Annotated in this window: 208 protein-coding genes, 1 tRNA gene, 12 pseudogenes and 1 riboswitch (2 of these 222 cut by a window edge); of the genes and pseudogenes, 123 read left to right on the top strand and 98 right to left on the bottom strand. The window is 69.2% G+C overall.

Annotation, left to right across the window (positions count from 1 at the left end):
• Positions 1–313, bottom strand: partial view of an NADPH:quinone oxidoreductase family protein gene (locus M2165_RS25130; RefSeq protein WP_280817274.1) — the beginning only. 674 nt of this gene lie to the left of the window's left edge; the window shows 313 of its 987 coding nt (coding positions 1–313); it begins with the start codon at positions 311–313; its stop codon lies off the left edge, out of view.
• 130 nt (positions 314–443) lie between these two features.
• Here M2165_RS25130 and surE point away from each other — a divergent pair, with 130 nt between their 5' ends.
• The 4 genes from surE to rlmD all read left to right on the top strand — a co-directional run bounded on the left by surE (position 444) and on the right by rlmD (position 4,435).
• Positions 444–1,202: a 5'/3'-nucleotidase SurE gene (gene surE / locus M2165_RS25125; RefSeq protein ID WP_280817273.1), complete on the top strand. Its 759-nt coding sequence runs from the start codon at positions 444–446 to the stop codon at positions 1,200–1,202.
• 71 nt (positions 1,203–1,273) lie between these two features.
• Positions 1,274–1,978: a protein-L-isoaspartate(D-aspartate) O-methyltransferase gene (locus tag M2165_RS25120; protein WP_280817272.1), complete on the top strand. Its 705-nt coding sequence runs from the start codon at positions 1,274–1,276 to the stop codon at positions 1,976–1,978.
• Between the two features lie 11 nt (positions 1,979–1,989).
• Positions 1,990–2,886, top strand: a complete 897-nt coding sequence (locus M2165_RS25115) for a peptidoglycan DD-metalloendopeptidase family protein (protein ID WP_280817271.1) — start codon at positions 1,990–1,992, stop codon at positions 2,884–2,886.
• A gap of 100 nt (positions 2,887–2,986) precedes the next feature.
• Positions 2,987–4,435 carry a 23S rRNA (uracil(1939)-C(5))-methyltransferase RlmD gene (gene rlmD, locus M2165_RS25110; protein WP_280817270.1) on the top strand — a complete coding sequence of 483 codons (1,449 nt, stop codon included), beginning with the start codon at positions 2,987–2,989 and terminating at the stop codon, positions 4,433–4,435.
• Between the two features lie 70 nt (positions 4,436–4,505).
• Here rlmD and M2165_RS25105 read toward each other — a convergent pair whose 3' ends face one another.
• Positions 4,506–5,207: a Bax inhibitor-1/YccA family protein gene (locus M2165_RS25105; protein WP_280817269.1), complete on the bottom strand. Its 702-nt coding sequence runs from the start codon at positions 5,205–5,207 to the stop codon at positions 4,506–4,508.
• Between the two features lie 168 nt (positions 5,208–5,375).
• On the opposite strand from M2165_RS25105, the gene M2165_RS25100 reads away from it, so the two are divergent.
• A complete protein-coding gene (locus tag M2165_RS25100; RefSeq protein ID WP_280817268.1) occupies positions 5,376–5,783 on the top strand; it encodes a heme-binding protein in 408 nt (135 codons plus the stop codon).
• 186 nt (positions 5,784–5,969) lie between these two features.
• Here M2165_RS25100 and M2165_RS25095 read toward each other — a convergent pair whose 3' ends face one another.
• The 5 genes from M2165_RS25095 to M2165_RS25075 all read right to left on the bottom strand — a co-directional run bounded on the left by M2165_RS25095 (position 5,970) and on the right by M2165_RS25075 (position 8,515).
• The gene (locus tag M2165_RS25095; protein ID WP_280817267.1) at positions 5,970–6,182 is read right to left on the bottom strand and encodes a hemin uptake protein HemP; all 213 of its coding nucleotides are present in this window, start codon (positions 6,180–6,182) and stop codon (positions 5,970–5,972) included.
• 94 nt (positions 6,183–6,276) lie between these two features.
• Positions 6,277–6,690 carry a biopolymer transporter ExbD gene (locus M2165_RS25090; RefSeq protein ID WP_280817266.1) on the bottom strand — a complete coding sequence of 138 codons (414 nt, stop codon included), beginning with the start codon at positions 6,688–6,690 and terminating at the stop codon, positions 6,277–6,279.
• 5 nt (positions 6,691–6,695) lie between these two features.
• Positions 6,696–7,409 carry a MotA/TolQ/ExbB proton channel family protein gene (locus tag M2165_RS25085; protein ID WP_280817265.1) on the bottom strand — a complete coding sequence of 238 codons (714 nt, stop codon included), beginning with the start codon at positions 7,407–7,409 and terminating at the stop codon, positions 6,696–6,698.
• Between the two features lie 22 nt (positions 7,410–7,431).
• A complete protein-coding gene (locus M2165_RS25080; protein ID WP_280817264.1) occupies positions 7,432–7,788 on the bottom strand; it encodes a TonB family protein in 357 nt (118 codons plus the stop codon).
• A gap of 454 nt (positions 7,789–8,242) precedes the next feature.
• Entirely contained in the window at positions 8,243–8,515 is a 273-nt protein-coding gene (locus tag M2165_RS25075) for a (2Fe-2S)-binding protein (protein WP_280817263.1), read from the bottom strand.
• Between the two features lie 264 nt (positions 8,516–8,779).
• On the opposite strand from M2165_RS25075, the gene M2165_RS25070 reads away from it, so the two are divergent.
• Genes M2165_RS25070 through M2165_RS25055 form a run of 4 tightly spaced genes read left to right on the top strand, consistent with a single transcriptional unit; the run spans position 8,780 to position 12,859 of the window.
• Positions 8,780–11,233, top strand: a complete 2,454-nt coding sequence (locus M2165_RS25070; RefSeq protein WP_280817262.1) for a TonB-dependent receptor — start codon at positions 8,780–8,782, stop codon at positions 11,231–11,233.
• A 32-nt stretch (positions 11,234–11,265) separates the two neighbouring features.
• Positions 11,266–11,952, top strand: coding sequence for a Fe2+-dependent dioxygenase (locus M2165_RS25065; RefSeq protein WP_280817261.1), 687 nt, complete (start codon positions 11,266–11,268; stop codon positions 11,950–11,952).
• Positions 11,953–11,990: 38 nt separating this feature from the next.
• On the top strand, positions 11,991–12,290 hold the full coding sequence (locus M2165_RS25060; protein ID WP_280817260.1) for a PepSY domain-containing protein: 300 nt from the start codon (positions 11,991–11,993) through the stop codon (positions 12,288–12,290).
• A 14-nt stretch (positions 12,291–12,304) separates the two neighbouring features.
• Positions 12,305–12,859: a cytochrome b/b6 domain-containing protein gene (locus M2165_RS25055; protein WP_280817259.1), complete on the top strand. Its 555-nt coding sequence runs from the start codon at positions 12,305–12,307 to the stop codon at positions 12,857–12,859.
• 18 nt (positions 12,860–12,877) lie between these two features.
• Here the strand turns inward: M2165_RS25055 and bfr are convergent, their stop codons facing one another.
• Complete coding sequence (bfr, locus tag M2165_RS25050) at positions 12,878–13,354, bottom strand: bacterioferritin (RefSeq protein ID WP_280817258.1); 477 nt, start codon at positions 13,352–13,354, stop codon at positions 12,878–12,880.
• A gap of 248 nt (positions 13,355–13,602) precedes the next feature.
• Between bfr and ahpC the strand changes: the two are divergent.
• Together ahpC and ahpF are read left to right on the top strand one after the other, a co-directional pair.
• Positions 13,603–14,176 (top strand): annotated as a pseudogene (gene ahpC, locus M2165_RS25045) (alkyl hydroperoxide reductase subunit C).
• A 90-nt stretch (positions 14,177–14,266) separates the two neighbouring features.
• On the top strand, positions 14,267–15,829 hold the full coding sequence (ahpF, locus tag M2165_RS25040; RefSeq protein ID WP_280817257.1) for an alkyl hydroperoxide reductase subunit F: 1,563 nt from the start codon (positions 14,267–14,269) through the stop codon (positions 15,827–15,829).
• 19 nt (positions 15,830–15,848) lie between these two features.
• On the opposite strand, the gene M2165_RS25035 is transcribed toward ahpF, so the two are convergent.
• The gene (locus tag M2165_RS25035) at positions 15,849–16,670 is read right to left on the bottom strand and encodes a pyruvate, water dikinase regulatory protein (protein WP_280817256.1); all 822 of its coding nucleotides are present in this window, start codon (positions 16,668–16,670) and stop codon (positions 15,849–15,851) included.
• 183 nt (positions 16,671–16,853) lie between these two features.
• Between M2165_RS25035 and ppsA the strand changes: the two genes are divergently transcribed.
• The 7 genes and pseudogenes from ppsA to dnaB all read left to right on the top strand — a co-directional run bounded on the left by ppsA (position 16,854) and on the right by dnaB (position 23,043).
• Positions 16,854–19,247: a phosphoenolpyruvate synthase gene (gene ppsA, locus M2165_RS25030; RefSeq protein WP_280817255.1), complete on the top strand. Its 2,394-nt coding sequence runs from the start codon at positions 16,854–16,856 to the stop codon at positions 19,245–19,247.
• A gap of 125 nt (positions 19,248–19,372) precedes the next feature.
• Complete coding sequence (locus tag M2165_RS25025) at positions 19,373–19,879, top strand: hypothetical protein (protein ID WP_280817254.1); 507 nt, start codon at positions 19,373–19,375, stop codon at positions 19,877–19,879.
• 117 nt (positions 19,880–19,996) lie between these two features.
• Positions 19,997–20,371 (top strand): 30S ribosomal protein S6, encoded by a 375-nt coding sequence (gene rpsF / locus M2165_RS25020; RefSeq protein WP_280817253.1) that lies wholly within the window; start codon positions 19,997–19,999, stop codon positions 20,369–20,371.
• Between the two features lie 4 nt (positions 20,372–20,375).
• Positions 20,376–20,693, top strand: coding sequence for a primosomal replication protein N (gene priB, locus M2165_RS25015; RefSeq protein WP_280817252.1), 318 nt, complete (start codon positions 20,376–20,378; stop codon positions 20,691–20,693).
• A gap of 21 nt (positions 20,694–20,714) precedes the next feature.
• Positions 20,715–20,997, top strand: a pseudogene (gene rpsR, locus M2165_RS25010) (30S ribosomal protein S18).
• Between the two features lie 12 nt (positions 20,998–21,009).
• Positions 21,010–21,462 carry a 50S ribosomal protein L9 gene (rplI, locus tag M2165_RS25005; protein WP_280817251.1) on the top strand — a complete coding sequence of 151 codons (453 nt, stop codon included), beginning with the start codon at positions 21,010–21,012 and terminating at the stop codon, positions 21,460–21,462.
• 171 nt (positions 21,463–21,633) lie between these two features.
• A complete protein-coding gene (gene dnaB / locus M2165_RS25000; protein ID WP_280817250.1) occupies positions 21,634–23,043 on the top strand; it encodes a replicative DNA helicase in 1,410 nt (469 codons plus the stop codon).
• Here the strand turns inward: dnaB and M2165_RS24995 are convergent.
• The 7 genes from M2165_RS24995 to M2165_RS24965 form a co-directional block, all read right to left on the bottom strand.
• Positions 23,019–23,747: a YafY family protein gene (locus M2165_RS24995; RefSeq protein WP_280817249.1), complete on the bottom strand. Its 729-nt coding sequence runs from the start codon at positions 23,745–23,747 to the stop codon at positions 23,019–23,021. The two genes, dnaB and M2165_RS24995, sit on opposite strands and share 25 nt — an antisense overlap.
• 31 nt (positions 23,748–23,778) lie before the next feature.
• Positions 23,779–24,228, bottom strand: coding sequence for a GyrI-like domain-containing protein (locus M2165_RS24990; protein WP_280817248.1), 450 nt, complete (start codon positions 24,226–24,228; stop codon positions 23,779–23,781).
• 8 nt (positions 24,229–24,236) lie between these two features.
• Positions 24,237–24,686, bottom strand: a complete 450-nt coding sequence (locus M2165_RS24985; RefSeq protein WP_280817247.1) for an EVE domain-containing protein — start codon at positions 24,684–24,686, stop codon at positions 24,237–24,239.
• A 6-nt stretch (positions 24,687–24,692) separates the two neighbouring features.
• Complete coding sequence (locus tag M2165_RS24980; RefSeq protein ID WP_280817246.1) at positions 24,693–25,064, bottom strand: VOC family protein; 372 nt, start codon at positions 25,062–25,064, stop codon at positions 24,693–24,695.
• A 155-nt stretch (positions 25,065–25,219) separates the two neighbouring features.
• Positions 25,220–27,004: a PhoH family protein gene (locus tag M2165_RS24975; protein ID WP_280817245.1), complete on the bottom strand. Its 1,785-nt coding sequence runs from the start codon at positions 27,002–27,004 to the stop codon at positions 25,220–25,222.
• Positions 27,005–27,214: 210 nt separating this feature from the next.
• Positions 27,215–27,691 (bottom strand): peroxiredoxin, encoded by a 477-nt coding sequence (locus M2165_RS24970; protein ID WP_280817244.1) that lies wholly within the window; start codon positions 27,689–27,691, stop codon positions 27,215–27,217.
• 129 nt (positions 27,692–27,820) lie between these two features.
• Entirely contained in the window at positions 27,821–28,204 is a 384-nt protein-coding gene (locus M2165_RS24965) for an Mth938-like domain-containing protein (RefSeq protein WP_280817243.1), read from the bottom strand.
• Between the two features lie 100 nt (positions 28,205–28,304).
• Between M2165_RS24965 and M2165_RS24960 the strand changes: the two genes are divergently transcribed.
• The 6 genes from M2165_RS24960 to M2165_RS24935 all read left to right on the top strand — a co-directional run bounded on the left by M2165_RS24960 (position 28,305) and on the right by M2165_RS24935 (position 34,498).
• Positions 28,305–29,534, top strand: a complete 1,230-nt coding sequence (locus M2165_RS24960) for a pyridoxal phosphate-dependent aminotransferase (RefSeq protein ID WP_280817242.1) — start codon at positions 28,305–28,307, stop codon at positions 29,532–29,534.
• Between the two features lie 48 nt (positions 29,535–29,582).
• The gene (locus M2165_RS24955) at positions 29,583–30,905 is read left to right on the top strand and encodes a homoserine dehydrogenase (RefSeq protein ID WP_280817241.1); all 1,323 of its coding nucleotides are present in this window, start codon (positions 29,583–29,585) and stop codon (positions 30,903–30,905) included.
• Positions 30,902–32,317 (top strand): threonine synthase, encoded by a 1,416-nt coding sequence (gene thrC, locus M2165_RS24950; protein WP_280817240.1) that lies wholly within the window; start codon positions 30,902–30,904, stop codon positions 32,315–32,317. The genes M2165_RS24955 and thrC overlap by 4 nt, the downstream gene beginning before the upstream one ends.
• Before the next feature lie 81 nt (positions 32,318–32,398).
• A complete protein-coding gene (mobB, locus tag M2165_RS24945) occupies positions 32,399–32,944 on the top strand; it encodes a molybdopterin-guanine dinucleotide biosynthesis protein B (protein WP_280817239.1) in 546 nt (181 codons plus the stop codon).
• Complete coding sequence (gene glp, locus M2165_RS24940; protein ID WP_280817238.1) at positions 32,937–34,238, top strand: gephyrin-like molybdotransferase Glp; 1,302 nt, start codon at positions 32,937–32,939, stop codon at positions 34,236–34,238. Before mobB ends, glp begins: the two co-directional genes overlap by 8 nt.
• A gap of 8 nt (positions 34,239–34,246) precedes the next feature.
• Positions 34,247–34,498: a MoaD/ThiS family protein gene (locus M2165_RS24935; protein WP_280817237.1), complete on the top strand. Its 252-nt coding sequence runs from the start codon at positions 34,247–34,249 to the stop codon at positions 34,496–34,498.
• Here M2165_RS24935 and dapA read toward each other — a convergent pair.
• The gene (gene dapA / locus M2165_RS24930; RefSeq protein ID WP_280817236.1) at positions 34,485–35,378 is read right to left on the bottom strand and encodes a 4-hydroxy-tetrahydrodipicolinate synthase; all 894 of its coding nucleotides are present in this window, start codon (positions 35,376–35,378) and stop codon (positions 34,485–34,487) included. The two genes, M2165_RS24935 and dapA, sit on opposite strands and share 14 nt — an antisense overlap.
• A gap of 262 nt (positions 35,379–35,640) precedes the next feature.
• Between dapA and M2165_RS24925 the strand changes: the two genes are divergently transcribed.
• The gene (locus M2165_RS24925) at positions 35,641–36,117 is read left to right on the top strand and encodes a molybdenum cofactor biosynthesis protein MoaE (protein ID WP_280817235.1); all 477 of its coding nucleotides are present in this window, start codon (positions 35,641–35,643) and stop codon (positions 36,115–36,117) included.
• 116 nt (positions 36,118–36,233) lie between these two features.
• Here M2165_RS24925 and M2165_RS24920 read toward each other — a convergent pair.
• Positions 36,234–37,227, bottom strand: a pseudogene (locus M2165_RS24920) (Bug family tripartite tricarboxylate transporter substrate binding protein).
• A 110-nt stretch (positions 37,228–37,337) separates the two neighbouring features.
• Here M2165_RS24920 and clpB point away from each other — a divergent pair.
• From clpB to M2165_RS24900, 4 genes and pseudogenes are all read left to right on the top strand, one after another.
• Positions 37,338–39,978, top strand: a pseudogene (gene clpB / locus M2165_RS24915) (ATP-dependent chaperone ClpB).
• 9 nt (positions 39,979–39,987) lie between these two features.
• Positions 39,988–40,320, top strand: coding sequence for a hypothetical protein (locus M2165_RS24910; protein WP_280817234.1), 333 nt, complete (start codon positions 39,988–39,990; stop codon positions 40,318–40,320).
• A gap of 65 nt (positions 40,321–40,385) precedes the next feature.
• Positions 40,386–40,793, top strand: coding sequence for an alternative ribosome rescue aminoacyl-tRNA hydrolase ArfB (gene arfB, locus M2165_RS24905; RefSeq protein ID WP_280817233.1), 408 nt, complete (start codon positions 40,386–40,388; stop codon positions 40,791–40,793).
• A 29-nt stretch (positions 40,794–40,822) separates the two neighbouring features.
• Complete coding sequence (locus M2165_RS24900) at positions 40,823–41,410, top strand: DUF3299 domain-containing protein (RefSeq protein ID WP_280817232.1); 588 nt, start codon at positions 40,823–40,825, stop codon at positions 41,408–41,410.
• On the opposite strand, the gene M2165_RS24895 is transcribed toward M2165_RS24900, so the two are convergent.
• The 5 genes and pseudogenes from M2165_RS24895 to M2165_RS24875 all read right to left on the bottom strand — a co-directional run bounded on the left by M2165_RS24895 (position 41,364) and on the right by M2165_RS24875 (position 46,376).
• The gene (locus M2165_RS24895; protein WP_280817231.1) at positions 41,364–43,145 is read right to left on the bottom strand and encodes a SulP family inorganic anion transporter; all 1,782 of its coding nucleotides are present in this window, start codon (positions 43,143–43,145) and stop codon (positions 41,364–41,366) included. The genes M2165_RS24900 and M2165_RS24895 overlap by 47 nt on opposite strands.
• Positions 43,146–43,188: 43 nt before the next feature.
• Positions 43,189–44,397, bottom strand: coding sequence for a beta-ketoacyl-[acyl-carrier-protein] synthase family protein (locus M2165_RS24890; protein ID WP_280817230.1), 1,209 nt, complete (start codon positions 44,395–44,397; stop codon positions 43,189–43,191).
• Positions 44,394–44,636, bottom strand: coding sequence for an acyl carrier protein (locus tag M2165_RS24885; protein WP_280817229.1), 243 nt, complete (start codon positions 44,634–44,636; stop codon positions 44,394–44,396). Before M2165_RS24885 ends, M2165_RS24890 begins: the two co-directional genes overlap by 4 nt.
• A gap of 96 nt (positions 44,637–44,732) precedes the next feature.
• A pseudogene (locus M2165_RS24880) lies at positions 44,733–45,212 on the bottom strand (phosphatase PAP2 family protein); the annotation flags it as partial.
• Positions 45,213–45,520: 308 nt separating this feature from the next.
• Positions 45,521–46,376, bottom strand: a pseudogene (locus M2165_RS24875) (helix-turn-helix transcriptional regulator).
• Positions 46,377–46,465: 89 nt separating this feature from the next.
• Between M2165_RS24875 and M2165_RS24870 the strand changes: the two are divergent.
• The gene (locus tag M2165_RS24870; RefSeq protein WP_280817228.1) at positions 46,466–47,725 is read left to right on the top strand and encodes an MFS transporter; all 1,260 of its coding nucleotides are present in this window, start codon (positions 46,466–46,468) and stop codon (positions 47,723–47,725) included.
• Positions 47,726–47,737: 12 nt separating this feature from the next.
• Here M2165_RS24870 and arsC read toward each other — a convergent pair whose 3' ends face one another.
• The 9 genes from arsC to M2165_RS24825 form a co-directional block, all read right to left on the bottom strand.
• On the bottom strand, positions 47,738–48,121 hold the full coding sequence (gene arsC / locus M2165_RS24865) for an arsenate reductase (glutaredoxin) (protein WP_280817227.1): 384 nt from the start codon (positions 48,119–48,121) through the stop codon (positions 47,738–47,740).
• A gap of 26 nt (positions 48,122–48,147) precedes the next feature.
• Positions 48,148–48,831, bottom strand: coding sequence for a glutathione S-transferase family protein (locus M2165_RS24860; RefSeq protein ID WP_280817226.1), 684 nt, complete (start codon positions 48,829–48,831; stop codon positions 48,148–48,150).
• Positions 48,832–48,862: 31 nt separating this feature from the next.
• Positions 48,863–49,375, bottom strand: coding sequence for a 6,7-dimethyl-8-ribityllumazine synthase (locus M2165_RS24855; RefSeq protein ID WP_280817225.1), 513 nt, complete (start codon positions 49,373–49,375; stop codon positions 48,863–48,865).
• A 107-nt stretch (positions 49,376–49,482) separates the two neighbouring features.
• Positions 49,483–49,653, bottom strand: a riboswitch (FMN riboswitch).
• A 104-nt stretch (positions 49,654–49,757) separates the two neighbouring features.
• Positions 49,758–50,849, bottom strand: a complete 1,092-nt coding sequence (locus tag M2165_RS24850) for a crosslink repair DNA glycosylase YcaQ family protein (protein WP_280817224.1) — start codon at positions 50,847–50,849, stop codon at positions 49,758–49,760.
• Positions 50,850–51,015: 166 nt separating this feature from the next.
• A complete protein-coding gene (locus M2165_RS24845; protein WP_280817223.1) occupies positions 51,016–51,894 on the bottom strand; it encodes a sugar phosphate isomerase/epimerase family protein in 879 nt (292 codons plus the stop codon).
• Positions 51,895–51,902: 8 nt separating this feature from the next.
• Complete coding sequence (locus tag M2165_RS24840; protein ID WP_280817222.1) at positions 51,903–53,087, bottom strand: dihydrodipicolinate synthase family protein; 1,185 nt, start codon at positions 53,085–53,087, stop codon at positions 51,903–51,905.
• A 10-nt stretch (positions 53,088–53,097) separates the two neighbouring features.
• On the bottom strand, positions 53,098–54,261 hold the full coding sequence (locus M2165_RS24835; RefSeq protein ID WP_280817221.1) for a Gfo/Idh/MocA family oxidoreductase: 1,164 nt from the start codon (positions 54,259–54,261) through the stop codon (positions 53,098–53,100).
• Between the two features lie 55 nt (positions 54,262–54,316).
• Complete coding sequence (locus M2165_RS24830; RefSeq protein ID WP_280817220.1) at positions 54,317–55,297, bottom strand: tripartite tricarboxylate transporter substrate binding protein; 981 nt, start codon at positions 55,295–55,297, stop codon at positions 54,317–54,319.
• Positions 55,298–55,440: 143 nt separating this feature from the next.
• Positions 55,441–56,097, bottom strand: a complete 657-nt coding sequence (locus tag M2165_RS24825; protein WP_280817219.1) for a TetR/AcrR family transcriptional regulator — start codon at positions 56,095–56,097, stop codon at positions 55,441–55,443.
• 92 nt (positions 56,098–56,189) lie between these two features.
• On the opposite strand from M2165_RS24825, the gene M2165_RS24820 reads away from it, so the two are divergent.
• On the top strand, positions 56,190–57,917 hold the full coding sequence (locus M2165_RS24820; RefSeq protein ID WP_280817218.1) for a thiamine pyrophosphate-binding protein: 1,728 nt from the start codon (positions 56,190–56,192) through the stop codon (positions 57,915–57,917).
• Positions 57,918–57,995: 78 nt separating this feature from the next.
• Here the strand turns inward: M2165_RS24820 and M2165_RS24815 are convergent, their stop codons facing one another.
• Together M2165_RS24815 and M2165_RS24810 are read right to left on the bottom strand one after the other, a co-directional pair.
• Positions 57,996–58,433 (bottom strand): SWIB/MDM2 domain-containing protein, encoded by a 438-nt coding sequence (locus M2165_RS24815; protein WP_126018423.1) that lies wholly within the window; start codon positions 58,431–58,433, stop codon positions 57,996–57,998.
• 154 nt (positions 58,434–58,587) lie between these two features.
• Positions 58,588–59,517 (bottom strand): DMT family transporter, encoded by a 930-nt coding sequence (locus M2165_RS24810; RefSeq protein WP_280817217.1) that lies wholly within the window; start codon positions 59,515–59,517, stop codon positions 58,588–58,590.
• A gap of 35 nt (positions 59,518–59,552) precedes the next feature.
• Here M2165_RS24810 and M2165_RS24805 point away from each other — a divergent pair, with 35 nt between their 5' ends.
• From M2165_RS24805 to M2165_RS24755, 11 genes are all read left to right on the top strand, one after another.
• The gene (locus tag M2165_RS24805; RefSeq protein ID WP_280817216.1) at positions 59,553–59,981 is read left to right on the top strand and encodes a gamma-glutamylcyclotransferase; all 429 of its coding nucleotides are present in this window, start codon (positions 59,553–59,555) and stop codon (positions 59,979–59,981) included.
• Between the two features lie 237 nt (positions 59,982–60,218).
• Positions 60,219–61,538, top strand: coding sequence for an isocitrate lyase (gene aceA / locus M2165_RS24800; RefSeq protein WP_280817215.1), 1,320 nt, complete (start codon positions 60,219–60,221; stop codon positions 61,536–61,538).
• A 292-nt stretch (positions 61,539–61,830) separates the two neighbouring features.
• Positions 61,831–63,738 (top strand): threonine--tRNA ligase, encoded by a 1,908-nt coding sequence (thrS, locus tag M2165_RS24795; RefSeq protein WP_280817214.1) that lies wholly within the window; start codon positions 61,831–61,833, stop codon positions 63,736–63,738.
• A gap of 103 nt (positions 63,739–63,841) precedes the next feature.
• Positions 63,842–64,453, top strand: a complete 612-nt coding sequence (gene infC, locus M2165_RS24790; protein ID WP_280817618.1) for a translation initiation factor IF-3 — start codon at positions 63,842–63,844, stop codon at positions 64,451–64,453.
• Positions 64,454–64,625: 172 nt separating this feature from the next.
• Positions 64,626–64,829: a 50S ribosomal protein L35 gene (gene rpmI, locus M2165_RS24785; RefSeq protein WP_158720412.1), complete on the top strand. Its 204-nt coding sequence runs from the start codon at positions 64,626–64,628 to the stop codon at positions 64,827–64,829.
• Between the two features lie 26 nt (positions 64,830–64,855).
• On the top strand, positions 64,856–65,215 hold the full coding sequence (rplT, locus tag M2165_RS24780; protein ID WP_012747009.1) for a 50S ribosomal protein L20: 360 nt from the start codon (positions 64,856–64,858) through the stop codon (positions 65,213–65,215).
• A gap of 111 nt (positions 65,216–65,326) precedes the next feature.
• Positions 65,327–66,403: a phenylalanine--tRNA ligase subunit alpha gene (pheS, locus tag M2165_RS24775; RefSeq protein WP_280817213.1), complete on the top strand. Its 1,077-nt coding sequence runs from the start codon at positions 65,327–65,329 to the stop codon at positions 66,401–66,403.
• Between the two features lie 56 nt (positions 66,404–66,459).
• A complete protein-coding gene (pheT, locus tag M2165_RS24770) occupies positions 66,460–68,901 on the top strand; it encodes a phenylalanine--tRNA ligase subunit beta (RefSeq protein WP_280817212.1) in 2,442 nt (813 codons plus the stop codon).
• Positions 68,902–68,906: 5 nt separating this feature from the next.
• Positions 68,907–69,299, top strand: coding sequence for an integration host factor subunit alpha (locus M2165_RS24765; RefSeq protein WP_280817211.1), 393 nt, complete (start codon positions 68,907–68,909; stop codon positions 69,297–69,299).
• 71 nt (positions 69,300–69,370) lie between these two features.
• Positions 69,371–69,853: a MerR family transcriptional regulator gene (locus M2165_RS24760; protein WP_280817210.1), complete on the top strand. Its 483-nt coding sequence runs from the start codon at positions 69,371–69,373 to the stop codon at positions 69,851–69,853.
• 26 nt (positions 69,854–69,879) lie between these two features.
• Positions 69,880–69,956: transfer RNA gene (locus M2165_RS24755), tRNA-Pro, on the top strand.
• 91 nt (positions 69,957–70,047) lie between these two features.
• On the opposite strand, the gene M2165_RS24750 is transcribed toward M2165_RS24755, so the two are convergent.
• The 5 genes from M2165_RS24750 to M2165_RS24730 all read right to left on the bottom strand — a co-directional run bounded on the left by M2165_RS24750 (position 70,048) and on the right by M2165_RS24730 (position 75,309).
• Entirely contained in the window at positions 70,048–70,269 is a 222-nt protein-coding gene (locus M2165_RS24750) for a hypothetical protein (RefSeq protein ID WP_280817209.1), read from the bottom strand.
• A 139-nt stretch (positions 70,270–70,408) separates the two neighbouring features.
• On the bottom strand, positions 70,409–71,212 hold the full coding sequence (hpaI, locus tag M2165_RS24745; protein ID WP_280817208.1) for a 4-hydroxy-2-oxoheptanedioate aldolase: 804 nt from the start codon (positions 71,210–71,212) through the stop codon (positions 70,409–70,411).
• Between the two features lie 28 nt (positions 71,213–71,240).
• Positions 71,241–72,710 (bottom strand): NAD-dependent succinate-semialdehyde dehydrogenase, encoded by a 1,470-nt coding sequence (locus M2165_RS24740; protein WP_280817207.1) that lies wholly within the window; start codon positions 72,708–72,710, stop codon positions 71,241–71,243.
• Between the two features lie 45 nt (positions 72,711–72,755).
• On the bottom strand, positions 72,756–74,279 hold the full coding sequence (locus M2165_RS24735; protein WP_280817206.1) for an altronate dehydratase family protein: 1,524 nt from the start codon (positions 74,277–74,279) through the stop codon (positions 72,756–72,758).
• A gap of 34 nt (positions 74,280–74,313) precedes the next feature.
• Positions 74,314–75,309 (bottom strand): tripartite tricarboxylate transporter substrate binding protein, encoded by a 996-nt coding sequence (locus tag M2165_RS24730; RefSeq protein WP_280817205.1) that lies wholly within the window; start codon positions 75,307–75,309, stop codon positions 74,314–74,316.
• 147 nt (positions 75,310–75,456) lie between these two features.
• Between M2165_RS24730 and M2165_RS24725 the strand changes: the two genes are divergently transcribed.
• Positions 75,457–76,386, top strand: a complete 930-nt coding sequence (locus tag M2165_RS24725; protein WP_280817204.1) for a LysR substrate-binding domain-containing protein — start codon at positions 75,457–75,459, stop codon at positions 76,384–76,386.
• Between the two features lie 24 nt (positions 76,387–76,410).
• Here M2165_RS24725 and M2165_RS24720 read toward each other — a convergent pair whose 3' ends face one another.
• Positions 76,411–76,713: a hypothetical protein gene (locus tag M2165_RS24720; protein WP_280817203.1), complete on the bottom strand. Its 303-nt coding sequence runs from the start codon at positions 76,711–76,713 to the stop codon at positions 76,411–76,413.
• A 154-nt stretch (positions 76,714–76,867) separates the two neighbouring features.
• Here M2165_RS24720 and M2165_RS24715 point away from each other — a divergent pair, with 154 nt between their 5' ends.
• Genes M2165_RS24715 through M2165_RS24705 form a run of 3 tightly spaced genes read left to right on the top strand, consistent with a single transcriptional unit; the run spans position 76,868 to position 79,241 of the window.
• On the top strand, positions 76,868–77,404 hold the full coding sequence (locus M2165_RS24715) for a hypothetical protein (protein WP_280817202.1): 537 nt from the start codon (positions 76,868–76,870) through the stop codon (positions 77,402–77,404).
• Positions 77,405–77,433: 29 nt separating this feature from the next.
• On the top strand, positions 77,434–78,780 hold the full coding sequence (locus M2165_RS24710; RefSeq protein ID WP_280817201.1) for an SDR family oxidoreductase: 1,347 nt from the start codon (positions 77,434–77,436) through the stop codon (positions 78,778–78,780).
• A complete protein-coding gene (locus tag M2165_RS24705) occupies positions 78,762–79,241 on the top strand; it encodes a DUF2269 domain-containing protein (protein WP_280817200.1) in 480 nt (159 codons plus the stop codon). The genes M2165_RS24710 and M2165_RS24705 overlap by 19 nt, the downstream gene beginning before the upstream one ends.
• 7 nt (positions 79,242–79,248) lie before the next feature.
• On the opposite strand, the gene M2165_RS24700 is transcribed toward M2165_RS24705, so the two are convergent.
• From M2165_RS24700 to M2165_RS24685, 4 genes are all read right to left on the bottom strand, one after another.
• Positions 79,249–79,515 carry a hypothetical protein gene (locus M2165_RS24700; RefSeq protein ID WP_280817199.1) on the bottom strand — a complete coding sequence of 89 codons (267 nt, stop codon included), beginning with the start codon at positions 79,513–79,515 and terminating at the stop codon, positions 79,249–79,251.
• 14 nt (positions 79,516–79,529) lie between these two features.
• The gene (locus M2165_RS24695) at positions 79,530–80,435 is read right to left on the bottom strand and encodes a ZIP family metal transporter (protein ID WP_280817198.1); all 906 of its coding nucleotides are present in this window, start codon (positions 80,433–80,435) and stop codon (positions 79,530–79,532) included.
• A gap of 251 nt (positions 80,436–80,686) precedes the next feature.
• A complete protein-coding gene (locus M2165_RS24690; protein WP_280817197.1) occupies positions 80,687–82,444 on the bottom strand; it encodes a hypothetical protein in 1,758 nt (585 codons plus the stop codon).
• Positions 82,444–82,974: a dual specificity protein phosphatase family protein gene (locus M2165_RS24685; RefSeq protein WP_280817196.1), complete on the bottom strand. Its 531-nt coding sequence runs from the start codon at positions 82,972–82,974 to the stop codon at positions 82,444–82,446. The genes M2165_RS24690 and M2165_RS24685 overlap by 1 nt, the downstream gene beginning before the upstream one ends.
• 148 nt (positions 82,975–83,122) lie before the next feature.
• On the opposite strand from M2165_RS24685, the gene M2165_RS24680 reads away from it, so the two are divergent.
• Entirely contained in the window at positions 83,123–84,508 is a 1,386-nt protein-coding gene (locus M2165_RS24680; RefSeq protein WP_280817195.1) for a UDP-glucose/GDP-mannose dehydrogenase family protein, read from the top strand.
• 47 nt (positions 84,509–84,555) lie between these two features.
• Positions 84,556–85,608 carry an SDR family oxidoreductase gene (locus tag M2165_RS24675; RefSeq protein ID WP_280817194.1) on the top strand — a complete coding sequence of 351 codons (1,053 nt, stop codon included), beginning with the start codon at positions 84,556–84,558 and terminating at the stop codon, positions 85,606–85,608.
• Here the strand turns inward: M2165_RS24675 and M2165_RS24670 are convergent.
• Together M2165_RS24670 and M2165_RS24665 are read right to left on the bottom strand one after the other, a co-directional pair.
• Complete coding sequence (locus tag M2165_RS24670) at positions 85,527–86,483, bottom strand: glycosyl hydrolase (protein ID WP_280817193.1); 957 nt, start codon at positions 86,481–86,483, stop codon at positions 85,527–85,529. The genes M2165_RS24675 and M2165_RS24670 overlap by 82 nt on opposite strands.
• On the bottom strand, positions 86,480–87,634 hold the full coding sequence (locus M2165_RS24665; RefSeq protein WP_280817192.1) for an inositol-3-phosphate synthase: 1,155 nt from the start codon (positions 87,632–87,634) through the stop codon (positions 86,480–86,482). The genes M2165_RS24670 and M2165_RS24665 overlap by 4 nt, the downstream gene beginning before the upstream one ends.
• A gap of 298 nt (positions 87,635–87,932) precedes the next feature.
• Between M2165_RS24665 and M2165_RS24660 the strand changes: the two genes are divergently transcribed.
• Genes M2165_RS24660 through M2165_RS24615 form a run of 10 tightly spaced genes read left to right on the top strand, consistent with a single transcriptional unit; the run spans position 87,933 to position 98,015 of the window.
• Complete coding sequence (locus M2165_RS24660; protein WP_280817191.1) at positions 87,933–89,051, top strand: NAD-dependent epimerase/dehydratase family protein; 1,119 nt, start codon at positions 87,933–87,935, stop codon at positions 89,049–89,051.
• The gene (locus M2165_RS24655) at positions 89,048–90,181 is read left to right on the top strand and encodes an NAD-dependent epimerase/dehydratase family protein (protein ID WP_280817190.1); all 1,134 of its coding nucleotides are present in this window, start codon (positions 89,048–89,050) and stop codon (positions 90,179–90,181) included. The genes M2165_RS24660 and M2165_RS24655 overlap by 4 nt, the downstream gene beginning before the upstream one ends.
• A gap of 2 nt (positions 90,182–90,183) precedes the next feature.
• Entirely contained in the window at positions 90,184–91,137 is a 954-nt protein-coding gene (locus tag M2165_RS24650; protein ID WP_280817617.1) for a zinc-binding dehydrogenase, read from the top strand.
• On the top strand, positions 91,134–92,174 hold the full coding sequence (locus M2165_RS24645) for a Gfo/Idh/MocA family oxidoreductase (protein ID WP_280817189.1): 1,041 nt from the start codon (positions 91,134–91,136) through the stop codon (positions 92,172–92,174). The genes M2165_RS24650 and M2165_RS24645 overlap by 4 nt, the downstream gene beginning before the upstream one ends.
• Complete coding sequence (locus tag M2165_RS24640) at positions 92,164–93,312, top strand: glycosyltransferase family 4 protein (RefSeq protein WP_280817188.1); 1,149 nt, start codon at positions 92,164–92,166, stop codon at positions 93,310–93,312. The genes M2165_RS24645 and M2165_RS24640 overlap by 11 nt, the downstream gene beginning before the upstream one ends.
• Complete coding sequence (locus tag M2165_RS24635) at positions 93,300–94,418, top strand: glycosyltransferase (RefSeq protein WP_280817187.1); 1,119 nt, start codon at positions 93,300–93,302, stop codon at positions 94,416–94,418. The genes M2165_RS24640 and M2165_RS24635 overlap by 13 nt, the downstream gene beginning before the upstream one ends.
• Positions 94,415–95,533: a glycosyltransferase gene (locus M2165_RS24630; RefSeq protein ID WP_280817186.1), complete on the top strand. Its 1,119-nt coding sequence runs from the start codon at positions 94,415–94,417 to the stop codon at positions 95,531–95,533. The genes M2165_RS24635 and M2165_RS24630 overlap by 4 nt, the downstream gene beginning before the upstream one ends.
• Positions 95,530–96,639, top strand: coding sequence for a glycosyltransferase (locus M2165_RS24625; protein ID WP_280817185.1), 1,110 nt, complete (start codon positions 95,530–95,532; stop codon positions 96,637–96,639). Before M2165_RS24630 ends, M2165_RS24625 begins: the two co-directional genes overlap by 4 nt.
• 19 nt (positions 96,640–96,658) lie before the next feature.
• A complete protein-coding gene (locus M2165_RS24620) occupies positions 96,659–97,474 on the top strand; it encodes a TIGR04290 family methyltransferase (RefSeq protein WP_280817184.1) in 816 nt (271 codons plus the stop codon).
• The gene (locus tag M2165_RS24615; protein ID WP_280817183.1) at positions 97,425–98,015 is read left to right on the top strand and encodes a DUF1003 domain-containing protein; all 591 of its coding nucleotides are present in this window, start codon (positions 97,425–97,427) and stop codon (positions 98,013–98,015) included. The genes M2165_RS24620 and M2165_RS24615 overlap by 50 nt, the downstream gene beginning before the upstream one ends.
• Before the next feature lie 7 nt (positions 98,016–98,022).
• Here M2165_RS24615 and M2165_RS24610 read toward each other — a convergent pair whose 3' ends face one another.
• Positions 98,023–98,613: a DUF4142 domain-containing protein gene (locus M2165_RS24610; protein ID WP_280817182.1), complete on the bottom strand. Its 591-nt coding sequence runs from the start codon at positions 98,611–98,613 to the stop codon at positions 98,023–98,025.
• Positions 98,614–98,758: 145 nt separating this feature from the next.
• Between M2165_RS24610 and M2165_RS24605 the strand changes: the two genes are divergently transcribed.
• Positions 98,759–99,040 (top strand): hypothetical protein, encoded by a 282-nt coding sequence (locus tag M2165_RS24605; protein ID WP_280817181.1) that lies wholly within the window; start codon positions 98,759–98,761, stop codon positions 99,038–99,040.
• 39 nt (positions 99,041–99,079) lie between these two features.
• On the opposite strand, the gene M2165_RS24600 is transcribed toward M2165_RS24605, so the two are convergent.
• Genes M2165_RS24600 through rpoN form a run of 3 tightly spaced genes read right to left on the bottom strand, consistent with a single transcriptional unit; the run spans position 99,080 to position 101,126 of the window.
• Positions 99,080–99,391, bottom strand: coding sequence for a hypothetical protein (locus M2165_RS24600; protein WP_280817180.1), 312 nt, complete (start codon positions 99,389–99,391; stop codon positions 99,080–99,082).
• Entirely contained in the window at positions 99,388–99,639 is a 252-nt protein-coding gene (locus M2165_RS24595; RefSeq protein ID WP_280817179.1) for a hypothetical protein, read from the bottom strand. Before M2165_RS24595 ends, M2165_RS24600 begins: the two co-directional genes overlap by 4 nt.
• 53 nt (positions 99,640–99,692) lie before the next feature.
• Positions 99,693–101,126, bottom strand: a complete 1,434-nt coding sequence (rpoN, locus tag M2165_RS24590; RefSeq protein ID WP_280817178.1) for an RNA polymerase factor sigma-54 — start codon at positions 101,124–101,126, stop codon at positions 99,693–99,695.
• 231 nt (positions 101,127–101,357) lie between these two features.
• Here rpoN and M2165_RS24585 point away from each other — a divergent pair, with 231 nt between their 5' ends.
• The gene (locus tag M2165_RS24585) at positions 101,358–101,690 is read left to right on the top strand and encodes a histidine kinase dimerization/phospho-acceptor domain-containing protein (protein WP_280817177.1); all 333 of its coding nucleotides are present in this window, start codon (positions 101,358–101,360) and stop codon (positions 101,688–101,690) included.
• Positions 101,691–101,775: 85 nt separating this feature from the next.
• Entirely contained in the window at positions 101,776–103,170 is a 1,395-nt protein-coding gene (locus tag M2165_RS24580) for a sigma-54 dependent transcriptional regulator (RefSeq protein WP_280817176.1), read from the top strand.
• Here M2165_RS24580 and M2165_RS24575 read toward each other — a convergent pair.
• Positions 103,140–103,394 (bottom strand): hypothetical protein, encoded by a 255-nt coding sequence (locus M2165_RS24575; protein WP_280817175.1) that lies wholly within the window; start codon positions 103,392–103,394, stop codon positions 103,140–103,142. The two genes, M2165_RS24580 and M2165_RS24575, sit on opposite strands and share 31 nt — an antisense overlap.
• 97 nt (positions 103,395–103,491) lie before the next feature.
• Positions 103,492–104,421, bottom strand: a complete 930-nt coding sequence (locus tag M2165_RS24570) for a manganese catalase family protein (protein WP_280817174.1) — start codon at positions 104,419–104,421, stop codon at positions 103,492–103,494.
• Positions 104,422–104,651: 230 nt separating this feature from the next.
• Here M2165_RS24570 and M2165_RS24565 point away from each other — a divergent pair, with 230 nt between their 5' ends.
• From M2165_RS24565 to M2165_RS24555, 3 genes are all read left to right on the top strand, one after another.
• Positions 104,652–105,149: a ferritin-like domain-containing protein gene (locus M2165_RS24565; protein WP_280817173.1), complete on the top strand. Its 498-nt coding sequence runs from the start codon at positions 104,652–104,654 to the stop codon at positions 105,147–105,149.
• Positions 105,150–105,292: 143 nt separating this feature from the next.
• Positions 105,293–105,508: a KGG domain-containing protein gene (locus tag M2165_RS24560; protein ID WP_280817172.1), complete on the top strand. Its 216-nt coding sequence runs from the start codon at positions 105,293–105,295 to the stop codon at positions 105,506–105,508.
• A gap of 98 nt (positions 105,509–105,606) precedes the next feature.
• The gene (locus M2165_RS24555) at positions 105,607–105,837 is read left to right on the top strand and encodes a hypothetical protein (RefSeq protein ID WP_280817171.1); all 231 of its coding nucleotides are present in this window, start codon (positions 105,607–105,609) and stop codon (positions 105,835–105,837) included.
• Between the two features lie 32 nt (positions 105,838–105,869).
• On the opposite strand, the gene M2165_RS24550 is transcribed toward M2165_RS24555, so the two are convergent.
• Entirely contained in the window at positions 105,870–106,772 is a 903-nt protein-coding gene (locus tag M2165_RS24550; RefSeq protein WP_280817170.1) for an SIR2 family protein, read from the bottom strand.
• A gap of 123 nt (positions 106,773–106,895) precedes the next feature.
• On the opposite strand from M2165_RS24550, the gene M2165_RS24545 reads away from it, so the two are divergent.
• Positions 106,896–107,156 (top strand): hypothetical protein, encoded by a 261-nt coding sequence (locus M2165_RS24545; RefSeq protein WP_280817169.1) that lies wholly within the window; start codon positions 106,896–106,898, stop codon positions 107,154–107,156.
• A gap of 61 nt (positions 107,157–107,217) precedes the next feature.
• On the opposite strand, the gene M2165_RS24540 is transcribed toward M2165_RS24545, so the two are convergent.
• Both M2165_RS24540 and M2165_RS24535 read right to left on the bottom strand, forming a co-directional pair.
• A complete protein-coding gene (locus M2165_RS24540; RefSeq protein ID WP_280817168.1) occupies positions 107,218–107,991 on the bottom strand; it encodes an OBAP family protein in 774 nt (257 codons plus the stop codon).
• Positions 107,992–108,088: 97 nt separating this feature from the next.
• The gene (locus M2165_RS24535; protein ID WP_280817167.1) at positions 108,089–109,417 is read right to left on the bottom strand and encodes an NUDIX domain-containing protein; all 1,329 of its coding nucleotides are present in this window, start codon (positions 109,415–109,417) and stop codon (positions 108,089–108,091) included.
• Between the two features lie 124 nt (positions 109,418–109,541).
• On the opposite strand from M2165_RS24535, the gene M2165_RS24530 reads away from it, so the two are divergent.
• A complete protein-coding gene (locus M2165_RS24530) occupies positions 109,542–110,330 on the top strand; it encodes an exodeoxyribonuclease III (protein ID WP_280817166.1) in 789 nt (262 codons plus the stop codon).
• Positions 110,331–110,421: 91 nt separating this feature from the next.
• Positions 110,422–111,171: an EAL domain-containing protein gene (locus M2165_RS24525; protein ID WP_280817165.1), complete on the top strand. Its 750-nt coding sequence runs from the start codon at positions 110,422–110,424 to the stop codon at positions 111,169–111,171.
• Between the two features lie 3 nt (positions 111,172–111,174).
• Here the strand turns inward: M2165_RS24525 and M2165_RS24520 are convergent, their stop codons facing one another.
• The 3 genes from M2165_RS24520 to M2165_RS24510 form a co-directional block, all read right to left on the bottom strand.
• Positions 111,175–113,094 (bottom strand): ATPase, T2SS/T4P/T4SS family, encoded by a 1,920-nt coding sequence (locus tag M2165_RS24520; RefSeq protein ID WP_280817164.1) that lies wholly within the window; start codon positions 113,092–113,094, stop codon positions 111,175–111,177.
• 110 nt (positions 113,095–113,204) lie between these two features.
• Complete coding sequence (locus M2165_RS24515; protein WP_280817163.1) at positions 113,205–116,255, bottom strand: PAS domain-containing protein; 3,051 nt, start codon at positions 116,253–116,255, stop codon at positions 113,205–113,207.
• Positions 116,256–116,409: 154 nt separating this feature from the next.
• Positions 116,410–118,074 carry an alpha-amylase family protein gene (locus tag M2165_RS24510; RefSeq protein WP_280817162.1) on the bottom strand — a complete coding sequence of 555 codons (1,665 nt, stop codon included), beginning with the start codon at positions 118,072–118,074 and terminating at the stop codon, positions 116,410–116,412.
• Between the two features lie 57 nt (positions 118,075–118,131).
• Between M2165_RS24510 and M2165_RS24505 the strand changes: the two genes are divergently transcribed.
• Positions 118,132–119,742, top strand: a complete 1,611-nt coding sequence (locus tag M2165_RS24505) for an alpha-amylase family glycosyl hydrolase (RefSeq protein WP_280817161.1) — start codon at positions 118,132–118,134, stop codon at positions 119,740–119,742.
• Positions 119,743–119,755: 13 nt separating this feature from the next.
• Here M2165_RS24505 and M2165_RS24500 read toward each other — a convergent pair.
• The 5 genes and pseudogenes from M2165_RS24500 to M2165_RS24480 all read right to left on the bottom strand — a co-directional run bounded on the left by M2165_RS24500 (position 119,756) and on the right by M2165_RS24480 (position 123,219).
• A pseudogene (locus tag M2165_RS24500) lies at positions 119,756–121,106 on the bottom strand (erythromycin esterase family protein).
• Positions 121,107–121,120: 14 nt separating this feature from the next.
• Complete coding sequence (locus M2165_RS24495; protein ID WP_280817160.1) at positions 121,121–121,789, bottom strand: phosphoribosyltransferase family protein; 669 nt, start codon at positions 121,787–121,789, stop codon at positions 121,121–121,123.
• A 102-nt stretch (positions 121,790–121,891) separates the two neighbouring features.
• A complete protein-coding gene (locus M2165_RS24490) occupies positions 121,892–122,242 on the bottom strand; it encodes a hypothetical protein (protein WP_280817159.1) in 351 nt (116 codons plus the stop codon).
• A 37-nt stretch (positions 122,243–122,279) separates the two neighbouring features.
• A complete protein-coding gene (locus M2165_RS24485; RefSeq protein WP_280817158.1) occupies positions 122,280–122,717 on the bottom strand; it encodes an Hsp20/alpha crystallin family protein in 438 nt (145 codons plus the stop codon).
• Positions 122,718–122,781: 64 nt separating this feature from the next.
• Positions 122,782–123,219: an Hsp20/alpha crystallin family protein gene (locus M2165_RS24480; protein WP_280817157.1), complete on the bottom strand. Its 438-nt coding sequence runs from the start codon at positions 123,217–123,219 to the stop codon at positions 122,782–122,784.
• 270 nt (positions 123,220–123,489) lie between these two features.
• Here M2165_RS24480 and M2165_RS24475 point away from each other — a divergent pair, with 270 nt between their 5' ends.
• The 9 genes and pseudogenes from M2165_RS24475 to M2165_RS24435 all read left to right on the top strand — a co-directional run bounded on the left by M2165_RS24475 (position 123,490) and on the right by M2165_RS24435 (position 141,711).
• The gene (locus M2165_RS24475) at positions 123,490–123,846 is read left to right on the top strand and encodes a hypothetical protein (protein WP_280817156.1); all 357 of its coding nucleotides are present in this window, start codon (positions 123,490–123,492) and stop codon (positions 123,844–123,846) included.
• Between the two features lie 99 nt (positions 123,847–123,945).
• On the top strand, positions 123,946–124,266 hold the full coding sequence (locus M2165_RS24470) for a hypothetical protein (RefSeq protein ID WP_280817155.1): 321 nt from the start codon (positions 123,946–123,948) through the stop codon (positions 124,264–124,266).
• 159 nt (positions 124,267–124,425) lie between these two features.
• The gene (gene glgB, locus M2165_RS24465; protein ID WP_280817154.1) at positions 124,426–126,321 is read left to right on the top strand and encodes a 1,4-alpha-glucan branching protein GlgB; all 1,896 of its coding nucleotides are present in this window, start codon (positions 124,426–124,428) and stop codon (positions 126,319–126,321) included.
• 2 nt (positions 126,322–126,323) lie between these two features.
• Positions 126,324–128,373, top strand: a pseudogene (locus M2165_RS24460) (alpha-1,4-glucan--maltose-1-phosphate maltosyltransferase).
• 12 nt (positions 128,374–128,385) lie between these two features.
• Complete coding sequence (treS, locus tag M2165_RS24455) at positions 128,386–131,721, top strand: maltose alpha-D-glucosyltransferase (protein ID WP_280817153.1); 3,336 nt, start codon at positions 128,386–128,388, stop codon at positions 131,719–131,721.
• Positions 131,722–131,794: 73 nt separating this feature from the next.
• Positions 131,795–132,550 carry a hypothetical protein gene (locus tag M2165_RS24450; RefSeq protein ID WP_280817152.1) on the top strand — a complete coding sequence of 252 codons (756 nt, stop codon included), beginning with the start codon at positions 131,795–131,797 and terminating at the stop codon, positions 132,548–132,550.
• 62 nt (positions 132,551–132,612) lie between these two features.
• Positions 132,613–134,778: a glycogen debranching protein GlgX gene (gene glgX, locus M2165_RS24445; protein WP_280817151.1), complete on the top strand. Its 2,166-nt coding sequence runs from the start codon at positions 132,613–132,615 to the stop codon at positions 134,776–134,778.
• Positions 134,775–136,631 (top strand): malto-oligosyltrehalose trehalohydrolase, encoded by a 1,857-nt coding sequence (gene treZ, locus M2165_RS24440; RefSeq protein WP_280817150.1) that lies wholly within the window; start codon positions 134,775–134,777, stop codon positions 136,629–136,631. The genes glgX and treZ overlap by 4 nt, the downstream gene beginning before the upstream one ends.
• Positions 136,624–141,711, top strand: coding sequence for a malto-oligosyltrehalose synthase (locus M2165_RS24435; RefSeq protein ID WP_280817149.1), 5,088 nt, complete (start codon positions 136,624–136,626; stop codon positions 141,709–141,711). The genes treZ and M2165_RS24435 overlap by 8 nt, the downstream gene beginning before the upstream one ends.
• Here M2165_RS24435 and M2165_RS24430 read toward each other — a convergent pair.
• The 4 genes from M2165_RS24430 to M2165_RS24415 all read right to left on the bottom strand — a co-directional run bounded on the left by M2165_RS24430 (position 141,708) and on the right by M2165_RS24415 (position 146,101).
• Entirely contained in the window at positions 141,708–142,046 is a 339-nt protein-coding gene (locus tag M2165_RS24430) for a PRC-barrel domain-containing protein (protein WP_280817148.1), read from the bottom strand. The two genes, M2165_RS24435 and M2165_RS24430, sit on opposite strands and share 4 nt — an antisense overlap.
• Positions 142,047–142,179: 133 nt before the next feature.
• Positions 142,180–144,693: a cytochrome c oxidase subunit I gene (gene ctaD / locus M2165_RS24425; protein WP_280817147.1), complete on the bottom strand. Its 2,514-nt coding sequence runs from the start codon at positions 144,691–144,693 to the stop codon at positions 142,180–142,182.
• Positions 144,694–144,713: 20 nt separating this feature from the next.
• The gene (locus tag M2165_RS24420) at positions 144,714–145,667 is read right to left on the bottom strand and encodes a c-type cytochrome (protein WP_280817616.1); all 954 of its coding nucleotides are present in this window, start codon (positions 145,665–145,667) and stop codon (positions 144,714–144,716) included.
• A 5-nt stretch (positions 145,668–145,672) separates the two neighbouring features.
• Positions 145,673–146,101 carry a cytochrome c gene (locus tag M2165_RS24415; RefSeq protein ID WP_280817146.1) on the bottom strand — a complete coding sequence of 143 codons (429 nt, stop codon included), beginning with the start codon at positions 146,099–146,101 and terminating at the stop codon, positions 145,673–145,675.
• 76 nt (positions 146,102–146,177) lie between these two features.
• Between M2165_RS24415 and M2165_RS24410 the strand changes: the two genes are divergently transcribed.
• Positions 146,178–147,038, top strand: coding sequence for a c-type cytochrome (locus M2165_RS24410; protein ID WP_280817145.1), 861 nt, complete (start codon positions 146,178–146,180; stop codon positions 147,036–147,038).
• A 32-nt stretch (positions 147,039–147,070) separates the two neighbouring features.
• Here M2165_RS24410 and M2165_RS24405 read toward each other — a convergent pair whose 3' ends face one another.
• Positions 147,071–147,337 (bottom strand): hypothetical protein, encoded by a 267-nt coding sequence (locus M2165_RS24405; RefSeq protein WP_280817144.1) that lies wholly within the window; start codon positions 147,335–147,337, stop codon positions 147,071–147,073.
• A 34-nt stretch (positions 147,338–147,371) separates the two neighbouring features.
• Positions 147,372–147,803 (bottom strand): hypothetical protein, encoded by a 432-nt coding sequence (locus M2165_RS24400; protein WP_280817143.1) that lies wholly within the window; start codon positions 147,801–147,803, stop codon positions 147,372–147,374.
• A gap of 256 nt (positions 147,804–148,059) precedes the next feature.
• Between M2165_RS24400 and M2165_RS24395 the strand changes: the two genes are divergently transcribed.
• Entirely contained in the window at positions 148,060–148,500 is a 441-nt protein-coding gene (locus tag M2165_RS24395; RefSeq protein ID WP_280817142.1) for a hypothetical protein, read from the top strand.
• An 18-nt stretch (positions 148,501–148,518) separates the two neighbouring features.
• On the opposite strand, the gene M2165_RS24390 is transcribed toward M2165_RS24395, so the two are convergent.
• Positions 148,519–150,306: a thiamine pyrophosphate-requiring protein gene (locus tag M2165_RS24390; protein ID WP_280817615.1), complete on the bottom strand. Its 1,788-nt coding sequence runs from the start codon at positions 150,304–150,306 to the stop codon at positions 148,519–148,521.
• 209 nt (positions 150,307–150,515) lie between these two features.
• Between M2165_RS24390 and M2165_RS24385 the strand changes: the two genes are divergently transcribed.
• Complete coding sequence (locus tag M2165_RS24385; protein WP_280817141.1) at positions 150,516–150,830, top strand: plasmid stabilization protein; 315 nt, start codon at positions 150,516–150,518, stop codon at positions 150,828–150,830.
• 63 nt (positions 150,831–150,893) lie between these two features.
• On the opposite strand, the gene M2165_RS24380 is transcribed toward M2165_RS24385, so the two are convergent.
• The 12 genes from M2165_RS24380 to M2165_RS24330 form a co-directional block, all read right to left on the bottom strand.
• Positions 150,894–151,319, bottom strand: coding sequence for a hypothetical protein (locus tag M2165_RS24380; protein ID WP_280817140.1), 426 nt, complete (start codon positions 151,317–151,319; stop codon positions 150,894–150,896).
• Between the two features lie 2 nt (positions 151,320–151,321).
• Positions 151,322–152,077 carry a hypothetical protein gene (locus M2165_RS24375; RefSeq protein WP_280817139.1) on the bottom strand — a complete coding sequence of 252 codons (756 nt, stop codon included), beginning with the start codon at positions 152,075–152,077 and terminating at the stop codon, positions 151,322–151,324.
• A 13-nt stretch (positions 152,078–152,090) separates the two neighbouring features.
• The gene (locus M2165_RS24370; RefSeq protein WP_280817138.1) at positions 152,091–153,677 is read right to left on the bottom strand and encodes a hypothetical protein; all 1,587 of its coding nucleotides are present in this window, start codon (positions 153,675–153,677) and stop codon (positions 152,091–152,093) included.
• 102 nt (positions 153,678–153,779) lie between these two features.
• Positions 153,780–154,994 carry a TylF/MycF family methyltransferase gene (locus M2165_RS24365; protein WP_280817137.1) on the bottom strand — a complete coding sequence of 405 codons (1,215 nt, stop codon included), beginning with the start codon at positions 154,992–154,994 and terminating at the stop codon, positions 153,780–153,782.
• A complete protein-coding gene (locus M2165_RS24360) occupies positions 154,991–155,803 on the bottom strand; it encodes a UDP-N-acetyl glucosamine 2-epimerase (protein ID WP_348541057.1) in 813 nt (270 codons plus the stop codon). The genes M2165_RS24365 and M2165_RS24360 overlap by 4 nt, the downstream gene beginning before the upstream one ends.
• Positions 155,731–156,147, bottom strand: coding sequence for a UDP-N-acetylglucosamine 2-epimerase (locus M2165_RS26120; protein WP_348541056.1), 417 nt, complete (start codon positions 156,145–156,147; stop codon positions 155,731–155,733). The genes M2165_RS24360 and M2165_RS26120 overlap by 73 nt, the downstream gene beginning before the upstream one ends.
• A gap of 4 nt (positions 156,148–156,151) precedes the next feature.
• The gene (locus M2165_RS24355) at positions 156,152–157,189 is read right to left on the bottom strand and encodes an SDR family NAD(P)-dependent oxidoreductase (protein WP_280817136.1); all 1,038 of its coding nucleotides are present in this window, start codon (positions 157,187–157,189) and stop codon (positions 156,152–156,154) included.
• Between the two features lies 1 nt (position 157,190).
• Positions 157,191–158,060 (bottom strand): SDR family oxidoreductase, encoded by an 870-nt coding sequence (locus M2165_RS24350; RefSeq protein WP_280817135.1) that lies wholly within the window; start codon positions 158,058–158,060, stop codon positions 157,191–157,193.
• A 1-nt stretch (position 158,061) separates the two neighbouring features.
• Positions 158,062–159,741: a glycosyltransferase gene (locus M2165_RS24345; RefSeq protein WP_280817134.1), complete on the bottom strand. Its 1,680-nt coding sequence runs from the start codon at positions 159,739–159,741 to the stop codon at positions 158,062–158,064.
• 122 nt (positions 159,742–159,863) lie between these two features.
• Positions 159,864–160,256 (bottom strand): VOC family protein, encoded by a 393-nt coding sequence (locus M2165_RS24340; RefSeq protein WP_280817133.1) that lies wholly within the window; start codon positions 160,254–160,256, stop codon positions 159,864–159,866.
• A 28-nt stretch (positions 160,257–160,284) separates the two neighbouring features.
• Positions 160,285–160,887 (bottom strand): isochorismatase family cysteine hydrolase, encoded by a 603-nt coding sequence (locus tag M2165_RS24335; protein WP_280817132.1) that lies wholly within the window; start codon positions 160,885–160,887, stop codon positions 160,285–160,287.
• A 119-nt stretch (positions 160,888–161,006) separates the two neighbouring features.
• Positions 161,007–161,219, bottom strand: coding sequence for a hypothetical protein (locus tag M2165_RS24330; protein WP_280817131.1), 213 nt, complete (start codon positions 161,217–161,219; stop codon positions 161,007–161,009).
• A 184-nt stretch (positions 161,220–161,403) separates the two neighbouring features.
• Here M2165_RS24330 and M2165_RS24325 point away from each other — a divergent pair, with 184 nt between their 5' ends.
• The 6 genes from M2165_RS24325 (at position 161,404) to M2165_RS24300 (ending at position 165,998) form a co-directional block, all read left to right on the top strand.
• Positions 161,404–162,204 carry an SDR family NAD(P)-dependent oxidoreductase gene (locus M2165_RS24325; protein WP_280817130.1) on the top strand — a complete coding sequence of 267 codons (801 nt, stop codon included), beginning with the start codon at positions 161,404–161,406 and terminating at the stop codon, positions 162,202–162,204.
• Positions 162,205–162,219: 15 nt separating this feature from the next.
• Entirely contained in the window at positions 162,220–163,395 is a 1,176-nt protein-coding gene (locus tag M2165_RS24320) for a DUF3182 family protein (protein ID WP_280817129.1), read from the top strand.
• Positions 163,376–164,155 (top strand): alpha/beta fold hydrolase, encoded by a 780-nt coding sequence (locus M2165_RS24315; RefSeq protein ID WP_280817128.1) that lies wholly within the window; start codon positions 163,376–163,378, stop codon positions 164,153–164,155. Before M2165_RS24320 ends, M2165_RS24315 begins: the two co-directional genes overlap by 20 nt.
• A gap of 14 nt (positions 164,156–164,169) precedes the next feature.
• Entirely contained in the window at positions 164,170–164,658 is a 489-nt protein-coding gene (locus M2165_RS24310) for a hypothetical protein (protein WP_280817127.1), read from the top strand.
• A gap of 112 nt (positions 164,659–164,770) precedes the next feature.
• Positions 164,771–165,265 (top strand): hemerythrin domain-containing protein, encoded by a 495-nt coding sequence (locus M2165_RS24305; protein ID WP_280817126.1) that lies wholly within the window; start codon positions 164,771–164,773, stop codon positions 165,263–165,265.
• A 136-nt stretch (positions 165,266–165,401) separates the two neighbouring features.
• The gene (locus M2165_RS24300; RefSeq protein WP_280817125.1) at positions 165,402–165,998 is read left to right on the top strand and encodes a hemerythrin domain-containing protein; all 597 of its coding nucleotides are present in this window, start codon (positions 165,402–165,404) and stop codon (positions 165,996–165,998) included.
• 37 nt (positions 165,999–166,035) lie between these two features.
• Here M2165_RS24300 and M2165_RS24295 read toward each other — a convergent pair whose 3' ends face one another.
• The 3 genes and pseudogenes from M2165_RS24295 to M2165_RS24285 all read right to left on the bottom strand — a co-directional run.
• A complete protein-coding gene (locus tag M2165_RS24295) occupies positions 166,036–167,349 on the bottom strand; it encodes an FAD-binding oxidoreductase (protein WP_280817124.1) in 1,314 nt (437 codons plus the stop codon).
• Positions 167,350–168,252: a saccharopine dehydrogenase C-terminal domain-containing protein gene (locus M2165_RS24290; protein ID WP_280817614.1), complete on the bottom strand. Its 903-nt coding sequence runs from the start codon at positions 168,250–168,252 to the stop codon at positions 167,350–167,352.
• Positions 168,253–168,373: 121 nt separating this feature from the next.
• A pseudogene (locus tag M2165_RS24285) lies at positions 168,374–168,682 on the bottom strand (saccharopine dehydrogenase NADP-binding domain-containing protein); the annotation flags it as partial.
• 294 nt (positions 168,683–168,976) lie between these two features.
• Here M2165_RS24285 and M2165_RS24280 point away from each other — a divergent pair.
• Complete coding sequence (locus M2165_RS24280) at positions 168,977–170,605, top strand: phospholipase D family protein (protein ID WP_280817613.1); 1,629 nt, start codon at positions 168,977–168,979, stop codon at positions 170,603–170,605.
• 18 nt (positions 170,606–170,623) lie between these two features.
• Here the strand turns inward: M2165_RS24280 and M2165_RS24275 are convergent, their stop codons facing one another.
• From M2165_RS24275 to M2165_RS24260, 4 genes are all read right to left on the bottom strand, one after another.
• A complete protein-coding gene (locus M2165_RS24275) occupies positions 170,624–171,130 on the bottom strand; it encodes a peptidoglycan DD-metalloendopeptidase family protein (protein WP_280817123.1) in 507 nt (168 codons plus the stop codon).
• Between the two features lie 72 nt (positions 171,131–171,202).
• Positions 171,203–171,670, bottom strand: a complete 468-nt coding sequence (locus M2165_RS24270; protein ID WP_280817122.1) for a CreA family protein — start codon at positions 171,668–171,670, stop codon at positions 171,203–171,205.
• A 10-nt stretch (positions 171,671–171,680) separates the two neighbouring features.
• Positions 171,681–172,232, bottom strand: a complete 552-nt coding sequence (locus tag M2165_RS24265) for an NUDIX hydrolase (RefSeq protein ID WP_280817121.1) — start codon at positions 172,230–172,232, stop codon at positions 171,681–171,683.
• 19 nt (positions 172,233–172,251) lie between these two features.
• Positions 172,252–172,953 carry a fumarylacetoacetate hydrolase family protein gene (locus tag M2165_RS24260; protein ID WP_280817120.1) on the bottom strand — a complete coding sequence of 234 codons (702 nt, stop codon included), beginning with the start codon at positions 172,951–172,953 and terminating at the stop codon, positions 172,252–172,254.
• Positions 172,954–173,041: 88 nt separating this feature from the next.
• Here M2165_RS24260 and maiA point away from each other — a divergent pair, with 88 nt between their 5' ends.
• Positions 173,042–173,680: a maleylacetoacetate isomerase gene (gene maiA / locus M2165_RS24255; protein ID WP_280817612.1), complete on the top strand. Its 639-nt coding sequence runs from the start codon at positions 173,042–173,044 to the stop codon at positions 173,678–173,680.
• 59 nt (positions 173,681–173,739) lie between these two features.
• Entirely contained in the window at positions 173,740–174,510 is a 771-nt protein-coding gene (pgeF, locus tag M2165_RS24250; protein ID WP_280817119.1) for a peptidoglycan editing factor PgeF, read from the top strand.
• Here the strand turns inward: pgeF and M2165_RS24245 are convergent.
• Positions 174,442–174,765 carry a hypothetical protein gene (locus M2165_RS24245; RefSeq protein WP_280817118.1) on the bottom strand — a complete coding sequence of 108 codons (324 nt, stop codon included), beginning with the start codon at positions 174,763–174,765 and terminating at the stop codon, positions 174,442–174,444. The genes pgeF and M2165_RS24245 overlap by 69 nt on opposite strands.
• A 153-nt stretch (positions 174,766–174,918) precedes the next feature.
• On the opposite strand from M2165_RS24245, the gene phaC reads away from it, so the two are divergent.
• Together phaC and M2165_RS24235 are read left to right on the top strand one after the other, a co-directional pair.
• A complete protein-coding gene (phaC, locus tag M2165_RS24240; protein WP_280817117.1) occupies positions 174,919–176,646 on the top strand; it encodes a class I poly(R)-hydroxyalkanoic acid synthase in 1,728 nt (575 codons plus the stop codon).
• 49 nt (positions 176,647–176,695) lie between these two features.
• Positions 176,696–177,874 (top strand): acetyl-CoA C-acetyltransferase, encoded by a 1,179-nt coding sequence (locus tag M2165_RS24235; RefSeq protein ID WP_280817116.1) that lies wholly within the window; start codon positions 176,696–176,698, stop codon positions 177,872–177,874.
• 291 nt (positions 177,875–178,165) lie between these two features.
• Here the strand turns inward: M2165_RS24235 and M2165_RS24230 are convergent, their stop codons facing one another.
• Positions 178,166–179,077 carry a LysR substrate-binding domain-containing protein gene (locus tag M2165_RS24230; RefSeq protein WP_280817115.1) on the bottom strand — a complete coding sequence of 304 codons (912 nt, stop codon included), beginning with the start codon at positions 179,075–179,077 and terminating at the stop codon, positions 178,166–178,168.
• Positions 179,078–179,169: 92 nt separating this feature from the next.
• Here M2165_RS24230 and M2165_RS24225 point away from each other — a divergent pair, with 92 nt between their 5' ends.
• The 8 genes from M2165_RS24225 (at position 179,170) to ybaL (ending at position 188,329) form a co-directional block, all read left to right on the top strand.
• The gene (locus M2165_RS24225) at positions 179,170–180,186 is read left to right on the top strand and encodes a tripartite tricarboxylate transporter substrate binding protein (protein WP_280817114.1); all 1,017 of its coding nucleotides are present in this window, start codon (positions 179,170–179,172) and stop codon (positions 180,184–180,186) included.
• A gap of 11 nt (positions 180,187–180,197) precedes the next feature.
• Positions 180,198–181,109, top strand: coding sequence for a MaoC family dehydratase N-terminal domain-containing protein (locus M2165_RS24220; RefSeq protein WP_280817113.1), 912 nt, complete (start codon positions 180,198–180,200; stop codon positions 181,107–181,109).
• A gap of 17 nt (positions 181,110–181,126) precedes the next feature.
• A complete protein-coding gene (locus M2165_RS24215) occupies positions 181,127–182,308 on the top strand; it encodes a CaiB/BaiF CoA-transferase family protein (protein ID WP_280817112.1) in 1,182 nt (393 codons plus the stop codon).
• Positions 182,305–183,165: a CoA ester lyase gene (locus tag M2165_RS24210; RefSeq protein ID WP_280817111.1), complete on the top strand. Its 861-nt coding sequence runs from the start codon at positions 182,305–182,307 to the stop codon at positions 183,163–183,165. Before M2165_RS24215 ends, M2165_RS24210 begins: the two co-directional genes overlap by 4 nt.
• 36 nt (positions 183,166–183,201) lie before the next feature.
• Positions 183,202–184,194: a tripartite tricarboxylate transporter substrate-binding protein gene (locus tag M2165_RS24205; RefSeq protein WP_280817110.1), complete on the top strand. Its 993-nt coding sequence runs from the start codon at positions 183,202–183,204 to the stop codon at positions 184,192–184,194.
• Between the two features lie 233 nt (positions 184,195–184,427).
• A complete protein-coding gene (gene phbB, locus M2165_RS24200) occupies positions 184,428–185,165 on the top strand; it encodes an acetoacetyl-CoA reductase (protein WP_280817109.1) in 738 nt (245 codons plus the stop codon).
• 88 nt (positions 185,166–185,253) lie between these two features.
• A complete protein-coding gene (locus M2165_RS24195) occupies positions 185,254–186,588 on the top strand; it encodes a dicarboxylate/amino acid:cation symporter (protein ID WP_280817108.1) in 1,335 nt (444 codons plus the stop codon).
• Positions 186,589–186,634: 46 nt separating this feature from the next.
• Positions 186,635–188,329, top strand: a complete 1,695-nt coding sequence (ybaL, locus tag M2165_RS24190; RefSeq protein WP_280817107.1) for a YbaL family putative K(+) efflux transporter — start codon at positions 186,635–186,637, stop codon at positions 188,327–188,329.
• Positions 188,330–188,342: 13 nt separating this feature from the next.
• On the opposite strand, the gene M2165_RS24185 is transcribed toward ybaL, so the two are convergent.
• A complete protein-coding gene (locus tag M2165_RS24185; protein ID WP_280817106.1) occupies positions 188,343–188,747 on the bottom strand; it encodes a hypothetical protein in 405 nt (134 codons plus the stop codon).
• Between the two features lie 406 nt (positions 188,748–189,153).
• Here M2165_RS24185 and M2165_RS24180 point away from each other — a divergent pair.
• The 10 genes and pseudogenes from M2165_RS24180 to M2165_RS24135 all read left to right on the top strand — a co-directional run bounded on the left by M2165_RS24180 (position 189,154) and on the right by M2165_RS24135 (position 199,030).
• Positions 189,154–190,516, top strand: a pseudogene (locus tag M2165_RS24180) (homoserine dehydrogenase).
• Between the two features lie 80 nt (positions 190,517–190,596).
• Complete coding sequence (locus M2165_RS24175) at positions 190,597–191,151, top strand: sigma-70 family RNA polymerase sigma factor (protein ID WP_280817105.1); 555 nt, start codon at positions 190,597–190,599, stop codon at positions 191,149–191,151.
• A gap of 1 nt (position 191,152) precedes the next feature.
• Positions 191,153–191,746, top strand: coding sequence for a hypothetical protein (locus M2165_RS24170; RefSeq protein ID WP_280817104.1), 594 nt, complete (start codon positions 191,153–191,155; stop codon positions 191,744–191,746).
• A 47-nt stretch (positions 191,747–191,793) separates the two neighbouring features.
• Positions 191,794–193,041, top strand: a complete 1,248-nt coding sequence (locus M2165_RS24165; RefSeq protein WP_280817103.1) for a sulfite oxidase — start codon at positions 191,794–191,796, stop codon at positions 193,039–193,041.
• The gene (locus M2165_RS24160) at positions 193,038–193,418 is read left to right on the top strand and encodes a cytochrome c (protein WP_280817102.1); all 381 of its coding nucleotides are present in this window, start codon (positions 193,038–193,040) and stop codon (positions 193,416–193,418) included. Before M2165_RS24165 ends, M2165_RS24160 begins: the two co-directional genes overlap by 4 nt.
• Positions 193,419–193,490: 72 nt before the next feature.
• Complete coding sequence (locus M2165_RS24155) at positions 193,491–194,456, top strand: tripartite tricarboxylate transporter substrate binding protein (protein WP_280817101.1); 966 nt, start codon at positions 193,491–193,493, stop codon at positions 194,454–194,456.
• Positions 194,457–194,556: 100 nt separating this feature from the next.
• A complete protein-coding gene (locus M2165_RS24150; RefSeq protein ID WP_280817100.1) occupies positions 194,557–195,951 on the top strand; it encodes a DUF1446 domain-containing protein in 1,395 nt (464 codons plus the stop codon).
• Positions 195,948–196,319: a hypothetical protein gene (locus M2165_RS24145; protein WP_280817099.1), complete on the top strand. Its 372-nt coding sequence runs from the start codon at positions 195,948–195,950 to the stop codon at positions 196,317–196,319. The genes M2165_RS24150 and M2165_RS24145 overlap by 4 nt, the downstream gene beginning before the upstream one ends.
• Positions 196,320–196,371: 52 nt before the next feature.
• On the top strand, positions 196,372–197,346 hold the full coding sequence (locus tag M2165_RS24140; protein WP_280817098.1) for a tripartite tricarboxylate transporter substrate binding protein: 975 nt from the start codon (positions 196,372–196,374) through the stop codon (positions 197,344–197,346).
• Between the two features lie 43 nt (positions 197,347–197,389).
• Positions 197,390–199,030 (top strand): tannase/feruloyl esterase family alpha/beta hydrolase, encoded by a 1,641-nt coding sequence (locus M2165_RS24135; RefSeq protein ID WP_280817097.1) that lies wholly within the window; start codon positions 197,390–197,392, stop codon positions 199,028–199,030.
• Here the strand turns inward: M2165_RS24135 and M2165_RS24130 are convergent.
• Positions 199,015–199,812 (bottom strand): NAD(P)H-dependent oxidoreductase, encoded by a 798-nt coding sequence (locus M2165_RS24130; RefSeq protein WP_280817096.1) that lies wholly within the window; start codon positions 199,810–199,812, stop codon positions 199,015–199,017. The genes M2165_RS24135 and M2165_RS24130 overlap by 16 nt on opposite strands.
• Before the next feature lie 99 nt (positions 199,813–199,911).
• Between M2165_RS24130 and M2165_RS24125 the strand changes: the two genes are divergently transcribed.
• A complete protein-coding gene (locus M2165_RS24125) occupies positions 199,912–200,805 on the top strand; it encodes a LysR family transcriptional regulator (protein WP_280817095.1) in 894 nt (297 codons plus the stop codon).
• Positions 200,806–200,815: 10 nt separating this feature from the next.
• Here M2165_RS24125 and M2165_RS24120 read toward each other — a convergent pair whose 3' ends face one another.
• Positions 200,816–201,310, bottom strand: coding sequence for an Lrp/AsnC family transcriptional regulator (locus M2165_RS24120; protein ID WP_280817094.1), 495 nt, complete (start codon positions 201,308–201,310; stop codon positions 200,816–200,818).
• 65 nt (positions 201,311–201,375) lie between these two features.
• Between M2165_RS24120 and ilvB the strand changes: the two genes are divergently transcribed.
• Together ilvB and prpF are read left to right on the top strand one after the other, a co-directional pair.
• Complete coding sequence (gene ilvB / locus M2165_RS24115; protein ID WP_280817093.1) at positions 201,376–203,160, top strand: biosynthetic-type acetolactate synthase large subunit; 1,785 nt, start codon at positions 201,376–201,378, stop codon at positions 203,158–203,160.
• 74 nt (positions 203,161–203,234) lie between these two features.
• Positions 203,235–204,419, top strand: a complete 1,185-nt coding sequence (gene prpF, locus M2165_RS24110) for a 2-methylaconitate cis-trans isomerase PrpF (protein WP_280817092.1) — start codon at positions 203,235–203,237, stop codon at positions 204,417–204,419.
• 22 nt (positions 204,420–204,441) lie between these two features.
• On the opposite strand, the gene prpR is transcribed toward prpF, so the two are convergent.
• Entirely contained in the window at positions 204,442–206,478 is a 2,037-nt protein-coding gene (gene prpR, locus M2165_RS24105; RefSeq protein WP_280817091.1) for a propionate catabolism operon regulatory protein PrpR, read from the bottom strand.
• Between the two features lie 132 nt (positions 206,479–206,610).
• Here prpR and M2165_RS24100 point away from each other — a divergent pair.
• From M2165_RS24100 to M2165_RS24090, 3 genes and pseudogenes are all read left to right on the top strand, one after another.
• Positions 206,611–207,512: pseudogene (locus M2165_RS24100) on the top strand (tripartite tricarboxylate transporter substrate-binding protein); the annotation flags it as partial.
• 86 nt (positions 207,513–207,598) lie between these two features.
• The gene (locus M2165_RS24095; RefSeq protein WP_280817090.1) at positions 207,599–208,585 is read left to right on the top strand and encodes a tripartite tricarboxylate transporter substrate binding protein; all 987 of its coding nucleotides are present in this window, start codon (positions 207,599–207,601) and stop codon (positions 208,583–208,585) included.
• A gap of 11 nt (positions 208,586–208,596) precedes the next feature.
• Positions 208,597–209,457: an isocitrate lyase/PEP mutase family protein gene (locus tag M2165_RS24090; protein WP_280817089.1), complete on the top strand. Its 861-nt coding sequence runs from the start codon at positions 208,597–208,599 to the stop codon at positions 209,455–209,457.
• A gap of 26 nt (positions 209,458–209,483) precedes the next feature.
• Here M2165_RS24090 and M2165_RS24085 read toward each other — a convergent pair whose 3' ends face one another.
• On the bottom strand, positions 209,484–210,455 hold the full coding sequence (locus tag M2165_RS24085; RefSeq protein WP_280817088.1) for an AraC family transcriptional regulator: 972 nt from the start codon (positions 210,453–210,455) through the stop codon (positions 209,484–209,486).
• A 229-nt stretch (positions 210,456–210,684) separates the two neighbouring features.
• Here M2165_RS24085 and M2165_RS24080 point away from each other — a divergent pair, with 229 nt between their 5' ends.
• Both M2165_RS24080 and M2165_RS24075 read left to right on the top strand, forming a co-directional pair.
• Positions 210,685–211,440, top strand: coding sequence for an aldolase (locus M2165_RS24080; RefSeq protein ID WP_280817087.1), 756 nt, complete (start codon positions 210,685–210,687; stop codon positions 211,438–211,440).
• Positions 211,437–212,741 (top strand): MFS transporter, encoded by a 1,305-nt coding sequence (locus tag M2165_RS24075; protein ID WP_280817086.1) that lies wholly within the window; start codon positions 211,437–211,439, stop codon positions 212,739–212,741. Before M2165_RS24080 ends, M2165_RS24075 begins: the two co-directional genes overlap by 4 nt.
• Positions 212,742–212,753: 12 nt before the next feature.
• Here M2165_RS24075 and M2165_RS24070 read toward each other — a convergent pair whose 3' ends face one another.
• A complete protein-coding gene (locus tag M2165_RS24070; RefSeq protein ID WP_280817085.1) occupies positions 212,754–214,478 on the bottom strand; it encodes a hypothetical protein in 1,725 nt (574 codons plus the stop codon).
• A gap of 117 nt (positions 214,479–214,595) precedes the next feature.
• On the opposite strand from M2165_RS24070, the pseudogene dusA reads away from it, so the two are divergent.
• Positions 214,596–215,545: pseudogene (dusA, locus tag M2165_RS24065) on the top strand (tRNA dihydrouridine(20/20a) synthase DusA).
• 104 nt (positions 215,546–215,649) lie between these two features.
• Here dusA and M2165_RS24060 read toward each other — a convergent pair.
• The gene (locus tag M2165_RS24060) at positions 215,650–216,297 is read right to left on the bottom strand and encodes a GntR family transcriptional regulator (protein ID WP_280817084.1); all 648 of its coding nucleotides are present in this window, start codon (positions 216,295–216,297) and stop codon (positions 215,650–215,652) included.
• 131 nt (positions 216,298–216,428) lie between these two features.
• Between M2165_RS24060 and scpA the strand changes: the two genes are divergently transcribed.
• The 5 genes in view from scpA to accC are tightly spaced (at most 43 nt apart) and all read left to right on the top strand, a layout consistent with a single transcriptional unit that may run on beyond the window.
• Positions 216,429–218,591: a methylmalonyl-CoA mutase gene (scpA, locus tag M2165_RS24055; protein ID WP_280817083.1), complete on the top strand. Its 2,163-nt coding sequence runs from the start codon at positions 216,429–216,431 to the stop codon at positions 218,589–218,591.
• Positions 218,588–219,061 carry a GNAT family N-acetyltransferase gene (locus M2165_RS24050; RefSeq protein WP_280817082.1) on the top strand — a complete coding sequence of 158 codons (474 nt, stop codon included), beginning with the start codon at positions 218,588–218,590 and terminating at the stop codon, positions 219,059–219,061. The genes scpA and M2165_RS24050 overlap by 4 nt, the downstream gene beginning before the upstream one ends.
• Entirely contained in the window at positions 219,055–220,107 is a 1,053-nt protein-coding gene (meaB, locus tag M2165_RS24045) for a methylmalonyl Co-A mutase-associated GTPase MeaB (protein WP_280817081.1), read from the top strand. Before M2165_RS24050 ends, meaB begins: the two co-directional genes overlap by 7 nt.
• A gap of 43 nt (positions 220,108–220,150) precedes the next feature.
• Complete coding sequence (locus M2165_RS24040) at positions 220,151–221,695, top strand: acyl-CoA carboxylase subunit beta (RefSeq protein WP_280817080.1); 1,545 nt, start codon at positions 220,151–220,153, stop codon at positions 221,693–221,695.
• Between the two features lie 20 nt (positions 221,696–221,715).
• A protein-coding gene (gene accC / locus M2165_RS24035) for an acetyl-CoA carboxylase biotin carboxylase subunit (protein WP_280817079.1) crosses the window boundary here: on the top strand, positions 221,716–222,962 show its 5' portion. Its footprint extends 802 nt past the window's final position; the window shows 1,247 of its 2,049 coding nt (coding positions 1–1,247); the start codon lies at positions 221,716–221,718; the stop codon falls past the right edge of the window.

Below are 222,962 nucleotides of genomic sequence, written 5' to 3'. Positions count from 1 at the left end.
AAAGCGCGGCGGGCGCGAGCGTGTGGGTGGCGAATCCGCCGGTGCCGGAAAGGCAGGCGACGTTCTGTCCGACCTTGAGGTGGGTGACGCCTTCGCCCACCGCCTGCACCACGCCGGCGTATTCCGAACCCGGCACGAAGGGCAGCGGCGGCTTGATCTGGTACTTGTTCTGGACGATCAGCAGGTCGGGAAAATTGAGGCTCGCGGCCTTGATCTCGATCAGCACCTGGCCCGGACCGGGCGACGGCGTCGGCAGTTCCTTCCAGGTCAGCGCGTCGACGCCGGTGGGGTTTTCGCAAAGCCATGCGTGCATGCTCGGGTCTCCTTCGAATGAATCCATCGTGTATGGGCGAATGCGAGGTGATGATAGGGGCCGCGCCGGGGCGCCCTTGTCCCTGCTGCGACGCACCCCGCCGCCTACAATCCGGGCACCGAAAAGCATCATGAAGATTCTCATTTCCAACGACGATGGCTTTCAGGCGCCGGGCATCGTCGCCTTGCACGACGCGCTGAAGGACATCGCCGATGTCGAGGTGGTGGCACCCGAGCACAACAACAGCGCCAAGTCGAACGCCCTGACGCTGGCCGCGCCGCTCTACGTGCACAAGGCGCACAACGGATTCCGCTACGTGACCGGCACGCCGGCCGATTGCGTTCACATCGCGCTCAAGGGCCTGCTCGACTATCGGCCGGACCTCGTGGTCTCCGGCATCAACAACGGCGCCAACATGGGCGACGACACCATCTATTCGGGCACCGTGGGCGCGGCCATGGAGGCCTACCTGTTCGGCATTCCGGCCATTGCCTTCTCGCAGATCGAAAAAGGCTGGGCGCACGTCGATGCGGCCGCGCAGGTGGCGCGCCGGCTGGTCCAGCGGATCGAGCGCGAGCGCATGGTGGAGCAGGGCGCTTTCCTGCTCAACGTGAACGTGCCCAACCGTCCGCTCGACGAACTCAAGCCGATCAAGGTGTGCAGGCTCGGCCGCCGGCATGCGGCCGAGAAGGTCATCACGCAGGAAAGCCCGCGTGGCGAAACCATGTACTGGATCGCCGGTGCCGGCGGCGCCAAGGACAGCGGCGAAGGAACCGACTTCCATGCCACGGCGGAGGGCCACGTCGCACTGACGCCGCTCCAGATCGACCTGACCGACCACGCCAACCTGGCGCAATGGCGCGAGACGGTGACCCGTCTGGGCAACTGAAGATGGCCACGCAACGGCCTGGGTTCCCGGTTCGCCTGACACCCACCGCTTCGGCCGCCACGCGCGGTCGCATGCCGGCCGTGCCCGCGCGGCCGATGGTGCCGACCACGCCGTCGATGGCCTCCGACGCCGTGCGTGCGCGCATGGTGCAGAAGCTCGCGGCCCAGGGCATTGGCGACGCGCGCGTGCTGCGCGCACTCGGCGCAGTCGAGCGCCATCGCTTCGTGGACAGCGCACTGGTCAATCAGGCGTACGAAGACACCAGCCTGCCGATCGGGCTGGGACAGACGATTTCGAAGCCCAGCGTGGTCGCGCGCATGATCGAGCTGCTGCTGGGCGCGCCCGCGCTCGTCGGCAAGCCGCAGGAGCGGCTCGGGCGCGTGCTCGAGATCGGCACCGGCTGCGGCTACCAGGCCGCCGTGCTGAACCATGTGGCCACCGAGGTCTACAGCATCGAGCGGCTGCGCGGTTTGCACGAGCGCGCACGCGCCAACCTGCGGCACTTTCGCCTCGCGACGGTTCATCTGATCCTGGGCGACGGAATGATCGGCTACGCCAAGGGCGCGCCCTACGCGGGCATCATCGCCGCGGCGGGCGGCGAGGCGGTGCCGCAGGCATGGATCGATCAGCTCGCCGTCGGCGGTCGCATCGTGGCGCCAACACACTCGGCGGGGGGCGGACAGGCCCTCGTCGTCATCGACAAAACCGCCCGTGGACTCGAGCGCCGCATTCTTGAGGCGGTTCACTTTGTCCCCCTAAAATCGGGCATCGCTTGAAGGAACAACAAATGCAGGGTTTTGGCAATCGGAGTTGGTGCGCTGGTGTCACGTTGGCCGTTGTGCTCGTGATCGCGGGCTGCGCCGCACCGCGCGGGCCGGCGCCGGTCGAAGACCGGGGCACGATGACGCGTGCGCCCGTTGCGGCACCCGGCGGCCCGCTCTTCACCACCGACCCGTCGGGCAAGCCGCTGCCGGGCATCGAGAACTATGGCAAGCCGGGCTACTACGCCGTGCGCCCCGGGGACACGATTCGCCGCATCGCGAGCGAAACCGGCCAGACCTGGCAGAACATCGCCCGCTGGAACAACCTCGACAACCCCGACCTGATCGAAGTCGGCCAGGTGCTGCGCGTGGTTCCGCCGGTGGGGCCGTCCACCAGCGTGGCCGCCGCGCCGCCGTCGATGTCGTCCGAGGGGGCAACGACCAAGCCCGTCACGCCGCCATCGGTCATCGCACCCGCGGCGCCGGCCAGCGCGGCGTCGAGCGGCAAGTCGCCCGTCACTGCCTCGCCGTCGGCACCTTCGAGTTCGGGCGACGAGGACCTCGGCTGGATCTGGCCGGCCCACGGCACGCTGCTCGCGGGCTTCGACGATGCCAAGAACAAGGGCTTCGACATTGGCGGCAAGGCCGGCGACGCGGTGCTGGCCGCCGCCGATGGCCGCGTGGTCTACGCCGGTGCCGGCCTGCGAGGCTACGGCAACCTGATCATCCTGAAGCACAACAACACCTACCTCACGGCCTATGCGCACAACCAGACGCTGCTCGTGAAGGAAGACCAGTCGGTGCAAAAGGGCCAGAAGATCGCCGAGATGGGCAACAGCGACGCCGACCGCGTCAAGCTGCACTTCGAGATCCGTCGACAGGGCAAGCCTGTCGATCCGGCCCGCTACCTGCCGGCCCGGTAGATGCCTGGCGGCGCCTCGCCGCAGCGTCATTGAAAGGGAGCGCGACGCGCTCCCTGAGCCGCCCGGCGGCGGACCGCGCCGGCGCTGAGACAATCGGGGGATGGAATCCACCACCGAAGAAAAGAAAGTCCCCGCGAAATCCCCCGCCACCGCGGCCGGCGAATGGCTCAAGGTCGAGTCGCTCGACCTCGACGCGCAGGGCGTCGCCCACAATGCCGAAGGCATGGTCGTCTTCATCGAAGGTGCGCTGCCTTTCGAGGAAGTGCAGTTCAACGTGCACCGCCGCAAGAACAACTGGGAGCAGGGCACGGTCACCGCGATCCGGCGCGAATCGTCCCAGCGGGTGCGCCCCGGCTGCCCGCATTTCGGCCTGCACACCGGCGCCTGCGGCGGCTGCAAGATGCAGCACCTGGACGCGGCGGCGCAGGTCGCGGTGAAGCAGCGCGCGCTCGAGGACAACCTGTGGCACCTTGGCAAGGTGCGCCCCGAGAACCTGCTGCGGCCGATGGAAGGCCCCGCCTGGCACTACCGCTATCGGGCGCGGCTCTCGGTGCGCCACGTGGTCAAGAAGGGCACAGTGCTGATCGGCTTCCACGAGCGCAAGAGCCGCTATCTCGCGGACATGCAGGTCTGCCCCGTGCTGCCGCAGTCGGTCAGCGCGATGCTGATGCCGCTGCGCGACCTGATCGCCTCGATGGACGCGCGCGATACCTGCCCGCAGATCGAACTGGCCTGCGGGGACGCGCCGGGCACCACGGCGCTCGGCACCATCGCGCTGGTGCTTCGGCATCTGGAGCCGCTGTCCCAGGCCGACATCGGCCGGCTGAAGGCCTTTGCCGCGCAGCACCAGGGCGTTCAATGGTGGCTGCAGGCCAAGGGCCCCGACACGGTGAAGCTGCTGGAGGAGGGCGGCATGCCGCTCTCGTACGAACTGCCCGAGTTCGGCGTGACCATGCCGTTCAAGCCGACCGATTTCACGCAGGTCAACCCGCACATCAACCGCGCCCTCGTCGGGTGCGCGTTGCGGCTGCTCGACGTGGGCGCCGACGAGCGCGTGATCGACTGGTTCTGCGGCCTGGGCAATTTCACGCTGCCGCTGGCAAGCCGTGCGCGGGAAGTCCTGGGCATCGAAGGCAGCGACACGCTGGTGGCGCGCGCGGGCGACAACTTCCAGCGGAACCAGCCGGCCACCGCGGCCAGGCGGGCACTTTCGCCGACGCGCTTCGTGGCTCGCAACCTGTTCGAGATGACGCCCGAAATGCTGGTGGCCGACGGTCGCGCGGACAAGTGGCTGGTCGATCCGCCGCGCGAGGGCGCCTTCGCGCTGGCCAAGGCCATGGCCGACCTGCACCAGCAGCCTGAGCTTCGCACCGGCGGCTGGACGCCGCCGAAGCGCATCGTCTACGTGAGCTGCAATCCTTCGACGCTCGCGCGGGATGCCGGATTGCTCGTGCACCAGGCGGGCTACCGCTGCACGTTCGCGGGCGTGGTGAACATGTTTCCCCACACGGCCCACGTCGAGTCGATCGCGGTGTTCGACCTGCCATGAAAAAAGGGCCCGCGAGGGCCCTTCTTGCTTGGCGCGCACTTGGTCGGGCGCGTCGGTTTCGGCTTCTCGTTCAGTCGCGCTCGCCGCCTGCGATGCCCAGCAGCGCCAGCAGGCTCTGGAACACGTTGAACAGGTCGAGATACAGCGCGAGCGTGGCGCTGATGTAGTTGGTCTCACCGCCATCCATGATCTGCTTCAGGTCGTAGAGCATGAAGGCCGAGAAGATGCCAATCGCAGCGACCGAGATGGCCATCATGCCCGCGGTGGAGCCGACGAAGACGTTGATGACCGAGCCCACCAGCAGCACCATCGCACCGACGAAGAGCCACTTGCCCATGCCCGACAGATCGCGCTTGATCACGGTCGCGAGCGAAGCCATCACGAAGAACACGCCGGCAGTGCCGCCGAACGCCGTCATGATCAGCTCGGAGCCGTTCTTGAAGCCCAGTACCATCGCAATCAGGCGCGAGAGCATCAGGCCCATGAAGAAGGTGAAGGCCAGCAGCACCGGGACGCCGGCGGCGGAGTTCTTCGTCTTCTCGATGGCGAACATGAAGCCGAATGCGCCGCCGAGGAAAACGATGAGGCCCAGTCCGCCCGTGAGCGAGCGGGTGATGCCGGTGCTGACGCCGATCCAGGCGCCCAGCACGGTGGGCAGCAGGCTCAGCGCCAGCAGCCAGTAGGTGTTCCGCAGCACGCGTTGGCGTTCAGCCTGCGGCAGCACCTGGCCGTAGCCAGTGGAAGTGTCGAGGGTCGTCACGCGGTCGTTCATGGCCGTAGCTCCTATGGGTTACTGCAATGACGCAGTTGGGCGCATTCTAGGGGGCTGCAAGAGGGGGAATGAAAAAAGACCGTATGGACGATGGTCCTAAGGCCGTCGGGCGGTGCGGTGCCCAATGGCCGGTATGCTCTGGGGCTTTTACGCAACCCGACTCTCCTTATGAAGACCAAGTCCTTCCTCGAACTCGCCGACGTCAAGGCCATCGCAGCGGCAGCGGAAGCCGAAGCGCTCAAGAACAACTGGGCCGTGACCATTGCCATCTCGGACGATGCCGGCAACCTGCTCTGGCTTCAGCGTCTGGACGGCGCGGCCGCGCTCTCCTCGCACATCGCACCGGCCAAGGCGCACACGGCGGCCATGGGACGCCGCGAGAGCAAGGTCTACGAAGACATCATCAATGGCGGACGCAGCGCGTTTCTCACGGCGCCGGCGGTGCAGGGCCTGCTCGAAGGCGGCGTGCCGATCGTGAAGGACGGCCATGTGATCGGTGCCGTCGGCGTGAGCGGCGTGAAGTCGAACGAAGACGCGCAGATCGCCAAGGCGGGCATCGCCGCACTCGGCCTCTGAGAAGGCTCGACCTTCAAAACAAAAACGCCGACCTCTGGGTCGGCGTTTTTCATTGAAACACTCAGCGTGGAAAAAGAGCTTGGCTAGGCGGCGAACCGTTGGCTAGCAAAAAACGACCCTCGGAGATGAATCTCCTGGAGTCGCCCCACGATGAAACTTGCGCGAGGGGCAGGCTGACGGCCTGCGTTATTTGGTCAGGATCAGCTTGCCGAGTTTGGTCGCTTGCAGCCGATAGAGGGAACCGTTGTGCATGATGCCGACGGTCTTGCTTCCCTTGAGAAGCTCCGCGCTTTCGACCATCGGCGCCGGACGCGGCGCCTGGATCGAGGCATGACCGCCGCCCGACTGGTCGAGCGAAGGATGGCTCAGAACGGAAAAGGCATTCGGTTTGGCTTGCATTTGAAATTCCCTTATCGAAGCGATGAGTGAATGATAATGATTCGCAATACAAAGTCAATCGTGGCGATCAACTTTTTTTGTCGCCACGTGTGAACTACTTCGCGTCCGGCTCGGTGATGAAGCCGATCTTGCGCACGCCTGCCTCGCGCGCCTGCGACATGGCCTTGGCGACGCGTTCGTAGCGGACTTCCTTGTCGCCGCGGATGTGCAGTTCGGGCTGGGGATCCTTCGCGGCTTCGGCGGCAAGCCGGCCGGGCAGTTCGGCGTCGTCGATCTTCTGCTCGTTCCAGTAGTAGCTGCCGTCCGCCGTGATGCTGAACAGGATGTTCTGCGGCTTCGGCTGCTCGGGCTCGCTGGTGGCGCGGGGCAGGTCGATGTTGACGGCGTGCTTCATCACCGGCACGGTGATGATGAAGATGATCAGGAGCACCAGCATGACGTCGACCAGCGGCGTCATGTTGATCTCGTTCATCACCTCATCGGGTTCGTCCTGGGTTCCGAAGGCCATAGTGCTCAGCCCTTCTTGAGCGGAACCACGATGGCTTCGCTGCCGCTCTGGACGCGTGCGCCCGTGACGAAGTAGGCGTGCAGGTCATGGGCGAAGCTGTTGAGCTTCGTCAGCACGAACTTGTTGCCGCGCACCAGCGCGTTGTAGCCGAGCACGGCGGGAATCGCCACCGCGAGGCCGAGTGCGGTCATGATCAGCGCCTCGCCGATCGGGCCCGCCACCTTGTCGATGGTGGCCTGGCCGGCCGATCCGATGCTCATGAGCGCGTGATAGATGCCCCAGACCGTTCCGAAGAGTCCGATGAAGGGCGCCGTCGAGCCGACCGAAGCCAGGATCGCCAGGCCGGTCTGGAGGCGGGCGGTGAAGGCGTCGATGCCGTTGCGCAGGGCGCGCGTGATCCAGTCGCTGACGTCGAGTGCATCGTGCAGATGCGCCTTGGTGTTGCGATGGTGCGCTGCCGCCTCACGGCCTTCGAGTGCCAGCGCGCGGAACGGGTTGCTGTCGTCGCCGCCGAGCTTGTTGAGCGCGGTCGCGAAATCCTCGCTGTGCCAGAAGTCCTGCGAATGCTTGGCAAGGCGCTTGTATTTGATGACGTCGAGGGCCTTGATGATGATCACGATCCACGAGGCCAGCGACATGCCGATCAACAGCACCGCGACGGCCTTGGTGACGAAGTCGCCCTGGTTCCAGACGTTCATCAAGCCGAATTGGGAATCCATACGAAGTTGCTCCAGAGAAAAATCAGTTCAATTTGAATGAGAACGGCGCCCGCAGGACGTAGGTCGTCTGCGCGTTGCCTCCGGTCTGCCGGAAGGGCGTGACCTGTGCGGTGCGGGCGGCGGCGAGCGCCGCTTCGTCGAGGCGTTCGAAGCCGCTCGACTTGAAGAGTTCGACGCGCTTGGCGAAGCCTTCGCTGTCGAAGTAGATCGAGACGACGGTGGTGCCGGATTCGCCGAGCCGCCGGCTCATGCTGGGGAAGACGAGCTTGGGCTCCCTGACGTAGCGCGTCTGGCCCTCGGTGATCTCGATGGTCTTCGGCGCGGGCGGTGCCGGCGGCGGGGCCGGGGGCGCGGGCGGCGGCGTTTCCGCCACCGGCACGGGCGCGGGCGGCGGCTGGTTCGGGCACGCCCACCGGCGCGGCCGGTGCCGGCACCGGCTTGGGCTCGCGAATGGCCACCGGACGCGGCGGCGGCTTCACGGCTTCGGGCTTGCGCTGTGGGGGAGGCGGCGGCGGTGGAGGGGGCGGTGGTGGCGCCGGCTTGGGCGGCTCGATGAACTGGCTCAGGATTTCCACCGGAACCACGACCTCTGCAGCCCGGCGCAGCAGGCCGCTTTGCAGCGCCCAGAGCGCCGCAGCGTGAAAGAGGATCACGCCCCCGGCAATGACAGCATTGCGCGAAAGGCCGAGAACGGAAGGAGGGGGGGCAAAGCGGTCAGACACGATCAACCAATTCGAATGCGGGCCCGCGCAAAGCATGCCCCGATTGCAGCAAAACCGCTACGACGACTGTTTACTTACGAAAGATCCACCAGACCGAGGCCGCGACCAATATCAAGCTGCCGCAGAGTGCCGAGAAGAGTTCCATGCCTTGCTTTCCGAAATGGAGGTGGCAAGCTGGATCGCCCTCGGCCCCGGCTCGCGACTCAGCGCTGCGACGGGGTGAGAGGCGCTGCACTGCGCGACGATATCGCGCGCACAGCCTTCACATTGGCCACATTGGGTGGCAACGCCAAGTTCGAACTGGACTTCGTCGAAAGTCATGCCCGCTCGCACATGACGTGCGATTTCACGGTCGGAGACTCGGCGGCAGACGCAAACGATCATGGCAGTGAAGGCGGCAGTGGCTGGCTGGATGAATCGAGCCTCATTATAAATACGAATCTCTCGCATTTCCAATAACTATCGCGCATGTAGGTCTTTGGCACTGCTTTCGGCGACCGTTGCTGTTTTGCAACTCTTTGGCCGAACTACGAATGAGATTGACTACGTTTACCTTACACTCCCGCACACTTTCGGCAAGCCAGATCCGGCATCCCCAGGTTCCAGCCAGCCATTCAAACCAGCCGTCTGGCTTTCTGGGAGGTTATCTTGGCCAATGTCACTCGTCGACGTGCACGCGCGTCGCGTGCTGTTTCTTCTTCGCGGCCCGCCGCGAGCGCCGCTTCCGGCGGGTCGCCGCGCGAAGCGGCGATCCTGCCCTTCGGCGCATTGATGCTCGCCGCCTCGGTCAGCAGCTGGGCTCAGGCGCCGGCACCGACGGTGCAGGGCGGCACGCTGGGGACGGTGACGGTGACCGAGCAGGCCGAAGTCCAGGGCAAGGAGCAGGTCCAGACCAAGAAGACCAACATCGGCAAGGGCACGCAGGACATCCGCGACATTCCGCAGTCGATCAACGTCATCACCGAAAAGCTGATCGACGACGTCAAGCTCGACACCCTTCGTGACGCGCTGCACTACTCGGCCGGCATCACTTTCGCGGCCACCGAGAACGGCACCGACCAGGACATCCGGCTGCGCGGCTTTCCGGTGGCGACCGTCGGCGACCTGCTGATCGACGGCATGCGCGATCCGTCGCAGTACGACCGCGACACCTTCAACCTCGAGCGCGTCGAGGTGCTGCGCGGCTCTGCATCGATGATCTTCGGCCGCGGTTCCACCGGCGGCGTGATCAACCAGGTGACGAAGAAGCCGCTGCTGGCCGACCAGACCGACGTGGAGGCCACGGTCGGTTCGCGCGGCTACTACCGCACCACGGCCGACTTCAACAAGCGCACCGGCGAAACCTCCGCGCTGCGCATCAACGGCATGTGGAACAAGGCCGACAACGGCGGCGCGAAGATCGACAAGTACGGCATCGCGCCTTCGTACAGCTGGGGCCTGGGCACGGCCGATGAATTCACCGTGGGCCTGTTCCACCTGAACGTGGACAACGTTCCCATGTCGGCGGTGCGATGGGTGGCGACCGGCCGGCAGGGCGTCACCGGCTACAACGCCAACGGTATTCCGACGATCGGCAGCATCGGGACGATCGCGCCGATCAAGCCCGGCAACTTCTACGGCACCTCCGCCGACAAGCTGCTCGGCAAGGCGACCTACGGCACCGCCTCCTGGCTCCATCGCTTCGACGACGGCGGCGAGCTGCGCACGCAGCTGCGCACCGGCACCTTCGACCGCAACCAGTGGTCGACCGCCGCCGGCGCCAGCACCACGCTCGGCGCGGCCACCACGCTGGCGAACTTCAGCAACTACACGGTGCTCACGCGCAGCGGCCTCACGCCGCGCAAGGACGAATACAAGGGCACCTACCTCCAGAGCGACTACAGCAAGGAGCTGAACTGGGGCGGCATGAAGCATCAGCTCCTCGCGGGTGTCGACGCATCGAAGGAGCAGGCCAACCGCTTCCAGAACGACGCGTTCTTCAACAACAGCTTCCGCGGCCGTGCGCTGGGCACGCGGCCCAACACCTTCGTCGGCACGCCGAACGACGGCGCGGGCCTCACCGGCACCTTCGTGGAGCCGGTGTACCGCGATTCGAGCGCCTATTCGGCCAAGTCGATCGGTGTCTACCTGCAGGACCTGGTCCAGGTGGCGCCTCACTGGAAGTTGCTTGGCGGCGTGCGCTATGACCGTCTGAGCGGCGACTTCGACCAGTACGGCTACACCAACCCCGCGTGCGTCCGGCCGACGCCCACGCCGCGCGGCTACGCGCAGACCGCGAACTGCAGCGATCCGCGCGAGCGCTATTCGGCCGGCAGCCCGTTCCCCACGGTCACGACCACGCACCTGTCGCAGGGTGCCTGGAGCTACCGCGCGGGCGCGCTCTACCAGCCGTCGGACACGCAGTCGTACCACCTGTCGTACAGCACCTCGTTCAATTCGTCGGCCGACACCTATCAGTACGTGTCGCCGCAGACCGCGAACACGCCGCCCGAGAAGAGCCGCAACATCGAGCTCGGCGCCAAGCTCGACTGGCTCGACGGCAAGCTCTCGACGCGTGCGGCGATCTTCCGCACCGAGAAATCGAACGAGCGCACGACCGATTCGGACTTCGCCGGCAGTTCGTACCTGCTGTCGGGCAAGCGGCATTCGCAAGGCCTCGAACTCGACGTGGTCGGCCGCCTGAATCCGCAGTGGGAGGTGTATTTCTCGTACTCCTACATCCCGAAGGCCACGATCGACAAGGTCGGCAGCACCGCGACGCCGGGCACCGTCGGCTCGCGCGTCGGCCTCACGCCCAAGCACAGCGGCGCCGCGTGGGTCAGCTACCAGGCCACGCCCAAGCTGCGCATTGCCGGCGGTCTGCGCGGCGCGTCGGAGAACCGGCCGCTGCAGGGCGCCAGCGGCGCCGCCAGCCTCAGCAACAGCACGCCGGGCTACGTGGTCGGCGACATGATGGTGGAATACAAGTTCACGCCCGACCTGTATGCGCAGCTCAACGTCAACAACGTGACGAACAAGCTCTATGGCGACCAGCTCTATCCGGGCTTCGTGATCGCCGGTGCGAAGCGTTCGGTACTGCTTACCATCGGGGCTCGTTTCTAAGCACACAGGCACGCCGCAGTTCCTCCACGCCCATGCTCCTGCACATCCGCGAAGTGCTCTCGCCGGCCGAGGTGCTCCAGGCCAGGGACATCCTGGCCGGCGCGCCGTGGGAAGACGGTCGCCTGACCGCGGGAGAGCAGTCGGCGAAGGCGAAGAACAACGAGCAGTTGCGAGAGGACTGCGAGGAGACCCGGGCCGTCCAGCAACTGCTGCTGCGCGGGCTGGAGCGGCACCAGGTCTTCTTCTCGGCCGCGCTGCCCAAGCAGATCTCGCCGCCGCTGTTCAACCGCTACGGCGGGGCCTCGAACAGCTTCGGCAATCACGTGGACAGCGCGGTGCGTTTTCTGCGCGACGGCTCGGGGCGGGTGCGCACCGACATCTCGTGCACCCTGTTCCTCGCCGATCCCGACGAATACGATGGCGGCGAGCTCGTGATCGAGGACACCTTCGGCGTGCAGCGCGTGAAGCTGCCGGCGGGCGACATGGTGCTGTACCCCGGAACGAGCGTCCACCGGGTGCAGCCCGTGACGCGGGGATTCCGGGTGGCGAGCTACTTCTGGATCCAGAGCATGGTCCGAAGCGACGAGCAGCGCCGGCTGCTGTTCGAGATGGACAACCATCTGCGCCATCTTCGCAGCCAGTACGGCGAGACCGATCCCGGCGTGATCGGCCTCACGAGCACCTACCACAACCTGCTGCGCATGTGGCTCGACGTTTGAGCCGACCGCGCGGCCCTGCCAAGCCAGGAGTTCCACCCATGAATCACACGCTTCTTTGCGCCGCCGTTGCCGCGGCCGCCATGCTCGGATCCGCCGCGGCCTCGGCCCAGTACGTCGACCACGACGCCGTCAAGTGCGCACCCGTTCCCAAGGAGGAAATGCGGCCGCAGATGGAACTGCAGCGCAAGCTCACCAGCGAAGGCTGGAAGGTGCGGCAGGTCAAGACCTTCAACGGCTGCTACGAGGTCTATGGCTTCGACGAGAAGGGCCAGCGCACCGAAGCCTTCTTCGACCCCAAGACCTTCCAGAAGGTCGGGCAGGTCAAGCAGCCGTCCTGAGGCACCCAGACGCCGTGCGCACGGTGCTCGCGCCTCCCTCGGCGCCCGTCTGGGCGCTCTGGCTGCGTGCCACGCACTGGGCGCTGGTCGCATCCATTGCCGTGGCGTGGTTCAGCGGGGAAGCCCTGCTGCGCCAGCATGAGCTGGCGGGCTACGCCGCGCTGGTCTTGGTCGCCGGCCGCTGCCTCGGCGGCTGGCTCGGGGGGCGTTATGCGCGCTTCGGGCAGTTCGTTCGTCCGCCCTCGGAGGTGCTGCGCTACACGGCCGACCTGCTGGCGGCGCGCGAAAAGCGCTACCTGGGTCACAACCCGCTGGGCGGCTGGATGGTCGTGGCGCTGCTCGTCGCGGTGGCCGCGGTCGGCATCACCGGCTGGATGTACACGCTCGACATGTTCTGGGGATTGGCCTGGGTGGAGTGGCTCCACCGCACGCTGGCCTGGACGCTCGTGGCGCTGATCGCGCTGCATGTGGCCGGCGTGGCCTTCACGAGCTGGCGGCACCGGGAGAACCTCGTGGCCGCGATGTGGAGCGGACGCAAGCGTCCGCAGGAGCCCGGCGACATCGGCTGACGTCGCCGGAAGGCGAGATCAGCTGATCTCGCCCATCTGCGACTGCAGGTAGTTCTGCAGGCCGACCTTGTCGATCAGGTCGATCTGGGTCTCGAGAAAGTCGATGTGCTCCTCGGTGTCGTCGAGGATTTCCTGCAGCAAGTCGCGCGAAACGTAGTCACGCACCGATTCGCAGTAGGCGATGCCGTCCTTGATGGTGGCTTGCGCGCCGGTTTCGGCGCCGAGGTCGCAGCCCAGGAGCTCGGGCACGTCCTCGCCGATGTTCAGCTTGCCGAGGTCCTGCAGGTTCGGCAGACCGTCGAGCATGAAGATGCGGTCCATCAGCTTGTCGGCATGCTTCATCTCGCCGATCGACTCTTCGTATTCCTTCTTGGCCAGCTTGTCCAAACCCCAGTGCTTGAGCATGCGGTAGTGCAGAAAGTACTGGTTGATCGCGGTCAGCTCGTTCTTGAGCTGTGCCTGCAGATGCTCGATGACCTTGGGGTCGCCCTTCATGATTCTTCCTTGTGTTTATTCTGGAAGCGCCGATTGTCGGAGGCGCAGGTAAGTGCTTGCAAGCAAACCCATGCGCCGGCGGTCTGCATGCGTTTGATGGTGATACACGTTCGTATTCGTTGGCGAAATACTGATCGAGAACATAGCAAGGCCCAATACTTTTAATAGACGATGACTATTGAAATTACGAGTTTGGTAGCTATACTCATGGCTCGTTCTTTTCATCAGCCACCACCAAGGAAACAGCAATGTCCCTGATCAATACCGAAGTCATTCCCTTCAAGGCCACCGCGTACCACAACGGCAAGTTCGTGCCGGTCAGCAACGAGAGCTTCAAGGGCAAATGGTCGGTCGTGGTGTTCTACCCGGCCGACTTTACGTTCGTGTGTCCCACCGAACTCGGCGACCTCGCCGACCACTACGCTGAATTCCAGAAGCTCGGCGTCGAGGTTGTATGGCGTGTCGACCGACACCCACTTCACCCACAAGGCATGGCACGACACCTCGGAAACCATCGGCAAGGTCAAGTACCCGCTGATCGGCGACCCGAGCCAGCAACTGGCCCGCGCCTTCCAGGTGCTGATCGAGGAAGGTGAAGACGCCGGCCTCGCCTACCGCGGCACCTTCGTGATCGATCCCGAAGGCAAGATCAAGACCATCGAAGTGCACGACAACGGCATCGGCCGCGACGCCGCCGAACTGCTGCGCCGCGTGAAGGCTGCCCAGTACGTGGCCGCCCACCCCGGTGAAGTCTGCCCCGCCAAGTGGACCGAAGGCGCCGAAACGCTCAAGCCCTCGTTCGACCTCGTCGGCAAGATCTAAAGCGTTCCGCGCGAAAGCCCGGGCGCTCACGAGGCCCCGGGTTTTTTTGTCCCCTGTTGATAGTTTTCAGTTATCGAAAGAGAGTCCCTCATGCTCGACGCCGCCACCAAAGCCCAATTGAAGAGTTACCTCGAACGCGCCACGCAGCCGATCGAGATCGTCGCCTCGCTGGACGACAGCAAGGCCTCGGGCGAGATGCTGTCGCTGCTGAAGGACGTCGAGGAATGCTCGCCGCTGGTCAAGCTGACCGAAAGCCGCGACGACAACCATCGCAAGCCGTCGTTCTCGATCAACCGGCCGAGCGAGAACCACGGCCCGCGTTTCGCCGGCCTGCCGATGGGCCATGAATTCACGTCGCTGATCCTTGCGCTGCTGCAGATCGGCGGCTATCCCCCGAAGGTCGAGCAGGCCGTGCTCGACCAGATCAAGGCGCTCGACGGCGACTTCGAGTTCGAGGTCTACGTCTCGCTGACCTGCCACAACTGCCCCGACGTGGTCCAGGCGCTGAACCTGATGGCGGTGCAGAACCCGCGCATCCGCACCACGATGATCGAGGGCGGCACCTTCCAGGAAGAGGTGAAGGAGCGCCAGGTCATGGCCGTGCCGACCGTGTTCCTCAACGGCACCGAGTTCGGCCAGGGCCGCATGAGCCTGGAGGAAATCCTCGCCAAGATCGACAGCAGCGGTGTCGAGCGCGAAGCGAAGAAGATCGCCGCCAAGGACCCGTTCGACGTGCTGATCGTCGGCGGCGGTCCGGCCGGCGCGGCCGCGGCCGTGTACGCGGCGCGCAAGGGCATCCGCACCGGCGTGGCCTCGGAGCGCTTCGGCGGCCAGGTGCTCGACACGCTCGGCATCGAGAACTTCATTTCGGTGAAGGAAACCGAAGGGCCGAAGTTCGCCCACGCGCTCGAGGAGCATGTGCGCGACTACGACGTCGACATCATGAACCTGCAGCGCGCGAAGGCGCTGGTCCCGGGCAAGGACCTGGTCGAGGTGCAGCTCGAAAGCGGCGCCTCGCTCAAGGCGAAGTCGGTCATCATTTCCACCGGTGCGCGCTGGCGCAACATCAACGTGCCCGGCGAGCACGAGTTCAAGAACAAGGGCGTGGCCTATTGCCCGCACTGCGACGGCCCGCTGTTCAAGGGCAAGCGCGTCGCCGTCATCGGCGGCGGCAACTCGGGCGTCGAGGCGGCGATCGACCTCGCCGGCATCGTGGGCCATGTGACGCTGATCGAGTTCGACACCCAATTGCGCGCCGACGCGGTGCTGCAGCGCAAGCTCCGCAGCCTCGCCAACGTCGAGGTGATCACCAACGCGCAGACCACCGAGATCACCGGCGACCAGAAGGTCAACGGCCTGGTCTACAAGGACCGTGCGAGCGGCGAATCGAAGCGCGTCGACCTGGAGGGCGTGTTCATCCAGATCGGCCTGGTGCCCAATACCGACTGGCTCAAGGGCGTGGTCGAGCTGACGAAGCACGGCGAGATCGTGGTCGACCCGCGCGGCCAGACCTCGGTGCCCGGTGTGTTCGCCGCAGGCGACGTGACCACCGTGCCGTTCAAGCAGATCATCATCGCGGCCGGCGACGGCGCGAAGGCGGCGCTGGGCGCCTTCGACCACCTGATCCGCACTTCCGCGCCGGTCGAGGCCTGAACGGGGAACGCCGGGGCGGTCAGTAGATCAGCCGCTCCGGCCGCAGCTCCTGCAGGATGGTGGTGGCGATCTCCTCGATCGACTTGGTGGTCGTCGAGAGCCACCGGATGCCGGCGCGCCGCATCATGGCCTCGGCTTCGCTGACTTCGTGCCGGCAGTTCTCGAGGCTGGCGTAGCGCGAGTTCGGCCGCCGCTCGTTGCGGATCTCGGCCAGCCGTTCGGGCTGGATGGTGAGCCCGAAGATCTTCTTGCGGTGCGGCATCAGCGCCGGGGGCAGCTGTCGGCGCTCGAAATCCTCGGGAATCAGCGGGTAGTTGGCCGCCTTCAGGCCATGCTGCATCGCCAGATAGAGCGAGGTCGGCGTCTTGCCGCTGCGGCTCACGCCGACCAGGATCACGTCGGCGCCCTCGAGGTCGCGGTTGCTCTGGCCGTCGTCATGGGCGAGGCTGAAGTCGATGGCCGCGATGCGGGCGTCGTATTCCTTGCTCTTGCTGACGTCGCTGAAGCGGCCGATGCGGTGGTTGGACTTCATCGCCAGCTCGATCTCGAGCGGCCGCACGAAGGTGCCGAACATGTCGAGCAGCATGCCCTTGCAGCCGGTTTCGATGACTTCCAGCACGTCCATGTTCGCGAGCGTGGTGAACACGATCGGGCGCACGCCTTCGATCTCGGCCGTGTGGTTGATCTGGCGCACCGCCTGGTGGGCCTTGTCGACGGTGTCGGTGAAGGGCAGCCGCACGTGGCGCGGCTTCATCTCGAACTGCGCCAGCACGGCGTTGCCGAAGGTCTCGGCGGTGATGCCCGTGCCGTCCGAAATGAAGAAAACAGTGCGTGTGGTCATGTCTTGCGGCCTTGTCCTGCGGCGCGCGCCATCTCGCCACGCCTACAATCCGGCCCATTATCGGGAATCCGAACGTCCCCTCCACATTCTTTCCATGCACGCCGCGCCCGCACCCAGAGCAACGAGAACGATCGTGCCGCGCCGCCTGCATGCAGCACCGGTTTCAACTTCTGGAGCTTTCCCATGTCTGCACTTTTCGACGCGACCGCCCTGGTCGTACCGTTTGAAAACCTGAGGATGACCGACGTCGAGGCGGTCGGCGGCAAGAACGCCAGCCTCGGCGAAATGATCTCGCAGCTGCCGCAGGGCGTGCGGGTGCCCACGGGCTTCGCGACCACCGCGCATGCCTTCCGCCAGTTCCTGGCGCACGACGGGCTGGCCGACAAGATCAGCAAGCGGCTCGCCGCACTCGACACCGAAGACGTGCGCGCGCTGGCCGCCGCCGGCGCCGAGATCCGCGCCATGGTCGAGGCCCAGCCCTTCCCGGCCGACCTGCAGAAGGCCATCACCGAGGCCTTCGCGAAGCTCAGCGAAGGCAATCCCTCCGCCTCGTTCGCGGTGCGTTCCTCGGCCACGGCCGAAGACCTGCCCGACGCTTCGTTCGCGGGCCAGCAGGAGACCTTCCTCAACGTGGTCGGCATCGACGACGTGCTGCACAAGATGAAGGAGGTCTTCGCCTCGCTCTACAACGACCGCGCCATCAGCTACCGCGTGCACAAGGGCTTCGCGCACGACGTGGTCGCGCTGTCGGCGGGCGTGCAGCGCATGGTGCGCTCCGACCTCGGCGCCGCGGGCGTGATGTTCACCATCGACACCGAATCGGGCTTCGAGGACGTCGTGTTCATCACCTCGAGCTACGGCCTCGGCGAAACGGTGGTGCAGGGCGCCGTGAACCCGGACGAGTTCTACGTCCACAAGCCGACGCTGCGCGCGGGCAAGCGCGCGGTGATCCGCCGCAACCTGGGTTCCAAGCTGATCCAGATGGAATTCGCGACGCCCGAAGAGAAGAAGGCCACCGGCAAGCTCGTGAAGACCACCGACGTCAAGGCCGAGCAGCGCAACCGCTACTCCCTGACCGATGCCGACGTGGAGCAGCTCGCCAAGTACGCGCTCGTGATCGAGGAGCACTATGGCCGTCCGATGGACATCGAGTGGGGCAAGGACGGCACGGACGGCCAGCTCTACATCCTGCAGGCGCGTCCCGAGACCGTGAAGAGCCAGCAGCAGGGCAAGGCCGAGCAGCGCTACAAGCTGCTGGGCAAGGGCGCCGTGCTCGCCGAGGGCCGCGCCATCGGCCAGAAGATCGGCACCGGTCCGGTGCGCCTGGTGCACAGCATCAGCGAGATGGACAAGGTGCAGGCCGGCGACGTGCTCGTGACCGACATGACCGATCCCAACTGGGAGCCGGTGATGAAGCGCGCCGCCGCCATCGTGACCAACCGCGGCGGGCGCACCTGCCATGCGGCCATCATCGCGCGCGAACTCGGCATTCCCGCCGTGGTGGGCTGCGGCGACGCCACCGACCTGCTCAAGGACGGCACGCTCGTGACCGTGAGCTGCGCCGAGGGCGACACCGGCTTCATCTACGACGGCCTGCTCGAGACCGAGGTGACCGAGGTGCAGCGCGGCGTCATGCCCGAGATCGACATCAAGCTCATGATGAACGTCGGCAATCCCCAGCTGGCCTTCGATTTCGCGCAGCTGCCCAACAGCGGCGTGGGGCTGGCGCGGCTCGAGTTCATCATCAACAACAACATCGGCGTGCATCCGAAGGCCATCCTCGACTATCCGAACGTCGACAACGACCTCAAGAAGGCCGTGGAGTCGGTGGCCCGCGGCCATGCCTCGCCGCGCGCCTTCTACGTCGACAAGGTGGCCGAGGGCATCGCGACCATCGCGGCCGCGTTCTGGCCCAAGCAGGTGATCGTGCGCCTGTCGGACTTCAAGTCGAACGAGTACCGCAAGCTCATCGGCGGCAGCCGCTACGAGCCCGAGGAAGAGAATCCGATGCTCGGCTTCCGCGGCGCCGCGCGCTACCTGAGCAAGGACTTCGGCGAAGCCTTCGCGATGGAATGCGAGGCGCTCAAGCGCGTGCGCAACGACATGGGCCTGACCAACGTGCAGATCATGGTGCCCTTCGTGCGCACGCTCGGCCAGGCCGAGCGCGTGACCTCGCTGCTCGCCGAACACGGCCTGAAGCGCGGCGAGAACGAACTCAAGCTGATCATGATGTGCGAGGTGCCGAGCAACGCGGTGCTGCCCGAGGAGTTCCTGAAGTTCTTCGACGGCTTCTCGATCGGCTCGAACGACCTGACCCAGCTCACGCTGGGCCTGGACCGCGATTCCGGCCTCGAACTGCTCGCGGCCGACTTCGACGAGCGCGATCCGGCCGTCAAGGCGCTCTTGAGCCGCGTCATCAAGGCCTGCAAGGACCAGGGCAAGTACGTCGGCATCTGCGGCCAGGGCCCCAGCGACCATCCGGACTTCGCGCTCTGGCTGGCGGAGCAGGGCATCGAGTCGATCTCGCTCAATCCCGACAGCGTGATCGACACCTGGCAGCAACTGGCCAAGCGCTGAGGCTTCCGGATTGCGGAAATCCCCATCCGGGGATTCCCGCGGCCGCTGCGTGTTTTTGATACGAAATACGTATTTGATGACAAACTTGAGAGACTCACGGGCGTATCCCGGAAGGGAAGACCACCATGATTCTCGTCAAGACGCAAGCAGGCCAGCAGGCCTTCAAGGACCGTTCGGTCCCGCTCTCGCCGCGCCAGCGCTCGGCCTTCATCCTGTTCGACGGCAAGCGCTCGGTCGAGGAGCTGCTGGCCGGCGGCATGGGCATCGTGCGGGAGGACATCGACCAGATGGTCCTGCTCGGCCTGCTCGAAGCCGCCGCCGAGGGTGCTGACAGCGCGGCACCGAAGGCGGCCGGCGCATCCACCGCACCCACGGCGCCCGAAAGCGCGAAACCCGCCGCGCCCGCCACCGCCGCACGGCCGCCTTCCGGGCGCAGCCGGCAGCAGCGCTACAAGGACGCCTATCCCATCGCCACCCAGCTGACCGGCAGCCTCGGGCTCAAGGGGTTCCGGCTCAATCTTCAGGTCGAGGGCACCACGAGCTTCGAAGACCTGCTCGCGCTGGCGCCGAAAATTCGCGCCGCCGTCGGCCGCGAGAAGGCTGCCGCGCTGGACCAGGCCCTCAACGACTGAGGGGCGCTTGCCGAAGTGCGCGCCAGCGGTCTATAATCGCCGGCTTTGCCTTGCCACACTGCGCCCGACGCTGCAGGTGGCTTTTCCTCTTCCACGGAAGAATCCACAAGGAGTGCCATGCGTCACTACGAAATCATTTTGCTGATCCACCCGGATCAGAGCGAGCAAGTTCCGGCCATGCTGGAGCGCTATAAGGGCCTGATCACGGCCGGCGGCGGCAAGGTCCACCGCGTCGAAGACTGGGGCCGCCGTCAACTGGCCTACCAGATCAACAAGCTCAACAAGGCGCACTACCTGTGCGTCAACATCGAAGCTGAACAGACCGTGATGGGCGAACTTGAGCACGCGTTCAAGTTCAACGACGCCGTGCTGCGCCACCTGACCGTCCAGAAGAAGAAGGCCGAAACCGGTCCTTCGTCGATGATGAAGACGGTCGAGCGCGAAGAAGCCCGCAAGGCCCAGCAGGCCGAATACGCCGCCAACAACAGCTGATGGCGTGACCGCTGCCGCTGCTGCGGCAACCGGCGTCAACCAGCTTCTGCTGAGCGCCTCGGTTGCCGAACTCGGAGCTTTGCGATACACGCCCGCCGGCCTTCCCGCCATCGACCTGAAGCTCGAGCATGCATCGACGCTCCAGGAGGCAGGAAAAGCCAGGCAGGTGAAGACGGCCCTCAAGGCCGTGGCCTTCGGCGCTGTCGCCGAGCGGCTCGCAACGCAGTCGATGGGGAGCCTCTGGCGATTTCAGGGTTTTCTCGCGACACCGGGCAACGGCAAGTATCCGGTCCTGCACATCCAGGATTTTCAGCAAGATTAATTTTCGAAAAGAGGTCCCGAAATGGCCACGTTCAAGAAATTCAACAAAGACAAGCGCCCGAAGCGCAACACCCAGTCGCTGCTGTTCAAGCGCAAGCGCTTCTGCCGCTTCTACCGTCGCCGGCGTCGAAGAGATCGACTACAAGGACATCGACACGCTGCGTGACTTCATCAGCGAAAACGGCAAGATCATCCCCGCCCGCCTGACCGGCACGCGCGCGATCTACCAGCGCCAGCTCAACACCGCGATCAAGCGCGCACGCTTCCTCGCGATGGTGCCGTACAGCGACCAGCACCGCGTCTAAGGAGCCCGAGCCATGCAAATCATTCTTCTGGACAAGGTTCTGAACGTCGGCGCCCTCGGCGACATCGTCAAGGTCAAGGACGGCTATGCGCGCAACTTCCTGATCCCGACGGGCCGCGCCCGCCGCGCCACCGCCGCCAACAAGGCCGAATTCGAAGCCAAGCGCGCCGAACTCGAAAAGGCTGCGGCCGCCAAGCTGGCCGAGTCGCAAGCGCAGGGCGAAAAGCTCGGCGGCACGACCATCAAGCTGACGCAGAAGGCCGGCGTCGACGGCCGCCTGTTCGGCTCGGTCACCAACGGCGACATCGCCGAAGAGCTCGGCAAGCAAGGCTACAAGGTCGCGAAGTCGCAGGTCCGCCTGCCCAACGGCCCGATCAAGATGGTCGGCGACAGCACCGTCAGCGTGGCACTGCACACCGACGTGGTGGTCGACATCACCGTGACGGTCTACGGCGAAACCGCCTGATCGCTGCCGCGGCGCTTGGTGCGCTGCCGCAAAAGCCGCCCTCGGGCGGCTTTTGTATTTCTGCGCACCGGTTTTCCAGCCCGGTGCACCGAAAGATCACCGTTTATTCACAACCTTGTCCACACACGCCGAAGCGTGCGCGGCTTAGCATGCAGGGTTGCAAGGAAGTCCATGTCCGCCGTTTTCTCCTATGCCGACAATGACCCGTCGGCCGACCGCCAGGTTGCCCAGCTCCGGATTCCGCCTCATTCGATCGAGGCCGAGTCGAGCGTGCTCGGCGGCCTGCTGCTCGACAACGGAGCCTGGGACCGCATGGGCGACCTGCTGGTGGATGGCGACTTCTACCGCCACGAACACAAGCTGATCTACGCCGCGATCGGCGGCCTGATCAACGCGAGCAAGCCGGCCGACGTCATCACCGTCTACGAGCAGCTGCAGAGCCTCGGCAAGGCCGAGGAGATCGGCGGGCTGGTCTACCTGAACTCGCTCGCGCAGTACGTGCCGAGCGCGAGCAACATCCGCCGCTATGCGGAGATCGTGCGCGAGCGCTCGATCCTGCGCAAGCTGGTGTCCGCGAGCGACGAGATCGCGACCAACGCCTTCAACACGCAGGGCAAGTCGGTCGACAAGATCCTCGACGAGGCCGAGCAGAAGATCTTCAACATCGGCGAAGAAGGCACGCGGATGAAGCAGGGCTTCCAGAGCATGGATGCCCTGGTGGTCGAACTGCTCGACCGCGTGACCGAGATGGCCGAGAACCCGAACGACATCACGGGCGTTCGCACCGGCTTCTACGAATTCGACAAGATGACCTCGGGCCTGCAGCCCGGAGACATGATCGTGCTGGCCGCGCGGCCCTCGATGGGCAAGACCTCGCTCGCGATCAACATCGCCGAGCACGTGGCGCTCAACGAAGGCCTGCCGGTCGCGGTGTTCTCGATGGAAATGGGCGCTTCGCAGCTCGCGGTGCGTATCGTCGGCTCGATCGGCCGCATCGACCAGGGCCATCTGCGCACCGGCAAGCTCAGCGACGAGGAATGGCCGCGGCTGACCGAGGCGATCGAGAAGCTGCGCAACGTGTCGCTGCACATCGACGAGACGCCGGGCCTCACGACCAGCGAGCTGCGCGCCAATGCGCGCCGCCTGGCGCGCCAGTACGGGCGCCTGGGGCTGATCGTGGTCGACTACCTGCAGCTCATGAGCGTGTCGAGCAGCATGAGCGACGAGAACCGCGCCACCGCGGTGGGCGAAATCTCGCGCGGCCTGAAGATGCTCGCGAAGGAGCTCAAGTGCCCGGTGATCGCGCTGTCGCAGTTGAGCCGCGGCGTCGAGAGCCGCACCGACAAGCGCCCGATGATGAGCGACCTGCGCGAATCGGGCGCGATCGAGCAGGACGCGGACATCATCATGTTCATCTACCGCGACGACTACTACGACAAGAACAGCAAGGAGCCGGGGGTGGCCGAGGTGATCATCAGCAAGCACCGCAACGGGCCCACGGGCACCGTCAAGCTCGCCTTCCTCAAGCCGCTCACCAAGTTCGAGAACCTCGCGAGCTACGGCGGCAGCGACGATTTCTGAAGCGGGGGCAGGCCTTCGGCCGCGTGCTGCGCCTTGAGCTGGCGCAGCATGTCGGCCAGCGTCTTGCCCGGCTCGTCGCGAAAGCGCTCGGGCAGCCGTTCGACGGCGTCCATGCGGTCGAGCCGGAAGCCCCGGAAGTCGCCGCGCAGCTCGCACCAGGTCGAGAGCGTCCAGACCTTGCCCCAGTAGAAGCAGCCGAGCGGGCGCACGATGCGCTCGCTCGCATCGCCCGACACGTCGTGGTAGTGCAGACGCAGCTTCTGCCGCGCCTGCACCGCCTCGCGCAGTATCTGCAGGCGCGTGCGCATGAGCTCGTCGAGGCCGAGCGCCGGCGCATAGAGCGCCAGCGCCTCCGCACCGACGCGCGCCGCGGGCGGCAGCACCGAGAGGATCTTGCCGAGCCCGGTCTCGATGTTCCGCGCCAGCGCCGGATCGACCCAGCTCTGCGCGAGCCGCGCCGCCGCGACCAGGGCCGCGGCTTCCTCCTGGGTGAACATCAGCGGCGGCAGCTCGAAGCCCGCGCCCAGCCTGTAGCCCACGCCGGCCTCGCCCTCGATCGGCACGCCCTGGTGCTGCAGGTCGGCCACGTCGCGGTAGACGGTGCGCTCCGACACCTCCAGCCGCTGGGCGAGGAACGCGGCCGTGGTGAGCCGGCGTCCGCGGATGAGCTGGACGAGCTGGAACAGGCGGTCGGCGCGGCGCATCAGCGGCTGCGGCGTGGAAGGCGGCGTGGGTTCATGACACGCCGACGTGGATGGCCACTGCGTCGGGCCCGTCGTAGGCTTCGAAGTCCGTCCTGTAGCGGCGCGTGAGCTCGGGATGGGCCTCGAAGTAGTCCCAGATGCGCTGCCAGGTGCCGGTGACCAGCTGCGGCATGGCGCCGCGCGCGGTGAACACGAGGTAGTCGCCGGCTTCGACGGTCAGGCAGCCGGCGCCTTCGGACACGGCCACACCGGCCGTCACGTCGAAGGCGCCGTGGACGTCGGACTCGTAGCCCGAATAGACGCCGAAGAGGCGCTTGTCGCCGTTGCGGTGCGGCGTCGACGCATAGACCTCCTCGTCGAAGAAGCGGCCCCAGAGCTTGGGAAGGCGGCTGGTCGCGGGGTCGCGCTCGTCGCGGTTGGTGGTGCGGACCGCGAGGCCGGCGACGTGGAAGGCTTGCTGGTGGCGTCGAACGGGTTCCATGGTTCTCTTCAAAGGGCGAGTGTCTTGAGATCGGCCTTCATGGCCTGGGCAATCAGTTGCATGTCGTCGTCGCCGATGTCGAACATCCCGAACCGGAACTTGTAGCCCCATTGCTTCGGATTCTCGACAAAGGCGAGATGCTCGAGCAACGGCGCGATCGGTGCTTCGTGCGCGGGCAGGTACGCCACGTCGCGCCGCCAGGGAACGAAGCCGTTGCCCATGTCGAACTCGTAAGGAACGCCCGACCGCACGATGCCGATGGCGACGAAGCTCTGCAGCCTGTCGGTGCCGCCGAAGATCGTGGCCGGCGCATAGTAGACGACGCGGTCCCCCGGCGCGACGCGCTTGAGCGGTCCGAGCTTGCCATGGCCGACCTGCATGAAGCCGAACGGCCGATGGTCGCGGCCGCGCCGCGCATGCTCGGCACTGGCCACGGCGATCCAGTTGCGCTGTGGCATGGCGGTTCAGGCGAGGGCGTGCAGGCCGACCTCGTTGCCCTCGGTGTCGCGCAGATGGGCGATGAAGCCGAGGCCCTTGGGCAGCTCGGTCTTGGGCACGGTCAGCTGTCCGCCCGCGGCCTCGATGCGGCCGAGCACCGCATCGATGCTCGGGCCGCAGTCGAGGTAGATCCGGATGCCGGTGCCGGGCGCCGCGCTCGCCTGCGCGCCCGGCTGCAGGCAGCCGCCGGGTGCCGGCTGCTCGTAGGGGAAGACGGCCAGCGGCTCGCCGCCGAAATCCTCGCGGCGCAGCGCGCGGCCGAGGACGGTTTCGTAGAAGCGCTGCGCGCGATCGAGGTTGGCGACGGGGATCTCGAACCAGGTGATGGCGTTCTGCATGAAGGACTCTCTTTCGTCTGTGGTTGAAGGAGCCCCGATGGTGCGGCGCGGCTCCTGACAACGTCTTGTCAGGAGCCTGCCGCCAGCGTCGCAAAATGAAAGGCCCGCGATGCGTTGCGCGCATCGCGGGCCCTGGGCCCGAAGGCGAGGGAGGCTCAGAGCACGTCGCTGGCGAAGTCGGCGAGCCGCGAGCGCTCGCCACGCGCGAGCGTGATGTGCCCGCTGTGCGGCCAGCCCTTGAACTTGTCGACCGCGAAGGTCAGGCCCGAGGAGCCTTCGGTGAGGTAGGGCGTGTCGATCTGGGCCAGGTTGCCCATGCAGACGATCTTGGTGCCCGGACCCGCGCGCGTGACCAGCGTCTTCATCTGCTTGGGCGTGAGGTTCTGCGCCTCGTCGATGATCACGTACTTGTTGAGGAAGGTGCGTCCGCGCATGAAGTTCATGCTCTTGATCTTGATGCGGCTGCGGATCAGCTCGTTGGTGGCCGCGCGGCCCCATTCGCCCGCGCCGCCGCCGTCGCCCTTGGCAAGGAACTCGAGGTTGTCGTCGAGCGCGCCCATCCAGGGGCCCATCTTCTCTTCCTCGGTGCCCGGCAGAAAGCCGATGTCCTCGCCCACGCTCACGGTGGCACGCGTCATGATGATCTCGGTGTAGCGGCGGTCGTCGAGCACCTGCGTGAGGCCCGAGGCCAGCGCCATCAGCGTCTTGCCGGTGCCGGCCGTGCCGGTGAGCGTGACGAAGTCGATCTCGGGGTCCATCAGCAGGTTCATCGCGAAGTTCTGCTCGCGATTGCGCGTGTTCACGCCCCAGACCGCGTTCTTGCCCGAGCTGAAGTCCCTGAGCGTCTTGAACACGGCCGTCTTGTCGCGGATCTCGGTGACGCGCGCATACATGCTCGGCTCGCCGGGCGCCTCGAAGTAGACGAACTGGTTGATGTAGAGGTTGGGCACCAGCGGTCCGCTCACGCGGTAGAAGGTGTTGCTGCCGCTCTGCCAGCTCTCGACGGTCTTGCTCTGACGCGTCCAGAAGTCGGGCGGCAGCGCGAGCGAGCCCGAATAGAGCAGGTCGCCGTCCTCGAGCGTCTTGTCGTTCTGGTAGTCGTCCGCATCGAGGCCGAGCGCGCGCGCCTTGACGCGCATGTTGATGTCCTTCGACACCAGCACCACCTCGCGCTTCGGACGGCCGGGCTGGTCCTTCGCGTACGCGTCGCGCAGCGCGTGCACCACGCCGAGGATCTGGTTGTCGGCCTTGCCCTGCGGCAGGCTGATCGGCAGCGCGTAGTCGAGCGGCGCGGTCTGGAAGAACAGGCGCCCGCCGGCCTCGCGGTGGCCGGTGGTGTCGAGCTTCAGGCCCTTGTCGATGTCGGCGTCCTGCGCGGCAGCCAGCGCGTCGAGCGTGCGGCTGGTCTGCCGGCCGTTGCGCGCGACTTCGGTCGTGCCCTTCTTGTGGCCGTCGAGCTCCTCGAGCACGATCATCGGCAGGAAGATGTCGTGCTCCTCGAAGCGGAACAGGCACATCGGATCGTGCAGCAGCACGTTGGTGTCGAGCACGAACAGCTTCGCCGGGCCGCTGGATTTGCTGCGCTTCGGGCGCGCCGGGGCCTGGAGCTGCGGCGCGGGGGCGGGCGAAGGCGCGGGCACGGCGGCCGCCGGGGGCGCCGATTCGGGCTCGCGGCGCGCCGCGGGTTGCTGGCGCTGGTCGCGCGCGGGGGCGTTCTTCGACCGGCCGCGGACCGGCGGCGCGTTGTCGGCGCTGCCGCCGACGGTTTCGGCGGCCTGGCGGTCGAAGAGTTCCAGCGGCTGGCTGGCGCTCGACGCGGCCGCGTCGCCGCGCGAATCGCCCGAGCGGCGCGATCCCCGGTGCGAGGAGCGTGCGGGTGCGTCGTGCGCGTCCGGCGAGAGCAATGCAGCGCGTTTCGTGGGGGCGGGAGGCAATGGCATGTGTCAGGTCGCTCGCAGGAAGTGGAAACCGGAAAACGAAAAAGCCGCCTGAAGACCCAGGCGGCTTTGTTCGGGGGATGCGGTCGTGGAGCTCAACGGCATGAGGCCATTATGCACACCGCAGGTGTCGCGCTCCGCGCTGTTTGCAAACCCGTTGGGCATTCCCCACGGGATGCTTCGAAAGCGCACAGGGCGCGCGACTTGTAACGCTCAGGCGGCTTTCTTGAGCGCCTTGACGGCCTTGAGCACGTCGTCGACGTGGCCGGGCACCTTCAGCCCGCGCCATTCGGCCTTGAGGATGCCGTCGGCGCCGATCAGGAAGGTGCTGCGCTCGATGCCCTTGACCTTCTTGCCGTACATGATCTTGTTCTTGACCACGCCGAACATGTGGCACATCTTTTCTTCGGTGTCGGCGATGAGTTCGAAGGGCAGCTCGAGCTTGGCCTTGAACTCGTCGTGCGACTTCATGTTGTCGCGGGACACGCCGAACACCGTGGCGCCGGCTTTCTCGAAGTCCTTGTAGCGGTCGCGGAACTGCATGGCTTCGGTCGTGCAACCCGGAGTGTTATCTTTCGGGTAAAAATACATGACCAGCACTTGGCCGAGATGCGAGGTATTCGAGACTTTCAGGCCGCCCGTGGCGTTGGCGTCGAATTCAGGAATGGGTTTGTTGACAACGATCGCCATGAAACTTGTTTTCTCCGTTGGTTTCCGTGGGTCGAGCGCGAGGACGCCACTCGGCACAGGGAGTATTGGTCGTTGCTAACTGAGGGCAGCAGGCCTGTTCGCAACCCGGTATTTTACCTCGAAATGCCCTCAGCCACCGGCTGGCGGCTCGACCAGGAGGGCGGCCACCACGTGGCGGCCCTCGCCGGCCAGGATGTTGTAGGTCCGGCAGGCCGCCGGGGTGTCCATGGTCTCGACGCCGGTGCGCCGCGCCATCAGCGGCTGGAGCCAGGCGGGCTGCGGGAACCGGATGCGGGAGCCGCTGCCGAAGATGATCAGTTCGGCGCCGAGCGCCGCGAGCTGCGCGAAATGTTCGGGGCCGATCTCGTCGAAACGGCTGCAGTTCCATTCGAAGCGCTCGCCGCGCGAGCCGACCACCACGCTGCCCTCGACCTTTTCGTTGTTGATCGCGACCCAGCCGGGGCCGTGCGCGGTGAGGGACTGGGCGTCGGATTTGTCGGGCTGGAGCTTCATCGGGGCGCTGGGAACTGTGGTCAAATTATAGGTTTTCCCCAGTGACACGAGGCCTTCGAGGGCCTTTCGACATCGAGTAACCCGCGCCCGGGAGGGCCCTTTGAAGCAGTTCAAGAAATCGGCCAAGCTGGCCAACGTGCTCTACGACATCCGCGGGCCCATCATGGATGCGGCCAAGCAGATGGAGGAAGAGGGCCAGAAGATCATCAAGCTCAACATCGGCAACCTCGCCGTGTTCGGCTTCGACGCGCCGGAAGAGGTCCAGCAGGACATGATCCGCAATCTGCCGGCCTCCGCGGGCTACTCGGACAGCAAGGGCATCTTCGCCGCGCGCAAGGCCGTGATGCACGAGACCCAGAAGCAGGGCATCGCGGGCGTCACCCTCGACGACATCTACCTCGGCAACGGCGCGAGCGAGCTGATCGCCATGGCCACCAACGCGCTGCTCAACGACGGCGACGAGATGCTGCTGCCCGCGCCCGACTATCCGCTCTGGACCGCCGCCTCGAGCCTCTCGGGCGGCACGCCGGTGCACTACCTCTGCGACGAGGCCAATGGCTGGATGCCCGATCTCGCCGACATCCGCGCCAAGATCACGCCCCGCACCAAGGGCATCGTGGTCATCAACCCGAACAACCCCACCGGCGCGCTCTATTCCGACGAACTGCTCAAGAGCATCGTCGCGATCGCGCGCGAGCACGACCTCGTGATCTTCGCCGACGAGGTCTACGACAAGGTGCTGTACGACGACGTGCGTCACACCGCGATCGCGAGCCTTTCGACCGACGTGCTCACGCTGACCTTCAACTCGCTCTCCAAGAGCTACCGCTCCTGCGGCTACCGCGCCGGCTGGCTGGTGGTTTCGGGCGACAAGAAGCGCGCGCGCGACTACATCGAGGGCCTCAACATGCTCTCGAACATGCGCCTGTGCGCCAACGTGCCGGGCCAATGGGCGATCCAGACGGCGCTCGGCGGCTACCAGAGCATCAACGACCTCGTCGGTGAGGGCGGCCGGCTGCGCCGCCAGCGCGACCTGGCCTACGAGCTGATCACCGCGATTCCCGGCGTGAGCTGCGTCAAGCCGAGCGCGGCGCTCTACATGTTCCCCAAGCTCGATCCCGCGGTCTATCCAATCGAGGACGACAGGCAGTTCTTCCTCGAGCTGCTGCGCGAGACCAAGGTCATGCTGGTGCAGGGCACGGGCTTCAACTGGGCCACGCCGGACCACTTCCGCATCGTGTTCCTGCCGCACGAGGACGACCTGCGCGAAGCGATCCACCGGATCGCCAAGTTCCTGGAGACCTACCGCCTGCGCAACCGGAAAGGCTGAGGCCCTTCCATTCCATCCGAATCCATTGCTTTGTTGAACGCGAACCTCATGAAACCCATCCAGGTAGGCCTGCTCGGCGCAGGAACGGTCGGCAGCGGCACCTTCAAGGTGCTGCTGCGCAATCAGGAAGAAATCAAGCGCCGCGCCGGCCGGGGCATCGAGATCACCATGGTCGCGGACCTCGACGCGGCACGTGCGCGCGAAGTGGCGGGCGAGGGCGTGAAGGTGGTCGGCGACGCGCGCGAGGTCATCGCCAATCCCGACATCGACATCGTCATCGAGCTGATCGGCGGCTACGGCATCGCCAAGCAACTCGTGCTCGAGGCGATCGCGGCCGGCAAGCACGTGGTCACGGCCAACAAGGCGCTGCTCGCGGTGCACGGCACCGAGATCTTCGCGGCCGCCCATGCCAAGGGCGTGATGGTGGCCTTCGAGGCTGCGGTGGCCGGCGGCATCCCGATCATCAAGGCGCTGCGCGAGGGCCTCACGGCCAACAGCATCCAGTGGATCGCCGGCATCATCAACGGCACCACGAACTTCATCCTCTCGGAGATGCGCGACAAGGGGCTGGACTTCGCGACCGTGCTCAAGGAGGCGCAGCGCCTGGGCTATGCCGAGGCCGACCCGACCTTCGACATCGAAGGCGTCGACGCGGCCCACAAGGCGACGATCATGAGCGCCATCGCCTTCGGCATTCCGGTGCAGTTCGACAAGGCGCACATCGAGGGCATCACCAAGCTCGCAGCGCAGGACATCAAGTACGCCGAGCAGCTCGGCTACCGCATCAAGCTGCTCGGCATCACCAAGCGCACCGCGCAGGGCGTCGAGCTGCGCGTGCATCCCGCGCTGGTGCCGTCGAAGCGTCTGCTGGCGAATGTCGAAGGCGCGATGAACGCGGTCGTGGTGCACGGCGACGCCGTGGGCACCACGCTCTACTACGGCAAGGGCGCCGGCAGCGAGCCGACCGCCAGCGCGGTGATCGCCGACCTGGTCGACATCACCCGCCTGCACACGGCCGATGCCGCGCACCGCGTGCCGCACCTGGCCTTCCATCCCGACGCGATGAGCGACCTGCGGGTGCTGCCGATGGCCGAGGTGGTGACCAGCTACTACCTGCGGCTGCGCGTGGCCGACGAGGCCGGCGTGCTCGCCAAGGTCACGGGCCTGCTCGCCAACGCCGGCATCAGCATCGACGCGGTGCTGCAGCGCGAAGCCGACGAAGTGGGCGGCGAGGGCTCGACGCAGACCGACCTCATCATCCTCACGCACGACGCACGCGAAGGCACGGTGGACGACGCGCTCGCCGAGCTGCAGGCGCTGCCGACGGTGCTCCAGCCGATCGTGCGCATCCGCAAGGAAGAGCTGAAGTGAACTACCTGAGCACCCGCGGCCATCCCGACCGCAAGCGCTTCTGCGAAATTCTCCTGGAAGGCCTCGCGCCCGACGGCGGGCTCTACCTGCCCGAGCGCTATCCGCAGGTCGACAGGGCCACGCTCGCGAAGTGGCGCGAGCTGCCTTACGCCGAACTCGCGTTCGAGATCCTCTCGCTCTACATCGACGACATTCCGCCGGCCGACCTGAAGGCCCTCTGCGCGAAAACCTATACCGCCGAGGTCTTCGGCTCCGACGAGATCGTGCCGCTGCGCGAGCTCGAGGACGGCGTGTACCTCGAAGCCCTGTCGAACGGCCCCACGCTGGCCTTCAAGGACATGGCGATGCAGCTGCTCGGCAACCTGTTCGAGTACGAACTGGCCCGCCGCGGTGCCGAGCTCAACATCCTCGGCGCCACCAGCGGCGACACCGGCAGCGCCGCCGAGTACGCGATGCGCGGCAAGAAGGGCGTGCGCGTCTTCATGACCTCGCCCGACGGCCGCATGAGCCCGTTCCAGCAGGCGCAGATGTTCAGCCTGCAGGACGAGAACATCCACAACATCGCGATCACCGGCGTGTTCGACGACTGCCAGGACATCGTCAAGGCCGTGTCCAACGACCTGGCCTTCAAACGCAAGTACCGCATCGGCACGGTCAATTCGATCAACTGGGCGCGGCTGCTGGCCCAGGTCGTCTACTACTTCGCCGGCTACTTCCAGGCCACGGCCGGCAACGACAAGCCGGTCAGCTTCGCCGTGCCCTCGGGCAACTTCGGTAACGTCTGCGCGGGCCACGTGGCGCGCATGATGGGCCTGCCGATCCACACGCTCGTGGTCGCCACCAACGAGAACGACGTGCTCGACGAGTTCTTCCGAACCGGCGTCTACCGCGTGCGCGGCGCGGCCGACACGCACGAGACCTCCAGCCCGTCGATGGACATCAGCAAGGCCAGCAATTTCGAGCGCTTCGTGTTCGACCTGGTCGGCCGCGACCCCGCCAGGCTGCGCGCGCTGTTCGTGGACCAGCTGGGCCGCGAAGGCCGGTTCGACCTCGGCGCCGAGACGTTCTTCGCCGAGGCCGCGCAGCGCTTCGGTTTCCGCAGCGGCCGCAGCACGCATGCCGACCGGCTTGCCACGATCCGCGACACCGACAAGCGCTTCGCCACGCTGATCGATCCGCACACGGCCGACGGCCTCAAGGCCGCGCGCGAACACCTCGCGCCGGGCGTGCCGATGGTGGTGCTCGAGACCGCGCTGCCGATCAAGTTCGCCGCCACGCTGGTCGAGGCCCTGGGCCACGAGCCCGCACGTCCGGAGCGGTTCGAAGGCATCGAATCGCAGCCCAAGCGGGTGGTGAAGCTCCCGGCCGATGCCGAGGCCGTCAAGGCCTACATCGCCCAGAACTGCGATTGACCGACGCCGGCCGGCGCGCCGCGATGGCTGCTTCGCATTTGCATACGGCTGCCGCCTGAGGCGCGGCCACAGGAACTCGACATGAAGGTGATCGGCTTTTCCGGGTATTCGGGTTCGGGCAAGACCACGCTGGTGGAGCGCCTGATCCCGGTGCTCAAGCTGCACGGGCAGCGCGTGTCCGTGGTCAAGCATGCGCACCACAAGTTCGACATCGACCATCCCGGCAAGGACACCTACCGCCACCGCGAGGCCGGCGCCTTCGAGGTGGTCGTGGCCTCGGACCGGCGGCTGGCGCTGATCCGCGAGTTCGAGCAACCGGCGCAGCTCTCGGTGCACGAACTGATCGCCGAGCTGCACGACGGCGTCGACTGGGTGCTGGTCGAAGGCTTCAAGCACAGCGACCTGCTCAAGATCGAAGTCTGGCGCGCGCCCGAGCCGGGCCAGAAGCCGCGGCCTTCGCAGTACGTGGAAGATGCGTTCGTGACCGCCATCGCCACCAATGCACCCGCGAGCCTGCCGGTGGCCACCCAGCTGCCGCTCTTCGACCTCGACGACATCGAGGGCATCGCGCAATGGTTGATCGACAGCGCCGACCGCTTCGAATACAACCCCGAGCACCATGTCTGATTCCGCTGCTTCTTCCGCCCGCCCCGCCGCGCCCGCGCAGCGTCCGCCGCTGATGGCGCTCGACGAAGCGCTCGCCATCCTGCTGCAGAAGGCGCAGCCGAAGCTGCCCGTCGAAGAAGTCGGCACCTTCGATGCCGACGGCCGCGTGCTCGCCCAGGACGTGGTGTCGGCCCTCACCGTGCCGCCGCGCGACAACAGTTCGATGGACGGCTATGCGGTGCGCGCGGCCGACTGCGCCGCGCCGGGCGCGGTGCTCCGCGTCGCGCAGCGCATTCCCGCCGGCACCGTGGGCGCGCCGCTCGCCGCCGGCACCGCGGCGCGGATCTTCACCGGCGCGCAGGTGCCGGAGGGCGCCGACGCCATCGTGATGCAGGAAGACACCGAGGCCCTGCCGCAGGAAGGCGGCCTCGGTGCCGTGCGCATTGCCGTTGCGCCTGCCGTCGGCCAGTGGATCCGCCGCGCGGGCGAGGACGTGGCCGCGGGCGACGTTGTGCTGCGCCGGGGCGAGCGGCTGACGCCCGCGGGGCTCGGCCTCGCGGCCAGCGTGGGCTTCGACCGGCTGCAGGTGACGCGCCGGCCCCGCGTCGCACTGCTCTCCACGGGCGACGAACTCGTGATGCCCGGCGAAGTGGCGCCCGAGGCGATGAAGCCCGGCGCCATCTACAACTCGAACCGCTTCTTCATGCGCGCGCTGCTGCACCGGCTCGGCTGCGAGGTCAGCGACATGGGCATCGTGCCCGACCGGCGCGAGGCCACGATCGAGGCGCTGCGCAGCGCGGCCGAGCACAACGACCTGATCATCACCACCGGCGGCGTTTCCGTCGGCGAGGAAGACCACATCAAGGCCGCCGTGCAGGCGCTCGGCGAGCTGCAGCTGTGGTCGCTCTCGATGAAGCCGGGCAAGCCCTTCGCCTACGGCTCGATCGCCCGAAGCGGCGGCGAGGCCCAGGGCCGCTGCCACGTCACGGGGCTGCCTGGCAACCCGGTCTCGAGCTTCCTCACCTTCCTGCTGCTCGTGCGTCCCTTCCTGCTCACGCTGCAGGGCGCCACGCGCGTGGCGCCCGAGCCGGTTTCGATGCGCGCCGACTTCGACTGGCCGCGCGCCGACAAGCGCCGCGAGTTCCTGCGCGCGCGGCGCAACGCGGCCGGCGGGCTCGACCTGTTCCCGAACCAGAGCTCGGGCGTGCTCACGTCCATGGTCTGGGGCGAGGGCGTGATCGACAACCCGGCAGGGCAAACCATCCGCGCCGGTGACAGCGTGCGCTTCATTCCGCTGACTTCGTTGCTGGCCTGAGCACGTCCATGAAGGTCCACATCCGTTATTTCGCCTCGGTCCGCGAGGCGCTCGCCAGCAGCGGCGAGACCGTCGACACCGCCGCGGGCACGTTGTCCGCGCTGCGCGACGAGCTCATCGCGCGCGGCGGCGCCCATGCCGCGGCGCTCGCGCGCGGCAAGGCCGTGCGCATGGCACTGAACCAGGTCATGAGCGACGAGGCCGCCGCGCTGCACGAAGGCGCCGAGGTCGCGTTCTTCCCGCCCGTCACCGGCGGCTGAGGGCGGCGTCGAGCGCCGCGAGGCGCTCGCAGAGCGACGCCGAGGCGCGCGTCATCGGCGAGCGCAGCTCGTCGCGCATCGCGCCCTGCTGCGCGAGCACCGCCTTGAGCGGCCCCGGATTCGGCTCGGCGAACAGCAGCTCGACCAGCGGCAGCAGCGGCTGCCATTCGTCGCGCGCTTCGGCGAGGCGGCCTTCGGCCATCAGGCGCAGCAGCCGCACGAAGCGCCGCGTCTGCAGATGGCCGCTGGCCGCGATCGCGCCCACGCCGCCCTCGGCCAGCGTGGCGAGGATCTGCGCATCCTCGCCGGCCAGCACCTGCAGCCGGCCGTCGGCGATCACGGCGCGTGTCTTGGCCATGTCGCCGCCGCAGTCCTTGATGCCGCGGATGCGCGGATGCGCCGCAAGCGCGAGCAGGGTCTCGCGCGCGAGGCTCGCGCCGGTCCGGTAGGGGATGTCGTAGACCAGCACGGGCGCCGCGCTCGCGTCCGCGATCGCGCTGAACCATTCGACCAGCCCGGCCTGGGAGGGCCGGATGTAGTGCGGCGCGGGCACCAGCAGGCCCGCGAGCGGCTCTTCCGCCAGCCGGCGCACCCACGCCAGCGTCTTGCCGAGGTGGTAGCCCGAGAGGCCCATCACGATCGGCAGCCCTTCCGCGGCAGCCTGCACGGTGCGCAGCGCCGCGAGCTGCTCGGCATCGTCCAGCGCGGCCGCCTCGCCGGTCGAGCCGCAGACCACGAAGCCCGCAACGCCGTCGCCGGCAAGCCGCCGGGTCAGTGCCGCGAGCGCGGGATGGTCGATGGCGCCGTCGCGAAACGGCGTGACCAGAGGAATCCAGAGGCCCGAGAAATCGGGGGTGAGGGCGCGGGGTGGTTGTGGCACGAAGGCCTCCTTGCGGGATCGACCGATGACATGAACCGTCTTCGATGCGCGCGCAACCCCTCGAGGGCCAGGGAGAAAAGCCTTGGCGGGTTCCGTCGCTCATCCGACGACGGAACCGCAGCTCCGGTCAGACGAGCTTTGGTTTTTTGGCTTTGCTGCCGGCGCCCTGGCGCACGCTGCGGCATCCGGCGAACGGATGCGCGGCAGGGCGTGCGAAAAGGCGGGGCATGGCGGCAGTCTAGCGCGGTGCCACAATCCCGGCATGAGCGGTGCACGCGTTTCGATCCAGACAGCCGATTTCGACCTCGCGCGGGAGGTCGCCGCGTTGCGCGCCGGCGACAGCCGGGTGGGCGCCGTCTGCAGCTTCGTCGGCACCGTGCGAGACCGCAACGACGGCAGCGACGTGGCCTCGATGGAGCTCGAGCACTACCCCGGCATGACCGAGAAGTCGATCGAGGCCATGATCGACGAGGCCCACCGGCGCTTCGACATCCTCGGCGCGCGCGTGATCCATCGCGTCGGCCTGCTGCAGCCGCTCGACCAGATCATGATGGTGGCGGTGATCTCGGCCCATCGCGGTGAGAGCTTCGAGGCCTGCGAGTTCCTCATGGACTACCTCAAGACCCAGGCCCCGTTCTGGAAGAAGGAGCAGACGCCCGAAGGCGCCCGCTGGGTCGATGCCCGCGTCGCCGACGACGCGGCGCTCGCGCGCTGGGGTATCACGGCATCCAACGTCTGAAGCGACCCACGTCGCATTGCCAGGAACACCGCGGAACCGGCTTTGCCGGGCCGCTGGTGTTGCCCCCTTGAGGGGGGAGTCGAGCGACACGCAGTGCGCGAGGGACGGGGGTGGGCCTACAGTGGCTTGAAGCCGCTGGCCTGGATGATGCGTTCCCAGGTCTGCGTGTAGCTGCGCACGCGGCCCGCGAACTGGCCCTGGGGCTCGTAGCCGACCGTGAGGCCCATGCCGGTGAGCTTCTGCTTCACGTCGGGCATCGCCAGCACCTTCTGCAGCGCGTCGCCATAACGGTCGATCACCGCCTGCGGCGTGCCCACGGGCGCGAAGATGCCGTAGTAGGGCAGGTCCTCGAGGTTCGAGAAGCCCAGTTCGGTGAAGGTGGGCACGTTCGGCAGCAGCGCCTGCCGCTTGGCGCCGATCGAGGCCACGATGCGCACCTTGCCGGCCTTGTGGTTCTCAATGAAGTCGGGCACCGAGGCGATGCCGGCGGTGATCTGGTTGCCGAGCATGTCGGCCGTCATCGGCGCGCTGCCGCGGTAGGGCGCGGGCTGCACGTCGATCTTGTACTTGTCCGAGATCATCTTCACGAGGAACTCGGGGATCGAGGCTGGCGCCGGAATGCCGATGGTCTCCTTGCCGCCGCGCTGCGTGCGCACCCATTTCACGTACTCGTCGATGCTCTTGGCCGCGCGTGCCGCCCGAAACCGCCAGCACGTTGGCGAAGGTGGCGAAGCCGGCCACGGGCACGAAGTCGGTGGCCGGGTTGAAGCCGGGGTTCTTCACCACCTGCGGCAGGATCGAGATCGAATGGTCGTGCGAGAGGAACAGCGTGTGGCCGTCGGCGGGCGAAGCCTTCAGCGCCTGCGCTGCGATCTGGCCGCCCGCGCCGGCGCGGTTCTCGATCACCACCGGCACGCCCAGCACGTCCTTGAGCTTTTCGCCCAGCGTGCGTGCAATCGCGTCGGTGCCGGCGCCGGCGGGAAAACCGACGAGCAGGCGCACGGGGGTGCCTTGCGCTTGCGCAAGGCCGCTCAGGCCCAGGGCCGCTACAAAGAGACCGGCGCCGAGCGCCCGACGGACCGGATCGGCGCGCCGCATTGAAAAAACCATGATCGACTCCATTCGAAAGATGAGCAGGCACAGTGCAATCGCCGTGCCCGGAATGCCGGGCACCTTGAATCGGCCCGGAACAGCCCTATTTTGAGTGCAGGAATACCACCATGCGACAAGACAAACTCACCACCAAGTTTCAGGAAGCGCTCGGCGACGCGCAGTCGCTCGCGCTCGGCAACGACAACGCGTACATCGAGCCAGCCCATCTGCTGGTGGCGATGCTGCGCCAGGACGACGGACCGCGCGCGCTGCTCGAGCGTGCCGGCGTGAACGTGCAGGGCCTCGCCAAGGCGGCCGAAGAGGCCGTGAGGAAGCTGCCCCAGGTGCAGGGCCACGACATCGTCCAGGTCGGGCCCGAGCTCGCCAAGGTGCTGCAGGCCACCGAGAAGGAAGCCATCAAGCGCAACGACCAGTTCATCGCAGGCGAACTCTTTCTGCTGGCCGTGGCCGACAGCAAGTCGGACATCGGCCGCATCGCGCGCGAGAACGGCCTGTCGCGCAAGTCGCTCGAAGCGGCCATCGACGCCGTGCGCGGCGGCCAGGGCGTGAACAGCGCCGATGCCGAAGGCCAGCGCGAGGCGCTCAAGAAATACTGCCTCGACCTCACCGAGCGCGCACGCCTCGGCAAGCTCGACCCGGTGATCGGCCGCGACGAGGAAATCCGCCGCGCGATCCAGGTGCTGCAGCGCCGCACCAAGAACAACCCCGTGCTGATCGGCGAACCCGGCGTGGGCAAGACCGCGATCGTCGAAGGCCTGGCGCAGCGCATCGTCGCGGGCGAGGTGCCCGACTCGCTCAAGGGCAAGCGCGTGCTCTCGCTCGACATGGCCGCGCTGCTCGCGGGCGCCAAGTTCCGCGGCGAATTCGAGGAGCGGCTCAAGACCGTGCTCAACGAACTCGCGAAGGACGAGGGACAGACCATCGTCTTCATCGACGAGCTCCACACCATGGTCGGCGCCGGCAAGGCCGAGGGCGCGATGGACGCGGGCAACATGCTCAAGCCCGCGCTCGCGCGCGGCGAACTGCACTGCGTGGGCGCCACCACGCTCGACGAATACCGCAAGTACATCGAGAAGGACGCCGCGCTCGAGCGCCGCTTCCAGAAGATCCTCGTGGGCGAGCCGACGGTGGAGGCCACCATCGCGATCCTGCGCGGCCTGCAGGAGAAGTACGAGGTGCACCATGGCGTGGACATCACCGACCCGGCCATCGTGGCCGCGGCCGAACTGAGCGACCGCTACATCACCGACCGTTTCCTGCCCGACAAGGCCATCGACCTGATCGACGAGGCCGCGGCCAAGATCAAGATCGAGATGGACTCTAAGCCCGAAGTGATGGACCGCCTCGACCGCCGGCTGATCCAGCTGCAGATCGAGCGCGAGGCCGTGCGCAAGGAAAAGGACGAGGCGTCCATCAAGCGCCTGGGCCTGCTCGAGGAAGAGATCGCGAAGCTGCAGAAGGAGATCGCCGACTACGACGAGATCTGGCAGGCCGAGAAGGCGCAGGCCCAGGGCAGCGCGCAGATCCGCGAGGAGATCGACAAGCTCAAGTTCCAGATCGAGGAGTTCACGCGCAATGGGCGACTTCAACAAGGTCGCCGAGCTCCAGTACGGCCAGCTGCCGGGCCTGGAGAAGCGCCTCAAGGAAGCGCAGGAGAGCGAGACGCAGAAGGGCAAGGGCAACGCGCCCACGCTGCTGCGCACCCAGGTCGGCGCCGAGGAGATCGCCGAGGTGGTGGCGCGCGCCACCGGCATTCCGGTCGCCAAGCTGATGCAGGGCGAGCGCGACAAGCTGCTCGTGATGGAAGACAAGCTGCACGAGCGCGTGGTCGGCCAGGACGAGGCCATCGGCGCGGTCGCCAACGCGATCCGCCGCTCGCGCTCGGGCCTGTCGGACCCGAACCGCCCCACGGGCTCGTTCCTGTTCCTCGGCCCCACGGGCGTGGGCAAGACCGAGCTCTGCAAGGCGCTCGCGGGCTTCCTGTTCGACAGCGAGGACCACCTGATCCGCATCGACATGAGCGAGTTCATGGAGAAGCATTCGGTGGCCCGCCTGATCGGCGCGCCGCCGGGCTACGTGGGCTACGACGAGGGCGGCTACCTGACCGAGGCGGTGCGCCGCAAGCCCTACAGCGTGGTGCTGCTCGACGAGGTCGAGAAGGCGCATCCGGACGTGTTCAACGTGCTGCTGCAGGTGCTCGACGACGGCCGCCTCACCGACGGCCAGGGCCGCACCGTGGACTTCAAGAACACCGTGATCGTGATGACCAGCAACATCGGCTCGCCGATCATCCAGTCGATGGTGGGCAAGCCCGCCGACGAGATCAAGGAAGCGGTGTGGGAGGAGCTGAAGAACTACTTCCGCCCCGAGTTCCTGAACCGCATCGACGAGACGGTGGTGTTCCATGCGCTCGACGCGAAGAACATCGAGGCGATCGCGGCGATCCAGCTCAAGGTGCTGCAGGCGCGGCTCGCCAAGATGGACCTGGGGCTCGAGGTCTCGCCCGCGGCGCTGGCCGAGATCGCCAAGGTCGGCTTCGACCCGGTGTTCGGCGCCCGGCCGCTCAAGCGTGCGATCCAGCAGCGCATCGAGAACCCGCTCTCGAAGCTGCTGCTGGACGGCAGCTTCGGACCGAAGGACACGATCGAGGTCACGACCGATCCGATCCGCTCACCGGGGCGGTTCGGCTTTGCAAAAGCAGGTAATTCCGGGAAATCCGGGGAACCTGCGGCCGAAGCCGCCGCCTAAGATCGGATGATGAACCTGATCTTTCGCGTGATCCTCCTGTTGCTGGGCCTGGTCTTTGCGGCCAGCCTCGCCGTGGCCGTGGTGCTGCTGGCGGCCGTGTGGGGAATCCGCTACGCCTGGGCCCGGATCACGGGCCGGCCCGTGTCGCCCTGGGTGATGCGCTTCAATCCGCGTTCGGGCTTCGAACGCTTCCGCAGCGCTGCGCGGCCGGCCGAGCCTTCGGCCGCCGACGTGGCCAATGCGCGCGCACGCGGCGAGTCGGTGCGCAGCCCGTTCCAGCTGCGCGACCGCGGCGGCGACGTGACGGACGTGCGCGCACGTCCCGCCACCCGCGGCGAGTGAACAGCGAAAGGCCGGCGCCATGCCGGCCTTTCTTCTTCTTCTTCCGCGCAGGGGAGAATCGACCCATGCGAAGCCATCCTCCCCAGGTCGACGAAAGCGAGATCGACTTCAGCGCGATCCGCGCCCAGGGTGCGGGCGGCCAGAACGTCAACAAGGTCTCGAGCGCGGTGCACCTGCGCTACGACATCCCGGCCAGTTCGCTGCCCGACGACGTGAAGGAGCGGCTGCTCGCGCTGCGCGACAGCCGCATCACGCAGGAGGGCGTTTTCGTGCTCAAGGCCCAGACGCACCGCACGCAGGAGATGAACCGCGCCGATGCGCTCGCGCGCCTGCAGGCGGTGGTCGACAGCGTGGCCGAAGCGCCGCGCGTGCGGCGCGCCACCAAGCCCACCTATGGTTCGAAGCAGCGCCGGCTCGAGGGCAAGAGCCAGCGCGCGCAGGTCAAGCGCCTGCGTGGGCCGGTGCGGGATTGAGTAGCGGACCCGCAAGCACAATCGACGTCATGAAAGCCACTTCCTTCCCGCGTGCCCGCGCAACCGCCCTGCTTGCGGCGCTCGCCGCCGCGCTGCTGCTGGCGGCCTGCGGACCGGATGCGGCTGCGCCGCCGGGCGCCAACCTCGCCGCGGCGCCCGAGCTCGCATGGAGCGAACTGGTGCCCAAGAGCTGGGATCCGACCCAGCGCTACCGCAACCTGAGCCTGGAGGCGCTGCGCGACAACGATCCGCGTGCGGTGCAGATGCTCGAGGAGATGCGCGCCGTCTGGGACAACGCGCCGGTGAACGTGGCGCTCGACGGCAGCGCGGCCAGGCTCTCGGGCTTCGTGGTGCCGCTCGACAACACGCAGGACGGCATCCGCGAGTTCCTGCTGGTGCCGTACTTCGGCGCCTGCATCCACACGCCGCCGCCGCCCGCCAACCAGATCGTCCATGTGATCGCCGGCCAGACCGTCAAGGGCCTGCATGCGATGGACACGGTGAAGGTCAGCGGCATCCTCAAGGCCGCGCGCTATGCGTCGGCGGACATGGGCGTGAGCGGCTACGAGATCAGTCCGGCGTCGGTGGAGCGCTTCGTGCCGAAGCGGCCGGACTGAGCGGCGTGCCGGCGTCGTTGCCCTCCGCCGGCGCCGCCTCGTCGACCCGGCTGGCGAGCGCGGCCAGCGCCTCGCCGTCGGTGCGGTAGCTGAAGAGCAGCGGACCCGGCGCGAGCAGGCCGGCGCGGTCGAGCACCTGCATCGCCGGCAGCTTCATGCCGCTGAGGTGCAGGCGCACGCCCTTGGCCTCGATCATGCGGCGGATCGAGCCGAAGACTTCGGCGCCGGTGATGTCGATGCGGTTGATCGGTTGCGCGAACAGGCAGACGTCGGTCAGCTCGGGCCGCTCGGCCAGCGCGACCGTGAGCGCGCGCTCGAGCGTCGAGGCGGAGGCGAAGTCGAGTTCGGCGTCCATGCGCACGGCATAGAGGCGCGGCGCGAGCGGCGGCAGCTTCCAGAGGCGGCGGTCGCGCAGGCTGCCGTCGGGATGCAGTCCGACCTCGATGATGCGCGGATGCAGATGGCGGTACATGTAGTGCGCCAGGCTCGCGAGCAGGCCGCCGAGTACGCCCCAGTAGATGCTCGGCGCGGTGGCGATGGTGAGCACGAAGGTGCCGAGCGAGATGCCCGCCTCGATGCGCGAGATGCGCCACAGCGCCATGAAGCTCGCGGGCTTGACCAGCCCGAGGATCGCCGTGACCACCACCGCGGCGAGCACGGCCTGCGGCACGTGGTAGAGCAGCGGCATCAGCCAGAGCAGCGCGCCGGCCACCACCACCACGCTGAACAGCGTCGCCCATCCCGTCTGCGCGCCCGCATAGAGCGTGATCGCCGAGCGCGAGAACGACGAGCTGGTCGGGAATGCGCCCGAAAAGCCCGAAGCCAGCTTGGCCAGGCCCTGGCCGATCAGGTCCTGGTTCTCGTTCCACAGCGTGCCCGCGCGCGCGTTGTCGACCTTGGCGCTCGAGGCGGTCTCGAGAAAGCTCACCAGCGTGATCATCAGCGCCGGCAGCACCAGCGCACCCAGGGTGCCCGGCGGCAGCGCGCCGGGCCAGTAGAACGAAGGCAGCCCCGAGGGCAGGCTGCCGACCACCGCGCCGCCGCGCAGCGCGTAGTCCATGCTCCAGCTCAGGGCCGCGGCGCCGGCCACCAGCGCCATGGTGGTCGGAAACCGCGGCACCAGCCGCTTGCCGAGCCACAGCACCGCGATGCCGCCGAGGCCGAAGGCGATCGCGACCAGGTCGGGCGGCGGCCCGCCCTGCAGCAGCTGGGGGATGGTGCGCCCGGTGAAGCCGAGCAGCGCGGGCAGCTGCGAGACCGCGATCAGCACCGCCGCGCCCTGCGTGAAGCCGACCAGCACCGGCGAATTGACCAGCCGCAGCAGCCAGCCGAAGCCTCCGGCACCCAGCACGATCTGGATCGCGCCGGACATCAGCGTGAGCCACACGGCCATCGCCACCCACTCGGCGCTGCCCGGCACCGCGAGCGGGGCGAGCGAGGCGCCCACCAGCAGGCTCGTGAGCGCGGTGGGGCCGACCGACAGCCGCTGCGACGCACCGAAGATCACCGCCACCAGCGCCGGGAACAACGCCGCGTACACGCCCGTGACCAGCGGCATGCCCGCGAGCGCCGCGTAGGCGACGCCTTGCGGGATCACCATCAGCGCCACCGTGATGCCGGCCATGGCCTCGTTCTGCAGCAGGGCCGCCGAGGGACGGGGCCATGCGAGGCAGGGAATCCAGCGCGAGAGGCGCTGGCGCAGCGACGGGGAGGACGAGGTGGAGGCCGGGTTCATGGATGGAGGATGGCACGACCTGCGCCCGTGGGCGTTGCAGGCTTCAGGCCCTGCGGAACAAGAGCACGGAATTGGTCCCGCCGAAAGCGAAGGAATTGCTGATGGCGGCCTCGATTTCGGGCGCGGCGGTTGCGCCGGGCGAGACGAGGTGGAGGTTGCATGCGGCGTCGGGTGCGCTGCCATGCGCGTTGGGCGGCAGCTGCCGCCGCTGCAGCGCGAGCACGGTGATCACCGCCTCGATCGCGCCGGCCGCGCCGAGCATGTGGCCGTGCAGCGCCTTGGTCGAGCTGACGCGCAGGCGGTCGAGGTCGGCGCCCCAGACTTCGGCGAGCGCATGGCTTTCGACCACGTCGCCGATGCGCGTGGCGGTGCCGTGTGCGTTGCAGTAGCCCACGTCGCGCGGCTGCAGCCCGGCTTCACGCAGCGCGGCGCGCAGGGCGCGGGCCTGGCCGGCGGCGTCGGGTTTGGTGAGGTGCGTGGCATCGCTGCCCAGGCCCCAGCCCGCGAGCGTGGCATGGCTGCGGGCACCGCGGCGGCGGGCATGTTCGGTCGATTCGAGCACCACGAAGGCCGCGCCCTCGCCGAGCGCGAAGCCGGTTCGGTCGGCCGCGAACGGTCGCACGGCGGTGGCGGCCTCGCCGGGCTGGAAGCTCGCGAGCGTCTGCATCGCCTGCCAGGCCAGCACCACGCCGGGCACGATCAGCGCTTCGCTGCCGCCCGCGATGGCCACGTCGACCTCGCCGCGCTGCACCGCCTTGGCGGCTTCGGCGATCGCCACGGAAGACGAGGCGCAGGCGACCGAATAGGTCAGCACCGGCCCCTGCACGCCGTTGCGCATCGCCACGTGCGCCGCGGGCGCATTGGGCATGAAGGCCGGAATGGTGAGCGGCGGCACGCGCATGCCGCCGCGGTAGGCCGCCTCCAGCGCCGCGGCGCCGCCCATGCCGCAGCCGGCGTAGACGCCGATGCGCTCGGGGTCGGTGTCGTCGCGCGCGAGGCCTGCATCCTGCAGCGCGAGGTCGGCGGCGGCCACCGCGAGCTGGCTCACGCGGTCGACGCCGGCGAGCTGCAGCTTGGTGAACCAGCGCGTCTCGTCGAAGGCCACCGTGGCGGCGGCGGCGGGCTTGGGCAGGTCGGGAAAGATCGGCTGGATGGCCGAGCGGCCGTCGAGCAGGGCGTCGAACAGTGCGTCCGGCTCGCTGCCATGCGGCGCCACGACGCCGAGGCCGGTGACGCTGACCTCGTGCTTCACGCTGTCTTGGCGGCCCTGACCTTGTCGACCAGCACCGCCAGCTCGCCGAGCGTGTCGATGTTCGCGTCGTCGTCGGGCATGGTGATGCCGAAATGGTCTTCGATGGCAAAGAGGAATTCGGCCAGCGCCAGCGAGTCGAGCCCGCCGGTCTCACGCATCGATGCGTTGGGGTCGAGCTTCGACGGTTCGATGCCGTATTTCTCGTGGATCAGGTCCTGCAATTCCTTCAGCGAACTCATCGTGCGATGCCTGTCGTCGTGTGCCAGCCGCTGATCGATCGCGACCCGAGGTGGGCGCCGTGGGATCGACCCCTTCCTCGCTCGGCATGTTGTGGGTCAGTGGTCGCCAATGATATCCGCTCCCACCCGCGTCCTGCTTTGCCTGCGGGCCGCCGGCCGCCAGCGCAGCGACGGGAATGCAAAGGCCATGCCCAAGAGCGCGCCGGCCAGCGCATCGAGCACCACGTGCTGCTTGACCGCCAGCGTCGAGTAGGCGATGGCCGCGAACCAGGCCCAGTTGGCCACGCGAAAGAAGACCGGCGTGCGCGCTTCGCGCAGCACGTGGTCGAGCCGGATGGCCGTGAAGATCGCGACCGCGACGTGCATCGACGGGCAGGCGTTGCCCGCGGCGTCCACGCCCTGCAGCATCGCGAAGCCCGGGTAGCCCGAGACGTCGATGGCGAGCGGCGGGATCTGCGTCGGCCAGAGATAGAACAGGCCCAGCCCGGTGAGGCACAGCGCGCCGATCCAGAGCCCGTAGACCACCAGTTCGCGGAAGTTCGGCTGCAGCCCCGGCGCGATGCCCACGTAGAACCAGAGCGAGAGGTACGCGCCCAGCGCATACGGCTGGAAAGGGATCAGGTGGTCGAGGGCCGTGAGCGGCATCACCGCGACCGGGTGGGCCGGGTTGCGCAGCAGGTGGAAGTAGCCGATGAAGAAGAGCCAGGTGAAGACCGTGGTGCCGATCGCCTTGAGCCAGAAGAGCCGGCGCATGCGCGCGCCGATGTCGGCGGTCCAGGTGAGGGGGCGATGCGGTCGGGAATGGGGCGCCATGGGGCAGTCGGTGGTCCGGGCTTCTGTGCGGGTCGCGAAACCCGCCGATCTTGCCAGAGCGCCGTGACCGCTCAGGCCAGTGCCGCCGATCGCTTCTTGTGCTGGAACGAGGTGGGCGAGCGGCCGGTCGCCGCCTTGAACATCGCGCAGAAGGCGCTGTCCGTGGCGTAGCCGCTGGCCGCGGCGACCTGGCTCACCGCCATGCCGCGCGCGAGCAGCGGCAGCGCATGCGCCATCACCGCCTGCTGGCGCCACTGCTGCCAGCTCATGCCGAGCTGGTCGCGAAAGAGCCGCGCCACGGTGCGTTCGCTGGCGCCGATGGCGGCGGCGCGCTCGGCCAGCGTGGCGCGGTCGGCGGGGGTTGCGCAGCAGCGTCTCGCAGAGCTGGCGCAGCCGCTTGTCGGCCGGCAGCGGCACGTCGATGCGGATCTGCGTGGCGCGTTCGAGCTCGTCGACCAGCAGCGGCGCGATCATCCGTTCGCGCTGCGGCGCATGCGGGTCGGTCGGCGGCAGGCCGTCGGGCGTGGTGTCGAGCGCGAGCATCAGCGCGCGCAGCAGCGGGCTGATCTCGAGCACTTCGCATTTCTCCCATGGCGGGCCGAGCCAGGCATGCAGGTACACGGTGCGCAGTTCGGCATCCTCGATCAGCATGATGCTGTGCGGCATGTCGGCGGGCACCCAGACCGCGCGCGACGGCGGCACGATGTAGCTGCCGTCCTGCGTGTTGAGCCGGATCACGCCGCGGGTCGAGAAGGTGAGCTGCGGCCAGGGGTGCTGGTGCAGCTCGACGAAGGTGTCGGCGCTCAGGAAGTGTTCCTTGGCGCGCAGCGGGCGCACCGCGTCGGGCGCGTAGAGATGCGGCGTGAGCGAAGCGACGCTGGTGACCGGCGACGGGGGGGTGGGCGGAGACGAAGGGGTGCGTGGCATGGTTTCGACAAATGTTGTCGCTGTATCGCCATTCTGCCGCGGCCTGCGGACATAGCATCGGTGCCCGATCCGGTTTTTTGTAGCAATCCATGTCTTCCTCCACCCCGACCGCCAGCGCTCCCCACAACGCCAACACCTTGCGCGGCGATGCCCAGTTGATCGGCCTCGTGGGCCTGGCCCACGCGATCAGCCACTTCAGCCAGCTGATCCTCGCGCCGCTGTTTCCGTGGCTCAAGGACGCCTTCAACGCGAGCTACACCGAACTCGGCGCGGTGCTGACGGTGTTCTTCGTGGTCTCGTGCATCGTGCAGGCGGCCTCGGGCTTCGTGGTCGACAAGCTCGGTCCGCGGCCGGTGCTGTTCGTCGGGCTTGGCGCGCTCGCGCTCGCGGCCTTCGGCTATGCGCTGGCACAGAGCTACTGGATGCTGCTGCTGTGCGCGGTGGTCGGCGGCATCGGCAACGGCGTGTTCCATCCGGTCGACTACACGCTCTTCAACCGCAAGGTCGCGCCGACGCGCCTCGGCCATGCCTACAGCGTGCACGGCATCACCGGCAGCCTGGGCTGGGCGCTGGCGCCGGCCCTGGTGGTGCCGATCGCGATCGCCTTCTCCTGGCGCGTCGCGCTGGCGTCGGCCGGTGCGCTCGCGGTGGTGGTGCTGCTGGTGCTCTGGGTCTACCGCAGCGTGCTCGCGCTCGACGTGAAGGCCGTGCACAAGGCCACGGGGCAGGGCGAGCCGGCGCCGATCGGCGGCGAGTTCGACTTCCTGCGCATCCCCGCCGTGTGGATGTGCTTCGGCTTCTTCTTCTTGTATGCGGTGGTGATCAGCGTGGTTCAGACCTTCGCGCCGGTGGCGGCCGGCCACCTGCATGCGGTGCCGGTGGCGCTGGTCGCGGTCTGCCTCACGGTCTACATGGTGGCGAGCGCAGCCGGCATGGTGGCGGGCGGCTTCCTGGCGTCGGAGCCCTCGCGCTGCGAGCGCATCGTGGGAACGGGCTTCGGCGTGGCCGCGGCGCTGGCCCTGGTGCTGGCCTTCGCGCAGTTCCCGCCGATCCTGGTCCCGGTGCTCTTCGGCGCCATGGGCTTCGTCTCGGGCATTGCGGGTCCTTCGCGCGACCTGCTGGTCAAGCGCTCCACGCCGCCGAATGCGACCGGGCGCGTCTACGGCGTGGTGTACGCGGGGCTCGACATCGGCCAGGCGGCTGCGCCGCTGGTGTTCGGCCGCCTGATGGACCATGCCCAGTACACGAGCGTGATCGTCGGACTCGCGATCGTGCAGGGCGTGCTGGTCGCGAGCGCCTTCAACGTGACGCGCGTGCGCCGCACGGCGCTGGTGCCGGCCTCCGCCTGAGCGCCGGCTTCCTCAGGCCGCAGGCAGGATCTCGCGCACGCGCGCCCACGGCCGGCACATCAGCGTGCCGCGCGGCGAGACCACGATCGGGCGCTGCAGCAGGATCGGGTTCTGCTCGATGAAGCCGAAGAGCTGATCGTCGGTCCATTTCGGATCGTCGAGGCCCAGTTCGGCGTAGGGCGCTTCCTTCGTGCGCAGCAGGTCGCGTGCGCCCAGCCCCATGGCGGCGGCCAGTTCGCGCAGCTTCTTTTTCGACGGCGGCGTCTGAAGGTATTCGACGATCTCGGGCTCCACGCCGCTCTCGCGGATCAGCGACAGCACGTTGCGCGAGGTGCTGCAGTTGGGCTTGTGGTAGATCGTCATCGGGTAGTCGGTGGTGGCGGCTTTCTTCGGCATGGCGCGATTATCGAAACAAGGCCGGCTCAGCTGTTGCCCCGTTCCCAGCCCGGCACGAACGGAAAGCGCGCGGCCCAGAAATCGGCCAGGCGCGGATCGGCATCGACGCGCTTCACCACGTCGGCCATGCGCGGCGCCTCGCGGTAGAAGCGCTCGCGGTGCGGGGTCCAGCGCGACAGCACGGTCACGTACAGGTCGAGCATGCCGAGCCGGTCGCCGAGCAGGTAGGGCGCGGGCGTGCCGATCTGCGCGTCCATCAGGCGCCAGCAGGCGGCGATGCGCTCGGCGGTGCGCTCGAGCATGGCCGGCTGCGCGGCCGGATCGGGCACGAGGCGCGATGGATCGTCGCGCACCCAGTACATCGAATAGATCGCGGCGGACAGGTAGACCATCCAGCGCAGGTAGCGCGCGCGCAGCGGGTCGCCGGGCGCGGGGCAGAGCCCGGCCTCCGGATGGCGGTCGCCGAGCCACAGCAGGATCGCCGCGCTCTCGGTCATGAGTTCGCCCGAAGGCAGCACCAGCGCCGGCACCTGGCGCATCGGGTTGACGGGTGCGACGCGCTCGCGCTCGGCCTCGCCCTCCCAGGGCGAGACGTCGACCACGTCGACCTGCGCACCGATCAGCGTCAGCGCGGCATGGATGGGTGTGGCGCCCGAGCCGGGCGCGCCGTAGAGGGTGTAGCGGTTGGAAGAAGGCGTTGGAGTGGACATCGGCGCAGATTACGCCGACGGCCACCCCTTGTCACGCGGCCAGCAGCGCGTCGATCTTCTTCAGGCCCTCGAGCGTCTTCACGCAGGCTTCGGCCACCTCGGTGCCCTTGACCGCGAAATGGCGGTGGAAGTACTTGCGGTGCTCCACGTGCTCGTGGAAGTGGTGCGGCGTGAGCACGGCCGAGAAGATCGGCACGTCGGTCTCGAGCTGCAGCGACATCAGCGTGCCGACGACGGTGCTGGCGACGAACTCGTGGCGGTAGATGCCGCCGTCGACCACCAGCGCGCAGCCCACGATGGCGGCGTAACGCCCCGAGTTGGCGAGCCGCTTGGCATGCAGCGGTATCTCGAAGGCGCCGGGCACGTCGAACACGTCGATGACGTCGCGCGCCACGCCCAGGCGCTCCATCTCGGCGAGGAAGGCCTCGCGCGCCTGGTGGACGATGTCGGCATGCCACTGCGCCTCGACGAAGGCGATGCGCTGGCCGCGCGGGGAATCCGCGCTGGCGATGGCGGAAAGGGGAAGGTCGTTGATCTGACTCATGGTGTGCCTCTTGGTTGAAAGCAGGTTTCCTGAATCAGGGCGCACGAAACCGCAAGGCAGCCGCCGCGTGCCGCGCCATGGCGCAGCACGCGGGGCGACCCCGCATTTCGCGCTCTCTTTCATCCGGACTGTGACCGTCGGCTTCGGAATCGCACCGAAATCTGCTGACCCCGCAGCCTGTGGCAGGCCGCGGGCGCTCGCGGGCTCGTACGGCCCTTCTTGCGAAGAGAACCGCCATGACCGCCGGTGGGGAATTTCGCCCCGCCCTGAGAACGCTGCCCCGGCTTGCGCCGGAGCGGTGGCGATTCTAGGCAGGACGGCCGCCGCGTGCTGTCACGCACGAGCCAAAGCCCCTCGTCGTCCGGGGCGGGCAGCGCGCGGCTCAGCGCTTCGAGAGAAATTCGGTCATGCGCTGCAGCTCTTCGTCGAGCGCAAGGCGGAAGGCCGCGTCGCGCGGCGGCTTGCCCGCATAGCCGAAGGCAGGCTGCAGCTCGCCGGCGCTGGCCGCGACGTTGGCCCAGCCGATCACGCGGTCGTGCCACAGCATCGGCAGCGCGTAGTAGCCGAACTGCCGCTTCGGCGCGGGCGTGTAGGCCTCGAACTTGTAGGTCCAGCCCCAGAGCAGCGCGAAGCGGCGGCGGTCCCACACCACCGGGTCGAAGGGCGCGAGCAGGCGCACCGCATCGTCGGGCGCATGGCGGCGCGAAACCGGGTTCTCGCCGGCAGGCCAGTACCAGGTGGTGCCGTCGATGCGGCAGCTCGCGAGTTCCTCGCGCGCGAGCCGCAGCGCCGCCTGCGTCTGCGCTGCGAGATGCGGCGCGCCGTAGCCGAGCAGCCGCACGAGGTAGGTCAGGCTCGCTGCGGGCAGGGGCGCGTACTTGCGCACCACCAGGTCGATGAGCGCCGCGGCGCGCCGGGCGCGGCCGGCGGGACTCTCGTCGGCGGGCGGATGCGTCACGGCCTCGTAGACGCGCGTGCCGCTGTCGCGCCGGACCACGCGCAGCAGGCCGCGGTAGTGCAGGCCGTCGAGCAGCCGCGTGCTTGCGTTGCTCGAGCCGCCCCAGTAGTTCTTGACGCGGCCGTGGGCGAAGTGCTGCTCGACCTCGCACGGATGCACCGGCCCGCGCTCGCGCACGAAGGCCAGCACGTCGGCGGCCTTGCGGCGGGTGTCGGCGTCCCAGGGCTGCCGGGCCTCGCGCGGATGCATCAGCGCGACGTGCTCGCGCGGCAGGAAGCCGTAGTTGACGAGGCAGTCTTCCTCCACCGCGAGTCGGGTGTAGCGGCTTTCGAGGTCGCCGGCGCGGTAGTCCTTCACGCGATGGCGCAGCGTGAGGTCCTGCGCACGCGCCGGGGCGCGGATCGGATCGGCCTGCACGAAGCCCAGCTGCCGGATTGCGGCGGGCAAGGTGGTCGGCCTGAAGAGGGTGCGCGCCACCGCATACCGGCGCAGGTCGTCGAGGGTCGGGTCAGCCATGCGCGGATTGCAGCACAGGCTGCGGACAGCCGAACGCGGAAGTCGCGAAGGTGGCGCGGAAGTCGCAGAAGGAAAACAGAAAAAGGCTTTCTGGATTCTTCTGCGACTTCTGCGTGATCTTTGTCTTCCTTCTGCGTTCGGCTGTCCGCTCCCGCTTTCCGACAGCCTAGACGACCGTGCGGTGCCGTTCGATGCAGACGTCGAGCGTCTCCGCGCCCGGGCGCTGCCACCAGTCGAGGTTCGAGAAGATCTCCACCTCGCTGAAGCCCGCGAAGCCCGCGGCCTCGACCCAGCCGCGGATCTTCTTCAGCTCGACCACGCCGTCGCCCATCATCCCGCGGTCGGAGAGCAGGTCGCGCGTGGGCGTGAGCCAGTCGCAGACGTGGTAGGCGAGCAGGCGCTCGCGGCCGGCGCGCGCGATCTGCTGCGCGAGCTTCGGATCCCACCACACGTGGTAGACGTCGAGCGCCACGCCGAGCATGCCGCTCCTGTCCGCATCGAGCTCGTCGCAGAGGTCGAGCGCATGTTCGAGCGTGTTGATGCAGGCGCGGTCGGCCGCCTGCATCGGATGCAGCGGCTCGATGGCGAGCGGCATGCCGACTTCGCGCGCGTACTCGAGCGAGGCGGCGATGCCGTCGCGCACCTCGCCGCGCGCGCGGCCGATGTCCTTGTAGGCGGCCTTGCCGTCGAGCGCGCCGGGCAACGCGCCGACGACGAGCACGAGGCAGGGCGCGCCGAGCGCCTTCGCCTCGTCGATGGCGCGGCGGTTGTCGTCGAGCGCCGCCGTCAGTCCCGCGGCGTCGGCGGCCGGAAAGAAGCCGCCGCGGCAGTAGCCCGAAAGCCCGATGCCGTGCGCCTTGAGCTGCCGCGCGATCTTGTCGAGTCCGACCGCCGCCACCTGGTCGCGCCAGGGGCTGATGGCGCGGATGCCGCGCTCGGCACACTGGTCGACGATGCGGTCGAGCGGCACCTCGGCGCCCGACTGCTTGCGCACGGTGGCGGTGTTGATCGAGAGCCAGTCGTGGTTCTGCGAGAAGTCGCGCATGGACGGGCTCACTCCACGCCGTGCAGCGACAGCAGCGTCTTCATGCGCCGCACCGCGAGTTCCGGCTGCTCCAGCAGGTTCGCCGCATCGGCAAGCCGGAACAGTTCGGCGAAGTGCGCGAGCGAGCGCGTGCTCTGCTGCCCGCCCACCATCGTGAAGTGCTTCTGGTGCCCGTTGAGCCAGGCCATGAACACCACGCCGGTCTTGTAGAAGCGCGTCGGCGCCGCAAAGATGTGGCGCGACAGCGGCACCGTGGGCCCCAGGATGGCGTGGAACTTCTCGGTGTTGCCCTGCGCCAGCGCGCCGAGCGCGGCGCTCGCCGCCGGTGCGATGGCGTCGAAGATGCCGAGCAGCGCATCGCTGCGGCCATGCGTCGGTTCGCTGCCGAAGCCGTCGCCCGCAATCAGCTCGGCGTAGTTGAAGTCGTCGCCCGTGTACATGCGCACGCCCGCGGGCAGGCGCCGGCGCATCGCGATCTCCTTGTCCTTGTCGAGCAGCGAGATCTTGATGCCGTCGACCTTCTCGGGGTGCGCCGCGATGACCGCGAGCGCGGTGTCCATCGCGGCATCGACGTTGCTGCTGCCCCAGTAGCCCGCGAGCGCGGGGTCGAACATGTCGCCGAGCCAGTGCAGCACCACGGGCTGCTTGGCCTGGCGCAGGATGCGGTCGTACACGCGCTCGTAGTCGGCGGGGCTCTTCGCGACCCGGGCCAGCGCGCGGCTCGCCATCACGATCAGCTTGCCGCCGAGCGCCTCGATCGCGGCCATCTGCTCCTCGTAGCCGCGGATCACGTCGTCCACGCTCTTCACGTCGTCGATGTTCAGGTGGTCGGTGCCGCAGCCCGAGGCGACGAGCGCGCCCGGCACATCCTTGGCCGCGTCGAGCGATCGGCGGATCAGTTCGAGCGAGGTCGGCCAGTCGAGGCCCATGCCGCGCTGCGCCGTGTCCATGGCCTCGGCCACGCCGAGCCCGAGCGAGAACAGGTGGCGGCGGTAGGCGATGGTGGCGTCCCAGTCGACCGCGCACTGCAGCCATGGGTCGATGGCCGCGAGCGGGTCGGCCACCACGTGCGCGGCCGAATAGGCGATGCGGTTGAACCTGAGGCCGGCATCGGGCTTGACCGGTGCCGCGCCGCGCAGCGCATAGGACGCGAGCGAGCCGCCCGCGGTGGGAAGGGTCAGTGAAAGTGCCATGCTGCCTGCCTCAGACCTCGAGCGCGGGCACGTCGATCCAGCGGCGGTCCTTCCACGATTCGAGCGCGGCCTCGACCAGCTGCACGCCCTTGGCGCCTTCGGGCAGCGTCCACTTGTACGGCTCGTTCTCGACCACGTGGCGGATGAAGTGCTCCCACTGGATCTTGAAGCCGTTGTCGTAGACCTGCGAGTCCGGGATCTCCTGCCACTGGTCGAAGAAGTTCATCATCTGCTTCTCGTCGGGGTTCCACACCGGGCGCGGCGTGGCCACGCGCGACTGGGCGCGGCAGCTCGACAGGCCGGCCACGGCCGAACCGTCGGTGCCGTCGACGTGGAAGGTCACGAGGTCGTCGCGCCGCACGCGCGTGGCCCAGCTCATGTTGAGCTGCGCGATCACGGGCTCGCCGTTGTGGCCGGTGAGTTCGCAGGTGGCGTAGGCGGCATCGTCGGCGGTCGCCTGGTAGGGCTTTCCGGCCTCGTCCCAGCGCGTGGGGATGTGGGTGGCACCGATGCACGACACCGACTTGACCTCACCGAAGAGGTTGTCGAGCACGTAGCGCCAGTGGCACATCATGTCGAGGATCATGCCGCCGCCGTCTTCCTTGCGGTAGTTCCAGCTCGGGCGCTGGATCGGCTGCAGGTCGCCCTCGAACACCCAGTAGCCGAACTCCAGGCGCACGCTGAGCATGCGGCCGAAGAAGCCCGCGCGGCGCAGCATGTCGAGCTTGCGCAGCCCGGGCAGGAACAGCTTGTCCTGCACCGCGCCGTGCTTCAGGCCCGAGCCCTGCGCGAGACGCGCGATCTCGACCGCCTCGTTGAGGTTGGTGGCGATCGGCTTCTCGCAATACACGTGCTTGCCGGCGCGGATCGCCTTGGCGAGCAGCGACGGGCGCATCTGCGTGGTGCCGGCGTCGAAGAAGATCGTGTCTTCCTTGTTGGCCAGCGCCTTGTCGAGGTCGGTGCCCCAGCGCGCGATGTTGTGGGCCTTGGCGAGCGCTTCCATCTTCTCGGCGTTGCGGCCGATGAGGATCGGGTCGGGCATGACCTTGTCGCCGTTGGAGAGGGTGACGCCGCCTTGCGCGCGGATTGCGCAGATGGAGCGGATCAAATGCTGGTTCATGCCCATGCGTCCGGTGACGCCGTGCATGATCAGTCCGAGTCGTTGTGTAGCCATGTGTTGAGCCGAAAGGGAGTGGGAAAGCGGAGGAAACGAAACGACGGGAGGCGGTTCACTGCGGCGCCAGGCCGGCGGCCTTGACGAGCGTCGCGTTGGCCTTGATCTCGTCCTTGATGTAGGCGTCGAACTGCTCGGGCTTGAGCGTCCATGCGTCGGCGCCGAGCTTCAGGAAGCGCTCCTTGACCTCTGGCGACGCGAGTGCCTTGGCGACCTCGTCGTGCAGCCGGTTGACGATCTCGCGCGGGGTCTTGGCGGGCGCCATCATGCCGATCCAGAAGTTGAACTCGGAGCCGGGCACGCCCGCTTCGGCCGTGGTCGGCACCTCGGGCAAGGCGGCGGCGCGCTTGGGCGAGCCCACGGCCAGCGCCAGCAGCTGGCCTTCCTTGATCTGGCCGATCACCGGCGCGATGGGCGAGAAGTAGTAGTCGACGCGGCCCGAGAGCACCTCGGTCACCGCCTCGGCCGAGCCCTTGAACGGGATGTTGGTGGCGTCGATCTTGGCCGCGAGCTTGAACTTCTCGGCGTTCAGGTGCGTCGCGCTGCCCTGGCCGGCCGAGGCGAAATTGATGGTGCCCGGCTTGGCCTTGGCCGCCGCCACCAGCTCCTGCAGCGTCTTGATGCCCTTTGCCGGCGAGATCACCAGCGCATTGGGCAGCGAGGAGATCGGCGTCACGGCGGCGAAATCGTTCACCGTGTCGAAGGGCAGCTTGGCGAAGGTCGAGGGGCTGACCGTGTGCGACGACGAGTGGATCATGATCGTGTAGCCGTCGGGCGCGGCCGTGGCCACCGCCTGCTGGCCGATGGTGCCGCTGGCGCCGCCGCGGTTGTCCACCACCAGCGTCTGGCCCATGCTCTGGCCCATCTTGTCGGTGATGGCGCGCGCAATGATGTCGGTGGTGCTGCCGGCTGCGAACGGCACGATCACGCGGATCGGCTTGGTGGGATAGCCGTTCTGCGCGGACGCCAGACCCGGCAGCAGGGCGGCGAGGCAGGTAAGCGTGGCCAGTGCGGTGGTGCGAGCAAGTTGCTTCATGGTTGTCTCCGTGCGGCCGGGCCGCCTTGTCGAATCGATTAATTCACCATCGGGTGAATTGTGGATTCTAAAAAGCCTGTGCGAGCAGCGCAACCGCTGCGCATCGGTGGATACCCGGAGTGGCCCGGCCGGCCAGGCAGCGCTCAGTGCAGGACGTAGCCCAGCACGAGGTCGGTCATGTGCGAGAGCCGCTGCGCCATGGCCTTCGGTGCGCGCAGGTCGCGCCCGAACACGGCCGAGAGCGTGTGGCTGTTCGAGAGATAGAAGTAGCAGAGCGACGCGATGGAGATGTAGAGCTGCACCGGGTCCACGCCGGCGCGGAACAGGTTGGCGCGGCGCCCGCGCTCGAGCACCGTGTCGAGCAGTTGCACCAGCGGCGAGTTCATCTCCTGGATGCGCTCCGAGCGCTTGAGGTGCGTCGCGCCGTGGAGGTTCTCGCTGTTGAGCAGCGTGATGAACTCCGGGTGCTCGAGGTAGTAGTGCCAGGTGAACGAGACCAGCTGGCGGATGGCTTCGACCGGGTCGATCTCGTCGAGATGCAGCCGCTGCTCGGCTTCGCGGATGTCGGCGTAGGTGCGTTCGAGCACCGCGAGGAAGAGGTCGTCCTTGCTGCCGAAGTAGTAGTAGATGAGGCGCTTGTTGAGCCCTGCGCGCGCGGCGATGCTGTCCATGCGCGCCCCGGCCAGGCCCCGCTGTGCGAACTCGTCGCGCGCCGACGCCAGGATGGCGAGCTGCGAGCGGTCGGCATCGCGCGAGCGCGGCTCGATCGCTTCGGGCGGGGAATCCTTGGGGGCCTTCATGGCGAGAATTTAACCATTTGGTGAATTAACGCAAGGCGCGGAGAGGGGACGCACATAATCGCCGGAGACATTGCAACGAGGTTCGACTTCTCATGAGTACATCACAACCCGCAGGCCACCTGATCGTCGAGTGCCTGATCGAACAGGGCATGGAGATCGCGTTCGGCGTGCCAGGCGAAAGCTTTCTCGCGGTGCTCGACGGCTTCCACGCCTACCGCGACCGGGCCCGCTTCATCGTCAACCGCCAGGAGGGCGGGGCGGCCTTCATGGCGGAGGCGCACGGCAAGCTCACCGGCCGGCCGGGCGTGTGCTTCGTCACCCGCGGCCCGGGTGCGACCAATGCATCGATCGGCGTGCACAACGCATTCCAGGATTCGACGCCGATGGTGCTCTTCGTCGGCGACGTGGGCAGCGACTTCCGCGACCGCGAGGCCTTCCAGGAGGTCGACTACGCGAGCTTCTTCGGTCCGAGCACCAAGGGCTTCGCCAAGCGCGTCGAGCGCATCGACGAGGCGGACCGCATTCCCGAGTACGTCTCGCGCGCCTTCGCGACCGCGATGAACGGACGCCCCGGACCCGTGGTGCTGGTGCTGCCCGAGGACATGCTGCGCCGAGAGACCGCTGCGCGCCCGCTGCCGCGCGTGGAGGCGGTGCAGCCCTGGAGCGATCCGGGCGCGCTGCGCACGCTGCGCGAACTGCTGCTGCAGTCCGAGCGGCCGCTGGTGATCGCGGGCGGCGGCGGCTGGACCCCGCAGGCCGCGCAGGCGCTGCAGCGCTTCGCCGAGAACTGGCGGCTGCCGGTGGCCAACGCCTTCCGCTTCCAGGACACCTTCGACAACCACCATCCGCTGTACGTGGGCGACGTGGGCATCGCGATCAATCCGCAGCTCGCGCAGCGCGTGAAGGACAGCGACCTGGTCATTGCGATCGGCCCGCGCCTGGGCGAGATGACGACCGGCGGCTACACGCTGCTCGAGGCGCCGAAGGCCCGGCAGAAGCTGGTGCACATCCATGCCAGCGCCGAGGAGCTCAACCGCGTGTACCGCGCCGACCTGGCGATCAACGCCGGCATGAGCGCCGCCGCGCGCAGCCTCGAAGTGCTGAGCGCGCCGCCGACGCTGCCGTGGGAGGATTGGACGCGCCAAGCGCATGCCGACTACGAAGCCTGGCTCGTGCCGCAGCCGCTCGCCGGCATGCCGGCCGAAACGCCGCGCGGCGCGGTCGACATGGCGGCCGTGGTGGCGGCATTGCAGAAGCATCTGCCGGCCGATGCCGCGATCACCAACGGCGCCGGCAACTTCGCGAGCTGGGTGCATCGCTACTTCCGCTACCACGGCCTGGCCAAGGGCGCGAAGACGCAGCTGGCGCCCACCAGCGGCGCGATGGGCTACGGCGTGCCCGCTGCCATCGCGGCCAGCCTCGCGACGGGGCGGGTGGCCTTCACCATCGCGGGCGACGGCGATTTCCTGATGACCGGGCAGGAGCTCGCCACGGCCTCGCAGCATGGCGGCAAGAGCATCATCGTGCTGCTGAACAACGGCATGTTCGGCACCATCCGCATGCACCAGGAGCGCGAGTACCCCGAACGCACCAGTGGCACGGCGCTGCGCAATCCCGACTTCTGCGGCCTCGCGCGCGCCTACGGCTATGCGGCTGAGCGCGTGACCGAAACGGCGCAGTTCGAGGCCGCGCTGATGCGCGCACTGGCCGCCGACACCGGCACGCTGATCGAGATACCGCTCGACCCCGAGGTGATCACCACGCGCGGCACGCTGGCGTCGATCACGCGCACGGCCAGGCAGCAGCAGGCGAGGGCCTGAGCGCGCGCCGCGCGCAGGCGAAAAAAAAGCCCGCGGCTGCGGGCTTTCCTGAGGCAGGAGCGCGAAGCTCCCGGGCGCTCACTTGACGTGCTTGCCGATCAGCGCGGCCAGTTCGAACATCGACACCTGCGGCTTGCCGAAGATTTCCTTCAGCTTGGCGTCGGCGTTGATGTTGCGCTTGTTGGCCTTGTCCTGCAGGTTGTTCTTCTTGATGTAGTCCCACAGCTTGCTCACGACGGCGGTGCGCGGCAGCGGCGTGGAGCCGACGACGGCGGCGAGTGCCGGGCTGGGGGTCAGGGCCTTCATGAACGCGGCGTTGGGCGTGCGCTTCTTGGCGGGAGCAGCCTTCTTGGCAGGTGCCTTCTTCGCCGGAGCAGCCTTCTTGGCCGGTGCGGCCTTCTTCGCGGGAGCCGCCTTCTTGGCAGGAGCAGCCTTCTTCGCGGGGGCTGCCTTCTTCGCCGGTGCGGCCTTTTTCGCAGGAGCTTTCTTGGCCGGAGCCTTCTTTGCAGTTGCCATGGTTGATTTCCTTTTTTGGTTGAACGTTCACCAATGAAAGACTGTCGTCTCCAGTGGCACTGCGGATGCTAAAGGAGAAAAAACGCGTTTCCAAGGGAAAAAGACGTTTTTTCATTGGGCGCTGTTGTTTTTTCAGAGGGGCGTCTGCGTGTCTTCAGCTCTGGCGTGGGGGCCAGGTGGCAAGCACCACGCCGAGAAGCGCCAGCGCGAACGCAATCAGCTGTACCCCGGAGAGGCTCTCCCCGAGTACCAGAACGCCCACCAGGGCCGCGCTGACGGGCAGCATCACGGCGAACACGCCGGCCTGCGCGGCGGGCACGTGGCGCAGGCCGGTCATCCACAGCCACACGGTCCAGATGCTCGCTGCGAGCGCGTAGACCACGAGCAGCATCCAGATGCCGACGCCCACGGCGGAGAAGTCGAAGCGCCATGCGAACCAGATGCCGAAGGGCGTCGAGAGCGCGAAGCCCCAGAGGTTGATGAGCGAGGAGATTCGCTTCGGCCCGAGCCGCCCCGTGAGCGACTTGCCGATCACCGCATACGCCGCCTCGCAAAGCACGGCGCAGAACACCAGCAGGTTGCCCAGCCAGGGCATCGCCACTCGCGCAGCGCCATCGGGCGCCGCGGCCGGCGCATGCGCGGGCGGGAGTGCCAGCAGCCCGATGCCGAGCACGGCGCAGCCGATGGCGAGCGCGATGCGCGCCGTGATGCGTTCGCGCAGGAAGAGCCAGCTCGCGACCGCCACCGCGGCGGGGATGGACGCCATGATCACGCCCGCCGACACCGCGCTGGTCATGCTGACGCCGAACAGCATGCAGATCGAGAACAGGAAGTTGCCGAGAAAGGATTCGAGGAACACCAGCCCACGCGTGCGCCGGCTCATCGGCGGCTCGTCCGGTGCGCGCCGCAGCCAGTGCGGCATCGCGAGCGCGGCGATGCCGAAGCGAAGCCATGCGAGCAGCAGCACCGGCAATGCGGCGGTCAGGGGCTTGGACAGGGCGACGTAGGCGCCGACGAGCGACATGCTCAAGGCCAGGCAGCCGTAGGCCACGAGGCGGCTGGAGTGCGGGGCGGCGGCGTTCAATAGACTGGGCGGCTTGTTCGAAAAGGAGTTCGATGATGCCCCAGCCGCCCGTTGCCGATGACCCGAGCGATGCGCGCGGGCAGCGCCACGTCTTCGTCTACGGCACGCTGCGGCGCGGCGGCCGCAACGACATCGCGCGCTACCGTCCGGCGCCGGTCCATGTGGCCGACGCGGCCATCGCGGGCACGCTCTACGACCTCGGCGCCTACCCGGGCGTGGTGCTAGGCGGAGCCGGCCGCGTGGCGGGCGAGATCTACCGCATCGATGCGGCGGTCGAGGCCGAACTCGATCTGCTCGAAGGCGTGGCCGCGGACGACAGCGGCGAATACATCCGCCGGCATGTGGTGGTGCGGGCGGGCGGGCGGCGCTTCGACTGCCTCGTCTACGAGATCCATCCGTCGCGCATCGAAGGACGTGCGGTCATCGAATGCGGCGATTGGATGGCGCATTTCGTGACGCGCTGAACGACTGTTTTTCACACTGAAAGAGCCGTTGCGCATTGCGAAAACGCCGACTGCTGCGGCGCAATATTTTTTCTCGATATGAGAAAAATAATTTTGCATTGAGGAATGAAGAGGCTAAACCATTGATTTTACTCGTTTAAAAATATGTCTTCTATAAGACATAAGAGTGGTGCATCGGTTTAGAGTGGATGCCAAGGCCAGCGAGGCCGATCGATTCAACAACCTCACGGAGTGACCATGCCCCAGACCCTCACCGAACAACTGAGCCGCGAACAACAGATTGCCGCCCTCGAGAAAGAATGGGCCACGAATCCCCGCTGGAAGGGCATCAAGCGCGGCTACAGCGCCGCCGACGTCGTGCGCCTGCGCGGCTCCTTCCCCATCGAGCACACGCTCGCGCGCCGCGGCGCCGAGAAGCTCTGGGAGCTGGTCAACAACGAGCCCTACGTCAACTGCCTCGGCGCGCTCACCGGCGGCCAGGCCATGCAGCAGGTGAAGGCCGGCGTGAAGGCGATCTACCTCTCGGGCTGGCAGGTGGCCGCCGATGCGAACAGCTACGCCTCGATGTACCCCGACCAGTCGCTCTACCCGGTGGACTCGGTGCCGCAGGTGGTCGAGCGCATCAACAACACCTTCCGCCGCGCGGACGAGATCCAGTGGTCGAAGAACGTGAACCCCGGCGATGCGGGCTACGTCGACTACTTCGCCCCGATCGTCGCGGACGCCGAAGCCGGCTTCGGCGGCGTGCTGAACGGCTTCGAGCTGATGAAGGCCATGATCAAGGCCGGTGCCGGCGGCGTGCACTTCGAGGACCAGCTGGCCTCGGTCAAGAAGTGCGGCCACATGGGCGGCAAGGTGCTCGTGCCCACGACCGAGGCGGTGCAGAAGCTCATCGCCGCGCGCATGGCGGCCGACGTGTGCGGCGTGCCCACGCTCGTGATTGCCCGCACCGACGCCGAGGCGGCCGACCTCATCACCAGCGACTACGACGAGAACGACAAGCCCTTCCTCACCGGCGAGCGCACGGCGGAGGGCTTCTACAAGACCAGGAAGGGCATGGACCAGGCCATCAGCCGCGCCGTCGCCTACGCCCACTTTGCCGACATGGTGTGGTGCGAGACCGGCACGCCCGACCTGGAATTCGCCCGCAAGTTCGCCGAGGCGGTCCACAAGGTGCATCCGGGCAAGCTGCTGGCCTACAACTGCTCGCCGTCCTTCAACTGGAAGAAGAACCTCGACGACGCGACGATCGCCAAGTTCCAGAAGGAACTGGGCGCCATGGGCTACAAGTACCAGTTCATCACGCTGGCGGGCATCCACTCGATGTGGTTCAACATGTTCGACCTGTCGCAGGACTACGTGAAGCGCGGCATGTCGGCATACGTCGAGAAGGTGCAGGAGCCCGAATTCGCGGCGCGCGACCGCGGCTACACCTTCGTGTCGCACCAGCAGGAGGTGGGCACCGGCTACTTCGACGAAGTGACCACGGTCATCCAGGGCGGCAAGTCGAGCGTGACCGCGCTGACCGGCTCGACCGAGGAAGAGCAGTTCCACTGATCCGGGAGACACCCCCGACGGCGCTCGCCGTCATTCCAAGCCCGGCCGCGCGCCGGGCTTTTTTCTGCCGGACCGGCGCCCGACACGCAACGGATAGAATCGAAAGCTCCGCACCCAACAAGAGCGAGAAAGGCATCTTGGTTATGACACCGCGAACTACTCCGCAAGGAACGAGCGGCTTTTTCTTCGAGGAAAAGCGCCGGTAGCCTGCGCGCGCTGGTTTCTTCCAGCATCCGAACCAAGCAAAGCGCGGCACCCACCGCGCTTTTTTGTTTTTCTCCAGAGGTTTTCCATGATCCAGATCACGCTTCCCGACAACTCGCGCCGCGAGTTCCCCGGCCCGGTTTCGGTGGCCGAAGTGGCCCAGTCCATCGGACCGGGCCTTGCCAAGATGACGGTGGCCGGCAAGGTCGACGGCCGGCTGGTCGACGCCAGCGACCTCATCGACCATGACGCCAAGCTCCAGATCATCACGCCCAAGGACGAAGAGGGCCTGGAGATCATCCGCCACTCCACGGCCCACCTGGTCGGCCATGCGGTGAAGCAGCTCTATCCGACCGCGAAGATGGTGATCGGCCCGGTGATCGAGGAAGGCTTCTACTACGACATCGCCTACGAGCGCCCCTTCACGCCCGAGGACATGGCCGCCATCGAGGCGCGCATGCGCGAGCTGATCGCGCAGGACTACGACGTGGTCAAGAAGATGACGCCGCGCGCCGAGGTGATCGAGGTCTTCAAGTCGCGCGGCGAGGACTACAAGCTGCGCCTGGTCGAGGACATGCCCGACGAGCAGGCGATGGGCCTCTACTACCACCAGGAATACGTCGACATGTGCCGCGGCCCGCACGTGCCGAACACGCGCTTCCTGAAGGTCTTCAAGCTCACCAAGCTGGCCGGGGCCTACTGGCGCGGCGACGCCAAGAACGAGCAGCTGCAGCGCATCTACGGCACGGCCTGGGCCGACAAGAAGCAGCTCGACCAGTACATCCAGCGCATCGAAGAGGCCGAGAAGCGCGACCACCGCAAGCTCGGCAAGGAACTCGACCTGTTCCACATCGACGAGGTGGCGCCGGGCGTGGTGTTCTGGCATCCCAAGGGCTGGGCGATCTGGCAGGCGGTCGAGCAGTACATGCGCGCCATCTACCGCGACACCGGCTACTGGGAAGTGAAGGGCCCGCAGATCCTCGACCGCAGCCTGTGGGAGAAGACGGGCCACTGGCAGAACTACCGCGACAACATGTTCACGACGGAATCGGAAAAGCGCGACTACGCGCTCAAGCCGATGAACTGCCCCGGCCACGTGCTGATCTTCAAGAGCGACCTGCGCAGCTACCGCGACCTGCCGCTGCGCTACGGCGAGTTCGGCCAGTGCCACCGCAACGAGCCGAGCGGCGCGCTGCACGGCATCATGCGCGTGCGCGGCTTCACGCAGGACGACGGCCACATCTTCTGCACCGAAGACCAGATCCTCGACGAATGCGTGGCCTACACGGCCCAACTGCAGAAGGTGTATGCCGACTTCGGCTTCACCGACATCCTCTACAAGGTCGCGACGCGGCCGGACAACCGCGTCGGCTCCGACGAGCTCTGGGACAAGGCCGAGCATGCCGTCATGGAGGCGCTGCGCCGCTCGGGGGTGGACTTCGTCATCGCCCCCGGCGACGGCGCGTTCTACGGCCCGAAAATCGAGTACACGCTCAAGGACGCGCTGGGCCGCCAGTGGCAGTGCGGCACGATGCAGGTCGACTTCAACACGGCCGAGCGCCTCGGCGGCGAGTACGTGACCGAATCGAGCGGCCGCGCCCATCCGGTGATGCTGCACCGTGCCATCGTCGGCAGCCTGGAGCGCTTCATCGGCATGCTGATCGAACACCATGCCGGCGCGCTGCCCGCCTGGCTCGCTCCGGTGCAGGTGGCGGTGCTCAATATCAGCGAAGGACAGGCGGATTACGCGGCACAAGTTGCGAAAACGCTGCAAAATCAAGGGCTTAGGGTTCAGCTCGACCTGCACAACGAGAAGATTACGTATAAAATACGCAAGCATTCGTTGCAAAAGCTTCCCTACATCCTTGTCGTGGGCGACAAAGAGAAGGAAGCTGGTGCCGTCGCAGTGCGCGCCCGGGGCAACCAGGACCTCGGTGCAATGTCCCTCGAATCGTTCGTGCAACGGCTCGTCCAGGACGTTGCCGACAAGCGTTGATTTGTCCCGCAAGCACCCCCACATGTGCTTCTCGACCGATCTTGCCGCTTGTCCGCGAGGACTGACCGGCGTCCGCTACAGATTTTGTAGCTATTTTTGAAGGATTCTGACCATCGCTACTGCATTTCGCGACCGCCGCCACCGCGAGGAACGCCAACACCGCCTGAACCGGGAAATCATGGCCCCGGAAGTCCGCCTTGTCGGCCCGGAGAACGAGCCACTAGGCGTCATGAGTCTCTCCGAGGCCTTGCGCCTGGCGGGTGAGGCCGACGTGGATCTGGTGGAGGTCGTCGCGGCGGCCAACCCGCCGGTGTGCCGCCTGATCGAGTACGGCAAGTTCAAGTACCACGAGCAGAAGAAGGCGGCCGAAGCGAAGTCGAAGCAGAAGGTCATCGAGGTCAAGGAAATCAAGTTCCGGCCCGGCACCGACGACGGCGACTACAACATCAAGATGCGCAACATCCGGCGCTTTCTTGAAGACGGTGACAAGTGCAAGATCACGCTTCGCTTCCGCGGCCGCGAGATCACGCACCAGGAACTCGGTCTGGCCCTGCTGCAGCGCATTCGCGACGAGCTGGGCGACACCATCGTCGTCGAGCAGTTCCCGAAGCTCGAAGGCCGGCAGATGATCATGATGATCGCGCCGGGCCGCAAGAAGCCGGGGGCCAGCCCCAAGCCGGCTTCGTCGGAAACGCCGGCGCCCGCGTCGGCCTGACGGCAAAAAAGCCCGCAAGGGCGTGACAGAGCGAGTCGTATCGAAGGGATTTCGCCGTTGCCGGCGCTTCGCAAGAAGGGCCGGCAGCAGCGGGATGAAGAAGTGTCTCGGGGCCAACAAGTCCGTGGAGTATCCGCGGCGCCTCACGAGCACAAACTAAAGGAGCATTCACATGCCCAAAATGAAGACCAAGAGCAGCGCGAAGAAACGTTTCCGCGTTCGTCCCGGTGGCACCGTCAAGCGCGGTCAAGCCTTCAAGCGTCACATCCTGACCAAGAAGACCACCAAGAACAAGCGTCACCTGCGTGGTGCAACGGCAGTTCACGAGACCAACATGGTTTCGATGGCCGCCATGTTGCCCGGCATGGGCATTTGATCAACTGACGAACAAGGAGTAATCACATGCCTCGCGTCAAACGTGGTGTAACGGCTCGCGCCCGCCACAAGAAGGTTCTCGCACTCGCCAAGGGTTTCCGCGGTCGCCGCGGCAACGTCTTCCGCATCGCCAAGCAGGCGGTGATGAAGGCGGGCCAATACGCCTACCGTGACCGCCGCACCAAGAAGCGCGTGTTCCGTCAACTGTGGATCGCGCGTATCAACGCCGCCTCGCGTGAACTGGGCCTGACCTACAGCCAGTTCGCCAACGGCATCCGCAAGGCCGGAATCGAGATCGACCGCAAGATGCTTGCGGACATCGCCGTGCACGACAAGGCCGCTTTTGCCGGCATCGTGGAGCAGGTCAAGGCCAAGCTGGCTGCTTGATTCTGCCGAGCGGGATGCTGCCTTCGGGCGGCTCCTGCGACCACGGCTCAAGGGCTGGCGCTTGAAAAGGCTCCAGCTCTTTTTTATTTCCCCTCGAAGATTTTTGTTGCTATGAACGAGTTGGACTCCCTGGTCGCCACTGCAGGCGCTGCCTTCGCCACCGCAAAAACGCCCGCCGAGCTCGAGAACGCCAAGGCCCAGTTCCTCGGCAAGTCGGGCCGCATCACCGAGCTGATGAAGGGCATGGCCGCACTGAGCGTCGAAGAGAAGAAGTCCCGCGGCGCCGCGATCAACGTGGCCAAGCAGGCCATCGAGTCCGCCCTGACCGAGCGCCGCCAGCAGCTGGCCGACGAGGAACTCGCGCTGCAGCTGCGCGCCGAGGCGCTCGACGTGAGCCTGCCCGGCCGCCGCCGCATCCCCGGCGGTCTGCATCCCGTGAGCCGCACGCTCGAACGCATCGAGCAGATCTTCTCGAGCATGGGCTTCGACGTGGCCGACGGCCCCGAGGTCGAGAGCGACTGGCACAGCTTCACCTCGCTCAACAACCCGCCGAACCATCCGGCGCGTTCGATGCAGGACACCTTCTATGTCGACCTCAACGGCGAGGACGGCATTCCGTACAACCTGCGTCCGCACACCAGCCCGATGCAGGTGCGCTACGCCCACCAGCACATCAAGAAGTACGCCGCCGAGTTCGAGGCGGCCGCCGCCGATGTCACCGGCGCCATCAAGGCGCCCGAGATCCGCGTGATCGCACCGGGCCGCACCTACCGCGTCGACAGCGACGCCACGCATTCGCCCATGTTCCACCAGTGCGAAGGCCTGTGGCTCGGCGAGAACGTGAGCTTCAAGGACCTGAAGGTCGTCTTCTCCGACTTCTGCCGGACCTTCTTCGAGCGCGATGACCTCGTGCTGCGCTTCCGCCCGAGCTTCTTCCCGTTCACCGAGCCGAGCGCCGAGATCGACATCCAGTTCCAGAGCGGCCCGCTGGCCGGCCGCTGGCTCGAGGTGGCGGGCTCGGGCCAGGTGCATCCGAACGTGGTGCGCAACATGGGGCTTGACCCCGAGCGCTACATCGGCTTCGCCTTCGGCATGGGCCCGGACCGGCTCACGATGCTGCGCTACGGGGTGAACGACCTGCGCCTGTTCTTCGACGGCGACCTGCGCTTCCTGTCGCAGTTCCAGTGAGCGGGCCTGCACGCCCGAACCGTCCCTAGCGAAACGAATACGAACGAGATCGAAGAATGCAATTTCCCGAATCCTGGCTGCGCGAGTTCTGCAACCCGCCCCTCGACAGCGCCGCACTGGCCGAAACGCTCACCATGGGCGGCTTCGAGGTCGAGGAGCGTCGCCCCGTCGCGCCGCCCTTCAGCCGCATCGTCGTCGGCGAGATCAAGGAAGCGGTGCAGCACCCCAACGCCGATCGCCTGCGCGTCTGCCAGGTCGATGCGGGGCAGGGCGCCTTGCTCAACATCGTCTGCGGTGCGCCGAACGCGCGCGTCGGCATCAAGGTGCCGTGCGCGCTGGTCGGCGCCGAGCTGCCGCCCGGCGAGGATGGCAAGCCCTTCGTCATCAAGCTCGGCAAGCTGCGTGGCGTCGAGAGCCAGGGCATGCTGTGCTCCGCACGCGAACTGCAACTCAGCGAAGACCACGGCGGCCTGCTCGAACTGGCGGCCGATGCGCCCATCGGCGCCGACGTGCGCGAAGTGCTCAAGCTCGACGACGCGCTGCTCACGCTCAAGCTCACACCCAACCTCGCGCACGGCCTGAGCGTGTACGGCGTGGCGCGCGAACTCGCCGCGCTCACCGGCGCGCCGCTGAAAAAGCCGGCGATCACGCCGGTGGCGTCGTCCTTCGCCGACAAGCTGCCCGTCAAGGTGGAGGCGCCCGAGCTCTGCGGCCGCTTCTCCGGCCGCATCGTGCGCGGCGTGAACACCAAGGTCGCCACGCCGGCGTGGATGGTCGAGCGTCTCGCCCGCTGCGGCCAGCGCAGCGTGACGCCGCTGGTCGACATCTCGAACTACGTGATGTTCGAGTACGGCCAGCCCAGCCACATCTTCGACCTCGACAAGATCCACGGCGGCCTCTGCGTGCGCTGGGGCAGGGCGGGCGAGCAGCTCAAGCTGCTCAATGGCAACACCATCGGCGTCGACGACAAAGTCGGCGTGATCGCCGATGCCCAAGCCGTCGAATCGCTCGCCGGCATCATGGGCGGCGACGCCACCGCGGTGTCCGACGACACGCGCAACATCTACATCGAAGCCGCCTTCTGGTGGCCCGAGGCCGTGCAGGGCCGCTCGCGCCGCTTCAACTTCTCGACCGATGCCGGCCACCGCTACGAGCGCGGCGTCGACCCGAGCCGCACGGTGGAGATCATCGAGCGCATCACGCAGCTGGTCCTCGACATCTGCGGCGGCCAGGCCGGCGCGATGGACGACCAGATCCTGCGCGTGCCCGAAGCCATGCCCGTCACGCTGCGCGTCGCCCGCGCCGCGCGCGTCATCGGCATGCCGCTCACGCAGGCGCAGTGCGCCGATGCCTTGCGCCGCCTCGGCTTTGCGCTCAGTGAAGGCGAGGGCACCCTGACCGTCACGCCGCCGCCGCACCGCTTCGACCTGCTGATCGAGGAAGACCTCATCGAGGAAGTGGCGCGCCTGATCGGCTTCAACAACCTGCCGACCACTGCGCCGCTCGCGCCGATCACCGCCCGGGTGCGGCCCGAGGCCCAGCGCAGCCGCTTCGCGGTGCGTCGCAGCCTGGCGGCGCTCGGCTACCAGGAAACCATCAACTTCAGCTTCGTCGAGGCGCACTGGGAGCAGGATCTCGCGGGCAACGCCAACCCGGTCAAGCTGCTCAATCCGATCGCCAGCCAGATGAGCGTGATGCGCTCGTCGCTGATCGGCTCGCTGCTGCAGGTGCTCAAGTTCAACCTCGACCGCAAGGCGCCGCGCGTGCGCGTGTTCGAAGTGGGCCGCGTGTTCCTGCGCGACGACAGCGTGGCCACCACCGACACCACCGTGCGCGGCGTGCACCAGCCGATGCGCGTCGCCGGCCTCGCCTGGGGCGACGCCGAGGAAGCGCGCTGGGACGGCAAGCCGCAGCGCGTCGACTTCTACGATGCCAAGGGCGACGTCGAGGCGCTGCTGGCGCCCGTGGTGCCGAGCTTCGAGGCCGCCGAGCACCCCGCGCTGCATCCGGGCCGCTCCGCCCGCGTGCTGGTCGACGGCAAGGCGATCGGCTTCGTCGGCGAGCTGCATCCGCGCTGGCGCCAGAAGTGGGACTTCGCGGTCGCGCCCGTGGTGTTCGAACTCGAGCTCGACGCCGTCACGGCGCGCCCCGTTCCGGTGGCGCAGCCGGTACCGAAGCACCAGGCGGTGGAGCGCGACATTGCCGTGGTCGTCGCCGAAGCGGTCACGCACGATGCGCTGATGCAGGCCATCCGTTCGGCGGCAGCCGCCCAGGGCCTGCTGCGCGACGCCACGCTGTTCGACATCTATCGCCCGCAAGCGGCGCGCGACGGTTCGGCAGCGGCTTCGGGCGGGCTCGCCCAAGGCGAGAAGAGCATGGCGGTGCGCCTGAGCTTCCAGGACGACAGCGCCACGCTCACCGACGAGCAGGTGGAGCCGGCCGTGCGCGCCATCATCGAACAACTGAGCGCCAGACTCGGCGCGCGCCTGAGGGGGTGACGAGAATGAACGCCGCGGAATTCACGCTCGAAGCCCTCGAAACGCCCGCGCTCACCAAGGCGCACCTGGCCGACCTGCTGTTCGAGCAGATCGGCCTCAACAAGCGCGAATCCAAGGACATGGTCGAGGCCTTCTTCGACCTGATCGCCAACAGCCTGATCGAAGGTTCCGACGTCAAGATCTCGGGCTTCGGCAACTTCCAGATCCGCGTGAAGGCGCCACGGCCCGGCCGCAATCCGCGCACCGGCGAGGCGATCCCCATCGGCGAGCGCCGCGTGGCCACCTTTCATGCGAGCGCCAAGCTGAAGGAACAGATCCACGGCAGCATCGAGCAGCAGCAACAGCCGCCGCAGCCGGACGGCGCGCCGGAGGTCGAGTGGAGCCTGGGCGCCAAGTGAGTAATAGTGCTTGGTGCAGTGCGCGTGCGTAGAGTAATCTCTAAGGTTTCGTGCGCACGGTCTTGATTTCAATGGAGAAAACGCTCCCGCCCATTCCCGTCAAACGCTACTTCACCATCGGTGAGGTCGGCGAGCTCTGCGGCGTCAAGCCGCACGTGCTTCGTTATTGGGAGCAGGAATTCACGCAGCTGCGCCCCATGAAGCGGCGCGGGAACCGTCGCTACTACCAGCATCACGAGGTGCTGATGATCCGCCGCATCCGCGACCTGCTCTACGACCAGGGCTTCACGATCAGCGGTGCGCGCAACAAGCTCCAGGAAATCGTGCAGGGCGAGCGCGACCGCCGCAAGGCCGGCGTGGTGCCGCTCGAGGGCATGGAGGCCGTCGAGATCGATCAGGAAGCCTTCGAGGCCGCCATCCACCAGGACGAAGAGCAGCACATCGAAGCGCCTGCTGCGAATCACCGTGCCCCGAGCACCATCGATCCCCTGCAGCTGATGCATCTGCGACGCGAGCTTTTTGAAATTCGTGAGCTGCTGACCGTCGGACGTTGATTTCTGCCGGCTATAATCGCTGGCTTCGGTGTGTGGCGCAGCCTGGTAGCGCACTTGCATGGGGTGCAAGGGGTCGAAGGTTCGAATCCTTTCACACCGACCAAATCGTCAGATGGAACAACGGGTTGGAGCCACAAGCTCCAGCCCGTTTTTCTTTGCGGCGCCTGTTTGCCCTGAGGAGGGCGCAACGCTGATCACTTCTGCGAGGCGGGGATCCGGATGTCTTGCGGCGACGGCACGCCCTGCGGCTTGAGCGGCATCGGGCCGACCATCATTGCCTTCTCGCGCTCGCCCTGTTTTCGCAGCGCGATGCCTCGGACCAGATGTCGCGGGATGTGATGTGTCTTGAGCAACTGCGCGAGCATTTCGCTGCGTGCGGGCTCGGATGCCGGTAGAAACATGTGCAATGCGCTCATGATGTCGTCCCGTGAACGCCAGGAGTGGGGATGTGCGTGCGGGGCGGCCCCTGGCTTGGCCGCTCAGCATTATGAGCGCCTCGGTCGGGCGCTGCGCATCACCCTTGCGAGGAGATGGCTTCCTGCGCGTGGCTTCGATTCAATACGCCGCGCGCGGTCCGCTCTCCGCGGCCCCTGCCGTGTCCTTGAACTCCCCCGCCAGCCGCCGCGCCGCGCCCGCGAACAGCAGCAGGTCGACCCCCACGGCGACGAAGGTGCAGCCGAGGTCGAGATAGCGCCGCGCGAGCTTCGGGTCCGAGGTCAGCGTGCCCGCGGCCTTGCCGGACGCGACGATGGTGCGCATGGCCGATTCGATCGCGGCCTGCACCTCGGGATGGCCGGGCCGGCCGCGGTGGCCCATGGAGGCGGCGAGGTCGGCCGGGCCGATGAAGACGCCGTCGATGCCGTCCACCGCGCAGATCGCCTCGAGGTTCGAGAGCGCCTTCACGGTCTCGGCCTGCACCAGCAGGCAGACCTCGTCGTCGGCGACGTCGAGGTAATCGGTGCGTCCGCTCCACTGCGAGGCGCGGCCGACGGCGCTGCCGACGCCGCGCACGCCGAGCGGCGGATAGCGCGTGGCGGCGACCAGCGCACGCGCCTGCTCCGGCGTGTCGACCATGGGCACGAGCAGGTTCTTCGCGCCGATGTCGAGCAGCTGCTTGATCAGCGCGGTCTCGCCCTGCACCGCGCGCACCACGGGTTGCGCGGGGTGCGGCGCCACGGCCTGCAGGGCGGCGAGGGTGGAGCGCAGGTCGTTGGGCGCATGCTCGCCGTCGATCAGCAGCCAGTCGAAGCCGGCGGTGGCGCTGACCTCGGCCATGTACGGATCGGCCATCGAGAGCCAGAGGCCGACCTGCGGCTGCTGCGCGGCGAGCGCGGTCTTGAAGGGGTTGTGTGCGGGCATGGTTGGGTGTTGCTCCGGGTGGTGGTTGTCAGTCCAGCTGGCCCTGGCACAGGTACTTGGTGTGCAGGTAGTCGTCGAGTCCGTGCACCGAGCCTTCGCGGCCGTAGCCCGAATCCTTCACGCCGCCGAAGGGCGCAGCCTCCGCGGCGAGCGCGCCTTCGTTGATGCCGACGATGCCGACTTCGAGCGCGTCGGCCACGCGCCAGATGCGGCGCACGTCCTGCGTGTAGAAGTACGCGGCCAGGCCGAAGGGCGTGGCATTGGCCTGGGCCACCACCTCGGCCTCGCCGGTGAAGCGCGTGAGCGGCACCACCGGGCCGAAGGTCTCCTCGCAGGCGCAGGCCATCGTCGCGTCGGCATCTTCCAGCACGGTGGGCGCGAAGTAGTTGGGGCCGAGCGCGGGCAGCCGCGTGCCGCCCGTGAGCACGCGCGCGCCGCGCGCAGCGGCGTCCTGCACGTGGCGCTCGATCTTCTCGACCGCGCGCGCATTGATCATCGGGCCGATCTGCGATGCCTCGTTCGAGGCCGCGCCCACGCGCAGCGAAGCGACGCGCGCCACCAGCAGTTCGGCAAAGCGCGCATGCACCGCCTGGTGCACGAACACGCGGTTCGGGCAGACGCAGGTCTGTCCGCCGTTGCGGAACTTGGCGGCCATCAGGCCCTCGACCGCGGCCTCGACGTCGGCGTCCTCGAACACGACGAAAGGCGCATTGCCGCCGAGTTCGAGCGAGAGCTTCTTGAGCGTGTCGGCCGAACGGCGCGCGAGGTGCTTGCCCACGGGCGTCGAGCCGGTGAAGGTGATCTTGCGCACGCGCGCATCGTCGAGCCACGCGTCCACCAGTTCGGGCGTGCGCTCGCGCGAGGCGGTCACGATGTTGAGCACGCCCGCGGGCACGCCGGCCTCGGCGGCCAGCGCCACGAGCGCGAGCGAGGTCAGCGGCGTGTCCTCGGCCGGCTTGCAGACCACGGTGCAGCCCGCCGCGAGCGCGGGCGCGATCTTGCGCGCGATCATCGCGGCCGGAAAGTTCCACGGCGTGATCGCGGCCACCACGCCCACGGGTTCGCGCACCGCGAACATGCGCCGCCCCGGCACCGGCGCGGGAATGAGGTCGCCATTCGCGCGCGTGGCCTCTTCGGCGAACCATTCGATGTAGCTCGCCGCATAGGCGACCTCGCCGATGCCTTCGGCCAGCGGCTTGCCCTGTTCGCGCGAGATCAGGCGGCCCAGGTCCTGCTGGTTCGCGAGCACCAGGTCGTTCCAGCGCTTGAGGATCCGGGCCCGCTCCTTGGCCGGCGTGCGGCGCCAGGCCGGGAAGGCGGCGTGCGCCGCATCGACGGCCGCGCGCGCGGTGCCGGCGTCGGCGTCGGGCACCTGCGCGATCAACGCGCCGCTCGCGGGATCGCTCACGTCGAGCAGGCGGCCGTCGGCGCCGGCGCGCCATTCGCCGGCGATGAAGTGGGCCGTGTGTTGCAGATCGGGGCGGGAAAGCGTGAGCATGTGTGGCGTGAAGTTGATGTGACCGAGGGAGAGGGTGGGCCTCGATCAACTGACGATGCCGAGGTGCCAGGGCACGAATTCGTGGTCGCCGAGCCCGAGCGCCTCGCTGCGTGTGCGCTCGCCCGAGGCATGGCGCAGGATCTGCTGGAAGATCCGCTCGCCGAGCTCGGGCACCGAGAGCTCGCCGTCGAGCACCACGCCGCAGTTGATGTCCATGTCCTCTTCGAGGCGGCGGAACATCGGCGTGTTGCTCGCGAGCTTGATCGTGGGCGCCGGCTTGCTGCCGAACATCGAGCCGCGCCCGGTGGTGAAGCAGATCAGCTGCGCACCGCTCGCGATCTGCCCGGTGACGGCGACCGGGTCGTAGCCCGGCGAGTCCATGAAGACGAAGCCGGCCTTGTCGATCGGCTCCGCGTATTCGTACACCGCCTGCAGCGGCGTGGTGCCGCCCTTCATCGCCGAGCCGAGCGACTTCTCGAAGATGTTCGCGAGCCCGCCGGCCTGGTTGCCATGGCCGACCACGCCGTTGAATTGCGCGTTCTGGCCCGCGGCGTAGCGCGCCCACCAGGCGAGGCGGTCGAGCAGCTTCTGCCCGACCTCGGGCGTGGCCGCGCGCCGCGTGAGCATGTATTCGACGCCGTGGATCTCGGGCGTCTCGCTGAGGATGGCCGTGCCGCCATGGCGCACCAGCAGGTCCATCGCGGCGCCGAGTGCGGGGTTCGCGGTGATGCCCGAGAAGCCGTCGGAGCCGCCGCATTCGAGGCCGATCTTGAGGTGCTGCGCGCCCACGCGCGTGCGCACCGCGGCGTTGGCCTCGGGCAGCATGTCTTCCACCGCACGGATGCCGGCCTCGATGGTCTGGCGCGTGCCGCCCACCTCCTGCATCACCAGCGTGCGCAGCAGCCGGCCCTGTTCGAGCCCTTGCGAGTCGACCAGCGCATCGACCTGGTTGCGCTCGCAGCCCAGGCCCACGATCAGCACGCCCGCGAGGTTGGGATGGCGCGCATAGCCCGCGAGCGTGCGCCGCAGCACGTCGAAGTGCTCGCTCGGCGACGACATGCCGCAGCCGCTGGTCTGCGCGAAGGCGGCCACGCCGTCCACGTTGGGGAAGGCCGCGAGCCGCTCGGGCGTGAAGTGCGCCGCGATGCGCTTGATCACCGTGGCCGAGCAGTTGACCGAGGAAAGAATGCCGATGAAGTTGCGCGTGCCCACGCCGCCGCCCGGTCGCACGAAGCCCATGAAGCCCGCGCGCTCGGCCTCGGGCACGTAGTCCACCGGGCGCACGTCCTGGCAGAAGCCGGGGTCGCGGTAGGCCTCGACCAGCGCGAGGTTGTGGCTGTGCACGTAGTCGCCGGCATCGAGCGCGCGCGACGCCACGCCGATCAGCGTGTCGTACTTCAGCACCCGCTCGCCGGCCGCGATCGCGCGCGCCGCGATCTTGTGGCCCGCGGGAATCTGCGCCCGCGCGCGCACGCCGAAGCCAGCGATGGTCTCGCCGAGTGCGATCGGGCGCTTGGCCACCAGCACGTTGTCGTTCGGATGCAGGCGGATCAGGGGGCTGTCGTTCATGAAGGGCGTTCGTGCGGAGGCGTGGCGAAGCGGCTCAGCCCTTCGCCATCAGCTCCTTGAGGTTGAGCTTGCGGATCAGGTCGGTCTCCTGCCGGTAGGTGGCTTCGACGTACTTGCGGTAGTCGGGGCCGTCCTGGTACATCACGGGCGCATCGATGCTGTCGGCGACCTTCCTGAACTCCTCGCTGTTCACCGCCACGCGGAAGGCGTCGCGCAGCTTCTTCTCCACCGCGGGCGGCAGGCCCTGCGGCGCGCCGATGCCGTTGGGCGCTTCCACCACCACGTCGTAGCCCAGCTCCTTGAGCGTGGGCGTGTCCTTGAAGCGCGGCGTGCGCTGCTCGCCCCAGGTGGCGAGCAGCCGCAGCTTGCCGCTTTCGACGTGCGGCGCCCAGGAGCTGCTGTCCGCGAGCACGTCGACCTGTTCGCCGAGCACGTCCTGCAGCGCGGCCGAGCCGCCCTTGTAGGCGATGGCGTTGAACTTCACGCCTGCGGCCTGCGCGAACTGCTCCATGCCCACGTGCGTGGCGCCGCCGATGCCGGCGTGCGCGTAGCTGATGGTGCCGGGCTTCGCCTTGGCCTGCGCCACCAGGTCGCGCAGGGTCTTGAAGGGCGAGTTCGCCGGCACGGCGATGCCGAAGGTCTGGCCCGAGGTGCGCGCGATGAAGCTCAGGTCCTTGAGCGGATCGATCTGCACCGTGCCGATCTGCGAGAAGCGTGTGACCGAGATCGGGATCTGGCCGATGGTGTAGCCGTCGGGCCGGGCCGAGGCGAGCGCCTTGGTGCCGATCATGCCGGAGGCGCCGGCGCGGTTCTCCAGCGCGATCGGCTGCCCCAGTTCCCGGGCCGCGATCTGGCAGATGGCGCGCATCGAGCGGTCGGCGGTGCCGCCGGCCGGCCAGGGGCAGATGAAGGTGATCGGCCGCTCGGGATAGTCGGCCGCGGCCGCCGGACGCGCAGCCGCGAGCGCGGCGGCGCCGAGGCCGCCCAGCACCAGCTGGCGCCGCTGAAAAGAGGCGTGATCGAAGGGCATGCGTGTCTCCTGCTTTCGTTGTTCGAAGGACCGAGCGCATTCTTCAGCAGACAATCATTGCAATCCAATGAAATAGCGGACTCGCTTCATGGCCTGGAGGTTATGTACCCCGAACAGAAGCATTCCGCAGAAAAACCGAGAACCACGATGAGCCAGATCGACCGCGTCCTGCGTTCCAACCTCAAGCTGCGCCACCTGCAGATGCTCGTGGCGCTCGACCAGTTCCGCCACCTGGGCCGGGCTGCCGAGTTCCTGTCGGTCACGCAGCCGGCGGTCTCAAAGTCCCTCGCCGAGATCGAGCGCATGTTCGGCCTCGCGCTGTTCGAGCGCTCCACGCGCGGCACCGAGCCCACGCCCTACGGCGCCAGCGTGGTGCGCTTCGCGCGCTCGGTGCTCGCCGACTACGACCGCACGCGCGACGAGATCGCCGCGGTGGCGAGCGGCGCCGCAGGCCGCACCAGCGTGGGCGCGATGGTGGTCGCGACGCCGGTGCTGCTCGCGCGCGCGGTCGAGATGCTCAAGGCGCACTCCTCCCAGACCACGGTGCTCGTGGAGGAGGGCGACCTCACGCGGCTGCTGCCCAAGCTGCGCCTGGGCGAACTCGATCTCTTCGTGGGGCGGCTGGAACCCGGCTATGCGGCGCCCGACCTCGAGACCGAGGCGCTGCTCGCCGAGCCGATGGCCGTGGTGGTGCGGCCCGGCCATGCGCTCGCGTCGAAGCGCCGCCTCGACTTCGCCGGGCTCGCGAAGGAGCGCTGCGTGATGCCGCCGCCGTGGGCGTCGCTGCGCGTCAAGCTCGACCAGATGTTCTTCCGCGACGGCGTGCATCCGCCGGCCGACATCATCGAATCGGCCTCGTTCCTTGCGCAGGTCAGCTTCGTGCAGCAGCGCGACGCGGTGGCTTTCATGGCGCGTTCGGTGGCGCGCCATTTCCAGCAGCAGGGCATGCTGAAGGTGCTGCCGATCGCGGTGCCGATCGAGCTGCCGCCCGTGGGCCTGATCACGCTGCGCGGGCGGCGCCGCACGCCGAGCACGCAGCAGCTGATCGACTGTCTGCGGCGCGCGGCACGACGCTGAGGCGCCCCCGGAACCTGGCGCCGGTTATCGGCCCGTGGCGTTGCCGGCCGAGGGTTCGGCGGGCCGCGAGCCGGTGGGGCCGCTGCCGCTGTCGGGCGGGGCATTGCCGCCGGCCGTGCCACTTGCGGAGCCGCCGGGGGTACTCTGCGGCGTGACCTGCGGTGCGCTCTGCGTCGGCGTGTCGGGTTTGACGGGGCCTTCCTCGCGCGTCTGTATCAGCAGGTTGTAGAGCAGCGCCAGCAGGAACACCACGATCGCCGCGCCGATGCCCCAACGGAACACCCGCCGGTTGTCGCGTTCGTCGCTCTTTGCTTGTTGAGCCTTCATGCTCGGTTCACCCTTTCCATGCAATGCACCGACGCTGCGCCCGCAACCGGCCGCGAGGTGTCGGACAGCGGCTCGGCGCGCTGGCGACACCAGCCTACGCCGCCGTGCTCCGCGTCGCACGCGCGCACCGCACGGGAGCGGCCAAGCTCCGCGCATGCCAACGAACACAGAAAACGACGACCACCACCCGCAAGCCGCGCCGCCCGGCACGGCAGACACCACCACGCGATCGGCGCTGCGGACCGGCCTGATCGCGGGCGCCTTCGCGAGCGTGGCCTCGACCATCGCGCTCTCGGTCTGCGGGCGCTACGAGGCCGGCAGTTCGAGCGCGCCGACCAACGCGATCAGCCACTGGGTGTGGGACCGCAAGGCGCTGTTCCAGAGATCGCCGTCGCTGCGCCATACGCTGCTCGGCTATGTCATCCACCACGGCTCCGCGACCTTCTGGGCCGTGCTCTACGCCTGGCTGCATGCCAACCGGCGGCCGGCGCAGTCGGTGCCGGCTGCGCTGTCCGGCGCGGGCGTGGCGGCGGCGACCGCCTGCGCGGTGGACTACCTCGCCACGCCGCGGCGCCTGAAGCCCGGCTTCGAGCATCACCTCTCGCGCACCGCGATGGTGGCGGTCTACGCCAGTTTCGCGCTCGGCCTCGCGCTCGGTTGCGCGGTGGCCAACCGCCCGGCGCGGCGCTGAGGCGGCGGCACGGAAGAGGAGGGCGCGCGATGCGGGTGGTGATCGTCGGCGCTTCCGGTTTTCTCGGCCGCGCATTCGCCGAAGCCTTCGCCGAACGCGGCACGTCGCTGCTCTGCACCGCGCGCGACCCGGTGCGGGCATCCGCCGAAGCCACCTGGCCGCAGGCGCACACCGCATGGCTCGCCGCCGACCTGATGCAGGTGCCGCCGGCCTCGTTCTGGGCCGCGCACCTGCGTGCCGGCGACGTGGTGGTGAATGCGGCGGGCGTGCTGCGCGAGCGCGCGGCTGGCGAGTTCGATGCCGTTCACCATCGCGCGCCCGTGCAGCTCTTCGATGCCTGCGCGGCGGCGGGCGTCGCGCTCGTCATCCAGGTCTCCGCCCTCGGCGCCGCGGTCGATGCGCGCAGCGCCTACCACCGCAGCAAGGGCGAGGCCGACCGGCACCTGCGGCAGTGCCGCGTCGCATCGGCGATCGTTCAGCCTTCGCTGGTGTGGGGCGACGAAGGCGCGAGCGCGCAGCTCTTCGCCATGCTGGCCGTGATGCCGCTGCTCGCGCTGCCGGGCGGCGGGCGCCAGCCGCTGCAGCCGGTGCATCTGCACGACGTGGTGGCGGGCGTGGTGGCGCTGGCCGAGGCGCGGCCCGCGCGCAGCCGCACCATCGCCTTCGTCGGTCCGGCGCCGGTGCGCTTCGACGACTACCTGTTCGACCTGCGCCGCCAGCTCGGCCATGCGCGCCGCGCCTGGGTGCTGCCGCTGCCCGAGGGGCTGTTCCGCTTCGCGGCGCGGATCGCAGGGCACTGGAAGGGCAGCTTCCTCGATGCCGAAACCGCCGGCATGCTGCTCGACGGCAATGCCGCGCCGGCCGACGACTTCACGCAGTGGCTCGGCCGCGCACCGCGTTCGCACCGTGCCTTCGTGCCTGCGCAGGGCGCGGAAGCGCTGCGCCGTGGCGCGTGGCTGCGCTGGATGCTGCCGCTTTTGCGCTGGTCGGTGGCGCTGGTGTGGATCTGGACCTTCGTCGTCTCGATCGGGCTCTATCCGCGCGACCAGAGCCTGGCGCTGCTCGCGCGCGTGGGCGCCGAGGGCCCGCTCGCCGAATGGCTGCTGAACGGCGCCGCGCTGTTCGACCTGGCACTCGGCATCGGCACGATCGCGCTGTCGGCCGCCTGGCGCGCCCGCCTGCTGTGGCCGCTGCAGCTCGGGCTCATGGCCTTCTACACCGCGGCCATCACCTGGGCGATGCCCGAGTTCTGGCTGCATCCGTTCGGCCCCTTGTCCAAGAACCTGCCGATGGCCGCGGCCATCCTGCTGCTGTGGTGCATGGAGCCGCCGGTCCGACCCAAGGAGACACGCCACCGATGGAATACCTCGTCCTGAAATACCTGCATGTGATCTCGTCCACGCTGCTGTTCGGCACCGGGATCGGATCGGCCTTCTACTTGCTCGCCACCACCCTGTCGCGCGACGTGCGCGCGGTGGCGGTGGTGGCCCGCATGGTGGTGCGCGCCGACTGGCTCTTCACCGCCACCACCGCCGTGCTGCAGCCGCTCACGGGCTTCATGCTCGTGCATCGCATGGGCCTGCCGCTCTCCACGCCGTGGATCGAGGCCTCGCTGATCTGCTATGCGCTCGCCATCGCCTGCTGGCTGCCGGTAGTGTGGCTGCAGATGCGGCTGCGCGACCTCGCGGCGGAGGCCGCACGCGACGGCACGGCGCTGCCGCCGCGCTACTGGCTGTTCTTCAAGTGGTGGGTGGCGCTCGGCGTGCCGGCGTTCTTTCTCTTCCTCGCGCTCTTCTGGCTCATGATCGCCAAGCCCGCGCTGGGGGGCGGCGGCTGAGCGCGCTTCAGGCCGCGGCGCGCGCCTGCTCGATGATCCGCCGCACGATCAGCGACAGGGTGCAGAGGTAGCGCGCATCGGCCGAGAGCGAGCGGCTCATCGCGGCGACGAGTTCGTCGAAGTCGTACTCCGAGGCGCCGTCCTCCACGTCGCCCGTCTCGCGCTCGCGCGTGATCGCGTCGCGGATGCGGCGCTGCACCGACATGTAGTCGGCCCGCAGCAGCACGCTGCGCGCCAGCAGCACGTCGAGGTTCAGCAGGTCCAGTGCGGTCATGGCCGTCCTCCGGTTCAGCCCAGCGCCGTGTCGAGCACCATCATCACGACGAAGCCGAGCATCAGCCCGCCGGTCGCGAAGGCCTCGTGTCCCTGCCGGTGCGATTCGGGAATGATCTCGTGGCTGATGACGAACAGCATCGCACCGGCCGCGAGCGCGAGGCCCCAGGGCAGCAGGCTCGCAGTCAGCGTGACCACCGTCGCGCCGAGCACCGCCATCGCGGGCTCGACCAGCCCCGAGGCCACGCCCAGGCCCGCGGACAGCAGCCGGCCGTAGCCCACGCCGCGCAGCGCGAGCGCCACCACCATGCCCTCGGGCACGTCCTGGATCGAAATGCCGGTGGCCAGCGCGGTGGCCGCCACCGGGTCGGAGCCCGCGAAGGCCACGCCGATCGCCAGGCCCTCGGGCAGGTTGTGCAGCGCGATCGCGAGCACGAACAGCCACACGCGCTTGAGCTTGACGGCCTTCGGCCCCTCGTGCCCCTTGATGAAATGCTCGTGCGGCACGAGCCGGTCGATCGCGAGCAGCAGCGCGGCGCCCAGCAGCACGCCCGCGCCGACGATGCCGCCCGCGCCCCAGGCGCCGAAGCCCTGCGTCTGCGCCGCATCGAGCGCGGGGATCACGAGCGAGAAGGAGGTGGCCGCGAGCATCACGCCCGCGCCGAAGCCGAGCATGCTGTCGAAGCTGCGTTGGGAGAACTGGTGCGACAGCAGCACCGGCAGCGTGCCGAGGGCCGTCGCCAGCGCGGCCAGGCTGCCGCCGAGCAGCGCGCCGCGCACGCGGGCATCGCCCGTGGCCACGGCTTCGATCGCCTGCAGCACCAGGAAGGCGAGGCCGGCCGTGACGATGCAGAAGCCGATCATCCGGCGCCAGGAGCGCCGGCGGCCGGCGCGCGCGAACAGCAGTTCGAGAGTCGTCATCTTGAAACCAGAAAAGTGCCCGCAAAAAAGGAGCGGCGACCGTCACGGCCGCCGCCCAACTCGCACCCACGAGAAAAAAAGGTTGTCGAGCCAGTGTTGTTCACCCTGGCGGCAGATTCGCGTTGCCGCGGGCCGCGCCGCGTAGGAGCGTTTCTCGTGTGGAGCGCGAGCGCAGACTACATGCGGTCCGCGGGCGGCGGCGGCGCGGCCGCGGCGCTGAACGCTTTGGTTCGCACGCGGACGACGGGCGATCAGCCGGCGCCCGCGAGCCGGCGTTGCAGCAGGCGGGCATAGCGCCCGGCCTCGCGTGAAAGGCGCGCGCTTTCGGATGCCGGCGCGTCCTGCGCCGCGAGGCTGAAGTGGCCGAGCTGGAACCCGAGGTAGGCCGGCAGGTAGAAGGCCGCGAGTTCCGCGTCGACCGCGCAGCCGCGCCGCGCGAGGTCGTCGAGCAGTTCGCGCTGCTCGCCGTCCGAGAGGCCGAACTCGGCCGCGGCGCCCGCCACGTCCCAGGCGGCGTCCTGGCATCCGACGAGGTCGTGGCCCGCATGGTGGTCCACCGCATCGGTCTTCAGCAGGCGTTCGCCGTCGTCGAGCCATTCCCAGGCATGCATGCGGTTGTCGGTGCGCACCGCACGCACCCGCGGCTGCATGCGCGCCGCCTCGCGCGCATGGCGGACCCATGCCTGCGCGCCGACCGCTTCGCCGAGCGCCTCGGCGGCGTTGTGCCGGCCGGCCTCGTGCAGTGCCTGCAGCGACGCGCCGGGCTGGTCCGGCAGCGCGAAAGCACGCGCACGAAAGGCGATGTAGTCCGCGAGCCGTGCCACCAGCCGCGCGCGCAGCGCCGGCTCGCCGAGCCGCGCCGGCGACAGCGGCGCCAGTTCCCCGTGCCAGCGCTCGACGATGAAGCCATGGCAGAGGCCCGCCACCGAGGGCGAGAAACCCGCTGCCGCGAGCTGCCGCGCGCAGGCGTGGCGCTGCCGCGCCGCATCCCCGAGGCCGATGAACTTCACCAGCCATGTGCCCGCGGCCGCGTGCGCGAGGAACTTGCGGCGCTCCTGCCAGGGATGCGCGGGCAGCGCGCCGGCATCGCGCGCACCGTGGGCGGCGCGCCATCCGCCGCCCGTGATCTCCTGCAGCGGCGCGCGCAGCGGCCCGACGATCTCCTCGACCCAGGTGCGCAGCCGATGCACCGGTTCGCGCGCATGCAGGATCAGCGCATCGAAGCCGACGACGTGCGAGGCGGTCTCGGCCCAGAGCGCGCGCGTCGCGTCGCCGGCCTGTGCGCCGGGGCCGTTGCCGTGGCCGGGGAACAGGTGGATGCGCGCGGGCGCCACGCCTTCGGCGCGCAGCTGCCGCACCACGCCCGCCACCGACGAGCCAGAGAGACCGGGGCCTTCGTCGACCACCGCATGCCGCGCGCCGGCCATCGCGAGCGCGCCGTGCTGCCACGCGACGCGGCGGTCGAAGGGATGGCCGATGGGCCGCAGCGTCAGCGGCGCGTCGTCGCCGAGCGCGGCCGCCACCATCGCGGCCAGGCTGGTGCCGATGCTGCGCAGGCCGATCACGCGCCATGGCGGCCCGCCGAGCTGCTGCGCCGCCGCGAAGAAGGCTTCGGGGTACAGCGCGTAGAAGGCGTAGCCCTCCGGCTGCTTCACTTCGAGCTCGATGGCCGGAAGCCGCGATGCGCTCGCTTCGACGCGCGCTTCCTCGTCGGCCGGCAGGTCGGCGAATCCGCGCTGCCAGGAGCGCGCGCAGCGCCGGGCCATCGCGCAGGTGAGGGCCATCGCGGCCTCGGCGTCGGGCCAGCGCCCGTCGCGCCGCCCGGCGGCCGCGAAACGCGCATCGGCGATGCCCTGCGCGATCTCGCCGGCTTCGATCAGCGCATCCACCAGCAGGGCATGTCGCCCCACGCCCGGCGGCAGGTCCCGCGCGGCCGCGAGCTGCCCGCGCAGCCGCGCGAGCTTGTGCGCGACGGCCTCGCGCCGCGTGGCGTCGCCGTAGACGAGCATCAGCCGGACTGCAGGTGGCGGTAGGCGATGGCCTGGAAGGCATCGAAGTCGGGAAGCGCCCAGGCGGCGCCGCGCTGTTCGCGGTGGCGTGCGAGCCAGCCGCTCCAGCATGCGAACTGTGCCGGCGAGGGCGAGACCAGCGCGCGCTGCGTCTTCATGCGTTCGAGCGCATCGAGCGGCGCCTCGCCGCGCGACACCATCACGCAGAGCGCGAGCGTGGCCGAGCGGCCGATGCCGTGCTCGCAATGGATGAGCAGGCGCTCGCCGCGGTCGAGCGAGGCGTTGGCGAACACCACCCCGTCTTCGAGCTGGGCCGCATCCACACCGCACATGTCTTCCGTCGGCAGGTGCAGCAGGGTGATGCCGTGCCGCTGCAGCACGGCCTCGTCGTCCTTGCCTTCCTCGCGCAGGTCGATCACCGCGCGGATGCCGTGCGCGCTCGCGAGCTCTTCGGCGCGCTCCGAGGGAAAGCTGCCGCCCACGGCGAGCTGGTGCGTGATCCAGTTGAAGTTGGGTGTCCAGGTCGTCATGGCGCGAGTGTGGCGCGGTTCCCGCTCATCAATGCAGTCCGCGGCGCGCCACGGCGCTGTCCTGTTCCTTCGCTGAAAAATTTCTGCTAGGTTTTTTCAACGCTGACACACACGCCATCCCGCTTCACCTCCTCTCTCTCACGCCTCCATGAAAATCTCAGTCCTCGGTACCGGCTACGTGGGTCTCGTCACGGGCAGCTGCCTCGCGGAGATCGGCAACGAAGTCATCTGCTTCGACGTCGACGAACGCAAGGTCGACATCCTCCGCTCGGGCGGCGTGCCGATCCACGAGGAGGGGCTGCCGCAGCTCATCGAGCGCAACGTGCGTATGGGGCGGCTGGACTTCACCACCGACGTGGCGCGCGCGGTGCACCATGGCGACCTGATCTTCATCGCGGCCGGCACGCCGCCCGGCGAGGACGGCAGCGCCGACCTGCAGTACGTGCTGGCCGCGGGCCGCAGCATCGGGCGGCACATGCAGGGCTTCAAGGTGGTGGTGGAGAAGTCCACCGTGCCGGTGGGCACCGCGGGCAAGCTGCGCGCGGCCATCGAGGAAGAGCTGTCGCAGCGGCGCGCCGACGGCGACCACGCGGCCGGCAGCGGCCTGCAGGGCATTCCCGTCACCATCGTCTCGAACCCCGAGTTCCTGAAGGAGGGCGCGGCGGTCGACGACTTCATGCGGCCGGACCGCATCGTCGTCGGCACCGAGCCCGGCGAGCCGGGGCGGCAGGCGCGCGAGATCATGACCCGGCTCTACGCGCCCTTCAACCGCCAGCGCGACCGCATGATCCACATGGACGTGAAGGCGGCCGAGTTCACCAAGTACGCGGCCAACGCGATGCTCGCCACGCGCATCAGCTTCATGAACGAGCTCGCCAACCTCGCGGAGAAGGTGGGCGTGGACATCGAGCAGGTGCGCCGCGGCGTGGGCTCCGATCCGCGCATCGGCTACAGCTTCCTCTACGCGGGCCTCGGCTACGGCGGCAGCTGCTTTCCGAAGGACGTGCAGGCGCTGGTCCACACGGCCGCCACCCACGGCCAGCGGCTGCAGGTGCTCGAAGCCGTGCGCGCCGTCAACGACGCGCAGAAGCTCGTGCTGGTCGAGAAGATCGTGCGCCGCTTCGGCGAGGACCTGCGCGGGCGCCGCTTCGGCGTCTGGGGCCTGGCCTTCAAGCCCGACACCGACGACATGCGCGAGGCGCCGAGCCGCATCGTCATCAAGGCGCTGCTGGTGCGCGGCGCCGAGGTGGTCGCGCACGATCCGGTCGCGATCGCCGAGGCGCGCAAGGTGCTCGCGGGCGACCTCGACGGCATGCCCGAGCTCGTGGCGCGGCTGCGCTACGTCGACAACCCGATGCAGGCGGCGGAGGACGCCGACGCGCTCGTGATCCTCACCGACTGGAAGGCCTTCAAGAGCCCGAACTTCAGCGCGCTGAAGACGGTGCTGCGGCAGCCGCTGATCTTCGACGGACGGAACCTCTACGACCCGGACATCCGCTCGCAGGGCTTCGACTATCTGGCCATCGGGCGGTGAGACGAAACGGACAGCCAGGAACAACCAAGGAACAAAAGGAGAACAACATGCGCATCTACAACACCCAGCGCCGCATCCTCGTGACCGGCGGCGCGGGCTTCCTGGGAAGCCACCTCTGCGAGCGGCTGCTCGCGCAGGGCCATGACGTGCTCTGCGTCGACAACTTCTTCACCGGCACGCGCCGCAACGTCGAGCATCTGCTCGCGAACCCGCACTTCGAGCTGATGCGCCACGACGTGACGATGCCGCTCTACGTCGAGGTCGACCAGATCTACAACCTCGCATGCCCGGCCTCGCCCGTGCACTACCAGCACGACCCGGTGCAGACCACCAAGACCAGCGTGCACGGCGCGATCAACATGCTGGGGCTGGCCAAGCGCGTGCGTGCGCGCATCCTGCAGGCCTCGACCAGCGAGGTCTACGGCGACCCCGACGTGCATCCGCAGCCCGAGAGCTACTGGGGCAAGGTCAACCCGATCGGCATCCGCAGCTGCTACGACGAGGGCAAGCGCTGCGCCGAGACGCTGTTCTTCGACTACCACCGGCAGCACCGCGTCGACATCCGCGTGGCGCGCATCTTCAACACCTACGGCCCGCGCATGCATCCGCGCGACGGGCGGGTGGTGTCGAACTTCATCGTGCAGGCGCTGCGCGGCGACCCGATCACCATCTACGGCGAAGGGCAGCAGACGCGCAGCTTCTGCTACGTGGACGACCTGGTCGAAGGGCTCAACCGCTTCATGGAAGCGGACCCGGGCGCACCGGGGCCGGTGAACATCGGCAACCCGGTGGAGTTCACCGTGCGCGAGCTCGCCACGCTGGTGATCCGGCTCACGGGTTCCTCGTCGAAGCTCGCCTTCGCGCCGCTGCCCTCGGACGACCCGATGCAGCGCCGCCCCGACGTGGGCCTCGCGAAGCAGATGTTCGGCTGGCAGCCGAGCGTGCAGTTGGAAGAGGGCCTGCGCAGGACCATCGAATATTTCGACGGCCTGCTCTCCGCCGGCGAGCTCTCCCCGGCTCAGCGCGCCGAGACGCGCGAAGGCGCGGCGGTGCCGGCCTCGGCGAAGGGCATCACGGTGCACGCGCGGTTCGACGCATAGCGCCGCACCGTCCGCGCGCAGAACTCGGCGAACTCCTCCGGCTGCTGCGGCGGGCTGGTGTGGTGCGGCGCGATGCCGCGGTGCTCGGGCGTGAAGCAGAAGGTCAGCGTCACGTCGAAGTCCTCCAGCGCGCGCATCTGGCGGTCGAACCATTCGTCGGCACCGGGGCGGAAGCTGTCGGCCCAGCTCAGGCCGGTGCGCAGCTGGCGCACGCCCAGGCGCTCGAGCCAGCGCACCGCGTCGTCGAGGCGGTGGTCCTCGAAGTGGAACCACTGGCAGATGCCCATCGCGGGCGTGTAGGCCGCGAACTGCTCGCAGGCGATCTTGGGCGTGCCGTCCTCGCGCAGCAGGCCCATGTGGAAGTGCCGGTAGTAGCTCGACCCCTCTGCCTCGCGGTGCCGCGTGGTGGCGGGCCAGGCCTGCGGCAGGTCGTAGAGCGAGTACCAGAAGATGCGCGGCACGCGGCCGATCAGCAGCTCGGCCGTGCGGCGCAGGCCGAACTCCTGCACCTCCTCGGCGCCGAAGGTCGACACGCCGACCTCGGTCACCCACACCGGCAGGTGCGTCACGGCCTCGATCTCGGCGATGCGCTGCGGCCATTCGTGGATCAGCCAGTTGTTCCAGTCCAGCGGGAAGCCGTGCACCGCGACCGCATCGAGCCCGTCGAGCACGCCGCGGTCGCGCAGCCCCGCCATGAAGTGCGCGTCGATCGGCGAGATGCCGCCGAGCACCTGCGTCAGCCCCGCGTTCTCGGCCCGCACCGCGGCGGAGGCCAGCTTCACCATCTGCGCATAGGCCGACCAGTCGGGGTCGAGCTCGAGGTCCCAGTGCGACTTGTTGTTGGGCTCGTTCCAGAACTTGACGGCTTCGATCATGCGAGCTTGCTCCTGGCGGCGGCGTGGCGGACGGCGGGCTTGTGCGCGCGCGGTCTGGATTCGGGCGGTGCGGTGGCCTCCGCATCGCCGCGGATGAAGGCTTCGACCAGTTCGCGCGCCTCGTCGTCGGTGAACTGCTGCGGCGGCGACTTCATGAAGTAGCTCGACGGCGCCAGCACCGCACCGCCCACGCCGCGGTCGAGCGCGAGCTTGGCGCAGCGCACCGCGTCGATCACCACGCCGGCCGAGTTGGGCGAATCCCAGACCTCGAGCTTCACCTCGCAGTGCAGCGGCACGTTGCCGAAGGTGGTGCCCTCCATGCGGATGTAGCACCACTTGCGGTCGGCGAGCCAGGGCACGTGGTCGCTCGGCCCCACGTGCACGTCGGACACCTTCATCGGATGGCCGAGCTGGCTCGTGACGGCCTGCGTCTTCGAGATCTTCTTCGACTGCAGGCGCTCGCGCTCCAGCATGTTGAGAAAGTCGGTGTTGCCGCCGAAGTTGAGCTGGTAGGTGCGGTCGAGCCGCACGCCGCGCTTGCGGAAGAGGTCGGTCAGGATGCGGTGCACGATGGTCGCCCCCACCTGCGACTTGATGTCGTCGCCGATGATCGGCAGCCCGCGTTCGGCGAAGCGGCGCTCCCATTCGGGCTTCGAGGCGATGAACACCGGCACGCAGTTGATGAAGGCGCAGCCGGCCTCGAGCACCTGCTCGGCATACCACTCGGTCGCCTTCTGGGAGCCCACCGGCAGGTACGAGACGACCACGTCGGTCTTCGTCTCCTTCAGGATCTTCGCCACGTTCTGCGCCTTCGCGGGCGAGAGCGGCACCACGCCCTTGAGGTAGGTGCCGACGCCGTCGTGCGTCGGGCCGCGGTGCACCGTCACGCCGAGCTTCGGCACCTCGGCGAAGCGGATCGTGTTGTTGGGTTCCTCGTAGATGGCCTCGCCGAGGTCGCGGCCCACCTTGCTCGCATGCACGTCGAAGGCCGCGCTGAACTCGATGTCCGAGGGGCGGTAGCCGGCGAGGTCGGGATGCATCAGGCCCGGGATGAAGTCGGTGCCCTGGGCGTTGCCATAGAAGTGCACACCCTGCACCAGCGAGGAGGCGCAGTTGCCCACACCGACGATTGCGACACGTATCTTGCTCATGTTGGAAGCCTTTGCGAGTGCCGCCGCATGCGCGCGGCGGACGTGATGTTGCACAAAGCCGCTGCTTTGTTCCTTTGCAATCTACGCCGGTTTGAAGCGCTGCGCGCACGCGAAACGCGCTCTATGCGCGCAGCCAACTCAGCAGTGGCGTAACAGGGCATCTTGCCTACACGCAGGTAAGTACCTTCGCACATCAAGGCGGCCGCTTTTCGCCGACTTTTGCGCTTCGCCAAGGCGTTGGACGCACGCCGTTCCTCCGTTGCGGAGCCGCCGGCGAAATCAAACAAGAAGGGGTTTCATGTCTCAGCACATTCTCATCACCGGCGGTGCCGGCTTCATCGGCTCGCATCTGGCGGACGAGCTTCTTTCCCACGGCTATCGCGTGCGCGTCCTCGACAACCTCGCGCCTCAGGTGCATGGCGACTCGGGCCGCAGGCCCGACTACCTCGAGGCCGACGTGGAACTCATGGTCGGCGACGTGTGCGACCCGCAGGCGGTGCGCGCGGCGCTCAAGGGCATCGATGCGGTCTACCACTTCGCATCGGCCGTCGGCGTGGGCCAGAGCATGTACGAGGTGGCGCACTACACGCGCGTCAACAACCTCGGCACCGCGGTGCTGCTGGAGGCGCTGATCGAACGGCCCGTGAAGCGGCTGGTGGTGGCATCGAGCATGAGCCTCTATGGCGAAGGCCTCTACCGCACCGCGGCCGGCGAGCTGCGCACGGTGCAGGAGCGCACGCTGGAGCAGCTGCGCCGCGGCGACTGGGAATGGCGCGACGAGGACGGCATCGCCCTCGTGCCCGCGCCCACGCCCGAGGACAAGCCGCCGGCGCTGGCCTCGGTGTACGCGCTGTCCAAGTTCGACCAGGAGCGCATGTGCCTGATGATCGGCCGCGCCTACAACATCCCGACGGCCGCGCTGCGCTTCTTCAACGCCTACGGTCCGCGCCAGGCGCTGTCCAATCCCTACACCGGCGTGCTCGCGATCTTCGCCTCGCGGCTGCTCAACGACAGCCCGCCGAAGATCTTCGAGGACGGTCACCAGCAGCGCGACTTCGTGAGCGTCTACGACATCGCGCGCGCCTGCCGGCTCGCGCTCGAGATGCCGGCGGCGGCCGGCGAGGTGTTCAACATCGGCAGCGGCGAGGCGCACAGCGTGCGCGACATCGCCGAGCGCGTGGCCCAGGCCGTGGGCAAGCAGGACCTGCTGCCCGAGATCACGGGCAAGTACCGGGTCGGCGACATCCGCCACTGCTACGCCGACATCTCCAAGGCGCGCCGCGTGCTCGGCTACACGCCGCGCGTGACGCTGGACGACGGCCTGGCCGAACTCGCGGCCTGGCTCGAAGGGCAGGCCGCGGTGGACCGCGTGGCGCAGGCGAGCGCGGAACTCTCGGCGCGCGGGTTGGCCATATGAACAGCAGGGACGCGGTACTCACCCCCCGGCGCGCGCTCAACGGCAAGGACCGGGTCACGCTCATCACGGGCGGCGCGGGCTTCGTCGGCGCGAACCTCGCGCACCGGCTGCTGTCCGAAGGCCAGCGCGTGCTGGTGCTGGACAACCTCTCGCGTCCGGGCGTGGAGCGCAACCTGGCCTGGCTGGAGCAGAACCATCCGACCGGCCTCGACGTGATGGTGGCCGACATCCGCGACGCCGCGGCGGTGGAGCGGGCGGTCGCCAGGGCCGGCCACGTGTTCCACTTCGCGGCCCAGGTCGCGGTGACCACGAGCCTCGTCGATCCGCGCGAGGACTTCGCGATCAACGCGCTCGGCACCCTCAACGTGCTCGAGGCGGCGCGCGCGCAGCCGGTGCCGCCCTCGGTGCTCGTGACCTCGACCAACAAGGTCTATGGCGGCCTGGAGGACGTGGGCCTGAAGCTCGAGGACCAGCGCTACCGCCCCGTGGCGGCCGACATCGCGGCGCACGGCATCTCCGAGGCGCGGCCGCTCGACTTCCACAGCCCCTACGGCTGCTCCAAGGGCACGGCCGACCAGTACGTGCACGACTATGCGCGCAGCTACGGCATGAAGACCGTCGTGTTCCGCATGAGCTGCATCTACGGGCAGCGGCAGTTCGGCACCGAGGACCAGGGCTGGGTCGCGCACTTCCTGCTGCGCGCGCTCGACGGCGAGCCGATCACGCTCTTCGGCGACGGCAAGCAGGTGCGCGACATCCTCTTCGTCGACGACCTGGTGGATGCCTTCGTGCTCGCGCAGCATCACATCGACAAGCTCGCGGGCAGCGCCTTCAACATCGGCGGCGGCCCGCGCAACGTGATCAGCCTGCTCGACCTGCTGGACCAGATCGAGCGCCTCGACGGCCGGCGGCCCGCGACCGCGCACGAGGACTGGCGCACCGGCGACCAGCGCTACTACGTCTCGGACACGCGGCGCTTCGAGGCCGCGACCGGATGGCGCCCCGCCATCGATGCGCGCCAGGGCGTCGAGCGCCTCTACCGCTGGCTGCAGCAGATGCGCGCCGAGCCCGCGGCGGCGCCGCGCAAGGCCGACCGGCACAGCCCGCTGCTCGCGATGAGCGGGAGGTGAGCATGCTCGCCAGCGTGATTGCATCGCCCGGACAGGCGATCCTGCAGCGCGTGGACCGCCCCGAGCCGGGCGCGGGCCAGGTGCTGCTGCAGCTCGAAGGCTCGGGCGTGTGCGCCTCGAGCCTGCCGTTGTGGGAAGGCCGGTCCTGGTTCGAATACCCGCAGCCCGCGGGCGCGCCGGGCCACGAGGGCTGGGGCCGCGTGGCGGCGCTGGGCGAGGGCGTCGAAGGCCTCGCGGTCGGCGACCGCGTGGCCGCGCTCACCTACCGCGCGCATGCCGAGTACGACGTGGCCGATGCCGCGGCCGTGGTGCCGCTGCCGGCCTCGCTCGCCAAGGCGGCGATGCCCGGCGAGCCGCTGGGCTGCGCGGTCAACATCTTCCGCCGCAGCGAGATCCGCGCGGGGCAGACGGTGGCGATCGTGGGCATCGGCTTTCTCGGCGCGATCCTCACGCGGCTGGCGGCCGACGCCGGCGCGCGGGTGATCGCGATCTCGCGCCGGCCCTTCGCGCTGGAGGTGGCGCGCGCGGCGGGCGCGGCCCACACCATCGTCATGGACGACCACTGGCGCATCCTCGACGAGGTGAAGCGCCTCACGGGCGAGCGCATGTGCGAGCGCACCATCGAGGCGGTCGGCCTGCAGTGGCCGCTCGACCTCGCGGGCGAGCTCACCGGCGAGCGGGGGCGGCTCGTGATCGCCGGCTACCACCAGGACGGCACGCGCCAGGTCAACATGCAGATGTGGAACTGGCGCGGCATCGACGTGATCAACGCGCACGAGCGCGATCCGCGCATGTACGTGCAGGGCATCCGCGAGGCGGTGGCGCTGATGGCGGAGGGCCGGCTCGATCCGGCGCCGCTCTTCACCCACCGCCTGCCGCTCGACCGGCTCGGCGAGGCGCTCGAGCTCACGCGCACGCGGCCCGACGGTTTTCTCAAAGCGGTGGTGACCACGTGAGGGCCGAAGGCGCTTTCAGCGTGCGCGATGCGGGCGCCGCGGCCGCGCCGGTGCGCAGGCCGCGCCTGGGCTTCCTCGGCGTGGGCTGGATCGGCCGCAACCGCATGGAGGCGATCGCGCGCGACGGCGCGGCCGAGATCGCCGCCATCGCCGACGCCGAGCCCGCGGCGCGCGAGGCCGCCTGTGCCATTGCGCCGGACGCGGCGGGCGTGGACTCGCTCGATGCGCTGCTGGACCAGGACCTCGACGGCCTCGTCATCGCCACGCCCAGCGCGCTTCATGCGCAGCAGGCCGAGGCGGCGCTCGCGCGTGGGGTGGCGGTGTTCTGCCAGAAGCCGCTCGCGCGCACGGCGGCCGAGACGCGCGGCGTGATCGACGCGGCGCGCCGCGCCGACCGGCTGCTCGACGTGGACCTGTCCTACCGCCGGACCCAGGGCATGCAGCGCATCCGCGAACTGGTGTCGACCGGCGGCATCGGCGAGGTCTATGCGATCGACCTCGTGTTCCACAACGCCTACGGGCCGGACAAGCCGTGGTTCCGCGATCCGGTGCTGTCGGGCGGCGGCTGCGTGATCGACCTCGGCATCCACCTGGTCGACCTCGCGCTCTGGACGCTGGACTTTCCCCGCGTGGAGGCGGTCTCGAGCCGCCTGCATGCGGGCGGGCGCCGGCTCGCGCTGCCCTCGGGCGTGGTCGAGGACCATGCGGTCGCGCAGATCGACCTGGCAGGCGGCTGCGTGGTGCGGCTCGCCTGTTCGTGGAACCTGCCGGCCGGCCGCGATGCGGTGATCGAGGCCGCGTTCCACGGCACGCAGGGCGGCGCCGCGTTCCGCAACGTGGGCGGTTCCTTCTACGACTTCACGGCCGAGCGCTTCGAAGGCACGCGCGCGCTGCCGCTTGCCGCGCCGCCCGACGACTGGGGCGGGCGCGCGGCCACGCACTGGGCGCGCGCGCTCGCGCGCGGCGGGCGCTACGACCCGGCGATCGAGCGGCTGGCCGAGGTGGCGGCGGTGCTGGATGCGATCTATGCGCGCTGAAGCACCGCGCCAAGTGCTGATGACGGCCGACACGGTCGGCGGCGTCTGGACGCATGCGATCGAGCTCGCGGGCGCGCTGCGCGAACGCGGCATGCGCGTGTCGCTCGCCACCATGGGCAGGGCGCTTTCGCCCGCGCAGCGCGCGCAGGCGGCCGCGCTCGCGGGCGATGGCATGTCGCTGCACGAGAGCCGCTGGAAGCTCGAATGGATGGACGCCCCCTGGGACGAGGTGCGCGCCGCCGGCGAATGGCTGCTCGAACTCGAAGCCGTGCTGCGGCCCGACGTCGTCCATCTCAACCAGTTCGCCTTCGGTGCGCTGCCCTTCGCCGCGGCCAAGCTGGTGGTGGCGCATTCCTGCGTGGCTTCGTGGTGGCGCGCGGTGCACCGCTGCGCCGCGCCGGCCGAATGGAACACCTACCGCGACGTGGTGCGGCGCGGGCTCGAGGGGGCCGACCTCGTGGGCGCGCCGACCGAGGCCATGCTCGCCGCGCTCGCGCTCGATCACCGGTACCGGCGCGGCGGCCTCGTGCTGCCCAATGGCCGCGATCCCGCGCGCTTCGCGGCGGGTGCGAAGGCGCCGTTCATCCTTTCGGCGGGCCGGCTCTGGGACGCGGCCAAGAACCTCTCGGCCCTCGAAGCCGTCGCGCCGCGGCTGCCCTGGCCGGTGCGCGTGGCAGGCGCCACGGCGGCGCCCGGCGATGCGGCGCTAACCGCCGCGCATGCATCGGCCGTGCAGTGGCTCGGCGAACTCGCGCCCGAGGCGCTCGCCGCGCAGCTCGCGCAGGCCGCGATCTACGCCTTGCCCGCGCGCTACGAGCCTTTCGGGCTCAGTGCGCTCGAAGCGGGCCTCTCGGGCTGCGCGCTGGTGCTCGGCGACCTGCCGAGCCTGCGCGAGGTCTGGGGCGATGCCGCGCTCTACGTGCCGCCCGAGGACCACGAGGCGCTGCATGCCGCCTTGCTGAGCCTGATCGGCGACGACGCGCTGCGGGCGCGGATGGCGCAGAAGGCGCTGGCGCGCGCGCGGCATTTCAGCCCGGCGCGCATGGCCGATGCCTACCTCGGCGCCTACCGCCGCCTGTGCGCGGCACCGCTGCCGCGCGCGCACAGCAACACCAAGGAACCTGCATGCGCTTCGTGATGTTCTGCCATTCGCTGGTGTCCGACTGGAACCACGGCAACGCCCATTTTCTTCGCGGCATCTGCAGCGAGCTGCTCGCGCGCGGCCACGAACTGGCGGTGTACGAACCCGCGGACGCCTGGAGCCGCGTGAACCTCGAAGCCGAGCACGGGCATGCGCCGATCGAGGAGTTCGCGCGCGTCTATCCCGAGCTGCAGAGCATCGCCTGCGACCCCGCCACGCTCGACCTCGATGAAGCGCTCGCCGATGCCGACGTGGTGCTCGTGCACGAGTGGAACGACCATGCGCTGGTGAGCCGCATCGGCCGGCACCGGCGCGACGGCGGGCGCTACCGGCTCTTCTTCCACGACACCCACCACCGCAGCGTGACCGACGCGGCGAGCATGGCCGCCTACGACCTCGCGCACTACGACGGCGTGCTGGCCTTCGGCGAGGTGATCCGCGATCTCTACGAACGCCGCGGCTGGGCGCGCCGTGCCTGGACCTGGCACGAGGCGGCCGACACGCGGCACTTCCATCCGCTTCCGGACGAGACGGAGGAGGGCGACCTGGTCTGGATCGGCAACTGGGGCGACGACGAACGCGAGGCCGAGCTCGACGAGTTCCTGCTCGCCCCCGTGCGCGCGCTGCGGCTGCGCGCCCGCGTGCACGGCGTGCGCTATCCCGACCATGCGCTCGAGCGCCTGCGCGCCGCCGGCATCCGCTATGCGGGCTGGCTGCCGAACCACCGCGCCCCGCGCGTCTTCGCGCGCCACCGCGTGACGGTGCACGTGCCGCGCCGGCCCTACGTGCAGGCGCTGCCCGGCATTCCGACCATCCGCGTGTTCGAGGCGCTGGCCTGCGGCATTCCGCTGGTCTCGGCCCCGTGGAACGACGCCGAGGGCCTGTTCACGCCGGGCCGCGACTTCCTCGTGGCCGAGGACGGCGCCGCGATGCAGCGCCACCTGCGTGACGTGCTCAACGACAAGGCCCTCGCGCGCGCGCTGCGCGAACAGGGGCTGGACACGGTGCTCGCGCGCCACACCTGCGCCCACCGGGTGGACGAACTGCTCGCCATCCACGCCGCGCTCGAAGAGAACGACCAACCCCGGAGCATTGCCGCATGAAGAGTCAACAACGAAAAATGGACATCGCCTTCTTCGCATCGAGCCTGGTCTCGGCCTACTGGAACGGTGCCGCCACCTACTACCGCGGCATCGTGCGCGCGCTCGCGGAGCGCGGCCACCGCGTGCGCTTCTACGAACCCGACGCCTTCGGCCGCCAGCAGCACCGCGACATGGACGACCCCGACTGGGCCGAGGTGATCGTCTACCCGGGCGAGGGCGAGGAGAACGCGCTGCGCATGGTCGAGCATGCGCGCGGCGCCGACCTCGTGGTCAAGGCCAGCGGCGTGGGCGTGTTCGACGCGCTGCTCGAGAAGGCCGTGCTCGACCTGCAGGGCCCCGGCACGCGCGTGGTGTTCTGGGACGTCGATGCGCCCGCCACGCTCGACCGCCTGCAGGCCGATGCCGGCGATCCCTTCCATGCGCTGGTGCCACGCTACGACATGGTGCTGACCTACGGCGGCGGCGATCCGGTGGTGCAGGCCTACCGGCGCATCGGCGCGCGCGACTGCGTGCCGATCTACAACGCGCTCGATCCCTCGACGCACCATCCCGTGGGGCCCGATCCGCGCTTCGCGGCCGACCTCGGCTTTCTCGGCAACCGCCTGCCCGACCGCGAAGCGCGGGTGGACGAGTTCTTCCTCCATGCCGCGAGCCTGCTGCCCGGGCGGCGCTTCCTGCTCGGCGGCAGCGGCTGGAGCGACAAGGCCATGCCGAGCAACGTGGGCTACGTCGGCCACGTCTACACCGCCGACCACAACGCCTTCAACCGCACGCCGATGGCGGTGCTCAACGTGAGCCGCGACAGCATGGCGCGCTACGGCTTCTCGCCGGCCACGCGCGTGTTCGAGGCCGCGGGTTCGGCTGCCTGCCTCATCACCGACGCCTGGGAGGGGATCGAGCAGTTCCTCGAACCGGACAGCGAAGTGCTGGTGGCCGCCGGCGGCGAAGCGGTGGCGGCCCACCTGGTCGCGCTCGACGAGGCGAAGGCGCGCCGCATCGGCGAGGCCGCCTACCGGCGCGTGCTCGCCGAGCACACCTATGCGCACCGCGCGGCGCAGCTGGAGGCGCTGCTCGAAGGCGCCGATGCGGCGCAGGCGCTGGAGGTGCTGTCGTGAGCGCGACCGCCATCACCACCGGCGCGCCGCTGCGGATCGTGATCCTCGGGCTCTCGATCACCTCGTCCTGGGGCAACGGCCACGCGACCACCTACCGCGGCCTCGTGCGCGAGCTCGTGCGCCGCGGCCACGACGTGCTCTTCCTCGAGCGCGACGTGCCCTGGTACGCCGGCCACCGCGACCTGCCGAATCCGCCGTTCGGCCGCACCGCGCTCTATGCCGACCTCGCGGGCCTGCAGCGCGACCATGCGGCCGACGTCGCCGAGGCCGACCTGGTGATCGTCGGCTCCTTCGTGCCCGACGGGGTGGCGGTGGGCGACTGGGTGCAGACGCAGGCGTCGGGCTGCACCGCGTTCTACGACATCGACACGCCGGTCACGCTGGCCGCGCTCGCGCGCGGCGGCACCACCTACCTGCAGGCGCGCCAGATCGCGGGCTACGACATGTACCTGTCGTTCACCGGCGGCCCGACGCTCGAGCGCCTCGAACGCGAATACGGCTCGCCGGCGGCGCGCGTGCTCTATTGCTCGGTCGATCCGGCGCTCTATCACCCGGCGCCGGTGGCGCAGGACTGCGACCTGGGCTACATGGGCACCTACAGCGACGACCGCCAGCCCACGCTGGAGGCGCTGCTGCTCGCGCCGGCGCGCGCCTGGCCGGAGGGCCGCTTCGAGGTGGCCGGCGCGCAGTACCCGGCGCACATCGTCTGGCCGGACAACGTGCGCTACACCGCGCACCTGCCGCCCGCGGAGCACCGCGCCTTCTACAGCCGGCAGCGCTTCACGCTCAACGTGACGCGCGCCGACATGATCGAAGCCGGCTGGTCTCCGAGCGTGCGCATCTTCGAGGCCGCCGCCTGCGGCACGCCGATCATCAGCGACCGCTGGGACGGCATCGAGACCCTGCTGGTGCCGGGGCAGGAGATCTTCCTCGCCGATTCGCCCGCACAGGTGCTGCAGCTCCTGCGCGAGCTGCCCGAGGACGAACGCCGCGCCGTGGGCGAGCGCGCGCGCCAGCGCATCCTCTCGGACCACACGGCCGCCCACCGCGCCGCGGAACTCGAAGCCTATGCGCGCGCGCAGCTGCCCGTGCGCGAGGCAGCCTGAGCAACCAAGGAGGATGCGCATGCAAGAAGCACGAGCCAAGACGGACGCCCGCGGCGACGCGGACGCGCTCCGCAAGCAGATCGAGGCCCTCGGCCCCTGGTTCCACAACCTGCACCTGCCGGGCGGGGTGCAGACGCTGCCCCATCATTTCCTGGGCGGCGATTTTCCGAACTTCAAGTGGCAGGAGATCAAGCCCTTCGTGCCCGAGGACCTGAGCGGCTGGCGCGTGCTCGACGTCGGCTGCAACGCCGGCTTCTACAGCTTCGAGCTCGCGCGGCGCGGCGCCTCGGTGCTCGGCATCGACGTCGATGCGCACTACCTCGCGCAGGCCCGCTGGGCGGCGCGCCAGCTGGGGCTGGACTCGAAGGTGGAGTTCCGCGAGATGCAGGTCTACGACCTCGCGAAGAGCGACGAGACCTTCGACCTCGTGTGGTTCATGGGGGTCTTCTACCACCTGCGCTATCCGCTGCTCGCGCTCGACCTGCTGGCCGCGCGCACCGGCCGCATCATGATGTTCCAGACGCTCACCATGCCCGGCGACTCGGTCTACACCGACACCGCCGACTGCAGCATCGAGGACCGCACGCCGCTGCTCGAAAGCGGCTGGCCGCGCATGGCCTTCATCGAGCACCGGCTCGCGGGCGACCCGACCAACTGGTGGGCGCCCAACCATGCGGGCGTGGAGGCGATGCTGCGTTCGAGCGGCCTGCGCGTCGAGGCGCGGCCGGGGCACGAGATCTACCTGTGCGTGCCCGATGCGCAGGCGCAGGAGGCGCGGGCGATCCATGGCTCGCAGTACGACGCCGCCACCGGAGCCATCCGTCGCCACGGATGAATCCGCGAACCCCGCCACGCGCGGCGGCGAGCCGCCCGTGGCCGGGGTGGTCGACCGCAACATCGCGGCGCTGGTGCGGCGGCGCCAGCAGCAGAAGGTGGCGGGCGGGCTGCAGGACCGGGTGGCCGACGCCATCACCCGCTTTGCGGGCAGCATGAAGTTCGTGTACCTGCACCTGCTGATCTACGGCGGCTGGATCGTGGTCAACCTCGGCTGGGTGCCGATGGTGCGCGCCTTCGATCCCACCTTCGTGGTGCTGGCGATGGTCGCGTCGGTGGAGGCGATCTTCATCTCGACCTTCGTGATGATCAGCCAGAACCGCATGGCGGCCATGGCCGATCGGCGCGCCGATCTCGACCTGCAGATCAGCCTGCTCGGCGAGCACGAGATCACCAAGCTGGTGGTGCTGGTCGCCGAGATCGCGAAGCGCATGGACATCCCCGCGGCGCGCGACCCGGAACTCGACGAATTGCGCACCAACGTCTCGCCCGACCGCGTCCTCGACAGCATCGAGCGCCGGGAGGACGAGGAGGGGCGATAGCCGGCGGCTACTTGCGCGCGGGGGAGATCTGCTGCGCGGTGGTCAGGTGGCCGTGCACCACCGGCAGCGTCTTGGCCGCATAGGCCTTCAGGTCGGGGTCCTTGGCTTCGCGCTGTACTTTCTGCAGCATTTCGTGCGTCTTCTTGTGGTCGGCAACGCCGACCATCGCCATGTAGCGCTTGTCGAAGGCATCGCCGTCGAGCGCCTTGAGCGCGGTGGCGGTGGCCTTGTGCTTCGTATCCGGCTCGGTGGGCAGCGTCACGCCCTTCTTCGAAGCCAGCTCCTGGAGTTCGCCGAGCGACTTGGTGTGGTCCTCCACCATGGTCTGGCCGAACTTCTTCACCTCGTCCTTGGCGGCCTTCTCCTGCGCCAGCTTGCCGGTCTCGACCTCGGCGATGTTGGCCTGCGCGAGGTTCTTCATCATGCGTTCGTCGGCCTTGGTCAGCCTGGCGGCCGCATCGGCGCCGCTGCGCGATTCGCTGCTGACGGCCTGGTCGCCGCGCGAAGCCGCGCTCTGAGCGGCGGCGGGCAGGGCGGTGAAGGCGGCCGCGGCAACGGCGGCGGCGGCGAGTCGGAACGCGGTGGTCTGGATGTTCATCGGTTGCTCCTTGAAGGAAGTGTCTTGCGGCCCCGCCCGACGGGCGGGGTACCCACCGGATACATGGCAACGCGCATGCCCGCGGGTCGGCGGGCATGCCGCTTGCCGCCCCGGAACGGCTGTTCCTCAACGCTGGATGACCCTCATGAAAACTTCGCGGCGGCGCGCAGGCCGCGCCAACGACTGCTACGAACTGCTCGAATCGCTTTCGCGCCGGCCATTGCCGGTGGTGTGCTCGGCGCCCGACGAGATCGACAAGATCCTCGCGCTGCGCAGCGCCTCGCTGCTGCAGGCGCAGACCGAGCCGCCGGTGGTGCTGCGCACGGGCGAGCGCCGCATCGAGCGCGCGATCGTCACCGCGATCACCGCCGAAGGCCGCGCCGCCTGCGCGCTGCGCGGGGCGGCCTTTCCGTCCTCGCGACGCTGAGTGCGGCGCGGCGCCCGCAGCGCCCGCGCCGCGCGTGCTTCAGAACTGGCCCTGGCCGTCGCCGGTGCGGTCGTGCACCCAGCGCATCGCCTGCTGCTGCGCGTGGCGCAGCGCCTCGGCCTCGGTGGCGTAGCCGATCTCGTCGGTGTCGTCCGGCAGGGCCTGCTCGCGGTGGCCCGGCCCCTGGCCGAGGCAGACCACCACCGGGCGGTACACGCCGCTCGCCATGCGGCGCGCGCTGTAGATGAAGCGCCAGCCGCGGTAGTTGAAGTCGTGGCATTCGTCGGCGCCGGCGGCGGCGCTCGTCTTCGGTGCGCCCTCGGGACCGTCGGTGGCGTCGAATGCGTTCATCGTGTGTACTCCATGCGCAAGGGGGTGTCGATGCCGCGGACCGCCTTCCAGCCGTCGGGCGTGAGTCCGCGCACTTCGCCGAACTGCTCGTCGCAGGCGTCGGGCGGGTAGAAGCGTACATCCACATGGCCGGCGGCGGCGAGCCGGCGCAGCACGCGCACCTTCGACGGGCGCGCGACGAAGGCCGGCATGCGCTGCCGGGCCAGCCGTGCCAGGTACCTGAAGGACTTCTCGGGGTCGATGGACATGGGATCGTCTCCTTTGGCGAAATGATGGGAAGAAGAAGCGGAAGCGCCGGCGCTCAGGCCGATGCGCCCAGGGAGCCCGGGGGCATGCGGCGGCGTTCGAAGGGATCGATGTTCATGCTCTGGCGGTACTTGGTGACGGTGCGGCGCGCGATGCGGAAGCCCTGCTGCGCGAGCTGGCGCGCGAGCGCGGCGTCGCTGAGCGGCGCCAGCGGCTTCTCCACCGCGATGAGCTCGCGGATCAGCCCCTGCAGCGCCACCGGCGCGCTGGCGCCGCCGGCCGCGTGCGCGAGCCCGCGCGAGAAGAAGTGCTGCAGCTCGAACACGCCCGACGGCGTGGCGATGTACTTGTTGTGCACGGTGCGCGAGACGGTCGAGGGATGCACGCCCACCTCGTCGGCGATCTCGCGCAGGCCGAGCGGCTTCATGGCGAGCGGGCCGTGCTCGAGGAACAGCTTCTGCCGCGCCACGATGGCGCGCGCCACGCCGAGGATGGTGGCGGCGCGCTGCGAGACGTTGCCCGCCAGCCATCGCGCCTGCTCCAGGCATTCCTTCATCGCCGGGCTCCGGTTGGTGCCGTGCTTCTCGAACAGCCGGGCGTAGTCGGCATGGACCTTCACGCGCGGCACGGCCTCCGGCGTGAGCGCGGCGCGCCATGCGCCGGCCACCTTGCGCACCGTCACGTCGGGCACCACGAAGCGCGCCGTGCTCTCGCCGCGCTGCCAGCCCGGCCGCGGGTCGAGGCGGCGGATGGCGTCGACCGCGGCCTGCGCCTCGCGCCGCGCGACGCCGAGCGCACGTGCGAGCCGGCCGCTGTCGCGCGTGGCGAGCAGGTCGATGTGCGCGGTCACGATCCGGCGCGCGAGTGCTCGCGTGCCTTCGTCGGCCACCGCGTCGAGCTGCAGGCACAGGCACTCGGCCAGGTCGCGTGCCGCCACGCCCGCGGGGTCGAGCGCCTGCACGCGGCGCAGCGCAGTGCGCAGTTCGTCCTCGGCCTCGGCACCGCATTCGCCGAGCGCGGCGCCGACCTCGTCGAGCGAGATGCGCAGGTAGCCGTCCTCGTCGAGCGCGTCGATCAGTGCATGCGCGAAGGCGGCCTCGCGCGCGGACAGGCGCAGCACGCCGAGCTGCGCGTGCAGGTGCGCATGCAGCGAGTCGGGCAGCGGCACGCGCTGCATCAGGTCGAAGCTTTCGTCGTGCGACAGGTGCCGCTCGCCGGCGGCGGGCGCGGCCGTGAGGTGGTCGAAGGCGGCGGCGCCGTCGATGTCGTTGTCCGCCAGCGCGGGCAGCGCATCGGCGGTGGCGGCTTCGACGATGCCGTCCTGCGAGGCGGCTTCCACCTCGAGGAAGGGATTGAGCTCGGCCGCTTCGCGCAGCGCCTGCGCATATTCCTGCGACGACATCTGCAGCAGCCGCACCGCCTGCTGCAGCCGGCGCGAAAAGACCGGCGCCTGGACCTGGCGGGCGTGCAAGGCAATCGAAGTGTTCATGGTCCTCCGTGATGGATTGGCCGGCCGGCCGAGGGCGGCCGGGGACCTGGTGCTGCGCAACGGTCGTGCCAGCGCCTTTCGCGCGGAATGGGCCGAATAAGTACCGCGAAAGTTCTTAAACCCCGGCCTGCGCCGTGCAGCGGCCTGAAAGCCTTGCGGCAAATCTTGCGACAGGCCCCGCTGCAGACAGCCGCTGGCGCTTGCCGCACACTCCGTCACATGAAAAATTCAATGAGCACGGGCAGCGCGGCCCTGGCCGGCGCATGCGCGGCGCTGCTGGGCGCCGCGTTCGCATGCGCGCAGCAGGCGCGCTCGGCCCGCATGGCGCGGCAGGCATTGGCTGCGCAGCAGGTGCGCCAGGCGCGGCGCGCGGCGCTGGCGCGGCGCCTGGAGCACGATCTGCGAAGCCCGGTGGGCGCGATGGCCGTGGCGCTGGAGCTGCTGCGCAGCTGCGACGACGACGCGACGCGCAACGAGGCCATCGCGGTGCTGGAGCGGCAGGTGGCACGTATGACGTCTCTGACAGAGCGAGTGCATGAATTCGCACAAGGCATGAACGATTGAGCCGTCCGGAGCGCGCCTGCGGGCGCGGCAGGATGACGCTTCAGGGAGTCGAGCGGAGAGATCAGGCTGCAAGCCGGGGACGAAATTGGGTCACGCACTCATTGTTGAAGACGACGAAGACTCGGCGCGGATGATCGGCGCCCTGATCGCGCGCGAGGGGCACACCGTCATGAGCGCGCATTCGATCGCGGCGGCGCGCCGCATGCTCGCGATGCAGCGCGCCGACCTGCTGCTGCTCGACCTGCACCTGCCCGACGGCAACGGCTTCGATCTGCTGGACGATGCCGAGGCGCTCAAGGACACGGTGCTCGTGCTGATGACGGGCCAGGCGAGCCTGGAGACCTCGATCCGCGGGCTGCGCCTGGGCGCGGCCGACTACCTCGTGAAGCCGATCAATCCGCAGCACCTCAAGGGCCTGCTGTCGCGCCTGATCGCGCCTTCGCAGCTGCGCGCCGAACTCGACGAGGTGCAGGAGCTGTGGCGCGAGACCGGCCACTTCGGCCACCTGATCGGGCGTTCGCAACCGATGCAGCGCGTGTACCGCCAGATCTCGCGCGTGGCGGGCACGGCGGTGTCGGTCTTCATCCATGGCGAGAGCGGCACCGGCAAGGAACTGGTGGCGCGCGCGGTGCACGACATGAGCCGGCGCCGCGAGCAGCCCTTCCTGGCCGTGAACTGCGGTGCGCTGTCGCCGCACCTGATCGAGAGCGAGATCTTCGGGCACGAGCGCGGCAGCTTCACCGGCGCGGAGCGCCAGCACCAGGGCTTCTTCGAGCGCGCCCACGGCGGCACGCTGTTCCTCGACGAAGTCACGGAGATGCCGCCCGAGCTGCAGGTCAAGCTGCTGCGGGTGCTCGAGAGCGGCACCTTCATGCGCGTGGGCTCGACCCAGGTGCAGCAGACCGACGTGCGCATCATCGCGGCCACCAACCGCGACACCACGGAGGCGGTGGCGCAGGGTGCGGTGCGCGAGGACCTGCTCTACCGCCTGAACGTGTTCCCGATCTCGCTGCCGCCGCTGCGCGAGCGCGGCGAGGACGTGGTGCTGATCGCCACCAGCTTCCTGCAGGACCTCGCGCGGCAGGAGGGCGGCGCGAAGCGGTTCACGCCCGGTGCGCTCGCACGGCTGCAGGCCTACCCGTGGCCGGGCAACGTGCGCGAGCTGCGCAACGTGGTGCAGCGTGCCTGGGTCATGGCCTCGGGCACCGACATCGACGAGGAATGGCTGCCCGCCCCTGCGGCCGGCACGCCGCCGTCGCCGGCGCCCGGAGCCGACGGCCGGCGCGATGCGGCCGGGGACATGCTCGCGCCGGGCACGAACCGGCTCGTGGTCGAGGTGGGAACGCAGCTCGCGGAGATCGAGCGGCGCGTGATCCTGGCCACCTACGAGCATTGCGGGCGGCACAAGGAGCGCACGGCGGCGTTGCTGGGCATCAGCATGAAGACGCTCTACAACAGGTTGAAGGAGTACCGGCAGTGAGCCGCCGGGGGCGGCTGCATCGGCCCCTGGCGCTGCCGCTGTGAGACCGCGCCCGAAGGCTTCTGCGCGCGCTGCGCGGCGCGCAGCCGGGCACGGTAGCGTTCCTTCCAGCTTCGCAGGCGCAGCCGGTAGGCCGCTGCGCCGGCCGGGTCGAATTCGGTCCCCAGGTAGTTCGCCGGATTCTCGAGCGGGTGGCGGGCGAAGTAGCTGTTGAGTTCGTTCATGCAGACCTCCAGGTGCGCGAGGGCTACACGGCAAACAGCGTGCCGCCCCGCATGAAGGCGCCGCCGCGGGCGCCAGTCCCGCGGCGCGCCTCGCAGCTCACTTCTTCTTGGTCTTCGCGCTGGCCGGCGCGGCGTCGGCCGGGCCCGATGCCGGTCCTTCGCCCATGCCGAGTTCGGCGCCGGTGAGCGGATCGCCGTCGGGCAGCGACTGCGTGCGCTCGGCCATCTGCTGCAGCGTCTCGGCGTCGGCATCGTCGAGTTCGACCGTCGCGAGTCCGTCGCCGCCGTCCACCGGTCCCGAGTCCTGCGTGACGGGCACGAACTCCCAGCGCTCGCCCTGGTTCCACGGGCCGCGCAGGTCCGCGTCGCCCTTGGACATGCGGAAGTACACGCTCGTGAAGCGCGGATCGCCCGGCAGCTTGCCCGGCGGGAAGTTCGGCTCGATCGCATAGAGCGCCTTCTCGAACGACTTCTGGTGCGCGATCTCGCGCGTCATCAGGAAGGTCAGCGCATCCTTCACGCCCGGGTCGTCCGTGCAGTTGATCAGCCGCTCGTAGACGATCTTCGCGCGCGCCTCGGCCGCGATGTTGGAGCGCAGGTCGGCGGTGGGCTCGCCGATGGTGTCGATGTACGCGGAGGTCCACGGCACGCCGGCCGAGTTGACCAGCGGCGGGCCGCCGCCGTAGAGCACCTGCGTGATGTGGCTGTCGTTGCCCGCGCCGGTGATGGTGCGGTACATCTCGCCTTCCTCTTCCACGCCTTCGGCCAACCGGCCCTTGGCGCCCTTGTTGAGCATGCCGACGATGGTGCCGATGATCTCGAGGTGGCTCAGTTCCTCGGTGGAGATGTCGAACAGCATGTCCTTGCGGCCGGGGTCGTCCTCGCCGAGCGCCTGGGTGAAGTAGCGGCAGGCCGCCGCGAGCTCGCCCTGCGGACCGCCGAACTGTTCGAGCATGAGATTGGCGAGGCCGGGGTTGGTCTCGCTGACGCGCACCGTGTATTGCAAGCGCTTGTTGTGAGAGAACATGGGGACTACTCCTTGTGTGGGATGGGTCGGATGTGTGTCGATCGAAATGAACGGCTGCGCCATCGGCGCGCCGCACTTCTTCACGGGCAAGCGGCGTGCCCTCTGCAGTGCGGCGATGGCTGACAAGCCGACGCGAAACGGCCTTGCCCGGCCGGCGCGCGGGCGTCCCAAACATGGCTGGGTGTCAGCGTGTTTTTTTCTTCTCCCAACTTTCTTTCCAAGGACCACAGATGCCCGTCAAGAACCTTTCCGACCTCTTCATCCACGAACTCTCCGACACCTACAGCGCGGAAAAGCAGATGACGCGCTCGCTGCCGAAGCTCGCGCGTGCCGCCACGGACGAAGGCCTTGCCTCCGCCTTCGAGACGCACCTGGAGGAAACCCGCGGGCAGGTCGAGCGCATCGAGCAGATCGCCGAGCTGCTGCAGATCAAGCTCAAGCGCATCAAGTGCGAGGGCATGGCCGGCCTGGTCGAGGAGGGCGATTCGCTGATCGACCAGATCGAGCAGGGACCGGTGCTCGATGCGGCGCTGATCGGCGCCGCGCGCAAGGTCGAGCACTACGAGATCGCGGGCTACCACTCGCTGTGCACGCTCGCGCGGCAGCTGGGCCACATGGAGGCGCTCGAACTGCTCGAGGCCTCGCTCGCCGAGGAAACCGCGACCGACGGCAAGCTCGGCGCGCTGGCCGAGGCGCATGCGGTGGCGGACGCCGCGCTGGCCGACTGAGCGGATGCTGCTTTCCGCGCACCCGGGCGCGCCCCGGGGTGCGCCGCGGCCGGGCACGCCGTTTGCCCGAACCAGGGTCTGCGCGCAGAGGTTGCGCGCACAGCCCCGCACTGTTTCGCGGATCGACGAAGGAAAGCATCTCGATGAACGATCAAGAAGAGCGCACGCGCGCCCGGCGCGGTTTTGCCAGGATGGACCCCGAGCGCCAGCGCGAGATCGCCCGGCAGGGCGGGCGCGCCGCGCACCGCCTCGGCCTCGCCCATGAATTCACCCCGGAGGAAGCACGCGACGCACGCGCCAAGAGCCTCGCCGCACGCGCTGCGGCCTCGGCCGCGCCGCCCGAGCCGCAGCCGGAGTGAGCCACTGAGCGGGGCGCCCGTGGCGGCTTTCGTCACGGGCCCCCGCAATTTGCGGCAAGTTTTGCGATGCGCGCACGACACCGCCGCCAGGAGCAGCCATGACCCGAACCCCCGAACAATCACCGGTCAACATCGACCAGAACCGCGCCGTCGGCCAGGACAGCCCCACCGAGGGGAGCCGCATGGGCCGCGAAGCCAACAAGCGCCACGGCTATCCGGGCTCGCGCGACATCGGCACCAACGCCGCGCAGAGCATGCAGGTGGGCGAGAAGCCGCCGCCGTCCGACGCGCCACGCAAGGCCGCGGACGAGCCCGAAGCCGACCGCTGAGCGGCGAACGAACGAACGAACGGCGCGGCGGCTCAGCCGACCACGCCCTCCAGGAACTCCACCAGCGCCTTCGACGGATCGTCGCGCGCGAGCGGGATCATCTCGATGCCCCATTGCGCGAGCACCGCCTGCTGCACCTCGTTGGCCGAGGGCGAGAACAGGTAGGAGACCGGCTGCGCCACGTCGGGCACCGACTGCTTCCACAGCCGCGAGAGCTTGTAGAACAGGTAGCGGATGTTCACGTCCGCGAGGCTGTAGCCGATGAACACCACCGAACGCCCGAGCACGTCGGCGCGCAGCTTGATGTCGAGCGGCGACTCGAAGTCGAGGCGCGCGAAGTAGCTGCTCTCGTCGAGCACGATCGAGGCGTCGTCCTCGAGGTCGCCGTGGAACTTGATGATCTGCGTGGCGCCGGGCCGCAGCTTGGCGAGATCGGCCACGCTCACGATCTTGGTGTACTTCACCTTGTGGTGCTCGAAGGCGGTCTCGAGCCAGCGGTCGTAGTTGGTGGTGTAGATGATCGGAAAGCGGCCCTTGGCCAGCAGCTCGTGGATGCGCGAGTTCTCCACGCGCACGTCGCCGCGGTGCCATTCGCGGTCCATCCAGCTGCGCAGCGGCCCGATGCTGCCGTGCCGCAGCCGGAAGTACTCGGCGAGCGTGAGGTAGCCGCCCTTGCCGCTGAAGGAGCGCGCGTCGATGCCCAGTTCGCGCGCCATGTGCTCGATCAGCGCGGACCACGGCGGCAGGCCCAGGCCCATGGAGATGCCGGCGCCGACGAAGAGCACGACCTTGCCGCGGCGGTGCGCCTCGCGCAGCTGGGCGAGCTTCTCGTCGTCGGGCCGCACGACCGCGGCGCGCGGGGGCACGGCTTCCTTCCGCGTCGGGGCGCGGCGGGTGCGGGCGCTGCCGCGGGGCGTGGTGCTGCGGGCGGTCATCGGCATTCGCGCGGACCGCGCGGCGTGGGTGCTTTCCCACGGCGCCTGTGGACGCCTGCCGTCGCACCGCGCCCGCAGGCGGCCGATGCTGGCGCGATGTTCCACTCTTCAAGGGCAGAGGCCATGAACAACAAGGATTCGGTCAGGCAGATCCAGCCCGGCGCCTTCGCGGAATCGGTCGCGGGCGAGGAAGATCCGGGCGCATCGGTGGACCTGGTGCAGCCGCCCGCGGGGCAGCCCGGCGACGAGGTACCGCGCGGCGTGCCCGGCACCGGCGAGGCGATCTGCCGCGTCTGCGGCGGCAGCGGGCGTGCCGAGGGCGGCGCGCCCTGCGAGGCATGCGGCGGCACCGGCAAGATCAACGTGGGCGTGGGCGGCGGCTGAGCGCGGCGCCCGGCCCGTGCGCATGGCGGCGAGGACCTGGCCATGGGCATGGGATGCACGCCTACCTGCCGGCCGGCGCGCCCTGCGGATGCGCGTGTGCTGCGCCCGTGGGATCGGCGATCTGCACGGCGGGCCCCTTCTGCCAGCTGTCCGCGCCCTCGGCGATCGGCGGCGCGGGAATGTCCGCGCGGCTCTTTTTCTTCTCGGCCGAATCGATGCCGAAGCGCTTGTCGCGCTCGGCCACCATCGCGGCATGGGCCTGACCGTCGGCGGTGAAGCCCATCATGAGCTGCGGAACGCCGATCGGCAGCGTCTTCTGCTGGTCGGTGTGCCAGGTGTGGAAGGTCTTGCCATAGGTGCCGACGAGCTTCTCCATGAGCGCATGCTCGGCCGCCTGCGGAATGCCCGGCGCCACGAGTTGCCCCGACTTCACCTCGTGCACATGGCTGTGCCACAGGGCCTTCTCCTGCGGCGGGAGCGACTGGAACAGCCGCTCGCTCACGATGTACTCGACGCCCATGATCTTCGCGGCCCGCGTGTTGCCGTCGTAGATCACGCACTGGATCAGCTCCTCGTTGAGCACCGCGCAGTAGTGGTGCGCCTCCATCTGGGCCTGCAGGTTGCCGCTGTAGAAGTGGAAGCCGTCGAGGTAGGCGTTGAGCGCCTCGATCGGCGGCTTGTCCTGCAGCGCCGCGGCGCCCTTGTCGAGTGCGGCGGTCTTGGCGCGCGTGTCGGTACCGGGCGCCTCGACGTTCGAGGCGGTGTTGCTGCCGCCGCACGCCGCGAGCAGCGCGCCGAGGGCGAGGGCGAAGACGGAAGAGGTGTGCAGGCGCATGGCCGGAATCCTCGCGGCGCTTTCGGCCGTCGGCGAAAGCGGCGGTCGCGAGCGCCTGTAGGAGCGGCGCGAATCCCGGCCCGGGCCGCGGCGGCGCTCAGGGCTGCGCGCGGGAAGCCCTGAAGAGAAAGCCGCGCGCGGGTGCGATCCACTCCGCGCCGGTGCCGGGCGCCGGGTCGGCGGTGCCGGTGAAGAGGGTGCGCTCCTCGGCCAGCAGGAACTGGCGCGGCGCGCCTTCCGCCCCCGGCACCACCTTCAGCGTGGCGCCGCCGAGCGCGATCGACTCCCTGGGCGCGGGCCATGCGGCCGAGGCGCCGGGCCACGCAGACTGCCAATGCGTGAGCGCCTCGGCCGCTGCGGGCGTGCGTGGCGCAGTCGAGAGCAGCCAGCGCACCGGGCCCGGTGCCGCGGCGCGCAGCGCATCGGCCGCGGCCGAGCCGGGCGGCGCCGGGTCGATCAGGGCCAGCGGGCCTTCCTCGCTGCCGACGAAGTAGCTGTGCGGACCCGCGTCGCCGCCGTCGCCCGCCACGCGCCGGATGCGTGCGGAGAGCTGCGTCGCGAGGCCGGGCGAGAGCGCATAGCGTGCGCGGCCGCCATGGCCGGTGCCGTCGGGGTCGACGAGGCCGATCTCCTCGTAGGCGGCTTCGTCGATGTTGACCGCGCGGCGTCCGCCGGGGCCGTCGGCCAGGCGCGGCATGTTGAGCGGCATGCGCGCCAGTGCGCGGGCGTATGCCATGCATTCGTCCGCGCGCGCGAAGCCCGCGAGCTGTTCGAGCGTGCGCCGCGTCACGTTCATGAGCTTGAGGCCGCGGCGCGCGCTCGCCGCCTCGGCCGGGCGCAGCCACAGGTGCTCGACGGTCTCGCGGCCGTCGGGCTGCACGCGCTGGCCGGGCGGCATCTGCGCGACGAAGAAGCGGGTGTCGAAGCGCCGCGGCATCCCCGGCGGCGTGAGCCAGTGGCTGAAGTAGGCGAGGCGGTCCACCGCGAGCTGCCAGCCCTCGGCCTCGCACAGGGCGAGCAGCGCGTCGGTGCCCTGTTCGGCGGCATGGCGCATCGCCGCGAGCCGGCCCGGCGGCAACTGGTCGAGCGCGACCAGGCGGTCCCCGGCATCGCTCGCGAACAGCACGCCGGCTTCCTCGAAGCATTCGCGCACCGCCGCCGCGTAGTAGTCGAGCCCGCCCTCGGCCACGCCCAGGCGTTCGCTCGCGCGGCGATCGTCGAGGCCGCGGCACATGCGGTGCAGGCTGCGGTCGTGGGTGTCGACCACGCCGCCGGGGAACACGCAGGCGCCGCTGTTCTGGTCGTCGGTCTTGTCGGCGCGGCGCAGCAGCAGCACTTCCATGCCGTCGGCACCGTCGCGCAGCAGGATCAGGGTGGCCGCGGTGCGGATCGGACGCGGCGTGGTCGTCGGGGACGGGGCATTCATGGCCGCCGATTGTCGGCCCATCGCGGCCGCGAAAGCCGCTGCAGCGCCGAGGGCGTGTTCTCCGACACGGGGCGGGGTGCTTTGCGGCAATGATCGGCACCATCCAGGCATTCATGCACCGCCCTTGAAGATCGCGACCTTCAACGTCAACGGCATCAACGGCCGCCTCCCGCGCCTGCTGGAGTGGCTCGCCGAGTCGCGGCCCGACGTGGCCTGCCTGCAGGAACTCAAGTCGCCCGACGCGAACTTTCCCGCCGCGGCGATCCGCGAGGCGGGCTACGGCGTGGTGTTCCACGGCCAGCGCTCCTGGAACGGCGTGGCGATCCTCGCGCGCGGGCGGGAGCCGATCGAGACCGGCCGCGGGCTCGAGGGAAATTCCGCGGACGACCAGAGCCGCTACCTCGAGGCGGTGGTCGACGGCGTGATCGTCGGCTGTCTGTACCTGCCCAACGGCAACCCGCAGCCCGGCCCCAAGTTCGACTACAAGCTCGAATGGTTCGAGCGCCTCAACGCCCATGCGCGCCGGCTGTACGGCTGCGGCATGCCGGTGGTGCTGGCCGGCGACTTCAACGTGGTGCCCACCGACACGGACATCTACAACCCCGCCTCCTGGCGCGACGACGCGCTGCTGCAGCCGGAGAGCCGCGCCGCCTTCGCGCGCCTGCTCGCGCAGGGCTGGACCGACGCGATCCGCGCGCGCCATCCGGACGAGGCCATCTACACCTACTGGGACTACTGGCGCAACCGCTGGCCGCGCAACGCGGGCCTGCGCATCGACCATCTGCTGCTCAACGCGGAGCTCGCACCCTTCCTGGTCGATGCGAACGTCGACCGCGAAGTACGGGGCCGTCCGGGCGCGAGCGACCATGCGCCGACCTGGATCGAACTCGCGCTGCCGGCGGCGCCCGGATGACGCCGGAACCGGGGCGCGGGCGGGGAGGTTACATTCAGCACTGACCGTGCATCCTCCACCAGCCGCCCTCATCCCGGAAAAACCTCTCACCGTGACCACCGGAACAACGGCGGGTGCCCCCGAGCCCGGCTTCGATGAAGGGTTCGTGATGGCCTTCCAGCCCATCGTCGACATCGAGCGCCGCGAGATCTTCGCGCACGAGGCGCTGGTGCGCGGCGCGTCGGGCGAAAGCGCCGGCGAGGTGCTGGCGCGCGTGGCGCCGCAACAGCGCTTCGCGTTCCACGAGGCCTGCCGCGTGAAGGCCATCGAGACGGCCGCGGCGCTGGGCATGGCGTCCAGGCTGAGCCTCAACATCATGCCGAACGACGTCGGCGGGAGCCAGTGCTTCCGCACCGCCATCGCCGCGGCCGAGCGCTGCAACTTTCCGGTGAACCGCCTGATGTTCGAGATCACCGAGGGCGAGCGCGTGGCCGACCTGCCGGGGCTCTCGGCCGCGTTCCACGACTACCGGAAGTGCGGCGTGACCTCGGCGATCGACGATTTCGGCGCCGCCTATGCCGGCTTCGAGCTGCTGGCCGGCTTCCAGCCCGACGTGGTGAAGATCGACATGGGCCTGGTGCGCAACGTCGACAACGATCCGGTGCGGCTCAGCATCGTCAAGGGCATGGTCGGCACCTGCGCCGAGCTCGGCATCCGCGTGGTGGCCGAAGGCCTGGAGACCGTCGACGAACTGCATGCGCTGCGCGCGCTCGGCGTGGGCCTGTTCCAGGGCTACCTGTTCGCCCCGCCCGCGGTGGGCGCGCTGCCGGCCGTGGCCTGGGACGCTGCGCGGGGCGTCTGACCCCTACACGTTGCTGGTCGCGCGGACTTCCTCGATGGTGGTCTGCCCCGCGAGCACTTTCTCGATGCCGTCCTGGCGCAGCGTGCGCATGCCCTCGCGCAGCGCGGCTTCCTGCAGTTCCTCGGCACGGGCGCCGCTTTGCACCATCCGGCGCAGCGTCCTGGAGATGACCATCAGCTCGTGGATGCCGACCCGGCCCTTGAAGCCGGTGTTGTCGCAATGCGGGCAGCCCTTGCTCGAATAGCTGTGGAGCTGGCCGTCGCGCGCATGGCGGGCGAGCCAGTCGCTGCGCACCGCTTCGCGTTCGGCCGGCGTGTCGTGCGCCGCGCCGAAGGCATGCATGTAGTCGGCGAGCAGTTCTTCCGCTTCCTCGGGCCGCAGCGGCCGGCTCTGCAGGCAGTGCGTGCACAGGCGCCGCACCAGCCGCTGCGCCAGCACGGCGAGCAGCGAATCGGCGAAGTTGAACGGGTCCATGCCCATGTCGAGCAGCCGGGTCACGGTCTCGGGGGCGCTGTTGGTGTGCAGCGTCGAGAGCACGAGGTGGCCCGTGAGCGAGGCCTCGATCGCGGTCTTGGCGGTTTCCTCGTCGCGGATCTCGCCGACCATGATCACGTCGGGATCGGCGCGCACGAAGGCGCGCAGCGCCTTGGCGAAGGTCCATTCGATGCGCGGATTGACCTGCACCTGGCGCAGGCCGGGCTGGGTGATCTCGATCGGGTCCTCGGCGGTCCAGATCTTGCGCTCGGGCGTGTTGATGTGCATGAGCGCCGAGTGCAGCGTGGTGGTCTTGCCCGAGCCCGTGGGGCCGACGCACAGCACCATGCCGTAGGGCCGCTCGACGGCCTGGGTGAACTCGGCGAGGTTGCGCGGCGAGAGGCCGAGCTTGTCGAGCGCGATCGGCGTGGCCGAGGCCAGGATCCGCATCACCACGTCCTCCAGGCCGTTGCTGGTCGGGATGGTGGCCACCCGCAGTTCGATCCGGTGCTGCGGCGAATAGCGCGAGAAGTTGATCTTGCCGTCCTGCGGCTTGCGCTTCTCGCTGATGTCGAGGTCGCACATGATCTTCACGCGCGCCACCACGGCGCTGCGGTAGCTGGCGGGCAGCTCCAGGTGGGTGTGCAGCCGGCCGTCGCGGCGGAAGCGGATGCGGGTCTTCTCCTTGCCCGGGTAGCTCTCGATGTGGATGTCCGAGACGCCCTCGCGGTGCGCGTCGATGATCATGCTGTTGATCATGCGCACCAGCGAGTTGTCGGACTGCTCGACGGCTTCCTCCTCGGCCGGCGGGGCCGTGGGGCGCTCCTTCTCGAGGGTCACCAGCAGCTCGCTGGTGCCGATGCTCGCACCCATGTCGAACTCGATCGGCCGGGAGGGGTCAGCGGGAAGGTCGGGCTGCAGCGCCAGCGTGGGATCGAGCAGCTCGGAGCCGACCTTGGCGTAGGCCTTGTAGAGCACCGGGTCCAGCAGCAGGCACTGCCCGACCACGGGGATCACCTTCATCTGCGAGATGAACTCGACCTCGTCGATGGCCGCATGCCGGCCGGCGGGATCGTCGAGCGCCAGCACCAGCCGGCCGTCATGGATCATCAGCGGCATCACCTGCAGGCGCCGCGCGACCGAGAGGCTGATCTTGCGCAGGGCTTCCACCGCGGCCGGGAACACGTGCAGGTTCACGAGCGGATAGCCCATCTTGCGCACCAGCGCGTTCTGGAGCTGTTCCCGCGTGACCACGCCCATGCGCACCAGCGTCTCGCCCAGCGGCACGTTGCGGTCGAGCTGCTGCTGCTCGAGGGCGGCGCGCAGCTGTTCCTCGGTGATCGCCTCGATGGCCATCAGCGCCTGGCCGATGCGCAGGATCGGCATGCGGCTCTGGACTTCGAGTGCGTGCAGCAGCTGCTCGGGCGTGACGACTTCGGTGGGGGACATGAGGATTCTCCTTTCTGGTGATTCTGGGGTGCGCGCGCGGCCTTGTCAGCACGGGCGCCGGGCGCTGGCGAACCACGGCGGCGCGGGCTGGATACCAAAGTAGTCGGTTTTCAATCCGAGAACCCGAATGTGTTGCGGCCGGCCGACTTCGCGCGGTAGAGCGCCGCGTCGGCCCGGGCCAGCAGGTCCGCGGGCGCGACGGACGCCGCCCCGGCCTGCTGGAAGGCGACGCCGATGCTGGTGGTGACGCGCAGGCTGCGGCCTTCGAGCTCGAACGGGGTGCTGCCGATCTGGTGGACGATCTTGCGGGCCACGGCCACTGCGTCCTCGCGCGTGTAGAGGTTCTCCAGCACGACCACGAATTCGTCGCCCGCGAGCCGCGCGACGGTGTCGGCGGCGCGCACGCTCTCGCGCAGGCGGCGGGCGTATTCGACCAGCACGCCGTCGCCGGTGGCATGGCCGAGCGAGTCGTTGATGCCCTTGAAATGGTCGATGTCGAGGAACATCACCGCCAGCGCACGCTCGGCGCGCTGCGCCCGCGCGACCGCCCCCGGCAGGAATTCATTGAAGGCCAGCCGGTTCGCGAGCCCGGTGAGCGTGTCGACCCGCGCCAGGTCGCTGAGCTTGCGCTCCACCGCCTTCAGCGCGCTGATGTCCAGGCTCAGCGAGAAGATGCCGCGCACCGTGCCGTCGGGCGCCATGTCCGGCACGTAGCTGACGCGGGTCATGCGCTCGGAGGTCGGGGTGCGGGTCTGGGCCTCGAACTCCACGCGCTCGCCGGCGAGCGCGCGCGCGATCATCGCCTTGCGCGAGAGGTAGAGCTCGGCGCCCGCGACGTCGCGCAGGTGGCGGCCCAGGATCGCCGAGGGTTCCACGCCGAGCCAGTCGCGGTAGGTGGCGTTGGCGAAGGTGACGCGCTCGTCGCGGTCGATGTAGGTGATGAGCGCGGGCAGGTTGTCGGTGATGGTGCGCAGGCGCCGCTCGCTCTCCGCCTGGCGCAGTTCGGCCCGCTTGAGGGCGGTGATGTTGAAGGTCATCAGGTAGAAGCCCTGCACCTTGCCGTCGATGTTCCTGTCGGGGATCAGGTTGACCTGGAAGTAGCCGGTCTTGCCGTGCAGCGGCGCCCGCACCGGAAAGCGCACCGCCTTGCCCTCGCGGACCATGGGCAGGTAGGGCAGCTGCTGCTTGTAGACCGCGTAGCCCACCGCCGAGCGCAGCGTGACCCCTTCGAGCGGCCCGTCACCCAGCCCGGCCATCTGCCGCGCCCGGACGTTGCCGAACAGGCAGTTCTCGTCGTTGTCGAAATAGCCCACCAGCGCCGGGATGTTGTCGGTCACGTCGCGCAGCCGTTTTTCCTGCTCGGTCAGCGCGCGGCGGCTGTTCACTTCGTCGGTGATGTCGAAGGTCATGGCGAACACGCCCTGCACGACGCCGTTGGCGTCGATGTCGGGGATGTAGTGCGCCTTGAAGGTCCGGTCGCCCACGCCGAGCGCCGGATCGCCGGTCTTCTCGATCACCACCGCCTGGCCGGCCAGCGCGCGCGCATAGGCGGGCGCCACGATCGCATAGTCCGCCGGGCCGCGCACCTCGGGCATCAGGCGCCCCACCATGGCCCGGCCCTGGTGCAGCATGCGCACCTGCGCGTTGACGAAGGTGTAGCGCAGCGACGCGTCCACGTGCGAGACCAGCGCCGGGATGTTGTCGGCGATGGTGCGCACCTGCGCCTCGCTGTGCGCCAGACTGAATTCGATGCGCTTGCGCTCCGTCACGTCGGAGGTCATGGCGTAGTAGCCGTGCACGCGGCCCGCCTTGTCGCGCTCGGGGATGAGCTCGGTCTGGAAATGGCGGTCCTGCTCGCCGCGGCGCGGATCGCCGCGCAGCTCGAGGCTCACCGCCTCGCCGGCCAGCACGCGCCGGATCGCGTCGTCGAAAGCCTCGTCCTCGCCGATGCCGCTCAGGCCGCGCATGGGCTCGCCGACCAGTTGCACCGCGTTGAGGCCGAGCTTCCTCGCGAGCGCCTCGTTGACGAAGGTGTAGCGGCCGTCGGCATCCACGTGCGCGATCATGGCCGGCAGGTTGTCGGTGATGTCGCGCAGGAACTTCTCGCTCGCCCGGCGCTGCAGCATCAGCGTGTCGAAGGTGCGCCGCAGGTCGCCGATCTCGTCGCGCGGGTAGGCGGGCAGCACCACGATCTCGGTCGCGAGGTTTTCCGCATCGACCATGTGCCGGTGCAGGTGCCGCAGCGGATCGAGCTGCCGGTGCACCACCGCCAGCGCCAGCGCGCCCGCGAGCAGCGCGAGCACCACGGCGCCGATCCAGGCCGTGCGCTGGATCGCCTCGAAGCGGGCGAAGGCCTCCGACGTCGGATACATCGCGCCCACGACCCAGTTCGTCTGCGTGATGCGCTTGAAGGCGTACATGCCGTGCACGCCCGCGTGGTTGTAGCCCTCGGCGATGCCCTCGTAGCCCTCGGCCGGACGCTCCACTTCCGGATTGCCCGTGCCCTTCAGTCCGGCCTGGTTGATGATCAGTTCGGTCCGCGGATGGCTGATGATGACGCCGCTCGTGTTGGTGATGAACACGTAGCCGGTCTCGCCGAACTTCATGTCGCCGATGTCGCCGAGGATGCTGCGGTCGGTCAGGTTGACCGCCGCCGAGATCACGAACCGGACCTCGCCCGCGCCGTTCATGACCGGCTGGGTGATCGCGATCTGCGCCAGGCCGCTGAGCCGGTTCAGGTAGGGCTCGGAGATGACGCCGGCCCTGGCGGCGAGCGTCTCGCGGAAGTAGGGCCGGTCGGCGATGTTGACGGGGCCCGGCTGGGCCCGGGTGAAGCTGGCGAGCAGGTCGCCGTCGGCCGTGAAGATCGCCACGTTGCTGAAGGGCCTGCGCAGCGAAGGATGCCGTTCGAGAAAGAGCTGCAATGCCGCGGCATCGGCCAGGTCCGCGGCCTCCATGCTGGCGGCGAAGGTCTGCAGCAGCGTGCGCCAGCTCGCGAACTTCTGGTCGATGGTGTCCGCCACGGCCGACAGCCGGGCGAATTCCTCGCTCTCGATCGAGGCCTTGGTGCTGGTCCGGACCAGTTGCAGGGCCGCCGTGGCAATGGCGATGGTGGTCAGCAGGACCACCAGGGCCACGCCAAGGCTGAGGCGCGTGTTCAAGCTGAAGCGGATGTTCCGAAGACCTGGTGGTGAATTCATTGCAAGGACATGCACCGCGTGGGAGATCCGCGCCGCCCGTGTAGTGTGTCAGAAGCAAGGTTACAGGTGTGTCGTGCATTCCCCATATGTCGCTGTGTTAACAACATCAGGCGGATCACATTTCCTCGCGCTTCAGCAGGTAGTCGAGCGCCCCGATCCGGAACCAGCGGTAGCCGTAGGGTTCGAGCAGGATGCAGTGGCGCCCCTTGGCGTCGGCCCGGCTGTGCGCGTTCGACAGCAGGTTCACGAGCTGCGTGCCGTGCGGGCCCAGCGCCTTGGCGTCGATCTTGATCTCGAACGGGCTGGCCTCGAGGTTGTGGACGAAGGCCACCGCGTTGCCGCGCCATTCGTAACGCATCACGAGCACCGAAGGCTCCGGGTTCGGGATCACCTCGTAGTCGCCCCAGCCGATCTCCGGCACTTCCTTGCGCATGCGGAACACGCGTTCCATCCAGTTGAGCAGCGAATCGGGGTCGCGGCGCTGGGCGGCCACGTTGACGTGCTCGAAACCGTAGGCGCCCCCGGTGATCACCGGGACCACCGGCTTGGAGGAGGTGGTGAAGCCGCCCTGGCGCTCGGTGGACCATTGCATCGGCGTGCGCGCGCAGTTGCGCTCGGGCAGGCTCAGGTCGTCGCCCATGCCGATCTCGTCGCCGTAGCGGATCACCGGCGTGCCGGGCAGCGTGAGCAGCAGGCTGTAGGCGAGTTCGAGCCGGCGGCGGTTGCCGCCGAGCATGGGCGCGAGCCGGCGCCGGATGCCGCGGTCGTAGAGCTGCATGTCCTTGTCGGGCCCGAAGGCCTCGAACACCCGCTGGCGCTGGGCGGGGCGTAGGCGGCCGAGGTCGAGTTCGTCGTGGTTGCGCAGGAACATGCCCCACTGCGAGGTCGGCGGCCGGGCCCGGGTCGCCTCGAGCGCGTTGGCGAGCGGGCGCGCCTTGCCGACGGCGAGGGCATAGAACAGGTGCTGGTTGACCTGGAAGTTGAACATCATGTGCAGCCGTTCGCCTTCCTCGCCGAAGTAGGCCATGTTGGCCCTGGGCAGCACGTTGGCCTCGGCGAGGATGATCGCGTCGCCCTGGCGCCACTGCAGCAGCTCGCGGAACTGGCGCAGCAGGTCGAACTTCTCGGTCGGCCGGATCACCTTCGGCCCCTTCGCGCCGATCACGAAGGGCACCGCGTCCATGCGAAAGCCCGAAACGCCGAGCTGGGTCCAGAAGCCCATGATCTTCAGCACCTCGGCCTGGACCGCGGAGTTGGCGGTGTTCAGGTCGGGCTGGAAGTCGTAGAAGCGGTGGAAGTACCAGCGCCGCGCGAGCTTGTCGAAGGTCCAGGTCGATTTCTGCACGCCCGCAAAGACCACGCCGTCGGTGTAGCGGGGCGGCTTGCGGTCCGACCAGACGTACCAGTCGTGGTATTTTGACTTCCGGCTCTTGCGCGCCTCCTGGAACCACGGATGCTGGTCGGAGGTGTGGTTGACCACCAGGTCCATCAGCACGCGCATGCCGAGCTGCTTGGCCGAGTGCGTGAACTCGACGAAGTCGCCCAGGGTGCCGAAGCGCGGATCGACGTCGTAGAAGTCGGAAACGTCGTAGCCGTCGTCGCGCCGCGGCGAGGGATGGAAGGGCATCAGCCACAGGGTGGTGACACCGAGGCCGTGGAGGTATTCCAGCCGCCGCGTCAGGCCTTCGAAGTCGCCGCAGCCGTCGCCGTTCGAGTCCATGAAGGTCCCGACCGACAGGCAGTACACGACGGCATTCTTGTACCAGAGGTCATTGATCATGCGCTGCGGTCTCCACAGGACGGGCGCCCTCGCAACCACACGAAAGGAGTTTCTTCGATGTCGGCCGATGCATGGTGGAAGAACGGAATCGTCTATCAGATCTATCCGCGTTCGTTCCAGGACAGCGACGGTGATGGCATCGGCGACTTGCGGGGCATCCGGAAGCGGCTCGATTATCTGGTCGACCTCGGCGTGGACGCCGTCTGGATCTCGCCAATCTACCCCTCACCGATGGCCGATTTCGGGTACGACATTTCCGACTACTGCGACGTCGACCCGCGCTTCGGCACGCTGGCCGACTTCGACGCGCTGGCGGCCGAATGCAAGGCGCGCGGCCTGAAGCTGGTGCTCGACTTCGTGCCCAACCACACCTCGGACCGGCACCCGTGGTTCGCAGAGAGCCGCGCCTCGCGCACGAACCCGAAGCGCGACTGGTACCTGTGGCGCGACCCGGCGCCGGACGGCGGTCCGCCGAACAACTGGCTCAGCAACTTCGGCGGGCCGGCATGGACCTTCGACGCAGCCACCGGCCAGTACTACGGCCACTCGTTCCTCAAGGAGCAGCCGGACCTCAACTGGCGCAACCCCGAGGTGCGCGAGGCGATGTACGAGGTGCTGCGCTTCTGGCTGCGGCGCGGCGTCGACGGTTTCCGCGTCGACGTGCTCTACCACCTCGTGAAGGACGCGCAGTTCCGCGACAACCCGCCGAACCCGGCCTTCGCGCCGGGGCAGGATCCTTCGCACCGGCTGCTGCCGCTCTACACCACCGACCGGCCCGAGATGCAGGACATCGTGGTCGAGATGCGGCGCGTGGTCGATGCCTTCAGCACCGCCGACTCGGCGCGCGTGCTGATCGGCGAGCTCTACCTGCCGCTCGAGCGCCTCATGGCCTACTACGGCCTCGATGCCGAGGGGGTGCTGCAGGGCGTGCAGCTGCCCTTCAATTTCCAGCTCATCGCGGCGCCCTGGCATGCGGCGGAGATCGACCGCATTGTGCGCAGCTACGAGGCCGCGCTGCCGCGCGGCGCCGCGCCCAACTGGGTGCTGGGCAACCACGACAAGCCGCGCATCGCCAGCCGCGTGGGACAGGAGCGCGCGCGGCTCGCGGCGATGCTGCTGCTCACGCTGCGCGGCACGCCCACGCTCTACTACGGCGACGAGATCGGCCTCACCGACGTGCCGATCCCGCCCGAGGAAGTGCAGGACCCATTCGAGAAGAACCAGCCGGGCAGGGGGCTCGGCCGCGATCCGCAGCGCACCCCCATGCAGTGGAGCCGGGCGCATGCCGCGGGCTTCACCACCGGCACGCCGTGGCTGCGCCTGGGCGCCGACTGGGGCATGCGCAACGTCGAAGCGCAGCTGGGCGACCCGGCCTCGATGCTCGCGCTCTACCGGCGCCTGATCGCGCTGCGCCGCCACGAGCCCGCGCTGCACGAGGGCGCGCACGAGCAGCTCGACGCGGGCGCGGACGTGCTCGCCTACGCGCGCACTTCGGGCGCGCGGCGGCTCGTGGTGCTGCTGAATTTCGCCACGGCGGACATGCCGATCGCATCGGACCTGCTGCCGCACGCGGCCGTCGTGCTCGCATCGACCCATGCCGACCGCACCGGCACGGTGCGGGGCGATCTGGTGCTGCAGCCGCTCGAGGGCGTGGTGGTCGCGCAGTGATGCCGCGGCGCGCTCACTGGCCCGAGGGATAGGTCTCGGGCACCTCGCCGTCCGGCGCCGCGGCCTCGTCGCGGTCCAGCGGATCGACTGCGCGCGTGGTGTCCACATGCACCAGCGCATCGAACTGCACCGGCAGGCGGGCGAAGAAGTAGTGGCTCTGGCGCTCGGTCTCCGGGCGGTAGATGACGCCGATCGCGCGCTCCAGCCGGGGCTCGCGCAGCGCGGACGCATGGTCGCCGCCGCCACGCAGCGGGAGCATGAAGCGCGCGAGGCCGGTCTCGTGCATCAGGCCCTCGTAGCTGTCGGGCCGCGAGGGCACCACCTCCTTGCGTTCGTGCGGCGCGCCCCAGTCGGAGGCCGCCATCACCGAGCCGGCATGGGTGGTGAAGCCCACGAGCACCGCATCGCGGCCCTGGCGCTCGCGCACCAGCTGGCCGAGGTTGAGTTCGCCGCGCTGCTCGCCCATCTCGGTCGCGCGCGCATCGCCCAGGTGCGAGTTGTGCGCCCACACCACGATCCGCGGGCGCTCGCTGCCGCGCCACAGGTGCCGTTCGATCTCGCCCAGCGTCTCGGCCATGTGGCGGTCGCGCAGGTTCCACGAGGACACGTCGCTCTGGTACATCGAGCGGTAGTAGGCCTCGGCGTTCTTGACCAGGCGCGCGTTCTGCTCGGCGTCGAAGGCGTCTTCCTCGCTGGCCGGGTCGCCCCCGCGCCAGGCCTTGCCGGCCGCATGCCGCATCTCCACCAGCATCTCGACCACTTCCTTGCGGCACGAGGGCGCGTTGCCCAGTCCCGCCATCAGGCCGTAGACCTGGCCGCCGTCGCCGAAGCGGTCGAAGCAGCCGTAGCGCTCGCGCGCGAGCCGTGCCGCTTCGGGATCGGTGCGGTCGAAATAGGCGAGCACGGCCTCGATCGAGGCCAGCAGGCTGTACAGGTCGAGGCCGTAGAAGCCGGTGGGGCCCTGCGGCGGCCCGGCGTCGTTGAAGGCGCGCTGCCACTCGACGAAGCGGGCCACTTCCTCGTTGCGCCACATCCAGGTCGGGAAGCGCCGGAAGCCGGCCAGCGGCCGCGCGCGCATCCGCGTCGTCGCCGATGCCGCGCACGTAGCGGTTCACGCGGTAGGCGTCGGGCCAGTCGCCTTCGATGGCCACCGCGTTGAAGCCCTTCTCGGTGAAGAGCCGCCGCGTGATCGCCGCGCGCTCGGCGTAGAACTCCTGCGTGCCGTGCGAGGCCTCGCCGAGCAGCACGTAGTGCGCATCGCCGACGAGCTCGAGCAGCGCGTCGTGGTCCTTCGCGCTCCCGTCCAGCGGGTGCGCCGCCCGGCGCAGCGCCTCGGCCTCCTGCTGCATCCTCGAGGGCTCCATCGTTCGCGCTCCCCTCAGGCCGAAAGGGCGGCGTGGCGGCTGTCCACGTCCTCCAGCAGTGCGCAGACCTCCTCGTCGCGTGTCTGCGAGAAATCGAGGTACCAGCGGCCCACGCCCAGAAAGGGGTCGGGTGCGTGGACGCAGACCACCTCGTCCGCATCGGCGCGCAGCAGATCGACGGCCTCGGGCGCCGCCACCGGCACCGCCACCACCACGCGGGCCGGCTCCTGCCGGCGCGCCGCGCGCACCGCCACGCGCATGGTCGAGCCGGTCGCCAGCCCGTCGTCCACGAGGATCGCGACGCGGCCGCGCAGCCTGGGCGCCGGCCGGCCGCCGCGGTACACGCGCTCACGCCGTTCGAGTTCGCGCCGCTCGCGTTCGACGACCTCGTCGATGGAGCGGGGGGAGATGCCCAGCTCGCGCACGATCACCTCGTCGAGCCACTGCTCGCCGCCGCTCGCGATCGCGCCCATGGCGTATTCCTCGTTCCACGGAATGCCGAGCTTGCGCACCATCCACAGGTCGAGCGGCGCGCCGAGCGCACGCGCCACCTCGTGCGCCACCGGCGTGCCGCCGCGCGGCAGCGCCAGCACGATCACGTCCGGCCGCTCCGCATGGCCGGCCAGCTTGCGGGCGAGCGCACGCCCGGCGTGCTTGCGGTCACGGAAGAACTCGAAGGCCATGTGCTGCGCGGGGGATGGTGTTGGTCTTCGACCCACCTTATTTTTGGGGCCGCGCGGGTGTTGTAGGGCGATGCGCACATCGGCGTAGGCGGAGGGCTGCCGCTAGGCGCCCGGCCGCCCCGCGCCCAGCCGATGCCGCTCCGCCTCCTTCCACGCATGCACGATCAGCGCGCGCGCCTTCGGATGCTCCGGATCGGTCACCACCCATTCGGGATACGCATGCGGCAGGCTCGCGGCAGTGACGCGGATCGCGTCGAATTCGAGCGGCGACAGCGGTGCCGCCGCCCCCGCGCGGTGCGCGAGCGTCTTCTGCAGGCCTGCCTTCCACGCGTCCGGCAGGTGATCGACGGCCGGCATGAGGGCGAGCGCGATGTGCGCGGCGCGCGGGCTCAGGGCGGCGGCGTCGGCGCGCAGGCGCGCGAGGGACTCGGTGCCGTTCCTCGTCGTCGTCATCGTCGATCGCCTCCGGCGCGGTCGGGCATCGGCGGGCTCAGGCGGTCTGGATCTCGATGCGCTTCGGCTGGGCATGTTCCGCCTTCGGAATGCGCAGCTTGAGCACGCCCTGCGAGAGCTCGGCCGTGATCGCGGCCGTGTCCAGCTCCTTGCTCAGCGTGAACACGCGGCGGAAGCGGGCCAGGCCCACCTCGGTGTGGCTCGACTGCAGGCCCTCGGGCACCGAGATGTCGGACTCGGCGTCGATGGTCAGCGTGTCCGAGGCCACGTGCAGGCCGAGCTTCTCGCGCGAGACGCCCGGCAGGTCGGCATAGAGCGTGATGCCGCCGCTGTCCTCGATCACGTCCACGGGCGGCGTCAGCGCAGCATCGCTGTAGCGCGCGCCGTCCCGGTTGCTGCGCGCGACCTCTCGCTGTTGCTGTTGCTGCGGGTCGGCCACGCGGGACGATGGGGTGGTGCTGGTGGTGGTGTTCATGATGTTCACTCCTTTCTTCCTTCACACGCACTCTTCTTTCTCTTTCGCTCTCGATGGCCCGGCCTCACTGGATGGTGATGCGGCGCGGCTGGGACGAGGCGCGGCGCTGCACGCTGATGTGCAGCACGCCGTCGCGGTACCTGGCGCTGACCGCGTCGGGGTCGGCATCGTCGGGCAGGGTCAGCACCCGGCGGAACGAGCCTTCGAAGCGTTCGTTGATGTGGATCGCCGCCTTCTCATCGGAAGGGGGCAGTGCGTTGCCGCGCTTGCCCGCGATGGTGAGCAGGCCGCGCTCGAGGCTGACCTCGAGGCTGGACGGATCCACGCCGGGCGCGAACGCGTAGATCTCCACGCTCTGCGGCGTGCCGCCGACGTTCAGCGCAGGAAAGCCGTTGCGGCCGAAGCCGCGGATGGTGGGAGACAGATCGAAGGCCTGCTGCATCTCGCGCTGCAGGCGATCCATCTCGGCGAACACGTCGCGCGGGAACAGGGATCGGTACATGGCGAAACCTCCATTCAGAAAAAAGTTGAACCGGAGGCCGGAGGCGTCTCCGGCGCTTCCGTTCTGCGAAATAGGCGCGGCGACCTTTTTTTCAAGAGGGGCTTGCAGCGCCCGCGCGATCGCGCGCATGCTATGGCCGCGCATGGCGCAGCGAAAAAAACCAATCTGCAGACCCCCTTGAAGACCGGGCCCGAAGACCTATTTCGAAGGTCGTCGACAACCCCCTCGGTCAGTCACTCAGTCGTCATTCCAAACCTAAGGAGATTTGTCATGCCGATGGAGCTGCTCAAGCAGATTGCCGCATCCCGCCTTCCCGTGTCGTTCCGCACGCCGAAGGAGATCGACGAGATCCGGATTCTTCGCCAGGCCGGCCTCGTCATCGCCTTCGTGCCCGCGCCGGCCGATCCGCTGAAGCTTGCGGGCGCGGAACCCGCCGCCCAGGTGCTCGCCATCACCGAAAAGGGCCGCGAGGAACTGGCGCGCATCCACTATCCCGGCGAACTGCCGCGTCCTCGCTCGCGCGGCGCGGGGTGGAAGGGCCTGCTCGCACGCGGGCGCTTCGGCCAAAGATTGCAGCAAGTCTTACCCGGCCGTATTTACGATTCGCAAAATTCTCAACGCATGTAGGCCACATCCTTCCTGAACATGCGCGGAAATCCATCCCGCCCGGTGCCTCGTTCCGCGCCCAATCCAGTCGCCATGACAGCGAATCACCAGGAGACACACATGGATTTCGAGGGCATCTACTGCTTCGACACGGCGACCGTCCGGTTCGCCGTCTACCCGGATGGACCCGAGGGGGCGCGGATCATCGCGCAGATCTCGGAGGAGACCTTGCACGACGTGTTCGGCACGCGGAACATCGGCGACCGGCTGCTGGAGACCTGCAAGACGCATTTCGATGCCATCGGCGCCGCTGCGCTGCGCCGTTACCGCGCCAATCCCAACCGGCCGATCGACCTCGGCGTCAGCGACTTCGCGCCGCGCGCCGAGCCGAGGGCCATGGCACCCCGTGCCACCTTCGAGGATGTTTTGATCACAACGTGACATAAATCACGTACCCCCCGCACGGCACGCAAGGGGACGGGCATCTCTCCGACACGGTGCATCGGAATGTTTTTGTAAGTTCCTATACAGGCCGTGTGAAGACCGAGCGCGTGTTCCTTTGAACACCCGGTTCCGGCCCCCTGAAAAGAAAGGAAGCCGGTGCCAGTGACTCAACCGCCTTCAGGCTTCGAAGCGCAGGACGCTTACCTGTTCCGTGAAGGAACGCACGCCCGCCTCTACGACCATCTCGGTTGTCATCTTTCCAGCGAGGGCGGCGCACGCTTCGCGGTGTGGGCACCCAACGCGGAATCGGTGTCGGTCGTCGGCGACTGGAACTACTGGTCCGGCGATGCCGACCCGCTGACGCCAGAACCGGGCGGCACCGGCATCTGGGTCGGCCACGTGCCGCAGGCCGCACCCGGGCAGGCCTACAAGTACCGCATCCGCTCGCGCTTCGGCGGCTACGTGGTCGACAAGGCCGATCCCTTCGCCTTCTGCGCCGAGCTGCCGCCCGCGACCGGCTCCCGCATCTGCGATCTCGCGTACCGGTGGAACGACGCCGAATGGATGGCCACGCGCGCGGCGCGCAACGCGCTCGACGCGCCGATGTCCGTCTACGAAGTGCACCTGGGCTCCTGGCGGCGCCGCGAAGGCCAGTTCATGGGCTACCGCGAGATCGCGCACGAACTCGCGGCCTACGTGAAGCAGATGGGCTTCACGCACGTGGAGCTCATGCCCGTCACCGAGCATCCGTTCTACGGTTCGTGGGGCTACCAGACCACCGGCTACTTCGCGCCCACCTCGCGCTTCGGCTCGCCGCAGGACTTCATGTACCTCGTCGACCATCTGCACCAGGAAGGCATCGGCGTGCTGCTCGACTGGGTGCCCTCGCATTTCCCGACCGACGAGCACGGCCTCGCCTTCTTCGACGGCACGCACCTGTACGAGCACGCGGACCCACGCCAGGGCTTCCATCCCGAGTGGAACTCGAGCATCTTCAACTACGGGCGCACCGAGGTGCGCAGCTTCCTGGTGTCGTCGGGCCTGTTCTGGCTCGACCGCTACCACCTCGACGGCCTGCGCGTGGACGCGGTCGCGTCGATGCTCTACCTCGACTACGCGCGCAAGCACGGCGAATGGATTCCCAACCGCCACGGCGGCCGCGAGAACCTCGAGGCGATCGAATTCCTGCAGACGCTCAACCGCGCCGTCTACCGCGAGCATCCCGACACGCTCACCGTCGCCGAGGAGTCGACCGCATGGCCGCGCGTCTCGCGACCGACCGACATGGACGGCCTGGGCTTCGGCGAGAAGTGGAACATGGGCTGGATGCACGACGTGCTCGCCTACATGAAGGAAGAGCCGATCCACCGCAAGTACCACCATCACAAGCTGACGTTCTCGCTGGTGTACGCCTTCCACGAGAACTTCGTCCTGCCGCTGTCGCACGACGAGGTGGTGCACGGCAAGGGTTCGCTGCTCAACAAGATGCCCGGCGACACCTGGCAGCAGTTCGCGAACCTGCGCGCGCTGTTCGGCTTCATGTGGACGCACCCCGGCAAGAAGCTGCTCTTCATGGGCGGCGAATTCGGCCAGCGGCGCGAGTGGACGCATGACGGCGAACTCGAATGGTGGGTCTGCGGCCTGCAGGACCACGGCGGCCTGCAGCGCCTCGTCGCGCAGCTCAACCGCGTGTACCGCGCCTCGCCCGCGCTCTACCAGCAGGACTTCTCGCCGGCCGGCTTCGAATGGATCGTCGCCGACGACAGCGAGGCCAGCGTGTTCGCGTTCCTGCGCAAGGCGCGCGACGGCGCACCGCCGCTCCTGGTGGTGAGCAACATGACGCCGGTGCCGCGCACCAACTACCTGCTCGGCGTACCGAAGGGCGGCTTCTGGACCGAAGTCATCAACACCGATGCCGTCGAGTTCGGCGGTTCCGGCTGGGGCAACCTCGGCAGCGTCGAGGCGGCGCCCGTGCGGGCCCACGGCCGCAGTCACGCGGTCAGCCTCACGCTGCCGCCGTTGTCCACGCTGATCCTCGAGCACCGCCCATGATGATGAAAAAACTGTTCGCAGCCCCCCAGACTTCCGCCCTCGTGGCCCCCGACATCCAGGACGGCAGCCGGCGCGCCGTGGTCGATGCCGTCCTGCCTTCGGTGGACAACGGCCGCTTCGCGGTCAAGTGCACCATCGGCGAGCGGGTGCACGTCAAGGCGCACTGCTTCACCGACGGCCACGACGTGCTGCGCGCCAACCTCTGCTGGCGCCCCGTCGGGCGTGCCGAGTTCCGCGAAGTGCCGATGACCCCGCTGGTCAACGACGTCTGGGAGGCCAGCTTCGCGCCGCCCGCGATCGGGCGCTACGTCTACACCGTCGTGGCATGGGTCGATCCGTTCGAATCGTGGCGCCACGAGCTCACGCGCCGCGTCGACGTCGAGGACGTGCGCATCGCGCTGCAGGTGGGTGCGCTCGAACTCGCCGCGGCCGCCGAGCGCGCCGAGGGCGCCGACCGGCAGGCGCTCGCGAACTGGGCCACCGAGCTCGATGCCGTGGCCGCGAATCCGGCCTCCGAGGTGACCACGCTCAAGGCGCTCGCGCTCGACGAGGAACTCGCGATGCTCGCGCGCCGCCACCCCGACCGCCGGCACGAGGTGCGCTATCCCGTCGAGCTGCCGCTCGAGGCCGAGCGCGAAAGGGCGCGGTTCAGCACCTGGTACGAGCTGTTCCCGCGCTCGGCGAGCGCGACGCCCGGCGTCCATGGCACTTTCAAGGACGTGGAGGCGCGGCTGCCGGCGATCGCGGCCATGGGCTTCGACGTGCTCTATTTCCCGCCGATCCATCCCATCGGTCGGATGCAGCGCAAGGGGCCGAACAACACGCTGGTCGCGGGCCCCGACGACGTCGGCAGCCCGTGGGCCATCGGCGCCGCCGAGGGCGGCCACAAGTCGATCCTGCCGGCGCTCGGCACGCCCGAGGACTTCCGCCACCTGCGTGACCAGGCCGCTTCGCACGGCATCGAGCTCGCGCTCGACATCGCCTTCCAGTGCGCGCCCGACCATCCGTACGTGAAGGCGCATCCTGACTGGTTCCGCTGGCGTCCCGACGGCAGCGTGCAGTACGCCGAGAATCCGCCCAAGAAGTACCAGGACATCTATCCCTTCAACTTCGAGAGCGAGGACTGGCGCGGCCTCTGGGCCGAGCTGCGCAGCGTCATCGAGCACTGGATCGGGGAGGGCGTGCGCATCTTCCGCGTCGACAACCCGCACACCAAGGCCTTCCCGTTCTGGGAGTGGGTGATCGGCGAGATCCGGCGCGAGAAACCCGAGGTCATCTTCCTTGCCGAGGCCTTCACGCGGCCCAAGGTGATGCATCGGCTCGCGAAGCTGGGCTTCTCGCAGTCGTACACCTACTTCACCTGGCGCAACACCAAGCAGGAGCTGATCGAATACTTCACCGAGCTGTCCACCGCGCCCGGCGTCGACTACTTCCGGCCCAACGTCTGGCCCAACACGCCCGACATCCTGCACGAGCAACTGCAGGGCGGCGAGACCTCGGTCTACATGGCGCGGCTGGTGCTCGCCGCCACGCTGGCGGCCAACTACGGCATCTACGGTCCGGCCTTCGAACTGCGCGAGCACACGCCGCGCGAACCCGGCAGCGAGGAGTACCGCGACTCCGAGAAGTACCAGCTGCGGCACTGGAACCATGACGATCCTTCGAGCCTCGCGCCCTTCATCGCGCGCGTGAACCGCATCCGGCGCGAGAACCCGGCGCTGCAGTGGGACCGCAGCCTGCGCTTCCTGCCGGTCGAGAACGACCAGCTGCTCGCCTACGCCAAGGCCTCGGAAGGCGGGGAGAACGTGATCGTCACCGTGGTCAACCTCGATCCGCACAACGTGCAGTCGGGCTGGATCGGCCTCGACCCGAAGAGCGTGGGCGTCGAGCCCGGGCGCGAGTTCCAGATGCACGACCTGCTGAGCGGCCAGCGCTTCACCTGGCAGGGCGAGTGGCACTACGTGCGGCTCGACCCGCACAGCGTGACCCGCGCACATCTTCGTGGTGCGGCGCCGCCAGAGCGACGAACGCGATTTCGACTACTTTCTGTGAGGGCGCAAGAAGATGAACGCACCTGTCTCCCACATTGCGCTTGAAACGGTCGAGATCGACACCAGCGACGATCCGCTCTGGTACCGCGACGCGGTGATCTACCAGCTCAACGTCAAGGCCTTCTTCGACACCAACAACGACGGCTTCGGCGACTTCAAGGGCGTGACCGCCAAGCTCGACTACGTCAAGGAGCTCGGCGTCAACACCATCTGGCTGATGCCGTTCTACCCCTCGCCGCTGCGCGACGACGGCTACGACATCTCGGCCTACGAGGACGTGAACCCGCAGTACGGCACGGTCGAGGATTTCCGCGAGATGCTCGACGAGGCGCACAAGCGCGGGCTGCGCGTGATCACCGAGCTGGTCATCAACCACACCTCGAGCGACCACCCCTGGTTCCAGGCCGCGCGCAACGCGCCGCCCGGTTCGCCCGAGCGCGACTTCTACGTCTGGAGCGACACCGACCAGATCTACCAGGGCACGCGGATCATCTTCACCGACACCGAGACCTCGAACTGGGCCTGGGACCCGGTGGCCAAGGCCTACTACTGGCACCGCTTCTTCAGCCACCAGCCCGACCTCAACTTCGACAACCCGGCGGTGCTCGAAGCCATCTTCAAGGTGATGCGCTTCTGGCTCGACATGGGCGTGGACGGCTTCCGGCTCGACGCCATTCCGTACCTCGTGGAACGCGACGGCACGAGCAACGAGAACCTGCCCGAGACCCATGCGGTGATCAAGAAGCTGCGCGCCGCGATCGACGCGCAGTACAAGAACCGCTTCCTGCTCGCCGAGGCCAACATGTGGCCCGAGGACGTGCGCGAATACTTCGGCGACGGCGACGAGTGCCACATGGCCTACCACTTCCCGCTGATGCCGCGCATGTACATGGCGATCGCGCAGGAAGACCGGCATCCGATCGTCGAGATCATGCAGCAGACGCCCGACATCCCCGAGGGCTGCCAGTGGGCCATCTTCCTGCGCAACCACGACGAGCTCACGCTCGAGATGGTGACCAGCAAGGAGCGCGACTACATGTACAACATGTACGCGGCCGACATGCGCGCGCGCATTAACCTCGGCATCCGCCGCCGCCTCGCGCCGCTGATGGAGAACGACATCGACCGCGTGAAGCTCATGAACGCGATGCTGCTGTCGATGCCGGGCTCGCCGATCATCTACTACGGCGACGAGATCGGCATGGGCGACAACGTGTTCGTGGGCGACCGCAACGGCGTGCGCACGCCGATGCAGTGGAGCCCCGACCGCAACGCCGGCTTCTCGCGCGCCGATCCGCAGCGGCTCTACCTGCAGCCGATCATGGACCCGATGTACGGCTACGAGGCGCTCAACGTCGAAGCCCAGGCACGCGACAGCAGCTCGCTGCTCAACTGGACCAAGCGCATGCTCGCCGTGCGCAAGACCAGCCATGCCTTCGGCCGCGGCAAGCGGCGCTTCCTGAAGCCCGGCAACCGCAAGATCCTCGCCTACCTGACCGAGTACGGCGACGACATCATCCTCGCGGTGTTCAACCTCTCGCGCGCGGCGCAGCCGGTCGAACTCGATCTCTCGGAGTTCAAGGGCCGGGTGCCGATCGAGATGCTCGGCCGCGCGGCGTTCCCGCCGATCGGCGAGCTGCCGTACCTGCTCACCCTGGCCTCGTACGGTTTCTACTGGTTCCGGCTCACGTCCGATGCCGAGATGCCGAGCTGGCACCAGGAGGGCGTGGCGCTGCAGGAGTGGCCCACGCTGGTGCTGTTCGACGGCTGGACCAGCTTCTTCCGCGACCGCGTGATGCCCTGGCGCATCGGCATGTCGGAGCGCATGCGCAACCAGTTCGAGCTCGAGGTCCTGCCGCGCCACATCGAGATCCAGCGCTGGTATGCCTCCAAGGGCACGCCGATCGCGCGCGCCCGCCTCGCCGATCAGGCGATCTGGGAAGCCGGCGGGCTGAGCTGGATGCTGCCGCTGCTCGAACTCGACGGGCCCTCCGGCGGCGCCACCTACTTCATGCCGCTCGCGCTGGCCTGGGAGGAGCGCGACGAGGAGCGCATGGCCGGCGTGGCACAAGCCGCGCTCGCCAAGGTGCGCCAGCAGGCGCAGGTCGGTCTCATGGGCGACGCCTTCTACGACGAGGCCTTCTGCCGCGCGCTGGTGCAGGCCATCCGCGACGGCATGGAGCTGCCCACCGCCAACGGCAGCCTGCGCTTCCGGCCGACCTCCGCCTTCGCGGGCATCCGGGCCGACATCGCGGCCCTGCCGGTGGGACGCCCGAGCGGCGTGAGCAGCAACACGGTGCTCACGCTCGACGAGACCCTGTTCCTCAAGGGCTACCGCAACCTGCGCGAGGGCCTCAACCCCGAACTCGAGATGGGCCGCTTCCTGACCGAGGTCGCCAAGTACCCGGCCTGCGTGCCGGTGCTCGGGGCGCTCGAGTACATCGGCAAGGACGGCCGCACGATGACGCTCGCGATGGTGCAGGGCTACGTGCCGAACCAGGGCGACGGCTGGGACCACACGCTCGACTACCTCGACCGCTTCCTGCGCGACGTGGCGACCACCGCCGGGCCGCTGCCCGATCCGCTCGCGGCGCACGGCGGCTTCCTCGCGCTCATGACCGTGCTGGGCCAGCGCACCGCCGAGCTGCACAACGCGCTCGCGATGCGCACCGGCGCCGCGGCCTTCGAGCCCGAGGTGCTGCTGCCGGAGGACGTCGCACGCTACACGGCGCAGGCGGGAAGCGACGTTGCCGCCACGCTCGCGCTGCTGCGCGAGCGGCTCGCCCAGCTGCCCGCGCCGGTGCAGGCCGATGCGCAGACGCTGCTGTCGATGGAGCGCGCGCTGCAGGCCCTGATCGCCGCACGGCGGCCGCGGACGCAGGGCGCCCTCAAGACCCGCTACCACGGCGACTTCCACCTCGGCCAGGTGCTGGTGAAGGACAACGACTTCGTGATCATCGACTTCGAGGGCGAGCCCGCGCGCAGCTTCGACGAGCGGCGCGCCAAGGGATCGCCGCTGCGCGACGTCGCGGGCATGCTGCGCTCCTTCAACTACGCGCGCTGGTCCGCGCTGCGCCGCGTGGCACAGAGCATCGAGGAGGCGGCCTACCTCGCGCCGGCGGCCGCGGCCTGGGAGCAGGCCACGCGGCAGGCCTTCATGGACGGCTATGCGCAGGCGCTCGCGCAGGAGGGCGGCGCCGGGCAGCCGCTCGACGCCGAGCTGCTGGCCCTGTTCGAGCTCGAGAAGGCGCTCTACGAGCTGCGCTACGAGCTCAACAACCGCACCGACTGGGCGCAGGTGCCGCTCAACGGCGTGCTCGCGATGCTGCCGCCGGAGCGGGCCGCCTGATGCCCGCCCGCGCCTCGTCGCCGCGCCCGCCGCATTCCTTCGCAACCACCGCCGCCACCCCCGGGAGAAACACATGGACCGCTTCGGCATTCACCTCGAACCCCTGAACGCAATGCTTTTCCAGATCGGCGCCTTCGTGCCCAGGCTCGCCATCGCGCTCGTGGTGGTGCTGGCCGGCTGGCTGATCGCCAAGACCGTGCGCTTCGCGGTCACGCGGGGGCTGCGCGCGATCAACTTCAACGTGCTGACCGAGCGCGCGGGCCTCGACAACTTCCTGCGCCAGGGCGGCTGGTCCGGCGACACCAGCAGCCTGATCGGCGTGATGGCCTACTGGCTCGTGATCCTCGCGGCGCTGCTCATGGCCTTCAACGGGCTCGGCCTGAGCTACATCGCCGACCTGCTCGGCCGCGTCGTGTGGTTCGTGCCGAACCTCTTCGTCGCGCTGCTGGTGCTCGCCTTCGGCTCGTACTTCGCGCGCTTCGTCGGCGAAGCCGTGTCGAGCTACCTGCGCGGCGTGGAGATGCGCGATGCGGTGCTGCTCGGGCGCATCGCGCGCTATGCGGTCATGGCCTTCGTGATCCTGATCGCGCTGGACCAGGTGAAGGTGGGCGGCGACATCGTGCGCGAGAGCTTCCTGGTGGTGCTCGCGGGCATCGTGTTCGCGCTCGCGCTGGCCTTCGGCCTCGCCGGCAAGGACTGGGCCGCGGCGCAGATCGAACGCTGGTGGCCGCGCCTGCCGGACGCCGACGGCAGCCGCACCGGCACGACCGGCATCGATGCCGGCGTACCGCGCAAGCCCGCCTCGCCCGGCGAGCGCCCGCCGCGCTGAGCCGTGGGGCCCGTGCTTCCTCCTTTCGTGCCTTCCTTCTTTCTTCCGTCGACAGCAACTTGATGACACGCAGCAGCAAAGGCAATCCGATCACGGCCGTCTGGCCGGGGCGACCTTATCCGCGAGGCGCCACCTGGGACGGGGAGGGTGTCAATTTCGCGCTCTTTTCACAGCACGCGCAGGGCGTGGAACTCTGTCTCTTCGACGAGAAGGGCCGCCACGAGGTCCAGCGCATCCCGGTCCGGGAGCGCACCGACGGCGTGTGGCACTGCTACCTGCCCGAGGCCCGGCCGGGCCTCGCCTACGGCTACCGGGTCCATGGCCCGTACAAGCCCGAGGAAGGCCATCGCTTCAATCCGCACAAGCTCTTGGTCGATCCCTACACCAAGGACCTGGTCGGCGAGCTGCGCTGGGGCGATGCGCTCTACGGCTACACCGTCGGCAGCAAGCGCGAAGACCTGTCCTTCGACCGCCGCGACAGCGCGCCGCTGATGCCCAAGGGCCGCGTGCTCGAGACCGCCTTCACCTGGGGCGACGACCGCCGGCCGTCGGTGCCGTGGCAGAACATGGTGATCTACGAGATGCACGTGCGCGGCTTCACGATGCGCCATCCCGAGGTGCCGACCGCGCTGCGCGGCACCTACGGCGGCCTCTGCTGCGCGCCCGTGGTCGACTACCTCAAGCGGCTCGGCGTCACCACCGTCGAGCTGCTGCCGGTGCACAGTTTCCTCAACGACCGGCACCTGGCCGAGAAGGGGCTGCAGAACTACTGGGGCTACAACTCGCTCGCCTACTTCGCGCCCGAAACGCGCTACAGCGCCTCGGGCAAGGTGAAGGAGTTCAAGACCATGGTCAAGACCCTGCACTCGGCGGGCATCGAGGTGATCCTTGACGTGGTCTACAACCACACCTGCGAGGGCAACCAGCTCGGTCCCACGCTGTCGATGCGGGGCGTGGACAACGCTTCCTACTACATGGTCAATGCCGAGAACCGCCGCTACTACGACGACTTCACCGGCTGCGGCAACACCGTGAATCTCGAGCATCCGCGCGCGCTCCAGCTCGTGATGGATTCGCTGCGCTACTGGGTCGAGGAAATGCACGTCGACGGCTTCCGCTTCGACCTCGCCTCGGCACTGGCGCGCGAATCCGGCAAGGTCGAGAACCTCGGCGGCTTCTTCGACGCGATCCGCCAGGACCCGACGCTCAACGGCGTGAAGCTGATCGCCGAGCCCTGGGACCTGGGCCACGGCGGCTACCAGGTCGGCAACTTCCCGGCCGGCTGGGCCGAGTGGAACGACCAGTACCGCGACGGCATGCGCGGCTTCTGGAAGGGCGACGGCGGACTGATCGGCGAGGTCGGCAAGCGCCTCTCCGGCTCGGAAGACATCTACGGATGGTCGGGCAAGCGGCCCACCGCCAGCATCAACTTCATCACCGCGCACGACGGCTTCACGCTCAACGACCTCGTCTCCTACAACGACAAGCACAACGAGGCCAACGGCGAGGGCAACCGCGACGGCCACAGCCACAACATCTCCTGGAACTGCGGCGCCGAGGGGCCGACCGACGATCCCGAGATCAAGGCGCTGCGCGAGCGCCAGAAGCGCAACCTGCTCGCCACGCTGCTGCTGTCGCAGGGCGTGCCGATGCTGCTGGCCGGCGACGAGCGTGGCCACACGCAGAACGGCAACAACAACGCCTACTGCCAGGACAACCCGCTCAGCTGGCTCGACTGGACGCCCACGCCCGAGCGGCAGGCGCTGATCACCTTCGTGGAGCGGGTCATCGCGCTGCGGCGCGCCCATCCGTCGTTCCGCCGCCGCAGCTTCTTCGCGGGCGGCCCGGGGGAGACGGAGAGCGTGACCGACGTCGTCTGGCTGCGGCCCGACGGCGCCGAGATGCGGCCCGAGGACTGGAGCGACGCCCACGCGCGCTGCTTCGCGATGTTCATCTCGGGCGGCGGCATCGCCGACCGCGGACCGCGCGGCGAGACGCTGCACGACGACGACTTCCTGGTGCTGTTCAACGCGCACCACGACGAGATTCCGTTCACGCTGCCGAGCTCGACCTATGGCGCCTGGCGCCTGCTGCTCGACACCGCGAGCGGCACCCCGCCACCCCCCACCGAGGACATGGCCGCGCTCGCGCCGGCCTGGTCCGAACCTGCCTACCCCTTGCAGTGCCGCTCGCTCGCGGTGCTGAGCCGACCGGACGTCCGACCATGAAGCGCATCCACTCCATGCCCTTTGGCGCTACCCCGCATGCCGGCGGCGTCGACTTCGCGCTCTGGGCGCCCTCGGCCGAAGGCATCGCGCTGGTGCACACGCCCGCCGGCGGCGCGGCCGCCACGCATCCGCTGGCGCGCGGCGCCGACGGATGGCACCGCCTCACGCTCGCGCACGCACGCCCCGGCGAGCGCTACGCCTTCCGCCTCGCCGACGGCACCACGCTGCCCGACCCGGCCTCGCGCTTCAATCCCGAGGACGTGCACGGCCCGAGCGAGATCGTCGATCCCGGGCAGTTCGAATGGAACGACGGCGACTGGCGCGGCCGCCCCTGGCACGAAGCCGTGGTCTACGAGCTGCACATCGGCACCTTCACCGACGAGGGCACGTTCAGCGCGGCACGCGAGCGCCTGGCCGAACTCGCCGAGCTCGGCGTCACCGCGATCGAACTCATGCCGCTCGCGGACTTTCCGGGCGCGCGCAACTGGGGCTACGACGGCGTGCTGCAGTTCGCGCCCGACGCGAGCTACGGCACGCCGGACGAGCTCAAGGCGCTGGTCGCCGCGGCGCACGGCCTTGGCCTGATGGTGCTCGTCGACGTGGTCTACAACCACTTCGGTCCCGAAGGCAACTACCTGCATGCGTACTGCCCCGAGTTCTTCAACACGGCCGAACGCACGCCCTGGGGCGCGGCGATCAACTTCGACGGTCCGGGCGCGCGCACCGTGCGCGACTTCTTCATCCACAACGCGCTCTACTGGATCGAGGAGTTCCACTTCGACGGCCTGCGCATGGACGCGATCCACGCCATCCGCGACGCTTCGCCCACGCACATCGTCGCGGAGATCCGCGCGGCGCTCGACGCCGGCCCCGCGCGCGGGCGGCAGGTGCACCTGGTGCTCGAGAACGACGCCAACCAGGCCGCGCTGCTCGCACGGGGCAAGGACGGTCGGCCGGTGGCCGGCACCGCGCAATGGAACGACGACCTGCACCATGCGGCGCACGTGCTCGCCACCGGCGAGCGCGACGGCTACTACGTCGACTTCGCCGACGATCCGGCCGCGGGATTCGCGCGCGCGCTCGCCGAAGGTTTCATCTACCAGGGCCAGCCCTCGCCGTTCCGCGACGGCGAGCGGCGCGGCGAGCCGAGCACGCAATTGCCCCCGACCGCCTTCGTCTCGTACCTGCAGACGCACGACCAGGTCGGCAACCGCGCCTTCGGCGAGCGCATTCACGCCTTCGCCGACCCGGTGCTGCTGCGCGCGGCCTTCGCCTGCCTGCTGCTGTCGCCGCACGTGCCGATGCTCTTCATGGGCGACGAGTTCGCCGCCTCCTCGCCGTTCCTGTTCTTCTGCGACTTCGGGCCGGAACTCGCGACCGCGGTGGCCGAAGGGCGGCGCGCGGAGTTCAGCGGCTTCGCCGCGTTCGCCCACGAGGCCGAGCGCGCGCGCATTCCCGATCCCAATGCGGAGCAGACCTTCCTGGCCTCGAAGCTGCGCTGGCGCGAGCGCGGCGCACAGCCGCATTTCGCGCGGCTGTGCGAGATGCAGAAGCTGCTCGAGACGCGGCACCGGCTGCTGGTGCCGCACTTCGCTGGCGCGCGCGGCGCGGGCAGCCATCGCTGCAAGGACGGCATTGTGCAGATCCACTGGGAATTCCAGGGCGAGGGCGCATCGGCCCCCGCGAGGCGCCTCCACCTCGTCGCGCATCTCGGCGCGCAGGCCTCGGCGCGGGCCGAGGCCCCGCCCGGCGAGGTGATCCACAGCATGGGCACGCATGCCGACGGCGCGGGCGGCCTGCAGCTCGAGCGCGGCGCGGTGCATGCCACCCTGGAGGACATCACCGGTGCATGATTCGGATCCACGCGCGCAGGCCGCGCTCGAACGCCTGTGCCGGCACTACGGCATCTCCGCCGCCTACCACGATGCGTTCGGCACGCACCGCGCGGCCTCGGCCGAGAACCTTGCAGCCCTGCTGGCCGAGTTCGGCGTCTCGGGCGACCTCGCCGCCGCGGCCGACGCACTCGACGATGCCGCCTCGGGCGGCTCGTCGCTGCCGGCGATGCCGCCCGTGCAGGTGCTCGCGGCCGATGCGCCGCACGGCCGCGTGCTGCTGCCCTCGCAGGCGGCCGGCAGGCGGCGCTGGCGGCTGCGCGACGAAGCCGGCCGCGAACAGCAGGGCGAGGCCGAGGCGCAGCCCGCGCACGAGGGCGGCTGCGCGCTGCACCTCGCGCCCCCGCTCGCGGCGGGCTACCACTGGCTGCAGATCGACGGCCTCGCGGGCGAGACGCTGGTCATCGCCTCGCCGGGCCGCTGCTACCGGCCGCATGCGGTGCGCGACGGCGGCCGCGTCTGGGGGCCGGCGGTCCAGCTCTATGCGCTGCGCTCGGCGCGCAACTGGGGCATGGGCGATTTCGGCGACCTCGAGGTCCTGATCGACGGCATGGCGGAACAGGGCGCCGACGTGATCGGCCTGAACCCGCTGCATGCGCTGTTCCCGACCGAACCCCGGCACGCGAGTCCCTACAGCCCCTCCTCGCGGCAGTGGATCAACGTGCTCTACATCGACGTCGAGGCGGTCGACGACTTCGCCGCCTGCGAGCCTGCGCGTGCGCTGGTCGCGTCGCCGGGCTTCCAGGCCCGTCTTGCGGCGCTGCGCGCGGCGCCGCTGGTCGACCATGCCGGCGTCGCGGCCGCGAAGGCCGAGGTGCTGGAACTGCTGTTCGAGCACTTCCGAACGCGGCATCTCACGGCGGTCGGCGAAGCGGCCGATGCGCGCGGCGAAGCCTTCCTGACCTTCGTTGCGGCGAAGGGCGAGGCGCTGCGCCGGCATGCGCTGTTCGAGGCGCTGCAGGCGCATTTCGCCGCGGCCGATCCGGACTGCTGGGGCTGGCTGGCCTGGCCCGAGGCCTATCGGCGCCTCGATGCGCCCGAGGTGCGCGTCTTCGAAGCCCGGCATGCGCAGCGGGTGCGCTACCACCAGTACCTGCAATGGATTGCCGAGGATCAGCTCGCACGCGCGGGCGCACGCTGCGAGGCGCGCGGCATGGGCATCGGCCTCTACCTCGACCTCGCGGTCTCGGTGGACCGCGGCGGCTCCGACGCCTGGACCGCGCAGGACTGCTATGCCGTCGGCGCGAGCATCGGCGCGCCGCCCGACGAGTTCAATCCCGCGGGCCAGAACTGGGGGCTGCCGCCGCTGCGGCCGGACCGGCTGCGGCTGCATCACCATGCGCCCTTCATCCAGATGCTGCGCGCCAACATGCGGCATGCGGGTGCCTTGCGCATCGACCATGCGATGGGACTGATGCGCCTGTTCTGGATTCCGCCCGACCGCAGGCCGCACGACGGCGCCTACGTGCGCTATCCCGTCGAGGAACTGCTCGCGATCGTCGCGGTCGAGAGCCACCGCCAGCGCTGCCTGGTGGTCGGCGAAGACCTCGGCACCGTCGAGGACGCGATGCGCCACGCGCTCGCCGCCGCCGACGTGCTGTCGTACCGGCTGCTCTATTTCGAGAAGCAGGGCGGCGGTTTCAGGCCGCCCGCGGACTATCCGCCGGCCGCGCTCGTCGCCGTGAGCACGCACGACCTCGCCACGCTGGCGGGCTGGTGGGCCGGCCACGATCTGCGGCTGCGGCTGTCGCTCGGCCTCTTCCCCGATCCGAAGGTGTTCGATGCGCAACTGCTCGACCGCGCGCAGGAGCGCGTTCGCCTGGTGCTCGCGGTGCGCGACGCCGGACTGCTCGCGCCCGACGAGGCCGCGCAGGCGCTGTCGCAGCCGCTGCCGTCGCAACGCGTGATGCAGGCGGTCCATGCCTTCCTGGCCGCCGCGCCCGCGGCGCTGATGGTGTTCCAGCTCGAAGACGTGGCGGGCGAGGTGGAGCAGGCCAACATGCCGGGCACCATCGACACCCATCCCAACTGGCGCCGCAAGCTGCCGCAGAGCGTGCAGTCGCTCGTCGCCGGCGAAGCGATGCAGGGTCTGGCCGAAGGGCTGCGCGCGGCGCGCCCGCGGCCGGCCGTGGTCGGCGAGCCCGTGCCGGTGCCGGTGCAGCAGGCCCGCGTGCCGCGCGCCACCTACCGGCTGCAGTTCCACAAGGACTTCGGCTTCGACGACGCGATCCGCGTGCTGCCCTACCTGGCGCAGCTCGGCGTGAGCCACGTCTATTGCTCGCCGATCCAGCGCGCCCGCGCGGGCAGCACGCACGGCTACGACGTGGTGGCCCATGCCGAGGTCAATCCCGAACTCGGCGGCGCCGAGGGCTTCGCGCGCTTCGTCGCGGCGCTGCGCGCGAACGGGCTCGGGCAGTTGCTCGACCTCGTGCCCAACCACATGGGCGTGCTCGGCGCCGACAACGCCTGGTGGATGGACGTGCTCGAGCATGGTCCGGCCTCGCGCTTCGCGCAGCATTTCGACATCGACTGGCATCCGCTCAACCCGGAGCTCGCGGGCAAGGTGCTGCTGCCGGTGCTGGGCGGGCACTACGGCGAGGTGCTGGAGAACGGCGAACTCGTGCTGCATTTCGAGCCCGAGCAGGGCAGCTTCGCGCTGCGCTATTTCGACCACCGCTTTCCGCTCGCGCCCAAGAGCTATCCCGCCGTGCTCGAACGCGCGGTGCCGCACCTGAAGGAGCCGGCGCTCGCGGCCGAGCTCGCGAGCCTGTCGACCTCGTTCGGCCATCTGCCGCCGCGCGAGGCGGTGACGCCGGCGCAGCGCGACGAACGCATGCGCGACCATGTGCTGTTCAAGGCCCGGCTCGCGCGGCTGGCCGCGGCGCATCCCGCCGTCGTGCGCGCGGTGGCCGCGGCCGTGGCCGAACTCAACCTGCCCTCCAAGGAGGCGCGCGACGAGCTGGACCGCCTGATCGAGGTGCAGGCCTACCGGCTCGCCTACTGGCGCGTCGCCTCGGACGAGATCAACTACCGCCGCTTCTTCGACATCAACGAACTCGCGGCGGTGCGCATGGAACGCGAGGAGGTCTTCGAGGCCACCCAGTCCTTCGCGCTCGAGCTCACGGCCGCGGGCGTGGTGGACGGCCTGCGCATCGACCACCCCGACGGCCTGTACGATCCCGCGCGCTACTTCCGGCAGCTGCAGGAAGGCCATGCGCGGCGCGCCGGCTTCGTGCTGCCGCCCGCGGACGCCGAGGGCCGGCCCGCGCGGCCGCTCTACGTGGTGGCCGAGAAGATCGCCGCGGCCGACGAAGAGGTGCCGCTCGAATGGCATGTGCACGGCACCACCGGCTACCGCTTCGCCAACGTGGCGAACGGCGTGCTGCTCGACACCGGCGCGGCCGATGCGCTGCGCGACGTCTGGCACGCCTTCACGCGCGACCCGCGGGATTTCGACACCATCGCGCGCACCGGCAAGCAGGAGGTGATGCGCAGCGCGCTGTCCTCGGAGCTCAACGTGCTCTCGACCGAGCTGCTGCGCATCGCGCGCGCCGACCGCAGCACGCGCGACTTCACGCTCAATGCGCTGCGCCGCGCGCTGGCGGCGGTGGCGGCCTGCATGCCGGTCTACCGCACCTACGTGATCGAGGCACCCTCGGCGCAGGACGCGCACTTCATCGATGCCGCCACGCGCGAGGCCGAGCGGCAGAGCCAGGACACGGACCGCTCGGTGTTCGGCTTCGTGCGGCGCGCGCTGCGCGGCGAGGCGGTGCCCGGCGCGCCGGCCGCGCTGGCCGTGCGCGTGCGCCGCTTCGCGATGCGCTTCCAGCAGTTCAGCGCGCCGGTGGCGGCCAAGGGCGTGGAGGACACGGCCTTCTACCGCTACTTCCCGCTCAGCGCGCTCAACGAGGTGGGCGGCGAGCCGGATCATTTCGGCTTCGACGTCGACGAGTTCCATGCGCTCAGCGCCGACCGCGCGCGCCACTGGCCGCACACGATGCTCGCGACCTCGACGCACGACAACAAGCGTTCCGAGGAAGTCCGCAACCGCATCGACGTGCTCTCGGAAATGCCCGACGAGTGGCGCGACGCGCTGGTGCGCTGGCATGCGCGCCGCGGCGACGAAGCCGAAGGGCCTTCGCGCGCCGACGCCTACCTGCTCTACCAGACGCTGCTCGGCACGCTGCCCTTCGGCGGGCTCGATGCCGAGGCCGCGCCGGCGTACGCCGAGCGCATCCAGCAGTACATGCGCAAGGCGGCGCGCGAGTCCAAGGTGCGCACGCGCTGGACGCAGCCCGACGAGGCCTACGAGGCCGCGCTCGAGGCGCTGGTGAACGGCATCCTCGGCGACCGCGACGAGGACGGCTGCCTCGCCGACATCCAGCGCATGGCCGACCGGCTGTCGTGGTTCGGCGCCTGGAACGGCCTCACGCTCACGCTGCTGAAGTACGGCTCGCCCGGCGTGCCCGATCTCTACCAGGGCAGCGAGCTGATCGACCTGAGCCTGGTCGATCCCGACAACCGGCGGCCGGTCGATTACGCGCTGCGCAGCGAGCGGCTGGCCGCGCTGCAGGCGGCTGCCGGTGCGCCCGATGCCGCGGCGCGGCTGCAGGCACTCGCCGCGGCGCCGCACGACGGCAGCGCCAAGCTCTGGTTCATCTGGCGCATGCTCTCGCTGCGGCGCGACGATCCGGCGCTGTTCCGCGACGGCGGCTACGAAGGACTCGCGGTCGAAGGGCCGCTCGCGCGCCATGTGGTGGCGTTCGCGCGGCGGCACGAAGGGCGCATGCTGATCGTGCTGGCGGGGCGGCTGTTCACCGGCATCGCGCGGGCCGGCGCGGACGGCGTGCCGAAGCTGCCCGAGGGCAGCGCCTGGCGCGGCACCACGCTGCGGCTGCCCGCGGGGCTCGAAGGTGCGGTGCTGGAGAACGTGCTGACCGGCGAAACGCTCCGGACCGAGGCTCAGCTTCTTTCGCTGGACCAGGCGCTGTCGCGCATGCCGTGGGCCGCCTTCAGTCTGACCGCGCCCGCAAGCGCTTAGAGCCCGTAGTACTTGTCGACGGTGCCCTTGTACGTGTCGTCGTACTCGGGCACGCGGTCGCTCGCATAGCGCGGTGCGCCCTCGATCTGCGCCTTGTCGAGCGGCACCACGTAGCCGTCCTGCGCGGTGTCGTACTTGAGCATCGACCACGGGATCGGATAGCGGTCGGTGCCCATGCCGAGGAAGCCGCCGAACTCCATCACGGCATAGCAGACCTGGCCCGAGACCTTGTCGATCATGATCTCGTCGATGGTGCCGAGCTTGTCGCCGGCGGCGTTGTAGACCGACGTGCCTTCGACACGGTCGGAAGAAATGACCGGATTGGCGCTTGTCATGGATGTGTCTCCCACCGGCATCTCTGGGGAACGCCGGCGTCGATTTCAGTGCCCAGGATGACCACTCTGTGCGCGGAAAATTCCGCACCCATCGGCCGGCGGACCGTCGTGTTGTAGGAGGCTGTCGGCGCGCTCAGCCCAGCAGCCGCGGCACCAGTTGCACCGCGAGCGCGCCGACGATGCCCTGCACCGTCACGCAGTGCCACATGAGGGCGGTGTTGTCGAGGGTGGCGCGTGCCGCGGGCTGCAGCCGCCCGGCCCAGGAGCGCACGAGCAGGTAGCCGCCCATCAGCATCAGCACGGCGACGTGAAAGCCCTGCCAGCCCAGCAGCATGCCCACCGAGGCGCTCCAGCCCTGCGCGCGCGGATCGAGTCCGGCCTGCAGGTGGCCGCCGATGTCGAGCACGGCCGAGCCGGCCACGCAGGCCATCGCGAACGCCACCAGCAGCCGCAGTCCGCGCTGTTCGCGGGCCTGCGCGCTGCGCAGCGCGCGCATGGCGACGACCATCGCGAGCGAGCCCGCGGCGAGCAGCAGCCCCGCACCCGCCGGCCAGCGCCGGTCGGGCAGCGCCGCGCCCGGCGGCGGGCACACGTCGCCCGCCATCGCGAGGTGGACATGCGTGAACAGCAGCGAGGCGAAGATCGTCATGTCCACCGCGATCAGCACCACCATCGCCCACCAGGAATGCGAGGCGGCGCCGCGCGCGCCGACCGGCAGCTGCACGCCATGACCCACGTCGACCGTGGCGACCGGCGGGGGCTGGTCCGAGTCCCAGAGCCAGCGCATGATGCAGGCCACCGCGAGCACGCCGCAGGCGAAGGCCGGCAGCGGCTGCGACACGGTGAGCAGCAGGAAGAACCCAGCCGTGCCTGCCGCCGCCACGAGCGGCCACCAGCTGTCGGTCGGCAGGCGCAGCAGGTGCATCGGCCGTGCCGCGACCAGGCTGGTCACCAGCGTCTCGCGTCCGCCGAACACCGTGCCCGGCAGCCAGAAGCGCCCGGCCTCGACCTCCTGCGGCAGCGCGGGCCGCTGCCACAGCGGGTAGCGCGAATCCACGGGCGGGATGCTGCGCACGCCGTACTCGCGCGGCGGCAGCCATTCGAGCGTGCCGGCACGCCACGGGTCGCCATGGTCCTGCTCGGGCCGCCGCAGCGTGCGCACCGCGTCCACGAAGAACAGCAGCACGCCCGCCGCGAGCACGTAGGCGCCGACGGTCGAGAGCATGTTGAGCGCATTCCAGCCCAGGCTGCCGTCGTAGGTGTAGACGCGCCGCGGCATGCCGAGCAGGCCCGCGATGTGCATCGGGAAGAAGGCCAGGTTGAAGCCGCCGAACATCAGACCGAACACCCAGCGGCCCCAGCGTTCCGACAGGCGATGGCCGTTGAACAGCGGCGCCCAGTAGTAGAAGCCCGCGAACACCGGGAACACCATGCCGCCGATCAGCACGTAGTGCAGGTGCGCGACGATGAAGTAGCTGTCGTGCGCCTGCCAGTCGAAGGGCAGCACCGCCACCATCACGCCCGTCAGGCCGCCGAGCACGAAGATGAAGTGGAAGCCGAGCAGGAACAGCGTGGGCGCATTGAGCGTGACCCGGCCGCGCCAGAAGGTCGCGATCCAGGCGAACACCTGCACGCCGCTCGGGATGGCGACGATGAAGCTGGCGGCCGACACCAGGAGCAGCGAGAGCTGGCCGAGCCCGGCGGTGAACATGTGGTGCGCCCAGAGCGCGAAGCTCACCACGCCCACGCCGATCAGCGCCAGCACCACCGCACGGTGGCCCACGAGCGGCGTGCCCGCGAGCGTGGCGGCCATCATCGAGACCATGCCCGCGGCGGGCAGGAAGATGATGTAGACCTCGGGGTGGCCGAAGAACCAGAACAGGTGCTGCCACAGCAGCGGATCGCCGCCGCGCGCCGGGATGAAGAAGGGCCAGTCGAAGGCGCGCTCCAGTTCGAGCAGCATGGTCGCGGCGATCACGGCCGGGAAGGCGATCACGATCATCAGCGCGCTCACGAGCATGGCCCAGGCGAAGATCGGCATGCGCATCAGCGTCATGCCGGGCGCGCGCGTGAAGAGGATGCCGACGATCAGCTCGATCGCGCCCGCAATGGCCGAGATCTCGATGAAGCCGATGCCCAGCAGCCACCAGTCGGCGCCGCGCCCGGGCGAGAACTCCTTGCCGGTGAGCGGCGGGTACATGAACCAGCCGCCATCGGGCGACTGGCCGAAGAAGAGGGTGCAGAAGAAGGCCAAGCCGCCGATGGCGTAGGCCCAGAACGCATAGGCCGAGAGCAGCGGAAACGGCAGGTCGCGCGCGCCGAGCATGCCCGGCAGCAGGTAGATGGCCACCGCTTCGACGATCGGCACCGCGAACAGGAACATCATCACGGTGCCGTGCATCGTGAAGAGCTGGTTGTAGGTGCGCGCGTCGATCAGGTCGTTGTCGGGCACGGCCAGCTGCGTGCGCATCATCAGCGCGAGGATGCCGGCCAGCACGAAGAAGAGCATCGCGGTCGCGATGTAGAAGACGCCGATGCGCGTGTTGTTGACCGCCGACAGATGCCGCCAGCCGCGCGGCGGCTCCCAGGCGCGTTCGAGCGCCTCGCGTTCGCCGGCCGGGCGGGGTGCGGGAGAGGGAGCGGGCATGTCTGCCGATGCGGCGTGCGTCATTTCGGTTGGGCCAGCCAGCTGGCGATCGCGTCGAGTTCGTCCGGCGGGATGCGCTGGCCCGACGAGGGCATCTGCGCGCCGGGCTTGAGCTGCTGCGTGTGCGCGACCCACCGCGCGAGTTCGCCAGGTTCGTTCGCGACCGTGCCGGCGCCCAGGTGCAGCCGGCTGCCCACGTGCGTGAGGTCGGGGCCGAGCCGGCTCTGTTCGCTCACGCCGCGCACGGTGTGGCAGGCATTGCAGCGGTGCGCGAGAAAGGCCTCGCGCCCGCGCGCGACCGCAGCCGACGGCGCGGCCGGTGCCACGGCCGGCCGCGCCTGCGCCGCGAGCCAGGCGTCGAAGGCGGCGGGCGGCTCCGCCACCACGTGCAGCGCCATGCGCGCATGCTGCTCGCCGCAGTACTCGGCGCACTGGCCGCGCCACACGCCGGGCCGGTCGGCCTGCAGCAGCAGGTGCTGCACGCGGCCCGGCAGCATGTCCATCTTGCCGCCGAGCGACGGCACCCAGAAGCTGTGGATCACGTCGGCGCTGCCGAGGCCGAAGTACACCGGCCGGCCGACCGGGATGCGGATCTCGTTCGCGGTGACCACCTCGGCGCCGGTCGCGGGGTCACGGTAGCGCACCTCCCACCACCACATGCGGCCCGTGACGCCGACGATCAGCGCATCGGACGGCGGCACCGGCCGCCACGGCGGGCGGTGCCATTCGCTCCAGGCGAAGAGGGCGGTGAGCACGGCGGTCGGAAACACCAGCCCGCCGCCCACGATCCACCAGCGTGCATCGACCCTGCCGCCGGCGCGGCGGCGGATGGCGAGCACGAGCAGCAGCATGACGCCCGCGAAGATCAGCGTGCCGCCGACCGCGAGCACCACGCTCACCTGCAGCAGCGAGTCCGCGACCGGGCCCGCGGCCCGCAGCGCGGACTGGGAGGGCGCCTCGCCCGCGGCGTGGATCGTGCTCATTCGAGGCTGAGCAGGTAGGCCGCCATGTCGCGCGCGTCGGCCGGCGACACGCCCATGGCGGGCATCGTGGTGCCGGGCACCAGTTCGGCCGGCGCGACGATCCAGCGCGCGAGCTGCTCCGGCCGGTTCGGCACCTGGCCCGCGATGTAGCTGCGGCGGCCGAACGCGGCCAGCGTGGGGCCGGTGCGGCCGCGCGCGGCCGGCACCTCGGGAATGGCATGGCAGCTGCCGCACTGGTACTGCGCGAGCAGCGAGCGGCCGCGCTCGATCTGCGGCTTGTGTTGCTGCTGCTGCTGTGGGGGCCGCCCGGCGGCGGGCGGCGTGGGGGGCGCGCCTTCGTCGGCCGGCGCGCAGCCGCAGGCCAGCAGCGCCAGCATCGGCAGGGCGCTGGCGCGGACAGCGCGTCGGGAAGGGGCGGCCACCATGCCGCGATTCTGCAGACGGGAACGCGGCCTGCGCCGACACGGCGGCGCCGGCGCGCGTCGGACAATGCCGCGATCGATGCGTGCACCGAAGACCGTTCTCCTCACCGTGGCCGCGCTGGGCCTCGCCGGCGCGGCGGCGGGCGCGCTGGTGGTGTACGGCGGGCTCTACGACGTCTCCGCGACCTCGCAGCACACGCAGCCGGTGTACTCGCTGCTCGAGACCGCGATGCACCAGTCGGTGCGGCTGCGCGCACGCCGCATCGAACCGCCGCCGCTCGACGACGAGCGCCTGCTGGTGCGCGGCGCCGCCTGCTTTCGCGACAAGTGCGTGCAGTGCCACGGTGCGCCGGGCGTGGCGCAGAACGACATCGGCAAGAGCATGCAGCCGCTGCCCGGTCCGCTGGTCGACGCGCGCCAGCACTGGAAGCCGCGCGAACTGTACTGGCTCACCAAGCACGGCATCAAGATGAGCGGCATGCCGGCCTGGGAGCACCGCCTGTCGGAAGAGGAGCTCTGGTCGGTGGTGGCCTTCCTCGGCCGCCTGCCCGACCTCTCGCCGCAGCAGTACGCCGAGGCGGTGCGCGTCGCGCCCACGGGCGCGCAGGGCGCGGCGCCTCCCGCCTGCGGCGCGGTGCCCGATGCGGCGCCGGCCGGCGCGGGCGACGTGCGGCGCGGCGCGCAGGCGCTGCACCAGTACGCCTGCAGCGCCTGCCACACCATCCCGGGCATCACGAGTTCGTCGCCGCACGTCGGGCCGCCGCTCGCGGGCATCGCCGAGCGCCTGCTGATCGCCGGCAAGCTGCCCAACACGCCCGAGAACATGGTGCGCTGGCTGCGCCACACGCACGAGGTCGATCCCCATTCGGCGATGCCCGAGATGGGCGTGAGCGAGAAGGACGCGCGCGACATCGCGGCCTACCTGGGCACGCTGCGCTGACGGTTCGGGGAGGAGCCGCGGGGAGCGGCCGTTCAGAACTTGGACGCCGTCCGCTCGTCGTCGACGGTGGCGATCCGCAGCCGCGCACGTTCGTGCTTGACGACGAGCTCGGCGCAGCGCTCGCGCCGCGCGGCATCGTCGGGCGAGGCCTCCGTGCATTCGACGAGCAGTTGCGATTCCGCGAAGTCGAGGCCGTGGAGCACCTCCTGGCCATGCGAGTTGATGGCCAGCAGGTTCTCCGCGGCGAGCTGCGCGCGCAGGGCGTCCGGAATGGCGAGCGTCTGCAAGTGCGTCACCATTTCAGGGTCCGGAAGCCGGCGTCGGCATGCGGCCTTACTTCTTCATGGCCTTGATGTCGGCCTTGCCCTTGGCCTGCTCGGCCTTGGCTTCCTTCACGCAGGCGTCCTTGGCGTCGCCCTTCTGGTCGTCGCATTTCTCCTTGGCGACCTCGTAGGCGGCCTCGACCTTGGCCTCCGCGAGCTTGCGCGCATTGGCGTCGCTGGGCTTCTGCTTCTGTTCGAGCTCGGCCTTGGCCACCTTTTCCTTGCCCTTGGCCTCTTCCATGCAGACGTCCTTGGCGTTGTCCTTCAGCGCGTCGCATTTTTCCTTGGCCGCCTTGAAGTCGGCCGAGATCTTGTCGCGCGCGGCCTTGTACTCGGCCATGGCCGGATCGGTGGCCGCCGACGGGGTGGTATTCACTTGCGCATGCACCTGGACCATGGCGAGGCAGGATGCTGCAGTGCACATCATTAGCAGTTTCTTCATGGTGATCTCCTTGACGCCGGTGGGTTTGTTCTTGAAGCGAGGGTCCGTCGTCGAAAGCCAATATAGAAGCGGCCCGCGGCGCACCGGTAGGACGCCTCGCGAACCGGCCGTAAGCACATGCTGACGCACTTTCGGCATGCCGCCGCGTCGGTGCCGCCCCCGGCCGGCTCGCGCGCACGTCCTACCGGGCGCGGGGGGGCGGCGCGCACACTGGCGGCAGCGGACGCCGGCAGCGGCGGCCGCACAGGAGATCGCCATGACCAAGCTTTTTCAGGTACTGCTTTCTCTCGCCGTGGTCGCGTGCACGGCGATGCCTGCGATGGCGCAGCAGGATGCCGCCCCGCGCCCGGCCGAGATCGACGCGGCCACCATGGACCCCGCCATCGCGCGCCAGCGCATCGCCGCCCAGTTGAAGGCCGCGCTCGAACGCTGCGAGGCGCAGGCCGCCGGCGCGCGCGCGGTCTGCCAGAAGGAGGCCGAGGGCCGCGAGAAGATCGCGCTGGCCGAACTCGAACAGCAGCGCAGCCCCGGCGAGGCCAGCGAGCGCCGCCTTGCCGAGACGAAGGCGCGCGTGGACCAGGAGATCGCGCACGAGAAGTGCCAGGCACATGCCGGCGACGAGCGCGCCGCCTGCCTCGCGCGCGTGGACGCCGAGGCCGGCCGCGCCCGCCAGGAAGGCGTTCGCCCGCGGCCGTGAGCGCGCGGGCGCCGCGCCTCAGGCCGTGACGCTGGCCCAGTACTCGCGCGCGGCGGCCTTGATGGTGCGCATCGCTTCCGGATCGCCCTGCCACAGTGCCGCGAGGTAGGCCCGGGCCTGCGCCAGCGACACGTCGGGCGGCAGCGGCGGCACGGCCGCATCGGTCACCATTTCGAGCAGCATCGGGCGGTCGGCCGAGAAGGCGGCGTCCCAGGCGGGGCCCACGGCCTCGGGCGTGTCGACGCGGAGGGCCGAAAGGCCGAGCATCTCGGCGAAGCGCGCATACGGAAAGTCGGGCAGGACCTGCGAGGCCTCGAACTTCGGATCGCCGCCGAGCACGCGCTGCTCCCAGGTCACGAGGTTCAGGTCGCGGTTGTTCAGCACCATGATCGCGAGGCGTGGATCGGACCAGTCGCGCCAGACGCGCGCGAGCGTGATGAGCGCGTTGATGCCGTTCATCTGCATCGCGCCGTCACCGAGCATCGCGACCACCGGCCGGTCGGGGTGCACCATCTTGGCCGCGATCGCATACGGCAGCGCCGGCCCCATGGTCGCGAGGCCGCCCGAGAGGCTGGCCTTCATGCCGCGGCGCAGCTTGACGTCGCGCGCATACCAGTTGGCCGCGGTGCCGCTGTCGCAGGTCAGCACGCATTCGTCGGGCAGGCGCGAAGAGAGCTCCCAGAACACGCGCTGCGGGTTGAGCGGCGAGGCCGCGACATGCGCGCGCGCCTCGAGCACGCGCCACCATTTCTCCACGTCGGCCTCGATGCCGCGCCGCCAGGCGCCGTGCTCCTTGCGATCGAGCAGCGGCAGCAGGGCGGCGAGCGTGGCGCGGCTGTCGCCGACGAGGCCCAGCTCGGTGGGATAACGCAGGCCGATGGCGCGCGGATCGGTGTCGATCTGCACGCAGCGCGCCTGGCCCTCGGGCGGCAGGAACTCGGCATACGGGAACGACGAGCCCACCATCAGCAGGGTGTCGCATTCCTCCATCATGCGCGAGCTGGGCCGGGTGCCGAGCACGCCGATCGCGCCGGTGACGAAGGGCAGCGCGTCGGGCACCGCGGCCTTGCCGAGCAGCGCCTTCGCGACGCCGGCGCCGAGGTGCTCGGCCACGTGGATCAGCTCGTCGGTCGCATGCAGCGCGCCCGCGCCCGCGAGGATCGCGACCTTGCGGCCCGCGTTGAGGATCTCGGCCGCGCGACCGAGCGCCACCGGCCCCGGCACCTGCGCGCAGGCGGTGCTGCCGATGCCGCTGTGCACCGTGCCGTGTTCGCGCGGCGGCACCGGCACCGCCGGCAGGTCCTGCACGTCGTTGGGGAAGATCACGCAGGTCACGGCCCGCCGGTCGCGCGCGATGCGCATCGCGCGGTCGATGAGGTGGCGCACCTGCTCGGCGCTCGTGGCCATCTGCACGAACTCGTGCGCCACGTCCTTGAACAGCGAGACCAGGTCCACTTCCTGCTGGTAGTCGCCGCCGAGCGCGCTGCGCTTCTGCTGGCCCACCAGGGCCACCACCGGCTGGTGGTCGAGCTTGGCGTCGTAGAGGCCGTTGAGCAGGTGGATCGCACCCGGCCCCGAGGTGGCGAGGCAGACGCCCACCTCGCCAGAGAACTTGGCGTGCGCGCAGGCCATGAAGGCGGCGAGTTCCTCGTGCCGGCTCTGCACGAACTCGATCGCGCCGTCGGCCCGGTCGAGCGCGCCCATCAGGCCGTTGATGCCGTCGCCGGGGTAGCCGTAGACGCGCCGCACGCCCCAGTCGTGCAGCCGCTGGACCACGAAATCGCTGACCGTCGTCGTCTTCTTCATCATCATTGCTGGCGCTCCTTGTGCTGGCAGCCGACCATGCTCGGGGCCCTGCGCGGCGCCGGCTGTCGTGCAATGGGCCCCAGGGGCCGTCGGTGCAGTCCCACATGGCCGCCGCCAGACTGCTCCCACGCACAGGGGCAGGGTCTTCCGACCCGCGGCGCACATGCCCGGCGCAGGATGAAGAGTTCTTCACTCTCCAGGAGAGCCACATGCCAAGAGGCGACAAGTCGTCCTACACGGACAAGCAGAAACGCAAGGCCGAGCACATCGAGGAAGGCTACGAACACCGCGGCGTGGCCAAGGGCGAGGCCGAGCGCCGCGCCTGGGCCACGGTGAACGCGGAGACCGGCGGCGGCAAGAAGAGCGGCAGCGGCCGCGGCAAGGCCGAGAACCATGCGTCCTCGCGCAAGGGCGGTCACAAGGGCGCGGCAGCCGCCGCGTCGCGACCGGCCGCGGCACGCTCCGCATCGGCGAAGAAGGCGGCCGCCACGCGCAAGCGCAATGCGGAGCGGCGCAGCGGTTGAGTGGCGCGCGAGGCGCAGCGCGCCCTGACTAGCGGGTCGGACTTCCGCAGAGGCGGACCTTCGTCAGCCCCGCAGCCGACGGAGAATCTGCAGCGCAAAGCGCCGCAGTAGAGGGATTCTGTCCACGATGCGCCTCAGACGCAGACAGAGCCGCCAAGAGGTCGAAGCCTGCATCTGGCGCAAGCTTTCGATGGCTTGTGCCTTCTCCGCCTTGCACTGCTCGGACTCTGCGACGGTGGCCTGAAGCAGCGCTTCCATCTTCACGCATGACAGGCGTGCCTCTTCATAGGCTCGTCGCAGCGTGGCCTGCGCGTTCTGTTCGAGACGTGCCTGCTCCAGCATCTGCTCGGTACGCGACAAGACAAGCCGGGTCGCGTGGAGCTCGGCAAACAGCTCCGCTCGACTGGCGAGATCGCCACCATCCTGAGCGACCGCGACAGGGCCGTTTTGTTCGGAAGGGGCTGATGGAAAGCTCTCAAACGAGGTCATGATCATCCTGGTTGGCCGCGCCGCAGTTGATCGGCCGCTCCGTCGGCGTCGCCGAAGCGCTTCAGTTGGCCGGCGTACCACTTTGTCAGTTCCACCCATTCGGTGCCGAACGCGGGCAAGCCGCATCTGGCTTCGAATTCGGTGGTGGCGCTGCCTCGAAAGTCCACGGTGATGATGGGCAGGTCGCCCTGCCGAAGACTGCCGTCGGGCGCAAAACGCAGAGGCAATTCCTCGTGGCGGGCGCGGTCGAACCCGAAGCCTGCGTCATCGAGAACGAAAAAATCGTGCATCGAGCTGGAGGGGCCGAAGTCGTCGCGAAAGGCTTGGCCGATCGCGGCCGAAAGTCGCTCAGGATGCGTACTGCGCCGCGCGGCGACCAGACCTGCGTTGGCGATCACGATCTCGTGCGAGTCGAGTGCGGTCTGCAGCGAAGGCCAAGGCTTCATCCATACATGGCATGCGTCCACGCAGATCACCACATCGGCGCCAGCCTCGAAGGGGGCCGCGAAGGCCCGCTCGAGCAACGCCGGGGTGCGCCAGGGTTCGTTGGTGGACCGGCTTCCGTGAGCCGACGGCTTCGCGGGAGGCGGCAGCTCCGGCGTGGCCATCCTCGCGTCAAAGATGCCAGCGGCGAAGTCTTCCCACGGCGCGGGCGGCGTGTCATGCACGAAAAGCCACTGGAACCAGTCGGGATGGTTTCGCCGCAGCGACGTCGCAGCGACGCATGCGCGCGCAATGTCGCGCGCGTGAACCAGCATGAAGGCGTGTGTTTCAGGTGTGCAGGAGGCTGGCATGCTCGTCCGTCAGGAGGAGGGCAGTGGCGTCGGTTCGCACGACCTGCCCCTGCGTGTCGGAACTCCTTTGCAGGTCGAGCAATTCGCCGGACAGGAAAAGAGCCTTGAGTTCCGTCTCGGTTCTGAGCGTCATTCCGCGGCTGTCCCCGGCATCGGCAATGAGCCATCGAACGTTTCCGGAATCCTTTCGCGCGACGACGAACGCGCCAGCGGCCAAGGCTTCGCAGGTGACGAATGAAAAGGTCTCATGGCACTGAGACCAATTCACGACGACGTCGATCTCGTGATCCCTCACGGCCCGCACCATGGCGGCTGGATCATCCGCGGTCACTTTGACTGGAACCTCGATGATGCTGTCGCTGCCCGACGAGCCATAGCCGAAACGATAGAAGGCATAGCGCTCATCGCCGGCCAGAAATTCCGCCAGCCGCCGAAACACCGGCCAACCTTTGACCGTCGCCGTGTTGCCCAGGTACGCAACCCGCTGTGGCATGCGAGGCCTGCTCCGGCGGGGCGCTTCGCCAAGGGCGAGGCGGGCGAGGGGCACGACCAATGCTTGGCGGTGGGCAAGCTTTCCACGCTCGAGCCAGATGTCCAGCGTCGATCTCGACGGTGTCAGGATGTGCGGTTGCAGAACCTCGAAAAGGCGCCGCATGGCCCTGACATGCAGAGCCCTCTGTGTCCCTTTGGAGCAGACCATGCACGCGTTCGAGTCGAGCTCCGGCGCCCGACAGAATTCGACATCATTGCGAAGGAGAAACGGATCGACGCATAGTGTGTAGAAATCGTGGATCCAAACGATCGGCGTCTCGGCACAAGCGGCAGCCAGCGCGACCACGCTGGCGACGTCGAAGCCCATCAGATGATGAATCACCAGGCGTGGGCGCCCGCCAAAACGGGTTGAGGCGTTCTTCAGACCCTCGGCCAGAAGCACATCGGAAATCGTTCCGATTCTCTGGCCATTGATGCTCAAGACCAGCAGTGCTGCACCAGCCTCAGGCCTGTCGACCAGCCACGGCTCCCGCATGACGGGGCAGACGTGGATGTAGCCCCAGTTCGCGCGCAAGAAAGACGCCGCTTCGGATGCGACGACGTTCTCGACACCGCCGGTGGAGCTCAGGTAATGCGTATGGCTGATCGATAGAAAACACTTGGCGAGCCCCGACCGAAAATGGAGCGCGAGCTCTCGCGAGAGTTGCTCGGCTTCGATCAGATCATTCGAGGGCTTGCCATTGAAAGTGGCCTCGCGCGGCGGCGAGGACTGCAGGACCGTCTGGACCTCTTCATTGAGAACCGGCCACTGGAAGGAACCCAGGAGGCCTCTGCGCAAAAAGTGCAGCAGAGGATTGCTGTCTCCTGCCGTACTCGTGGGCTCGGCCGCCATGTAGGGACGGAGATCCAGCGTCTCGCTCGGCCTCCGGCCCTCCCGGGCTCCGTGAGACATGAAATGGGCGAAGGCGTCGACGCCGGCACTGCGCACGTCGTCGTTGACGCGAAGGTAATACGCCTCGTCGAACAGCGCCCTGGCAATCTCAAGCTCCCACGCCGATGCTTGTGCCGTCATAGCTCTCCGCGCGATGTTTGGAAGCTCGATCCGCGGAGAAGATTCATGCCGGTCCGGGCCGCGCAGCGTGGCTGGACGATCGAGTTTCCCTCGCGCCTCGCATCACGCCCTCGTTTTCTTCCAGTACACGGCCGCGCCATCGACTTCCTGCAGTTCGTCCTCGATCGATGCAGCGCGCCGGAAATCGTGCACGGCCTGCTTGCATCCTTCCAGAATGTAGTCGTCGATGATGACATACCCGCCCACCGAGACTTTGGCGTAGAGGGCCTCGAGCGTCTCGATCGTGGATCCATACATGTCGCCGTCCAGGCGAAGGACAGAAAGCGCTTCGATGGGGGCCCGAGGGAGCGTGTCCTTGAACCAGCCTTTGAGAAAGCAGACCTGCTCGTCGAGCAGACCGTACTTGCGGAAGCTCTGCTGCACCTCTTCGAGCGTCACCTGCAATTGGGTGAACGTGCTGTGCTGATCACCTGCATCCGATGGGTATTTGGGATCGGGTGGAGGAAGACCCGCAAAGGAATCCGCCACCCAGACACGCCGATCCCGAACGTCGTGAGCCGCGAGCACAGCGCGCGCCAGTATGCAGGCTCCCCCCCGCCACACGCCGGCCTCGAGAATGTCTCCGGGAATTCGTTCCGAAATGGCCTGCTCGATGAGCATGCGGAAGTTCCGCAGACGGGCCGAACCGATCATGGTGAGTGCGGATGACGGCCAGTCGCGCCCGATCGCGCGCACGCTCGGATCGAAGGACTTGGACCAGGGGTCCATTGGCGCATCGTTCCAAAGGATGCCCGTCAAAGCATCTTCAAGAAGGTTCAGATAGATGGTGGCAAGACCTTCGGAAGTGCCCCCCGTCGGTCGCTTGATTCTCGCGACCTCGGAGGTCAGGACAGCCAACTGACCGAACAGCTTGCTCTGTGCCAGCGCCTGATCCTCGCGCGACACCGCCCGGTCCAGCAGTCCATTCAGGCTCTCCTGTTGCGCCTGGAAGCCCGACGAAATCTTCTCGCTCATCTGAGCGAAGAATTTTTCGAACGACGCATTCTTTGCGACCTGCGTTTCCAGTTCGCTCAGCGCGATCGAGAGCGCCTCATTGCGCACCGCGGCACGTTGATGGTCGCTGCGCATCACATAAAGCTGGAGTTCCAGCTTCTCGTGCTGGCGGCGCGCCTCCTCCAGAGCCCGGGAATGGGTCTGCTGAAGTTCATGAAGCTGCCGCTGGCTTTCGGTATGCCCATGCGCATGGAACATCGCAAATTCGTACAGGCGGCGAAGCGGAGGAATGGTGAGCGCGAGCCTCTTAGCAGCAGTCCTCATCCCTTGACTCCCTGAGCATTGTTCATGTTCTTGTGCCAGACCCGGTCGTTGATGTAGTCGATGTACGAGAGGACGATCTTGACGACCTTGGCGGAGACGGCGCCTGCCTGGTAGTCCCGGACGGTCCCGGCCGAGCGCCGCCCGAAGCCGAACTCCTCCATGGCGCACCGAACGGCGTCGAGCAGCTTGTCCGGCACCATGCTGCACATGATCAAGGTGCCGGCATCCATCCCTTCGGGACGCTCGTGGCTGTCGCGCATCGTGACGGCGGGGAGGTCCAGCAGCGCCGCTTCTTCGGTGATGGTTCCGCTGTCCGACAGAACGCAAGCCGAGTTCTTCTGCAGGTGAACGTAGTCGGTGAAGCCGAAGGGCTCGAGGAACACCACGCCGGAAGGCGTGCTGCCGCCACCCGATTCCGCGAGCCTTTTTCTCGTGCGGGGATGGGTCGACACGACCACGGGCCAGCCGTAAGCGTCGGCCAGGGCGCGCAGGCATTCGAGAAAAGCGGCCAGCCGATGGGGTGAATCCACGTTCTCTTCCCGGTGGGTGCTGACCAGGAAGTACTTTCCCTTTTCGAGATCGAGCTTCTTCAGGATGTCGGACGATTCGATCTTCGCGGCGTGTCGCAACAGGACTTCCTCCATGTGCGAGCCGACAACAAAGGTGCGCTCCGGTGGCAGGCCTTCTGCAAGCAAATAGCGGCGGGCATGTTCCGTGAGCGTCATGTTGACGTCGCTCAGGTGGTCGATGACCTTGCGATTGAGTTCTTCCGGCACACGCTGGTCGAAGCATCGGTTGCCGGCTTCCATGTGTGGAAAACCGGAATCTTGCGGCGCTTCGCCGCGAGGATGGCCAGTCCGGAATTCGTGTCGCCATAGATCAGGATGGCCTCAGGCTTCTCCAGTTCGAGGATCCGGTCGGCTTTCTCGATGACGTTGGCGATGGCGGCTGCGGGTGTGGATGCCGCAACGTCGAGAAAGTGATCCGGCTTGCGGATCGACAGGTCGTCGAAGAACACCTGGTTCAGCGAATAGTCGTAGTTTTGACCCGTATGGACGAGCACGTGCTGCGTGAGCCGATCGAGGCGCTCGATGACGAGGCTCATCTTGATCAGCTCCGGGCGGGTGCCCAGGATGGTCATGACCTTGCGCACGCGCTTACTCCTCCGTCGGCTCGGACAAGCCGAGCTTCGCTTGCTTGACGTAGTCGAGCTTCTCCAGAACCTCCACGACCTGATCGACATTCAGCCGATGCGTGTTGTGGCTCGTGTAGTCGTCCGCTTCGCTGATGCGGCTTTCACCGACGGTGGTGAACTTCGAGTAGTTCAGGTCGCGCGCATCGGCCGGAATCCGGTAGTACGCCCCGAGGTCGTCGGCGCGCGCCATTTCTTCGCGGGCGACCAGGGTTTCATAGAGCTTTTCACCGTGCCGCGTACCGATGATCTTGATCTTGGAGTTGCCACCGAAGATGCGTTGAAGCGCCTGGGCAAGAACGTCGACGGTCGCCGCAGGTGCCTTCTGCACGAAGATGTCCCCCTGGGCCGCATTGGAATACGCAAACAGCACCAGATCCACCGACTCGTCCAGCGACATCAGGAAGCGAGTCATCGTCGGATCGGTGATGGTGATGTCCCGCCCTTCGCGCAACTGCTTGATGAAGAGAGGAATCACGGAACCGCGGGATGCCATCACGTTGCCATAGCGGGTTGCGCTGAGCACCGTGTTTCCCGCGCTTCTCGAACGTGCGACCACGATCTTTTCCATCATGGCTTTCGACAGTCCCATCGCGTTGATGGGGTAGACGGCCTTGTCGGTACTCAGCGCGACCACGCGCTCCACGCCGCAGGCGATCGCCGCCGAGATCACGTTCTCGGCGCCCAGCACGTTCGTCCTGACTGCTTCCATGGGGTGGAATTCGCACGAAGGCACCTGCTTGAGCGCGGCGGCATGAAACACGAGGTTCGTGTTGCGCATCGCTTCGTGAACGGACCCGCTGTGGCGGACGTCTCCGAGAAAGAAGCGCAGCCGGTCGTCATTGAATTGGCTGCGCATGTCGTCCTGCTTCTTCTCGTCGCGAGAAAGAATGCGGATCTCCTTTACGCCTGCCCGCAGGAAGCGGCGAACCACTGCCTGCCCGAACGAGCCCGTGCCGCCAGTAACGAGAACGGTTTTTCCATTAAGAATATCGAGGTTCATGTCAGATCCCATTGGCGTGCATGGCAGAAATCATCTGGTTCCAGTCCGGCGCTCGGTAGCCGGTTTCGCTTTGGAAGCGACTGCTGTCGAGCGAGCGATCCAGCTTGAACTCCCGGTCTTCGAGGATGGTCGTTCCCTTCCCGTAGATCGCGTTGATCAGCTTCAGCAGCGAGTACTTGTCGATCGGTGCGGCCGACACGTGCCACAGGCCTTGAAGTTCTGGACGAGGCAGCACGACTTCGCCGATGACCTTTGCGAGCTCGTGCGTGGTCAAACCGGAAAAGATGGCATTGGCAAATCCCTTGACGGGCGATGGCGCGTGGAGAAACCAGTCCACCAGGCCGTGCTGGCCCTGGATTTCACGCCCGATGATGCTGGTCCTGAGCGTGATCGCATTGCCGCGCGTGAGTTCTCCGAGCAGCTTGGACCTGCCGTAGAGATCCGTCGCGTCCGGCGCATCGGACTCCTTGTACATGCCGCGGTCGCCCTTGAAGACGCAGTCCGTACTGATGTGGACCACCCTCGCGCCAACGAGCTCGCACAGGCGTGCGAGGCGATGAGGAAACAATGCGTTCAGCGGGAGGGCTGCCAGGGGATCGTCGGCATTGCCGAGCTGTTTGACCAAACCGACGCAGTTGATCACGGCGTCGGGCCTGATGCGTGCCAGCACCGTTGCAAGCACGTCGGCATCCAGCACGTCAACACCGGTCAGCAGCCGCTCGCCCATTTCCGTCGGCAGGGCCGAACGGAGCGACGCGGATCTCATCGAACCGAAGGCTTCGAACTCCGGCCGCCCGTTGAGCACGCGCAGCACCTCGTGTCCCAGCATCCCGGTAGCGCCGAGAACAAGTACTTTGAGTCGTTTTTGCAAGTTAGATTCTTCCTATGGCTTCGAGGGGGACGGACTGGGAGATATTCCAGGCCTGGTCGATCAGCGGGACGGCCCAATCCGCTTCGCTGACGCGAGCGCGTTGCGCGGTGATTTCTTCGAGGTGAGCACGCAAGCTGTCCAGTTCGGCCAGATGCTTGCCGTGAATGGGGTGGCTCTGGATGATTTCGATCATGGCCGCGACCCCTCGGACTTGCTTGTCCAGCGACATGGCCGCGCTCGTGGCGGACCATTCCACGACGGAGAGAGGCTCGTCGATTCCAAGCAGAAGGTATTTCGCCGCCAGATCGATCCAGGCAAGAATGTCTTCGCCCAAATGGCAGCCTGCTGGAAACAGGAAGCCCTCATCCACGATCGAGCGATGCAGCATCACGGTAGGCACCGCGATCGGACAGGACCGGATGAGCTCCGGGTAGCAACGTCCACCGAACTGTCCGCTGTGCCAGATGCCGAGCGAGTTTTTTCGCTCGGGATAAGAAATGTAGTAGCTCGTGTGCGAGAAGAGCGCGCCATGCTCCTGCATCAGGTCGAGCTGACGGCGGATCTTGTTCGGCATGAACGTGTCGTCGCCGTCGAGAAAAGCGATGTACTCGCCCTTCGCGCTCATCATGCCCCGGTTTCTCGCTGCCGCTGCACCTCGGTTGGCCTGGCGGATGAGCTTGATGCGCTCGTCGCTCTGGGCGAGACGTTCGATCGAACTCGTATCTTCGGTCGAGCCGTCATCGACCAGGATGATCTCGAAGCGCGCTCCGATCTGCGACCTGACACTCTCCACCGCTCTGTGCAGCAGGTTGATTTCGTTGAAGAACGGGATCACCACGGACGTGAGCGTGTCCCGCGATGCATGCTTGGCGAGATTCAACGCGTGCGCCGAGGCCTTCTGCATCGGGGTCAGTTCGAGGAAGACGCCGAGCGACTGATAGAAGCGCCGACTGCTGCCGCTGAGCTGCGCTCGCTGCGTCGGGCTGCGGTCGTCGATCATTCGCGTCCACAGCGGATCGGATTCGGGCGCCAGTTTTTGTGTCTGCGTGTCCTGCTGCGGATGCACGCGGTACTGGATCAGTACTTCGGGCTGATGGAAGAACTCCTGCTTGTCGAGGATCTTGTTCCAAAGGTCGTAGTCTTGCGTGAACCGGAGGCGCTCATCGAAAACGCCGAATTCGCGCATTGCGGCGATCGGTACCAGCAGCGAACAGCCGTTGATCATGCCGTTGAGGAGCGGCAGACGCGGAGAGCGGCGGATGCGGTCGACCGGAAGCCGCACCGTGGTGATCAGCTTATCGTCCGGATCGATCAGGTCGTAATCGGAAAAAAGGCACGCATCGGTCCGCCCGAGATCGGACAGGAAGCGCATCTGCGCGCTGGTCTTGTGGGGAAGGTGGATGTCGTCGTGGCTCAGCCACGCGAAATACGTGCCCTTCGCATGCGCCACCGCTGTGTTGAGTGCGCCTGCAACCCCGCGATTTTCCTGTTTGATGTAACGAATCCGGTTGCCGTATTCGAGCGCGATCGCCTCGGTCAAACCACCGTCCGTCGATCCATCGTTGACTACGATGACTTCAACGTGGGGGTAGTCTTGGGCCAGTGCGCTCTCGATCGCTTTTTTTAGGTAATTGCTCCCGTTGAATACAGGGATGCAAATTGAGACAAGTTTGTCATCCATATCGTTGTAATGGCCTCCTGTCAGCGCCTGATCATTTGTAATCTGATCGGCGGCATTATCGCAGACCGGTACAGGTGTGATTTTCGGTCTGAGAGGCAGGCTCGGTTGGGGGTCCTCAGGGCTCAGGGCGTGTGCACGAAGCAGAGCTTGTGCCCCTCCGGGTCCAGGCAGTAGGCCGCATAGAAGTCCTCGGCATAGCGCGGCCGCAGGCCCGGCTCGCCGGCATCGGTGGCGCCGCGCGCGAGGGCGCCTTTCCATGCCGCGTCGACTGCCTCGCGCGAGGCCGCGAGAAAGCTCACCTGCGAGCCGTTGCCGGCCGAGGCGGGTTCGCCGTTGAACGGACGGTGGATCACGAACTGCGGCCAGCGGGTGCCGGGGTGCCGCCACAGCACCCCCGCCGGGCCCACGCGGGCGAGGTCGGTGAAGCGCACCATGCCGAAATGCCGCAGCACCTCGTCGTAGAAGGCGGTCATGCGGTTCAGGTCCTGCACGCCGAGCTGGATGTGCGCGAACATGGGCGGTCCTCCGTTCCAGGGCGCGGGGTCAGCGGCCGCCGCGGCGCGCGGGCAGGCGGATCCGGGGGCCGGGGGTCGTGGGCACGCACAGCGCCTCGGCCGCTTGCTGCAGAAAGCGCGCGTTGCGCTCCGGCGTCTGCGAGGCCACGCAGTCGCGCGGCACCACGGCCTCGAAGTCGCGCATGCCGGCGTCGGCCACGGTGGCCCAGATGCACTGGTCGCTCGCCACCCCGGTCACGATCAGCCGCCTGGCCTGGAGGTAGGCGAGCAGCAGTTCGAGCGGCGTGGCGAAGAACGCGGACTGCTTGGGCTTGAGCACGAAATAGTCGCTCTCGCCGGGCAGCAGCGTCGTGGTGATCTCGGCGCCCGCGCCGCCTGCGTCCAGCGAGAGCTCCACGAGCCGGCGCAGGTCGGAGCGCCAGCGCCCGCGGTTGTCGTTGACGTAGACCGTGGGCACGCCGGCACGCGCGCAGCGCGCCTTGAGCGCGGCGATCGGCCGCGCGATGGCATGCGCGCCGGGAAGCAGCTTGTCGGCATCGGGAAAATCCCAGCAGCTGATCATGTCGATGATCAGCAGGGCTGTGTGGCCGGCGGCGTGTTCGGGGGCGAGGGCGGGCGGGGCAGATGCCATGGCGGGCGAAGTCGTCGTCGGGTCGTTTCGCAGGCCCCACGATTCCCAAGGCGCCGCGCGCGCACCGTAGGAAAGCTGCGCGTGATCGCGCAAGCCGCAGCCGGCCCTCAGGGCTCCCCTCAGGGCTCGGGCGGCAGCCGGCAGGCGGCGCGGAGTTCGTCCAGACGCGCCTGCGCCACCTCGAAGCATTCGGCGAGCTGCGCGGGCGTGGCACACGGGTAGCCGGCGGGCGCCTGCAGCGCATTGCCCAGTCGTTCCCAGGCGGCCTCCCAGGCCAGCTTGGCGAGGGCGCGGGGGTCCGGAGCGGAAGGAGGATCAGCGGGCTTGGTCATCCTGTGTCCTGGGTGGCGGCAGGCGGAGTATGCGTCAGGACCGGCGCCAGGGCGAGGCATGCGTAGGAGGCCGCTTTCACCAGCTCGCGTGTTATGCCGCCCCGGCGCGCCCGAAGCTGTTCGACCATGGTCGCGGACGCACGCCGAGTCCGGCCTTCCTTCACGTTCACAAGGAGCTTTCCCGATGAACACTTCCGCTTTCACCCGCCCCTTCGCGATCGTCACCGGCGCCTCCTCGGGCATCGGCCTGGAGCTCGCGCGCTGCTGCGCCAACGAGGGATTCGACCTGCTGATCGCGGCCGACGAGCCCGAGATCGAGGATGCGGCCGTGCAGCTGCGTGCGCGCGGCGTCGAGGTGCAGCCGGTGCAGACCGATCTTTCCACCACCGCGGGCGTGGACCGCCTGCTCGCGGCCGCCGGCCAGCGGCCGGTGAATGCGCTGCTGGCGAATGCGGGACGCGGCCTCGGCCATGCCTTCCTCGACCAGAACTTTGCCGACGCGCGGCACGTGCTCGACACCAACCTGACTGGCACGCTGTACCTGATCCACACCGTGGGCGGCGCGATGCGCGCGCGCGGGGAAGGACGCATCCTCATCACCGGATCGATCGCGGGCTTCATGCCCGGCAGCTTCCAGGCCGTCTACAACGGCACCAAGGCCTTCCTCGATTCCTTCGCGCTCGCGCTGCGCGAGGAGCTCAAGGACAGCGGCGTGACGGTGAGCTGCCTGATGCCGGGGCCGACCGACACCGAATTCTTCGATCGCGCCGACATGCTCGACACCAAGGTCGGCCAGGACGACAAGAAGGCCGATCCCGCGCAGGTCGCGCGGATCGGCTTCGACGCCATGATGAAGGGCGAGGGCGACGTGGTCGCGGGCTGGAAGAACAAGCTGCAGGCGGCGATGGCGAACATCACGCCTTCGGAGCTGCTCGCGAAGCAGCACCGCCGGCTCGCCGAGCCCGGCACGGCGGAGAACCGCTGAACCCCGGGGCCCGCCATGAACACCCTTCTCGACGCCGGAGCAACCCTCGTGGACACGATCCTCCAGCACACCGGCGGCAGCGTGGTCGTCTGGAGCGCCGACCCGCAGGCCTATGCCAGCGACCACGAGCGCGCGACGCGCGGCAACTTCGCCGAGCGGCTGGCGGCGCTGAAGCAGTTCCGCTTCGCGGGCGAGTACGACGCTTCGCGCGCGCAGGAGCGTACGCCGCCGCTCTACTTCGTGCCGAGCGACACGGTCTCGAGCACGCAGCTCGCGCGCTCGCTAGGCATCTCGACGCTGCACGACCTGTTCGGCGGCGTGGTGCCGCACCCCTTCGTCGCGACCAAGGCCATCACCCATCCGCTGGTCGGACGCGCGGCCGCCTGCCCCGAGGGCTGGCAGCCGGCCTTCGCGGAGGCCGTGGCCGGCGTGGTGCTGAACGGCTTCTCCGCCTTCTCGCGCGAAGACGCGCGCTGGGCCGGGCGCCACCTGCTCGCGAACGGCACCGTGCGCGTGAAGCCGGTCTGCGCGACCGGCGGACGCGGCCAGACGGTGGTGGGCGACGCGGAGGCGCTGGACCAGTGCCTCGGCGCGATCGACGAGGGCGAGATCGCGCGCCACGGCGTGGTGATCGAGGAGAACCTCGCGCAGCCCGACACCTTCAGCGTGGGACAGGTGCTGGTCGACCAGATGATCGTGAGCTACTACGGCCGCCAGCGCCTGACGCTCGACAACGCGGGCCAGAAGGTCTACGGCGGCTCCGACCTGACGCTGGTGCGCGGCCGCTTCGACGCGCTGCTCGCGCTCACCAGCCCGCCGCCGGCGCTGCGGCTCGCGATCGACCAGGCGCGGCACTATCACCATGCGGTGATCGACAACTTCCCCGGCTTCTTCGCCTCGCGCGTCAACTACGACGTGGCGCAGGGCACCGGCGCGGGCGGCGCCTGGCGCTCGGGCGTGCTCGAGCAATCGTGGCGCGTGGGCGGCGCGACCGGGGCCGAGATGCTCGCGCTCGAATGCTTCTGGCGCGACCCGGTGCTCGAGCGGGTGCGCGTCTCCTGCTACGAGGCCTATGGCGCGGCGGCGGCCGTGCCCGCCGGCGCCACGGTGCACTACCAGGGCACCGACCGGCAGAACGGGCCGATGACGAAGTACGCAGTGCTCCAGCCGTATGACAGCGACCCGACATAACTTCATCGACATCTCCGTGGACGGCCAGCACATCGCCGGAACGCTGGTCGCCGCTTCCACCATGGTTCCCGGCGTGCTCCTGGTGCACGGATGGGACGGCAGCCAGGAGCAGTACATCGCGCGCGCGCACGAGATCGCCGCGCTGGGCTGCGTCTGCCTGACCTTCGACCTGCGCGGCCATGCGCGCCATGCGTCGCTGCGCCAGGAGGTCACGCGCGAGGACAACCTGCGCGACGTGCTCGCGGCCTACGACACGCTCATCAGCCATCCGACCGTCGACCCCGACGCGATCGCGATCGTCGGCAGCAGCTACGGCGGCTACCTGGCCGCGCTGGTCAGTGCGATGCGGCCGGTGCGCTGGCTCGCGCTGCGGGCGCCGGCGCTCTACCGCGACCGCGAATGGCTCGCGCCCAAGGGCCAGCTCAGCAGGCCGGACCTCGTGGCCTATCGCCGCACGCTCGTCGGGCCGCGCGACAACCGCGCGCTCGCCGCCTGCGAGGCCTTCACGGGCGACGTGCTGATCGTCGAGTCGGAACACGACCAGATCGTGCCGCACCCGGTCATCGAGAACTACCTCGGCGCCTTCAAGCGCGTGCGGTCCGCCACCTACCGCGTGCTGTCGGGTGCGGACCATGCGCTGTCGAAGCAGTCGCACCGGCAGGCCTACGGGCAACTGCTGGTGTCGTGGATGACCGAGATGACGCTCGGCGCCAGGTCCGCCGGTCCGATGACGCGCCCGCTCTCCAAGACACCCGCATGAACACGAGGACCGCCATGAAGAACCCACCCCCCGCATCGTCGGCGCTGCGCACCGGACTGATCGCCGGCAGCTGCGCGAGCGTCGCCTCCACCGCCGCACTGATGCTCTGCGGCCGCCGCGAGGCCGGCAGCATGGTGGCGCCCACCAATGCCACGAGCCACTGGCTCTGGGGCGACAAGGCCTTCGCCGTGCGCCGGCCCACGCTGCGGCACACCGCGCTGGGCTATGCCACGCACCATGCGAGCGCGATCTTCTGGGCGCTGCTCTACGCCTGGCTGCATGCCGAGCGCCATCCGCCGCGCACGGTGCCCGAGGCGCTCGCCGGTGCGGGTGCGGCCACGGCCGTGGCCTTTGCGATCGACTACACGGTCACGCCGCGCCGGCTCACGCCGGGCTTCGAGCACCATCTGTCGAAGCGCTCCATGGGCGTGGTCTACGGGCTCTTCGCGGTCGGCCTCGCGGCGGGCTGCCTGCTCGCGCAGCGCGGTGCGCGCAGGCCCTGAACGGTGGCGCGAGTAGTGCGCGCTGCTACGTACACACAGGTCGCTTTCCTACGTCGCGGTCGAGGCAGTCCTTCCATCGTTCAGCTTCCATCAACCAAACCCGGAGCCCACGATGCCCACTTCCACCAAGCGCTCGGCACCCGATGCCTGCAGCCTGCTCGATACCGACCACCGCAACGTCAAGAAGATGTTCAAGGAGTACGAGGAACTGACCCACTCGCGCGCCGCCAACGTGCAGGAGAAGAAGCGCGAACTGGCCAACCAGATCTGCATGGAGCTGACCGTCCATGCGCAGATCGAAGAGGAGATCTTCTATCCGGCGCTGCGCGAGGCGCTCAAGGAGACCGATCTTCTCGACGAGGCCGAGGTCGAGCATGCCAGCGCCAAGGAACTGATCGCGCAGATCGAGTCCGCCGCCGACGTGGACGACAAGTTCGACGCCAAGGTCATCGTGCTGGGCGAGTACATCGACCACCACGTGAAGGAAGAGCGCAACGAGATCTTCGTGAAGGCGCGTGCCGCCCGCGGCCTCGACCTGATCGAGATGCGCGAGCAGCTCGCCGCGCGCAAGGAAGAGCTCATGGAAGAGCTCTCCGCGACGGCCTGACGCGCAGCACCGCGCATCCGCCCCGGCCCCACCCGCCGTGCGCCCGGACCGGCTCCTGCCGGGCTGCCGGGTTGCCCACGGCGCGGTGCGCGTCGACGGCGGCCAATGAGGGCGTCTTTTTTTCCTGGAGGTCAAGATGACCAGTTTTGTCTCGCGGCTCTTTCCCACGGCGACCAACATGATCCGCCTGGACCACACGCACGTGATGTCCACCTTCCATCAGTACAAGCCCGGCGCGCCCGCGCGCGTGAAGAAGGGGCTGGTGAACACCATCTGCACCGCGCTCGAGATCCACGCCCAGCTCGAGGAGGAGATCTTCTATCCCGAGATGCGCAAGGTGACCGAGGACGAGCGCATCACGCAGGCGCTCGAGGAGCATTCCGAAATGAAGCGGCTGATCGGCCTGCTGCGCGCCATGGAACCCGAGGCGCGCGACTACGACGACACGCTGTCCGCGCTGATGCGCGACGTGATGCACCACGTGGCGGACGAGGAGACCATCCTGCTGCCCGCGGCCGAGAAGCTGCTCGCCGACAAGCTCGGCGACCTCGGCGCGCAGATGACCAAGCGCCGGCTGCAGCTCGTGGGCCCGCGCTCGGGCGAGATCGCGGTCGACATGGGACGCGCGGCCTCGGGCAACACGGCGGCCATCGCGATGGTGGGCCTGGCCGCCGCCGGCCTGCTGGTGGCGCGGCGCACCGGGCATCTGCGTTGGCACCACCGGGCCTCGTGAACGCCGCGGTGCCGGCGGCGGCATCGGGATGCCGCCGCTACAGCCGGTCCCGCAGCCGGTAGTACATCATTCCCAGCACCAGCGCTGGCGTGCGCAGCAGCGTGCCGCCCGGAAAGGCATGGTGCCCGATGCGCGCGAACAGATCGAAGCGCTCGGCCTGGCCCGCGATGGCCTCGGCCGCGAGCTTGCCGGCCATGCCGGTGAGCGCGAGGCCGTGGCCCGAGAAGCCCTGCAGGTAGTAGATGTTGTGGCCGATGCGGCCGAAGTCGGGCGCCTTGTTCATCGTGATGTCGACGAAGCCGCCCCAGGCATGGTCGATGCCGAGGTCGGCGAGCTGCGGGAAGACCGCGAGCATGCTGGCGCGGATCTTGTCGATCAGGTTGCGCGGCGTGCGCGCGCTGTAGCTGTCGCCCGAGCCGAAGAGCAGCCGGTGGTCGGCGCTGAGGCGGAAGTAGTCGAGCACGAAGTTGGTGTCCGACGCGGCGGGGCGGCCGCGCATCAGCGCGTCGGCGCGGGCCCTGTCCATCGGCTCGGTCGCGATCATGTAGGTGCCCACGGGCATGATGCGCGAGGAGACTTCGGGCGCCACGTCGTCGCCGTACTCGGCCAGGTAGACGTTGCCCGCCAGCACCACGAAGCTGCAGCGCACCTCGCCCTGCGCCGTCTTGACCACGGGCCGCGCGCCGCGCTCGATGACCTGCGCGGCCGAGTTCTCGTGCAGCTGCACGCCCGCCTCGCGCGCCGCACGCGCGAGGCCCAGCGAATACTTCAGCGGATGCAGGTGGCCCGAGCGCGCGTCGTAGGTGCCGGCATCGAAGCGCGGGCTGTCCACCCACTGGCCGATCTCTGCGGGCCCGATCCACTGCAGCGGGTAACCGTGCAGGCGCTCCACGTGCGCCATCCACTCGCGCAGCGCGCGCGACTTCGAGGGCTTGACCGAAAGGTTGAGATAGCCCGGCTGCCAGTCGCAGTCGATCGCATGGCGCGCGATGCGGGTCTGCAGCAGGTCCAGCCCCTCGACCGAGATGTTCCAGGCGCGGCGCGCGTCCTCGGGCGCGAACTGCTTCTCGATGGCCTGCTCCCCGTCGGAACCGAAGCCCACGATCGCCTGTCCCCCGTTGCGGCCCGACGCGCCCCAGCCGACGCGCTGCGCCTCGAGCAGCACCACCGCGTAGCCGCGCGTCGCGAGTTCGAGCGCGGCCGACAGGCCCGCGAGCCCGCCGCCCACCACGCAGACGTCGGCGGTGGCGATGCCCTCGAGCGGGCGCGCGGCCTCGAAGCGGGCCGCGCGCTGCACGCTGGCTTCGTAGTATGAGTTCTCGACGACGCCGAGTTCCTTGCGCAGCAGCAATCAGGTCACCCGGAAGTTGAGGAACTGCCAGGGGTCGTCGATGTCCTTTTCTTCGTCGAAGAGCGGGCTGCGGTCCTTGAGCGGTGTCCAGTCGCCGTACACGCCGGCCACTTCGCCCAGGTAGGGCATGGCGGCTTCCAGCACGACGCGGTGATCGAGGTCGTCGGGCTCCACGAGCCCGGCGTCGGGATGGCGCAGCGCCCACGCCATGCCGCCGAGGATGCCGGCCACCACCTGCAGGCTGGTGGCGCTGTTGGCGGGCGCGAGTTCGCGCGCCTGCTCGATGGTGAGGCGCGAGCCGTACCAGTACACGCCCCTGGGGTTGCCCATCAGCAGCACGCCGAGCTCGTCCATGCCCTCGACGATCTCGTCGCGCACGATGCGGTGGCGATGCTGCAGCTGCCAGTTCTTGCCCGCGACCTCGTGCAGCGAGAGCACCGCATCGTCGCAGGGGTGGTAGGCATAGTGCACCGTCGGGCGGTAGATCACTTCGCCGTCCTTGCGCAGCGTCAGGTGGTCGGCGATGGAGATCGATTCGGCATGCGTCACCAGAAAGCCGTGGTACGGGCCTTCGAGCGGCGTCCAGCTGCGCACGCGCGTGCCGATGCCGGGCCGCCCGAGGTAGATCGCCGCGTCGCTGCCGAAGCCGTGGCGCGCCGCATCGGCGGGCCAGTGCCTTTCATGGGTGCCCCAGCCGAGTTCGGCGGGCTGCAGGCCCTCGTCGACGAAGCCGTGGACCGACCAGGTGTTGACGAACTCGTCGCGCTGCTTGCGCTGCTTCGCCACCTGCGTGTCGCGCTCCGCGATGTGGATCACCTTGATCTGCAGCCGCTGCGCGAGCGCGGCCCAGTCCTCGTAGCTCTCGGGCATCGCGTCGAGCGGGGCATGGGTGTCGGCCGCGATGTTCAGCAGCGCCTGCTTGAGCAGCGCCGAGACCAGCCCCGGGTTGGCGCCCTGGGGTGATCACGGCCGTCGGGCCGCCGCGCTTGTCGAGCCGCCAGGCCAGCACCTCTTCGCGCAGGCCGTAGTTCGAGCGGCGCGAAAGCGGCAGTTCGGGATCGTCGTAGCGCCCGCCCCAGGGCTCGTTGCAGGTGTCGAGGTAGAGCGCGCCGCGTTCGCGGCAGAACTTGATGAGCGCGAGGCTCGAGACGTCGACCGAAAGATTGACCAGGAAGTCGCCTTTCCCGAGCAGCGGCTCCAGCACCGCGGCGAAGTTGCCTTCCTCGAGCCGGACGGGAATCACCTCGACGCCCAGTTCCCGGGCCAGCCCGCTGCGGTCCTCGCCCGCCTTCACGATCCGGATGTCGGCGGCCTTGAGGCCGAAGTGCCGCATCAGCAGCGGCAGCAGCGCCTGGCCGATGGAGCCGAAGCCGATCATCGTGACCCGGCCGTCGAAGCGCGCGAGCAGTTCGTTCTTCTTGGTCGCCATCGTGCTTACCTCGCTGGGTCCAATGTGGGCCGCGCCGGACCCGCGCGGCGTCAGCCTGCCTTTGCCGATGCTGTAGGAGGACTCCATGCGCAGCAGCCGCGGCGCGCTCATGGTAGAAACCGCCAGCCCGCAACAACGCGCATCGCGGCAGCTGCGCACTTCACCCGTTCCCAGATGACCGACAACCTCCGTCTTCCGATGCCAGGCAGCCCCAGGCTCGCCGGATGGCGCCATGGCCACCGCCGGGCGGTCGGGCTGCTGCTCGGCGTGGTGGCGCTGCTGCTTGCGGGCTGCGCGGGGCTGCCATCGGCCGTGGAGCGCCGGCCCTCGGTGGCGATCGCCGACGGTGCCGACACGATGCTCGGGCGCCTGGTCGCGGCCGCCGCGCCGGCCGAGCCGGGGCAGAGCGGCTTCCGGCTGCTGCCGATGCCGCAGTACTCGCTGCATGCGCGCATCGAGCTCGCGCGCCGGGCGCAGCGCTCGATCGACGTGCAGTACTACCTGGTGCAGAACGACGAGACCGGCCGCTACCTGCTGCGGACCCTGCGCGATGCCGCGCTGCGCGGCGTGCGCGTGCGCCTGCTGGTGGACGACCTCTACACCGCGGGCGCCGATCCGCTGTTCGCGGGCTTCGCCGCCCATCCCAACGTCGAGGTGCGGATGTTCAATCCGTTCCCGGCCGGCCGCGACCGGCTGGGCACGCGCTGGGCCGCGTCACTGCTCGACTTCGACCGCGTGCACCGCCGCATGCACAACAAGCTCTTCGTGGTGGACAACGCGATGGCGGTCATGGGCGGGCGCAACATCGCGAACGAGTACTTCCTGCTCGACGGCGGCTCGAACTTCATCGACGTCGACACGCTGGTGGCCGGCGCGGTGGTGCCGCGCCTGTCGTCGCTGTTCGACATGTACTGGAACAGCCCCTACGTCTACCCGCAGGAATCGCTGGTCTCGAACGGCGGGGCCACGCCGCAGCAGCTGCGGGAGCGCTTCGAGCAGCTCACCGCCGGGCCCGAGACGCTGCATCCGGCGCCGCTCACCTCCACCGACCTGCTCGGCAACAACGCGCTCGCCAAGGACCTCGACGCGGGCGCGCTGTCGCTCGTGTGGGGCCGCGCCGAGGCCTATGCCGACGCGCCCGCCAAGGCGCTCGGCCGCACCGACGAGACGCGCGGGCTGCCGGCGGACGAATCGACCGACAGCGTGCTCTACAACGTGCGGCGCTACCTGCGCGGCGCGGAGCACGAGATCCTGCAGACCACGCCCTACCTGATCCCGGGGCGCGGCGGCATGGAGACCATGCGCATCGTGCGGCAGAAGGGCGTGAGCTACACCATCGTCACCAACTCGCTCGCGGCCACCGACGAATCGCTGGTGCACATCGGCTACCGGCGCTACCGTCCGGAGATGCTGCAGCTCGGCGTGGCCCTGTACGAGCTGAGTCCCAAGCGGGTGGAGGAGACCAAGCGCTTCGGCATCTACGGCTCGGCCAGCGGGCGGCTGCACGGGAAGTCGGCCGTGATCGACCGGAACCTGGTCTTCATCGGCTCGATGAACTTCGATCCGCGCTCGATGCTGCACAACACCGAGATCGGCATCTTCATCTTCAGCCCGCAGCTCGCGCAGCAGCTCACCAGCCTGATCGGCTTCATCCGGCTCGATGGGGCCTACCAGCTCCAGCTCGGGCCGCAAGGCCACATCGAATGGGTGAGCCCGGCGTCGGGCGACGGCGCCGACACCATCCTGCACGTGGAGCCGGAAACGGATTTCTGGTCGCGCTGGAAGCTGGAGCTGCTCGCGCCGCTGGTGCCCGAGAGCCTGCTGTAGCGCGCGGCGCCGCTGCTGCTACTGCTGCAGGCGGCCGTTGAGGTAGGGCTCGGGGTCGACCGCGGTGCCGTTGCGGCGGATCTCGAAGTGCACCTTCACGCGGTCCGTGTCGCTCTTGCCCATCTCGGCGATCTTCTGGCCCTGCCGCACGACCGCGTTCTCCTTCACGAGGATGTTCTGCGCGTGGGCGTAGGCGGTCAGGAAGGTCTCGTTGTGCTTGACGATCACCATGTTCCCGTAGCCGCGCAGTTCGCTGCCGACGTAGACCACGCGGCCGTCGGCCGAGGCGACGATCGGATCGCCGAGGTTGCCGGCGATGTCGAGGCCCTTGTTGCGCACGCCGTCGAAGCGCGCGATGGTGGTGCCGCTCGCGGGCCGGATGAACAGCGCCTGGGGCTGCTGCACCGGCGGCGGCACGTTCGGGCCCGGCCGCGGCGGGGGCAGGGGCGTGGTGCAGGCAGCGAGGCCGGCGGCCACGAGCATGGCAGCGCCGAGGCGGGATGCGGCAAGGGTCTGGAAATGCATGGCTCTCTTGGAACGAATTCGGTGCGGAGGGTTCCTCCACATCGGCAGGCATGCTAGCAAATTTGTAAACGACTACTTCAGTGGTATCGGCGTGGCGCGGTCGATCGGCACCGCCGTGACGCTGTTCTTCGGCGAGCCGTCGATCAGCAGGTCGGAGTAGGTCAGGTAGACCAGCGTGTTGCGCTTCGGATCGACCATGCGCACCACGCGCAGCCGCTTGAACAGGATCGACAGCCGCTCGCTGTAGACCTCCTCGCGCTTCGGCAGCGGCTGGGTCACGCTGACCGGGCCGACCTGGCGGCAGGCGATCGACGCCTCGGACTTGTCCTCCGCCACGCCGAAGGCGCCCGCGATGCCGCCGGTCTTGGCGCGCGAGACATAGCAGGTCACGCCGTTGACCTTGGGGTCGTCGTAGGCCTCGACCACGATCTTGTGGTCGGGGCCGATGAGCTTGAAGGCGGTGTCGACCTCGCCCACCACGTCGGCGCGCGCGCCGGCGGCCAGCAGCAGGAGCAAGGGAAGCAGGGCCCTGTTCTTCATGGCGTGGCCTTCAGACGATGCTGAGTTCATGGACCCGGTCGAAGCTGCCGCGGCGCCGGTCGTCGAAGTAGTGCTCGAGCGCCTCGCGCACGGTGCGGAAGGCGATCTCGTCCCAGGGGATCTCTTCTTCGGTGAAGAGCCGGGCCTCGATGGTCTCGTGGCCGGGGTCGAAGCGGTCGTCGAGCAGCCGCGCGCGGTAGAACAGGTGCACCTGCCCGACGCGCACCACGCTGATCACCGCGAACAGGCCCTCCATCTCGTAGTGGGCGCCGGCCTCCTCGTCGGTCTCGCGCGCCGCGCCCTGGGCCGCGGTCTCGCCGAGCTCCATGAAGCCCGCCGGCAGCGTCCACTTGCCCCAGCGCGGCTCGATGTTGCGCTTGCACAGCAGCACCCTGTCGCCGAGCACGGGGATCGTGCCCACCACGTTGAGCGGGTTCTCGTAGTGGATGGTGGCGCAGGCCGGGCACACGGCGCGCTCCTTGGTGTCGCCGTCGTCCGGCACGCGGTAGACCACCGCGGTGCCGCAGTTCTTGCAGTGCTTGATCGGTACGCGCAGGATCATGAAGCGGCGGGCGTGGGGATCAGACGACCTTGACGGTCAGCTTCGGCAGGCCGGCGACTTCGCCCACCAGCGTGTCGCCCGCCACCACCGCGGCCACGCCTTCGGGCGTGCCGGTGAAGATCAGGTCGCCGGGCTGCAGCTCCCAGGCGGCCGAGAGATGTTCGATGGTCTCGGCCACGTTCCAGATCAGCTTGGCGACCGTGCTGCGCTGGCGATCGACGCCGTTCACCTGCAGCGAGATCTCGGCCTTTTCGGCATCGCCCGCGTCGGCCACCGGCACGATCGGGCCGATCGGCGCGCTCTGCTCGAAGCCCTTGCCGATGTCCCAGGGGCGGCCCTGCTTCTTCATCTCGCCCTGCAGGTCGCGGCGCGTCATGTCCAGGCCCACGGCATAGCCGTAGATGTGCTTGTGCGCATCGGCGGCCTGGATGTTCTTGCCGCCGGTGCCGATGGCCACCACGAGCTCGATCTCGTGGTGCAGGTTCTTCGTCAGCGTGGGGTAGGCGATGGTGCCGGTCTGGTCCGCCTCGACCACCACCGCGGCGTCGGCCGGCTTCATGAAGAAGAAGGGCGGCTCGCGGCCGGTGAAGCCCATTTCCTTCGCGTGGTCCTCGTAGTTGCGGCCCACGCAGTAGATGCGGTGCACCGGAAAGCGGGCGGCCTTGCCCACCACCGGAATCGAAACCGTCGCGGGCGGGGCGAAAACGAACTCGGAAGCCATTGCGTCTGTCCTTTGAGCGAAAACTGAAAAAACGGCAGTGTGCCAGAGGCAGGCCGCGCCTGCCGCCCGGCGCTATGCTTGCGGGATGATGAAGCTGCACAACTACTTCCGCTCCTCCGCGTCGTTCCGCGTGCGCATCGCGCTCAACCTCAAAGGCCTGGACTTCGAGTACATCCCGGTCCACATCGCGCGGGGCGACCACCGCACCGGTCCGTTCTCGGCCATCTCGGCCGACATGCTGGTGCCGCTGCTGGAGGACGAGGGCGAGCGCTTCTCGCAGTCGATGGCGATCATCGAGTACCTCGACGAAACCCATCCCGAACCGCCGCTGCTGCCGCACGATCCGGTCGGCCGGGCCCATGTGCGGGCGCTGGCGCAGTCGATCGCCTGCGAGATCCATCCGCTCAACAACCTGCGCGTGCTCAAGTACCTGGTGAAGGAACTCAAGCTCGACGACGCGGCCAAGAACCAGTGGTACCGCCACTGGGTGCGCGAAGGCCTGCTGGCCTTCGAGCGGCAGCTCGCGCAGCATCCGGGCGGCAGCTTCTGCTATGGCGACACGCCCACGCTGGCCGACTGCTGCCTCGTGCCCCAGATCTTCAACGGCAAGCGCTTCGACTGCGACTTCAGCGGCCTGCCGCGCACCATGGCGGCCTACGAGGCCTGCATGGCGCTCGACGCGTTCCAGCGCGCCCAGCCCTCGCAGGCGCCCGACGCCGAGGCATGAGCCCCCACCGGTCGCCCGAAGAGGCTCGCATCGGTGCCCGTCAGAGCGAAGGTCATTCAGTGAACCTCGATCCGCGCTGGCTGGTGCCCGACTGGCCGGCACCGTCGAACGTGCTGGCGCTGTGCACCACGCGCGACGGCGGGGTGTCGAGCGGGCGCTACCGGAGCCTCAACCTGGGCGACCACGTGGGCGATGCGCCGGCCGACGTGGCGGCCAACCGCGCGCGGCTCGGCCAGGCGCTCGACGGCGCCCGGCCGGTGTTCCTGCAGCAGGTGCATGGCACCGCCGTCGCAAGCTTCGATGGGGACGCCGCGGCTTCGCCGCCCGACGGCATGGCCGCCGATGCCGCGACCACCATCCGGCCCGGCATCGCCTGCACGATCATGGTGGCCGACTGCCTGCCGGTGCTGTTCACCGACGCGGCCGGCCGCCGCGTCGCGGCCGCGCATGCAGGCTGGCGCGGGCTGGCCGAGGGCGTGCTGGAGCGGACGGTGGCCTGCTTCGACGGTGTGCCCGCCGCCGAGGTGATGGCCTGGCTCGGACCCTGCATCGGCCCTGCGGCCTTCGAGGTCGGCGCCGAGGTCAAGGCCGCGTTCGAGGCCCGGGCCGCGGAAGCCGCGGCGTGTTTCGTGCCCGCCGCGGCGCCCGGCAAGTGGCTCGCCGACCTGCCGGCGCTCGCCCGCCAGCGGCTGCGCGCGCTCGGCATCGGCCGGGTGCACGGCAACGACGGCAGCGCCGCGTGGTGCACCGTCACCGATGCCTCAAGGTTCTTTTCGCACCGGCGCGACGGCGTCAGCGGGCGCTTCGCCGCCCTGGTCTGGAAGCGCTGAGGCCTGCGGCTGCGCGGCCCGGGCTTCGGCCGCGGCGCGCCGGGCGGCTTCCTGCGCTTCGGCCTCGCGCTGCTGGATGGCGCGGCGCCGGCCCGGCGCACCCATCAGGTAAACCACCAGTGCCACCGGCGCCAATCCGTACAGAAGAAATGTGAAGATGGCGCCGAGCACCGTGCCGGTGGCGTGGGTGGCTTCGGCCACGGCCATCATCACGGCGACGTAGAGCCAGCCGATCACGATCAGGTGGATGAACACGGCAAAGTTTCTGTTGGTAAGTGGAATGCCGGGGTTGGGGACGCCCCGGGAAATGCAGCATACTCAAAACACGCAAGCCATCCGTACCGACCCAGGCGAGGACCCGAAGACATGACAAAGCAACAAGCGACGGGGGCAGAAGCGTTTGCACCCATGCAGAAGGCGTTTTCAGACGGCTGGGCCCAGGCCATGCAGGCCGTCCAGCAGGCGGCAGTGCAGGGCGCCGCGGCCTTCGGCGGCAAGCCGCTCTGGCAGCTGCCGCCGATGCCCGAGCTGCCCGGCATGCCCGAGCTGCCGCGCCTGTCCGTCCCGCCCGAGAAGCTGAAGGCGATCCAGGAGGACTATGTGGCCGAGGCCACCGCGCTCTGGCGCCAGGGGCTCGAGGCCAGGCCCGAGGGCGACCGCCGCTTCGCCGGCGAGGCCTGGGGCAGCAATCCGTTCTCGTCCTTCTCGGCGGCCGTGTACCTGCTCAACGCCCGCACCATGCTGCGCATGGCCGAGGCCGCCGAAGCCGACGCCAAGACCCGCGCCCGCCTGCGCTTCGCCGTCGAGCAGTGGATGGCCGCGGCCGCACCCAGCAATTCGCTCGCGCTCAATCCCGAGGCGCAGAAGAAGGCCATCGAGAGCCGCGGCGAGAGCATCGCGCGCGGCATCCAGAACCTGCTGCACGACGTGAAGCAGGGCCATCTGAGCATGACCGACGAAAGCGCCTTCGAGGTCGGCCGCAACGTGGCCACCACCGAGGGCGCGGTGGTGTTCGAGAACGAGCTGTTCCAGCTGCTCGAATACAGGCCGCTCACGGCCAAGGTCCACGAGCGGCCGTTCCTGCTGGTGCCGCCGTGCATCAACAAGTTCTACATCCTCGACCTGCAGCCCGAGAACTCGCTGATCCGCTATGCCAACGAGCAGGGCCACCGCGTGTTCGTGGTGAGCTGGCGCAACCCGGACGAATCGCTGCGCGACGCCACCTGGGACCAGTACATCGAGGACGCCGCGATCCGCGCGATCCACGTCGTGCAGGAGATCAGCGCGCCTGCCAACAAGTCCGGAAAGATCAACGCGCTGGGCTTCTGCGTGGGCGGCACCATCCTGAGCACGGCGCTCGCGGTGCTCGCCGCGCGCGGCGAGAAGCCCGCCGCCTCGCTCACGCTGCTGACGACCTTCCTCGACTTCAGCGACACCGGCATCCTCGACATCTTCGTCGACGAGCAGATGGTCAAGTACCGCGAGCTGCAGCTCGGCAACGGCGGCCTGCTGCCGGGCGGCGACCTTGCCTCCACCTTCAGCTTCCTGCGGCCCAACGACCTGGTCTGGAACTACGTGGTCGGCAACTACCTCAAGGGCGAGACGCCGCCGGCCTTCGACCTGCTCTACTGGAACAGCGACGCCACCAACCTGCCGGGCCCGTTCTACGTCTGGTACCTGCGCAACACGTACCACGAGAACAAGCTCGCCCGGCCGAACGCGCTCACGGTGTGCGGCGAGAAGATCGATCTGGGCCGCATCGACATCCCGACCTACATCTACGGTTCGCGCGAAGACCACATCGTGCCGATCGGCGGCGCCTATGCCTCCACGCAGCTGCTGCCGGGCAGCAAGCGCTTCGTCATGGGCGCCTCGGGCCACATCGCCGGTGTGATCAACCCGCCCGCCAAGAAGAAGCGCAGCCACTGGATCCGCGAGGACGGCAAGTTCCCCAAGACCCAGGCCGAATGGCTGGCCGGCGCCACCGAGCACCCCGGCAGCTGGTGGCCCGACTGGGCGCAATGGCTCAAGGGCCACGGCGGCCGGCTGATTCCGGCACCGAAGACCTATGGCAACGGCAAGGCCTACAAGGCCATCGAGCCGGCGCCGGGCCACTACGTCAAGGCCAAGGCCTGAGCGCGCCGCGCATTCCTCACCATTTCAAGTCACTGCAACGGAGAACCTCATGGAAGACATCGTCATCGTTTCCGCCGCACGCACGGCGGTCGGCAAGTTCGGCGGCTCGCTCGCCGGCATCGCGGCCACCGAGCTGGGCGCCATCGTGATCAAGGAAGTGATCGCGCGCGCCAAGCTCACACCCGAGCAGGTGGGCGAGGCGATCATGGGCCAGGTGCTGGCCGCCGGCGCGGGCCAGAACCCGGCGCGGCAGGCATGGCTCAAGAGCGGCGGCACCAAGGAGACGCCGGCGCTCACCATCAACGCCGTCTGCGGTTCGGGCCTGAAGGCGGTGATGCTCGCGGCGCAGGCCGTGGCCACGGGCGACAGCGACATCGTGGTCGCGGGCGGGCAGGAGAACATGAGCATGGCGCCGCACGTGCTGCCCAATTCGCGCAGCGGCCAGCGCATGGGCGACTGGAAGCTGGTCGACACCATGATCGTGGACGGCCTCTGGGACGTCTACAACCAGTACCACATGGGCATCACGGCCGAGAACGTGGCCAAGCAGTACGGCATCGACCGCGCGGCGCAGGACGAACTCGCGCTCGGCAGCCAGACCAAGGCCGCGGCCGCGCAGGACGCGGGCAAGTTCAAGGACGAGATCGTGCCCGTGAGCATCCCGCAGAAGAAGGGCGATGCGCTGGTCTTCGACACCGACGAGTTCATCAACCGCAAGACCAGTGCCGAAGGCCTGGCCGGCCTGCGTCCCGCCTTCGACAAGGCCGGCGGCGTGACGGCGGGCAATGCCTCGGGCCTCAACGACGGCGCCGCAGCGGTGCTGGTGATGACGGCCAAGAAGGCTGCCGCGCTGGGCCTGAAGCCGCTCGGCCGCATCGCGAGCTATGCCACCGCGGGCCTCGATCCCGCGATCATGGGCATGGGCCCGGTGCCGGCCTCGACCAAGGCGCTGCAGCGCGCCGGCTGGAAGGCCGCCGACCTCGACCTGCTCGAGATCAACGAAGCCTTCGCGGCGCAGGCCTGCGCGGTGAACAAGGAAATGGGCTGGGACGTGAACAAGGTCAACGTGAACGGCGGCGCCATCGCCATCGGCCATCCGATCGGCGCTTCGGGCTGCCGCATCCTCGTGACGCTGCTGCACGAGATGCAGCGCCAGAACGCGAAGAAGGGCATCGCGTCGCTGTGCATCGGCGGCGGCATGGGCGTGGCGCTGACGATCGAGCGCTAGTTTTTTCTCCTGGGGGCGCTGCCGTCTGCTGTTCGGGGCGCGCTCCCGCCGACGGTGGGGAGCACCCGGTGTCCTGTGCACGCGCCCCGAACCAGAAGCCGCCGAACGCCACCTTGTTCACCGCTCAAATTTTGAGCAAACTGATTATTCCCTATAAAAAACAACGACTTACGCAGCGTTTACAAGGAAGCACATCAGTTATCCCCAAAGTTGTCCACGAAAACTGGGGACGACACCGGCTTCTTCACCATTCGCCTGCAAGTCCTTGTTCTTCCGCGCCAGAGCGCTCCTTCACTCGACGCGGGCCTGCGGATCGGCGTAATGCCGGCACAGCGTGTCGACCAGCGCCTGCGCATAGATCGGCAGCGCCGCGCGATGGCGCACCAGCAGGTAGCGCTCTCGCACGCACCAGGCATCGCTGAGCTCGATCAGCGCGAGTTGCATCCCCTGCTGGTTGCGCCGCGCGGCCGATTCGGGCACGACGCCGATGCCCACGCCGTTGCCGATCATCCGGCACATCGCATCGAAGCTGCCGAGCTGGATGCGCAGCTTCTGCCGCTTGCCGAGGTTGTCGGTGATCTGCGAGAGAAAGGTCTGCAGCGTGCTGCCCTGGAGCATGCCGATCGCGTCCTCGTCGAGCGTCTCGGCGAAGGAGATGCGCCGGCGCTTCGCGAAGCGGTGCCTGCGCGAGGTGACGAGCACCAGCCGGTCGGTGCTGAAGTGGATCGCCTCCAGGCCCAGCGTGTCGACCCGGCCCGCGACGATGCCGATGTCGGCCCGGCCGTCGAGCACCCCGCGCGGAATCTGAGCATTCGGTTTTTCCTGAAGGTCGACGTTGATGCGCGGGTTGCGCGCGAGGAAGCCCGGCAGGATCTCGGGCAGGAAGTCGGTCACCGCCGTGGTGTTGGCGAACACGCGCAGGTGGCCGCGCAGCCCGCCGCCGTATTCGAGCAGGTCGGCACGCAGCTGCTCCGTCTGGTGCAGCACCAGCCGCGCATGGTGCAGGAAGGCTTCGCCCGGCGGCAGCAGCCGCACGCCGCGTGCCTCGCGCTGCAGCAGCTGCAGGCCGGCCTGGGTCTCGAGCGCCTTGATGCGCGCACTGGCCGCGGCCAGCGACAGGTGCTGGCGTTCGGCTGCGCGCGTGAGGTTGCCGAGTTCGGCCGCGGCCACGAAGAGACGCAGGTCGGTCAGGTCGAAGAGCATGGCGCGATCGTAGCCAAGCCTTCGGTTCTGCAGAAGGCTGGGTTCCGAATTCGCAGATTGCGCGCGCCGGCGGGGCGGAACACCATGCGCCCATGGAGACACCACACACCCGCCAGCGGATCGGCGCATCGGCCGCCCGCAACTTCGCCGGCTTCGTACTGGCCGCCGCGGCCGCGCTGATCCAGCCGGCACCGGCCATCGCCGACACCTATCCCTCGCGCCCCGTCACGCTCGTCGTGCCCCAGGCCGCGGGCGGCACCAACGACATCGTCGGCCGGCTGGTCGGCCAGAAGCTCGGCGAGGTGATGCACAACGCGAGCGTGGTGGTCGACAACCGACCCGGCGCGGGCGGCAACATCGGCACCCAGCTCGTCGCCAAGGCGCCGCGCGACGGTTACACGCTGCTGATGACGATCAGCAGCAGCCAGGCGATCAATCCCGCGCTCTACAAGAACCCCGGCTTCGATCCGGTCAAGGACTTCCGCCCGGTGGGGCTCGTCGGCGCCGTGCCCAACGTGCTGCTGGTGCATCCCTCGTTCCCCGCGAAGAATTTCGACGAGTTCCTGAAGCTCGCGCGGCAGAAGGGCGCGAACTACCAGTACGCCTCGGCCGGCAACGGCACGCTCAACCACCTGCTCGGCGAGATGCTCAACAGCATGGCGGGCCTGTCGCTGCAGCACGTGCCGTACAAGGGCGTGGCGCCCGCGCTCAACGACGTGCTCGGCGGGCAGCTGCAGATCGTGTTCGCGAGCCTGCCTTCCGCGCTTTCGCACATCAAGGCCGGCAAGCTGCGCGCGCTGGCGGTGAGCGGCGACAGGCGCTCGCCCGTGCTGCCCGAGGTGCCCGCGATCGGCGAGGCGGTGCCGGGCTACAGCGGCACGCTCTGGATCGGCCTCTTCGCGCCCGCGGGCCTGCCCGCCGAGGTGCTCGCCACCCTGCAGGAGGCCACGCGCCAGGCGCTGGCCGCGAAGGACCTGCGCGACAAGCTCGACCAGCAGGGCGTCGAGATCGCGCCGCCGACCACGCCCGAGCAGTTCGCGAAGCTGCTGCAGGACGATCTCGCCAAGTGGGCGCGCATCGTCAAGGCCTCGGGCGCGGCCGTCGATTGAATGGGGCCCCCATGAACGCGCCAACCACACCGACGACGCCCGACACCGCCGCGCACGCCATCGACGGCGATGCGCTCGCGAGGCTGCAGGCCTGGCAGGGCCGCAGCGAGACCCTTGCCGACGAGATCACCGCCGCCCCGGTGCGCGCGCTCTCGGCCACGCTCGACCGCGACGATCCGCTGCCCGCGGCCGGCACCCGGCTGCCCGAACTCTGGCACTGGCTCTACTTCCTGCCGCACCATCGCCAGTCGGAGATCGGCGAAGACGGCCATGCGAAGCGCGGCGGCTTCCTGCCGCCGGTGCCGCTGCCGCGCCGCATGTGGGCCGGCGGGCGGCTCGCGTGGGAAGCGGGCAACCCGCTGCGGGTCGGCGACCGTGCCGAGCGGCGCTCGACCATCGCCTCGGTCAGCCACAAGGCAGGGCGCACCGGCGAACTGGTGTTCGTGCTGGTGCGGCACGAGGTGCACAACGCGCGCGGGCTCGCGCTCACCGAGGAGCACGACATCGTCTACCGCGCCGCGGCGCAGCCCGGCGAACCGGGGCCGGCGCCCACCCCTGCGCCGCGGGACGCCGCCTTCAGCCGCGAGATCGTGCCCGACGACGTGCTGCTGTTCCGCTATTCGGCGCTGACCTTCAACGGCCACCGCATCCACTACGACCGGCGCTACGTCACCGAAGTCGAGGGCTATCCGGGCCTGATCGTCCACGGCCCGCTGATCGCGACGCTGCTGGTCGACCTGCTGCGCCGCCAGGCGCCGGGCGCGCAGCTCGCGCGCTTCGAATTCCGCGCCGTGCGCCCGACCTTCGACATCGCGCCGTTCCGCGTGCACGGCAAGCCCGGCGCGGACGGCCGGCAGTTCGCGCTCTGGGGCCAGGACGCCGACGGCTGGCTCACGATGCAGGCCAGCGCCACGCTCGCATGACAGGGAGAACACACGCAATGACCCGACCGCTCGACGGCATCACCGTCGTCTCGCTCGAACACGCCATCGCGGCGCCGTTCTGCACCCGGCAGCTCGCCGACCTCGGCGCGCGCGTCATCAAGGTCGAGCGCCCCGGCGCCGGCGACTTCGCGCGCGCCTACGACGCCCGCGTGAACGGCGAGGCCTCGCACTTCGTCTGGGTCAACCGCTCCAAGGAAAGCCTCACGCTCGATCTGAAGCAGCCCGCCGCGCTCGAAGTGCTGCAGCAGCTCGTGGCCGGCGCCGACGTGCTGGTGCAGAACCTCGCGCCCGGCGCGGCCGCGCGCATGGGCCTGGGCGCCGAGGCGCTGCGGGCGCTGCATCCGCGGCTCATCGTCTGCGATATCTCGGGCTACGGCGGGGACGGCCCCTACCGCGACAAGAAGGCCTACGACCTGCTGATCCAGAGCGAGGCCGGCTTTCTCTCGGTCACCGGCACGCCGGACGAACCGTGCAAGTCGGGCAACTCCATCGCCGACATCGCCGCGGGCATGCATGCCTACACCGGCATCCTCGCCGCGCTGCTGCAGCGCGGCAGGACCGGCCAGGGCTCGCACATCGACGTGTCGATGCTCGAAGCGCTGGCCGAATGGATGGGCTACCCGATGTACTACGCCTACGACGGCGCGCCGCAGCCGCCGCGCAGCGCCGCGTCGCACGCCACCATCTATCCCTACGGCCCGTTCCCCGCGGGCGACGGCGGCACGGTGATGCTGGGGCTGCAGAACGAGCGCGAATGGCGCGTGTTCTGCGAGAAGGTGCTGTTGCAGCCGGCGCTGGCCGCCGACCCCCGCTTCGACAGCAACGCCCGGCGCAACGCCGGGCGCGAAGCGCTGCGCGACATCATCGTCGAGACCTTTTCGGCGCTCTCGACCGCGCAGGTGGTCGAGCGGCTCGATGCCGCGCAGATCGCCAATGCGCGCATGAACGACATGGCGGGCCTCTGGGCCCATCCGCAGCTGCGCGCGCGCGAGCGCTGGCGCCAGGTGGGTTCGCCGGCCGGCGAGATCCCCGCGCTGCTGCCGGCCGGGCGGCAGAGCGCCTTCGACTACCGCATGGACCCCGTTCCCGCGGTCGGCGAGCACACCGACGCGATCCTGCGCGAACTCGGCCGCAGCGAGGCCGAGATCGCGGCGCTGCGCGCGGCCCACGCGGTATGAGCCCGGCGCCGTCCGCACGGCTCGCGCTCGCGCGCAGCTTTCTCTTCGTGCCGGCCGACCGGCCCGAGCGCCATGCGCGCGCGCTGGCGACGGGGGCGGGCGGCGTGATCGTCGACCTGGAGGACGCGGTCGCGCCCGCGCGCAAGGCCGGCGCGCGCGAAGGGCTCGCTGCCTCCTTCGCCGCGCTGACGCCGCCGCAGCGCGAGCGGCTGCTGGTGCGCATCAATGCGGCCGGCACGCCGTGGCATGCCGACGACTGCACGCAGGTGGCCGCGCTCGCGGCCGGAGGCCTGATCGCGGGCGTCGTGCTGCCCAAGGCCGAGGGGGCGGGGGATCTCGCGCGCATCGCCGGCGCGATCGGTCCGCGCGGCGTGCTCGTGCCGCTCGTGGAATCGGCCGCCGGGCTCGCCGCGCTCGATGAACTCGCCGCCGCGCCGCAGGTGCTGCGGCTCGCCTTCGGCAACCTCGATTTCCAGGCCGACCTCGGCATGGCCTGCGACGCCGACGAAGCCGAACTGGCGCCGGTGCGCCTGGCGCTCGTGCTGGCCTCGCGCCGCGCGGGGCTGGCCGCGCCGGTCGACGGCGTCACGCCCGACTGGCGCGATGCCGCGCGGCTCGCGGCCGACTGCGCGCGTGCGCGGCGCGGCGGCTTCGGCGCCAAGCTCTGCATCCATCCCGAGCAGGTCGCACCGGTGCACGCGGCGCTCGGCGCGAGCGCCGACGAGCTCGCCTGGGCGCGCCGCGTGGTCGAGGCCGTGGCGGCCGCGGGCGGCGGCGTCGCGAGCCTCGACGGCCGCATGGTCGACGCGCCCGTGCTGCGCCGGGCCGAACGGCTGCTCGCGCTCGAGCGCGCCTGAACCGATCGAAAGCAACCACCACAAGGAGACAAGCAGATGACGACATTCAAGACCCTGGTCGCGGCCTCGGCGGGCGCCTGCCTGCTCGCGCTGCACGCCGCGCCGGCCGCCGCACAGGCGGCCTGGCCCGACAAGCCCGTGACGCTGGTCGTGCCGTACTCGGCCGGCGGGCCGACCGACGTGGTCGCGCGCATGCTCGCGATCCCGATGGGCAAGTCGCTCGGCCAGACGGTGGTGGTCGAGAACACCGTCGGCGCGGGCGGCACCATCGCGCCGGCACGGGTGGCGAAGGCGGCGCCGAACGGCTACACCCTCCTGATCCACCACATGGGCATGGCGACCGCGCCGGCGCTCTACAAGAAGCTCAATTACGACCCGCTCAAGGACTTCGAATACATCGGCCAGGTGATGGACGTGCCGATGACGCTGCTTTCGCGCAAGGACTTTCCGGCCAACAACTTCCGCGAACTGCTGGCCCATGTGAAGACCCACAAGGACAAGGTCACGCTCGCCAACGCGGGCGTGGGCGCGGTGTCGCAGCTCTGCGGCCTGCTCTTCATGAACCAGATCGGCGTGCAACTGACGACCGTGCCCTACAAGGGTGCGGGGCCCGCGCTCAACGACCTCATGGGCGGGCAGGTCGACCTGCTCTGCGACCAGACCACGCAGACCGCGCCCGTCATCAAGGACGGCAACCGCGTGAAGGTCTTCGGCGTGACCACGCCGCGGCGGCTGCCCAGCCTGGGCGACATTCCCACGCTCGACGAGCAGGGCCTCAAGGGCTTCGACGTGAAGGTGTGGCACGGCGTCTATGCGCCCAAGGGCACGCCGCCGGCCGTGCTCGAGAAGCTCAACACCGCGCTGCGCGCGGCCCTGCAGGACGACATGGTGAAGCATCGCCTGGCCGAGCTCAGCTCCGAGATCGCGCCGCCCGAGAAGCAGACGCCCGAGGGCTTGCGCACGCACCTCGCGGCGGAGATCGACAAGTGGGGCAAGGTGATCCGCGCGGCGGGGGTGCAGGCGGACTGAAGCAGGTCCGCGGCGCTGCGGGCGCGCGCCGGATGACGTACTTTCGACTTCCTTGATTCCTGCGGGTCATGCAGGAAGCTGCAATGCCGATGCACTATCGTTGCGGCGGCGGCGCGCCGTGACAGCTGGTTGCAAGCTTGGCTCAGTGTTTTCCTCAGAGTTCGGTGGCTTGAAACTCGCTAGAGTGAAGGCGGCCGTTCAGGCTTTTGCTTCGCACACATCAAGGAAATCTCATGAGCAAGAAAGTTGCATATGTCACCGGAGGCATGGGTGGCATCGGAACAGCCATCTGCCAGCGCCTCCACAAGGACGGCTTCAAGGTCATCGCGGGCTGCGGCCCGACCCGCGACCACAGCAAGTGGCTCGCCGAGCAGAAGGCGCTCGGCTTCGAGTTCCATGCATCGGTGGGCAATGTGGGCGACTGGAACTCCACCGTCGAGGCCTTCTCGAAGGCCAAGGCCGACCACGGCCCGATCGACGTGCTGGTCAACAACGCCGGCATCACGCGCGACCGCATGTTCCTCAAGATGACGCCCGAGGACTGGAGCGCGGTGATCGAGACCAACCTCAACAGCATGTTCAACGTCACCAAGCAGGTGGTGGGCGACATGGTCGAGAAGGGTTGGGGCCGCATCATCAACATCAGCTCGGTCAACGGCGCCAAGGGCCAGGCCGGCCAGACCAACTACTCGGCGGCCAAGGCCGGCATGCACGGCTTCACGATGGCGCTGGCACAGGAGCTCGCGAGCAAGGGCGTCACGGTCAACACCGTGAGCCCGGGCTACATCGGCACCGACATGGTCAAGGCCATCCGCCAGGAAGTGCTCGACAAGATCGTCGCGACGATCCCCGTCAAGCGCCTGGGCGAGCCGAGCGAGATCGCCTCGATCATCTCGTGGCTCGCCACCGACGAGGGCGGCTACTCCACCGGTGCCGACTTCTCGGTGAACGGCGGCCTCCACATGCACTGACGCCGGCGCACGGCAGAAGGAAAGACCCGCTTCGGCGGGTCTTTTTGTTCGGGCTACAGTTCCGATCCCTCCGGAGACAACAGAAGACATGGAAGACACGACCGCGCCGACGGGCAAGCTCCCGCTCCATCGTTCGCTCTACGTGCAGGTGATCGCCGCGGTGATCGTCGGCGTGCTGCTCGGGCACTTCCATCCGGGGCTCGGCGAGGCGATGAAGCCGCTCGGCGACGGCTTCATCAAGCTCGTCAAGATGATCATCGCGCCGATCATCTTCTGCACCGTGGTGCTCGGCATCGCGGGCATGGAGGACATGAAGAAGGTCGGCCGCACCGGCGGCCTCGCGCTGCTGTACTTCGAGGTGGTGAGCACCATCGCGCTCGTCTTCGGGCTGCTGATGGTCGACCTGCTGCGCCCGGGCGCGGGCATGAACGTGAACCCCGCCACGCTCGACACCGCGGCGGTCGCTTCGTACACCGGGCCGGGCAAGATGGCGGGGCCGGTCGACTTCCTGCTCGACGTGATCCCCACCACGCTGGTCGATGCCTTCGCCCGCGGCGAGATCCTGCAGGTGCTGCTGATCGCGGTGCTGTTCGGCTTTGCGCTGCACCGCTTCGGCGGTCGCGGCACGCTGGTGTTCGACGTGATCGAGAAGGGCTCGCAGGTGCTCTTCGGCATCGTCGACTACATCATGAAGCTCGCGCCCGTCGGCGTCTTCGGCGCCATGGCCTTCACCATCGGCAAGTACGGCACCGACAGCCTGTTCTCGCTCGGCAAGCTCATCGGCGCGTTCTACCTGGCCTGCCTGCTGTTCGTCTTCGTGGTGCTGGGGCTGATCGCGCGCTTCCACGGCTTCGGCATCTGGCGCTTCATCCGGTACATCCGGGAAGAGCTGCTGATCGTGCTCGGCACCTCGTCCTCGGAGACGGTGCTGCCGCGCATGATGAAGAAGATGGAGAAGCTGGGCGCGAGCAGGGCGAGCGTGGGCCTGGTGCTGCCTGCAGGCTATTCGTTCAACCTCGACGGCACCTCGATCTACCTGACGATGGCGGCGGTCTTCATCTCGCAGGCCACGAGCACGCCGCTGACGCTGGGCCAGGAGATGACGCTGCTGGCCGTGCTGCTGCTCACCTCCAAGGCCGCGGCCGGCGTGACCGGCAGCGGCTTCATCGTGCTCGCGGCAACCCTGTCGGTGGTGGGGCACGTGCCGGTGGCCGGCCTGGCGCTGATCCTCGGCATCGACCGCTTCATGTCCGAGGCGCGCGCGCTGACCAACCTGATCGGCAACGGCGTCGCCACGCTGGTGGTGGCGCGCTGGACCAACGAGCTCGACACCGAGCAGCTCGATGCCGAACTGCGCGGCGCCGACCGCGGCGCCGGCGCGCCGCTCGAGGGGCAGGCCGCGGGCGGGGCCGCGTCGCCCTGAAGACCCGCCGCGCCGCTGCGGCGCACGGGGTGTGCACAATCGTCCGATGCCCCACAGCGTCTCCCTGATCAGCACCATTGCCGCGGGCCTCGGGCTCGCGCTCGTCCTGGGTTTTCTCGCGGCGCGGCTGCGGCTGCCGGCGCTCGTGGGCTACCTGCTCGCGGGCGTGATCATCGGTCCGTTCACGCCCGGCTTCGTGGCCGACGGCGCCATCGCGGCGCAGCTCGCGGAGATCGGCGTGATGCTGCTGATGTTCGGCGTCGGCCTGCATTTCTCGCTCGACGACCTGCTCGCGGTGCGCCGGATCGCGCTGCCCGGTGCGCTGGCGCAGATCACGGTGGCCACGCTGCTCGGCGGCGCACTCGCGCTCTGGTGGGGCTGGTCGTGGGGCGCGGCGCTGGTCTTCGGGCTCGCGCTGTCGGTGGCGAGCACGGTGGTGCTGCTGCGCGCGCTCGAAAGCCTCGGCATCCTCGATTCGTTCACGGGCCGCATCGCGGTCGGCTGGCTGGTGGTGGAAGACCTCGCCATGGTGCTCGTGCTGGTGCTGATGCCGCCGCTGGCCGGTGCGCTGGGGGGCAGGGCGGAGGAAGCGGCCGATCCGCTGTGGCAGACGCTCGGCCTCACGCTGCTGCAGGTGGGGGGCTTCGTGGCGCTGATGCTCGTGGTGGGGCGGCGGGCCTTTCCGTGGATCCTGTGGCAGGTCACGCGCACCGGCTCGCGCGAGCTGTTCACGCTGTGCGTGATCGCGGCCGCGGTCAGCATCGCCTTCGCCTCGGCGGCGCTGTTCGGCGTGTCGTTCGCACTCGGCGCCTTCTTCGCGGGCATGGTGATGCGCGAATCCGAATTCAGCCACCGCGCGGCGCAGGAATCGCTGCCGCTGCGCGATGCCTTCGCAGTGCTGTTCTTCGTCTCCGTCGGCATGCTGTTCGATCCGTCGGTGCTCATCGAGCGGCCGCTGCAGGTGCTGGCGGTGGTGGCGGTGATCGTGCTCGGCAAGTCGGTCGCCGCCTGTGCGCTGGTGCTGGCGCTGCGCTATCCGCTGGGCACCGCGCTCACGGTGAGCGCGAGCCTCGCGCAGATCGGGGAGTTCTCGTTCATCCTCGCGGGGCTCGGCCTGTCGCTCGGCCTGATGCCGGTCGAGGGCCAGAGCCTGATCCTCGCGGGCGCGCTGATCTCCATCGCCACCAATCCGCTCTGGTTCAGCCTGATCGCGCCGATGCAGAAATGGCTGCATGCACGCCTCTCGTTCGCACGCGGGCTCGATGCACGCGACCATCCGCTGGCGGAGCTGCCGACGAGCACCGAGGCGCGCTTCCTCTCGCGCCAGGTGGTGCTGGTGGGCTACGGCCGCGTCGGCCGCCGCATCGCGGCCGAGCTCGAGGCGCACGACGTGCCCTACGTGGTGGCCGAGCAGAACCGCGAACTGGTCGGCCGGCTGCGCGAGGCCGGCGTGGCCGCGGTCTGGGGCGACGCGGCCGATCCGGCGGTGCTGATCCAGGCGCATGTCGCGCGGGCGCGCGTGCTCGTGGTGGCGGTGGCCGATGCGATGAACGTGCGCCAGATGATGGAGACGGCCCGCACGCTGAATCCGTCGATCGAGACGGTGGTGCGCAGCCACAACGAGGAGGAGGCGCGGCTGCTCGCGCAGGAGACGGCCGCCACGGTCTTCCTCGGCGAGCACGAGCTCGCGCAGGCGATGGCGCGCGACGTGGTGCGGCGCGCCGCGGCGGTGCCGGCCTGAGGCCGGCGCGGGTTCAGAGGTCCTCGATCACCAGCGTGCGGTAGCGCTGCGCGATGGAGTAGGGCACGGTGCGCACCTCTTCCATCAGGCGGTTGGCTTCCTCCTCGTTCTTCGTCTTCACGAGCAGGCCGGTGTGGCCTTCGCGCGCGAGCTTGGTGTAGGCCCGCACGGTGGCGGCGTCGGTGCCGGCCGAGGGCAGCGGATCGTCGGATTCCCTGACCGTGGGCGTGATCTCCGAGAGCACGGTTGCGGCCGGAAGCAGGTAGATCTCGTCGCCGCTCACGCCTTTCTCGATCAGCCGATGGCCGATGCGGTTGGCGTCTTCCGCGTTCGGAAACATCACCATCGAGTAGCCCGAGGGATAGAAAGCGCCGCCGATGGTGGCGCGCATGCGCGGCTCTAGGACGAAGTTCTTCATGGTGCGGCCTCCTGGCTGTGCAGTTCTTTGCCCACCACCCTAGGCCGCGGGGCGGCGGCGTGCTGTAGGCCTGCTCCCCTTGTGGCCGAAGGCAGGACGCGGCACCGCCCGGCCCGGCCCGGCCCAGCGGGGCGCGCCGGCTCCTGTACACTGCGCCCCTTCATGTCGTGCCATCTCTTCCCCGCCACCGACCGCGCAGCCGCCACGGCGCGCACGCTGTCGCCCGCCATCGCGCGGGTGGACGGGGCACGGGTTGCACGAATGATTACCACCATTACCACCGCGGCCACCTGAGCACGCGCAGGTGGCCGTTTCGGCAGCCACCTGGTGTATCGCTCGCTCTCCCCCGAATGAATGAAACCCAGCTCTGGCAGCTGGGTTTCTTGTTTTTCATCCGGAGGTTTTCATGTACCGCGATCCCGTCCCGTCCCTCGAGCCCTTGTCCAGCCGCCCTGCGGCCATGCGCGCGCTGCGCGTGGGCATGATCGGCATCGGCACCGTCGGCGCGGGCACCTTCCGGGTGCTGGCGCGCAACCAGGCCGAGATCGCGGGACGCGCGGGGCCGGCCGATCGAGCTGGTGATCGTCGCGGCGCGCAACCTCGCGCGCGCGGCGGCGGTCGTGGGCGCCGGGGTGGCGCTGACCGACGATCCGCTGCAGGTCGCCACGCATCCCGGCGTCGACGTGGTGGTCGAGGTGGCCGGCGGCACCGGTGCCGCGCGCGACTGGGTGTTGACGGCCATCGCGCACGGCAAGCACGTGGTCACGGCCAACAAGGCGCTGCTCGCGGTGCATGGCGACGAGATCTTCGCGGCGGCGCGGCGCCAGGGCGTGGCGGTGGCCTACGAGGGCGCGGTGGCGGTGAGCATCCCCATCGTCAAGGCGCTGCGCGAGGGGCTTGCGGCCAACCGCATCGAATGGGTGGCGGGCATCATCAACGGCACCACCAACTTCATCCTGAGCAAGATGCGTGACGAGGGGCTCGACTTCGCGGCCGCGCTCGCCCAGGCCCAGGCGCTGGGCTACGCCGAGGCCGACCCCGCCTTCGACGTGGAGGGCATCGATGCCGCGCACAAGCTCACGCTGCTGGCGGCCAACGCCTTCGGCACGCCGGTGCGCCTGGCCGACGTGGAGGTGCAGGGCATCGCGGCGCTGCAGCGCATCGACGTGGCCTGCGCCGAGCAATTGGGCTACCGCGTCAGGCTGCTGGGCGTGGCGCGCCGCCGCGTGGAAGGCCTGGAGCTGCGCGTGCAGCCCGCGCTCGTGCCCGCGTCGCAGCTGCTGGCGCATGTGAACGGCTCGATGAACGGCATCATGGTCAAGGCCGATGCCGCCGGCGTGACGATGTACTACGGTGCCGGCGCGGGATCGGAGCAGACCGCCTCGGCGGTGATCGCCGACCTCGTGGACGTGGCCCGGCTCGACGGCACGCGCGCGACGCAGCGCGTGCCGCACCTCGGGTTCCATGCGGAGGCGATGCGCGCGCTCCCGGTGCTGCCGCGCGCCGAGGTGCGCACCGCCCATTACCTGCGCGTGCCGGTGCATGCGGCCAACGGGATCGAAGCGGTGTCGGGCTGGCTGGCGCAGCAGCAGGTGCCGGTGCGGCAGGTCGCCCTCGCGGCGGAGCAGAAGGCCGCGGTAATGCAGCTGCTGGTGCTGACCGAGGCGATGCCGCAGCGCGCACTCGATCTGGTGGTGCACGGGCTTGCGGCCCATCCGGCGGCGGCGGGGGCACCGACGGCGCTGCGTGTGGAGGAACTCGCGGCCTGAGGATGTGTCCGCGGGTAAACGCTTAGAAGAAATTGCTTCAGGCGATGGAATCGGGTGGCGGATCCGGCGCTCTTGTACGCATGTTCCTGCCATTCCTCGATGCCGAGGCGCGCTACAACCAGTGGGTGCGCGAGCACTACCGCTTCCTGTTGCGCAGCGCATGGGCGCTCACGGGCTCGCGCGCCGTCGCCGAGGACGTGGTGCAGGACTGCTTCACGCTGGCCTGGAAACACCGCGCCCAGTTGCGCGATGCCGCGCTGGCGCGGGCCTGGCTGTTCCGGATCATGCGGCGCTGCGCCGTGCGGCACCTCACGCCCGGCACCGTGCCGCTCGAAGGCGGTGAAGACGGCGAGGCGGTGCACGACCGGCCGGCCGACGACGCATGCCTCGACGACCGGCTCGACGTGGTCAAGGCGCTCGCCCGGCTGGCGCCGATCCACCGCGAGGTGCTGGTGCTCTTCTATTTCGACGACATGCCCACGGCCCGGATGGCCGAGGCGCTCGACATCGCACCGGGCACCGTGCTGTCGCGCCTGGCACGTGCGCGCGATGCGCTCAAGGCGGCCATGGGCGCTCCCGCCGCGGCACCGGCCGCCGCCGCGCGGACCAAGGTCACACCGTTGCGAAAGGCCTGACATGTCCGATCGCGAGCTTCCTCCCGACAGCGAATTCGACCTGCGCGTGCGCGCCGAGCTGTCGCTGGCCTTCGAACCCGGCGAACCGCCCGACTCGCTGCTGCGGCAGCGCCCCGCGCTCTGGTCGCGGCGGGGCTTCCAGCGCGGCCTGGCGGCCGTGCTGCTGACCGGCGGCGGCTCGGGCGCGGTGATGGCGCTGCGGCCGCCCGCGCTCGTGCGCGATGCCATCGAGCACGAGTACGACGAGCGCGCGCTGCGCGGCAACTTCATGGACCCGCGGCCGCTGCTGTCGCGCCTCGGGCGCACCGGCGCCGCCGCCGCGCTGCCCGGCATTCCACAGCTCATGCGGCCCTGCGACCTCGGCGGCCGGCTGGCCTACCACCTCACCACCTTCTTCGAACGCGGCGGCATGGTGACCGTGTTCGCCTTCGACCAGCCCGTGGACCTGCGCGAAGGCGGCGGCTGGTGGAACCGCGCCTACTGGCAGGTGGTGCGCGCCAGCAACGGCGCGCCGCTGGTGCTGGTGGCGCAGAAGAAGACCGCGCTCGCCGTCGCCACCGCCGCGCTGCTCGGCCCCGCGCCGCCCGGCGGCTGAAGACCCCATCACCCCTGACCGATCCACGACGACAAAAAAGGAGATCCATGACCGTCGATACCCGAACATCCGAGGCACCCTCGCTGCCCCGGCGCCACCTTCTCGCCGGCAGCGCGGCGGCGCTCGCCGCCGCCGGCCTGGGCGGCTGGAGCCCCGAAGCCGCCGCGGCGGGCGAGACCCCGCCCGCCGCGGGCGGTGCCGCGCCGAAGCCGCTGCCGGCCTATGCCGGCTTCAAGGACCCGGCCAGCGTCATCGTGCACACCAGCACCACCATCGAGACCCGGCGCAGCGCCTTCGGCAGCAGCGTCATCACGCCTGCGGAAAAGCTCTACATCCGCAACAACCTGCCCGCGCCCGACGCGTCGATCCTGGCCGATCGCGAGGCCTGGGCCCTGAGCGTGGCCGGCGTGAAGAAGCCGCGCACCCTCACGCTGCGCGAACTCCGCACGCTCGGCGTCGAGACCACCGCCATGGTGCTGCAGTGCTCGGGCAACGGCCGCGGCTTCTTTCCGAGCAAGCCGAGCGGCACGCCGTGGCAGGTCGGCGCAGCGGGCTGCGTGATCTGGAGCGGCGTGCCGGTGCGCGCGGTGGCCGAGGCACTCGGCGGCGTGGCCGAAGGCATGAAGTTCATGACCGGCACCGGCGGCGAGAAGCTGCCCGAGGGGCTCGATCCGAAGAGCATCATCGTCGAGCGCTCCGTGCCGGCCGAAGCCATGGCCGATGCGCTGCTGGCCTGGGAGATGAACGGCGCGCCCATTCCGCTCGCGCACGGCGGTCCGCTGCGGCTGATCGTCCCGGGCTACACGGGCGTCAACAACATCAAGTACATCCGCCAGCTGGCGTTCACGGCCCAAGAGAGCGACGCCAAGATCATGTCGCACGGCTACCGCATCGCGCCGCCGGGCTCGAAGGGCGATCCGACGCAGCCCTCGGTGCAGGAGATGAGCGTCAAGTCGTGGATCAACGCGCCCGCGCCCGAGGGCGGCACCGTGCGCGCGGGCCGGCAGCAGGTGCTCGGCGTGGCCTTCGGCGGGCTGCATCCGGTCGCCAAGGTCGAGGTGTCGGTCGATGGCGGCAAGAGCTGGAAGGCCGCGCGCTTCGTCGGGCCGGACCTCGGGCGCTACGCCTGGCGCCAGTTCGCGCTGGCCGTCGACCTGCCCGCCGGCAGCCACGTGCTGGCGAGCCGCGCGACCGACAGCGTCGGCAATGTGCAACCCGAGCAGCGCGTCGAGAACGCCAGCGGCTACAACAACACGAGTTGGGCCGACCATGCGGTGAAGGTGGTGGTGGCATGAAGCAGTCCGTCCAATATGGGTCGCTGGTCGCCGTCATCCTCGGTATCGCCGCCTTGCTGCCGGCCTTCATCCTCGGCGCGGCCGCCCTGCTGCCCGGCCCGTCCTTCGCGGCCGACCCGGCGCAACTCGCGCTCGGCAAGAAGCTGTTCACCCAGTCGGCGGTGCCGGCCTGTGCGGTCTGCCATGCGCTCAAGGATGCCGGCTCGCAGGGCGCCATCGGGCCCGCGCTCGACGAGCTCAAGCCCGACGCGGCGCGCGTGGCCAAGGCCCTGCGCGACGGCATCGGGCAGATGCCTTCGTACAAGGCCACGCTGAACGAAGCGCAGATCCAGGCGCTGGCCGCCTACGTCGCCAAGGCCGCGGGCGCGTCGAAGTAGGGCGCGCAGAACGGGCGGGGGAGGGCGGCTTCACGCACAATCCCGGGCATCCGAAGCCCTCCGATCCGCCCGATGAAAAAGCGCATCGCCACCTTCCTACTCGGTTTCGCATGGGCGCTGGCTGCCGCGGCGCAGGCTTGGCCCGCCAGGCCCGTGCACCTGGTCGTTCCCGCGCCGCCCGGCAGTTCGCTCGACCTGATCGCCCGCACGCTCGCGGAGCGCCTGCGCCCGATGTGGAAGCAGCCGGTGGTGGTCGAGACCCGGCCCGGCGCCGGCGGGCTAATCGGCATGGACGCGGTGGCCAAGGCGCCGGCCGACGGCCACACGCTCGGCATCGGCTTCAACGGCCCGATCGCCTTCGGCCCTGCGATGTACAGCCGCATGCCCTATGCGCCGGCGCGCGACCTGCTGCCGATCGTGCTCACCACCTCGCAGCCCAACGTGCTCGCGGTGCAGGCGGGCAATCCCGCCAACACGCTGCCGGAATTCGTGGCCTGGGCGAAGAAGCAGGGCCGCGGGCTGAGCTATGCCTCGGTCGGGGCGGGGAGCTCCTCGCATCTGACGATGGAGCTGTTTCGCAGCCTCGCGGGCATCGAGGCGGTGCACGTGCCCTACGCGGGGTCGCCGCCGGCCGGGCTCTCGGTGGCGGCGGGCGACACGCAGGCGCTCTTCACCGTGGCGCCCGCGCTGCTGCCGCTGGTCCAGGGCCAGCGCATCAAGCTGCTCGCCGTCACGAGCGCGCAGCGCTCCGAGCGCATGAAGGCGCTGCCGACGGTGGCCGAGTCGGGTTATCCGGGATTCGAGGCACTGGCCTGGAATGGGCTCTTCACCGCGAGCGGCACGCCGCCCGAGGTGGTGCGCCGCATCAATGCCGATGTGAACACCGTGCTGCGCGAGCCCGCGGTGCGCGAGCTGCTCGCGCAGCAGGGCCTCGCGGCCGGTGGCGGATCGCCCGAGGCCTTCGGCGCCTTCATCGACGAAGAGGCGCGCAAGTGGGGCGCGATCATCACCAGGGTGGGCATCCGCATCGACCAGTGAGCGCCTGCCCGGTGCGCGCCGCGATTGATCTGGAATCCGGATCAATCCATCCGAATTTTCTATTTCACGGATCGGGGCGGCCTGCCTAAAGTCGGCCCCGATGAATGCGACTGCTTCGCCTCCCTTGCTGATCGGCTGCGCGGCCGGGTTCTCCGGCGACCGCAGCGATGCGGCAGGGCCGGTGGTCGACACGCTGATCGCGCGCCTGCGGGCCGGCCCGCCGGGCCAGCGCGCCTTCCTGATCTTCGAGACGCTGGCCGAGCGCACGCTCGCGCTCGCGCAGCTGCGCCGGCGCGACAACCCCGATGCGGGCTACGAGCCGCTGCTCGATGCCATGCTGCGGCCGGTGCTCGCGCGCTGCCTCGCGCACGGCATCGGCATCGTGAGCAACTTCGGCGCCGCCAATCCGCGCGCGGCGGCGCGCCACATCGCCCGCATCGCGCGCGAGCTCGGCGCCAGCGCGCCGCGCATCGCGGTGGTGGAGGGCGACGACCTCTCGGGCCCGGCGCAGCGCGCGCTGCTGCACGAAGCGCTCGGCGCGCAGCTCGACGGGCTGCGCATCGTCAGCGCCAATGCCTACATCGGCGCCGAGCCGATCGCCGCCGCCCTCGACGCGGGCGCGCAGATCGTGGTGTGCGGCCGCGTGGCCGATCCCTCGCTCTCGGTCGGCCCGGCCATGTCGCACTTCGGCTGGCGCGCCGACGACTGGCCGCGGCTCGGCCGCGCCACCATGGCGGGCCATCTGCTCGAATGCGGCGCCCAGGTCTGCGGCGGCTACTTCGCCGACCCCGGCTACAAGGACGTGCCCGGGCTCGAGGCCGTGGGCTTTCCGATCGCGGAGATCGATGCCGAGGGCCACTGCACCATCGGCAAGGCCGACGGCACCGGCGGCCTCGTGACCGAAGCCACGGTGAAGGAACAGCTGCTCTACGAAGTGCACGACCCGGCCGCCTACCTGACGCCCGACGTGGTGGCCGACATCGCCGAGGCCGAGGTGCGGCAGCAGCCCGGCGCACCCGATCGCGTGGCGCTCTCGGGCGTGCGCGGGCATGCGCGGCCGAGCCACTACAAGGTCAACGTGTGCCACGAGGGCGGCTGGCTCGCGGAGGGCGAGATCTCCTACGCCGGCCCGCGCGCGGAAGGGCGCGCGCGGCTCGCGGCCGAGGTGCTGCGCCGCCGGCTCGACGGGCTCGCGCTGCGCGTGGACCTGATCGGCGCGCTCAGCATCCTCGGCGACGACGCGGGGCGCATGCTCGCCGACCGGCCCGACGCCGGCCTGCGCGACGTGCGCCTGCGCGTCGCGGCCGCGCATGCGGATCGCGCCCAGGCCGAGCGCCTCGCACGCGAAGTGACGGCGCTCTACACCTGCGGGCCCGCGGGCGGCGGCGGCGTGCGCACCGCGCTCACGCCGCGGCTCAACACCCTGTCGTGCCTGCTGCCGCGCGAGGCGGTGCCGGTGCGCTTCGAGATCCTCGGCGCGGAGGCGCTCGCATGAACACCCCCGCCACCGACGGCACCGTCGAAGTCCCGCTCTACCGCGCCGCCCACGGGCGTACGGGCGACAAGGGCGACCGTTCCAACATCAGCGTGATCGCCTGGCATCCGGCGCTCTATCCGGCGCTCGTCGAGCAGCTCACGTCCGAGCGCGTGGCGGCGCAGTTCCGGCACCGCGCGCCGTCGCAGGTGCAGCGCTACCTGCTGCCCCGGCTGCAGGCGATGAACTTCGTGCTCGACGCGGTGCTCGACGGCGGCGTCAACGATGCGCTGAACCTCGATGCGCACGGCAAGGCGCTGTCCTTCCTGCTGCTCGACATGCCCGTGCGCGTGCCGCGCGCGCTCGTGCCGCTGCTGGCGGGCGCATAGGGCCGCAGCCCGGTTTCTGTTTTTTTCACGACCCATCCCTCCGGAGACAACAATGAAGCGACGTTCCCTGACCCTCTCTGCCGCCGCGCTCGCGCTGCTCGCCGCGCCCTTGGCCGGCCATGCGCAGCAGGGCTTTCCCGAGAAGCCGATCACCTTCGTGGTGCCGTTCGCCGCCGGCACGGCCACCGACCAGATCGCACGCGCGCTCGGCAACAGCATCACGGCCGAGACGAAGCAGCCCGTGGTGATCGACAACAAGGCCGGCGCGAGCGGCTTCATCGCCTCGCAGCAGATTGCCAAGGCGCCGGCCGACGGCTACACCGTGCTGATCACCACCAACACCACGCATGCGGCCAACGAGCATCTGTTCAAGAAGCTGCCCTACGACCCGGTGAAGGACTACGCGCCGGTGGCCGCGCTCGGCAAGGGCGGGCAGATCATGGTGGTGAACCCCTCGTTCCCCGCGAAGAGCGTGGCCGAGTTCATCGCGCTCGCGAAGAAGGAGCCCGGCAAGTACAGCTTCGGCAGCGGCAGCTCGTCGAGCCGCATGGCGGGCGAGCTGCTGCAGCAGATGGCCGACATCAGGCTGCTGCACGTGCCCTACAAGAGCAACACGCTGGCCGTGACCGACCTGCTCGGCGGCCAGATCCACATGATGATCACCGACGCGGCCACCGGCCTGCCGCAGGTCAAGGCCGGCAAGCTGCGCGCGCTCGGCGTCTCGGGCGCCGCGCGTTCGCCGCTCGCGCCCGAGGTGCCGACCATCGCCGAGGCCGGCGTGAAGGGCTACGAGATGGGCTACTGGTTCGCGGCCTATGCGCCGGCGAAGACGCCGCCCGCGGTGGTCAAGCGGCTCAACGAACTGCTCGTGAAGGCCGCGAAAAGCGAATCGGCCAAGGCCGCCTTCTACGAGCCCACCGGCACCGAGGTGTTCACGAGCTCGCCCGAGGAACTCGCGAAGTTCCAGACCGCCGAATCGCAGAAGTGGGGTCGCATCGTCAAGGCGGCCGGCATCGAGGCCGAGTAGGCCCGCGCGACGAAGGCGGCGCCGGCCGCAGAGGAGACGGACCATGCGATCCATTCCCGAAACATGGCGCCGGCGCATCGCCGGTCTTTGCATGCCGGCGGCCGCGGCGATCCTCGGTGCCGGCGCGCTGGCCGCCTGCAGCGGCGGCCCCGATGCGCCGCTGCTCGCACGCGCCGGCCGGCCGCTCGCCTGCGAACTCGCGAGCCTGCAGCGCGTGGGGCTCGACCGCGCCTCGGTCGATGCGGTGCAGGCGGTGCCGGCCGGCAGCTTCACGCCGCCGGGCGCGCGCGGCCCGCTCGCCGACATGCCGGCCTTCTGCCGCGTGCAGGGCACGACGCGCGCGGTGCCCGGCTCGGCGGTGCGGTTCGAACTCTGGGCGCCGCTGCCCGCCGCATGGAACGGCAAGCTGCTCGCCACCGGCAACGGCGGCTACTCGCCCGCACTCAAGTACGAAGACATGGCGCTGGCGCTGCGGCGCGGCTACGCCACGCTCGGCGGCGACACGGGCCACGGCGGCGAGGACCTGCTGTTCGTCGTCGGCCATCCGCAGCGGATGGTCGACTGGGGCACGAGCTCGGTGCACGACATCACGGTGGCTGGCAAGGCGCTGCTCGCCGCGCTGCAGGCGAGGCCGGCGCGCCGCAGCTACTTCCACGGCTGCTCCACGGGCGGGCACCAGGGCTATGCCGAGGTGCAGCGCTATCCGGCCGACTTCGACGGCGTGATCGCCGGCGCGCCCGGCAACAACCGCGTGGCGCTCAATGCCGAGTTCCTCAACCGCTTTCTCGCCAACCATGCGTCCGGCGACAACCAGCGGCCGATCCTCACGCGCGACAAGCTCGAACTCGTGACGCGCAAGGCGGTCGCGGCCTGCGATGCGCTCGACGGCGTGCGCGACGGCGTCATCGCCGATCCGCGCGCCTGCGACGCGCGCCGCTTCGATGCCGCGAGCCTGCGCTGCAGCGCGGGCGCCGAAGGGGCCGACTGCCTCGGCGACGCGCAGCTCGCCGCGGTCCGGCGCATCTATGCGGGCGCGGTCAACCCGCGCACCGGCGAGACGATCTATCCGGGCCCGGCCGTGGGCTCCGAAGCGGGCTGGGCCGGCTACCTGGGCACGACCGAGCCCGCGCGCGCCGACTTCTGGCGCCACTGGGTCTTCGGCGATCCAGGCTGGGACTGGTGGCGCTTCGACTTCGACCGCCACATGGCCAAGGCGCTCGCGAAGGTCGGCCCGGCGGTCGACCAGACCAACCCCGACATCGCGGCCTTCAAGGCGCGCGGCGGCAAGCTGATCACCTACATGGGCTGGGCCGATCCGGTGGTCAGTCCGCACGACACGATCGCCTACTACGAGAAGGTGGCCGCGCGGCAAGGCTCACTGGCCGCGACGCAGGATTTCTTCCGGCTCTTCATGGTGCCCGGCATGGGGCATTGCGGCGGCGGGACCGGCCCCACGCGCTTCGGCAACCAGGGCGGCGAAGTGCAGGCGCCGAGCCCGCGCAACGACCTGCTCGCGGCGCTCGACGCCTGGGTGGAGCAAGGCCGGGCGCCCGAGGCGCTGGTCGCCCATGGCGAGGGCAGCGGCGCTGCCGCGCCGACGCGGCTGCTCTGCGCTTACCCGAAGCAGGCGCGCCACGACGGCGCCGGGCCGAGCGACCGGGCGGCGCACTACGACTGCCGCTGAGCCGGCGTGGCGGCATGGATCGCGAAGCCGGTCTGCCCCGGCGCGATCTCTGGCCTGAGCGTCAGCGCCGGGATCTCGTAGTCGCCGTGGTTCTGGCGGCGGAACGGGATCGGCTCGGTGGCGAACAGCGTGTCGAGGCGCTGGCCGAGTTCCTCGGTGATGCGCGCGTAGGCGGCTTCGTCGACCTTGCCGGTGCGGTGCACCACGTAGGGCGGCAGCACGTCGAAGCCGGGGTAGTAGAGGATGCCGTGCTGGATCGGGAACAGCAGGTCGTCCATCGGCCCGTTGATGCCGCGCGGACCGTAGTGCGAGGCCCAGCCGCCGGTGGTGACGACCAGCATCGCGCGCTTCCCGGCCAGCGTGCCTTCGCCGAAGCGGTCGCCCCAGTGGGTGTCGGAGTGCTCGCCCACGCCGTAGGCGAAACCGTAGGCGTAGATGCGCTCGACCCAGCCCTTGAGGATCGCGGGCATCGAATACCACCAGAGCGGGAACTGCAGGATCACCGCGTCGGCCCAGAGCAGCTTCTGCTGCTCGGCCGCGACCTCGGGCGCCTGCGTGCCCGATTCGAAGGCCTTCAGCGATTCGCGTTCGGGGCTGAAGCGCGCGGCCGGGTCGCGCGCCGGGAAGTCGTCGGCGTCGAGCGCGGGCTTCCAGCGCATCGCGTACAGGTCGGACACCTGCACGGAATGGCCGTTGGCCTCCAGGCGCGCGCGCATGAAGCGGTGCATCGCGCCGTTGAGCGAGGCGGGTTCGGGATGGGCAAGGACGAGAAGGATGTTCATGGCGTTCGGTTCGTTCATGGAATCGGAGGAGGGTGAACACCGAACTTAAGGACCGCGGCGGTATATTGGAAATGAATAGTTCGAATCCGAGGAATTGCCGTGAACAATTTCAGCCGCATCGACCTCAACCTGCTGGTCACGCTCGACATGCTGCTGGCCGAGCGCAGCGTCACGCGTGCGGCCGAGCGCCTGAACCTGTCACAGCCCGCGGTCAGCGTGCAGCTCGCCAGGCTGCGCGAACTCTTCGGCGATCCGCTGCTGCTGCCCGCGCAGCGCGGCATGCGGCCCACGGCGCGTGCCGACGAGCTGCGCGCGCCGCTGCGCGAAGCGCTGGAGGCGCTGGGCCGCGCCGTGGCGCCGACGAAGGCCTTCGACCCGGCCGTGGCCACCACCACCTGGCGCGTGGCGGCCGCCGACTACGCCGAGTCGGCGATCCTGCTGCCCATGCTCGGCGGGCTGCGCGCCGCGGCGCCGAACACGCGGCTGGCGGTGGTGGAGGCCGTGCCTTCGCGCATGGCGCGGCAGCTGGAGAACGCGGAACTCGACCTGTTCTTCCACACCAGCGTGGGCGCGCCGCCCGGGCTGCATCACCGGGTGCTGTTCCACGAGCGCTACGTGCTGGCGGGGCGCGCGGGCCATCCGCGGCTGAAGCGGCGGCCCACGCTGGCGCAGTTCTGCGCGCTGGAGCACGTGGTGGTGTCGCTCGCGGGCGGCGGCTTCAGCGGGCCGACCGACGAGGCGCTGGCCGCGCTCGGCCTGGCGCGGCGCGTGGTGCTGTCGGTGCCGCACTTCCTGTTCATGATGTCGGTGCTCGCGGCCACCGACCTGGTAGCGATGCTGCCCGAGCGGCTCGCGCGCGGCGCGGGCGGGCTGCGCGTGGTGGAGGCGCCGCTCGAAGTGCCGGGCTACGAGATGGCGATGCTCTGGCACGAGCGGCGGCACCGCGATCCCGCGCACCGGTGGCTGCGGGAGTGGATCGCGGCGAGCCTGTAGCCGGCCCGGTTCAGAGCAGCGGCACGGTGGTTTCCTTCAGCACGCGCAGCACGAAGTGCGACTTGCTGTGGCGGATGCCGGGGATCTTGTAGAGCTTCTCGCGCAGCAGCCGCTCGTAGTCGCGCGTGTCGCGCACCGCGATGCGGATGTAGTAGTCGTAGTCGCCCGAGACCAGGTAGGCCTCCTGGATCTCGGGAATGGTCGCGAGCACGCGGCCGAAGTCGTAGAGCGTCTCGTCGGTGTGGCTTTCGAGCGTGACCTGGACGATCACCGAGTCGTGGTAGCCGAGCCTGGCCGGATCGATGTCGACGGTGTAGCGCTTGATCACGCCCGAGGCCTCGAGCTTCTTGATGCGGGTCCAGCAGCTGGTGGGCGAGAGGCCCACCTCGTGGCCGATCTCCTGCAGCGTCTTGCGCGAATCGAGCAGCAGCACGCGCAGGATGGCCAGATCGGTCTTGTCGAAAGATCCTTCTTCGTTGTCGCTGCTTTTGCGATTGCTTTTCATGAATGAGGCCTAAAAAGCCAAAAGAAAGAAGCAAATTCTGCCCCAACACCGGAAGAATCGACGTCATGCGACTGCTCGACCTTGCCCCGGCTTCTTCTCCCTCCCTCCAACCCGAAGCCGCGCCGCGCGTGCGCAACGGCGCCCAGGCGCTGCTCGACACGCTGGTCGAATGCGGCGTCGACACCCTGTTCGGCTACCCCGGCGGCGCCGCGCTGCCGCTCTACGACGCGCTGCACGGCGAGCCGCGGCTGCGCCACGTGCTGGTGCGGCACGAGCAGGCGGCCGTGCATGCGGCCGAGGGCTATGCGCGCACGACCGGGCGCGTGGGCGTGGTGCTCGTCACCTCCGGGCCGGGCGTCGCCAACACGATGAGCGGGCTGCTCGACGCGATCAGCGACTCGGTGCCGCTGCTGTGCATCAGCGGGCAGGTCGCCACCGCGGTGATCGGCACCCAGGCCTTCCAGGAAAGCGATGCGCTCGGCATGTCGCGCCCCGTGACCAAGTGGAACCAGCAGGCACGCGCGGCCGACGAGGTGCCGGCGCTGGTGCGGCGCGCGCTCGAGATCGCGGCCACCGGCCGGCCGGGGCCGGTGCTGCTCGACATGCCGAAGGACGTGCAGCTCATGCGCCTGGCCCATGGCGCGCCGGCCGCGCCGATGCGCCCCCTGCGCGCGAACAAGGCGGCGCTGCCGCCCAGGCCGATGCTGCAGCGCGCGGCCGACCTGATCTCGACCGCGCGGCGGCCGGTGTTCTACGGCGGCGGCGGGCTCGTCAACGCGGGGCCCGCGGCCTGCGAGGCGTTCGCCCGCCTCGTGCATCGCCTGCACGCACCGTGCACGCTGACCCTGATGGGGCTCGGCGCCTTTCCCGCGTCGGATCCGAAGTTCGTCGGCATGCTGGGCATGCACGGCACGCTCGAAGCCAACCTCGCGATGCACGAAGCCGACCTGGTGGTGTGCGTCGGCGCGCGCTTCGACGACCGCGTGACCGGCAAGCTCGACGAGTTCTGTCCGCAGGCGCGCAAGATCCACATCGACATCGACCCCGCCAGCATCAACAAGGTGGTGCGCGTCGACGTGCCGATGGTCGGCGACTGCGGCGCCGTCGTCGAAGCCCTGCTCGCGCTGCTGCCGGCCGACGGCTTCGCGCCGGAACGGCTCGCGCCCTGGTGGCGGCGCATCGAAGGCTGGCGCAGCGCCGACTGCCTGGGCTTCGCGCCGCGCGCCGATGCCATCCTGCCGCAGCAGCTGATGGCCTCGCTCGCGGCGGCCATGGCCGGGCGCGACGCGATCGTGTCGACCGACGTGGGCCAGCACCAGATGTGGGCCGCGCAGTACCTGCGCTTCGAGCGGCCGCGGCGCTGGCTGACCTCGGGCGGCGCGGGCACCATGGGCTACGGGCTGCCCGCGGCCATCGGCGCGCAGGTCGCGCATCCGGAGGCGCTGACCGTGTGCGTGAGCGGCGATGCCTCGGTGCTGATGAACATCCAGGAGCTCTCCACCGCCGTGCAGCATCGCGCGCCGATCAAGCTGGTGCTGTGCAACAACGGCTACATGGGCATGGTGCGCCAGTGGCAGGAGCTCAACCACGGCAACCGCCTGAGCCACAGCTGGAACGAGGCGCTGCCCGACTTCGTCGCGCTGGCCACCGCCTTCGGCTGGAAGGCGCGCCGCGTGTCCGACCCGGCCGCGCTGGAGGCCGCGCTCGCCGAATGCCTGGCGAGCGAGGGGCCGTACTTCCTCGACGTGCAGGTGGCGGCGCAGGAGAACTGCTTTCCGATGATGCCGGCCGGCTGCGGGCACCACCGCGTGATGCTGGCCAAGGACCGCTGGTACGAAGAAGCCGCCTGAACCGGGCGAGGGACGCGGCCCGCGGGCGGCTGTGGCAGGATGCGCGACCCCGAACAAGACCGCATCCTCCGCCCATGGCCTTCGCACCCCAGATCAGGATTCCCGCCACCTACATGCGCGGCGGCACCAGCAAGGGCGTGTTCTTCCGCCTGCAGGACCTGCCCGCAGCCGCGCAGCAGCCCGGCGCGGCGCGCGACGCGCTGCTGCTGCGCGTGCTCGGCAGCCCCGACCCCTACGGCAAGCAGATCGACGGCATGGGCGCCGCCACCTCCAGCACCAGCAAGGCGGTGATCCTTTCGGCCAGCAGTCGGCCGGGCCACGACGTGGACTACCTGTTCGGCCAGGTGGCGATCGACCAGGCCCTGGTCGACTGGTCGGGCAACTGCGGCAACCTCACGGCGGCCGTGGGGCCTTTCGCCATTGCCAACGGCCTCGTCGATGCGAAGCGCGTTCCGCACGACGGCCTCTGCACCGTGCGCATCTGGCAGGCCAACATCGGCAAGACCATCGTCGCGCAGGTCCCCATGGCCGGCCGGCAGGTGCAGGAGATGGGCGACTTCGAGCTCGACGGCGTGGCCTTTGCGGCCGCCGAGGTGCAGCTGGCGTTCATGGACCCGGCGGACGACGCGGCGGGCGAGGGCGGCCTGTTCCCCACCGGCCGCGTGGTCGACGTGCTGGAGGCGCCCGGCCTCGGCCGCATCCCGGCCACGCTCATCAACGCCGGCATTCCCACCGTGTTTCTCAACGCGGCGGACCTGGGCTACAGCGGCACCGAACTGCAGGGCGCCATCAACGGCGACCCGGCGGCGCTGGCGCGCTTCGAAAGCCTGCGCGCGCTGGGCGCGGTGAAGATGGGGCTGATGCGCGACGTGGCGGAGGCGCCGCTGCGCCAGCACACGCCCAAGATCGCCTTCGTGGCGCCGCCAGCGCGCTATGTGGCCTCCAGCGGCAAGGCGGTGGCGGCGGGCGAGGTCGACCTGCTGGTGCGCGCGCTGTCCATGGGGCAGCTGCACCACGCGATGATGGGCACGGCGGCAGTGGCCATCGGCACGGCCGCCGCGATCCCCGGCACGCTGGTGAACCTCGCGGCCGGCGGCGGCGAGCGCCAGTCGGTGCGCTTCGGCCATCCCTCGGGCACCTTGCGCGTGGGCGCGCAGGCGCGCCAGGGCGACGGCGGCCGGTGGTCGGTCACCCAGGTGTCGATGAGCCGCAGCGCGCGGGTGCTGATGGAGGGCTGGGTGCGGGTGCCGCCGCAGTAGCGCGCCCGCGCCGCGCAGCTCGCTATGGCGCGGCCTTCAGGCGCCGCCACAGCGTGGCGCGGCTGATGCCCAGGATCTCGCAGGCCTTGCCCTGGTGGCCCTGCACCGAGGCCAGCACCTCGCGGAGCCGTTCGCGCTCGGCCAGGCGGCGCGCGTCCTTCAGCGGCATCGGTTCCTGCAGCGGCGGGGGCTCCTGGTCCACCGACTGCGGGTCGGCGGCGAGCGGCGCGGCGCATTCGGGAAAGACCTCCAGCCAGCGGTCCGGATCGACCGCCCCGTTCCGCAGCAGATGGTCGCGGCAGGCCGCCAGGCGCTCGACCCAGTTGCCGAGTTCGCGGATGTTGCCCGGCCAGGCATAGGCGGCGGTGCGCGCCTGCAAGGCCCGAAGCAGCAGCGCCGCCTGCGCCGCGTCGTGCGCTGGCCCCAGGCGCTGCGCCAGCAGAGCCTGCGCGAGCGCGGCCACGTCGCCGGCGCCGCGCTCGCGCAGCGTGGGCGTCTGGATGCGCAGCACCGCCAGGCGGTAGTACAGGTCGCGCCGGAACGCGCCGCGCGCCACCTGCGCCGCCAGGTCGGCATGGGTGGCGGCGATGACGCGGATGTCCATCGGCACCGGCGTGGTCGAACCCACCCGCAGCACCTCGCGTTCCTGCAGCACGCGCAGGAGGCGCGACTGCAGGGGCAGCGGCATGTCGCCGATCTCGTCGAGGAACAGCGTGCCGGTGTGCGCGGCCTCGACCAGGCCGGTCTTGCCGCCGCGCCGGGCGCCGGTGAAGGCGCCTTCCTCGTAGCCGAACAGCTCGCTTTCGAGCAGGCTCTCGCCGAGCGCGGCGCAGTTCACCGCCAGGAAGGGCTGGGCCGCGCGTCGGCTCGCGCGGTGCATGCCCTGCGCCAGCAGTTCCTTGCCGGTACCGCTGGCGCCCTGGATCAGCACGGTGGCGTCGCTGGCGGCGAACTGGCGCGCCAGCCCGCGGATGCGCTGCGCGGCCGGGCTCTCGCCTGCATAGTCGTCGATGCGCCAGCGCGCGCCCACATGCTGCTGGCGGCTGCTCGCGCGCAGATGGCGGTCGGCGCGCTGGATCACCACCGGGTCGCTGCAGGCGAACAGCGCGCCGGTGACCTCGCCGTTCTCGACGATGGGCGCGCGCCGCACGGAGAGGGTGCGGCCGGCGATCTGCACCACGTCTTCGGCAGCCTCGGCCTCCCGAGCGCCGTCCGCCGGCCCGGTGGAGAGCGTGCGGCCCACCGACAGCTGCGGCGCGAACTGCTCCAGCGGGCGCCCGTGCAGGCTCGCGACCGAGGCGCCGAGCAGCCCGGCCATGGTCGGGTTCAGCGCCTGGATGCGGCCCTGCAGGTCCACTGTGACCACGCCGTCCTGCAGCTGGTGCAGCACGGTCTCGAGCCGCTGGTGCCGGGCGCGCTGTGCATGCCGGTGGCGTGCCAGCAGCAGGGCCTCGGCATAGGCCTTGCGCACGGCGCCTTCGGCGTACAGCAGCACGCTGGCCATGCCGGCACGCTCGGCCAGCTCGGCCACCAGGCCCGGCGCCACCACCGCCTGCATGCCCGCCTGCTGCATGGCCTGCACGCAGGCCGCTGCGTCGTCCGCGCCCTGGTAGCTGAACGGCGAGATGCCGATGCCGAACATCGCCTCGAACTGCGCCACCTCGGGCGAAGGGCCGCCATAGGACACCAGCCCGATGCGCGGCGGCTCGCCCCCGGGCACCGCGGCGGATGCGGCCAGCGCCAGCCGGCGCGCCTCGGACAGCGCATGCAGCAGGTCGAAGCCGCGCACCTCGACCATCACCACCGGAATGTCCACATGCTCGCGCAGCCAGTCGCCGCTGGCGCCGGCGGCGATGAGCACGTCGACCGGCATCTTTTTCTTCTGCAGCGCGTGTACTGCGCGCACCGCGTCGTCGAAGGCGGCGCTCAGGTGCAGCAGGTTGACCTGGCCCGCCACCACGGGCGCGAGGCGCTCGAGCGTGCGGCCGATGCCGTGGCGGCCCACGGTCACGACGGTGGGCAGGCGCGCGTCCGGCGCCGGAGTAGCTGTTTCATTCATGCGCCAGATTGTTTCATGATTGAAATACCGTGAAACACCGACCCTGCGAAATCCGGCGCTTTCAGGGGGACCAGGCGGGCGGCACAGCGATTGCAGTACGGCAGGCTCCAACCGACACAAGGGAGACATTCCATGAACACATCTCGCCGCGGCCTGCTGGCCTGCGCCGCCCTGGCCGCCCTCACGGGCGCGCTGCCTGCCGCCGCACAGGAAGCCTGGCCCACGCAGCCGGTGCGCCTCATCGTTCCTTATGCCGCGGGCGGCTTCGCCGACACCCGGGCGCGCAAGATCGCCGAGGTGCTGGGCCGCAGCCTGGGCCAGCCGGTCGTCATCGAGAACAAGGGCGGCGCCGGCGGCGTCACGGGCACGGACGTGATCGCCAAGGCCAGCGACGGCCACACCTTCGGCTTCGGCTCGCCCGGTCCGCTGGTCACCAACCCGATGCTGATGAAGAAGCTGCCCTACGACGCACGCAAGGCCTTCAAGCCCATCGTCCTCATCGAGCGCGCGCCGCTGTTCCTGACCACCGCGCCCAACCAGGACTTCAAGTCGGTCAGGGAACTGGTCGACTTCGCCCGCGCCAACCCGGGTCGCCTGAGCTACGGCTCCTCGGGCGTGGGCGGCGCGCACCACCTCTGGGCGAGCTGCTGGCCTTCCAGACCGGCACCGAGCTGACCCACGTGGCCTACAAGGGCGGCGCGCCGGCCGCGGCCGACCTCATGGGCGGCCACCTCGCCTTCATGTTCGAGATGGGCTATGCCGCGCTGCCGGCCATCCAGGCGGGCCGCGTCAAGGTGCTGGCCGTGACCAGCGCCCAGCGCGTGGCGGTGATGCCGCAGGTGCCGACCCTGAAGGAGGCCGGCCTGCAGGGCTTCGAGTCGTACAACTGGCTCGGCATGATCGCGCCGGCCAGCACGCCCGATGCGGTGGTCGCCCGGCTCAACGCCGCGGTGAACGACGCGCTCCGGCAGCCCGCCATCGTCCAGATGATCGAAGGCAGCGGCGGCATCGTCGCCGGCGGCACGCCCGAGGCCTACGGCCGCTTCATCGAGCAGGAGCGCGCCCAGTGGGGCCCGGTCATCAAGAACGCCAACATCTCCCTGGAATGAGGAACATCGACATGCATCGCAACATCCGCATCAACCTCCTGCGCCGCGCGCTGCTCGCCGTGGCGCTCGGCACCGCCGCCGTGTCCGCGGCGGCGCAGCAGCCCTGGCCCGCCAAGCCGCTGCGCTTCGTCGTGCCGTTCTCGGCCGGCGGCGCCAACGACCTGATGGCGCGCGCCGCCGCCGAAGGCGCGGGCAAGGTACTGGGCCAGCCCGTGGTGATCGACAACCGCCCTGGCGCGGGCGGTTCGCTCGGCGCCGACATCGTTGCCAAGAGCGCACCCGACGGCTACACCTTCCTCATCAGCGCGGCCGGCGTGATCTCGAACAGCATGATCAAGAAGTCGCTGCCCTTCAAGGACGAGGACCTCGTGCCCGTGGTCATGATCGGGCTCGCGCCCTCGGTGATCGTGGTGCCGAAGTCGGCGCCCTACAACAACCTGCGCGACTTCGTGGAGGCCTCGAAGAAGGGCGTGGGCTTCAACTTCGCGACGGCCGGCACCGGCAGCACGCCGCACTTCGTGGCCGAGATGCTCAACGTGAAGTACGGCGCGAAGCTGCAGCCCGTGCCCTACAAGAGCGGCTCCGAAAGCACCACCGCCGTGCTCGGCGGCCAGGTCGAGGGCACCTCCGAGGCCAGCATCATCGCGCTGCCGCACATCGTGGGCGAGGGCGGCAAGTTCAAGCCGCTCGCCACCACCTGGACGCAGCGCATCTCGGCCTATCCCGAGCTTTCCACCGCGGTGGAGCAGGGCTTCGCCGATCTGCAGATCGCGCACTGGGCCGGCGTGCATGCGCCGCGCGGCACGCCCGACGAAGTGCTCGACAAGGTCGCGGCCGCGGTCGACAAGGCGATGCGCGAGCCGGCCACCGTGGCCAAGCTCAAGGGCCTGGGCATCGAGCCCGTCGGCGGCACGCGGCCGGAATTCGTGAAGTTCGTCGACGCCGAACGCAAGCGCCTGGGCGAGATCGTCAAGGCCGCGCGCATGCAGGAAAAGTGAGCCCCCGAACCATGAACACCAAGCAAAGACTCCGCGCCCTGGCGCAGGCCCGCCGCGGCACGCTCGTGCCGGGCGCCTTCAATGCGCTCTCCGCCAAGGTGGTCGAAGACCTGGGCTTCGAGGCGATCTACGTCACCGGCGCCGGCGTGACCAACATGTGGTTCGGCATGCCCGACCAGGGCTTCATGGGCCTGGCCGAGATCGCGGACCACACCGCGCGCATCCGCGACGCCGTGGCGCTGCCGCTGATCGTCGATGCCGACACCGGCTTCGGCAATGCGCTCAACGTGCGCCACACCGTGCGCACACTGGAGCGTGCCGGCGCCGACTGCATCCAGTTCGAGGACCAGGTCTCGCCCAAGCGCTGCGGCCATTTCGCGGGCAAGGACGTGATCGCCACCGAGGAGGCGGTGAACAAGATCAAGGCGGCGGCCGATGCGCGGCAGGACGCCGACCTGTTGATCATGGCGCGCACCGACGCCTGCGCGGTGCACGGCTTCGAGGCGGCGATCGAGCGCGCGCAGAAGTTCGCCGAGGCCGGCGCCGACATCCTCTTCGTCGAGGCCGTGACCACGGCCGAGCAGATCCGCGCGCTGCCACAGCGGCTCGACCGGCCGCAGCTCATGAACATGGTCGTGGGCGGCAAGACGCCGATCGTCAGCGGCGAGGAACTCGGCGGCATGGGCTACGGCTTCGTGCTTTATGCCAACGCGGCGCTGCAGGGCGCGGTGGCGGGCATGCAGAAGGCGCTGACTTCGCTGCGCGACAACCGGCGGCTCGAGGAAGACCCGGCACTGGTCGCGCCCTTCGCCGAGCGCCAGCGGCTCGTCGGCAAGCCCGAGTGGGATGCGCTCGAGCGGCGCTACAGCTGAGGCAGCCGAGAACGACCCCGGCCCGATCAGGCGCAGCGGTTCGACGCGCGAAAGCCGCCGGGCGTGATGCCGAAGCGGTCGCGGAAGGCGCGGCTGAAATGGCTCGGGTCGCCGAAGCCGTTGCGGAACGCGATCTCGCCCACGCTGAGCTGCGCGAGCCGCGCGTTGGCGAGTTCGTCGCGCGCGCGCACGAGCCGGCGCTCGCGCAGGTAGGCGCCGTACTGCGTCTGCCGTGCGGCGAACAGGCGGTGCACCAGCCGCTTCGAGATGCAGAGCTCGCGCGCGATCGCCTCGACCGACAGCTCCGGGTCGCAGAGCCGGGCCTCGACGCAGGCCGCGAGCCGCTGCCAGCGGTCGCGCTCGGGCGGCTCTGCGCTGCCGGTCGTCGACTCGCAATAGACGGCCGCGAGCAGCGAGACGAAGGACTGCTCCGAGAAATAGGCCAGCGCGGGATGCGGCTGTGCCTGCACCGCGAACAGGCGGTCGAGCTGGTGGCGCGCGGATTCCGCGAGCGATGAATCGGCCGGCGCGAGCGCGGGCTGGAAGCGCTCGTGCAGGTCGGCATAGATGCCGAAGAAGCGCGCGGCCGGCAGCCGCAACTGCACCAGCCGGCCCGATGCGTCCAGCGTGCAGGTGGAGGGCAGGCGCGTGGTGCGAAAGACGATGTCGCCCTTGCGGAAGGCGAGGCGGCGGCCGGCCTGCTCGATGCTGCCCTGGCCGTCGACCGCGATCATCGCGAGCACCTCGCCGGCGCTGTCGTGCGCGGCCTGGCCCGCCGCATGGTGCACCTGCATCGGCGTGGAATCGAAGCTGATCGCGATGCCGCCGCCCACCAGCCTGCACGCTTCCAGGCTCATGCGCGGGCGGCTGTGCTGCACGCTGAGTTCGCCCGGGTAGACCAGCGCGTCGAGGGCACTCGAGTAGCCGCGCAGGTCGCCCGGGTAGAAGGGGCGCAGGTGCGGCGCGAGGCTCAGGTGGGGTGTGGCTTCTTGGTGCATGGTGGACGGTGCCGGCGCCGCGTGCATGCGCCGTGCCAGGCGCGGCCGGCGCCCGCAGTCTGGACGCTGCGCGTCCGCGGCGCATCAAGACTTTCCATGAGCGGCCCCCCGGGGGCGGCCGCGCGCGTGTTGGCACGCCGGGTCAATGCGCGTGCGCGCAAACGCAATGGCGGGCGTGGCCTTGCTTCCTACATTGGCAGCCATTGCATACCCGAAGAAGGAGCCCCGCGTGAACACCCCCGCCACCCATGCCCCGGCCGCCGACGCGCCGATCGCGCTCGACGGCCTCGCTTTCGGCCAGTGGAGCGATGCCGAGAAGCTCGCGCTCAGCTGCCGCATTCTTGCGAAGGAGGGCCATTCCGAAACGCTGGCCGGCCAGGTCACGGTGCGCCAGGGCGACGGCAGCTTCCTGACCACGCCGCTTGCGCACTCGTTCGCAGAGATCCGCCCCGATTCCGTGATGCGCATCGACGATACGCTGCGCGTGCTCGAGGGCCGCGGCGTGCCCAACCCGGCGGTGCGCTTCCATCTCTGGGTCTACCGCCGCAGGCCCGACGTGAACTGCGTGATCCACACCCATCCGCCCTACGTCTCGGCGCTGTCGATGACCGGCGAGCCGCTGCAGGTCGCGCACATGGATGCCACGCCCTTCTTCGACGACTGCGCCTTTCTGCGCGAGTGGCCGGGCCTGCCGATCGCCGACGTGGAAGGCGAGATCATCTCGGCCGCGCTCGGCGCCAAGCGCTGCGTGCTGCTGGCGAACCACGGCTTCCTCGCGGCCACTTCGAGCATCGAGGAGTCGCTGTATCTCTCGGTGCTGATCGAGCGCGCGGCGCGCAACCAGCTGATCGCGCAGAGCGCCTACGGACGGCTCAAGCTGGTCGATCCGGCGCTGGCGCGCGAATCGCACGACTTCCTGCTGCAGCCGAGCATCGTGAAGGCCAGCTTCGCGATGTTCGCGCGGCAGCTCGGGGAGGCCGCATGAGCAGCATCGCCAGGCCGGCCGCCGGCACGGTGGCTGCGGTCCGGCCGCACAGCGTCTGGAAGGTCGGCGCCGCCACCATGGCCGGCACCGCGATCGAGGGCTTCGACTTCCTGGCCTACGGGACGGCGGCGGCGCTGGTCTTCAACCGGCTGTTCTTTCCGAACTTCGATCCGGTCACGGGCACGCTCGCGGCCTTCGGGACCTTCGCGAGCGGCATGCTGGCGCGACCGATCGGCGGCCTCGTGTTCGGCCACTACGGCGACCGGCTCGGCCGCAAGGCCATGCTGACGCTGAGCCTGCTGCTGATGGGCATCTGCACGGTGCTGATCGGCCTGCTGCCGACCTACGAGTCGATCGGCCTCTGGGCCGCGGTGCTGCTGGTGCTGCTGCGCATCGGCCAGGGACTGTCGTTCGGCGGCGAGCTCGGCGGCGCGATGCTGATGGCGGTCGAGCATGCGCCGCCGCGCTGGCGCTCGCTGGTGGGCAGCATGCCGCAGATGGGCGCGCCGATCGGCGTGCTGCTGTCCTCGGGCGCCTTCGCGCTGGTCACGCGGCTGCCGGAGGACGCCTTCCTGTCGTGGGGCTGGCGGCTGCCGTTCCTCGCGAGTGCGCTGCTGATCGTGCTGGGCATCTTCATCCGCACGCGGCTCGGCGAGTCGCCCGAGTTCGAGGCGGTGAAGGCGCATCGCAGGACCGCCGCGCTGCCCGCGCGCGACGTGGTGGTGGCGCACTGGCGGCCGCTGCTGCTGACCATCGGCGGCAAGCTGGCCGAGGTCACGCTGATCTACACCATCCTCGTGTTCTCCATCTCCTACGCGGTCACGCGGCTCGGCTTCTCGCGCGGCGATGCGCTGCATGCGCTGGTGCTGGGCTCGTCGCTGATGGTGCTGACCATCCCGCTGTTCGGCTGGCTGGCCGACCGTATCGGCGCGCGGCGGCTCTACGTGGCCGGCGGCGTGCTGCTGGCGCTGATGGCGCTGCCGCTGTTCCAGGCCATCGGCAGCGGATCGCTCGCGGCCTACACGGCGGCGATGGTGCTGGCGCTCGCGCTCAACTACCCGCTGATGTTCGCGCCGCAGTCGAACCTCTACGCGGCGCAGTTCCCGGCCGAGCTGCGGTATTCGGGCATCTCGATCGGCATCCAGATGGCGGCCGCGCTCGGCGGCGGGCTGGCGCCGCTCATCGCCGCCACGCTGGTGACCAAGTACGGGAGCATCGTGCCGGTGGGCGCCTATGTCGCGGTGCTGGGTGCGGTGGCCGCGCTGTCGGCGTGGTGGATGCGGCCTGCGGCGAACGAATGAGCCGCGCGGAGCTCAGGAGTGGCCGTCCACGCGCATCTGGAACAGGAAGTAGGGCGGGATGCAGGCCCCGCGGCCCTCGGGTTGCCCCTCGGCCTGTGCGCAGATGTAGTCGTCGCGGCAGGGCGCCGCCGCCGAGCAGCTGCGCAGCTGGCCCGGCCGCGTGTGTTTCGAAAGGCAGTCGCCGAAGGGCCGCTTTTCGGCCAGGCATTGGTTGAAGTCGCTGAGGATCGCGATGCCGCCGCAGGTGCCGTGCGGGTCGCCGGCGTTGCAGGGCCCCGAGCACATGCCGCCGGGAAAGCCGACCGCGGTCTTCTCGCAGACCGCGTTCGCGCCTTCGCAGGCCACGCGCGGCAGCTTCTCAGCGCGGTCGAGCCAGGGGTTGGCCGAGCGCGTGATGCGCGTGGGTTCGCAGCGCGCGCCGACGGTGGGCTTTTCGGGCGGGCTGTCCTCGGCCGCATCGGGCTCGGCCAGCGGACGGAAGGGATCAGGCTGCGGCGTCGTGAGCGCGGCCTGCAGGTAGCGGCCGCGCCGCGCGAGTTCGTCGCCGAGGTGCGGCGAGTGCGGCAGCGCGAGCGCATTGCCCGTGGTGAAGGTGCGCGTGGCGCCGCGCCGGTCCACGCCGAGCAGATGGAAGCCCGCGACCGCGCGGCTCTGGTGGCAGCCCATGCAGCTCAGGTCGTCGAGCCGGCGCAGCAGCGCCGCGGGTGAGGACAGCGTGCGGCTGCCGGGCACGGCCTGCCATTCGCCTGCGCCGAAAAGCTGCGCGAAGGGCCGGTTCGCGAACCGCTCGAGCCCGCGCGGCGCGACCGAGATCGCCTCGGTCGCGAGGAAGCGTTCCGGGATGCGCAGGGTCGCTTCGTCGAGCGCGCGCAGGTTGGCGGGCTGCTGCAGCCACAGACGCAGTTCCTGCCGCAGCGGCGCGCTGGCCTTGAGCTTCGCCAGGTCGGGCGTGTTCTCGAGCGGCGCCGGCTCGAAGCGCCCGGCGCCGCTGTTCCAGCGGAAGGCGCGCAGCATGTATTCCGCATGGCCGCCGAGGTCGGGCCGCACCGCCGAGGGCCAGCGCACGCTCTGCAGGTTGGTCGTGAGCTGCGCGATGCGCCCGGGCGCGAGGCGTGCCGGCGCGAGCGGTCCCTCGGGCGAGACCAGCCAGCGGCCCAGCGCCTCGTCGTCCATCCCCGGCCGCGGCGGCTGCCAGCGCTTCGCCGCGGCGGCGCAACTGCCCGCGGCATCGGGCGCATCGCCGCGCAGTTCGACCGCCAGCGTCATCGGCAGCCGCGACTGCATCGCGGCCGTGCGGTAGGCGAGCCGGTAGACCAGCCGCGTCTCGCCGCAGGCGCCGTCCTGGAACGGCCGACGGTCCATGCGGTTGGCCACGCCGACCAGCTCGAAGAAGGCGTCGGGGCTCGCGAGCCAGCGCGCATCGAACAGCCGGTGCGGGTACTTCGCGATGCCGACGCCGGCCTTCGGATCGCGCTGCCGGATCGCCGCGAGGCTGGCCTCGATCGGCGCCGCGACCGAGCGCCAGGCCGCCGACGAGCGCATCAGCGCCTGGTTGCTCGCGATGCCGCCGGCATCGGGCGTGGCGCCGAACCAGCGCGCGAAGCCGGCGCCGGACTGCTCGGCCGCCTGCAGCGCCGCGGGCGCTGTGACGAGCAGCAGCGGTTCGGCCGCCTGCGCGGGGGCGAGGGCGGAGGCCAGCGCAAGGCCGGCGAGCAGGCGGTGAAGGGACGGCGGCACGCGGGCGATTGTGCCGCTGCCTGCGGCGGCAAGGCCCCGCATGAGAAACTACACCCCCCGCCGCCGAATGAGGTCCCTGCGTTGAGTCTCGAACCGAAGGTGCTGTCCGTCGCCCCGATGATGGACTGGACCGACCGCCACTGCCGCTACCTGCACCGCCTGCTGAGCCGCCATGCGCTGCTCTACACCGAGATGGTCACGACCGGCGCGCTGATCCATGGCGACGTGCCGCGGCACCTGCGCTTCAACGCCGAGGAGCATCCGGTCGCGCTGCAGCTCGGCGGCAGCGAGCCGGCCGACCTCGCACACTGCGCGAAGCTGGGCGAGCAGTGGGGCTACGACGAGATCAACATCAACTGCGGCTGCCCGAGCGAGCGCGTGCAGCGCGGCGCCTTCGGCGCCTGCCTGATGGCCGAGCCGCGGCTGGTGGCCGACTGCGTGAAGGCGATGGTCGACGCGGTGGCGGTGCCGGTCACGGTCAAGCACCGCATCGGCATCGACCGCATCGAGAGCTACGAGTTCGTGCGCGACTTCGTCGGCATCGTGAGCGAGGCCGGCTGCAGGACCTTCATCGTGCATGCGCGCAACGCCTGGCTGCAGGGCCTGAGTCCGAAGCAGAACCGCGAGATTCCGCCGTTGCGCTACGAGCTCGTGCACCGCCTCAAGCACGAGTTTCCGCACCTCGACTTCGCGCTCAACGGCGGCATCGCCAGCAACGCCCAGGTGCACGAGCACCTGCGGCTGCTCGACGGCGTGATGGTAGGCCGCGAGGCGTACCACAACCCCTGGTGGCTGGCCGAATGGGATGCCGAGTTCTTCGGTGCCGCGCGCCGCAGGCGCTCACGCGCGAGGACGTGGAATTGGCGATGTGCGACTACATGGAGCGCGAGGCGGCCGCGCACGGCACCTTGTGGCCCTCGATCGCGCGCCACATGCTGGGCCTGCGCAACGGCCTGCCCGGCGCGCGCCGCTGGCGCCAGGTGTGGAGCGACCATCGCCTCAAGACGCGGCCGCCGCGCGAGGTGATGGCGCTGGCGCGCGAAGCCACCGCGGAACTCGCGACCTGACCCATCCGCGGAACACCGCGGAACCGGCTTTGCCGGGCCGCTGGTGTTGCCCCCTCGAGGGGGGAGTCGAGCGACACGAAGTGCGCGAGGGACGGGGGGTGGGCCTAGTTCGCGGCTTCCAGGCCGTTCTTGAAGTGTTCGCGCATGCGCGCCATCGCTGCTGCCGCATCGCGCGCCTCGATCGCGGCCATCACCGCGCGATGCTCGGCCAACGATTCCGCGATGCGCCCCGCCTTGAGCAGCGAGTTGTGCCGGTTGAGCTTCATCACCTTGCGCAGGTCGGCCACCATCTGGTCGCGCCATTTGTTGTTGGCGATCGCCAGCAGCCGCATGTGGAAGCGCTCGTTGACCGCGAAGAAATGCTCGCGGTCCACCTTGCCGGGCGCGGCCGCGGCTTCCAGTTCGGCGTGCAGCGCCTGCAGTTCCGCACGCTGGGCCTCGGTGGCGCGCTCGGCCACCACGCCGGCGGCATCGCTCTCGAGCAGCGAGAGCAGGTGGTAGACGTCCGCCAAGTCCTGCTCCGACACTTCGGTGACGTAGGCGCCGCGCCGCACCTTCATCGTCACCAAGCCCTCGGCCGCAAGCACCTTGAGCGCCTCGCGCAGCGGCGTGCGGCTGATGCCGTATTCGTCGGCGAGCTTGAGTTCGTCGATCCAGCTGCCGGGCTCGAGTTCGCGGCGGAAGATCCGCTGGCGCAGCAGCTCGGCCACCTCTTCGTAGAGGGCGCGCGGGGTGAGGGTGACAGCGGACATGGAGCGGAATGTACTTCAAAAAACGCGTTTGAATTAATAATTATGGATCGGTTAGACTCGCGGCCGGCCTGCAAATCCCTTGCCGGCCCGTGCGACGATCCCGCGAGACAGACACTGCACCACGGCCCTTCATGAGCAGCAAACCCGAACCCACCTTCAAGCCCGCCACCCTCGACGACTGGGCCAAGGCCGCTGCCAAGTCGGCACCGGGCGGCGACCTCGCCGCGCTCGACTGGCTCACGCCCGACGGCATCCGGGTCAAGCCGCTCTACACCGCGGCCGACCTGCAGGGGCTCCGGTACACCGACACGCTGCCGGGCTTCGAGCCCTACCTGCGCGGCCCGCAGGCCACGATGTACGCGGTGCGCCCGTGGACCATCCGCCAGTACGCCGGCTTCTCGACCGCGGAAGAGTCGAACGCCTTCTACCGCAAGGCATTGGCCGCGGGCGGGCAGGGCGTGAGCGTGGCCTTCGACCTGGCCACCCACCGCGGCTACGACAGCGACCATCCGCGCGTGACCGGCGATGTGGGCAAGGCCGGCGTGGCGATCGATTCGGTCGAGGACATGAAGATCCTGTTCGACCAGATACCGCTCGACAAGGTCAGCGTCTCGATGACGATGAACGGCGCGGTGCTGCCCGTGCTCGCGGGCTACGTGGTGGCGGCGGAAGAGCAGGGCGTGACGCAGGACCAGCTCAGCGGAACCATCCAGAACGACATCCTCAAGGAGTTCATGGTCCGCAACACCTACATCTTCCCGCCCGCGCCGAGCATGCGGATCATCGGCGACATCATCGAGTACACGGCCTCGCACATGCCGAAGTTCAACTCGATCTCGATCAGCGGCTACCACATGCAGGAAGCCGGCGCCAACCAGGCGCTCGAGCTCGCCTTCACGCTGGCGGACGGCAAGGAGTACGTGAAGACCGCGCTCGCGAAGGGCCTCGACGTGGACGGCTTCGCGGGGCGGCTGAGCTTCTTCTGGGCCATCGGCATGAACTTCTACCTCGAAGTCGCCAAGATGCGCGCCGCGCGCCTGCTGTGGTGCCGGATCATGAAGGAGTTCAACCCGAAGAACCCCAAGAGCCTGATGCTGCGCACCCACTGCCAGACCTCGGGCTGGAGCCTGACCGAGCAGGACCCCTACAACAACGTGGTGCGCACCACGATCGAGGCGATGGCCGCGGTGTTCGGCGGCACGCAGAGTCTGCACACCAACGCGCTCGACGAGGCGATCGCGCTGCCGACCGAGTTCAGCGCCCGCATCGCGCGCAACACGCAGCTCATCATCCAGGAAGAGACGCACATCACGAACGTGATCGACCCCTGGGCCGGCAGCTACATGATGGAGAAGCTCACGCAGGACATGGCCGATGCGGCCTGGGCCATCATCGAGGAGGTCGAGGCGATGGGCGGCATGACCAAGGCCGTGGACAGCGGCTGGGCCAAGCTCAAGATCGAGGCCGCCGCGGCCGAGAAGCAGGCGCGCATCGACTCCGGCAAGGACGTGATCGTCGGCGTCAACAAGTACAAGCTCAAGAACGAGGATGCGATCGACAGCCTCTCCATCGACAATGTGAAGGTGCGCGAGCAGCAGGTGGCGCGGCTGCAGAAGATCCGCGCCGCACGCGACGGCGCCAAGGTGCAGGCCGCACTCGATGCGCTCACCGAGGCGGCCGAGAGCGGCAGCGGCAACCTGCTCGCACTCAGCATCGAGGCGGTGCGCCTGCGCGCCACGGTGGGCGAGATCTCGGATGCGCTCGAAAAATCATTCGGCCGCCATCGGGCCGACACGCAAAAGGTGACCGGTGTGTACGCTGCTGCCTACGACTCGGCTGAAGGCTGGGACAAGCTCAAGGAAGAGATCAACGCCTTCGCCGAGGCACAGGGCCGCCGGCCGCGCGTGATGATCTCCAAGCTCGGCCAGGACGGCCACGACCGCGGCGCCAAGGTGGTGGCCACGGCCTTCGCCGACCTGGGCTTCGACGTGGACATGGGCCCGTTGTTCCAGACCCCCGAGGAGTGCGCGCGCCAGGCGATCGAGAACGACGTGCATGCGGTCGGCGTTAGCACGCTGGCCGCCGGCCACAAGACGCTGGTGCCCGCGATCATCCAGGAGCTGAAGAAGCAGGGCGCGGACGACATCATCGTGTTCGTCGGCGGCGTGATCCCGCGGCAGGACTACGACTTCCTGTACGAGGCCGGCGTCAAGGGCATCTACGGGCCCGGCACGCCGATTCCCGCGAGCGCGAAGGACGTGCTCGAGCAGATCCGCGCCGCGGTGTCGGCATGAGCGATCTCTTGTCGCGGCTGTCGCTGCAGCCAGTCGATTCGAGCGATTTCGAAGCCATGCTCGCGCTGCGCATCGATGCGATGCGCCCGAGCCTGGAGCGCGTCGGCCGTTTCGATCCCGAGCGCTCGCGCGAGCGGCTCAGCGCGGGCTTCGTGCTGCCGTACATGCACCACATCGTCCTCGACGGGGACCAGCGCATCGGCTTCGTCACGCTCAAGCCCGAGGACAGCGATGCGCTGCGCCTCGACCACCTCTACCTGCGCACCGGCTTCCAGGGCCTGGGCATCGGCGAATGGGTGCTCGAATGGGCCAAGTCCGAAGCGCGCGCGCAGCAGCGCGACATCAAGCTCACCGCGCTCGTGAAGAGCGACGCCAACCGCTTCTACCTGCGGCACGGCTTCGTGCTCGAGGGCGAGGATGGCGTCGATCTGCACTACCGCTGGCGCGTCGCGCCGGGGGATGCGTGCTGAACTCGGCCGAAGCGCTCGAAGGCGCGATCGCCGCTTCGCAGGGCATGGCGCAGCGCCGCGCCATCGCCAAGGCGATCACGCTGCTCGAATCGACCCGCGCCGACCATCGCACGCAGGCCGACGCGCTGCTCACTGCGCTGCTGCCGCGCACCGGGCGGTCGTTCCGGCTCGGCATCTCGGGCGTGCCCGGCGTGGGCAAGTCCACCTTCATCGAAACGCTCGGCCTGCTGCTGATCGACAAGGGCCACCGCGTGGCGGTGCTCACCATCGACCCCTCGTCCACCGTCTCGGGCGGTTCGATCCTCGGCGACAAGACGCGCATGGAGCGCCTCTCGGTGCACGAGCGTGCCTTCATCCGGCCCAGCCCTTCGAGCGGCACGCTCGGCGGCGTGGCCGAGAAGACGCGCGAAGCGATGCTGGTCTGCGAAGCCGCGGGCTACGACATCGTGATCGTCGAGACCGTGGGCGTGGGCCAGAGCGAGACGGCCGTGGCCGGCATGACCGACATGTTCGTCCTCATGCAGCTGCCCAACGCGGGCGACGACCTGCAGGCCATCAAGAAGGGCGTGATGGAGCTGGCCGACCTCGTGGTCATCAACAAGGCCGACATCGACCGCGACGCCGCCACCCGCGCGCAGGCGCAGATCACCTCGGCGCTGCGGCTCTTCGGCCACCAGGGCAACCCCGAGCATGCGCATGCGGCGCACGACGCCGCGAGCGGCGCCGAAGTGCGCTTCTGGCTGCCGAAGGTGCTGCAGCTGAGCGCGCTCGCGGGCACCGGCATCGACGCCTTCTGGGATGCGGTGACGCAGTTCCAGGCCTTGCAGACCGCCAACGGAAGGTTCGCGAAGCGGCGCGAGAAGCAGGCCACCGCATGGATGTGGGAGCGCATCGACGCGGGGCTCAAGCAGGCCTTCCGGCAGCACCCGCAGGTGCGCGAGATGCTGCCGCAGCTCACGCGGCAGGTCGCCGAGGGCACGCTGCCCGCATCGACCGCGGCGCGCCAGCTGCTCGCGGCCGCGCGCGTGCCGGCCGCATCGGCATGAATTCACCAGAGACCAGGAACCCATCCAGCTTCGGAAGCACACCATGCAAGAACTGATCGAACAACTCGAAAAGCGGCGCGCCCAGGCGCGCCTCGGTGGGGGGCAGAAGCGCATCGACGCGCAGCACGCCAAGGGCAAGCTCACGGCGCGCGAGCGCATCGAACTGCTGCTCGACGACGGCACCTTCGAAGAGTGGGACATGTTCGTCGAGCACCGCAGCACCGACTTCGGCATGGCCGACAACAAGATCCCGGGCGACGGCGTGGTCACGGGCTACGGCATGATCAACGGCCGCCTGGTGTTCGTGTTCAGCCAGGACTTCACCGTCTTCGGCGGCGCGCTTTCCGAGGCGCATGCCGAGAAGATCTGCAAGGTGATGGACCAGGCGATGAAGGTCGGCGCGCCCGTCATCGGCCTCAACGACTCGGGCGGCGCGCGCATCCAGGAGGGCGTGGCCTCGCTCGGCGGCTATGCCGACGTGTTCCAGCGCAACGTGCTGGCCTCGGGCGTGGTGCCGCAGATCAGCCTGATCATGGGCCCCTGCGCGGGCGGCGCGGTGTACTCGCCGGCCATGACCGACTTCATCTTCATGGTGAAGGACTCGAGCTACATGTTCGTCACCGGCCCCGAGGTGGTGAAGACCGTCACGCACGAGACCGTGACGGCCGAGGAGCTCGGCGGCGCCATCACCCACACCACGCGCAGCGGCGTGGCCGACATGGCGTTCGAGAACGACGTCGAGGCGCTGATGATGCTGCGCCGGCTCTACAACTACCTGCCGCTCAACAACCGCGAGAAGCCGCCGGTGCGCCTGGGCAACAACGGCCAGGGCGACCCGGCCGACCGGCCCGACTACTCGCTCGACACGCTGGTGCCCGACAACCCGAACAAGCCCTACGACATCAAGGAGCTGATCTTCAAGGTCGTGGACGACGGCGACTTCTTCGAGCTGCAGCCCGACTACGCGAAGAACATCGTCATCGGCTTCGCGCGCATGGAGGGCCAGACGGTGGGCATCGTCGCCAACCAGCCGCTGGTGCTCGCGGGCTGCCTCGACATCAAGTCGAGCATCAAGGCGGCGCGCTTCGTGCGCTTCTGCGATGCCTTCAACATCCCGGTCGTCACCTTCGTCGACGTGCCCGGCTTCATGCCCGGCACCGGCCAGGAGTACGGCGGCATCATCAAGCACGGCGCCAAGCTGCTCTACGCGTATGCCGAATGCACGGTGCCGAAGATCACCGTCATCACGCGCAAGGCCTACGGCGGCGCCTACGACGTGATGGCCTCGAAGCACCTGCGCGGCGACGTCAACCTCGCCTGGCCGCGCGCCGAGATCGCGGTGATGGGTGCCAAGGGCGCGGTGGAGATCATCTTCCGCGAGGACAAGAACGACCCCGAGAAACTCGCCGCGCGCGAGGCCGAGTACAAGGCCCGCTTCGCCAACCCCTATGTGGCGGGCGCACGCGGCTACATCGACGACGTGATCCTGCCGCACGAGACGCGCAAGCGCATCTGCCGCTCGCTGGTGATGCTGCGCGAGAAGAAGCTCGAGAACCCGTGGCGCAAGCACGGCAACATTCCTCTGTGAGCGGCGCGGAGAAAGAAGACATGTTCAAGAAGATCCTGATTGCCAACCGCGGCGAAATCGCCTGCCGCGTGATCCAGACCGCGCGGAAGATGGGCATCCGCACCGTGGCCGTCTACTCCGACGCCGACAAGGAGGCACGCCACGTCGAGCTCGCCGACGAGGCGGTGCACATCGGTGCCGCACCGAGCCGCGAGAGCTACCTGCAGGCCGACCGCATCATCGCGGCCTGCAAGCAGACCGGCGCCGAGGCGGTGCACCCGGGCTACGGCTTCCTGTCGGAGAACGAAGCTTTTGCGCGCAAGGTCGAGGAAGAGGGCATCGCCTTCATCGGACCGAAGCACTATTCGATCGCGGCGATGGGCGACAAGATCGCCTCCAAGAAGCTCGCGAACGAAGCCAAGGTCAACACCATTCCGGGCTGGAACGACGCCATCGAGACGGCCGAGCGTGCCGTCGAGATCGCGAGGGACATCGGCTACCCGGTGATGATCAAGGCCTCGGCCGGCGGCGGCGGCAAGGGCCTGCGCGTGGCGTACGACGACAAGGAGGCCTTCGAGGGCTTCACCTCGTGCCGCAACGAGGCGCGCAACAGCTTCGGCGACGACCGGGTGTTCATCGAGAAGTTCGTCGAGGAGCCGCGCCACATCGAGATCCAGGTGCTCGGCGATGCGCACGGCAACGTGATCTACCTGAACGAGCGCGAATGCTCGATCCAGCGCCGGCACCAGAAGGTGATCGAGGAGGCGCCGTCGCCCTTCATCAGCGAGCAGACCCGCCGCGCGATGGGCGAGCAGGCGGTGGCGCTCGCCAAGGCGGTGAAGTACCAGAGCGCGGGCACGGTGGAGTTCGTGGTCGGCAAGGACCAGAGCTTCTACTTCCTCGAGATGAACACGCGGCTGCAGGTGGAGCATCCGGTCACCGAGTGCATCACCGGGCTCGACCTGGTCGAGCTCATGATCCGCGTCGCGGCGGGCGAGAAGCTGCCGCTCGCACAGGCCGACGTGAAGCGCAACGGCTGGGCCATCGAGTGCCGCATCAATGCCGAGGACCCGTTCCGCAACTTCCTGCCCTCGACCGGGCGGCTGGTGAAGTTCCAGCCGCCGACCGAGACCATGTTCGCGGCCGACACCGAGCGCCTGAACGGCGTGCGGGTGGACACCGGCGTGTACGACGGCGGCGAGATCCCCATGTACTACGACTCGATGATCGCCAAGCTCATCGTGCACGGGAAGGACCGCAACCATGCCATCGCGCGCATGCGCGAGGC

The sequence above is a fragment of the Variovorax sp. TBS-050B genome, from assembly GCF_029893635.1.
Lineage (GTDB): Bacteria > Pseudomonadota > Gammaproteobacteria > Burkholderiales > Burkholderiaceae_C > Variovorax.
This window is presented reverse-complemented; position numbering and strand designations above follow the sequence as displayed.

Bases quoted from the DNA above. Each gene is read 5' to 3' on its own strand.
- surE (WP_280817273.1), top strand. From the start codon at position 444: ATGAAGATTCTCATTTCCAACGACGATGGCTTTCAGGCGCCGGGCATC.
- M2165_RS25120 (WP_280817272.1), top strand. From the start codon at position 1,274: ATGCCGGCCGTGCCCGCGCGGCCGATGGTGCCGACCACGCCGTCGATG.
- M2165_RS25115 (WP_280817271.1), top strand. From the start codon at position 1,990: ATGCAGGGTTTTGGCAATCGGAGTTGGTGCGCTGGTGTCACGTTGGCC.
- rlmD (WP_280817270.1), top strand. From the start codon at position 2,987: ATGGAATCCACCACCGAAGAAAAGAAAGTCCCCGCGAAATCCCCCGCC.
- M2165_RS25105 (WP_280817269.1), bottom strand. From the start codon at position 5,207: ATGAACGACCGCGTGACGACCCTCGACACTTCCACTGGCTACGGCCAG.
- M2165_RS25100 (WP_280817268.1), top strand. From the start codon at position 5,376: ATGAAGACCAAGTCCTTCCTCGAACTCGCCGACGTCAAGGCCATCGCA.
- M2165_RS25095 (WP_280817267.1), bottom strand. From the start codon at position 6,182: ATGCAAGCCAAACCGAATGCCTTTTCCGTTCTGAGCCATCCTTCGCTC.
- M2165_RS25090 (WP_280817266.1), bottom strand. From the start codon at position 6,690: ATGGCCTTCGGAACCCAGGACGAACCCGATGAGGTGATGAACGAGATC.
- M2165_RS25085 (WP_280817265.1), bottom strand. From the start codon at position 7,409: ATGGATTCCCAATTCGGCTTGATGAACGTCTGGAACCAGGGCGACTTC.
- M2165_RS25075 (WP_280817263.1), bottom strand. From the start codon at position 8,515: ATGATCGTTTGCGTCTGCCGCCGAGTCTCCGACCGTGAAATCGCACGT.
- M2165_RS25065 (WP_280817261.1), top strand. From the start codon at position 11,266: ATGCTCCTGCACATCCGCGAAGTGCTCTCGCCGGCCGAGGTGCTCCAG.
- M2165_RS25060 (WP_280817260.1), top strand. From the start codon at position 11,991: ATGAATCACACGCTTCTTTGCGCCGCCGTTGCCGCGGCCGCCATGCTC.
- bfr (WP_280817258.1), bottom strand. From the start codon at position 13,354: ATGAAGGGCGACCCCAAGGTCATCGAGCATCTGCAGGCACAGCTCAAG.
- ahpF (WP_280817257.1), top strand. From the start codon at position 14,267: ATGCTCGACGCCGCCACCAAAGCCCAATTGAAGAGTTACCTCGAACGC.
- M2165_RS25035 (WP_280817256.1), bottom strand. From the start codon at position 16,670: ATGACCACACGCACTGTTTTCTTCATTTCGGACGGCACGGGCATCACC.
- ppsA (WP_280817255.1), top strand. From the start codon at position 16,854: ATGTCTGCACTTTTCGACGCGACCGCCCTGGTCGTACCGTTTGAAAAC.
- M2165_RS25025 (WP_280817254.1), top strand. From the start codon at position 19,373: ATGATTCTCGTCAAGACGCAAGCAGGCCAGCAGGCCTTCAAGGACCGT.
- rpsF (WP_280817253.1), top strand. From the start codon at position 19,997: ATGCGTCACTACGAAATCATTTTGCTGATCCACCCGGATCAGAGCGAG.
- rplI (WP_280817251.1), top strand. From the start codon at position 21,010: ATGCAAATCATTCTTCTGGACAAGGTTCTGAACGTCGGCGCCCTCGGC.
- dnaB (WP_280817250.1), top strand. From the start codon at position 21,634: ATGTCCGCCGTTTTCTCCTATGCCGACAATGACCCGTCGGCCGACCGC.
- M2165_RS24995 (WP_280817249.1), bottom strand. From the start codon at position 23,747: ATGCGCCGCGCCGACCGCCTGTTCCAGCTCGTCCAGCTCATCCGCGGA.
- M2165_RS24990 (WP_280817248.1), bottom strand. From the start codon at position 24,228: ATGGAACCCGTTCGACGCCACCAGCAAGCCTTCCACGTCGCCGGCCTC.
- M2165_RS24985 (WP_280817247.1), bottom strand. From the start codon at position 24,686: ATGCCACAGCGCAACTGGATCGCCGTGGCCAGTGCCGAGCATGCGCGG.
- M2165_RS24980 (WP_280817246.1), bottom strand. From the start codon at position 25,064: ATGCAGAACGCCATCACCTGGTTCGAGATCCCCGTCGCCAACCTCGAT.
- M2165_RS24975 (WP_280817245.1), bottom strand. From the start codon at position 27,004: ATGCCATTGCCTCCCGCCCCCACGAAACGCGCTGCATTGCTCTCGCCG.
- M2165_RS24970 (WP_280817244.1), bottom strand. From the start codon at position 27,691: ATGGCGATCGTTGTCAACAAACCCATTCCTGAATTCGACGCCAACGCC.
- M2165_RS24965 (WP_280817243.1), bottom strand. From the start codon at position 28,204: ATGAAGCTCCAGCCCGACAAATCCGACGCCCAGTCCCTCACCGCGCAC.
- M2165_RS24955 (WP_280817241.1), top strand. From the start codon at position 29,583: ATGAAACCCATCCAGGTAGGCCTGCTCGGCGCAGGAACGGTCGGCAGC.
- mobB (WP_280817239.1), top strand. From the start codon at position 32,399: ATGAAGGTGATCGGCTTTTCCGGGTATTCGGGTTCGGGCAAGACCACG.
- glp (WP_280817238.1), top strand. From the start codon at position 32,937: ATGTCTGATTCCGCTGCTTCTTCCGCCCGCCCCGCCGCGCCCGCGCAG.
- M2165_RS24935 (WP_280817237.1), top strand. From the start codon at position 34,247: ATGAAGGTCCACATCCGTTATTTCGCCTCGGTCCGCGAGGCGCTCGCC.
- M2165_RS24925 (WP_280817235.1), top strand. From the start codon at position 35,641: ATGAGCGGTGCACGCGTTTCGATCCAGACAGCCGATTTCGACCTCGCG.
- M2165_RS24910 (WP_280817234.1), top strand. From the start codon at position 39,988: ATGAACCTGATCTTTCGCGTGATCCTCCTGTTGCTGGGCCTGGTCTTT.
- arfB (WP_280817233.1), top strand. From the start codon at position 40,386: ATGCGAAGCCATCCTCCCCAGGTCGACGAAAGCGAGATCGACTTCAGC.
- M2165_RS24900 (WP_280817232.1), top strand. From the start codon at position 40,823: ATGAAAGCCACTTCCTTCCCGCGTGCCCGCGCAACCGCCCTGCTTGCG.
- M2165_RS24895 (WP_280817231.1), bottom strand. From the start codon at position 43,145: ATGAACCCGGCCTCCACCTCGTCCTCCCCGTCGCTGCGCCAGCGCCTC.
- M2165_RS24885 (WP_280817229.1), bottom strand. From the start codon at position 44,636: ATGAGTTCGCTGAAGGAATTGCAGGACCTGATCCACGAGAAATACGGC.
- M2165_RS24870 (WP_280817228.1), top strand. From the start codon at position 46,466: ATGTCTTCCTCCACCCCGACCGCCAGCGCTCCCCACAACGCCAACACC.
- arsC (WP_280817227.1), bottom strand. From the start codon at position 48,121: ATGCCGAAGAAAGCCGCCACCACCGACTACCCGATGACGATCTACCAC.
- M2165_RS24860 (WP_280817226.1), bottom strand. From the start codon at position 48,831: ATGTCCACTCCAACGCCTTCTTCCAACCGCTACACCCTCTACGGCGCG.
- M2165_RS24855 (WP_280817225.1), bottom strand. From the start codon at position 49,375: ATGAGTCAGATCAACGACCTTCCCCTTTCCGCCATCGCCAGCGCGGAT.
- M2165_RS24850 (WP_280817224.1), bottom strand. From the start codon at position 50,849: ATGGCTGACCCGACCCTCGACGACCTGCGCCGGTATGCGGTGGCGCGC.
- M2165_RS24845 (WP_280817223.1), bottom strand. From the start codon at position 51,894: ATGCGCGACTTCTCGCAGAACCACGACTGGCTCTCGATCAACACCGCC.
- M2165_RS24840 (WP_280817222.1), bottom strand. From the start codon at position 53,087: ATGGCACTTTCACTGACCCTTCCCACCGCGGGCGGCTCGCTCGCGTCC.
- M2165_RS24835 (WP_280817221.1), bottom strand. From the start codon at position 54,261: ATGGCTACACAACGACTCGGACTGATCATGCACGGCGTCACCGGACGC.
- M2165_RS24830 (WP_280817220.1), bottom strand. From the start codon at position 55,297: ATGAAGCAACTTGCTCGCACCACCGCACTGGCCACGCTTACCTGCCTC.
- M2165_RS24825 (WP_280817219.1), bottom strand. From the start codon at position 56,097: ATGAAGGCCCCCAAGGATTCCCCGCCCGAAGCGATCGAGCCGCGCTCG.
- M2165_RS24820 (WP_280817218.1), top strand. From the start codon at position 56,190: ATGAGTACATCACAACCCGCAGGCCACCTGATCGTCGAGTGCCTGATC.
- M2165_RS24815 (WP_126018423.1), bottom strand. From the start codon at position 58,433: ATGGCAACTGCAAAGAAGGCTCCGGCCAAGAAAGCTCCTGCGAAAAAG.
- M2165_RS24805 (WP_280817216.1), top strand. From the start codon at position 59,553: ATGCCCCAGCCGCCCGTTGCCGATGACCCGAGCGATGCGCGCGGGCAG.
- aceA (WP_280817215.1), top strand. From the start codon at position 60,219: ATGCCCCAGACCCTCACCGAACAACTGAGCCGCGAACAACAGATTGCC.
- thrS (WP_280817214.1), top strand. From the start codon at position 61,831: ATGATCCAGATCACGCTTCCCGACAACTCGCGCCGCGAGTTCCCCGGC.
- rpmI (WP_158720412.1), top strand. From the start codon at position 64,626: ATGCCCAAAATGAAGACCAAGAGCAGCGCGAAGAAACGTTTCCGCGTT.
- rplT (WP_012747009.1), top strand. From the start codon at position 64,856: ATGCCTCGCGTCAAACGTGGTGTAACGGCTCGCGCCCGCCACAAGAAG.
- pheS (WP_280817213.1), top strand. From the start codon at position 65,327: ATGAACGAGTTGGACTCCCTGGTCGCCACTGCAGGCGCTGCCTTCGCC.
- pheT (WP_280817212.1), top strand. From the start codon at position 66,460: ATGCAATTTCCCGAATCCTGGCTGCGCGAGTTCTGCAACCCGCCCCTC.
- M2165_RS24765 (WP_280817211.1), top strand. From the start codon at position 68,907: ATGAACGCCGCGGAATTCACGCTCGAAGCCCTCGAAACGCCCGCGCTC.
- M2165_RS24760 (WP_280817210.1), top strand. From the start codon at position 69,371: ATGGAGAAAACGCTCCCGCCCATTCCCGTCAAACGCTACTTCACCATC.
- M2165_RS24750 (WP_280817209.1), bottom strand. From the start codon at position 70,269: ATGAGCGCATTGCACATGTTTCTACCGGCATCCGAGCCCGCACGCAGC.
- hpaI (WP_280817208.1), bottom strand. From the start codon at position 71,212: ATGCCCGCACACAACCCCTTCAAGACCGCGCTCGCCGCGCAGCAGCCG.
- M2165_RS24740 (WP_280817207.1), bottom strand. From the start codon at position 72,710: ATGCTCACGCTTTCCCGCCCCGATCTGCAACACACGGCCCACTTCATC.
- M2165_RS24735 (WP_280817206.1), bottom strand. From the start codon at position 74,279: ATGAACGACAGCCCCCTGATCCGCCTGCATCCGAACGACAACGTGCTG.
- M2165_RS24730 (WP_280817205.1), bottom strand. From the start codon at position 75,309: ATGCCCTTCGATCACGCCTCTTTTCAGCGGCGCCAGCTGGTGCTGGGC.
- M2165_RS24725 (WP_280817204.1), top strand. From the start codon at position 75,457: ATGAGCCAGATCGACCGCGTCCTGCGTTCCAACCTCAAGCTGCGCCAC.
- M2165_RS24720 (WP_280817203.1), bottom strand. From the start codon at position 76,713: ATGAAGGCTCAACAAGCAAAGAGCGACGAACGCGACAACCGGCGGGTG.
- M2165_RS24715 (WP_280817202.1), top strand. From the start codon at position 76,868: ATGCCAACGAACACAGAAAACGACGACCACCACCCGCAAGCCGCGCCG.
- M2165_RS24710 (WP_280817201.1), top strand. From the start codon at position 77,434: ATGCGGGTGGTGATCGTCGGCGCTTCCGGTTTTCTCGGCCGCGCATTC.
- M2165_RS24705 (WP_280817200.1), top strand. From the start codon at position 78,762: ATGGAATACCTCGTCCTGAAATACCTGCATGTGATCTCGTCCACGCTG.
- M2165_RS24700 (WP_280817199.1), bottom strand. From the start codon at position 79,515: ATGACCGCACTGGACCTGCTGAACCTCGACGTGCTGCTGGCGCGCAGC.
- M2165_RS24695 (WP_280817198.1), bottom strand. From the start codon at position 80,435: ATGACGACTCTCGAACTGCTGTTCGCGCGCGCCGGCCGCCGGCGCTCC.
- M2165_RS24690 (WP_280817197.1), bottom strand. From the start codon at position 82,444: ATGCTCGTCTACGGCGACGCCACGCGGCGCGAGGCCGTCGCGCACAAG.
- M2165_RS24685 (WP_280817196.1), bottom strand. From the start codon at position 82,974: ATGACGACCTGGACACCCAACTTCAACTGGATCACGCACCAGCTCGCC.
- M2165_RS24680 (WP_280817195.1), top strand. From the start codon at position 83,123: ATGAAAATCTCAGTCCTCGGTACCGGCTACGTGGGTCTCGTCACGGGC.
- M2165_RS24675 (WP_280817194.1), top strand. From the start codon at position 84,556: ATGCGCATCTACAACACCCAGCGCCGCATCCTCGTGACCGGCGGCGCG.
- M2165_RS24670 (WP_280817193.1), bottom strand. From the start codon at position 86,483: ATGATCGAAGCCGTCAAGTTCTGGAACGAGCCCAACAACAAGTCGCAC.
- M2165_RS24665 (WP_280817192.1), bottom strand. From the start codon at position 87,634: ATGAGCAAGATACGTGTCGCAATCGTCGGTGTGGGCAACTGCGCCTCC.
- M2165_RS24660 (WP_280817191.1), top strand. From the start codon at position 87,933: ATGTCTCAGCACATTCTCATCACCGGCGGTGCCGGCTTCATCGGCTCG.
- M2165_RS24655 (WP_280817190.1), top strand. From the start codon at position 89,048: ATGAACAGCAGGGACGCGGTACTCACCCCCCGGCGCGCGCTCAACGGC.
- M2165_RS24650 (WP_280817617.1), top strand. From the start codon at position 90,184: ATGCTCGCCAGCGTGATTGCATCGCCCGGACAGGCGATCCTGCAGCGC.
- M2165_RS24640 (WP_280817188.1), top strand. From the start codon at position 92,164: ATGCGCGCTGAAGCACCGCGCCAAGTGCTGATGACGGCCGACACGGTC.
- M2165_RS24635 (WP_280817187.1), top strand. From the start codon at position 93,300: ATGCGCTTCGTGATGTTCTGCCATTCGCTGGTGTCCGACTGGAACCAC.
- M2165_RS24630 (WP_280817186.1), top strand. From the start codon at position 94,415: ATGAAGAGTCAACAACGAAAAATGGACATCGCCTTCTTCGCATCGAGC.
- M2165_RS24620 (WP_280817184.1), top strand. From the start codon at position 96,659: ATGCAAGAAGCACGAGCCAAGACGGACGCCCGCGGCGACGCGGACGCG.
- M2165_RS24615 (WP_280817183.1), top strand. From the start codon at position 97,425: ATGGCTCGCAGTACGACGCCGCCACCGGAGCCATCCGTCGCCACGGAT.
- M2165_RS24610 (WP_280817182.1), bottom strand. From the start codon at position 98,613: ATGAACATCCAGACCACCGCGTTCCGACTCGCCGCCGCCGCCGTTGCC.
- M2165_RS24605 (WP_280817181.1), top strand. From the start codon at position 98,759: ATGAAAACTTCGCGGCGGCGCGCAGGCCGCGCCAACGACTGCTACGAA.
- M2165_RS24600 (WP_280817180.1), bottom strand. From the start codon at position 99,391: ATGAACGCATTCGACGCCACCGACGGTCCCGAGGGCGCACCGAAGACG.
- M2165_RS24595 (WP_280817179.1), bottom strand. From the start codon at position 99,639: ATGTCCATCGACCCCGAGAAGTCCTTCAGGTACCTGGCACGGCTGGCC.
- rpoN (WP_280817178.1), bottom strand. From the start codon at position 101,126: ATGAACACTTCGATTGCCTTGCACGCCCGCCAGGTCCAGGCGCCGGTC.
- M2165_RS24585 (WP_280817177.1), top strand. From the start codon at position 101,358: ATGAGCACGGGCAGCGCGGCCCTGGCCGGCGCATGCGCGGCGCTGCTG.
- M2165_RS24575 (WP_280817175.1), bottom strand. From the start codon at position 103,394: ATGAACGAACTCAACAGCTACTTCGCCCGCCACCCGCTCGAGAATCCG.
- M2165_RS24570 (WP_280817174.1), bottom strand. From the start codon at position 104,421: ATGTTCTCTCACAACAAGCGCTTGCAATACACGGTGCGCGTCAGCGAG.
- M2165_RS24565 (WP_280817173.1), top strand. From the start codon at position 104,652: ATGCCCGTCAAGAACCTTTCCGACCTCTTCATCCACGAACTCTCCGAC.
- M2165_RS24560 (WP_280817172.1), top strand. From the start codon at position 105,293: ATGAACGATCAAGAAGAGCGCACGCGCGCCCGGCGCGGTTTTGCCAGG.
- M2165_RS24555 (WP_280817171.1), top strand. From the start codon at position 105,607: ATGACCCGAACCCCCGAACAATCACCGGTCAACATCGACCAGAACCGC.
- M2165_RS24550 (WP_280817170.1), bottom strand. From the start codon at position 106,772: ATGACCGCCCGCAGCACCACGCCCCGCGGCAGCGCCCGCACCCGCCGC.
- M2165_RS24545 (WP_280817169.1), top strand. From the start codon at position 106,896: ATGAACAACAAGGATTCGGTCAGGCAGATCCAGCCCGGCGCCTTCGCG.
- M2165_RS24540 (WP_280817168.1), bottom strand. From the start codon at position 107,991: ATGCGCCTGCACACCTCTTCCGTCTTCGCCCTCGCCCTCGGCGCGCTG.
- M2165_RS24535 (WP_280817167.1), bottom strand. From the start codon at position 109,417: ATGAATGCCCCGTCCCCGACGACCACGCCGCGTCCGATCCGCACCGCG.
- M2165_RS24520 (WP_280817164.1), bottom strand. From the start codon at position 113,094: ATGTCCCCCACCGAAGTCGTCACGCCCGAGCAGCTGCTGCACGCACTC.
- M2165_RS24510 (WP_280817162.1), bottom strand. From the start codon at position 118,074: ATGATCAATGACCTCTGGTACAAGAATGCCGTCGTGTACTGCCTGTCG.
- M2165_RS24505 (WP_280817161.1), top strand. From the start codon at position 118,132: ATGTCGGCCGATGCATGGTGGAAGAACGGAATCGTCTATCAGATCTAT.
- M2165_RS24495 (WP_280817160.1), bottom strand. From the start codon at position 121,789: ATGGCCTTCGAGTTCTTCCGTGACCGCAAGCACGCCGGGCGTGCGCTC.
- M2165_RS24490 (WP_280817159.1), bottom strand. From the start codon at position 122,242: ATGACGACGACGAGGAACGGCACCGAGTCCCTCGCGCGCCTGCGCGCC.
- M2165_RS24485 (WP_280817158.1), bottom strand. From the start codon at position 122,717: ATGAACACCACCACCAGCACCACCCCATCGTCCCGCGTGGCCGACCCG.
- M2165_RS24480 (WP_280817157.1), bottom strand. From the start codon at position 123,219: ATGTACCGATCCCTGTTCCCGCGCGACGTGTTCGCCGAGATGGATCGC.
- M2165_RS24475 (WP_280817156.1), top strand. From the start codon at position 123,490: ATGCCGATGGAGCTGCTCAAGCAGATTGCCGCATCCCGCCTTCCCGTG.
- M2165_RS24470 (WP_280817155.1), top strand. From the start codon at position 123,946: ATGGATTTCGAGGGCATCTACTGCTTCGACACGGCGACCGTCCGGTTC.
- treS (WP_280817153.1), top strand. From the start codon at position 128,386: ATGAACGCACCTGTCTCCCACATTGCGCTTGAAACGGTCGAGATCGAC.
- M2165_RS24450 (WP_280817152.1), top strand. From the start codon at position 131,795: ATGGACCGCTTCGGCATTCACCTCGAACCCCTGAACGCAATGCTTTTC.
- glgX (WP_280817151.1), top strand. From the start codon at position 132,613: ATGACACGCAGCAGCAAAGGCAATCCGATCACGGCCGTCTGGCCGGGG.
- treZ (WP_280817150.1), top strand. From the start codon at position 134,775: ATGAAGCGCATCCACTCCATGCCCTTTGGCGCTACCCCGCATGCCGGC.
- M2165_RS24430 (WP_280817148.1), bottom strand. From the start codon at position 142,046: ATGACAAGCGCCAATCCGGTCATTTCTTCCGACCGTGTCGAAGGCACG.
- ctaD (WP_280817147.1), bottom strand. From the start codon at position 144,693: ATGCCCGCTCCCTCTCCCGCACCCCGCCCGGCCGGCGAACGCGAGGCG.
- M2165_RS24415 (WP_280817146.1), bottom strand. From the start codon at position 146,101: ATGGTGGCCGCCCCTTCCCGACGCGCTGTCCGCGCCAGCGCCCTGCCG.
- M2165_RS24410 (WP_280817145.1), top strand. From the start codon at position 146,178: ATGCGTGCACCGAAGACCGTTCTCCTCACCGTGGCCGCGCTGGGCCTC.
- M2165_RS24405 (WP_280817144.1), bottom strand. From the start codon at position 147,337: ATGGTGACGCACTTGCAGACGCTCGCCATTCCGGACGCCCTGCGCGCG.
- M2165_RS24400 (WP_280817143.1), bottom strand. From the start codon at position 147,803: ATGAAGAAACTGCTAATGATGTGCACTGCAGCATCCTGCCTCGCCATG.
- M2165_RS24395 (WP_280817142.1), top strand. From the start codon at position 148,060: ATGACCAAGCTTTTTCAGGTACTGCTTTCTCTCGCCGTGGTCGCGTGC.
- M2165_RS24390 (WP_280817615.1), bottom strand. From the start codon at position 150,306: ATGAAGAAGACGACGACGGTCAGCGATTTCGTGGTCCAGCGGCTGCAC.
- M2165_RS24385 (WP_280817141.1), top strand. From the start codon at position 150,516: ATGCCAAGAGGCGACAAGTCGTCCTACACGGACAAGCAGAAACGCAAG.
- M2165_RS24380 (WP_280817140.1), bottom strand. From the start codon at position 151,319: ATGACCTCGTTTGAGAGCTTTCCATCAGCCCCTTCCGAACAAAACGGC.
- M2165_RS24375 (WP_280817139.1), bottom strand. From the start codon at position 152,077: ATGCTGGTTCACGCGCGCGACATTGCGCGCGCATGCGTCGCTGCGACG.
- M2165_RS24370 (WP_280817138.1), bottom strand. From the start codon at position 153,677: ATGACGGCACAAGCATCGGCGTGGGAGCTTGAGATTGCCAGGGCGCTG.
- M2165_RS24365 (WP_280817137.1), bottom strand. From the start codon at position 154,994: ATGAGGACTGCTGCTAAGAGGCTCGCGCTCACCATTCCTCCGCTTCGC.
- M2165_RS24360 (WP_348541057.1), bottom strand. From the start codon at position 155,803: ATGGAAGCCGGCAACCGATGCTTCGACCAGCGTGTGCCGGAAGAACTC.
- M2165_RS24355 (WP_280817136.1), bottom strand. From the start codon at position 157,189: ATGAACCTCGATATTCTTAATGGAAAAACCGTTCTCGTTACTGGCGGC.
- M2165_RS24345 (WP_280817134.1), bottom strand. From the start codon at position 159,741: ATGGATGACAAACTTGTCTCAATTTGCATCCCTGTATTCAACGGGAGC.
- M2165_RS24340 (WP_280817133.1), bottom strand. From the start codon at position 160,256: ATGTTCGCGCACATCCAGCTCGGCGTGCAGGACCTGAACCGCATGACC.
- M2165_RS24335 (WP_280817132.1), bottom strand. From the start codon at position 160,887: ATGGCATCTGCCCCGCCCGCCCTCGCCCCCGAACACGCCGCCGGCCAC.
- M2165_RS24330 (WP_280817131.1), bottom strand. From the start codon at position 161,219: ATGACCAAGCCCGCTGATCCTCCTTCCGCTCCGGACCCCCGCGCCCTC.
- M2165_RS24325 (WP_280817130.1), top strand. From the start codon at position 161,404: ATGAACACTTCCGCTTTCACCCGCCCCTTCGCGATCGTCACCGGCGCC.
- M2165_RS24320 (WP_280817129.1), top strand. From the start codon at position 162,220: ATGAACACCCTTCTCGACGCCGGAGCAACCCTCGTGGACACGATCCTC.
- M2165_RS24315 (WP_280817128.1), top strand. From the start codon at position 163,376: ATGACAGCGACCCGACATAACTTCATCGACATCTCCGTGGACGGCCAG.
- M2165_RS24310 (WP_280817127.1), top strand. From the start codon at position 164,170: ATGAAGAACCCACCCCCCGCATCGTCGGCGCTGCGCACCGGACTGATC.
- M2165_RS24305 (WP_280817126.1), top strand. From the start codon at position 164,771: ATGCCCACTTCCACCAAGCGCTCGGCACCCGATGCCTGCAGCCTGCTC.
- M2165_RS24300 (WP_280817125.1), top strand. From the start codon at position 165,402: ATGACCAGTTTTGTCTCGCGGCTCTTTCCCACGGCGACCAACATGATC.
- M2165_RS24280 (WP_280817613.1), top strand. From the start codon at position 168,977: ATGCCAGGCAGCCCCAGGCTCGCCGGATGGCGCCATGGCCACCGCCGG.
- M2165_RS24275 (WP_280817123.1), bottom strand. From the start codon at position 171,130: ATGCATTTCCAGACCCTTGCCGCATCCCGCCTCGGCGCTGCCATGCTC.
- M2165_RS24270 (WP_280817122.1), bottom strand. From the start codon at position 171,670: ATGAAGAACAGGGCCCTGCTTCCCTTGCTCCTGCTGCTGGCCGCCGGC.
- M2165_RS24265 (WP_280817121.1), bottom strand. From the start codon at position 172,232: ATGATCCTGCGCGTACCGATCAAGCACTGCAAGAACTGCGGCACCGCG.
- M2165_RS24260 (WP_280817120.1), bottom strand. From the start codon at position 172,953: ATGGCTTCCGAGTTCGTTTTCGCCCCGCCCGCGACGGTTTCGATTCCG.
- maiA (WP_280817612.1), top strand. From the start codon at position 173,042: ATGAAGCTGCACAACTACTTCCGCTCCTCCGCGTCGTTCCGCGTGCGC.
- phaC (WP_280817117.1), top strand. From the start codon at position 174,919: ATGCAGAAGGCGTTTTCAGACGGCTGGGCCCAGGCCATGCAGGCCGTC.
- M2165_RS24235 (WP_280817116.1), top strand. From the start codon at position 176,696: ATGGAAGACATCGTCATCGTTTCCGCCGCACGCACGGCGGTCGGCAAG.
- M2165_RS24230 (WP_280817115.1), bottom strand. From the start codon at position 179,077: ATGCTCTTCGACCTGACCGACCTGCGTCTCTTCGTGGCCGCGGCCGAA.
- M2165_RS24225 (WP_280817114.1), top strand. From the start codon at position 179,170: ATGGAGACACCACACACCCGCCAGCGGATCGGCGCATCGGCCGCCCGC.
- M2165_RS24220 (WP_280817113.1), top strand. From the start codon at position 180,198: ATGAACGCGCCAACCACACCGACGACGCCCGACACCGCCGCGCACGCC.
- M2165_RS24215 (WP_280817112.1), top strand. From the start codon at position 181,127: ATGACCCGACCGCTCGACGGCATCACCGTCGTCTCGCTCGAACACGCC.
- M2165_RS24210 (WP_280817111.1), top strand. From the start codon at position 182,305: ATGAGCCCGGCGCCGTCCGCACGGCTCGCGCTCGCGCGCAGCTTTCTC.
- M2165_RS24205 (WP_280817110.1), top strand. From the start codon at position 183,202: ATGACGACATTCAAGACCCTGGTCGCGGCCTCGGCGGGCGCCTGCCTG.
- phbB (WP_280817109.1), top strand. From the start codon at position 184,428: ATGAGCAAGAAAGTTGCATATGTCACCGGAGGCATGGGTGGCATCGGA.
- M2165_RS24195 (WP_280817108.1), top strand. From the start codon at position 185,254: ATGGAAGACACGACCGCGCCGACGGGCAAGCTCCCGCTCCATCGTTCG.
- ybaL (WP_280817107.1), top strand. From the start codon at position 186,635: ATGCCCCACAGCGTCTCCCTGATCAGCACCATTGCCGCGGGCCTCGGG.
- M2165_RS24185 (WP_280817106.1), bottom strand. From the start codon at position 188,747: ATGAAGAACTTCGTCCTAGAGCCGCGCATGCGCGCCACCATCGGCGGC.
- M2165_RS24175 (WP_280817105.1), top strand. From the start codon at position 190,597: ATGTTCCTGCCATTCCTCGATGCCGAGGCGCGCTACAACCAGTGGGTG.
- M2165_RS24170 (WP_280817104.1), top strand. From the start codon at position 191,153: ATGTCCGATCGCGAGCTTCCTCCCGACAGCGAATTCGACCTGCGCGTG.
- M2165_RS24165 (WP_280817103.1), top strand. From the start codon at position 191,794: ATGACCGTCGATACCCGAACATCCGAGGCACCCTCGCTGCCCCGGCGC.
- M2165_RS24160 (WP_280817102.1), top strand. From the start codon at position 193,038: ATGAAGCAGTCCGTCCAATATGGGTCGCTGGTCGCCGTCATCCTCGGT.
- M2165_RS24155 (WP_280817101.1), top strand. From the start codon at position 193,491: ATGAAAAAGCGCATCGCCACCTTCCTACTCGGTTTCGCATGGGCGCTG.
- M2165_RS24150 (WP_280817100.1), top strand. From the start codon at position 194,557: ATGAATGCGACTGCTTCGCCTCCCTTGCTGATCGGCTGCGCGGCCGGG.
- M2165_RS24145 (WP_280817099.1), top strand. From the start codon at position 195,948: ATGAACACCCCCGCCACCGACGGCACCGTCGAAGTCCCGCTCTACCGC.
- M2165_RS24140 (WP_280817098.1), top strand. From the start codon at position 196,372: ATGAAGCGACGTTCCCTGACCCTCTCTGCCGCCGCGCTCGCGCTGCTC.
- M2165_RS24135 (WP_280817097.1), top strand. From the start codon at position 197,390: ATGCGATCCATTCCCGAAACATGGCGCCGGCGCATCGCCGGTCTTTGC.
- M2165_RS24130 (WP_280817096.1), bottom strand. From the start codon at position 199,812: ATGAACATCCTTCTCGTCCTTGCCCATCCCGAACCCGCCTCGCTCAAC.
- M2165_RS24120 (WP_280817094.1), bottom strand. From the start codon at position 201,310: ATGAAAAGCAATCGCAAAAGCAGCGACAACGAAGAAGGATCTTTCGAC.
- ilvB (WP_280817093.1), top strand. From the start codon at position 201,376: ATGCGACTGCTCGACCTTGCCCCGGCTTCTTCTCCCTCCCTCCAACCC.
- prpF (WP_280817092.1), top strand. From the start codon at position 203,235: ATGGCCTTCGCACCCCAGATCAGGATTCCCGCCACCTACATGCGCGGC.
- prpR (WP_280817091.1), bottom strand. From the start codon at position 206,478: ATGAATGAAACAGCTACTCCGGCGCCGGACGCGCGCCTGCCCACCGTC.
- M2165_RS24095 (WP_280817090.1), top strand. From the start codon at position 207,599: ATGCATCGCAACATCCGCATCAACCTCCTGCGCCGCGCGCTGCTCGCC.
- M2165_RS24090 (WP_280817089.1), top strand. From the start codon at position 208,597: ATGAACACCAAGCAAAGACTCCGCGCCCTGGCGCAGGCCCGCCGCGGC.
- M2165_RS24085 (WP_280817088.1), bottom strand. From the start codon at position 210,455: ATGCACCAAGAAGCCACACCCCACCTGAGCCTCGCGCCGCACCTGCGC.
- M2165_RS24075 (WP_280817086.1), top strand. From the start codon at position 211,437: ATGAGCAGCATCGCCAGGCCGGCCGCCGGCACGGTGGCTGCGGTCCGG.
- M2165_RS24060 (WP_280817084.1), bottom strand. From the start codon at position 216,297: ATGTCCGCTGTCACCCTCACCCCGCGCGCCCTCTACGAAGAGGTGGCC.
- scpA (WP_280817083.1), top strand. From the start codon at position 216,429: ATGAGCAGCAAACCCGAACCCACCTTCAAGCCCGCCACCCTCGACGAC.
- M2165_RS24050 (WP_280817082.1), top strand. From the start codon at position 218,588: ATGAGCGATCTCTTGTCGCGGCTGTCGCTGCAGCCAGTCGATTCGAGC.
- M2165_RS24040 (WP_280817080.1), top strand. From the start codon at position 220,151: ATGCAAGAACTGATCGAACAACTCGAAAAGCGGCGCGCCCAGGCGCGC.